Below are 230,686 nucleotides of genomic sequence, written 5' to 3' on the forward strand. Positions count from 1 at the left end.
GATGACCGGCAACACCGTGATCGATGCGCTGCACGACGTCAAACGGATGCTCGATCACAATGCCGAACTCAACGACACGGTCGCCGCGCACTTTCCGTTTCTCGATCCGTCGCGTCGCGTCGTGCTGATCACCGGCCATCGCCGCGAGAGCTTCGGCGAGCCGTTCCGGCATTTCTGCCAGGCGCTGTGCGCGCTCGCGAACCGCTATCGCGATGCGCAGTTCGTCTATCCGCTGCACCTGAATCCGAACGTGCGCGAGCCGGCGCGTGCGCTGCTCGGCGACGTGCCGAACATTTACTTGATCGATCCGCAGGAATATCTTTCATTCGTATTCCTGATGTCACGCGCGCATTTCATCATCACCGACTCGGGCGGCATCCAGGAGGAAGGGCCGGCGCTCGGCAAGCCGGTGCTCGTCACGCGCGAGACGACCGAGCGCCCGGAAGCGATCCAGGCCGGCACCGCGCGGCTCGTCGGCACGGATCAGGAACGAATCATTTGGGAGGCGTCGCGGCTGTTCGACAGCGAGAGCGCGTATGAGGAAATGTCGCGCGCGAGCAATCCGTATGGCGACGGCCATGCGAGCGAGCGGATCGTTCACGCGCTGCTGCATATGCCGGGGGCCACCACGAACGCGACGAGCTTTTCGATGGGCGCCGCGGAGATGCCGTTCAACGCGCTCACGCTGGGATTGCAGGCGTTGCGCTCGTCTTGAAGGCCATCGTCTGACCGCATCCCGACGGGCGGCGACGACGCGTGCGTGTCGTTGCACGCTGCGCGCTGCCGTCATTCCGCGGCAGCCGTCCCTCAGAAACGCGTCATTCCAACGTCGCGCGGGCTTCATTCATCGACCTTGAACGCCGATACCAGTCGCGTCAGTTCCGCCGCCTGTTGCTTGAGGCTCTCGGCGGCCGCCGCGCTTTCCTCGACCAGCGCCGCATTCTGCTGGGTCATCTGATCGAGCGACTGCACCGCGTCGCCGATCTGGTCGATGCCCGCGCTCTGCTCCAGGCTCGCCTCGGCGATCTCGCTCATCATCGCGCTGACGCCCTGCACCTGCGACACGACATCGCGCATCACCTTGCCGGCCTCGCTGACGAGCCGCGAGCCGGTGTTCACCGTGCCCGCGCTGTGCTCGATCAGCGCCTTGATCTCCTTCGCCGCCTGCGCGCTGCGCTGCGCGAGGTTGCGCACTTCCGCAGCGACGACCGCGAACCCGCGCCCCTGCTCGCCGGCCCGGGCCGCCTCGACCGCGGCATTCAGCGCGAGGATGTTCGTCTGGAACGAGATGCTGTCGATCATCACGATGATCTCGGAGATCCGTTGCGACGCATCGCTGATCTGCTCCATCGTGGACACGACTTCACCGACGACCTGCCCGCTGGATCCAGTTGCGCGTGCCGGTATCGGGCTCGCCATCGGCTTCCCATTGCAGCAGGAACGCATCGCGCGCGAGCAGGCGCGACGCGGCGATCGGTCCAGCCATCTGCCGCTGCACGTCGGCGCGGATGCCGCTGACGGCCGTCGGCAGCTCTTCGCGGACGAGGCGATCGCGCACCGCGTGACCGATCAGGCGGACGCTCAACCCGCTCGAGATCGCGACGAACACGAGCAGGCAACTCGTCATGCTGAGAATCAGCTTGTTCTGAATGGACAGCTTGCGCCAGAAATGCATGGGGAACCCTCGATAACCGCTCGGTCTGAGCCAGCTTGGGTTATCGGCAGGCACGCGCGAAATCGCATCGCCGATTTCACATGTCCGTCATGCGGGATCCGATATGTCGTCGACGGGCGGGCGTGGCGTGGCCGCCGAGCGTCGTGCGATCAATATGCGACGAAGATCGTCACCCGGCGGTTGCGCGCCCGCGCGGGCGCATCGTCGCCGGCGACGAGCGGCTGCGTGTCGGCTCGCCCGATCGCCGCGAGCCGGTGGGGCGCGACGCCGCGATCGGCCAGATAGCGCACGACGCTGCCCGCCCGCGCGGATGACAGCTCCCAGTTCGATTCGTATTTCGCGTTCGCGATCGGCGCACTGTCGGTATGCCCCTCGACGAGTATGTCGCCGGTCGCATGCTCGCTCAACGCCCGCGCGATCTGGCTCAGCACCGGCGTCGCGTCGGGCAGCAGGCGCGCATCGCCGACGTTGAACAGGATCTTCGCATCGATGCCGATCTCGATGCCGTGCGGCGCCCGCACGAGCGAGATGCGACCGTTCGTCTTCAGCGCATCGAGCGAGGCCAGCCACGCCGGCGCGCGCTCGGGCATCGCGGAACCGGTGGCGGCCGCCGCACCGCCGTCGTGCCGCGCGAGGGTCTGATATCGCGCATCGAGTGCGTTGTATTTCGCGAGCTGCAGCACGTACAGCGCGAGAAACAGCACCATCAGCGTCGTGATGAGGTCCGCGTAGGAAATCAGCCAGCGTCCGGACTGCGCGCCTTCCGCTTCATCGTCGTCGCGGTCGCTGGCGGCCGAAGCCGCGCGCGCGCCGTCAGTTCGCGCCGTCATGTCGAAGCTCCCGGTGCGTCATGCGAGCGATTCCGCCGCGCGGCCGCGCACGTCGCCGGTCAGCCGCGTTTCGATCGTATGCGGCGACTCCTTGCGCGAGATCGCGAGCAAGCCGTCGAGATACAGCTTGCGAAAACGCAGCTCGCTGTCGATCTGCGCGCGCAGCTTGCCGTAAAGCGGCAGGAACACGAGGTTCGCGAACGCGAGGCCGTAGAGCGTCGCGATGAACGCGACCGCGATGCCCGGCCCGAGCTGCGCCGGTTCGAGAATGTGGCTCGTCACCTGGACCAGCCCGAGCACCGAGCCGAGAATGCCGAACGTCGGCGCATAGCCGCCGGCCTGCTGCCACACGCGCGCGGCCGCGAGCCGGCTGCGCTCGTAGGCGTCGAGCTCGCGGTGCAGCGCGTCCTCGAGCACGGCGGTCGACACGCCGTTCGCGAGCAGTTCCAGCCCGCGCCGCGCGAACGGATGAATGCCGCTCACGTCCATCGATTCGAACGCGAGCAAGCCATCGAGCTTCGCGCGATCGCCCCACTCCAGCAGGTCGGTCAGGTGCTTGCGATCGACTTCCTGCGCGCGCACGAACGCGAGGCGCAACTGCTTCACCGCATCGAAGAAGCGCGCCCACGTGTTCTGGATCATCACCGCGCCGAGCGTGCCGCCGAGCACGATGACGAGCGCTTCGAACTGGAACAGCATCGAGAAGTGGCCGCCTTCCAGCGCGAAGCCCAATACGATGGCCGCGCCGCCGAGTACCACGCCGGCCAGGGTCAACAGGTCCATATGCGTCTCCGTCGAGTCATGTATTACGCGTCGGATGAAGCCAAGGGCGCGGCCGGCGCCGGCGCCTTGGCGACACGCACGGCATCGAGCACGCGCTGCTCGATTTCCTCGATCTCGATCGGATCGAGCTTGAGCTCGCGACGCATCACCCACGACACTTCGTTGCGCCGCGCCTCCGTCATCACGGAGAACAGCTTGTCGGCCACCGCGCGATCATCGAGGCTCGCGATCAGCTTCGCGAGATCGTACGTGTCGAATGCGCTGATCACGTCGAACAGCGTGCGCTGATCGATCCACACGATGTCCTCGAGCGCGTGCACGTCGCCGCCGGCGCGCGGGCTGCGGCGCGAGAAATACGCAACGCCTTTCTGCTCGACGTAGCCGAGTACCTTCGACTTGCGGAACGCGAACACCTCGTCGGCGATTTCGCCGTGCGACAGCTTGTTGAGCAACAGCTTCCGGTCGACGCCGATCAGCGCCTCCAGATCGGCCAGCTCGATCAGCTCCAGCTCGCTGTTGATCGACAGGTCGAGATCGTGATCGGCGACCTGCTGCGCGCGATCGATCACGCGCGCTGCATCGAACGTGACGACCTGGCGCGCATCCGACGAACCCGCGTAATCGGCCGCGCCGGCATGGTCGGCGTGCGCGGCTTCGATCGTGACGAGATTGAGCTTCTCCATGCGGTGCAGCATCGCGAGCACGTGCGGGCGCGAATGGCCGGCGATCGCGCGACAGCGGCGGATCACGTCCGCGAGCGGCACCGACGTTTCCGCCGCATGCGCCTGCATCGGCCGGCGCGACCACGCGTCGTCCGTTGCGCGCGTGTCGGCGCCTGCCATCAGCGACAGCACATGCGCATACGACAGCACGCCCGGCATGAAGTCGGCGTGCGTATAGGTCGCGAGCTGGTCGTCCTTGCGCTTCACGCGCCGGATCATCGTGCGCACGACATGACGAAGCAGCGCGGATACGTGCTCGATCTCTTCGTCGAGCACCGCGGCCGGCACGACCGTGAGCTGACAGAACGACAGCGCCTTCGCGGTATGCGCGCGAGGCTCGGCCGCGAGCAGCGCCGATTCGCCGAAGAACTCGCCGCGCCCGAGCGTCGCGACGACGACGCGCTTGTCTTCGCAGCGTGTCGACAATTCGACCTTGCCTTCGGCGATCAGAAAGATGACGGGCTCGCCGGCGAAGCCCTCCGAGTAGATGATCTCGCCGGGCGCGGCCGTGCGCGTCCATGATTGCTGACGGTTCAAGTCGATTCCCCTGCTGCGCTGGTTATTGCGGACTGCACGTCGCATGTCTCATGCATGCCATCGACAGTCATCCCCGTGCCCGTTTAACGTCATCGGCGCGCGCATCCTTTAGCGAATTCGTACTCGTTTTCGCGGAAAATCAAGGTGAAACGTTTGCGGATCGGCGCGCGCGGAAAATTCATTGCGCCCCGATCCGGGCAGCCGAAGCGAAACCATGCGCACACGTCGGCCGCCAAACAAAAAACGCCCCGCCGAAACGGCGGGGCGTGATGCCCGGCAGACCACTTGCGGGCAATGCGCGAGACGGACTCGCGCGGCCGGCTTACGAGCAGGCCTTGCCGTGCGACGGATGGAAGCCCTTCGCCTTCGCATCCGCTTCCGACATGTAGCTGCCGTGCTTCGTCTTGCCGTAGTACTTGTCGGTCGAGCAGTGATAGACCTTCGTGCTGTCGTTGACCCACACCTTGCCCGCACCGCCGCCCGGCGCTGCCGCGGCGGCGGTCGCCGGCGCGCTCTTCGCGGGCGCGGCGGCCGATGCCGGAGCAGCGGACGCCGCCATTGCGGGCGCCGCGGCCGGTGCGCTGGCCGCCGCCGCAGCCGACGCGCCGTACCAGGCCTTCACACCCTTGTGACCCGCGCATGCACCCTTCTTCGACGCGCCCGAATAGAACGACCCGTCCTTGCACAGACCGGTCGTGCCCGCCGGCGCGCTGGCCGGAACCTGCGCGAACGCACCGGTCGACAATCCCACGCCGGCCGCAAGCGCGGCGATCAACATCATCTTTTTCATGGTCCTCTCCTGATTTGCCTGACGGGTGAAAGCGTCCCGGAGCAGCGCCGGGAAAACCCTGCTTAGTGCACCCAGTAGCACACGCGATGGTGGTGGTGATTGAAATGGCACACGCGGTGCGAGTGCGCTTCGGCAAGGGCCGGCACGAGAACGGCACACGCCAGTGCGGTGGCCGTCAGGATCTTCGCGATGCGGTTCATGGACATTCTCCGGGATAGGTCAGCCGGTGATCCGGCTGGTATCTGCTTAACGCCGATCACCCGATCTCCGTGTACCGCACCTGCGCGCAATTGACGATCTTTGACATCGGCCGCCAGACGGCGGCGAAGCTGACGATGGCTGTGCACTGGCACGCTTTCAATTCTTTCAGCGTCACAACAGTCTGGACTTCGAATGAAGCGACGCCGCCGGAACGGGCGAACGTATGCAAGAGAAGGGGTCGGGAATGGAAACGGCGCGATGACCGATCGCGCCGACAAGCAATGAGAAACGATACGAAAAGCCACCACGTGCCGCGGCACGCGATCTTGCGACTTACTTCAACCGCCCCGACAGGAATTGCCCGAGCCGCTCGCTCTTCGGATTGACGAGAATCTCCTGCGGATCGCCCTCTTCCTCGATCTTTCCCTGATGCAGGAAGATCACATGGTTCGACACGTTGCGCGCAAAACCCATCTCGTGCGTGACGACCACCATCGTGCGACCTTCCTCGGCCAGCTTCTGCATCACCTTCAGCACTTCGCCGACGAGCTCCGGATCGAGCGCCGAAGTCGGCTCGTCGAACAGCATCACCTCGGGCTCCATCGCGAGCGCACGCGCGATCGCGACACGCTGCTGCTGGCCGCCCGACAGGTGCGACGGATACATGCGTTCGACGCGCGGCGCGAGACCGACCTTCTCCAGATACTTGCGCGCGCGCTCGACCGCTTCGTCCTTGCCGATTCCAAGCACGGCCATCGGCGCCTCGATCACGTTCTCGAGCACCGTCATGTGCGACCACAGGTTGAAGTGCTGGAACACCATCGCGAGCTTCGTGCGCATCCGCTGCAACTGCTTCTGGTCGGCCACGCGCAGCGAGCCGTTGCGCTCGCGCGTGGTCTGGATCGGCTCGCTGCCGATCGTGATCTGCCCCGAGCACGGCTGCTCGAGGAAGTTGATGCAGCGCAGGAACGTGCTCTTGCCGGAGCCGCTCGAGCCGATGATGCTGATCACGTCGCCGGCCTTCGCCTTCATCGACACGCCCTTCAACACCTCGTTGTCGCCGAACTTCTTGTGGAGGTTATCAACGGTGAGCTTGTACATGCTTGGTCCTTCCTTGCATTAATGGCCGCGTGGCGAGAGGTACGCGAGCCAGCGCGTCTCGAGCTTGCGGAACGCCCAGATGAGCGTGAACACGACGATGGCGTACAGCACGGCCGCGATGCCGTAGGCCTGGAACGACATGTACGTCGCGGAGTTGACGTCGCGCGTGACCTTCAGGATGTCGGGCACGGTCGCGGTGAACGCGAGCGTCGTCGCGTGCAGCATCAGGATCACTTCGTTGCTGTAGCTGGGCAGCGAGCGGCGCAGCGCGGACGGCAGGATGATGCGCGTATAGAGCTTGAAGCGCGACATCCCGTACGCCATCCCGGCCTCGATCTCGCCGGCCGACGTGGCCTTGATCGCGCCCGCGAAGATCTCGGTCGCATACGCGCATTCGTTGAGCACGAACGCGAGCAGCGTGCAGTTCATCGCGTTGCGGAAGAACGCGTCGAGCAGCACGTGATTGTGCACGACCTGCAGGCTGTAGATGCCGGTGTAGCACATCAGCAGCTGCACGTAGAGCGGCGTGCCGCGGAACACGTACGTATAGAGCCACACCGGGCCGGAAATCCAACGGTTCGACGACGCGCGCGCGATCGCGAGCGGCACGGCCAGCGCAAAGCCGAACGCGATCGACACGACCAGCAGCCACAGCGTGATCGCGAGGCCGCTGAAGCGATAGCCGTCGGTGTAGAGATAGTTTTGCCAGTACTGGCTGACGAGTTCGATCACAGTGCGAGCCTCCGGACGCCGACGGAATAGCGCTTCTCGAGGTGGTGCAGCACGACGTTCGACACCGTCGTGATCGCGAGGTAGATCGCGCCCGCCGCGAGCGTGAAGAAGAAGAAATCGAGCGTGCTCTTGCCGGCGTCCTGCGACGCCTTCACGACATCGGCGAGGCCGATGATCGACACCAGCGCGGTGGCCTTCACGAGCACCTGCCAGTTGTTGCCGATGCCCGGGAGCGCGAAGCGCATCATCTGCGGGAACAGGATCCGGTGGAACACGCGCCAGCCGCTCATCCCGTACGCGAAGCCCGCTTCGAGCTGGCCGCGCGGCACCGCGAGAAACGCGCCGCGGAACGTCTCGGTGAAGTACGCGCCGTAGATGAAGCCGAGCGTGATGACGCCGGCGACGAACGGATCGATGTCGATCTGATTCCAGCCGAGCGCGTCGGTCGCCGTGTTCAGCAGGATCTGGATCCCGTAGAACAGCAGCAGCATCAGCACGAGATCGGGCACCGCGCGGATCAGCGTCGTATAGAACGTGCCGAGCCACTTGAGCACGCGGTGGGTCGACAGTTTCGCGGCCGCGCCCGCGAGGCCCAGTATGAGCGACGCGGCGAGCGACAGCACCGCGAGCTTCACGGTCTCGACCGTGCCGGCCCACAACAGCGGGCCAAATCCTTGGAAGATCATGTCAGCATTTCCAGAAAGACCGGCGGCGCGGCACGCGCCGCGTGCGCCGCGAAGGCGTCAGCCGCCGTAGACGTCGAATGCGAAGTACTTCTTCTCGAGCTTCTTGTAAGTGCCGTCCTTGATGATGTCGGCGATCGCGTGGTCGATCTTCGCCTTCAGGTCGGCGTCGTCCTTGCGCAGGCCGATGCCCGCGCCGTTGCCGAGCGTCTTCGGATCGTCGATATCCTTGCCCGCGAATTCGAAGTTCGCGCCGCGCGGCGTCTTCAGGAAACCGAGGTCGGCCTGCACCGCGTCCTGCAGCGCGGCATCGAGGCGGCCTGACATCAGGTCCTGGTACACACCGTCCTGGTTCTGGTAAGGCACGACCTGCACGCCCTTCGGCGCCCAGTAGGTCTTCGCATAGGTTTCCTGGATCGTGCCCTGCTCGACGCCGACCGACTTGCCCTTCAGCGATTCGGCCGTCGGCTGCAGGTGCGCGCCCTTCTTCGAGACGAGCCGCGTCGGCGTGTTGAACAGCTTGTCGGAGAACGCGATCTGCTCGGCGCGCGCCGGCGTCATCGACATCGACGACAGCACGCCGTCGAACTTCTTCGCCTTCAGCGCCGGGATCATCCCGTCGAAGTCGTTTTCGACCCACACGCATTTCGCCTTTAGGCGCGCGCAGATCTCGTTGCCGAGATCGACGTCGAAGCCGACGACCTTGCCGCTTGCGTCCTTCGATTCGAACGGCGGATAGCTGGCGTCGACGCCGAACCGGATCGTCGACCAATCCTTGGCGTGGGCACCCACCGCGATACACGCGAGGGCAATACTGAGGGCGAGTTTCTTCATGGCGTTCCTGTCATAGGCGAACTGGGCACGGGCCCGTCGGGCGTCGCCGCCGCGAACCCTTCCAACCCGGAGGCCGTCATCTAGACGGCAGCCCAAGTTGTACATACAACTTTGCCGTTTGTAAGGGGCCCCAGCAATCCGTGTTTATCTCTAGTTGCCGAAAAAGCACCTTATCGGCAGGTTATTCCCTTATATTTCAATCGATTCCGCTTACATCCGGCTGTAAGCGAGCTTTCGTGCGACGCTCCGGGCCTTCTTGGTCGCGCGTTCATTTGTCTATACTTTTCCGCTTGCCCTGCACGCGCGCCTCGTGCGCGACGTTCGCCGGAACCGCGCCTCTGCGCGATTTCCCGTGTGGATATGTGCCGAAATAATGGGGATCATGCGTCGATGGCCGGGCGGATGCCGCAGCGAACCCGGTACACTCCGCCCGGCCCCGCACGAAGGCCGAACTGCGACGGCACGCGGCCGCCGTCACTTGAACAGCAACCCAATGACCACACCGATCTATCAGGAAATCAAGGACTTCATCCTCGCGCGCATCCACGCGGGCGAGTGGGCGGAAGGCGACCAGGTGCCGTCGGAGAACGAGCTCGCGCGCGAATTCAACGTCGCGCGGATGACGGTCAACCGCGCGCTGCGCGAGCTGACGGCCGAGCAGGTGCTCACGCGTACGCGCGGCTCCGGCACCTACGTCGCATCGCCAAAATACGAATCGACGCTGGTCGCGATCCGCAGCATCTCGGATGAAGTCGCCGCGCGCGGCCATGCGTATCGGGCGCAGGTGCTGGAGGTGGGCGCTGCCGTCGCCGACGCGCAGCTCGCCGACGAACTGCGGCTCGACACGGGCAACCCGATCTTCCATTCGCGCGTGCTGCACTTCGAGAACGACACGCCCGTGCAGCTCGAGGAACGCTGGGTCAATCCGGCCTGCGCGCCCGAATACGCATTGCAGGACTTCACGACGACGACGCCGAACCAGTACCTGACGCGTGTCGCGCCGCTACAGCGTGTCGAATACCGGATCGAGGCCGCGATGCCCGATGCGCCGACGCGCCGCCACCTGACGATGGACGAACGCGAGCCCTGCCTGCTGCTGCATCGGCGCACGTGGTCGCAGGGGATGGTCGCGTCGGTCGCGAATCTATGGCACCCGGGCAGCCGCTACCGGTTCACCGGGCATTTCTGACGCGCGGCTCGCGCGTTCATTGCGCGCCGGGGCGACCCCAGCGCTCGATCGCGTCGACCGCGACACGCAATCCGTCCTCCTGCCCGAGCCGCGCACCGAGTGCGGCGGCGCGCGCCTGCGTGTCGGCACGCGCCGCGAACGCGATCGCGCGTGCGAACGCGGCGGCGTCCACGCGGCGCCCGGCTACCGGCGCATCGGCCACACCGAGCCGCTGCAGCCGGTTCGCCCAGAACAACTGATCGCCCGCGAACGGCACGACGACCGACGCAATGCCCGCCCGCGCGGCCGAATGCGTGGTGCCCGACCCGCCGTGGTGGATCGCCATCGATACTTGCGGAAGCAACCAATCGTGCGGCGCCTCACCGATCACGCACACGTGCGCGGGCAGCATCGACGCGTCGATGCCGCTCCAGCCCGGCTGGAACAGCGCACGCCGGCCGTGGAGCGCCCGCACCAGCGCATCGACCATCGCGGCCCGGTCGAATCCGGCCATGCTGCCGAAGCCGATATACACGGGCGGATCGCCCGCTTCCAGAAAGGCCGACAGCGCGGGTGGCGGCGTCCACGCCGGCGCGTCGATACGCCACTGACCGCATGCCAGCACATTCGGCGGCCAGTCGGCCGGATCGGCGAGCAGCACGGGCGACACGCCGTACAGCATCGGATGATCGGTCCACACGCGCCGGCGCGGCGGCAGTCCGCACACGCTGGCGCGCGCCGCATTGGTCGCCTTCCTGAATGCCTGCCACAGCAGCGCGTTGACGAACCGGTGGCTGACGCGATTCAGCCAGCGCGGCGCCCTGCCGGGCGGCAGGAACGGCGACGCGAACGCCGCGGTCGGCGTGATCGGGATCATCCCGGCACCGATCGCCGGCACGCCGCGATATTCGGCAACCGACAGCCCGACGAACGACGCCAGCCCCGACACGAGGATCGCATCGCAACCGGCCGACGCGTGCGCGACTTCGCGCATCCACGCAGCCGTGTTCGCATTCGCGATCGCCGCAAGCGCCTTCGACGTGTCGTTGAAGCCGCCGCGCCGGCGCACGGCATCGGACAACGCGCCATCCGGCGCGATCGCCGCGCGGATATCGCCGGACAACGGCGCGCACGGCACGCCGAGCGCGGCGGCCGAACCGAGCGTCGCGGCGTCGGCCAGCAACCGGACCTCGTGGCCGGCCGCCATCAGCGCGCGACCCAGCGCCGCGAGCGGGCGCGTGTCACCTTCGGTGCCGTAGGTGGCAATGACGAGCTTCATGCGTGACTCCTCGCGCACGGCGAGAGCGAGTGGATTCAAAAAAGTGCACGTCGTATACTAATGCAGTTCGTACACTTTCCGCCAATCCCAGAGCCATGCCGATGACGACCGACGATCCGGGCCGCCGCGCGCGCAAGCGCATCCAGATGCTCGCGCATCTCGCCGCCACCGGCGCACGCCTGTTCGATGCGCACGGCTACGACGCCGTCACGATGGAGCAGATCGCCGCGCAGGCCGACGTCGCGAAACGTACGCTGTACAACCACTTCCCGACGAAGGAGGCCGTGCTCGCGCACTGGCTCGAAGGCGAACTCGCGCGCGACCTCGCCCATCTCGAGCGCGACGTCGCGCGACGGAAAAGCTTCGCGTCGCGGATCGCCTGCGTGCTCGATGCGTCGGCCGCATGGTGCGAACAGCATCCGGTGTACCTGCTCGCGTACCTGCGGCATCGGTTCCTGAGCATCGGCGCGGTGCAAGCCGAAGGCGGGACGGAGAACGGCGGCGACATCGCGCTCGTGTGGCAGCAGCTGATCGCGGCCGGCCAGCAGGCCGGCGAGCTGAACCCGGCGCTGGCGGCCGACCAGCTCGCCACGTGGTTCCATCATCTGTATCTCGCGGCGATGCTGCGCTGGCTGACCGTGCCGGGGTTGTCGCTGAAACGCGAATTCCAGTCGGTCGCGAAACTGTTCGTCGAGGGCGCGCAAGCGAAGCAGTGAGCGACCGCAGCGGTCCGATACCGAAGTCCTGCCACATGCGCGCGGGAGACGCTCGGTCAGGAAAGTGCGTCCGCATCGAATGTGCACCACGCCGCGCGCGCTCGCCGGCGATCCGGAACGCCACCGTGAATGGCTACTGCCCTGCACGACGGGCGACACGCAACCCACCGACGCGTCGCGTGGGCACGCGAGAACCGCTGATTGCGCCGCGCGACGCGCAGGGTTTTTACAACGAATGATCAGACGGGATGCCAAATTTCCCGCGCGGCAGTATGCTGGTGTCGTACGGCCGCACGACGCATCGGGCAATCCCTTAGTCCGCACGTCGCCGCGCCGCCGTCGCATCCGCAATCTTGCATTGCAAGGAGGGCTTCGTGATGGCTACCACACATCAGCACTTCCACCTCGAGCTACGGCACGCCACCGCGCCGACGTATTTCATCAGCTACCTGTTTCCCGCCTTGCTGCTCGTATACGAACTGCTGCGCGTCGGCCAGTGGATCCGCGATCACGGGATGCAATTCGCCGCGTTCAAGCAGATGGGTTACGAATATCTGCTGATGCTGCTGTTCGTCGGGCTGCAGATCGTCGTCGAGGCGATCTTCCTGCTCGGCGCCGCGATGCGCCGCGACAATCGCGATTTCGAGCACCGCCTGCCGAACGTGGTCCTCGGCATCGGCTGCTCGATCGCGCTGCTCGCGATCGATCTCGCGATCCAGTTGGCGTTCTGAGCGCCGGCGGGTTCGGCCCGCCGGTCGCATCAGGCTGGTATGTTCACGCGGGCGCGTCGCGCAGCAACGTCGCCACCGCCGCGAGTACGTCGTCGCGGCGCTCGCGATGCGGCATGTGCCCGCATCCGGCGAGCAGCAGGAACGACGACGGCCCCGCGACGCGCGCGGCGATCCGCTTCGGATGCACGTCCGACCCGTATTCGTCCTGCTCGCCATGAATCGCGAGCGTCGCGCAGCGCACGCGCGGCAGTTCATCGTCGAGACTCCAGCCGCGAAACGCCGGCGACAGCCACGTGTCGACCCACGCACGCAGCACCCATTCGGCCTTGTCGCCGTGATAGCGCGCGAGCCGGTCGAGCTGGCCCGGCGCGTCGAACTGCTGCGCCGCGTCGCGAATGCCGTCGCGCGTGCGATCCTCGACGAACGCCTGCGCGGCGACCGTCACCAGCGCGCGGCAACGCGCCGAATACGCGGCCGCGCACCCGACCGCCATCCCGCCGCCGACGCTGTGCCCGAACGCGACGAACGCATCGATGCCGAACCGTTCGAGCAGCGCATGGAATCCGTGATCGGCCTCGTCGCGCACGAACGTCGCGGCGAGCTGCCCCGGATGACGATCGGACCGGCCGAAGCCCAGTCGGTCGTACGCGATCACGTCGCGCCGGGTCGCACGCGCGAGCCGGGCGGGGAAGTCGCGCCATAGTTCGACGCAGCCGAGCGAATCGTGCAGCAGCACGATCGGTGGGGCCGGCGTAGGTGGGGCCGCCTCAGGTGGGGCTGCCTCAGGTGCGACCGGCGTAGGTGCGGCCGGCTCACGCGCGGCCGGCTCAGGTGCGACCGCCTGAGGCGCGGCCGTTTCCACCGCAGCCGCACCGCGCCAGCGCTTCGCGAAGAGACGCCCTTGCGGCGTCTCGATCCAGGTCTCCTCGGTCACGATGTCAGTCATGTGTATGTCGTCGTCTGCATGAAGGCGGCCGCACGCGGGCGTACCGCATCGAATGCCGACGATGGTGGCCCGGCGACGCGCGCGGCGTCAAGCAAGCCCCCACCGCCCGCGCGCTCATTCGGGTTGCGGCGGCAGATACTCCATCTGCGACTCGTCGTAGAGCCGGTAGATCAGCGCCTGCATCGCGCGGATGTCCTCCGATTCGTCGAGCATCCGCATGCTCATGATGATCGGCGACACGAGGTTCGGATCGTCGAGCGGCTTGTAGCTGATGTCGTCGCGTTTCAGGCCGTACACGCTGTGCGGCACGACCGACACGCCCTCGCCCATCGCGACGAGCCCGAGCGCGATCTGCAGCTCGCGCGTCTCGTAGATGCGCCGCGGCTGCAGCGCGCGATCGTGGAATGCCGCGAGCACCTGGTCCGCATAGCTCGGGCGCGGCGCCTTCGGGAAGATGATCAGCGTGTCGTTCACGAGATCGTGCAGCGACAGCACGGGCTTCGCGCCGTCGAGCACGTGGCCGACCGGCAGCGCGACGATCATCCGTTCCTCGCGCAGCACGACGCGCCGCACGCTCGGATCCTCGTGGCGGATGCGCCCGAACCCGACGTCGATGCGCCCTTCCTTCAGCGCCTTGATCTGGTCCATCGTCGACATCTCGTGCAGGCTCAGCTCGACGGCCGGATACTCGCTGCGAAAGCGCCGGATGATCTTCGGCAGCATCCCGTACAGCGTCGAGCCGACGAAACCGACCGACATGCTGCGCTCGATCTTGCCGACCCGCTTGGTCATCGATTCGAGCTCGGTCGTCTGCGCGAGCAGCTGCACCGCGTGCGAATAGAAGAACCGTCCCGCATCGGTCAGCTTCAGCGGCCGCGCGTTGCGCTCGAACAGCGGCACGCCGAGCGCCTCCTCGAGCTGCTGGATCTGCCGGCTGAGCGGCGGCTGCGCGATGTGCAGGCGCTCGGCCGCGCGCGTGAAATTCCGCTCCTCGGCAACCGCGACGAAGTAGCGGAGGTGTCTCAACTCCATGTTCGAATCCTCCCGGACAGGCCACGGACGTTCATTCGGCCCCGCGCGGATGCGCTCCGCGCCGGTCGCCCACGCCGGTCGCCCACGCTGGTCGCCCCGTGCTCGCCTGATCCCGATGCCATGACGATACCTCACGACGCGCCGATACCGGCGCGAGCAGCGTCGCGCCCGCACGCGCGTGGCGCACCGCACAAAGCAAAACGGGAAGCCGCGAGGCTTCCCGTTCGTTCATCGACGCCGCGTCGCGGCATCGTCCCGGCCGCGCGTCACGCCTCGGTCGCGTACAGCGCATCGCGCTGCGCGTCGCTCAGCGAATCGAGCGGCACGTCCGGCAGCCGATAGCAGATCATCGCGCCGTACAGCTCGGCCAGGCAGTTGCTGCCGGCGTCGAGCGCGTAGCCGTCCTCGCCGCCCGGCGCCGGCGGATACACTTCGCGCCACGCATTGATCGCGGCTTCGATTCGCACGATGGAAACGGGTCCGGCCTTCCGCTCGGCGGGTGATGCGCTCATGAATTCCTCTGGGTTGCCGCTCCGCGGGCCGTGCCGGCCGCGGCGGAACGATTGAAACGCCGGGCGTCGCCGGCCGCCGCGACAGGCGCACGCCGGATGCCCGATCCGCGCCGCGCTCGTCGCGCCGGCCGGGCCATGGCCCGGTAGGGTCGGGAAATATAACCGGCTTTGACCGCGTGCAGGGGAAAGCCGACAAAAAAAACGGGAAGCGCGCGGCTTCCCGTTTCATCCCATCTCGCGCGGCCCTGCCGCGCCGGCATCAGCCCGCGGTTTCGCGGTTCGCCACGCGCTGCACCTGCGCGCCGCGATTCGCGGCCACCCACGGCGCGATCTCCATGTCCTCGTAGCGCACGAAGCGGCTCTTGTTCAGGAACCGGTAACCGAGCCAGACGACGAGGAACAGCGGGATGCCGACGTAGGTCGCGGCCACGCCCGCCCAGTCGATCCGGTTCGCGAGGAACGCCTGATAGTCCTGCCCCAGCGCGATCACGAGACACAGCACGAACGCGAACAGCGGGCCGAACGGGAACCACTTCGACTGGTACGGCAGTTGGTCGACCGCGTAGCCCTGCTTCACGTAGCCCTTGCGGAACCGGTAGTGGCTGATCGCGATGCCGAGCCACGCGATGAAACCGGTCATGCCCGACGTGTTCAACAGCCACAGGTACACCGTCTTGTCGCCATACAGCGACGTGAAGAAACACAACGCGCCGACGGCCGTCGTCGCGTACAGCGCATTGCGCGGGACACCGCCCGGCGACAGCTTCGCGAACAGCTTCGGCGCGCGGCCTTCCGTCGCGAGGTTGTAGAGCATCCGCGTCGACGCGTACATGCCCGAGTTGCCGGCCGACAGCACGGCCGTCAGGATCACCGCGTTCATCACGCCGGCCGCGAAGGCGAGGCCCGCATGGCGGAACACGAGCGTAAACGGGCTCACGCCGATGTCGGTCACGTCGCTCTTCAGCAGGCTCGGGTCGGTATAGGGAATCAGCACGCCGATCACGAAGATCGCGAGCACGTAGAACAGTAGGATCCGCCAGAACACCTGGCGCACCGCGCGCGGGATCGTCGTGCGCGGGTTCTCCGATTCGCCGGCCGCGACGCCGATCAGCTCGGTGCCCTGGAACGAGAAGCCCGCGATCATCGCGACGCCCATCAGCGCCGGCAGGCCGCCCGCGAACGGCGCGTCGCCGATCGTCAGGTTGCCCCAGCCATTGCCCGGCGCGCCCTTCAGAATGCCGAAGATCATCAGCAGGCCGACGCCGATGAACGCGACCACCGTGACGACCTTGATCAGCGCGAACCAGTATTCGGCTTCGCCGAAGCCGCGAACGGTCAGCACGTTGAGCAGGAACATCACGCCGAGGAACGCGGCGCTCCACCAGACGCCCGGTACGTCCGGGAACCAGTAGTGCATCACGAGCTGCGCGGCGACGAGTTCGACCGCGATCGTCACGGCCCAGTTGTACCAGTAGTTCCAGCCGAGCGCGAAGCCGAAGCCTTCGTCGACGTATTTCGCGCCGTAGGTCGCGAACGAGCCCGACACCGGCATGAACGCGGCCATTTCGCCGAGGCTCGTCATCAGGAAGTACACCATCAGGCCGATCAGCATGTACGCGACCATCGCGCCGCCGGGGCCGGCCTGCGAAATCGACGCGCCGGACGCGACGAACAGGCCCGTGCCGATCGAGCCGCCGATGGCGATCATCGTCAGATGGCGCGCCTTCAGCGCGCGATGAAGCTTGGGTGGGTTCGCGGGCGAACCGGGTGGGTCGGATTTCGGAATTGCGGACATAAACGAGACGAACGTTGAGCGGGCCGGCATCCGTAGCCGGCGCATGCGGGATCGGGGCGCGCCGCGCCACCTGCGATGCATTCGATGCGGCCCCGATACGCGTTGCGCGGCGGGCGCCCGCGGCGAAGCGCGGATTCTACCTGATTCGTCATCAGGATCGCGCGGGTCCGAACGCCCGCGCAATCAACGGGTTGGATGCGGCGCGATGAACGGCAAAGCGCCGCTCGCTCGCGGTCGCGTACGCGGCGAAACGCCATATTCGCCGGCCGGTTTATCGGTCGTTCCGATCCGCGTGATGCGTAATCGGCTTCTGCACCCATGCCGATCGCGCATTAAAGCGACAAAACGATCGACATACGCGCCAATAATCAGACAAAATGCCCGGCACTGACGATTGATTTAAATCAGATCGTCCGCGACGCATGCAGTAATGATGCGTAACCGCCGGGAACCGACATTTTGCGCACGCAGGTTGTGCATCACGCGGCCAGCTTCAGAATTTCGCGAGATAATACGGGCTAATTCGAAATATTCAGCGCGCGGCCCCCCGACGCACACCTATCCGCCGCCTCCCGTCCCCGAGGATGAATTCATACCCGCTGCCCGCTACGCTGCGCCGCCATACCGCGTCGGCCGTGGCCCGCATTCTGTCGCCCCGCGGCGTACTCGTCGCGGGCATCGTGCTGCTGCTGTTCAGCTGGGGATTCTCGACGTCGCTTTTAATCGAGGCACGCCACGACGCGTATGACCATGCGGTCGAAAATGCGCGCAATCTGATGCTGCTGATCGAGCGCGATATTTCCCGCAATATCGAACTGTATGATCTGTCGCTGCAAAACGTCGTCGACGGTCTCGCCGATCCGGAACTAATGGCATTGCCGCCGCGCCAGCGTCACCGGCTGCTGTTCGACCGCGCCGCGACCGGCGCGTATCTCGGCGCCATTTTCGTGATGGACCCGCACGGCAATATCGTGATCGATTCGGCCGCGTCGCCGCCCCGGCAAGGCGATTTCGCCGATCGCGAATATTTCACCGTGCATCGCGACCGGCTTGCGCAGGGCCTCTACATCAGCCGGCCTTATGCGTCCCGGCTGCGCGGCGGCGCACTGACGATCGCGCTCAGCCGCCGGATCATCCGGGCCGACGGCACGTTCGGCGGGATCGTCGTCGGCACGCTGAGCATCGACTACTTCCGCGCGCTGCTCGACGGTCTCGCGGTCGGCAAGCACGGCAGCGCCGCCGTCGTCGAGGACAACGGCGCGCTCGTGTCCCGCCTGCCGTACGATGCGCGCGTGGTCGGCCTCGATCTGCACAACTCCCCGCTCTTCATCGAGGCCCAGCGCCGCAGCGAAGGCGCGCTCACGGGCATCGGCGCGATCGACGGCGTGCGCCGCATCTATGTTTACAAGCATCTCGCGAATCTGCCGCTGATCGTCGACGTCGCGCCCGCCGAGATCGACATCTACGCATCGTGGCGCCATCGCGCGATCTGGACCGCCGTGCTGATGGGCCTGTTTACCGCGTTCATCGCGTGGGGCTCGCTCGCGCTGTCGCGCGAACTCAAGCGCCGGCAGATCGCCGAGTCGAAGCTGTACCGGCTCGCGCACACCGATTCGCTGACCGGCCTAGACAACCGCGGCACGTTCGACGCGGTGCTCGCGAAGGAAGCGCAGCGCGCATCGCGCAGCGGCCGCCCGCTGTCGGTGCTGTTCGTCGACGTCGATCATTTCAAGGCGTTCAATGACTACTACGGCCACCTCGCCGGCGACGACGTGCTGCGCCGCATCGCGCAAACCGCGTCGCGCTGCCTGCGTCGCGACAGCGACCACGTTGCGCGCTACGGCGGCGAGGAATTCGTCGTCACGCTGCCCGACACCGATGCGCGCGGCGCGGCCACCGTCGCCGAAGCGATTCGCCGCGCGATCGCCGGGCTCGACATCGCGCATGGCCGCAGCCCGTACGGGCACGTGACGACGAGCATCGGCACCGCGACCGCCACCGGCACTCGCGTGAACGCCGCGGCGCTGCTGCGGCTGGCCGACGAAGCGCTGTACCGCGCGAAGTCCGGCGGCCGCAATCGCGTGTCGGACGCCGAGGCGAGCACGGCCGACGCGTGACGCGCCGGCCGCCCACGTCGCGCCGGCTCGCCGTGGACAGCCCGCGTGCGTTCGGCTAGCGTTACGTCAGCTGCGCGTGCGGCGCGGCGCCGGCCCGCGCAGGCCGTCCGCGTGTATTGCGGCTGCCCCGCCGGCCACACTCCCGCTCCGTCATGACTGCCCCGCTCCCTGCCCGACTGCCGCCGCTCCTGCGCCACGCGCTCCGCCCCCTGCTGGATCCGTACCGCCGCTACCGGCACGCGAAGCTGATCCATGCGGCGCGCGTCGCGCTCGCGATCCTCGTGTCGATCGGCTTGTCCACCGGCCTGCGCGTGCCGCACGGCGAATGGTCGACGATCACCGTGCTGATCGTCGTCGGCGGGCTGCAGCACCACGGCAACATCCGCAAGAAGGCGGCCGAGCGCGCGCTCGGCACGTCGATCGGCGCGCTCGCGGGGCTCGGGCTGATCGTGCTGTATTCCGTCCTGCACGCGCCGCTCGCGATCTACCTGCTGATGTCGATCGCGTGCGGGCTCTGCGCGTATCACGCGATCGGCAAGGCCGGCTACATCGCGCTGCTGTCGGCGATCACGATGGTGATCGTCGCCGGACACGGCGACAACGAGATCGTCGACGGCCTGTGGCGCGCGGTGAACGTGCTGGTGGGCATCGCGATCGCGCTGGCGTTCTCGTTCGCGCTGCCGCTCTATGCGACCTACTCGTGGCGCTACAAGCTCGCCGACGCGCTACGCGCGTGCGCGGCCGTGCACGCACGGCTCGCCGGCGACCGCCACGTGAGCGACGACGCGCACCTGAAGGAAATGGCCGGGCTGAGCGCGCTGCTGGTGCAGCTGCGTTCGCTGATGCCGTCGGTGTCGAAGGAGTGCGAGATCTCGGTTACGCACCTCGAGGCGATCCAGCGCAGCCTGCGCCTGTGCATCGGCTACCTGGAGATCCTGTCGAGCGCCGTGCCGGCCCGCGACGACCTCGCCGCCCGCGAATACATGCGAACCGGGATGAAGGCCGTGAACCGGCGCATCCGCGACACGCTCGTCGGCGCGAGCCGCGCGCTCAAGTTCGGCACGCCGAGCCGGCTCGCGCCGCGCCGCCGGCCGGCCGATCCGCCGCACGACGCGCCGCCGCCGCCGCAGTTGTCGGGCTACGTGTCGATCACGGCCAAGCTGGCCGCCGAAGTGGATCAGTTGCGCGAGAAACTGCTCGATACCGCGCAGGCGTGGAATATTTGAAGGTTTGAAGGTTTGGAGGTCGAGGCATTCCGGCACATGGCGGAGAAACTTTCAGATGCCTTTCATCCGGGCGACGCCGCATTCTGACGACGTCGCCCCACTTTTCGGCAGATCCGGCCCCGGAAACAGCGCTTGCGTACCGGCACGCTCCCGCCGGTTTCGACCGCCTTGCGGGGCCGCTTCGCGGCGGATTCTCCAGGCGGTTAACTGCCCGCCGGGCCCGTCGCGACAGGGCCGACGACACTTTTGCGCGAAAATCAGGTCTTGCCCCAACTTCCCGGACAGCCGATACTCGCATATTCCGCGAAATACGATCCCACCGGCTTCAATCCACGGTAATTCCTATGAGCACGATTCTCGAAAGCCTCCCGACCGGCCAGAAGGTCGGTATCGCCTTCTCCGGCGGCCTGGACACCAGCGCCGCGCTGCACTGGATGAAACTGAAGGGCGCCGTCCCGTACGCATACACGGCGAACCTCGGCCAGCCCGACGAAGACGATTACGACGCGATCCCGAAACGCGCGATCGAATACGGCGCAGCCGGCGCCCGCCTGATCGACTGCCGCGCGCAGCTCGTCGCCGAAGGCATCGCGGCGCTGCAAAGCGGCGCGTTCCACATCACGACGGCCGGCGTCACGTACTTCAACACGACGCCGATCGGCCGCGCCGTGACGGGCACGATGCTCGTCGCCGCGATGAAGGAAGACGGCGTCAACATCTGGGGTGACGGCAGCACGTACAAGGGCAACGACATCGAGCGTTTCTACCGCTACGGCCTGCTCGTGAACCCGGATCTGAAGATCTACAAGCCGTGGCTCGACCAGACGTTCATCGACGAACTCGGCGGCCGCGCCGAAATGTCCGAATTCATGAACCAGGCCGGCTTCGCGTACAAGATGTCGGCCGAGAAGGCGTATTCGACCGACTCGAACCTGCTCGGCGCGACGCACGAGGCGAAGGACCTGGAAAGCCTCGAAAGCGGCATCAAGATCGTGAACCCGATCATGGGTGTCGCGTTCTGGCGCGACGACGTGAAGATCGCCGCCGAGGAAGTGACGGTGCGCTTCGAAGCCGGCCAGCCGGTCGCGCTGAACGGCGTCGAGTTCAAGGATCAGGTCGAGCTGCTGCTGGAAGCGAACCGCATCGGCGGCCGCCACGGCCTCGGCATGAGCGACCAGATCGAGAACCGCATCATCGAGGCGAAGAGCCGCGGCATCTACGAAGCCCCGGGCCTCGCGCTGCTGTACATCGCGTACGAGCGCCTCGTCACCGGCATTCACAACGAAGACACGATCGAGCAGTACCGCGAGAACGGCCGCCGCCTCGGCCGCCTGCTGTACCAGGGCCGCTGGTTCGACCCGCAGGCGATCATGCTGCGCGAAACGGCGCAGCGCTGGGTCGCGCGCGCGATCACCGGCGAGGTGAAGATCGAACTGCGCCGCGGCAACGACTACTCGATCCTGAGCACGAAGTCGCCGAACCTCACGTACCAGCCGGAACGCCTGTCGATGGAGAAGGTTGCGTCGACGTTCTCGCCGCGCGACCGAATCGGCCAGCTCACGATGCGCAACCTCGACATCACCGATACGCGGGACAAGCTGCGGGTGTATTCGCAAGTCGGGCTGCTGACGCCGGGTGAATCGTCGGCGTTGCCGCAGATCAAGGGCGACGACGAGAAGTAACGCGATTTGCCTTGAGCCGGGCGGTGGCGTAAGTTGCCGCTCGGTTGCATCACCCTCGCTACACCCATCTGCTTTCTCGAGCCCTGTCGGCTGGCAATGTCGAGCAATTCGATATCGCCACAACCGTCCCCCCGTTCCACTCCGCTCGCCGGTGTCGGTTCACGGCCCACGATAAATCCGCCACTGTCAACGGGCTTTCCATCGATACGATGTATCGATTGGCTGCAAGGTCAAATTCACAATTGCTAATCATACGGGCCGACATTCTCGAGAATAACGCCCAAGCACGTCATTTTCGCAACATATCGATGTCCATCGGTTCTATAAGGAACCTTCCATTGATGGAGATCCTTGATATATTCGAAATTTTCATCAAATACAACATCCGACACGCCTTTTTGTTTCGCATATTTTTCTATGTATCCGATTATTTCCGACTTACTCATGTCGGAACATACCCCATCTCCGCCATCCCAATTTCTGACGTAAGCCACCATCACAAATAGAATTACTACCAACACCAAAGACACGGAAATAGAAACGAAAAAAAATTTAACCAGCTTCCCGGCCCACTTATTTTTCATAATCCTCCCATTTTGCAATACAAGGAAGATCAGTTTGACCTCCCTCATACCTCCTCAAATATCAGAAAATTAGCGCGGCGGCCTAGGCGACAGCCCGCCAAACGAGGGGCGATGAACTGCTCCCGGGGCTCCGTCCGGATTCGTTGCCTTGATACTGGCGCGCGTGCCGTTGACTTCGAGCGGTTGCGAGCCAGTGAAATAAATCACGAAGTCCTTGTGATCGACGAACTCTCCAATTTTTCGTACGAGAGTCGTCAAAGCCTCTTGAACCGACGGGCGGGATCTTGAAGCATCAAAGTCGAATTTATCCGGATTGAGCCTATACTCTCCTCTAAAATAAAAGCTGCCATCGCTCCCGAGAACCAGCTGCCCATTAACATGCCCACTCACCCGCCCAAGTGCTGAGCCGACAATCAATTCTTGATCGTTCAGTAGATTGGTACTAAATTCAGCATCAATCGGATAAGCCCCCGCCCCCATCCCATCATTCACTATGATATCTCTAATGGGGGAAATTTGCTGCACCCCAATTCCCAGCTTTAGTGATTTTAAGTCCACCGCCCTGGAATCACCATTTCCTCTTATCCAGTAATAGTAAGCACCAAGAGTAAAAAATGGCGTTGAATAGAATTTAAACTCCGCGATCGGAGGAGAAGGCAAATGACTGAAATAATAATCACTGAACAACCCGAAAGCCGTCGTTAAACCACTAAACGTTGTGTTCGATAGCCCGTATTGATCCGCACCAACAATGCCTTGCCAACCATTATTGGCCAACCACGATGTGAAGAGGCCATAAGTTGAAATCTGAGCTTGCACTACCTGCTTGCTTGCAAGTTCAATCCCATATGCGAACTCGGAAAGTACGTCGCGAGACTTTCCGGCAGCAGCAGCCTCCAGTATTTTTTTACCGTTTACCAATCGAAATCGGCCGATTTGAAAAATACCCCCTCGAATATTATCACCGCCGGCTTGCCAATAATATCCACCGGCCGGGCCACCCGGCGAAGGTATTGGAAGACTGACATTACTCGGAGCATTAATGTTGATCGGCGGCAGAACATCGTCCGCGGGGCCGTGCCCTTGCGCCAAACTTCGAATGCGATTTGTTATCGCCCTATTTAGCACGCAGGTAAGTCGATAGCCGAGTGGCGAAATGGGTAAGAATCGACGGATCCATGGGGCAAGCCGATGATCGGCGGGGGGCTGGCGCAATTTGCGCTCGTGGTGCCCGCGCCACTGACTAGTTGCGTCGTCCAACCATAGCTCGCACGCGCTGACGGAGGGGCTTCGACGAATTTCCGATGTACCGGAAGGACTACGCATCGCGGGGTCAACGAAAGCTTCACCGATACGTCAAGAGTGTCGGCTCACGCATGTGCGACGGAAATCACCGAAAGCGCTCCGATGTCCCCGCGTGACAATCGTGCGAGGCATATCAACGGATTAATGACGCTGCACATCGGCGCCGCACCGCCACGCCAGTCATGGCAAGCTGCAAACCGTCCGACTCCTGTGTTTTCTCATGTGCCCTCTCACCGTCATCCACCTGAACGGCCCGATCAACAGCGGCAAGACGACGATCGGTCGCGCACTTGCGCGCGTGCTGCCCGATGCGCGCTTCATCGACGGCGACGATCACGACGCGCCCGACGACTCCCCGTTCGACGTGCAGTGGGCCATCGCGCTGGAGCGTCTGGTCACGTAGATCACGCAGGCGAGCGACCGTCATCTGGTGATCGCCTATCCGATCGGCGAAGCGGAATACCAGCAATTGCGCGCGGCCTGCGATGCGCGTGATGCGCGGCTGTTCGTCGTCACGCTCGCGCCGCCCGAAGCGGTCGCGGCGTCGAATCGCGGCACGCGTGCACTGACGGACTGGGAACGGCAACGGATCGCCGAGATGTATCGGGAAGGGTATGCGGCGCGCGCGTTCAGCGATTGCTTCGTCGATACGTCGACAGCGTCGGCCGACGCGTGTGCGCTGGAGATCGCGCGCAGCGTCGCTGAATCCGGCCACCGCCAACGCCGCGGCAAAGATCGACGCGGCTGACGCGTCACGCCGCCGCCATCGTGCGCGAAGCGCTGCCCGAATGCGGCGACGCGGCACGCCTTCAACGATGCTGCTGCACGCCCGACACGACCCGCCCACGCGCCTCCTTGCGACTCAGCATCAGCGTAACGACCGCCGACACCGCGAGCGTGCCCGCCACCACGTACAGCCCGGCCGCATACCCGCCCGTCACATGCTTGAGCCAGCCGATCGCGAACGGCCCGACGAAGCCGCCGAGGTTGCCGATCGAGTTGATCATCGCGATCCCCGCGGCCGCGCCGGCGCCTGACAGGAACGCGCTCGGTATCGCCCACAGCGGCGCCTTCGCGGCGCTGATCCCGATGTTGACGACGACCAGCGCGAGCACGGTCAGGAGCGCGGTGCTCGCCTGCGCCGCGAACACGAAGCCGATGCAGGCCAGCACGCACGGAATCACGACGTGCCACGTGCGCTCGCCGGTGCGATCCGAATGCCGCGCCCAGACGATCATCGCCACGACCGCGGCGATGCTCGGGATGCCGGTGAGCAAGCCCGTCTGCAGCGCGGTGAAGCCGAACTGCTTGACCATCAGCGGCGCCCACAGGCCGAGCGTGTACAGCCCCGCCGACGTGCCGAAGTAGATCAGCGCGAGCGCCAGCACGCGCGGGTCGCGCAGCGCCTGCCATGCGCCGGCCGTATGCCCGGCATGCGTGTGGCGCGCGTCGGCTTCGGCTTTCAGCTTCGCGATCAGCCAGTCGCGCTCGTCCGGCTGCAGCCACGCGGCCTTCGACGGCGAATCGGTCAGGCACTTCAGCACGACGAAGCCGAGCAAGACCGCCGGCAGCGCTTCGACGATGTACAGCATCTGCCAGTCGGCGAGCCCGAACATCGGCGGCATCTGCATGATCGCGCCCGACAGCGGCGAGCCGATCGCGGTGGAGATCGGCGCGGCCGCCATGAACCACGCGGCGGCCACCGCGCGCTGCTTCGCGGGAAACCACAGGCTCAGGTACAGGATGATGCCGGGGAAGAATCCGGCTTCCGCCATGCCGAGCAGAAAGCGCAGCACGTAGAAGCTCGTCGGCCCGGCCGCGAACGCGGACACCGCCGACACGATGCCCCACGTGATCATCACGCGCGCGATCCAGATGCGCGCGCCGACGCGATGGAGAATCAGGTTGCTTGGCACTTCGAAGAGAAAGTAGCCGATGAAGAACAGGCCGCCGCCGAATCCGAACGCGGTCGGCGACAGGCCGATCGCCTTGTTCATCGTCATCGCCGCGAAGCCGACGTTGACGCGATCGAGAAAGCTGACGAAGTAAAGCAGCATCACGAACGGAATGATGCGCCACATGAGTTTCCGCGCGACACGGGTTTCAAGATCCGCTTGCATGTGTCTCCTCCTTGGAGGTCGAGCCGTGCGCAGTCCGCGCGTGCTCGGTGGGTGCCGGCCGGTGTCACGACGACGCGTGCGCACCGGCGCCCGGCTCGCGTCGAATGCGCGAGTCGCGGGCAGACAATTCGTGGCCGTAAATCGATGTCGAACGGCTGCGCACGCGCGCGGCCGCTACCGTCATCGTTGCCGTCAGGCCGTGGCCGTCGCGTTCGCGACGCGCTCACAGACGGCCGCCGTCACCTGCGCGGTGCTCGCGCTGCCGCCGAGGTCGCGCGTATGCAGCGATGCGTCGGCCGTGACGGCCTCGATCGCCTGCATCACGCGCGCGGCGGTATCTGTCTCGCCGAGATGCTCGAGCAGCATCACGACCGACCAGAACGTGCCGACCGGATTCGCGAGGCCCTTGCCCATGATGTCGAACGCGGAGCCGTGGATCGGCTCGAACATCGACGGATAGCGGCGCTCGGGATCGATGTTGCCGGTCGGCGCGATGCCGAGGCTGCCGGCGAGCGCGGCGGCGAGATCGCTGAGGATGTCCGCGTGCAGGTTCGTCGCGACGATCGTGTCGAGCGACGCCGGGCGGTTCACCATGCGCGCGGTCGCGGCGTCGACGAGCTCCTTGTCCCACGCGACGTCGGGGAATTCCTGCGCGACCTGCTTCGCGATCTCGTCCCACATCACCATCGCGTGACGCTGCGCGTTGCTCTTCGTGATGACGGTCAGCAGCTTGCGCGGACGCGACTGCGCGAGCCGGAACGCGAAGCGCATGATGCGTTCGACGCCGGCGCGCGTGAGGATCGACACGTCGGTCGCGGCCTCGATCGGATGCCCCTGGTGCACGCGGCCGCCGACGCCCGCGTATTCGCCCTCCGAGTTCTCGCGCACGATCACCCAGTTCAGGTCGTCCGGCCCGCAGCGCTTCAGCGGCGCGTCGATACCGGGCAGGATGCGCGTCGGGCGCACGTTCGCGTACTGGTCGAAGCCCTGGCAAATCTTCAGGCGCAGGCCCCACAGCGTCACGTGGTCGGGCACGTCGGGGTCGCCCGCCGAGCCGAACAGGATCGCGTCCTTGCCGCGCAGCGCGTCGAGGCCGTCGGCCGGCATCATCGCGCCGTGCTGGCGGTAGTAATCGGCGCCCCAGTCGAAATCCTCGAACTCGAACGCAAAGCGGTCGCTGCCGCGGGCCAGCGCTTCCAGCACCTGCTTGGCCGCAGGCACCACTTCCTTGCCGATGCCGTCGCCGGGAATGGTTGCGATACGGTAGGTCTTCATGCTGACATCCTCGATTGATCGTAAGCGTGAATGCACTTTACCGAACCGGCAGTGCGGTAACCGGTGCTAGACTCAAAGCATCTTTAACTTTTATTCACGAATCCTGTCATGTCGGATACCGTCCAGCCGGCCGATCTCGGCTTCTTCTCGACGCTGGCCGCGTCGGGCAGCCTGAGCGCGGCCGCGCGCGAACTCGGGCTGACCGCGGCGGCCGTCAGCAAGCGGCTCACGCAGATGGAGCGCCGCGCGGGCGTGACGCTGGTCAACCGCACGACACGGCGCATGATGCTGACGCCCGAGGGCGACGTGTATCTCGACTACGCACGCCGGATCCTCGATCAGATGGACGAACTGGGCGAACTGCTCGGCAGTGCGAAACATCGGCCGAAGGGGCTGCTGCGCGTGAACGCGACGCTCGGCTTCGGGCGCAGCCACGTCGGCCCGGCGATCTCGCGCTTCGTCGCGCGCTATCCGGAAGTGTCGGTGCAACTGCAGTTGTCGGTGATGCCGCCCCCGCTGACGGACGACGCGTTCGACGTGTGCATCCGCTTCGGCGAGCCGCCCGACACGCGCGTCGTCGCGCGGCGGCTTGCGCCGAACCGTCGGCTGCTGTGCGCGGCGCCCGCGTATCTAGCTCGGCACGGGGCACCGGGCACACCGCACGAGCTGACGCGGCACAACTGCATCGGCATCCGGCAAGGCGATGAAGGCTACGGGATCTGGCGGCTCACGAGCGGACGCGGCGCGGCGCGCAACACGGAGGCCGTGCGGATCAACGGGAATCTGACGACGAACGACGGTGAGATTGCGGTGAAGTGGGCGCTCGACGGACACGGGATCCTGATGCGCGCGGAATGGGATCTGCGCGACTATCTCGCCGACGGGCGGCTGGTCGTCGTGCTGCCCGATTACGAGACGCCGGCCGCCGATATTTACGCGGTGTATGCGCAACGGCATCAAATGTCCGCGCGGATCCGCGCGTTCGTGGACTATCTGGCGGGGGAGTTGGGCGGTTGACGGGGGTGCGGGCGGACGAGCGCCGAACCGAATACAATGCGTCGATCCTCCCCCGCCGCTGCGCCCACCTTGCTGGAGCCGCCATGTTCGACCTGACCACGCTGACCACCTTCACGGCCGTCGTTCTGGGCCTGTTCCTGATCCCCGGCCCCGCCGTGCTGCTCGTGCTGAGCCGCACCGTGCAGGGCGGCCGCAAGATCGGCATCCTGACCGGTCTCGGCGTCGCGAGCGGCGATTTCGTGCATACGCTGTTCGCGGCCGTCGGGCTGTCGGCGCTGCTGATGACGTCGGCGCTCGCGTTCAACGTCGTGAAGCTGGTCGGCGCCGCGTATCTGATCTACCTCGGCGTGCGTGCGCTGCTCGATCGGCCGTCCGATCCGTCGCTGCCGAAGGTGTCGGCCGTCACGCCGCTGAAGGCGTACCTCCAGGCGATTCCCGCCGAAGTGCTGAACCCGAAGACCGCGCTGTTCTTCCTCGCGTTCATGCCGCAGTTCGTGCATCCGGAACGCGGCTCGACGTTCGTGCAGTTCGCGGTGCTCGGGCTGATCTTCGTCGTGCTGAGCTCGCTCTACACGACGCTGATCGCGTGCTCGATCCGCCCGCTCGGCCGCGTCGTGAAGCGGCTCGCATGGCTCACGCGCTGGCAAGGGAAGATCATCGGCTCGATCTTCATCGCGCTCGGGCTGCGCGTCGCGGTACAGCAGCGCTGACCCGCGCGCTTTGCATGACGTCCGGCGCCGCGCCTGCCGGCGAACGCCTCTATACCGACCCGCGCCTCGTCGCGGTCTACGACCGGTTCAATGCCGGTGATCGCGACTTCGCGTTCTACGCATCGCGCATCGGCGCCGCGCGGCAACGGATCCTCGATCTCGGTTGCGGCACCGGCACGTTCGCGCGGCGGCTTGCGTCGGCCGGACACGACGTCGTCGCGATCGATCCCGCGCCCGCGATGATCGGCCATGCGCGACGCCAGCCTGGCGCCGACGCCGTGAGCTGGTTCGCGTGCGGCCTCGACGGCCTGCCGCGCAGTGCGCCATTCGACGCCGTCGTGATGACCGGGCACGCGTTCCAGTGCCTGCTGACCGACGCGGAGATCGACGCGACGCTGCGCGGCGTGCGGCGCGTGCTGACCGATGGTGGCCGCTTCCTGTTCGAAACCCGCAATCCGCGTGTCGAGCCGTGGCGTGCGTGGACACCGCAGGCGTCCACATCCCGCATCGATTCGCCCGAATTCGGCATCGTCGAGCTACACCACGCGGTGACCGCGGTCGACGGACCGATCGTGTCGTTCGACACGGTCTACCGCTTTCACCGTGACGATACCCAGGTGAAGAGCGCGAGCCGGCTGCGCTTCATCGCGCAAAGCGAACTGCAGGCGCGGGTCGCGGCCGCCGGATTCTCGTCGGCGGACTGGTGCGGCGACTGGCACGGCGCGCCGTTCGACGACGCGGTCAGCGCGGAGATCATCGCGATCTGCCGCGTGTGAGCGTCGAACACCGCGCCAGTTCCATTGGACGGCCCGCGCGAGTGCGCACGACGACGCGATGCAGGATGCGTCGCCGCGTGTGGCCGCGCCGAAACCACGCGCCGCCCACGCGATCGCGTCGGACCCCGATCCGGGCGATGCGTATCCCCCGGCGGCCATCGAAGAAAAAGACAACAATATGTGAAAGCGCCGAACACCGCGAAGGTGAGGGAAAAGAACGCGACGGCGCTGCGGTTCAAGGATCGGGAAACGCTCGAGCGCGTCGCGCAACGGATCGACCGTGCCGCGCCGGACGAACGCATGAAAGCATGGTGATGCAAATGAGTAACGACGATTATCAGGTGATGGAACTGGCGAACGGCAAGCCGGTGAAGATGTGGACGCAAGGCGTCGCTGTCGAGGACGACGCGCGCACGCAACTGCGCAACACCGCGCAGATGCCGTTCATTTTCAGGCACGTCGCGGTGATGCCCGACGTCCACCTCGGCAAGGGCTCGACGATCGGCAGCGTGATCCCGACGAAGGGCGCGATCATCCCGGCCGCGGTCGGCGTCGATATCGGCTGCGGAATGATGGCCGCGCGCACGACGCTCACCGCAGCGGACCTGCCGGACTCGCTCGGCGGCCTGCGCGGCGCGATCGAACGCGCGGTGCCGCACGGCCGTGCGCCGGGCCGCCGCGATCCGGGGGCATGGGGCGACCGCATGCCGGCCGCCGTGACCGAGTCGTGGAAGTCGCTGCTGCCGGGTTTCAAGCGCATCGTCGACAAGTATCCGAAGCTGGAAAAGACGAACCACTACGCGCATCTGGGCACGCTCGGCACGGGCAACCACTTCATCGAGGTGTGCATCGACGAAGCGGACCACGTGTGGTTCATGCTGCACAGCGGCTCGCGCGGCGTCGGCAATGCGATCGGCAGCCTGTTCATCGAACTCGCGCAGGCCGACATGCGGCAGCACATCGCGAACCTGCCGGATCGCAACCTCGCGTATTTCACCGAGGGCAGCCGGCACTTCGACGATTACGTCGAAGCGGTCGGATGGGCGCAGGACTACGCGCGCCGCAACCGGCAGGCCATGATGGACGCGGTGATCGGCGCGGCGCGTGGCGTGATCGCGAAGCCGTTCTCGGTCGACGAGCACGCGGTGAACTGCCATCACAACTACGTGCAGCGCGAACGCCACTTCGGCGAAGACGTGCTCGTGACGCGCAAGGGCGCGGTGTCGGCGCAGAAGGGACAGCTCGGAATCATCCCGGGCTCGATGGGCGCGAAGAGCTTCATCGTGCGCGGGCTCGGCAACCCGGAAAGCTTCTGCTCGTGCAGCCACGGCGCGGGCCGCGCGATGAGCCGTACGGAAGCAAAGCGCCGCTTCACGGTCGACGATCAAGTGAAAGCAACCCTGGGCGTCGAATGCCGGAAGGACGCGGGCGTGGTCGACGAAATCCCGATGGCCTACAAGGACATCGATGCCGTGATGGCCGCACAGCGCAGCCTCGTCGAAGTGATGCACACGCTGCGGCAAGTGGTGTGCGTGAAGGGATAGCGCGGCGGCGCGCTTGATGACGGAACGCGAGGACGTACAGCGACGCCACCACGTGAGCATGCTGTTCGCCTGCGAATCGGGATCGGGCAGCCGCGGCTGGGGCTTCGCGTCGCCGCCCCGCGATCCACGCGCTCTTGGACAACCGTCACACGAATCGTCACCGTAGCGGCGGTATACTCGATACTGTCCGGCCGTGCCCGACCCGCATCGCGCACCCGCGATGCGCGTGCAACCGGACATCCGCCGTTCGCCCCGTCACCGCCGATACGAACCGTCATGTTTCGTCATCTCCCGCTTGCCGTCGCCGTCACCCTGCTCACCGCGTCGCTCTCCGCCGCCGCGCGCGATTCCGCGCAACATTCGGTCGCGCGCGACTTCAAGAACTGGTCAGTCGTTTGCGACAACGCGAACCGCTGCATCGCCGAAGGCGGCAACGACGACATCGACGACACGCGCACCAGCATGATCGTGCGACTCACGCGCGATGCCGGCGCCGACGCGCGGGCGTCGCTGGAAATCTTCGCATCGGCGCCGCTCGACCTGCGCACCGCACGTGCGGACGGCCAGCCGTTCGACGCGGTGCCGGCCGAGTGGCACGCCGTCGCCAGGACAGGCAATGAAGATGCCGGCGTCTATCCGTTTCGCATCCGCACCAGCGACCCGACGACCGTCGACGCGTGGCTGACCATGTCGCACAACGCACAGATGGTGAGTTTCGGCGACCCGGCCGCCGCGCGCACACCGCGCGTCTCGCTGTCGGGGCTCAATGCCGCGCTGCTGCTGATCGACGACACGCAGGGCCGCATCGGCACGGTGACCGCGCTGCTGCGCAAGGGCACGCGGCCCGCGTCGTCGGTGCCCGCCGCGCCGGCGTTGCCGCCCGCGCCCGTTCCCGCACCGCGGGTGGCCGACCTCACGCCCGCCGAACAACGTCCACTGGTCGACGCGGTGTTCGACAAATTCAGCGGCAACGTGAAGCGTTGCGTGGCCGATGCAGGCGACGAAATGTCGGCGCACGATCGCCGCAAGACGGCGTCGGCCATCGCAATCTCGGCCACCGACGCGATCGTGTCGATCCCGTGCCAGACGAGCAGTGCGTACAACCATACGGACCTCTGGTATCGCGTGCATCGCAGCGCGCCGTACGCGCCTGCACCGCTGGATTTCGGCGAGCACGCGAGCGCGGGGCTCGATCCGGCGTCGTTCACGAATCAGTTGACCGAAGCAACCTACGATCCCGCGCGTGCGCTGCTGTCGAGCCTCGACCGCGTGCGCAGTGCTGGCGATTGCGGATCCAGCGCGTCGTGGGTGTTCGACGGCCGGCGCTTCGTGTTGAACGACGTCGCGATGCACGGTGCCTGCAACGGGTTGCTCCAGGATCAGTGGCCGCGGCTGTATCGCACGGCCGGTTCGATCGAAAACGCGCGCTGACGCACCGGCGTCGGCTCACTCAAGCGCCGACGATCGAGATCGAGACCCCGTCCCAGCCCTTCATAAAGGGCATTCCATGCGCGTCGCCCCCATAAGCAACAAACCATTCGTTCTAAAGAAAGCCGCGCACGTCCTCCTATAATCGCTCGACCATCACAACAACAGACGGAGCACCCATGACCGATCAGGCCGTATCGAACTGGCGCCTCGAAACCATCGCCGTGCACGGCGGCTATCGCCCCGACCCGACCACGCGCGCGGTCGCGGTGCCGATCTACCAGACCGTTGCGTACGCATTCGACGACACGCAGCACGGCGCGGACCTGTTCGACCTGAAGGTCCAGGGCAACATCTACACGCGCATCATGAATCCGACGACGGACGTGCTCGAGCAGCGAATCGCCGCGCTCGAGGGCGGCATCGGCGCACTGGCGCTGGCGTCGGGCCAGGCGGCCGTCACGTACGCGATCCAGACGATCGCGGAAGCCGGCGACAACATCGTGTCCGCCAGTTCGCTGTACGGCGGCACCTACAACCTGTTCGCGCATACGCTGCCGCAATACGGGATCACGACGCGCTTCGCCGATCCGCGCGACCCCGCATCGTTCGAGCCGCTCATCGACGCGCGCACGAAGGCGATTTTCGCGGAATCGGTCGGCAACCCGCTCGGCAACGTGACCGACATCGCCGCGCTCGCCGAGGTCGCGCATCGCCACGGCATCCCGCTGATCATCGACAACACGGTGCCGTCGCCGTACCTGCTGCGCCCGTTCGAACACGGCGCGGACATCGTCGTGCATTCGCTGACGAAGTATCTCGGCGGCCATGGCACGAGCCTTGGCGGCGCGATCGTCGATTCGGGCAAGTTCCCGTGGACGCAGCATGCGGACCGCTTCAAGCGGCTCAACGAGCCCGACGTCAGCTATCACGGCGTCGTCTATACGGAAGCGTTCGGGCCGGCTGCCTATATCGGCCGCGCGCGCGTCGTGCCGCTGCGCAACATGGGCGCGGCGATCTCGCCGTTCAACGCGTTCCAGATCCTGCAGGGCATCGAGACGCTCGCGTTGCGCGTCGAGCGCATCAGCGACAACGCGCTGAAGATCGCGCAGCATCTCGCGCGCCATGAACAGGTCGAATGGGTGAACTACGCGGGGCTGCCCGATCACCCCGACCATCCGCTCGTCGCGCGCTACCTGTCGGGCCGCGCGCCCGGCATCCTGACCTTCGGCGTGAAGGGCGGCCGTGACGGCGGCGCGAAGTTCCAGGACGCGCTGAAGCTGTTCACGCGGCTCGTCAACATCGGCGACACGAAGTCGCTCGCCACGCATCCGGCCTCGACGACGCACCGCCAGCTATCGCCCGCCGAACTCGCGAAGGCCGGCGTGAAGGAGGAAACCGTGCGGCTGTCGATCGGCATCGAGCATATCGACGACCTGCTCGCCGACCTCGACCAGGCGCTCGCGCAGCTATGACCCGAAGCGGGCGCGCTAACGCGCCCGCTTTCGATTGTGCGACGACGGTTGCGTCATCGGTCGAAGACGAATCACGCGAGTCGCACCGCGCCGCATCCTCCCGCATGACAAAAATTTCATGTTCCGATCAGCTTGGCGATGGGTCGCTTCGATACGATCGACAACGTGACGGGCAATGCCCGTTACACCCATGCAAGCGATTCGTTGCCGCACGGCACGAACACGCGTTAGGCCCGGACACGTGACGTGCCGGGCCTTTTTTTGTTCATCGCGGATTAGCGGGGCAGCGCTGGGGAGGAATGTCGGCGTTCGGCCATGAAGCGCCGTTAGCCTGCATGCTCATTCGGACACTCGAGCGACCGCTCCAGTCGGCCAACGGCAGTTCCGATGAGAATGATTCGGATTTCGCCACTGCCAAAGCGCCCCTGACCTGCACTCGGGGTGTTCAGAACCCGGTGAATTCTCAACCCGACGGATTGGCGTTGCGGGGACATGCTACGATCAACGCGATCCGACTTTCATCCCGACGCACAATGACGACAATGTATGAATTGCTCGGTGTGTGCGAGAACGCCACCGACGAGGAAATCAAACGCGGCTACCGAAAGGCAGCGATGAAAGCGCATCCCGACCGCAACGTCGGGTGCGAAGCGGACGCGCATGCGCGATTTCAGGAGATCAAGGAGGCATACGCGATTCTCTCGAACCCGGAGCTGCGCCGCGTCTATGACACCGCTTACGCAGAGGAAATGCTCCGTCACGCACGGCTTCGCGAAGAAGAGGAGCGCTTGAAGGCGGAGCGCGAAGCGGAATATGCGCGGTTCGTGGCATTGGCGATGCGCTTCGCCGAACAAGGGCACAACCGCGACGTCGTGTTCGGTGTTCTGCTCGGCCGTGATTGCGATGTTCGACTCGCCGAGCGCATTGCCGGCAGCGTGGTCGAGTTGCACGCGTCGCGCCAGCCGGGCGCATCGCGGGACGGGCAGCATGATGAGCAGATGCCGCAATGCGACGAGAGGGCGACACAGGCGGCATCCGCGCAGGCGCCAAAGAGCGACGCGCGAGGGAGTGACGAACATGCGCATGGGGACTTTTTCAGCGCGCTGTGGCACGGCGTGTTCGGGCTGCGCCCGTGAGTCCTGGTGGGTGACAGCGCGTGCCCGGAGAGATCCGGCTCGCGCGTTACACGCTGCCCTGCTTCGCACGCCGGCGCTGCACCAGCCAGTCGAGCAATTGCCGCCCGTAGCGTTCGCCGAACCAGCGCGCATGCCCGATCAAATAACCGTCATACGCGACATCGACGATCGCCGGCGCGTCGATGATGCACCCGAAATACGCGACCTCCGACAGTGCGAACTCCGTATGCACGATCGGCAGCATCGCGACCAGCGCCGCGTACGCGTCGTCGCTCAGCGGTTCGAGCCATTCATAGCCGTCGAGCAGCGCATCGATGTGCGCGTATTCGATGCGACGCGCGTCGGGCGGCGCCATCCAGTCGACCGTGTTGCGCTCGATCGCAAGCGCGACGTCCATCACCGCGCAGGTGCGATCGGACAGGCCGAAGTCGAGCACGGTGCGCACCTGCGCGCCGGGGCCGGCGCCGGTCCACAGCAGGTTCGACGCATGCCAGTCGCCGTGCGTCCACAGCGGCGGCAGCGCGGGCAGCAGCGGCACGAGGCGCGCGTGATACGGGCCGATCGCATCCGCGACATCGCCGCGCCAGTCGCGCGTGCCGAGCGCGCGCACCAGCAGCGGCTGCGCGTCGACCCAGCGTTCGAGCGCGCCCGCCAGATCGTCGGACGACAGCACGCGGAAACTCGACAGCAGCGTGCGCACCGGCCGCGCCGGCGCATCGTAACCGGCCGACGCGCGATGCAGCTCGGCCAGCGCGCGGCCGGCCGCGTAAGCGTGCGAAGGATGCATGAACGGCTGCCACGACATCACGCCGCGATACGCGTCGACACCGGGCGCGACCACATGCACCTCGTACGTCCAGTCGCCGCACGCAAAGGCCGTCGCGCCGTTGCGGTCGGCCAGCACGTCCACCACCGGCATCCCGCGCGCGCGCAGATGCGCGATGAAACGATGCTCTTCCTCGAGCCCCGCGACGTCGCGCAGGCTCACGTGATGACGCTTGACGAACAGTGCGCGCCCGTCCGTCATCCGCACCAGCGTGGCCGCCGCGAACTGCCGCGGACTGTGCCAGGTCAGCCGCGCCGGTTCGCCGGCGCCGTCGATGCGCGCGAGCAGCAACGCCACCTCGTCGTGCGTCATCAGCGGCCAGTCGCGTTCGGCCTGCTCGCCGTCGACGCCGAACTGCGGCGGTGCGACGTCCCGCGATAGCGGCCCGTCCGGCTCGAGTGGAAATGACATGAACGACGTAGCTCCGTAGTTGAATCGGCCCGTGAATCAGGCCGCCGGATTCGCACTCGCGCGCAGCGCGTCGGCCGTCCGGCTCCAGTCGCGCCAGCCGACGACGGCGAGCGCGATGAACAGCGCATAGAGTCCGGCCGTCAGATACAGCGCCTTGAACACGAACATCCCGACATACACGACGTTCACGACGATCCACAGCCCCCACGACGCGATGTAGCGCCGCGCGGTCCAGTATTGCGCGACGAGGCTGAACGCGGTCAGCGACGCATCGACGAACGGCAGCGCCGCGTCGGTCCAGCGCGCCATCATCCCGCCGAGCAGCGCGCTGCCGACCACGGCCGCCAGCAGGTCGGGCAGCATCTGCCGCGGCCGCACGCCGGCGACGGGTGCGACATCGCCTGCCGGCGCCGCGCCGCCGCTCGCCTCCAGCGTACGCTGCGCGATCCAGCGACGCCAGCCGTACACCTGCAGCACCGCGAACGCGCCCTGCAGCAGCATGTCGGAATACAGCTTCGCGTCGAAGAAGATCCAGCCGTACAGCGCGACCGACGCGAGCCCGACCGGCCAGCACAGCATGCGCCGCTTCGCGGTCAGCCAGATCGCGAGCGCACTGACGATCACGCCGGCGATTTCGAGGGGGGACATCGTCCGTGCTCTCCTGGTTAGCTGCCGGGGCCGCGTGTCACGCGGCCGGATCCGGTCGATCAGAAATCATAGGTCAGCGACACACGCGCGGTGCGCGGCGCGCCCGGGAACAGGTACGCGTCGCCCTGCTGCTCGCCCGCGTCGCGCCAGTAGAACTTGTTGAACAGGTTGTCCACCGATACGCGCAGCACCGTTCGATGGCCGCCGATCCTCGTCGTATAGCGCGCGCCGAGATTGAACACGAACCACGACGGCACGCGCGCGGTGCCCTCTTCGTTCGCGTTGCGACCCGCGCTGTACTCGACGCCGCCCAGCATGTTCAGGCCCGCGACGCCCGGCACCGCGTAATCCGCGTACAGCGACGCGCGCAGCGCCGGCACGTTGATGATCTGGTGCCCTTCGTACGCCGGCGAACCCGAATCGTACGCGCGCGCGCGAATCGCCGCGACGCTGGCCGTCAGCGACAGCCGCTCGGTGAGCCGCCCGGCCGCGCCGAGCTCGAGCCCCTGGTGGCGCTGCGTGCCGCGCTGCACGAAGGTGTAGCTCGTGCCGGACGCATCGGGGTCGGCGAACTGGAACGGCTTGCTGATCGAGAATACGGCGGCCGTCAGGCTGAGCCGGTCGAGCCAGTCGTATTTCGCGCCGAGCTCGAACTGGTGCGATTCGACCGGCGGCAGGAACGCATACGCGTTGGTCGCGCGCACCGGCGCCTGATCACCGAGCGACAACGCCTTGCTGTACGACGCGTACAGCGACAGCACGTTCACCGGCTTGTAGACGAGCGCGACCTGCGGCAGGAACACCGAGCGGTCGGTGTGCGTCGCGTCGCCGTCGAGGCTGGCCCAGCTGCGCTGGCGCAGCAGCACTTCCTTGCCGCCCGCGAGCACCTGCCAGTGCTCGCCGATGCTGATGCGGTCGAGCCCGAACACGCCGTACTGCCAGGAATCGAGCTGCGGATACGACGGCCCGGCCGTGTTCGGCGACGGCGCGAACGCGACGTCGGGCCCGTCAATGTTCTCGCTGCCGACGTAGTCGTACACGGCGTTCGCCATGTGCACGACGCGGCGCTGCACGCTCACGCCGAGCGTCAGCTCGTGGCGTAGCGGGCCCGTCGCGAACTTGCCCGTCGTCACCGCGCGCAGGTCGTCGTTGCGGCGGTATTCGCCGGGGCTGCGGAAGTCGTACACGTCGTAGTCGCCATTCGCGCCGAAGAAGAACGGCGACGTCGCGCCGGCCGCGCAGCTCGGCGCGTAATAGCAGCCGTACGCGAACGCGCTGTTGTCGTCGATCATCGTGCGGCTGCGGCCCGCGGCGATGTAGGCGTTCCAGTCGTCGTTGAACCGGTAGTCGAAGCGCGCGTTCAGGTTCAGCGCGTCGGTGGTCACCGGCTTCGCCCACGGCTGCGTGCCGAGCGCCTTGGACGTCGTGTTGACGGACGGCACGACGGTGCCGCCGAGCAGCTGATAACCGGGTGCGGAACGCTGAATCCACTGCTGGAATTCCGCGTTGAACTGCAGGCTCGCGCGTGGGCTGATGTCCCAGTCGGCGGCGATCGAGCCGAACGTGCGCCGTCCGTTCGTGCCATCGATGTACGAGTGCATGTTCTCCTTCGCGGCATTGATCCGGAACCCGAACTGGTGGTCGGGGCCGAAGCGGCGGCCGAGATCGACGGCTGCCGACGTCGAGCCGCGGCTGTCGACGCCGGTCGTCACGCTCGCGACGTTCGCCGAGCGCTTCGTCACGAAGTTGATCACGCCGCCCGGCGCGACCACGCCGCTGTCGATGCCGGCCAGCCCCTTCAGGATCTCGACGCGCTCCTTGTTCTCGAGCGGCACGTTCTGTTCGCCGGATACCGTCAGCCCGTCGATCCGGATCGCGCTCGCGAGATCCACCGGGAAGCCGCGAATCGCGAAGCCCTCGAAGTAGCCGACGGGCGCGTAGTCGTTGACGACCGACGCATCGTTGCGCACCACGTCGCTCAGGCGCTTGGCCTGCTGGTCGTCGAGCTGCGCGCGCGTGACGACGCTGACGGAGGCCGGCGTGTCGCGCAGCGGCGCGTCGTCGAGCCCCGCGACCGACGCTTCGCGCGCGCGAAACGCGCCGCCGCGCTCGCCGCTGACCGCGATCGCCGGCAGCGTCGCGCTGGCGGCCGCATCGGCTTCGGGAGCCGGCGCGTCGCCCTGTGCCGCGGCGGCCTGCGCCGCGAAAAGCGTGATGCCGACACCGACGCCAAGGCCGACCTTCGCGCGCCGCCGCCGTGCGGGCGACGCTGTTGTTCTATTCACCGTCATTGTTCTGGATGGAAAACTCGCCACTCGACCCTGTCGAAACACGTTATGCAGCCGCGAAGCGCAGCCTCGCTGCATGACCCCGCGACGGTCCCGGCGAGCCGCGGGGCACGACCGTCGGCACGACGTTCATCGGACGAATCTGACGATCCGGCCGCATGCGTGCCGAGCGATCGGGAATGCGCGGGATGGGACATCGGATACCGGTGACGCGCCAGGCGCCGACGCGGCCGCCGATCCGCGGATCGGGTGCGTTGTCGGCCGGTCGGCTGCGTCGCTGGTCAGGTCATGCAGGGGACGCTTCGAACGCCCCGGTGCGAGCGCCGGGTATTTGCGTACGCCGTTCGTCGGAACGGCGGAATGCCCGTCGCACGCGACATCGCGGCGTGGCGCGCATTTTACCCCGGGCGGGCTGAAGGCCGGAGAATCGGCCGAAACGGAAGGCGGGAGGGGGAGCGCGGGAATGGCAGCCCGCGTGGTTCGGCGAGCGCTCAGAACCCCTGCATCGTCACCGTCGGATCGACGACCAGATGGACGACGCCGTAGATCACCGCGCCGACCAGCACCGCGAGCGCGATCGCGACGAACGGCAGCAGCGTGAAGTTGACGTTCGCGAGATCGGACGCGTGCGCCTTGCTGTTGCGTACGCCGAAGAAACTCCACAGAACCAGGCGGATCATGCTGAACAGTTTCACGATGTTGCTCCTTTCCTCTATCGGTTGACGCTATCGTCGATCCGACAGGCCTCCTGAAAAAGAAGCAGTTGCGAGCGTTTTTTGCGCAGCACGCGCTGTGCGACCGCATGCCGCACATACTTCAGCGGTCGAGCACGAGCGGCTCCGCGGCCCCTTCGGCAGGCTGCGCGACGCACAGCAGCGCGCAGCCGGGCTCGACCGGTGCATCGTGCGACTGCACATAATCGACCGCCCCGGACAGCACGCGCATCGCACACGTGCCGCACGACCCCGACCGGCATTCGGACGGCACCGCCACGCCGTGACCTTCCGCGAATTCGAGCAGCGTGCCGTCGGCGGGCGTCCACGCGGCGTCGCGTGCGGAACGGCGGAACACGACGGGCACGCTCCCCACCGACGGCGCTCCCGCCGCGCGGGTCGCACTGCGCACGACACTCGACGGCCCGAATGCCTCGAAGCGGATCCGCTCGTCCGGCACGTTCAGCGCACGCAGTCCGTCGTACAGATCGCGCATGAACGCGGACGGCCCGCACAGGTAGAAATCGTAGTCGTCGAACGGCAGGATGCGCTTCAGTTGCGCGACGTCGATGCGGCCCGGCCGCGCCGCGCCATCGCGCTGCGGCCGGCTGTCGAACCAGTGCAGCGCCACGCGTGCGTCGGCGTCCGCGATGCGCGTCAGCTCCGCCGCGAACGGCCGATCGGCCGTATCGCGCGCGCCGTGCACAAACACGACGCGGCGCGACGGCGTGTCGTCCGCCAGCGCGCGCCGCAGCATCGCGAACATCGGCGTGATGCCGATGCCGGCCGACACCAGCACGGCCGGACGCGGGCTCGCGACGTCGAAGGTGAAGCGGCCGCGCGGCATTTGCGCATCGAGCGTCATCCCCGCATGTGCGTGGTCGTGCAACCATGCCGACACGCGTCCTTCGCGCTTCACGGTGATCCGGTAATGCGGTGCGCCGGGTGCATCGGAGAGCGTGTAGCTGCGGATCGCGGGCGCCTCGCTGTCCGGCAGCACGATGCGCAGCGTCAGATGCTGCCCGGCTTCATGGGCCGGCAACGCGCCGCCGTCCTCCGGTTCGAAATGAAACGACCGGATCGCGCGCGCTTCGTCGACGATCTTCGCGATGCGCAGCGAGCGCCAGTTGGAGGGCGATGCGGATGCGGACACCGAAGCCGCCTGCGCACCCGCGAGCGCCGAGCCGTCGGCCATCGCCGCAAACTGTGGCGCCCGCTCGAGCGCCGACCACCGGAACGGCAACACGCCCCGCGTGCGCCGCACTTCGCGCACATGAAACCGCACGACCCGCTGCGCGCCGTCGAACGACGCGACGAGCGGCCCGTCCCACACGATCTCCGCCCGCGCGGCGACATACAGCACGTCGCCGCTGTCGAAGTCGATGAACAGCAGTCCCGCGCGCGGATCGAGTTGCAGATTGCCGAGCGTGTTGAAGAAGCGGTTGCCGCTGAAATCGGGCGTCGTCAGCGTGCGCGCGTCGTCGACGCGCACGAAGCCCGGCATGCCGCCGCGATGCGACACGTCCGCGCCGCGCGCGGCGCCCGCACCGGCCGACGTGTTCGCACTCGCGACAAAGAACGTATCGGCCTGTGCGAGCAGCGCGCGATCCGCGTCGCTCAACCGATCCGACACGTCGGCCTCGCCGGCCGCAGCGCCTTCCCGCGCCACGAACGTGGGTTTGCGGCCCTGGATGTACTTCGCGCAGTTGCCGAAGCTCTGCTCGACCGCGATCGTCAGCGCACCGCCGTCGACCGCACGCACGACGCCGTTCACGCGATTGCGCCGGCGCGTGTCGAACTCGATGCCGAGCCCGCCGAGCGGCGCACCCGGCTGCCATGCACCGGCCAGCGGATCGCCGGGCAGCGCATCGCCGCCGATGTGCAGCGTGCGCGCGTCCGGCGCCGTCACGAAGCCGGGCATCCCGACCCGCAGCGTGGCCCACGGCTGGCCGTGCGCGTCGACGCCGCCGAGCACGAAGAACGGCAGCTGCGCAAAAAACGTCCGGTGCTGGTCCGGCATGAAGCGCCGGATCCCGCGCCGGCCTGCCGCGCGCGCGGCTTCCGTCACGCCCGCGCGCTGCTGCACGGCGAGCTCGCCCGCATGAAAAGGCGCAACGTCGAGTTCCCAGCCCGGTACGGCGGCGGTCGGTGCAGTCATCGCGTTTCTCCCGTTAAAGACGTGTCGTGGCGCTTCGCGTCAGGCGGCGAGCAGGCCGGCACGGGTCGCCGGCATGCCGACGAAGCCCGGCAGCGCCTCGACGCGCGCGAGCCACGCCCGCACGTGCGGATACGGTTCGAGCGACACGCCGCCTTCCGGCGCGTGCGCGATGTACGTGTAGGCGGCGATGTCGGCGATCGTCGGCTGCGCGCCCGCGGCGAACGGCTTGCCGGCGAGCTCGCCGTCGATCACGGCGAGTATCTTCGCGGCGGTGCGCTTAGCCGCGTCGTGATCGAGCGGCGCGTTGAACACGGTGACGAGCCGCGCGGCCGCCGGCCCCGATGCGATCGGCCCGGCCGCGTACGACAGCCAGCGCTGGACGGTCGCCGCGCCTGCCGCATCGTCGGGCAGCCAGTGCGCGTCGCCGTAGCGCTTCGCGAGATAGACGAGGATCGCGTTCGAATCGGCGAGCACGGTGCCGTCGTCGTCGATCACCGGCACCTGGCCGAGCGGATTGAGTGCGAGGAACGCGGGTTCGCGCTGCGCGCCGGCCGCGAGGTCGACGTCGACGATGTCGGACGGCAGCCCGAGCAGCGACAGGAACAGCCGGATGCGGTGCGCATGCCCGGACAGCGGGAACGAATAGACACGAACCGGACGGACGGGCTTGCTGGCGGCTGGCATGGAAAGGCTCCTGGATCTCGCGCCGCCGGGAATCGGCGACGACCAGCCCGCAGCGTAGCGCTCGCCGTTCACATCCAGAAGGCGGATAATCGCCGAAACATTATCCTTTCCCATAGGACAATCACCGATGGCCGACCTGCGCGACGTGAACCTGAACCGGCTGGCGATCTTCGTCGCCGTGGTCGATGCCGGCTCGCTGACGGCCGCGGCCGAGCGGCTCGGCCTCGCGAAGACGGTCGTCAGCACGCACATGCAGCGCCTCGAATCCGAAGTCGGCGCGAACCTGCTGGTCCGCACCACGCGGCGGCTGAGCGTGACCGACGCGGGGCGCGCGTTCTACGACGCGTGCCGCGACATCGTGCACGCGACCGAAAGCGCGCTCGACGCGGTGTCGTCCGACGCGGGACCGTTGCGCGGCACGCTGCGCGTGAGCGTGCCGATCGACTACGGCGCGCTGGTCGTCGCGCCGGCCATCGTCGCGCTGCGCGATGCGCATCCGGGGCTCGACGTCGAACAGATCGCGAACGACCGCGTCGTCGATCTCGTCGCGGACAACCTTGACGTCGCGATCCGCCTCGGCCGCCTCGCGGATTCGAACTATCGCGCGGTGCAGCTCGGTCAATACGAGAAATGGGTGGTGGCGAGCCCCGCGTTCGTCGCACGGCATGGCCTGCCGCGCGATCCGGACGCGCTCGCCGCGCTGCCGTTCGTGATGCTGTCGACGCCGTCACGCCCGCATACGCTCGAACTCGACGATACGAGCGGCGGCCATGCGTCGGTGCGCTGCACCGCGCCGGTCGTGTCGAACACCGCGACGGCCTGCCGCGCGATCGCGCTCGCGGGCGGCGGCTTCGGGTTCCTGACGGATTTCTCGATCGCGGAGGACGTCGCGGCCGGCCGGCTCGTCCGGCTGCTGCCCGCATGGCGCTCGGCGCGGGCCGGGATTCATGCGGTGTATCCGTCGACGCGGTTGCCGTCGCGGAAGGTGCGCGCGTTCATCGATGCGATGAAGGCGCGGATCGCGGCAACCGCGCCGGCGGCAGCGGATTTTCCCGCGCCGTTGATATCGAACCCCACCCGATAATTATCGATATGGGTCGCACGAGCATTCGCCAACGCGAAACACGAATCGAATCGCGACATGCGCGCAGTCGGCTTCGCCCCCTGCATTGGGGCGCCGCCAGGCGCTACCCCGCTTCCCGCAACGTGCCGAGCAGCACTTTCCTGCAACTCGCGATCATCTGGGCCTCCGGATCGCGATACTCGGTGAGCAGCCACGCGGCGCCGACGTTCGTCATCGCGCCGACCAGCGCGAGCCCGACGAGCCGTTGCTCGGTGCGTTCGGTGCGCGCGGCGGGCGTCCCGGCTTCGCGCGCCGCGCCGATCGCCATGATCAGCTTGCCGAAGTCGATCAGCATCCGCTGGTAGGTCATGTCGGTATCCGCGCTCACGCCCATCACCTCGAGCAGCAGCACGCGCGCCGCGCACGGGTCGCGCAGGAACCCGAAGAACGCGGCGAGCCCCGCGTCGACGCGCTCGCGCAGATCGCCGCCGCGCTCGGCCACCGCCCGCGCGACCGCGTCGTGCAGTTGCTGCGCGTGATGCAGGTAGGTGCAGCGCAGCAGATCCTCCGTGCTGTCGAACGCTGCATAGAAATAGCGGTCGTTGAGCTTCGCTTCCCGGCAGATCGACCGCACGGTCGCCTTGCGGAAGCCGACGGTGCCGAACACGCGCGTCGCCGCGCGAATCAGCGCGTCGCGTCGCTCGGCGGCCCGCACCTCGGGCGCGACACCGCCATATGCGCGCCCCCGTTTTTCCGTTTCGAGTGCTTTCTCCATTTCGCTATTTGACATCAGGACACCCGAAAACTAAAGTGGTGACGAATATCACCACAATAAGCACGCCACAAGTGTAGTGCAAGCGGAACGGGAGGAACGACGAATGAAGGGTTTTTCCGGCAAGGTTGCCGCGATCACGGGCGCCGGTTCGGGCATGGGCCGGGCGACGACGACCGACCCGCGCGACGCGCCGTGCGCCTGCGGCGACAGCCGCGACCTCGACGTGCTGATCGTCGGCGCCGGCCTGTCCGGCATCGGCGCCGCGTATCACCTGAAAAAGCGCTGCCCGTATGCAAGCGTCGCGATCGTCGAGGCACGCGATGCGATCGGCGGCACCTGGGACCTGTTCCGCTATCCCGGCGTCCGTTCGGATTCCGACATGTTCACGCTCGGCTACAGCTTTCGCCCGTGGCACAGCGACAACGCGATCTCGGACGGGCAGACGATTCTCGACTACATCCGCGACACGGCACGCGCGTACGGCATCGACAAGACGATTCGCTACGGCCAGAAGGTGGTGGCGGCCGACTGGGATTCGAACCGCGCGCGCTGGACGGTGCGCATCGAGCGCACGCGGGACGGGACGGTCGACACGCTAGCCTACACGTGCCGCTTCCTCTACATGTGCAGCGGCTATTACGACTACGACGGCGGCTACCTGCCCGACTGGGCCGGCATGGAATCGTTCGAAGGCCGCATCGTGCACCCGCAGCAATGGCCGCGGGACCTGTCGTACGCGAACCGGCGCGTCGTCGTGATCGGCAGCGGCGCGACGGCCGTCACGCTGGTGCCGTCGATGGCGACCGACGCAAAACACGTGACGATGCTGCAGCGCTCGCCGACCTACATCGTGTCGCTGCCCGCGCGCGACAGGATCGCGAACGCGCTGCGCCGCGTGCTGCCGTCGCGGCTCGCGCACCGGCTCGTGCGCGTGAAGAACGTGCTGCTGACGATGTACCTGTACAACGTGTCGCGCCGCAAGCCCGAGCGGACGAAGCGGTTCATCATCCGCGCGGCCGGCAAGCAGCTCGGGCCCGACTTCGACGTCGCGAAGCATCTGACGCCGCGCTACATGCCGTGGGACCAGCGCGTATGCCTGGTGCCGAACGGCGACCTGTTCAAGTCGATCCGCGCGGGCCGCGCATCGATCGTCACCGACGAGATCGAGCGCTTCACGCCGACCGGCCTGAAGCTGAAGAGCGGCCAGCAGCTCGACGCGGACGTGATCGTCACCGCGACCGGGCTGAAGGTGAAGATGCTGGGCGGCGCGCGCGTCACGGTGGATGGCCGCGCGGTCGACTTGCCGCAGACGGTGTCCTATAAAGGAATGATGTACAGCGACGTGCCGAACCTCGCATCGTCGTTCGGTTACACGAACGCATCTTGGACGCTGAAGGCCGAGCTGATCGCGCGCTACGTGTGCCGGCTGCTCAACCACATGCGTGCGAACGGCTACGACACCTGCGTGCCGCGGCTCGGCGCCGGCGACCTCGGCGACGTGCCGGCGGTGAACCTGAGCTCGGGCTACATCCAGCGCGCGGCCGGCATCCTGCCGAGGCAGGGGCACCGCAAGCCCTGGAAATTCCACCAGAACTACGTGCTCGATCTCGCGTCGCTGAAGTTCAGCGGACTCGCCGATTCGGCGATGCAGTTCGAACGCCGCGCGAAAGCCGGCCCGGCCGCCGCGCCGGTTGCCGAACCCGTACTCGAAACCCGTTGAGGCCGACATGAGCCATACGCTTCATCTGATCCAGAACGTGCTGCTCGGCGTCGTCGTGGTGCTCGCCGCGCTCGCGCTGTTTTCCGGCTTCATCGCGCGCCGCGTGACGCGCGCGTTTCCGCCCGAAGGCCGCTTCGTCGACATCGGCGGCGATCGCGTCCACTACGTCGAGTACGGCAGCGGGCCGCCGCTCGTGTTCGTGCATGGGCTCGCCGGACAGTGGCGCAACTTCGCGTACCTGCCGCTCACGCGGCTCGCGCAGCACCATCGCGTGATCCTCGTCGACCGGCCCGGCGCCGGCCGCTCGCTGCGCGGCGCCAGCTCGCAGGCGAACGTGTTCGCGCAGGCCCGCACGATCGCCGCGTTCCTCGACGCGCTGAAGCTCGACCGGACGGTGCTCGTCGGCCACTCGCTCGGCGGCGCGATCGCGCTCGCCGTCGGCCTCAATCATCCGGAGCGCGTGAGCCGGCTCGCGCTGATCGCGCCGCTGTCGCACGAGCAGACCGAACCGCCGGCGCCGTTCAAGCCGCTGATGCTGCCGTCGCCGCTGGTGCGCCGCTTCGTGTCGTGGACCTTCGCGGTCCCGCTGACGATCCTGACCGGCCGCAAGGCCGTCGACCTGGTGTTCGCGCCGGAAGCCGTGCCGCGCGACTTCCCGGTAAAGGGCGGCGGTTTGCTCGGGCTGCGCCCGCATGTGTTCTACGCGACGGCGACGGACCTGCTGTCGGCGCCCGTCGACCTGCCCGCGATGGAGCGACGTTACGCGGACCTCACGCTGCCGGTCGACGTGCTGTACGGCCGCGCCGATCCGATCCTGAACTGGCGCGTGCACGGCGAGGCGCTGGCGAACAAGTCGGCGCGCGTGCGGCTGACGGTCGTCGAAGGCGGACACATGCTGCCGGTCACGATGCCGGACGCGACCGCGGACTGGCTGCTCGAGGTTGCCGCCGCGCCGGTCGACGTGCCGGCGCAGGGTGCGCACGTCGAGCATTGAGCGACACCGGTTGACGCGGCGGTCGCGCGGAGGATTGCGGCGCCCCGGTGCTGCGGGGCGGATGCCAGGCGCCGCGCGTCGGTCACGCTTCGTCGTCGGGCAGCGACAGTCCGAGTTCCGCGATCACCTCGCGCGCGCTGCGGAACGCTTCGACCGCGGCCGGCGCGCCCGCGTACAGCGCGCTGTGCAGCAGCACCTCGCGGATCTCGACGAGACTCGCGCCGTTGTTGAGCGCGCCGCGCACGTGGCCCTTCAGCTCCGTGCCGCGGCCGAGCGCCGCCAGCATCGCGCACGTGCAGAGGCTGCGCGTCTTCAAATCGATGCCGCCGCGCTGCCAGGTGCTGCCCCATGCGTGCTCGTTCAGCCAGTTCTGCAGCGGACGCGAAAATCCGTCGAGATCGCGCATCGCGCGCTCGACGAATGCGTCGCCCATGACTTCGGTGCGGCGTGCCTTGCCCTGTTCCCTGTCCTGTTCGCTCATGTCGGTGTCCTATCTGAAGTCGCTGAAGTCGCGGCCGCTTCGGCGTCGCGCGCGGCCGGGCGGGTTCGCGTCATGTTCGCGGCACGCGGGCGTTTCGTCAAAGAGGCGGCGTTCCGGTCGCGACCACCCGCGTCGCGTAGCGTCGGGACGAACGCTACGTAACATCGCGCCGCGCGTTACGGCGCCTTACGGGAACATCACGGCAACCGCGTTCAGCCCATCTGTCGCGCCCGCCGCGCGAAACCGCCATTCCTCCGTTTAAATCGCGGCGATATTCCCGATTTCCGCAACAAAGCGCCGGTGCGTCGCGCGAAAGATGCCATGGCGCGGAATTTGCAGTAATGGCCCTGGACACAACTTCCAATGTCGAGGGCACCATGCACCATTACTTCAAGAAAACGACGGTATCGCTGGCCGTCCTGTCGCTCGTCACACTCTACGGCTGCGGCTCGGTCGACGGACCGGTCACGCCGTCGGTCAAGCCGAGCACGTCGGGAACGTCCGGGACTTCGGGGACTTCGGGAGCATCCGGGAACACCTCGACGGGTACGTCCGGGGGCGGTAGTTCCGGCACTTCCGGTGGCGGCTCGTCGGGAACGTCGGGAGGCGGTAGTTCGGGGACTTCGGGGACTTCCGGTACGTCGGGCACCTCCGGTACCTCGGGTACGTCCGGTACGTCGGGCACTTCCGGTACGTCGGGTACATCCGGCACTTCGGGCACCTCCGGTACGTCGGGTACGTCCGGCACTTCGGGCACCTCCGGTACGTCGGGTACGTCCGGCACTTCGGGCACTTCGGGCACTTCCGGTACGTCGGGCACGTCCGGTACTTCCGGTACTTCCGGTACTTCCGGTACTTCCGGCACTTCCGGCACTTCCGGCACTTCCGGCACTTCCGGCACTTCCGGCACTTCCGGCACTTCCGGCACTTCGGGTACGTCCGGTACCTCGGGTACTTCCGGTACGTCGGGCACTTCTGGTACGTCGGGTACTTCCGGCACCTCGGGCACTTCCGGCACGTCGGGTACGTCCGGCACTTCCGGCACTTCCGGCACCTCGGGCACTTCCGGCACATCGGGTACTTCCGGCACGTCCGGTACTTCCGGCACCTCCGTCACCCCGCTCGGCAACGTCCTCCAGCAAACCGGCACGCTCGTCACGGGACTTGGCACGACGGTCGCGAACGGCGGTACCCAGATCGGCGGCGTGCAGGTCCCCGGCACGAGCCCGACGACGGCCACCAGCATCGGCAACGCGGTCACCAGCCTCGGCAACGGCGTGCAGTCGCTCGGCAGCGGCGTCGCGGCCGGCCTCGGCTCGATCGGCGTGTCGCCGAACCCGCTCGGCCCGACGCTCACGTCGACCACCGGCCTGCTGACCGGCGCCGGCGGCGCGGTCAACAACCTGGGCAACGCCGTGACGAGCCTCGGCAGCGGACCGCTGTCGCCGCTCGCGCCGGCGACGACCCTGGTCGGCGATCTGGTCAACACGGTCGGAACCGCGGTCAACTCGACCGCATCGGCGCTGAACACGGCGCTGAACACCGCGCCGGTCCAGCAACTCGAGACGCAGCTCGGCAGCGTGATCAACCCGATCACGAACACGCTGACCGGCGGCGTCACGACGCCGGGCGCCACGCAGACGCTCGGCAACGCGACCCTGCTCGGCGCCCCGCTCAGCGGCCTGCTGAGCACGCTCGGCAGCGGCCTCGGCCTGGCCGGTTCGCAAGTCGGCAGCGCGACCGGCAACCCGGTCGGCACGAGCGCGGGCGGCAGCGTGTCCCAGCTCGGCAACACGGTCGCGTCGGCCGGCGGCCTGCTGTCCAGCGGCAGTTCCAGCAGCGGCACCAACCCGCTCGGCCCGATCACCGGTCTGCTCGGTACGCTGACGGGCAGCCTCGGCGGCGGCAGCAGTTCGAGCGGGTCGGGTGGCACCAGCGGAACGAGCGGCACGAGTGGTACCAGCGGCGGCCCGCTCGCGCCGATCACCGGCCTGCTCGGCACGGTGACGGGTGCGCTCGGCGGCCTCGGCTCGAGCGGAACCAGCGGAACGAGTGGCACCAGCGGCACCAGCGGCTCGGGTGTCGGCGGTCTGCTTGCGCCGGTCACCGGCCTCGTCAACTCGCTGACCCCGCTCGGCGCCAGCCTGACCGGCACGGTCACGACGCCGGGCGGCGGCCTGACGGGCAACCTCGGCGGTGCGCTGACGAGCGGCCCCGTCGGCACGCTGACGGGTTCGCTGACGTCGCCGGCCGGTGCGTTGGGCGCGCTCGGCACGGCCAGCCCGAGCGGCGCGGCCGGCACGGTGACGACGCCGTCCGGCAGCAGCGCGGTCACGACCGGCCTGACCGGCAGCTCGACCGGTGCCGCGGGCGGCACGAACACTCTGCTCGCGCCGGTGACGAACCTGCTCGGCGGCCTGCTCGGCGCCACCCCGAAGAAGTAACGCTTCACCTATCAAAACCACAGGCCAATGGCCGGGCGCGTACCAATCCAATGCCCGGCCGACGGCCGGCGTCACCCGCCAAGCGCGGGCGCCGGCCCTCATCCCGACGAGGATTCGATCATGAATTCCACCATCGGCGGCATCGCCGCGGTCCAGGACCGCCCGCCCCGTTCTGCCACCCCATTGCGCGCCGGCCTGCTCGGCATCGCGGCCGGCCTGTTCGCGCTGTGGATCACCCGCTACCAGCCGAGCCTCGACGCGGCCACACGCGCGGTCATCGCCAGCCTCGCGATCATCGGCACGATCGCGCTGCACGAAATCTTCATCTCGCGCGTCTACCTGCGCCCGAGCGCGGGACTGTCGCGGCAGGCCGTGCGTACGCTCGGGCTCGCCCGCGTCGCGACGCGGCTAGGCGCGCTGACGTCGATCTACGCCGGCATCGGCCTGCTCTACTGGCTGCTGCCCGAATATCACGGCGCGTTCTACCTGCCGTTCTGGTCGCTGCTGCGCTCGCTCGCGCCCTACGTGATCGTCGCCGCGCCGTTCTACTTCGCGTGGATGGATCGCCACCAGCGCGAGACCGACGACGCGTACCTGCTGTGGGGCCGCTTCCTGTTCCGCCGCGAGAAGCCCGCGAGCTGGCGGCCCGTGCGCGAGATGCTCGCCGGCTGGGGCGTGAAGGCGTTCTTCCTGCCGCTGATGACCGTCTACCTGTCGAAGGACGCCGATCACCTGAGCGCATCGCTCGCGAACGCGATGCACGCGCCGATGACGCTCGCGACCTTCGTATTCCTGTACGACCTGTCGTTCACGATGGACCTGATGTTCGGCACCGTCGGCTACCTGTGCACGTTCCGCATCCTCGACAGCCACGTGCGCACCGTCGAGCCGACCACGCTCGGCTGGGTCGCCGCGCTGATGTGCTACCAGCCGTTCTGGTCGCTGATCTCGAACAACTACATCCGCTACGAAGGCTCGCTGTTCTGGGACAACTGGCTGTTGTCCGCGCCGACGCTGCGCGTGATCTGGGGCGCGGTGATCATCCTGCTGCTGATGACCTACGCGCTGTCGACGATCTCGTTCGGGCTGCGTTTCTCGAACCTCACGAACCGCGGGATCATCACGTCGGGCCCGTACCGCTTCACGAAGCATCCGGCGTACATCACGAAGAACCTGTCGTACTGGATGGTGTCGGTGCCGTTCGTCGAGCCGCTCGGCTGGCAGCTCGGGCTCATGCACTGCGCCGGGCTCGTCGCGGTCAACCTGATCTACTACACACGGGCGAAGACGGAAGAACGGCATTTGATGCGGGATCCCGACTATCGTGCGTATGCGGAATGGATCGCTCGGCACGGGCTGTTCGCGCGGGTCAGGCAGGCGTTCGGGGGGCGGCAGGCGGCGTGAGGGGGTCTCGCGCTCATCGGTTCGATGAGCGCGCCGAGTATGGAAGGTCCGGCGGAACGCGTGCGAAAAAAGGAGGAGATTTCACACGTGTTCGCAAGCGGAAACACCTGAAGTCGAACGGCGACGCGCAAGCTCACGCATCGCCATCACACGCGGCCCCTTGCGACCAATTGTCGCGAAACACGCCGATTCCCCGCGTTTCGTCGCTTTTCTCCCGCCGTCCGATTGCCCGCCCCGTGTCGGTCGCGTATGGTGCTGACCGTCCGCGCGCCTGTCGCCGGACCCCCGACCGTCGTCCCGCACGACGGCCGCGCGGGCCCTGCCCGCCGTCACCGTCTCCGCGGATCGCCGTCCTCCGGCGCCGCGCGTTCATGAGGAGAGAGGCGTGATCCACAAAGTCCTGATCCTGTTCGCACTCTGCATCGCGGGCGTCGCCGCGATCGCCGCCGGTTTCCAGCACATCCCCAGCTGATTCGCGGCCCCGGCTCGCGCGTCGAGCCCGGGGGCCGCTTCCCTGTCCATTCCCCGTTGCGATGAACCCCTTTCTCGATGCGCCCGGGACGGGCGCCTTTTGCCATGCGTATCGACGTACAGCATTCCCAGCACGACATCGACGATGAACTCGACATACTCCATGCGCGTCTGCACCAGCCGGGCCATCGCCTGCACGGCCTGCCGGCCGTCGCGCTCGGCCGCTCGGGCCTGATCGTCCGCCACCGCGAGGCGGACGGCGAATACTTCCTCTACGTCGAGGATCCGTCGGCCCGGCAGCTCGCCGGCTACACGATCTTCAACCGGTTGCCCGAACTCCCGCGCCGCGCGGACCGCTACCTGCGCGCACCGCATACGCGGCTGCGCGGGTCCGCGCAACGCAAGGGCCTCGCGACGACGCTGTATCGCTGGGCGCTCGACGCGGGCCTGTGCCTGATCAGCGGCGCCCGGCAGTCGATCGGCGCGGCGCAGCTGTGGACCACGCTCGCGCACGACTACCGGCACGGCTTCGTCGACGTCGAAGGCCGCGCGCTGCGTTATCTCGGCGAAGCCGTCGCGGACCACGTGTACGGCGCGCTGCATACGCGCCGGCTGTTGCTCGGCAACGGGTGGACGCTCGGTGAGCTGGCGCGGGCAACCGGGATGACGGGCGTCGCGGACGCAACGTGTCGACAGGACGCGAGATTTCAGCAGGAGGGACGCGAACTCGCCCAACTGCACGGCGCCGCCAACGCGCGTCGCGCCGCTCAGGTCGCTCATGCCGCTCACGCCGCGATGCGATAATCCGGCGCATCTGCGCGACGCCGCCGCGCAAACCACCTACTGACACGTCCCTCGATGACTACCGAACCGCGAACCGATTCCGAACGCCGCATCGACATCGTTGCGCTGTGCGGCAGCCTGCGCGCGCAGTCGTACAACGCGGCGCTGCTGGATGCGGCGGCACGCGTCGCGCCGCGCGGAATGCGCATCACGCGCTTCGATCGTCTCGGCGAATTTCCGCTGTTCAATCCCGATGCCGAACACCCGTCGCCGGCCGCGGTGCGCGATCTGATCGCCCGGCTGAACGCCGCGGACGGCGTGCTGATCGCAAGCCCCGAATACGCACACGGCGTGACGGGCGTGATGAAGAACGCGCTGGACTGGGTCGTGGGATGCGAAGCCGTCGTGGACAAGCCGGTCGCGGTATTGAACGCGTCGCCGCGCGCGACGCATGCGGACGCGGCGCTGCGGGAAACGCTGTCGGTGATGTCGGCGTGCATCGTCGAGCGCGCGTCGATCGCACTGCCGATCCTCGGCTGCCAGCTCGATGCGGCGGGCATCGCCGCGCATCCGCCGTTCGCGTCGGCGCTCACCGATGCGTTGCACGCGCTGCACGCGGCGATCGACGCGCAGGCCCCGGGCCGCTAGACAACGATCGGCGCGGCCGAACCGCAGGCGCTATCGCGCCTTGGTGCGCGTGGTCTTCCTGGCCGGTTTCGTCGCCGGTTTCGCCGGCTTCGCGGCCTTCGCGCGCGGCGCTTCCTTCTCCGGCTGCGCGCCGCCGCCTGCCAGATCCTCGAGCCACGCCAGCGCATCGATATACGACAGGAATTGCTGCAGATATTCCGGCGACAGCTCGCGCATCGTCGCGAGCGACCGATGCACGAGGCTGTTCGAATTGAGCGGCCCCGCGTTGCGCGGCACCTGATCGAGCGACTGGCGATACTGCTGTTCGGTCCGGACCTTCGACCACATCGTGCGGAAGTAGTCGATCAGCTCGGGATCGACACCGCGCCGGTCGGCCTGCGCATCGCGCGCGAGCTGCTCGACGAGCCCGCCGAGCGCACCGCGTGCAGGCGCCTGCGCAACGGCTTGCGCCGTCTCGCTCGCGCCTGCCGCTTCACCGGCGCGCGCGACGATTTCCGCAAACCCTTCCAGCAGCGTCGCGAGCCGCGCATCGAGCAACGCGCGCGCGTCGCCGTCGAGCACGGCCGCGCGCTTCTCGAGCGCGTCGAGCCGATGAAAGCGCACCGGATCGAGCCGGTCGGCGCCCTGCTCGCGCCACGCGTCGAGCGTCGCGCGCACATGCGTCGCGTCGTCCGTCACTTCGGCTTCCCTCCGTTCGATGCGGACTTGCGCGGCACCGGTGCGATCTCCACGCGACGGTTCTTCGCGCGGCCTTCGTCGTCCGCATTCGAGCTGACCGGCTGCTCGGAACCAAACGCGGCCGCGAACACCGACCGCGCCGGCACGCCGGCGTCGATCAGCGCCCGCGTGACCGTCAGCGCGCGCTTGGCCGACAGCTCCCAGTTGTCCGCGAACTGGCGGTTGCCGGCGCGCACCTGCTGGTCGTCGGCGAAGCCGCTGACCATCAGGATCTCGTCGCGCGTCGTCAGGTACGCGGCCAGCGGCCCGGCCAGCGTCTTCAGCAGATCGCGGCCCTCGGGCTGCAGCTGGTCGGAGTTCAGCGCGAACAGCACGGCGCCGCTGATGCCGATGCGGCCGTTCACGAGCGTCACGCGGCCGGCCGCGAGCGGCCCGGCGAGCGCCTGTTCGAGCGACTTACGCTGCTGCGCCTCCTGCTGGCGCGCACGCACGGCTTCCTCGAGCTTCGACGTGAGCTGCAACTGCATGCCGATCACGCCGACGAGAATCAGCACGAACGCGCCGAGCAGCACCGACATCAGGTCGGCGAACGCGGGCCACACCGGCGCGGCAGGCGCGCCGTCGTCGATTTCGTCATGCATGCGTCACGCTCCGACCGATGCCCGCCGATCGGCGATCTGCTGCAGGTCTTCGACGATCTGCTTCTGCGACATCATGCTCAGGTCGATCACCTCGCGCGCCTGCGCGACGTAGTACTCGAGCTGCTCGTCGCTGCGCGCGAGCGACTTCTCGAGCGCGGCCTCGATGCGCTGCAGGTGGTTCAGCAGCTTGTCGTTCGATTCGCCGAAGATCTGCACGGCCGCACCGAATGCATCGCCGAGGCTCGCGACGTCGACGGCGCCCGCCGTGACCTGCGCGGCCACCGCATCGAGCTTGCGCGTTTCGGCATCGACGGTGTCGTTGAAGCGTGCGCCGACGCGATCGAGCAGGTCGGACGACGTGCTGACGAGCGCGTCGATCGCGGTGCGCTGTTCGGTGGACGCGTGATTGACCGCGCCGAGCAGCGTTTCGAGCGTCGCGAGCAGGCGGCTGCGCTCCTCGAGCATCGCGGTGTCGCGCACCATGCTGTCGGACAGGCGCTGGCGCAGCTCGGCGACGACGTCGGCCGCGGCCTTCGGCGCTTCCGACGCGGCCTGCACGAGGCGCGAGATCTCGTTGATCGTGTCGCTCGCGTGCACCTGCGCCTGCGCGGTGATGTCGTTCGCGGTGCGGGTCAGCGTATCGCAGATGTCCTGCTGGCGCGTCGCGGCCTGTTCGCTCGTGCGCGCCCATTCGTCGCGCAGCGCGGCGGCCATCGCGGCGAGCGAGTCGTTCCAGGCGGACAGGCGTTCTTCGTCGCGCGCGGCCAGTTGCGTTTGCAGGGCCGTGTGCGAATCGCGGATCGTCGACAGCAGATCGCTCGAGCGTTGTTCGAACGTCGCCGCCTGAGTGGTGAGATCGCGCGTCGTTTGCGCAAGCGCGTCGCAGATTTCCTGCTGACGGCCCGCGCTGTGCACGCCCGCGCGCTGCCATTCGTCGCCGAGCTTCGTCGCCATCGCCGTGAGCGAAGCATTCCACGTCGCGAGACGTTCCTCGTCACGGGAAGCCAGTTGCGTTTGCAGTCCCGTGTGCGATTCGCGGATCGTCGACAGCAGGTCGTTCGAGCGTTGTTCGAACGTCGCCGCTTGCGCGGTCAGATCGCGCGTCGTTTGCGCAAGCGCGTCGCAGATTTCCTGCTGACGGCCCGCGCTGTGCACACCCGCGCGCTGCCATTCGTCGCCGAGCTTCGTCGCCATCGCCGTGAGCGATGCATTCCACGTCGCCAGACGTTCTTCGTCGCGCGCAGCCAGTTGCGTTTGCAGGCCCGAGTGCGAATCGCGGATCGTCGACAGCAGCTCGTTCGAGCGTTGTTCGAACGTCGTCGCTTGCGCGGTCAGATCGCGCGTCGTTTGCGCAAGCGCGTCGCAGATTTCCTGCTGACGGCCCGCGCTGTGCGCGCCCGCGCGCTGCCATTCGTCGCCGAGCTTCGTCGCCATCGCGGTCAGCGAAGCATTCCATGCCGACAGGCGTTCCTCGTCGCGCGCGGCCAGTTGCGTTTGCAGCCCCGCATGCGACTCGCGCATCGCGGCGAGCACCGCGCCCGAATGCCGCTCGAACGTCGCGGCGGCGTCGCCCAGCGCCTGCGCATGCTGGCCGGCCAGCGTCTCGCCGACCTGCTCCTGACGCGCGAGCGCGTCGCGCCACGCATCCGACAGCCGGCTTTCGGTCGATTCGAGGCGCGTCGCGACGCCGTCGAGCAGGTCCGTCGAACGCTGCGCGAAGGTGTCGGTGAACTGGCCGAGCGTCGTCTGCAGCTGCGTTGCGACGGCGTCGCCCGTGCGGCGCTGCTCGTCGAGCGCGCGGTTCCATACGGCCGTCACGTTTTCAGTCGTCTTCTCGAAACCGTCCGTCAGCCCGTCGAGCTGACGCTGCACGGCGCCCGTCACGGTGTCGCGCAGTGCGGCCATCTCCTGCGCGAGGCCCGTCATCGTCGCCGCGACGACCGGCTGCAGCGCGGCGCCGGCCACGCGCGCGCTTTCGGCGGCACTTTCCTTCAGCGCGTCGCCGACGTTCGACGCCAAACCGGCATACGCGCGCTCGGTGCGATCGAAGAACGCCTGCTGGCTTTCGATCTGGCGATCGTGCAGCGCGACGCTGCGCGCCTCGAGCGTCGTCATCATCGTCTGCAGCCGGTCGACCAGCGCCGGCATCACGTCGGCCTGACGCTGCAGCAGCCGGAACGATTCGTCGCGCTGGTGCGCGGACGAATGCACGCGCAACGTGGTCGCGATCTTCGCGTCGAGCTGCTGGCCCGCGTCGACGCGTTCGCGGCGCACGAGCGCGGACAGCAGGCCGAGCATCGCGGACGTCGCGACACCCGCGATCGACGTGCCGAACGCGAAGCCGAGGCCCTTCACCGGCGCGATCAGCGATGCACGGATCGCGTCGAGGTCGGTCGCGCTTTCGAGCGCAGCGCCCGTGCCCTTCAGCGTCACGACCATCCCGAGCAGCGTGCCGAGCATGCCGAGCAACACCAGCAGGCCGACGAGATACGGCGTCAGCGACGGGCCCGGCAGCGCGACGCGCGCGCCTTCGATCCGCGCACGCACCGCGCCGCGCAGGCCGGGGTGCAGCGTATCGAGCCACGTGTCGAGTGTCGCCGGCGGTTCGGTCAGGCCGGCCACCGCGCGCGACAGCGTGGCGGTCGCCTGCCGGTAGCGCAGCAGTTCCCACGCACCGGCGACGTAGCACGCGCCGATCAGCAGCGTGACGGCTGTGGCGAGCGGGTTCGACGCGACATAGCCGACGCCGATCCAGCAGACTGCGAGCAGGCCGGCGATGAAGACAACGAGATCAAGACGAATTCTGGACATAGCATAGGGTCTGTTTACATATGGAACGCGCATGCGTTGCCACGAGAACGGCCGCTCGCGAGGCGCGTGACGCCGCGAATACTGACGTATTCGCAAGGAGCGCAACGCGGCGAGCGGCCGTTCTCGTGGCAACCCCAAATTAAAAAGACATTCCAGGGGAATGCCCGAAATCGCCCGTATGGCGGCGTCGCTCGTCGCTTGTTTGGCGCGGCCAAACGGCGCTTCTCACTTCTTGCCCTACGCGCGATTTCGGGCATTCGCATGTGCGTTCCATATGTAAACAGACCCTAAGGATTAGCAGGTACGAAGGGCTGCAAGCAGCCCGTCTACCGTTTGAAACCGGACTTCGAGTTCGGCGAGCAGGATGCTTCGCATCTCGTCGCGGAACGTCTCGAGCCACGTGCCGGGCACGATCGCCGCGGCGCACGGCGCGTCGCCGTCGACGCCGGCATCGGCTGCCGCTTGCGCATCGGCCAGCGCCTGCCGTTCCGCGTCGCGCAGCCGCTCGAAGCGCGTGCCGAGCAGCGCGGGCACGGCGGACAGCAGGCTGCGCTCGCGCGCGCCGAGCACGCGCTCCATGATCGCGTCGAGCGCCGCGAGCCGCGCCATCCCGGACGAGTGCGCGGCGAGCGCGACCCGCAGGCGGCCGCGCAACTGGCCGATCGCGGTCTCCATCTCCTGCTGCAGGGACAAACAGCTCTGGCGGAAGTCCGCGAAATCGGCCGTGTCGGCGGACGGCGGCGGCATCTCGCCGGGGCGACGCCGCGTGCGCGGACGGTGGGCGGCCGTGATCGCCTGCGCGAGGTCGTGGCGCACGCGCGCGCCGTCGCGCTCGGCGTCGTAACCGCGCACGCCGGCCGCGACGCCGGGCGGGGTCGCATTCAGCGCGGACGACAGCGTGATCGCGTCGGTCCAGCCGAGCCACTGGCTCAGGCGGTCAGACAGCGCCTGCCGGGATTCCGCGACGTCGGCATCGGTCAGGCGCGCGAGCAGCCGGACGAGCGTCGGGCCGCTCAGTGCCGGGCGCGGAGGAGCGTGCACCATGCTGCAAACCGTCAAAAAAGGCAGCAGTTTACACGTCGGCGGCAGGTCGGCTGCCGGAATCGGGGAAGCGCCCCGGCGCGGAATGCCGCGCAACCGGCGCGAACGCCCGCCGCACAAGGCTCGCGGGCCGATCGTCGGGATGGCGGACAGCCGGCGCGGTCCTGGCGGCGTGCCCGGCCGCCAGCCGAGTTCGTCCGCAAGCCTCGCGCCGGCATCCTCATTGACGTCCCGCAACACCGCCTTGCCGCCTTCGGCCACCACCGTGCGCGCGACTGCACCGCCCGGCCCGGCGGGCGCCGCTGTTCACCCGCCTACTATTTCGCCACGCAGGTGCGGTACCATCGCGACACCCGCCGCGCGATCGCGCCCGCCGCGGGCCCGCGCCGCCACGCGCCCGGCGCGCGGGCCGCCGGACGCGTGACGGATATCCGGCCGATATCCGCGGGCCGCAGTCGGCGCCCCGGCGACACGGGTGCCGCCGCCCATGACAACAGAACCGATAACAGACGGGCCCGCCCGACCGCTCACGATGCTTTCAGACTTCGTCGCGCGCCTGCGCGAGCGTTTCAGCAAACCGCCGACCCGGCAGGACTTCGCCGAACGCCTGATCGCCGCGCTGCGGGCGACCGGCGACACGCGCGAGTGGCTTCACGAGGACGACAAGGGCCGTCTCGTGCAAGCGGATGTCCCGTCGAACATCATCAACCTGCACAACCTGTTCCGCGACTACGCGGGCGCGAAGCCGGCCGAGCGCGAAGCGACGCTCAAGCGCCAGGCGAACGCGATGATGCAGCACGAGATCCCGTCGAACTTCGCGGACGTCCGCCCGCGGCTGCGCCCCGTGATCCGCAGCGCGACCGAGCGCGGCGCGGTCGCGCTGCAGCTCGCCGGGCAGCCCGGCGCGTCGGAAGTCGCGTTCCGGCCGCTGTGCGAGAACCTCGAGATCGGCATCGCGTACGACGGCGAATTCAGCGTCGCGCGGCTGACGACCGCGCGGCTCGCCGAATGGGGCGTCACCTTCGACGACGCATGCGACGTCGCGATCGACAACCTGCGCGGCATGTCGTCGGCACCGTGGGCCGCGTTGCGCGACGGCGTGTTCCTGTCGCAGTTCGGCGACTACTACGACGCGGCGCGCCTGCTGCTGACAGACCTGCTGCACCGCCAGCCGATCTCCGGCGCGCCGGTGGTGATGGCGCCGAACCGGACGGTGCTGCTGCTCACCGGCGACCGCAATGCGGCCGGGCTCGCGACGATGGTCGAACTCGCCGAACAGGCGCGCGCGCAGCCGCGCCCGCTGCCGTCGCTGATGCTGCGCTGGGACGGCGCCGCGTGGCGGAATTTCGTTCCGCAAGGACTGGAAGCGAAGCTGCATGCGCTGCGCGTGGACGAACTCGCCGGCGACTACCAGGATCAGCGGGCGCTGCTCGACGACCTGCACAAGCGCGACGGCACCGACATCTTCGTCGCGACCTACACCGTGTACCGGCGGCAGAACGGCGAGCTGTTCAGCGTCGGCGTGTGGAGCGACGGCGTGCCGACGCTGCTGCCCGCGACGGACATCGTCGTGCTGTACCGGGAAGCGACGCGGCAATCGGCCCACGTGCCGATGGCCGCGCTGCGTGACGCGTGCGGCGACCTGATGACTGCCACTGCGCACCGGCCGGTGCGGTATGAAGTGACGGCGTTTCCGGATGAAGCGCGGTTCGCGGCGCTGATCGAGCGGTTTCCGGCGGCGTGACGCGCGCTTGCGCGTGTCGGTTGGACGGCTGCCCAATCGCCCGCCGGCATGAACGGCCGTGGCGGCATGCTCGACAGGAATGAAAACGGCGGTGCGCCCCGGCGACACCGCCCGTCGTCAGATCCCGGCCTTCGGCGCGTTCAGGATCAGCCGCAGCCCAAGCAGCGTGATCGCGCCGGCCGCGACGCGGTCGACCCACTTCTTCGCGCGCAGGTAAAGCTCGCGCGGCCGGCGGGTCGAGAAGCACAGCGCGACGATCGTGTACCAGCCGCACTCGACGCCGAACACGAGCGGCGGCAGCGCCAGGTAGCACCACAGCGGCGGATGCTGCGGCAACAGCGCCGCGAAGATGCTGCCATACCAGATCGCCGTCTTCGGATTGCTCAGCTGGGTCGTGAGGCCGATCCAGAACGATTTGCGCGCGCTGCCGGCGAGCATGGCTTGCGGATCGTCCATCGCGATCGGCCGCTCGGCGCCGCGCCAGATCTTCGACGCCATGTAGATCAGGTACGCGCCGCCCGCCACCTTGAGCCCCACATACAGCCATTCGACCGTCTGCAGCAGCGTGTAAAGCCCGGCCAGCGCGACGCCGCCGAACGCGATCCCGCCGACGCCCATGCCGAGCGCGGTAGCGAGCCCGTCGCGGCGCGACAGCCCGATCGAATTGCGGGCGACCAGCACGAAACTCGGGCCCGGAATCATCGCGCCGAGCCACAGCGCGGCCAGAATGGCGAGTACGGCAGCCGGTGCAGTCATCGAAGTCTCCTTGATCAGCGACGCCGAAGCGCCGGCGCCTGCGTGTCGGATCGTGTCGACTCCCGACGGTGAAGTCGCTGATTCTGGCACGCTTCGCGGGCCGCCGAAAGCACCCGCGCGCCGCCATGCAATGCAGGGACACATCGCGGGCCGGCGCCATCCCCACCGTGCATGAACCCTGTTCCGCCTCGCGTGCATCCGTACGACTCGCCTGCCCGCGCCAACCGGTCTACCATAGGCGCTCGTCGCCGTTCGGGCACGCGCCGGCGCGGCATGCGGCTTGCGCGCCTCCCTTCCCACGTTGAACCCGCGCAGGAGGACGTCATGACGCAACAATTCGACGCGATCGTCATCGGCACCGGGCAAGCCGGGCCGCCGCTCGCGGCGCGGCTCGCCGGCGCCGGCATGAAAGTCGCGATCGTCGAGCGCGGCCGCTTCGGCGGCACCTGCGTGAACACCGGCTGCATTCCGACCAAGACGCTGATCGCGAGCGCGTACGCCGCACAACTCGCGCGGCGCGCGGAAGAATACGGCGTGTCGGTCGGCCCCGTCAGCGTCGACATGAAGGCCGTGAAGGCGCGCAAGGACCGGATCTCCGGCCGCTCGAACCACGGCGTCGAGCAATGGGTGCGCGGGCTCGACAACACGACCGTGTTTCAGGGTCATGCCCGCTTCGAGCGCCCCGATGCGGTGCGCGTGGGCGACGCGCTGCTCGAGGCCGAGCGCATCTTCATCAACGTCGGCGGGCGCGCGCAGATCCCGCAGATGCCGGGCCTCGACTCGGTGCCGTACCTGACCAACTCGACGATGATGGACGTCGACTTCCTGCCCGAGCATCTCGTGATCGTCGGCGGCAGCTACGTCGGGCTCGAATTCGGCCAGATGTACCGCCGTTTCGGCGCGAAGGTCACGATCGTCGAGAAAGGCTCGCGCCTGGTCCATCGCGAGGACGAGGACGTATCGCAGGCCGTGCGCGAGATTCTCGAGAACGAAGGCATCGACGTGCAGCTCGACGCGAATTGCCTGAATGCGCGACGCGACGGCGACGGCGTCGTGGTCGGCCTCGACTGTGCGGGCGGCGGCCGCGAGGTCGCGGGCTCGCACCTGCTGCTCGCGGTCGGCCGCGTGCCGAACACCGACGATCTCGGCCTGGAACAGGCCGGCGTCGCGACCGACTCGCACGGCTACATCACGGTCGACGACCAACTGCGCACCAACGTGCCCGGCATCTGGGCGCTCGGCGACTGCAACGGGCGCGGCGCGTTCACGCACACCGCGTACAACGACTACGAGATCGTCGCGGCGAACCTGCTCGACGGCGATCCGCGCAAGGTGTCCGACCGCATCGCCGCGTACGCGATGTACGTCGACCCACCGCTCGGCCGCGTCGGCATGACGCTCGCGGAAGCAAAGCAGACCGGCCGTCGGCTGCTGGTCGGCACGCGGCCGATGACGCGCGTCGGCCGCGCGGTCGAAAAAGGCGAGAGCCAGGGTTTCATGAAGGTAATCGTCGACGCGGACAGCCATGCGATTCTCGGCGCGTCGATCCTCGGCGTGACGGGCGACGAGGTCGTGCACGCGCTGCTCGACGTGATGGCCGCCGGCGCGCCGTACACGACGATCAGCCGCGCGATGCACATCCACCCGACCGTGTCGGAGCTCGTGCCGACGCTGCTGCAGGATCTGCACCCGGTCGAATGAACGGCGGCGGGCGCGCGTCAGGTTTCGAAATACCGCGGCCGGTCGATGTCGGCCAGCAACCCCACCTGCGTCGGCGCCCAGTCGAGCCATGCGCGCGTGCGCTCGCTGGTTGCGGGCGCATCCATTCCCGCGAACATCGCGAACCAGCCGAAATGCTCGCCGGCTTGCGCGGCCGATTTCGGCACGACCGGCACGTTCAGCCGGCGGCCGATCACTTCCGCGATGTCGCGGAACGGCACGCCCGTATCGTCGACCGCGTGATAGCGCGCGCCGGGCGCGCCGCGTTCGATAGCGAGCCGGTACACGCGCGCCGCGTCGAGCCGGTGCACGGCCGGCCAGCGGTTGCCGCCGTCGCCGAGATACGCCGATGCGCCCTTCTCCCGCGCGAACGCGATCAGGCGCGGCACGAAGCCGTGATCGCCGTCGCCATGCACGGACGGCGGCAGGCGCACGACCGACGCGCACACGCCGCGCGCGGCCAGCGCGGCCGCGGTGGCTTCGGACGCTCGCGGATAGCCGGCCGATACCGGCACGTGCGGATCGTCCTCGGTCGCCGCGCGGCCCGGCGCGACAAGCGCGAGGCCCGACGTGACGATCAGCGGCCGCGTCGAGCCGGCGAGCGCCGCGCCGATCGTTTCGATCGCGCGGCGGTCGAGTTCGCAGTTTTCCGCGAAGCGCGAAAAGTCGTGATTGAATCCCGTGTGGATCACCGCATCGACGCCCTGCGCGCCGCGCGTGAGGCTGTCGATATCCTCCAGCGACCCGCGATGCACGTCCGCGCCCAAGGCGGCGACCGATGCAGCGGCCGCGTCGGAACGCGCGAGGCCGAGCACGGAATGCCCGGCGGCCACGAGTTCGGCGACGACCGCGGAGCCGACGAAACCCGACGCTCCCGTAACAAAGACACGCATGTTCAACACCTCCGGATGAATGAGAGGCTTACTATCCGTCGAGCGTCGCGCACGGTGAAGACGTGACGGTTTACCGGTAAACGAACTAACAGGCTATGGCTGACGCATCCGACAACCTGCTCGGCGCGTACCTTCGGGACCGCCGCGAGAAACTCGATCCGGCCGCGCTCGGGCTGCCCGTCGCGCGCCGCCGCACGCCGGGCCTGCGCCGCGAGGAAGTCGCGCAGCGCGCGCACGTGAGCGCCGCCTGGTACACGTGGCTCGAACAAGGGCGCGGCGGTGCACCGTCGGCGGACGTGCTCGACCGGCTCGCCCGCGCGCTGCTGCTGAACGACGCCGAACGCGAGCACCTGTTCCTGATCGGCCTCGGTCATCCGCCCGAGGTGCGCTATCACGCGAGCCGCGACGTGACGCCACGCCTGCAGCACGTGCTCGATTCGTTCGACGCCAGCCCCGCGATCCTGCGCACGGCGACGTGGGACGTCGTCGCGTGGAACGACGCGGCCGCCGCGACGCTGACCGACTACGCAACGCTGCCGCCGCCCGCGCGCAACATCCTGCGGCTGATCTTCATCGATGCCGCGGTGCGTTACGCACAGCCGAACTGGGAACGCGTCGCGCGATTCGCGGTGGGCGCGTTTCGTGCCGACATCGCGCGCGGCGGCGCGACGCAGGTCGTACAGGCATTCGTCGACGAGATGCGCGTGGCGAGTGCGGAGTTCGATGCGATGTGGCGCAGCCACGACATCCATTCGCAGGACGAAGGGACGAAGGAGATTCGTCATCCCCAAGCCGGCCCGATCGCACTCGAATACTCGGCGTTCTCGGTGACCGGCCGCCCGGATCTGAGCCTCGTGGTCTTCACGCCCGCGACGCCGGCCGATCGCGCGCGGATCCGGACGCTCGTCGCCGCCCGTGAACAGGCCCGCGACCCGCACGCAACGGCTGTGTAGCGGCGCTTCGAAGGTGCACCCGGAATCGCACCGAACCCGCCGCGCCGCCCGTGCAACGGCGGCCGGGCCCCGTCACGCCGCGCCGTGCCCTGCCATCACGATCCGCACTGACGCCCAGTCGAATATTTAATTTTCCGCGGGCCAGGCGCGCCTTTACCCTTTCGGCATCGCATCACTGGGCCACCGGCCCGTTCTGGAGCATCTCGATGATCGACCCCGGCACCGCCACCGCGCAAGCCGTTCCCCGCCCGCACGCGGCTTCCGTATCCTACGGCGCGCTCGCACTGCTGGTGCTGGCCGGCCTCAACCTGCGTCCGTTCCTGACCGCGTTCGGCCCGGTGCTCGACCTCGTGCGCGCCAACACCGGCCTCGGCTTCCGCGCGGCCGCGCTGCTGACCACGCTGCCATTCGTGCTGATGGGCGTCGTCGCCGGCATCGGCGTCGGGCTCGCGCGGCGCGTCGGCGAGCAGCGCGCGTTGACCGTCGCGCTGGCGCTGATCGCCGCGGGTTGCACCGCGCGCCTGTGGACCGGCGGCAGCACCGGGCTGGTGGTCACCGCGATCGTCGCGGGCGCGGGCGTCGCGGTGATCCAGTCGCTCGCACCCGGCCTCGCCAAGCACTGGTTCGTCGATCGGCTGCCGCTCGCGATGGGGCTCTATTCGGCCGCGCTGGTCGGCGGCGGTGCGTTCGGCGCGATCGCGAGCCCATGGCTCGCCGCGCACGGCGGCTGGCATCTGTCGCTCGCCGTGTGGGCCGTGCCCGCGCTCGTCACGCTCGCGCTGTGGCGCGCGAAGGCGCCGCGTGAAGCGGTGCACGCCACGACCGCATCGGCGCCCGTCGCTGCGTTCGCACGGATTCCGCGCGCGTGGCAGCTCGCACTGTTCTTCGGCCTCAGCAACAGCGGCTATGCGAGCCTCGTCGCGTGGTTGCCGGCGTTCTACCGCAGCGTCGGCATGAGCCCGCAGGCGAGCGGCAACCTGCTCGCGTGGATGGCGCTGTTCCAGGCGATCGGCGCGCTCGCGATGCCGCTGCTCGCGAAACGTTCGCACGATCGCCGCGCGGTGCTGTGGCTCACGCTCGCGTTGCAGACGGCCGGCTTCGTCGGCTTCGCGACGATGCCCGCGTTCGCGCCGTGGCTGTGGGTCACGAGCGTCGGCCTCGGGCTCGGCGGCTTCTTCTCGATGAGCCTGATCGTCACGCTCGACCATCTGCCCGACGCGCGGCTCGCGGGTGCGCTCGCCGCGTTCGTGCAGGGCGTCGGCTTCCTGATCGTCGCCGCGAGCCCGTGGTTGATCGGCTGGCTGCGCGACGCGGGCGGTGGCTTCGCGATCGCGTGGTGGCTGCACATCGGCGTGATTGCGTCGACGGCCGCGTTGAACGCCATGTTCTCGCCCGCCGGCTACCGGCGCAGCATGGCGTGCGTGACCGGCGCCGTGCGCTGACTCACCGACTTCGTTCGATATCTACAACTGATGGATGCGAGCGGGAAATGCAAAGGGGCGTCGTGCTCGAGTGCACGACGCCCCTTCTTCGTTTCGGACAACTGTCATGACGCCCAGAGCCGCACGACAGTGCGGCGCTCCACGGACGCGGTTTCATTTCGCCCGAATAGTGCACCGCGCGAGTGCGGTGGCACTACCCGCAGCACAACTGACGGTATTGGCGATTACGTCGTGGGTTCAAGCAGATCCGTTGCGAAGGACCTCGCATGCGCGACGGCCTCTTGCGGGTCGGGGAACACGCCGAGTTCCTCCCACTGCTCTTCGGCCGCGTAGGTTCCTTTCACCGCGAGCGCCCGCTGAACGCGCAACTGCGCCGCGTATCTGCCGTCTTCCAGTGGCCGAGCCGTCGCGACGACCTTGTGCGGAAGACCGGATCGCTCCGGCTGAACCAGCTCGACAGGGCCGTCGGCCGCGCCGATATTCTTCAACTCGTTCCTCGCGTTGCAGTCCGGGCAGTAGAAGCACCAGCCCGCGTCCTCCTCACGGGACCTGACTTGCCCTCGAGCCAGCACGGCACGGCATTCAACGTTCTCGCAGATGAACGGCATGGCAGTCTCCGAAGTTGTTTGTCGGAAATCCTAGCATGTCCGCCGATGGTCAACCATCGGCATCGACAGTGCCGCGATTTCGGTTCGGCGCGGCGCGGCAGCCGGGTGCGCGCGATCGTCTTGCTCGTTGCACACGCACGGAGCCGGCCGCCGTGCTTGCGCACGCGCAACGACGTCGAAACTCTCCGCAATCCGGCAGCAACTGTCAACCGCGCGTTCGCACGCGACATGGCGCCAGAAGCTGACGGCGCGCCTTCTCGCAATGCATCAATCGTCGATTCCTTTTGACCAACGACCTGTGTATTGGCGCCGTTCAATCGTCCGACTACGACCTCGTTGCGCACGAAACGTCCAATGGTGCACTGCGCCGAACACGCAGTAGCGGCCCAAACATGCAAGCGGGCCAGCCCGACGGCCGAGCGTGCGCCGAACGTGCAACGGCATCGGCGGCCGCCCGCATCGAACGCTCCCCGCAGGCATGAAGGTTGCGCCTTCCGTCCGCTCGCGCTTTCCGCACGGCGAGTGCGCGTCGCTTCGCGGCGGCGATGCGTGATCGGCTGGCCAGCGCCGCATCCAATAACGAAGGAGACGTTGTCATGGACGAGTCGAATGCATATCGCCGCTACAACCGCCGCCGTTTTCTGGCCGGTGTTGCAGCAGTGGCCGGCAGTGTCGCATTGCCGGGTTGCGGAGGCGGCGGAGATGGAGACATCAATTCACCGGACGGCAACGCGCCCGCGCCGTCGATCGGCGACACGCCTTCGCCGAATGCCGGCGATCGCTACAGCCTGCCACGGCCGAAGTTGCCCGACCCGGCGAGTTCGGGCATCGATCACATCGTGCTGGTCACGATGGAAAATCGCTCGTTCGATCACTACCTGGGCTGGGTGCCCGGCGCCGAAGGCATGCCCGCGAACCGGCAATACAAGGACGCGTTCGGCGGAACCAACGCACCGTTTTTACTGTCGGCCAATCCCGCATACGGCTATCAGGCGTGCGCGTACCACGACCCGAACCACAGCTACGAGGGCGGACGCACGCAGCTGGCCTCGGGGGCGATGAACGGCTTTCTCCTTACGCCAGGCACGAGCCAGACCCGGGGCGACCTGCTGCCGATCGGCTTCTACACGGCGGCAGATCTGCCGTTCTTCAACGCGGTGGCGAGCAATTACACCATCGGCGACTTCTACTTCACCGGCATCCTGACCAACACGGTCCCGAATCGCCTCTATCTGCATAGCGGCGCCGCCGACCGCCTCACCGACAGCGTCGACAACTCGTCGCTGCGCACGATCTGGGACAACCTGAGCGACGCCAAGGTCGGTTGCAACTACTACTACCACGACGTGCCATTCACCGCGCTTTACGGCACGCGCTATCTCGGCATCTCGCGTCCGTTTTCGGAGTTCCTGTCGAATGCGGCGGCAGGCACGCTGCCGCCGTTCTGCATGGTCGATCCTGTATTCTCCGGCGAGCAGGCGGGTACGTCCGCCGACGATCACCCGCACGCGGACATCCGCAACGGGCAGGCATTTCTCAACCAGGTGTATGACGCGCTGCGCACGAGCCCGACGTGGAGCCGCACGCTGATGATCATCGTCTACGACGAATGGGGCGGCTTTCTCGAGCATGTCGTGCCGCCGATCCGGCCGATCAGCAACAACGAGCACGCGGCCGGCAACGACGGCAAGCTCGGCTTTCGCGTGCCGCTTGCGCTGCTCGGCCCGCGCGTGCGTGCCGGCACGGTCACGCGCTACCCGTTCGACCCGAGCTCGATTCACGCGCTGCTGCAATGGCGCTTCGGGTTGAAGCCGCTCGGCGTGCGCGGCAGCGATCCGGCGACCTTCAATCTCGCCTACGCGCTCGATCTCACCGGCGCGGCGCGTACCGACGCACCGGCGTTCACGGTCGCGCAAGGGCCGTTCGGCGGAACGTGTCCGGGGGCCACCGCGCCTTCGCCGTCCAGCTCGGTGTCGGGCATCGATCCGTCGCAAATGGCGGCCAATCCCGCCGCCGACCGGTTCTCCGACCTGCGCGCGAAGGCCGCGGCGTTGGGGTTCCGGACCGGAGGCTGACGGCAACGCGGGTGCGGCAGCCGCGATCGACACCGATGCGGCTGCCCACGCGTGCGGTCCCCCCTTCGACATTCAGCACACTGTCCGCCGCGCCAACGCATGCCGGCTCCCCGTTCTGTCGCATTCCGTCGGGTTCGCGTCGCGTTCGGATAAAAACTTCCGCTGATCGCCGCCGTTAACTCGTTCGCAATCCCGGCGCCCCGCATCGCGACGCGGCGCCCGTCGTCGTTCGTGCTCCGGAATCCACATCCGCCGTCGCCGCCTTCGTGCCGCCGGCAAGGGAACGTCATGCGAAAACTCACCATCCGCGGCGGACTCGTCGCGACCATCGCCGGCTATACGGCGCTGCTCGTCCTGGTCGTCGGCGCATGCATCGCCGCGCTGTATGCCGGCAACGGCTCGCTCGAAGCGATGTACCGCGACGACACCGCGTCGCTGCTGCACCTGAAAACCAGCTCGGAGCGCATGCTCGTGCTGCGCGAACGCGTGAGCGACGTCGCGCAGATCATCAGCGCCGGCCAGCCCGCGAAGGCGGAAATCGCGCAACTCCACACGCTGCTGAAGCAGAGCAACGACGAACTCGACGCCTACACGCGCCTGCACGCACGCGACGCCGACGAGCAAACCCTGTTCGACACGCTGCAAACGCGTCGCCGCACGCTGCTCGACCAGGTGTTCCTTAAGGCGATGTCGCAACTCGACCACGACAACGCATTCGACTTTCTCGACACGCACCGCACCGCGCAGCCGGCGCTGTTCACCGCCTACCAGGATGCGATCGACGCGCTCGAAGCGTTCCAGGTCGCGCGCCAGAAGGCACGTTACGACGCAGCCGGCGCGCGCTTCCACCGGATCGTATGGGCGATGGCGGCGGTCGCGCTGTTCGCGCTGATCGTCGGCGTCCTCGCGCAGCGCGTGCTCGCGAAGGCGATCATCGCGCCGATCCATCTCGCCGTCGATCACTTCGACAGGATCTCGAAAGGCGACCTGACCGGCACGGTCGTCATTCCCGGCAAGAACGAAATGGCGTATCTGCTGAATGCGTTGAAGCGGATGCAGGACGGCCTCGTCGAAACCGTGACCCAGGTACGCACGAGCACGGAGACGATCGTCGGCGATGTCCGCACGATCGCGAGCGGCAACGTCGACCTGTCCGCGCGCACGGAGCAGCAGGCCGTGTCGCTGCAACAGGCGGCGGCGAGCGTGGAGCAGTTGACCGCGACCGTGCGCCAGAACGCGGACAACGCGCGCGACGCACGCACTTACGCGCAAGGCGCGGCCGGCATCGCTGCGCGCGGCGGCGACGCGATGCAGCGCGTGGTCGAAACGATGTCCGCGATTTCGCACAGCTCCGCGCGGATCTCCGGCATCGTCGGCGTGATCGAGAGCATCGCGTTCCAGACCAACATCCTCGCACTGAACGCAGCGGTCGAGGCGGCGCGCGCGGGCGAGCAGGGGCGCGGCTTCGCGGTCGTCGCAACCGAGGTGCGCGGCCTCGCGCAGCGTTGTGCATCGGCGGCGAAGGAAATCCGCGAGCTCATCGGCAACTCGACGCAGCGCGTGGAGGACGGCAGCGGCCTCGTCGCGCTCGCCGGTACGGCGATGACCGAACTCGTCACCGCGGTCGAGCGCGTCAACGCGATCATGGGCGAGACCAGCATCGCATTCGACGAGCAGACTTCCGGCATCGAGCAGGTGAATGCCGCCGTCATCCAGATGGAGCAGACGATGCAGCGCAACGCCGCGCTGGTCGAGGAAGCCGCCGCCGCGGCGTTGTCGCTCGAGGATCAGAGCACGCGGCTCAGCGATGCCGTCGCGCAGTTTCGTCTTGGCGAAGCGGCGCTGGCATGATTGGAGCCGGCCGTCGGCATCGCCAGCGCACGCTTCGATGATTTCAGCCCGTGCGGCGTACCGCGTGTCGAAATTGATGTCGCGCGTGTCGCTGCGGTTCGGCGGTAAAACGAAAGCGCGCAGGTCCGCCGGGCAATGCGCGCGTTCGTCAGACGTGAAGAGCCCGCGTCAGCGAGCCGACGAACCGGCGACGCGCGACGCGTCTATACGGTTTTCCCGGCCAACCCGTGCATCGGCCGCCGCAACGCGGCGTCGAACGGATTCGTGCGCGGGCCGATCGCATCGGCCTGGCGCCTGAGCAGTTCGACGACCATCGGCATCCGGTCGTCGCCGAGGCGCGACGCCAGCGTGCCGACGCTCAGCGCGCCGACCGGATACCCAGTGCGGTCGAGGATCGGCACCGCGACGCCGGCCATTCCGTCGAGCACGCCGCTGTTGCGGCCCGCGTAGCCGAGCTGCCGCACGCGTTCGATCTCGGTGCGCAGGTACACCTCGTCGAGCACGCCGTAGCCACGGACGCGCGGCACGTTGAAGCGAATCACTTCCTCGCGCTCGGCCTCCGGCAGGAACGCGAGGATCGCGAGGCTGCCCTGCCCGACGCCGAGCGCGATGCGCCCGCCGATGTCGCCGGTAAACGAACGGATCGGGAACGGCCCTTCGCACAGGTCGAGACACACCGCGTCGAAGCCGCTCTTCACGAGCAGAAAGATCGTCTCGCCGAGACTCGCGCACAGCCGCAGCAGCACGGGCCGGCACAGCGTGCGCATGCTGCTCGGATTGCCGGCCAGTGCGGCGAGCGCGAAGAAGTCGACGCTCAGCCGATACAGCTTCGACTGTTCGTCCTGCTCGACCATCCCTTCGGCGATCAGCGATTGCAGGATCCGGTGCGCGGTGCCCTGCGTGAGGCCGACGGCCTTCGCCAGGTGCGTGACGCGCACGCCGTCCTGTTGCATGCCGGCCAGCGCACGCAGGATCGCGAACGCACGCTGCAGCATGCCGGTGCCCGGCGCGCCGGCCGGATCGGCGGCGTCCCCGTCCGGGCGCGGCGCGCGTGCGGCCGGCGACGTTCCGGGCGACTGGGGTGCTGGCATGCCGGCTCTCCTCGATGATTTCATTGAACGGAATACGGTAGCCGCCATTGTCGTGCCGCCGAAATTGCGCGGGCATCCGGGTGTGCACGGGATTGACGCGTGCATTTCGCGGGCCGGCCGCCCTTCATTCATCGGAACGATTCCGACGTGATTCGACATTCCATTCCGGTCACCGGAATTTTTTCGAAATTCCTCCCGTTGAGCAGAATTCCAAATTGACGCTCCGAAATATGGCTGGCTAGAGTCCGCGTCATCGGCGCACCGGCCACGGTGTGCGAACCCGGAGCTCCCCATGTCGTTTCTCACGCTTACGGATCTGACGAAATCGTTCGGCGAGCTGACCGCCGTCGCCGACGTCAACCTGTCGGTCGAACAAGGCGAATTCGTGTCGCTCCTCGGGCCGTCGGGCTGCGGCAAGACCACGACGCTGCAGATGATCGCCGGCTTCGTCGACGTCACGCGCGGGCGCATCGCGCTCGACGGGCAGGACATCACGCACATGAAGCCCAACCGCCGCGGGCTCGGCATCGTGTTCCAGAGCTATGCGCTGTTTCCGCACATGAGCGTCGCGGAGAACGTCGGCTTCGGCCTCGACATGCGCGGCGTCGACAAGGCGGAGCGCACCGAGCGCATCCGCGCGGCGCTCGCGCTCGTGCGACTCGATGCGCTTGCGCACCGCTTCCCGCGCGAACTGTCGGGCGGCCAGCGGCAGCGCGTCGCGATCGCGCGCGCGGTCGTGATCGAGCCGCCGGTGCTGCTGCTCGACGAGCCGATGTCGAATCTCGACGCGAAGCTGCGCGAGGACATGCAGTTCGAACTGCGCGCGATCCAGCGCAAGATCGGCACGACGACGATCATGGTCACGCACGATCAGTCGGAAGCGCTGTCGATCAGCGATCGCGTGGTCGTGATGGAAGCGGGCCGCATCACGCAGACGGACACGCCGTACCGCGCGTACGAACGTCCCGAGAACCATTTCGTGTCGCAGTTCATCGGCAAGGCGAACCTGCTGCCCGGCACGATCGTCGCGCACGACGGCGACGCGATCCGCATCGACCTCGGCCACGATCTCGCCGAGACGGGCCGCACCGCGCACCTGCCGGCGCGCGAGCGCGACATCCGTGTCGGCGACGCCGTGTCGGTCTGCATCCGGCCGGAAAAGCTGCGACTGTGCGCGCCCGGCGCGGGCCGCTTCGCCGCGACCGTCACGAGCCGCTTCTTCCTCGGCAGCCAGTGGCTGTACCGCGTCGACAGCGCGCTCGGCGAAGTGCTCGTGTGCTGCCAGAACGAAGGCGCGGAGCCGCTCGCGGAAGGCGCGCCGGTGGGCGTCGACTGGCATAGCGACGCGGTGCGCGTGATGCGCCGGGAGGCCTGAATGGGACAGCCTACCCGCCCACTGCCCGCCGACGGCGCGACGGCCGGCCTCGCACCGCCCGCCGCCACGGGCGATGCGGTGCCGCAGCGCGCCGCCGGCGGCCGCGTGCCGCGCGCCACGTGGCGCGCCCATGCACCGTTGTGGCTGATGTGCGCGCCCGCGTTCGCGCTGTTCGCCGCGCTCGTGCTCGTGCCGCTCGCGATGACCTTCGCGCTCACGTTCTACCGCTTCGACCCGGCCACCGGCCCGATCGCCGCGTTCCAGTTCGGCCACTACGCGGAGGTGCTCGGCTCGTCGTACTTCCACACCATCTTCGCGCGCACGTTCGGCATCGCCGCGCTGACCACCGCGATCTGCGTCGCGATCGGCACGCCGGAAGCGTACGTGCTGTCGAAAATGCGCGACCCGTGGCGCTCGCTGTTCCTGCTCGTGATCCTTGCGCCGCTGCTCGTGTCGGTCGTCGTGCGCGCGTTCGGCTGGAGCATGCTGCTGAACACGAGCGGGCTGGTGAACCAGGCGCTCGGGCTCGCGGGCCTCGGGCCGTACAAGCTCGAATACACGACGTTCGCGATCGTGATCGCACTCGTTCACGTGATGCTGCCGTTCATGGTGATTCCCGTGTGGACCGCGCTGCAGCGGCTCGATCCGCAGACCGAACACGCGGCGCTGTCGCTCGGCGCGTCGCCATTCACGACGCTGCGCCGCATCGTGGTGCCGCAGCTGATGCCGGGCGTGCTGTCGGGCAGCCTGATGGTGTTCGGGTTGTCGGCGAGCGCATTCGCGATTCCGGGCCTGCTCGGCGGACGTCGCCTGAAAGTCGCGGCGACCGCCGTCTACGACGAATTCCTCGGCTCGCTGAACTGGCCGCTCGGCGCGACCATCGCGGTGCTGCTGCTGGTCGCGAACCTGGTCGTGATGCTCACCTACTACCGCGTGCTCGAACGCCGCTACGCACGCAGCCTCGGAGGCGCTTCCCGATGAGCAAGAACGGCCCCTTCGCCCTTGCGTTCCATACGCTCGTGATCCTGTTCGTGCTCGCGCCGCTCGCGATCGTCGTGCTCGTCGCGTTCACGCCCGACGAAACGCTGACGCTGCCGACGCACGGGCTGTCGCTGCGCTGGTTCCGCGCGATCCTCGACTATCCCGACTTCGTCACCGCGTTCGCCAACAGCGTGAAGCTCGCGTTCGCGTCGGCGACGCTGTCGCTCGCGATCGCATTGCCCGCCGGGCTCGCGATCGGCCGCTCGACGTTTCCGGGCCGCGCGTTCCTGAACGGGCTGCTGCTGTCGCCGCTCGTGATTCCCGGGCTCGTGCTCGGCATCGCGCTGCTGCGCTTCTTCGCGCTGATCGGCGCGACCGGCTCGTTCGCGTGGCTGGTGCTCGCGCACATGATCGTCATCACGCCGTTCGTGATGCGGCTCGTGCTCGCGTCCGTCGCGGGCCTCGACCGCAGCATCGAGCAGGCCGCGTGCTCGCTCGGCGCCGATCCATGGACGACGTTTCGCCGCATCACGCTGCCGATGATCGTGCCCGGCATCACCGGCGGCTGGCTGCTCGCGTTCATCAACAGCTTCGACGAACTGACGATGTCGATCTTCGTCACGTCGCCGCAAACGGTCACGCTGCCGGTGCGCATGTACATGTACGCGACCGAATCGATCGATCCGATGATGGCATCGGTATCGGCGCTCGTCATCCTCATCACCGCCGGCGCGATGCTGCTGCTCGATCGCGTGTACGGCCTGAACCGCATCCTGATCGGCCAACACTGACGATGACTTCCGTTTCCCGTTCCTCCGACATCGCCGACGACGGCCCGCAATTCGTGCGTATCGCCGAACGCGCGCGCGCCGCCATCGCGTTCACGCTCGACGGCCGCCCCGCGCAGGCGCTTGCGGGCGACACCGTGCTCACCGCGATTCTCGTCGCGCAGCGCCGCGTGCGCGTGAGCGAATTCAGCGGCATGCCGCGCGCGGGCTTCTGCCTGATCGGCGCGTGCCAGGACTGCTGGGTGCGCACCGAGGACGGCGCGCGCGTGCGCGCATGCTCGACGCCGATCGCCGAAGGCATGCGGATCGTCACCGGCGCGCGGCACGCCATCACCGGAGACGCATCTTGAGCGACGCACTGCGACCGGTGATCATCGGCGCTGGGCCGGCCGGCGTGCGCGCGGCCGAGGCGCTGGTCGACGCGGGGCTGCGCCCCGTCGTGATCGACGAGAACGCGCGCTGGGGCGGACAGATCTACCGGCAGCCGCCGGCCGACGGCGCGTTCGCCCGTGGCAAGCGCGCGCTGTACGGCTTCGAGGCCGCGAAGGCGGACGCCGTGCACCGGACGATGGCCGCGCTGCTGCCGCAGGTCGACTACCGGCCGAACACGCTCGCCTGGGCGTGCGGCGCGGGCCGCGTCGACACGCTGCAGGACGGCCGCGAAACGACCGTGCCGTTCACGCACCTGATCATCGCGAGCGGCGCGACCGATCGCATGCTGCCGGTGCCGGGCTGGACGCTTGCCGGCGTCTATACGCTCGGCGGCGCGCAGGTCGCGCTGAAGTCGCAGGGCTGCGCGATCGGTAGCCGCATCGTGTTCGCGGGCACGGGGCCGTTGCTGTATCTCGTTGCATACCAGTACGCGAAGGCCGGCGCGCAGGTCGCGGCGGTGCTCGACACGAGCCCGCTGCGCCGGCAGGCGGCCGCGACACCGGCGCTGCTGCGCATGCCGACGACCTTCGCGAAGGGGCTCTATTACATCGGCTGGCTGCGCGCGCACGGCGTCGCGATCGAAACGGGTGTCACGCTCGAACGCGTACTCGGCGAGCGGCACGTCACCGGGCTCGCGTGGCGCTCGGCCGGTAACGATGCACCGCGCCGGCTCGACTGCGATGCGCTCGGCCTCGGCTTCGGGCTGCGGTCGGAAACGCAGCTTGCCGATCTCGCCGGCTGCCGGTTCCGTTTCGATCCGCTCAACCATGCATGGCTGCCGGAACGTGACGCGGCCGGCCGCACGTCGGTGCGCGGCATCTACGTCGCGGGCGACGGCGCCGGCATCGCGGGGGCCGATGCGGCCGAGGCGTCCGGGCGACGCGCGGCGCTCGCGCTGCTCGACGACGCGGGCATCGTAACGTCATCGCCATCGTCATCGCCGTCGCCGGCCGGCAAACCCGACGCGGCCGCGCTGGACCGCACGCTCGCCCGGCTCGGCGCATTCCGCGCGGGCCTGGAGGCGGCGTTCGCGCCGCCGCCCGAGCTCGCCGCACGCTGCCCGGACGACACGATCGTGTGCCGCTGCGAGGAGATCGACGCGGGCACGCTGCGGCGCTGCATCCGCGACGGCGCGGCCACCGAGCTGAACCGGCTGAAGGCGCTGACGCGCGCCGGGATGGGCCGCTGCCAGGGCCGCATGTGCGGCGACGCAACCGCGCTCGTGCTGGCCACCGAAACCGGCCGCCCGCTCGCGGACGTCGGCCGGTTGCGCGCGCAACCACCTGTGAAGCCGTTCCCGATCTCGGCCGCGCTCGCGGGCGACGATGTTGCGGCGATTCCCGACGAGGCGCGCGATGAGTGAACGCCGCCATTACGACGTCGCGATCGTCGGCGGCGGCCTCGTCGGCGCGTCGGCCGCGCTGGCGCTGGCGCAACGCGGCCTGCGCGTCGCGCTGTTCGAGCGCCGCGACTGCGGCGCGCAGGCGAGTGGCGTGAACTACGGCGGCGTGCGCTGCCAGGGCCGCCCGGCCGAGCAATTGCCGCTCGCGCTGCGCGCACGGCGTATCTGGGACCGCCTGCCCGAGTTGATCGGCATCGACGGCGAATTCGTCGTGTCGGGCCACTTGCGGCTCGCGCGCAGCGACGCCGACCTCGATGCGCTCGATGCGTACGCGACGCTCGCCGGCGAGCACGGCCTGCCGCTGCAGGTGATACGCGGCGACGCGTTCCGCCGCCGCTACCCGTGGCTCGGCCGCGCGGCGCTCGGCGGCTCGCTGTGCGCGACCGACGGGCATGCGAACCCGCGCGTCGTGTCGCCCGCGTTCGCGCGCGCGGCCCGCGCGGCGGGCGCGGACGTGTTCGAGCACACGCCCGTCGACGAGGCTCACCACGACGGCACGCGCTTTCACTTGCAGGCGGGCGGGCGCGCGCATACCGCGACGTGGCTGATCAATTCGGCCGGCGCTTGGGCGAACACCATCGCCGAACGCTTCGGCGAAGCTGCTCCGATGGAGCCGATCTACCCGAACATGTGGGTGACCGAGCCGCTGCCGCCGTTCATCACGCACAACCTCGGCGTGTACGGCGGCGGGGTGTACGCGCGGCAGGTCGCGCGCGGCAACTGCGTGATCGGCGGCGGACGCGGCCGCGGCGACGGCGAATTCGGCCAGCCGTCGGTCGACACGACGCGCGCGGTGATGCGCGACGCGTGCGCGCTGCTGCCCGCGCTGCGCGATGCGCTGCTGATCCGCACGTGGAGCGGCGTCGAAGGCTGCACGCCCGACCACAACCCGATCATCGGCGCGAGCCGCACGACGCCGAACCTGTTGCATGCGTTCGGTTTTTCCGGCGGCGGCTTCCTGCTCGCGCCGGGCGTCGGCGAGGTGCTCGCCGAGCTCGTCACGACCGGCGAAACCGCCACGCCACTCGAAGCATTCTCGATCGGCCGCTTCGCGCCGCACACGCCGATCGCCCCTTTCCGTCAAGAGGAGACCCACAAGTGAAACTGTTCGGAACGATCGCGGCGGCCGCCGCCCTCTGCGTCGCCGGCGCCGCCGCGCCCGCGTTCGCGCAAACGAAGACGATCTACGTCGGCATGAACGGCGGGCCGATGGAAAAGGCCTATACGAGCCAGGTGCTGCCCGAGTTCGAGAAGGCGAACAACGTGAAGGTGGTCGTCGTGCCCGGCACGTCGTCGGACGTGCTCGCGAAGCTGCTCGCGAACCGCAACAAGCCGCAGATCCACGTCGCGTTCCTCGACGACGGCGTGATGGCGCGCGCGGTCAGCCTCGGCGTGTGCCAGAAGCTCGACGATTCGCCGGTGCTAAAGGAGCTGTATCCGTTCGCGCGGATGAAGGACGACGTCGGCGCGGGCGTGCAGCTCGGGATGACCGGCATCGCGTACAACAGGAAACTGTTCGCGGACAAAGGCTGGGCGCCGCCGACGTCGTGGATGGATTTCGCCGACCCGAAATACAAGGGCAAGGTCGTGTTCCAGTCCGCGTCGAGCAGCACGTTCGGGCTGCACGGCTTCCTCGCGATCAACCGGCTGCTCGGCGGCAGCGAACAGAACGTCGAGCCCGGCTTCAGCAAGTGGGCAAGCACGGTCGGGCCGAATGTCGTCGAGTACATCCCGAACTCGGCGAAGATCTCCGAGATGGTGCAGACCGGCGAGGCCGGCCTCTTCCCGCTGACGCCGACCGCGGTCGGCGACCTGCAGGACAAGGGCATTCCGGTCGCGTATGCGAACCCGAAGGAAGGCCCGGTGCTGCTGCTCGTCGACCTGTGCGTCGTCGCGAACAATCCGGATCCGCAGTTGGCGCAGAAGCTCGCGCAGTTCCTGCTGTCCGCGCCCGCGCAGACGAAGGCCGCCGAGGCGGGCAAGCAGATCCCCACCAACCGCCTCGCGAAGATGCCTGCCGCGATGCAGCAAAGCCTCGGCAACGTCGACGAACTCGTTCGCAAGGTGACGGTGGTCGACTGGACGGCGATCAACGCGCGCCGCGCGCAGTGGGATACGCGGTGGAACCGGCAGATCGAGCGGTGACGGGCGATGGCGTACGGGCGGCGTGGCGCTTAGCGCGCTGCCACGTCGCATGAAGGCCAGAAGCGATACACCGGGATGCGGGCGGCGTGTCCGGCAACGCGAGATCGTTGTCGGAAGCCCCGCCGCCCATGCTGCAATTTCCAGGTCAGCCTTCCTTCATCCACTCCGGCTCCACGTATTCCTTCACCCACATCCACTGACCTGGCTCAAACAAGTTCGTGTACTGGTTTCGCTCCGCCTGCTCCCGAGGGGTTAGCGTGCGGACATCGGGAAATTTATGTCCCTTTCGGATCATATGAATATCCGAGCTGGAAGTCTTCGTGTATCCCTGCCAGATCCCCGTTTCAGGACACAGCATCCCCGTACACAGATTCATCAACCCGTATTTGTGGCGCTTCGCCTGCTGCTCTTCTAGCCGGTGCTGTTCGCGTTCTTCTGGCGTCAAAATCTCGTATGTGCGGCGTATCTCGACTATCCACAGTTGCTGCGGAAATGATCCATCCACCGGATTGATGTAGCCAAGATCGACATCGATCGGAAATTTACTGCCTGGAATATCTTTTGAGCGGTAGCGAAAGGACTGCAAATTGGGGGCGTCGGGGGTGCGTCCCATTATTTCATTCCCATATTCACGATTTCCATCCCCGTCAACCCAATAATCCTCTAGTTGGAGGAGCGATTTGATTTCCGTATCAGGCAGATTGGCGACCCTTGCGTCGAGGACAATTCTTACCCCAGCCGGAACAACTTTCACCTTATCGCGATCATCACTGTAATCCTCCGGATCGTCGCCAGTGGAAAACTCAATCTTCGTACCCCGCAGCGCACGATTTTTGTATTTATAAAGGAACCCTTTTGCGGGGGGGTGCGTCCACGTTGTGTAATTTGTTCCGAAGACAATATGTTCAGGATCGTATGGCGCGTCATCGCGTAGGATCGCCATTGCTGCTTTAAGGATGGCGCGCAGCATGACGCGCTGCTCTTCGTCGGTCGTCTGCATTTCAAATCCCTCCCCCAATGGCGTTAAGTGACGCATCGTATCCTCCTGTGCATGTACCGGGGTTACGCACGAAAGCACGATCAGGGCGCTCCCAATAGGCTTGCACCACCTCTGCACACGCATAAGCATCTTCTTCATGTAACTGGCTCCGGTATCCCTTTTCGAAACTCACCATCTTGGCCGCCGTTTCTGGCGACACTCTCAACAGTTTGCACGCCTCGGCCTGTGCAATCGACACGTCGGGCTTCACATAGGCTCCGCCCGGTTTATTTTGCATGTACGAAATCATCCAGTAATAATGAAATATCAACATGCGATGCAGCCCCGCCATCACGCGCGCGTCATCTGGGATAACGGTTTTTTGGGCTGCGTTGAAGACATCCTTGCGCGTGCTGTCCTTGTAAACTTTTGTTGCATGGGAAAACATTGCATAATCGGCTGGATGTTGCCTAAATAGCGCCATCATCCAGAACGCCTGCTGGCAATGTCGTGCTTCGTGATAAAGCATGTCCGCGAATGCCTTCAGCGTCCCATCCAAGGCGGTTGCATTGTTCGATGATGCAATGATCTTCGCAATTCCTTTCTCTTGGATAGCTATTGCCCAGTACCTACCGATAAATGACGCACTGACATCCGGGCGCATGTTGTATTTGGCAGCACCTTCCGTTGCATTAACAATATCGATCTTGGGAGTCACGCCATTTGACTTCATCGGGTCACTTGAAGAACCTCTCGGCAATCCAAACGGCCCCGCCGCAAGGGCGGTATTCAATACATTGCCAACCGCAAGCGCGATACTTTCCTTTGCCTCGTCCGATATCTCGCCACTCAACGTATTGAACTTGCCCCACTCGATCCCGGTTAGCGCCTTCTTAATCGCCGCCGTATAGGCCTTCGTCACCGGATACTCAACATCCCGGCGCACCGGCATGTCCGGATGCGTATCGTCCTGTTTAGCCCCGTCGATGAAGTGATGGAAGCGCAACCCGAAGTTGAGCGGGTCGCAGTTCGCGAACGCGGCCGGCTGACTCGCGGACGTCGCCCCCTGTTCCGGGGTGCTGACCTTCTTGCCCTTGATCGTTGCGGTGCGTTTGTCGGCGTTCGGCGCTTGGGCGGTGTAGGGCGTCGTGTTGTCGCGCACGATGGCTGCCCGATTCACCGCAATCACCTTGTCCGGATCGCTCGCCGCCAGCAGTTCCACCGTGCCGAACGCGATGTCATGGCTCGTCACCACGTCCGTTTCGCCCAGTTCGTTGCTCACCCCCTCTATCACGCGGCCGTTGTCGAGCGTGACCCGGTACGGCTGGTTCGGCAGTGCAAAGCCGCTGTCGTGCTCCAACAGCACAAAGTGCGCGGCATACTGCCCCGGATTGTCGGGCGTGACCGGCAGCCGCATCGGCCGCACCTGCGCGACGTCTGTCTGATGACTGCCCGCATGGATCGTATGCTCGCCTGCCGTCCGCACCACGTACCCCTGTTCGCTGATGCGCACCTCGGTACTGCCGGCATGCAGCACGATTTCCTTCGCCGCGTGCAAGTGGATGCTATCGGTCGTGCTCGTGATGTTGACCGTCTTCTTCCCGGTGAGGTCAATGCCATCGGTCTGCGCCTCGATACGCACTTTCCCTGCTGCGGCCACCAGCACCATGCCCGCCTTGTGCACGAACAGCGAGAACGCGTTCGACACGCTCGCGAACAGCGAACGGCCGACTGCCAAGCCGACATGCCGAGCGCTCGTCATAGCGATATCCTCGCCGCTCGCGATATGGACGCCACGCTCGGCCGCCAGACTGATCCCTGCCGGCCCGGCCAGCACGATGTCGGCCTCCGTCAATTCCGGGAAATCGTCCGGGCCGGCAGGCGTATTGCCCCGGATCGCGTCATTGCGTGCCTCGATTGCCTTGGCGACCTCGCTCTGGTCCGCGTCGTGCTGTTGCGCCTGATGCCGTTGCGCCAGGCCCGTGAGGCCTTCCTGTAGTTCGCGCGCTCGCGTGAGCCGGCCTATGGCCTCCCTGGCGTCCTTCGCGTGGCCGGGGCCGCCCGGTTGACCGTCCGTCAACATGAACAGGCCCTTCAGCGCGCGCATCACGCCCCACTCGTCGGTGCGAAGATCGAAGCCTTTGCCGCGCGCATCGGCGCGCCCCTTCTTCCGGGTAATGCGACGAAGGTTGCCGAGACTTAACAGAGACGTGCCGGCATCGCTGGCAATTTGCGTCTGGATTTGCTCCCGCGTATCGTCGATCGCCAGATGGCCGGATGCGGTGCCGTGGAATTCCCGGCCGCGAATGACCGATACCGCCTGATTGTCCGGCACGTGCAGGGCCGGCTGGCGGAACGCGTTGACTGCGCTGCCGACAATCACGGGCAAGTCCGGGTCGCCGTGGTAGTGCGATACCGCCACTTCATGACCGATGCGCGGGATGAACGTCGCACCCATGTCGACGCCTTGCCACGCTGACAGCACGCGTAGCCAAATACCCGAATGCTCGTCGTGCCGCCCCTGTCGATCCCACTCGAATTGCACTTTCACCCGGCCGTATTGGTCCGTCCAGACTTCCTGCCCGGGCGGCCCGACGACAGTTGCTTTTTCAGGCCCGCTCATGATCGGCTTACGGACGCTGCGCTCCAGTCGGAACGGTTCGTTTGTCGGCAACAGTTCGAATTGCGCGTCAACGCGATAGGTTTGCGCGCTGTTGGTGCGTCCCGCGACCTCCTCGATATCGAGCGCGCACGATACGACGAGGTATTCACGATTTGCCGCCTGCTGCGGATAGCCGGTCAATGAAAAGGTATGCCCGACCGTGAGGCCGCGCAGATTCCCTCTGCCGTTCGCGCGCCGCCCCGTGCAACGCTGCGCCTCAAGCTGCACGCGCGCGAAGTGCATCGCCTCCCGCTCCGTATCGTTCGGTTGGCCCGTCAATCCTTGCGCGCCCGAGAGCGGCTGACTGTAATCGCCCCAGCCGTAAATCTCGCCGTCGGCGCTTGCGGTCGGGCGAGGGTCTTCCACAGTAGCGCCCAGCTTCGCGCGCGGGCGCGTGTAGTCGTAATCCGTCACGCTCACACGGCCCGGCGTGAGGCGGCTGGTCACGGACAGCGTGTGAATGTGTTCCTCGTCGATGCGCTGACCGCCGGGCGGCAGATAGCGCAACGTCTCGTAAGCCGCGCCGTGCGGACGATGACCGCCCATCGAGTCGCACAGAACCAGACGATGATGGCCGCCGTCGTGCTCGATCCACCACCAGATTCCCCATTCTTCCCAAAGGCGTTGCAGGAACGCCCAGTCCGATTCAAGCGCCTGCCGCTGCACGTCGCGTTTCGGGTACACACCCCGGAATGCACCGAGGCGCTGATCGACGGGATAGGGATATTTCGAGAGCACCGCGTCGGTGATTTCAACGACGGTCATGTCCTGAAACAGGCGGCAATCCTGCGTCAGCGTCGCGCGATAAAGCCACGGGCGCAGTTCGAGTTCATAGAGAATCGAATCGCGATCCTGCCCGGCGATCCGGGCGGCTTCGACCAGCCCTGTTATCTCGCGCGTTCCCGCGCCAATGTTGCCGAGTCCGGCGGCACCAGCCAGCCCCGGAATGGGCTGGCCTATGCCTTCGATCTGGATCGACACCGTCACTTCAGTGCCGACCATCTTGTCCAGATCGAGATCGGCCGTGCGACTGGGGGAGAACGCATAGGCATCGTCGGTTCGCAGCGTGACGAGGTAGCGGCACTCATCGAGGCGGCCGATAGTTTCGGTACCTTGCAATCGCGCCGGAACGAATACCGGCAGCGCATCCATGCCGTAGGTCGGCAGCGCTGCGCCCGCGATGGACAGCGTGCGACTCTGAGTAAAAATCGCCATTTACTCTGCCCCGGTTGTTCGCTGGCCAATGACGATTGCGCCGCAACCGGTTTTATCGCCGCGATAGCCGACGAGGCGGCCACGGTGCGTGCGCGGACCGCTCGCCAGCAATGGGAACAAGCCATCACATTTCGGACAACGAACGCCATGGCCGTCCAGCGCCACGCCGGCACCGAGGTGCGTCAGGTCGTCCGCGCATTCGACGACTTCGCCGCCGTGGTCGGTTTGGTCACCCAGACGGACCACCTCACAGCCTTGTGCATTTTTCATCGACGATCTCACATATCACGTGGATCGAGATTGATAACGCGGAAATACAACTTCACCTATGGGATGAATACGATTTTTTCGATCTCTTGATTTTTCTTCGAACAAACCCTTTGTCCCGCGCACGACCCGATATGTACAGTTAGAAAACTTCTGATGCTGGTTGCAAAGCCTGTCTCAACTTTTCTGAACTGCTCGTAGACTCCGCATCTGTTTCGGCGCAAGTTCATTGCACGCGGTTAGTTTTTCCCATCTGCTGAGGGCAAACTGATCAACGGTCCATCGTGCAGACTGCACCGCCGGCCGTACGCGTACGAACTTTTTTGCGTTGTCTCCGTTGTTGACTCGCAAGACCGTGCTCCACAAACACGTGTGCATGGTATCGACTTTTCGCCCGATGCCGGGTTGCATATTGGGCCGACAGAGCATGAAGAACACAGATCGCGAACGTTGCGGCGGTATCTTTCGTCGTTGACAGCCCCCGCGCGCCGTCCGACCATCATTTGCGGGAGTGATGACACTCCCCTTTTTTTGTGGATTTGACCGGGGCGGCGGGGCCGACAACACTAGCCCGCAGTGCCGCATGCGTTCTCCAGAGACGGCACGCGTTCGTCCCCCTTCAGAGTCCGCCATGTACCCGACCGACACCGTGCAATCCCCGAGCGCCGCCCGGCCGCTCGCCGACCGGCAACTTCGCCGGATCGTCATCGCCTCCGTCGCCGGCAACGCGATGGAATGGTATGACTTTTTCGTCTACGGCACGGCCGCCGCGCTCGTGTTCGGCCACGTGTTCTTTCCGCCCGGCGCGTCGCCGCTCGCGGGCAGTCTCGCCGCGTTCGCGGCGTTCGCGCTCGGCTTCGTCGCGCGGCCGCTCGGCGGGATCGTGTTCGGCCATGTCGGCGACCGCTACGGGCGCAAGGCGTCGCTCGTGTGGACGCTGCTGATCATGGGCGCGTCGACGTTCGCGATCGGCCTGCTGCCGACCTACGCGCAGGTCGGGCTGTGGGCGCCCGCGGCGCTCGTCGTGCTGCGGCTGCTGCAGGGCGTCGCGTCCGGCGGCGAATGGGGCGGCGGCGTGCTGATGATCAGCGAGAACGCGCCGCCCGAGCAGCGCGGCTACTACGCGGCGTGGAGCCAGCTCGGTGTGGGCGGCGGCTTCGTGCTGTCGTCGGCCGCGTTCCTCGCCGCGCAGGCGCTGCCGGACGACGCGTTTCGCACCTGGGGCTGGCGGCTGCCGTTCCTCGCGAGCATCGCGATCTTCGCGATCGGCATCTATATCCGCCGCCACCTGCCGGAAAGCCGCGACTACGAGCAGGCCGGCAAGCGCGGCGCGCACACCCATTTGCCGATCGTCGAGTGCATCCGCCGCCATCCGAAGGAAATCCTGCTCGCGATGGGGCTGCGCGTCGCCGAAAACGGCGGCGCGTACATCTTCCTCGCGTTCTCGCTCGTCTACGGCAAATATGTCGGCATCCCGAACGGCGTGATGCTGACCGGCGTGATGATCGCGATGATCGTCGAAATGGGGGCTATGCTCGCGTGGGGCCGCCTGTCCGACCGGATCGGCCGCAAGCCCGTGTACCTGATCGGCGCGCTGAGCCTCGTCGCCTGCGCATTTCCGTTCTTCTGGCTGCTCGACACGCGCGCGACGCCGCTCGTGTGGCTCGCGCTGACGATCGGCACGGCGGTGAGCCACGGCGCGATGATCGGCACGCTGCCGGCGCTGGTCGGCGAGCTGTTCAGCACCGAGGTGCGCTACTCGGGCGTCGCGCTCGGCCATGAAGTCGCGTCGATCTTCGCCGGCGGGATGTCGCCGCTGATCGCGACCGCGCTGCTCGCGCGCTATCACGCGTCCTGGCCCGTGTCGCTGTTCCTCATTGCACTCGGCCTCGTGACCGTCGCGACGCTGTGCGTGATGCGCGAGACGCGCGCCGTACCGGCGGCCGGCACGCGCGGCGACACGGCATGAGCGCGCGGCCCGCGCCGGCCGCCGCACCCGCGTTGCCGGTGGGCGATTGGCGCACCGGTTCACGGCGCCACGTGCGCGCTTGCGCGGCACCGCAAGCGCACGCAGCCGCAACGTCCAGGCTACGCGTCCCGGCTGCGCCGCGCGCTGTCGAACGCCGGCGCAAGCCCGAGGTGGTCGAGCAGCCGCGCGAACTCGCCGAGCCGTTGCTGCATGTACGCCGGCACATCGACCTGCGCATAGTCGTGGAACCCGGTGCCCGTCCGCACGCCGTCGCGCCCGGCCTCCATGTTGCGCACGACGCTCGCGGCCGGCGCGAAGCGTGGGCCGATCTCGCCGGCGAGGTACGTCGACGCGTAGTACAGGATGTCGCAGCCGCCCCAGTCGATGAACTCGAGCAGCCCGAGCACCGCGAAGCGCGGGCCGAAGCCGGTGCGGATCGCCGTGTCGATGTCCGCGGCGCTCGCGACGCCCTCCTCGACCATCCGCGCGGCTTCGTTCATCGCGAGCGCCTGGATGCGCGGCACGATGTAGCCGGGCGCCGGCCCGCAGATCACCGGCTTCTTGCCGACGCGCTCGAGCAGCGCGGCGAGCGCATCGACCACCGATTGATCCGTCGCGTCGCTTCGGCTGATCTCCACGAGCGGCATCAGCAGCGCCGGGTTCAGCCAGTGCGCGTTCAGCATCCGCTCCGGGTGCGCGACATGGCGCTGCAATTCGGTAACGACGAACGTCGACGTCGTCGATGCGATGGTTGCACGCGCATCGACATGTTCGCCGAGCCAGCGCAGCGCGTCGGCCTTCGCGTCGAGCACTTCCGGCAGCGCTTCGAACACGATGCCGGCGTCGCGCACCGCGTGCGCCGCGCCGTCGTGCGGGACCAGCGCGATGCGCGCGACGATGGCCTCGGCCTGCGCGCCGTCGATGCGGCCGAGCGCGACCTGCGCATGCAACGGCCGCAGGATCTCGCCGCGCGTGCGTTCCTCAAATGCGCGCCATCCTTGCGCGTCGCGCGGCTTGAAGTCAATCAGCGTCACGTCGAGGCCCGCGAATGCGAACACGAGCGCGATCCCCTGCCCCATGCGTCCCGCGCCGAGCACGTGCACGCGCGTCACGTCGAGCGCGGCCGTCATGCGGCGTACCCCGCATCGAGCAGCGCGCGCAGCGCGTCGCGCGACAGCGCGGCGAGACCGAAACCGTCGAGCGTGCGCCCTTGCGCATACAGGTCGCGGCCAGTGACGGCCGACGCGACGCTCAGCAGCCCCTGCGCAACGGGCGTCGGCACGTTGGCCCAGCGCCCGCACGACACGATGAAGGACAGCCCGAGCCGGGTGTCCTCGAGCATGTAGCGATGCGTGCACAAATCGATCTTCTCGCGCCAGTCGCCGCTGTCGGTCAGCTTGCCGTGCGCGCCGCGCCCGTACATCCATTCGTCGCCGTCGGTCGCGTAGTGGTCCGCGAGCGGGAAATGCGGCGCGCGGTAGCCGAGCGCCTCGCGCACGGCGATGCGTTCGGCGTCGAGCGCGTTCGTCACGCGGCGGATCGACGGTTGCGTGCCCTCGTTGTGGATGTCCCACGCGTCGAAGTGTTCGAGCGGCCCGGCGTTCATCAGGATCAGCGGCGGATGGATCACCGGGCCCGCGTTCATCAGCGCGCCGGACAGCGCGTCCTCGACCGGCTCGACCGACGGATAGCCGGCGCGCAGCACGTCGAACGCCCAGCCGGCCGCATTCGCGGGAAACACGCCGGTCGGCAGGCGCGTCGCATACGCGCTGATCACGACCGCGTTGTCGCCGTGCTTGCGCACCAGGTACGGCAGCGTGCCCGTCTCGGCGTACGCGACGCGCGCACGGTTGCCGGCATCGGCCGCCGCGCGCGCGAACACGAAGCTGCCGAACGTGCCGGGCGGCAGGAACACGACCTGGCCGTCCTCGAGCAGCGGCGCGACCTGCGCGGCCAGCGCGTCGTGCGACACGGCCGGCAGCGGCACCACGACGAGCCGCGCGCCGCGCAGCGCGGCCGCGAGATCGTCGGTCAGCCGGATCGCGCCGGGTGTATCGCCGAGCGGCACCGCGCGCTCGCCACGATAGTCGGTCACGTGCAACGCGCCGAGTTCGCGCAGCCGCGCGTGCGGTTCGCGGTCGCGCCGCCACCACGTCACGTCGTGGCCCTTCTCGAACAGGTCGATCGCGGCCGCATGGCAGCCGTGGCCGCCGCCCAGTACACATACCTTCATCGTCGTCTCCCGGTGAGTGAGTGTTGCCGAGACTACGCGGCGGCGCGCAGCGCGTCGCTTCAAAACGCGCAACGGCAGGCCCATTCGCGCAACGCAATCGCGGCGACGCGCATGACGCCGCGCCCACGCATCCGACACGAGGCCCCCGCATGGACATCGCCCTCTCCCGACATGCGCCGAACCGGCTCGGCACGCTGCATGCGCCCGACGAAGTCGAACGCGCGGTCGCGCACCGGCTCGGGCCGCACCGGATGGCCGCGCACGGCCGTGAGCCGTTTCATGCGGAGCTGTACGAGGTGCCGCTGCATCATGGCGCGCTGCTCGAGCTCTGCTACGGCCGCGAAACGCGCATCGATTTCGGCGACGATGCCGATCATTTCCTGTTCCGGCTGACGCTGTCGGGCGCCTGCGAGCTGCGGGCCGGCCAGCGGGTCGCGCGTGCGGGCCCGGGCGAGCTGACCGTGTCGTCGCCGGCGCTCGCGAGCCGCCTGAGCACGAGCCCGGATTGCCGCAACCTGGTGCTGCGGCTCGAGCGCGGCGCACTCGAGCGCAAGCTGCAGGACATGCTGCACGCGACGCTCACGCGGCCGCTGCACTTCGATCTCGCCGCCGGCGGCAACGGCGCGGGCGCCGCGCTCGTGCCGCCGACCTTCGAGTACCTGTGCCGGCTCGGCGCGCAGCCGGGCATCGGCGCGTCGGCGACGACGTTCGGCGCCGATCTCACCGCGTGGCTGATGTCGCTGCTGCTCACGCACCTGCCGCATTCTTACAGCGCCGCGCTGGCGCGCGGCACGCCGCCGCTGCCGGCGCACGTGCGCCGCGCATGCGACCACGTCGACGCGCATCTGGACGAACCGCTCGCACTCGCCACCCTGGCGGCCGTCGCGGGCGTCGCGCCGCGCACGCTGCAGCATGCGTTCCGCGCGTTCCTGAACACCACGCCGGCCGCCTACGTACGCGAGCGCCGGCTGGCCGCGGTGCACGCCGCGCTGCGACGCGGCGGTGCGCGCAGCGTGACCGACGTGCTGATCGCGCACGGCATTCATGGCTTCGGCCATTTCGCGAAGGCCTATGCGCGGCGTTACGGCCACGCGCCTTCCGTCACCGCGAGGCAAGCACCATGACGCACTCCGCCACCGGCCGGCCGCCGGCCTCGGCCCGCGCCGAACCTTCACCGCACGACGGCGACTCGCCCGACGGGTTGCGCGTGCAGGATCTCGATCTCAACTTGTTGAAGACGTTTCGCGCGGTGTACGAGGAGCGGCACGTCGGCCGCGCGGCGCTGCGGCTCGGCGTCACGCAGCCGTCGGTCAGCTACGCGCTCGGCCGCTTGCGGCTGATGTTCCGCGACGCGCTGTTCGTGCGCACCGGCACCGGCGTCGAGCCGACGCCGCGCGCGCAGCGGCTCGCGATATCGGTCGACAAGGCGCTCGCGATCCTGCAGGACGTGCTCGACGAAGGCTCGCGGTTCACGCCGGACAGCACGCAGCGCGTGTTCCGGCTGCACATGAGCGATTTCGCGGCGAGCGCATTCCTGCCGACGCTGCTCGCGGCATTCGACCGGCGCGCACCGGGCGCGGTGATCGAGACGCTGCACGTCGACGAATGCCAGCTCAACGTCGCACTCGAATCGGGCCGCATCGATTTCGCGCTCGGGCATTTCGCGGACGCGTCGAGCCATTTCCAGCGCGCGGCGCTCCTGCACGAGCGCTGCGTGTTGCTGATGCCGCGCCGCACCGCGCGGCGCGTCGCACTGCCCGACGATTTCGTGCTCGACGGCGACGCGCCGGACACGCTGCGCTTCGTCGCCGTAACCGCGCATCCGCAGTCGATGCAATTGCTCGAGCGGCACGGACTGATGCCGCGCGTGCGGGCGGCGCTGCCCGACTTCATGGTGGTGCCGGCGCTGCTCGAACACGGCGATTACGCGCTGATCCTGCCGGAGACCGTCGCGATCACGTTCGCCGCGCGTCAGCCGTGCACGCTGTACGAAATCGCCGGAGCCGGCGAATGGGCCGTCAACGCGTACTGGCACCGGCGCTTCGATGCGGACCCGGGCCATCGCTGGCTGCGTGCGCTGCTGCTGGAGTTGTTCGATATCGGCCGGCAGCCGCCGTTCGACGCATGGCTCGCGCCGCACCCGCCCGCCTGCGCGTAGCGGCGCAGGCGGCCAGGGGCAACCCTCGGCGCTCAGAACGACGTGAGGATGCCCGCGACGATCGAGCTGGCGGTCGCGCCGGGTTTCGCGACCGCGACGCCGCCGCCCGCCGCGCCATTCACGACGAAGCGCGCATGCGCGCCGTTGCGCACCATCGCCGCGCCCGTGTACAGCACCGTGCGCTTCGACAGCGGATAGTCGAAGCGGATGCCGTACGAATCGGCGTTGCCGTCGCTGTCCGCGACCTTCCGGTAGTGGCCGATGCTCAGCAGCAGCGACGCGCGTCCGATCGGCACCGTCGCGCTCAGTTCCATCGTGTCGCTGTGCGGATACGCACTCTGGCTGTCGATCGCGGCCGCGACGTCGGGGCCGCCGCGATGGCGCATATACAGCGCGGCGATCTTCACGACGCTGAAGTCGTACGAGATCGCGCCGAGCGTGTAGTTGCCGTTCGCGGCCGTGCTGGTTGCGCCGAGCGCGGATGCGGCGACCGGGCTGAACTTCTGCTGCATGTAGTCGACGTCGATCGACAACCCGCCGCGCGCGTAGCTGACGCCCGCGCCGTACGTATCGCCGCGCGTCGCCGGCTGGCCGGCCGCGCCGTTGGCGCCACGCGCGGCCATCGCGCGGAGCAGGAAGCCGGCGTAGCGCGGCGACGTGTAGCGCATCGAGTTGCGCACGCGCAGGAACGCGGGCCCGACGAAGTTGTTCGTCGCGTTGCCCCACGCCAGGCCCGCGCCGAGACCGGGCAGGCTGTACGTGACGAGCGTGGTGTGCAGGATCGTGTAGAGCTCGCCGAACTGCACACCGCCGAACGGCCCGGTGATGCCGACCCACGCCTCGCGGCCGAACAGCGCGCTGCTGTTCGACAGCGCGCCGCTCGCGGAGTTGAAGCCGTCCTCGAGCTTGAAGATCGCCGCGTAGCCGCCGCCGAGATCCTCGACGCCCTTCAACCCCCACTGCGACGCCCACAGGTTGCCGCTGCCCATGCGCGTCACGTGGTTCGGCCCGGCGTTCGCGTATTCGATCGCGGTGTCGATGCGGCCGTAGAGCGTCACGCTCGATTGCGCGAGCGCCGGCAGCGATGCGCACGCCAGGAGCGCGGCAGCCAGCGTGGCACGCGGTACGGCAAGCCGGTCGGCCCGCCCGTTCGGATGGTTCATGTTCGTCGTCCCGTAGTCATTGCGGCGCCTGTCGGCGTCGCGCCGCTCGATGTGAAGCGCGTTCGCAAGCTCGTGCGAACGCTGCCGATCAAAACCGGGCCGAGTCTAGGAACGACAATTTCGGACGTCGACGCAATCCACTCTATAACGCTTATAGATGCGCCGCATGATGTGCGCAGGCCCCCGCCGCACGCGCGCTGCGCGCCGCCCCGCGCGCACGGCCTCGGTGTTTTCTTTATCCGGGTCGGTAAAGGTCCGTGTGGCGCGGCTGTCACTCCGGCTATGGCGGCCGAATTTGGCCGACTACGCTGCGTCTCCGACACGTGTCACCCGCACGCTTTCGCGCCGCGACGGCGCCCGGCCCGCGAGGCCGGCGCCGCGCCTTTCCACCGCCCGCTCCTGGAGAATCCGCATGTCCGCACCCACGGCCCGCGCTGCCGACGGCAAGCGCTATACGTACGAATGGTATGTCGTCGTCATCTGCATGCTCGCGTACGTCTTTTCGTTCGTCGACCGCCAGGTGCTCGTCCTGATGATCGAACCGATCAAGCGCGACCTGCACCTGACCGACACGCAGTTCAGCCTGCTCAACGGCTTCGCGTTCTCGCTGTTCTACGCAGTGATGGGGTTGCCCGTCGCGTATCTCGCCGACCGCTACGCGCGCCCGCGCATCATCGCGCTCGGCATCGCGCTGTGGAGCGTGGCGACCGCCGCGTGCGGGCTCAGCCAGCAGTTCGTGCAGATGTTCGTCGCGCGCATGGGTGTCGGCGTCGGCGAGGCCGCGCTGTCGCCCGGCGCGTATTCGATGCTCGCCGACTACTTCCCGAAGGAGAAGCTCGGCCGCGCGATCGCCGTGTATTCGCTCGGCTCGTTCATCGGCGGCGGCGTCGCGTTCCTGATCGGCGGCTACGTGATCGCGCTGCTCAAGCACGCGAGCGCGTTCACGCTGCCGCTCGTCGGGCAGGTGCATGCGTGGCAGGTCACGTTCCTGATCGTCGGGCTGCCGGGGATCTTCGTCGCGCTGCTGTTCGCCGCGACCGTGCGCGACCCGCAGCGCAAGGGGCTCGCGCAGGATCGCTCGGGCGCCGTGCGGCGCGTGTCGATGCGCGATTCGCTGCGCTTCGTCGGCACGCATCGCGCGACCTTCACGTGCCACTACCTCGGCTTCTCGTTCTATGCGATGACGCTGTACTGCCTGCTCAGCTGGACGCCCGCGTTCTATATCCGCCGCTTCGGGATGACGGCCGTCGAAGCCGGCTACACGCTCGGCATCGTGCTGCTGGTCGCGAACACGGCCGGCGTGTTCTGCGGCGGCTGGCTCAACGACTGGCTGCTGCGCCGCGGACGCAGCGATGCGCCGATGCGCGCCGGCGCGATCGGCGCCGCGTGCATGGTGATTCCCGCGACGCTGTTCACGCAGCTCGACAGCCTGCCGGCGTCGCTCGCGATGCTCGTCGTCGCGATGTTCTTCGCGTCGTTCCCGATGCCGACCTCGACCGCCGCGATGCAGACGCTCGCACCGAACCAGATGCGCGCGCAGATCTCCGCGCTATTCCTGCTCGTGTCGAACCTGATCGCGCTCGGCATCGGCACGACCGTCGTCGCGCTGTTCACCGATCGCGTGTTCGGCGCGCCGGCGGCGGTCGGCCATTCGATGTCGATCGTCAACGTCGTCGCCGCCACGCTCGCCGCGCTGCTGCTGGCGGCCGGATGCCGGCAGTACCGCCGCAGTCTCGAGCGCGAGCGCGGCCATGCGGCGGCATCGGCTTCGGCTGACGCGGCCGTCGACGGCGGCAACGCCATTGCCGCTCGCTGAAGTCGCGCGGTTCACCGATCGCGTGGTCGGCGCACCGGCCGCGCGATCGCCGCAACGCTGACCGGCGACAAGCGGCACGCCCACCATTATCCATCTCGCTTATTCATGCATCGGTTTTTAATCGATTTGATTTATGCAATGCCCATCCCTATTCTCGATTGCATGACGGCGCGGAGCTCTGCCGCGCCGCTTTCCTCCGCTTTCCTCTACCCCACGGAACACCCATGCAAGCGAACCGCCACCAGGTCCGGATCGATGCGCTGATCGACGCGGCGCAGGACATCCGCTGTTTCCGGGTCTCGCGCGTCGACGGTCAGCCGTTCGACGCGTACGAGCCGGGCGCCCATATCGACGTCACCGCGCCGTCCGGCGTCACGCGGCAATATTCGCTGTGCGGCCGCCCCGACGAGCGCGGCAGCTATCTGTTCGCGGTGAAGAAGGAAGCGCGCTCGCGCGGCGGCTCGCGCTCGCTGCACGACGACGTGTGCGTCGGCGCCGAGCTGTCGATCGGCGCGCCGCGCAACCTGTTTCGTCTGACGGACGACGCGAGCGAACATGTGCTGATCGCGGCCGGGATCGGCATCACACCGCTGCTGTCGATGGCGTATGCACTCGAGCAGCGCGGCGCACGCTACCGGTTGCACTACTTCGCGCGCAGCCGTGAACACGCGGCCTTCGTCGACGAACTGTCGGCCGCCCCGTTCGCCGCGCACGTGACGTTCCACTATGGAATCGAGCCCGACGCGCTGGCGGCCGAGCTTGGCCGCTGCGTCGAAGCGATCGATGCGCACGCCCATGTGTACACGTGCGGCCCCGGCCCGTTCATGGATGCGGTCGTCGCGGCGGCGTCAATGAGGATTCCCGAGGACGCGATTCATCTCGAACGCTTCGCGGCGGAACCGGCCGCGGCCGATGCCGCCACGGATGCCGCGCCGGCGCAAGGTTTCGAAGTACGGCTGCAGCGCAGCGGGCAATCGGTGCGCGTCGCGCCCGACACGTCGATCGTCGACGCGCTCGCGCGCATCGGCATCGAGGTCGATACGTCATGCGGCGAAGGCGTGTGCGGCACCTGCATGGTGCCGGTGCTCGACGGCGAGCCCGATCATCGCGACCACTGCCTCAGCAAGGCCGAGCGTGCGAGCAACACGGTGATCTGCTGCTGCGTGTCGCGTGCGCGCTCGGCGGTGCTCGTCCTCGATCTCTGATGCGATAACGCGACGATGCGCGGATGCATCGCGTCGGCCCGCGCGTCGATCTCGGATGCGCTGATGCGCTGATGCGCTGATGCGGCGATTCGCGAGTGCGTCGCGACGGCCCGCGCTCACGCGCTCACGCTTCGTCGAAATGCTCGACGATCTCGGCGAGCAGCGCGCGCATCCACGCGATTCCCTCGTCCTCGTGAAAGTGCTCGTGCCAGTGCATCGTGACCGGCGCGGGCGGCAGCGTCACCGGCAGGTCGTACAGCCGGAACGCGTTGCCGCGGTTCAGGATCTGCGCGAGCCGCGTCGGCAGTGTCGCATAGAGATCGGTGACCGACAGCACGCTCGGCAGCGCAACGAAGTGCGGCACTTCCAGCGCGATGTTGCGGCCCACGCCCTGCGCGCGCAATGCGTCGTCGAGCGCGTGGTGGCTGTGCTCGACCGATTTCACGTTGACATGCGCGGCGCGCACGAATTGCTCGAGGCTCAGCGCCGCGCCGGCCGGCAGCCCGCGCCGGCGGCCCGTCATGCACACGTAGGTTTCCTCGAACAGCACCTGATGGCGCGTGCGCGGCATCAGCTCCGGCAGGTTGCCGATCGCGAAGTCCAGCCGGCTCGCGCGCAGCGCCTCCTCGATCTCCTCCACCGGCAGCGGCTGCACGCTCAGCGTCACGCGCGGCGCGCGCTCGCGCAGCGCCTGGCAGATCGCCGGCAGGTACGCCATCTCGCCCGCGTCCGACAGCGACAGCCTGAACGTGCGCGTGCTCGACGCCGGATCGAAACGCTCCGCATAGCGCAGCGCGACGCGCACCATGTCGAGCGCCTTGCCGACGATCCCCGCGAGTTCGAGCGCGACCGGCGTCGGCTGCATCCCGGCGCGTGTGCGCACGAACAGCGGATCGTCGAACAGCGTGCGCAACCGCCCGAGCGAATAGCTGACGGCCGGCTGCGACAGCGCGAGCCGCTCGCCGGCCTTGGTCAGGCTGCGCTCCTCGACGATCGCCTGGAATACCCGCAACAGGTTCAGATCGAGATGATCGACCGATGTCATCGTGACCTCCATCATTTGCCGTATTTATTTGATCGGCAATTTTAGATCAATTTGACGGATATGCAGCAGAAGTCGAGACTGGTCTCCCGACGCTGCGCACAGCGCGGCCCGACTTCGCGACTCTTTCCCCACGACGACGATGAGCGACATTCCCTATCAGACGATCGACACCCGCGCGTTGCACGGCTTCGCGCAGCCCGACCGCATCGCGCCCGCGATGTATCACGACCCCGCGCTGTTCGAGGCCGAGCTCGACCGCATCTTCTACCGCACCTGGATCTGGGTCGCGCACGACAGCGAATTGCCGAACCCGGGCGACTTCGTCACGACGACGATCGGCCGCCAGCCGGTGATCGTCGTGCGCGACAAGACCGGCGAGGTCAACGTGCTGCAGAACCGCTGCCGCCATCGCGGCGCGACCGTGTGCGAATCGCACAAGGGCAACGCGAAGGGCTTCACGTGCCCGTATCACAGCTGGTCGTACGCGCTCGACGGCACGCTGCGCGCGCTGCCGTACGGCGACGGCTACGAAGGCGTGTGCGAGAAAGGCGACCTGCCGCTGGTGAAGCTGCGCGTCGGCGTATATCAAGGGCTGATCTTCGCGAGCTTCAACGACGACATCGAACCGCTCGACGATTTTCTCGGCGGCGCGAAGCCGTGGATCGACCTGTTCATGAAGCAGGGCGCGGGCTACCCGATCAAGGCGAACGGCGAGCACAAGTTCAAATTCAAGGGCAACTGGAAGATCCAGCTCGAGAACACGACGGACCTTTATCACTTCCCGGTCGTGCACAAGTCGTGGATGAAGTCGATCGACGACGAGACGGCCGCCGCGATCACGAGCTTCATGACGAGCGAGCACGCGTTCTGTCGCGCGCTCGGCAACGGCCACAGCCTCGCGGTGCTGATGCCCGAGCTGATCGACCTCGACGAAGACGACGGCGCGCCGCTGCCCGAGCGCTTCGCGCCGCTCGCGGCGACACTCGCCGAGCGCCACGCGCCGGACGAAGTACGCCGCATCGTGCGCTCGCTGCTGGGCGTCGGCTTCAACCTGAACCTGTTCCCGAACCTCGCGCTGTCGATGGCGTTCTTCCGCGTGCTGCGGCCGATCTCCGCGAACGAAACCGAGATCCGCCACGTCGCGCTCGCGATGGACGGCGGCCCCGACGAAGCGAACCGCGAGCGGCTGCGTATCCACGAGCACTTTCAGGGCCCGTTCGGCTTCGGCAGCCCCGACGACGCGGAAGCGTGGGAGCGCGTGCAGCGCGGCGCGCATGCGGGCCCCGACGTGCCGATCCTCGTGAACCGCGGGCTGAACCGCGAGACGACCGCCGCGAACGGCGAAAAGACCGCGCATGCGACCGACGAAACCGGCATGCGCGAGGCCTACCAGCAATGGCGCAAGATGATGGAGCAAGCATGATGGACGACCGCAACGCCCTTTTCTCGCAGCAGACCTTCGCCCGCGCGGTCGAATTCGTGTGGCGCGAAGCCGAGATGCTCGACCGCCGCGACTATCGCGCGTGGCTCGACCTGTGGGATCCCGCCGGCCACTACGTGGTGCCGATCGATCCCGACGCCACCGATTTCGCAGCGACGCTGAACTACGTGTTCGACGACCAGGACATGTGCGAGAAGCGCGTGCAGCGGATGCTGTCCGGTTACTCGGCGTCGGCAAGCGACGCGGCGCGCACGGTGCGCACCGTGTCGCGCTTCACGCTGGAAAGCAGCAGCGCCGGCATCGTCGAGCTGAAATCCGCGCAGGTCGTCGTCGCGTACAAGCGCGGCGTCGCGACGCTGTTCGCGGCCGACGTCACGCACAAGCTGCACGTCGATGCCGAAGGCGACATGCGCATCGCCGAGAAGGTCGTGCGCCTGATCGACTCCACCGAAGCGCTCAGCGCGATCGGCTTCCTGCTGTAAGCCGGGGCCGGTTCACCGCCGCCAGTGCAAAGGTGAGCCGGCAACCTTCACCTTTGCGGACCATCATGCCCACACTCGAAGTTTTCCTGCCGGCCGGTCATGACGATGCATGCAAGGCCGAGCTGATCGCGCGGCTGTCCGGCGCGACCGTCGACGCGATCGGCGCGCCGATCGAATCGGTGCGCGTGCTGCTCACCGAATTGCCCGCGACCCATATCGGCCTCGGCGGGCGCACGGCCGCCGACGGCGCGCCGCCGTCGCTGCCGGTGATCGTCGCGATGCTGATCGCCGGGCGCACCGACGAACAGAAACGCGCGCTGATCGCCGCGCTGTCGGACGCCGGCGCGAACGTGCTCGATGCGCCGTTGCACGCGACGCGCGTGATCATCAAGGACATCCCGAACACCGACTTCGGGATCGGCGGCCAGACCGCGCGAGCGCTGGGGCGCTGATCGTGTGCCGCGCGTCGCAGTCATGCCGTGGCGCACATGAATCACGTGAAGCACGTGCAGCAACGCGCCGGCTACGCCTGCGTGTCGGCCAGCGGCAGCGTCACGCGGCAGTCGAGCCCGCCGCCTTCGGCGGGGATCGCGCCGATGCGCCCGCCGTGGCGCGTGACGATGCTCTTGCACAGCGACAGCCCGATCCCGTTGCCGCCGGCCTTCGACGACGAGAAGCCGTCGAACAGCCGGTCGTGCGCGCCTTCCGCGACCCCAGGGCCGTTGTCGATCGCGCGCAGTTCCGCCTGCCCGCCGACGTTCGCGGTGCCGAGCGTCAGCGTGCGCGGCGTGCACGGCGTGCGCTCGCAGCCGGCGAACGCCTCGATCGCGTTGAACGCGAGGTTAAGCACCACCTGCCCGATCAGCACGCGCTCGCAGCGGATCGGCAGCGGCGCATCGGCCTGCACGATCGCGACCGTCACGCCCGCCTCCTTCGCACGCAGCTCGATGAAATACGCGACGTCGGCGAGAATTTCGCGCAGGTCGGCGAGCGCGACGACGGGTTCGCGCTTCACGATGAACTCGCGCACGCTCTTGATGATCAGCGCCGCATGCTCGGCCTGCCGGTCCGCGCTGCGCAGCCCCCAGATCGCATCGTCGACGGCGCCGCGCGCGTTCAGCCGCCGCACCGCACCCTCGATGAAGTTGCGCACGGCCGCGAGCGGCTGGCTCAACTCGTGCGCGATCACGCTGGCCATCTCGCCCATCGCGTTGTAGCGGCCCGCATATTCGAGCATGCGCGCCTCCGCACGCCGTGCGTCCTCGATCGCGACTTCGTCGCTCACGTCGCGAAACTGCACGAGCAGCCCGTCGAGATCGCCTTCGATCTCGACCTGCCGGCACAGGATGCGCAGCCAGCACGTCGATCCGTCGCGCCGCACGATCCGGTAGCGCTGCGGCTCGGACGGACACGCGCACGGCGCATCGCGCAACTGCGCGACGAGCCGGTCGCGGTCGGCCGCGCCGCAGTAGTCGAGCACCTCGCCGAGGGCTTCGTCCGGCGCGAGCCCGAGCACGCGCCGGCCCGACTCGCTGATGAACTGCACGCGGCCGTGCGGCGTCACGACCGCGATTCCTTCGTCGAGATCCTGCATGAACTCGCGCAGCCGCGCCTCGTAGCGGCGCAGTTGCTGGCGCACCGCCTCTTCCGCGCTGATGTCGCGGAACTGCACCATCACGACGTCGCGCCCGCGCAGCGGCACGTAGGTGGCGGTCGCCTCCGACAGCATGTCGACGCCCGTGCGCGACCGGTAGCACCACTCGTACACCTGCGGGCCGTCGACGAGCGCGCGATCCCACGCGCTCACGGCAATTTCGCGACGGTATTTCGGTTCGGGACGCGTCATGTCCTGCGCCTTCAGCGGCAGCAGCTCCTCGACGGAAAAACCGAGCGCGATGCACGCGGCGCGGTTCGCCCACACGATCGCCCGGGTCTGCGCGTCGTGCAGCAGCACGCAGGTGGTCAATGCGTCGAGCAGCCGGTGGAAGTCGTCTTCGTCGGGAAAACTCATGATCGGATTCGGATGAAGGCGCGCGGCGTCGCGCGGCCGGATGTCCAACATAGCACCGGCGCGCGCGGCCCGCATCTGAAGATTTCTTTAGTCCGGCACGGAGCGACACCAGTCACGCGGCCCTACGCACCAATTGCTGCGGGTTTTCGACGTTTCTAGACTAGGGTCTGTTTACATATGGAACGCACATGCGAATGCCCGAAATCGCTCGTCCCCCAAGGGGACTTCCTTCGGGGCGTATGGCAAGAAGTGAGGAGCGCCGTTTGGCCGAGCCAAACAAGCGACGAGCGACGCCGCCATACGGGCGATTTCGGGCATTCCCGTGACATGAATTTTTTAATTTGGGGTTGCCACGAGAACGGCCGCTCGCCGCGTTGCGCTCCTTGCGAATACGTCAGTATTCGCGGCGTCGCGCGCCTCGCGAGCGGCCGTTCTCGTGGCAACGCATGCGCGTTCCATATGTAAACAGACCCTAGCCCATGCATCGTCTTGCCCCCGCAACCGAACCCCATCCCCAGGAGACCGCCATGCCCAACGCCGCCATCGACGCCGCGCCCCCCTCGCCGCACGCGGTCCGTGAAGCGGCCGCGCGGGTGTCGCCGCTCGACGCCGTGATCGAGACCGTCGCCGCACGCCGCGACGAATTCGACCGCCTGTCGCACGTGCCGCGCGACGTGATCGCGCTGTTCAAGGAAGCCGGCATCTATCGCGCGGGCACGCCGCGCCGCTTTGGCGGCGACGCGCTCGCGCCGGGCGCGTTCCTCGACATGATCGAGCGGATCGCGACCGCCGACGGGTCGGCCGCGTGGGTCGCGAGCTTCGGCTCGGCCAACGTCTATCTCGCCGCGCTGCCGCTCGCCACGCAGGCCGAGCTGTACGCGAGCGGCCCCGACCAGGTGTTCGCGGGCGGGCTGTTCCCGGTGCAGCCGGCGCAGGCGGCTCCCGGCGGCTGGCGCGTGAACGGCACGTGGAAGTTCGCGAGCGGCTGCAAGGGCGCCGACTGGCTCGGCGTCGGCATCGCCGTGCCCGGCGCGCAGGACGCCGCGCCGAACAAGCCGCGCACGGCCGTGTTCCGTGCCGCCGACGTCGAGATCGTCGAGAACTGGAGCGTGGTCGGCATGCAGGGCACCGGCAGCCACGATCTGCGCGTCGGCGATCGCTTCGTGCCCGAAGCGTGGACCTTCGTGCGCGGTGGCGACGCGACCGTCGACGAGCCGCTGTACCGCTATCCGACCGTCGCGTATGCGGCGCAGGTACTCGCCGTGGTCAACCTCGGGCTGGCCCGCGCGGCGCTCGACGTCGCGAACCGGATGTCGGGCGGCCGCCAGACGACCACCGGCGCGCCGCGCCTCGCCGATCGCGCGTATTTCCGCATCGAGCTCGCGAAGGCCGAGGCGCAGTTGCGCTCGGCGCGCGCGTTCTTCTACGACGCGACCGACTCGGTCTGGCAATCGATCCTCGCGGGAAACCCCGTGACGCCCGAGCAGGTCAGCCTGCTGAGGCTCGCCGCCACGCACATCGCCCGCGAAGGCGCGAGCGTCGTCGAGCGCGCGTATCGCCTCGGCGGCACGGCCGCGATCTATCGCACGCATCCGCTGCAACGCCTGCTGCGCGACGCGATGGTCGTCACGCAGCACGCGTTTCTCGGCGAAGGCAACTTCGACGGCGCGGGCGCGGTGTTCACCGGCGTCACGCCGTTTCCCGGCTATCTGTAATCCGCGTCGCTTCGCCGCGACGCCATTCAACGCATTCTTCAGGAGAACATCACATGTCCGATTCGAATCCGCTGCCGCTGCGCGTGCTGTTCTGCTGCGGCGTGTCGCAAAACTTCTTCGACCTGCCGCGCGAGAAGATCGGCGAAGTGTGGCAAGCGTACGGCGCGATGCTCGCCGCCGTCGAGGCGATGCCCGGCGTGCGCGTGCTCGGCGTGATGGATGACGACCGCCTCGTCGTCGGCCAGGCCGATGGCGCGCCGTGGACGTTCTACATCATGGCCGACGTCGCCGACTTCGACACGACGGTCGCGGTCTGCAACCTGTATCGCACGACGCCCGTTGGCGAATACAACCTGTGGCGCTACGGCAAGATCGAGGCGCGGGTCGGCCGCGCGCTGACCGTGCCGCCGGCCGCGCGCCCCGCGTCGTGAGGCGCGCGATGACCGGCTCCGATTCGGCCCGCTCGATCGATGCACGCGAATTGCTCGATGTGCTCGAAGTCCTTGAACGGCGCGTGGCGATGCTCGACGCCGAACGCGCGGTGCGCGCGACGATCACGCGCTACATGGCGCTGTGCGACGTGCCCGAGGATGCCGGCGACGGCCCGGCGCTCGCCGCGCTGTTCACGGCCGATGCGGTGTGGGAAGGCATCGGCCCGCAGTACGCGCGCAAGTTCGGCCGCCTCGACGGCACGGACGCGATCGTCGCGATGCTGCGCCGCTATCTGCCGCCGGAGCCGCATTTCGTGGCGAACCTGCACTTCCTGACGTCGGAGTCGATCGACGTCGGCGCCGATCTCGCGACCGCGCGCGGCCGCTGGATCATGCTGCAGGCGTCGCGCCAGGTGGACGGCACGGCCGAGCTGATCGCCGCGCGGCTGACCATCGACTTCGCACCAGCCGATGGCGGCGCCTGGCTGATCCGCCATTTCCGCACCGAGCGCGTGCTCGACGGCCCGTGGCCGCTCGCCGCCGCGCCGCGCGCCTGAACCTTTTCACTCCGACGCACGCCATCGCACCATGACAGGCTTCATCGACACCTTCACGCTGGGCGGCCCGGGCCCGACGATCGCGATCAAGGACACGATCGACATCGCCGGCCATCCGACCCGCGCGGCCAGCCGCGCGCTCGCCGACGCGCCGCCCGCCGCGCGGCACGCGGACGTGGTCCGCCTGCTGCTCGACGCCGGCTGGCAAATCGCCGGCAAGGCGAACATGCACGAGCTCGCGTTCGGCATGACCGGCATCAACGACTACACCGGCACGCCGGTCAATCCGCAGGACCCGGCGCGCATTCCGGGCGGCTCGTCGAGCGGCTCGGCGTCGCTCGTCGGGCTCGGCCTGGTCGACGCCGCGCTCGGCACCGATACCGGCGGCTCGATTCGCGGGCCGGCCGCCTGCTGCGGCGTGGCAGGGCTCAAGCCGACGTTCGGCCGCGTGTCGCGGCGCGGCGTCGCACCCGCCGACACCACGCTCGATTGCGTCGGGCCGTTCGCGCGCGACGTCGATACGCTCGCGGCCGTGATGGCCGCCATCGCACCGGGCTTCGACCGCGCGCGTGCGGCAGCGGCCGTGGCCGGCTGCACGATCGCGCGCGTGATCGTCGATGCCGACGCGGCCATCGTCGCCGCGCTCGACGCGGCGGTGTGCGCGTCCGGCCTGCGCGTGCGCGAAGCCGTGCTCGACGAGCTGCCTGCCGCGTTCGCGGCGGGGCTCGCCGTCATCAACGCGGAAACGTCGCGTGCATTCGGTCATCTCGTCGCAATCGGCAAGCTCGGCGCGGATCTCGATGCGCGGCTGCGCACGGCCGCGACGACGACACCGGCCGCACTCGCGGAAGCCGAAGCCGTGCGCGCGCGCTTCACCGCGCAGGTCGATGCCGCGCTCGAACATGCGGACGTGCTGGTGCTGCCGACGCTGCCCGCGTTGCCGATCACGCTTCGGCAGGCACGCGACGGCGTGTCGGTGATTGCGATGTCGTCGCTGATCCGGCCGTTCAACCTGAGCGGTCACCCGGCGCTCAGCCTGCCGCTGCCGCTCCCGGGAACGCCACTCAAGGCCGGCTTGCAGATCGTCGGACGCAAGGGCGCGGACGAACACGTGTGCGCCGTCGCCGCGCACTTCGAGGCGGCGCTCGCCGCCTGAACCACGATGCGGGCGCCGCTTCGGCCACGCGCCCGCGAACCAGGGAATCACGCACCATGTCAGACCGAGTCGTCCTCGTCACCGGCGCCGCGCGCGGGCTCGGCGCCGTCATCGCCGAACGCTTTCATACGGCCGGCTATCGCGTCGCGCTGGCCGACATCGCCGCCGACGCCATTCAAGCGCATGCGCGCGAACTCGACCCGAGCGGCGAACGCGCGATCGCGCTGCCGCTCGACGTCACGTCGAAGCGCGACTTCGAAGCCGCGCGCGACGCGCTCGTCGCGCGCTGGGGCACGATCGACGTGCTCGTCAACAATGCCGGCGCGTCGAAGGTCGTGCCCGCGATGGAGATCACGGCCGAGCAGTTCGATCAGGTGATCGACGTGAACCTGCGCAGCGTGCTGTTCGGTTGCCAGGTATTCGGCCAGTACTTCGCGACGCGCGGCGCGGGCCGCATCGTCAACATCGCGTCGCTCGCCGGGCAGAACGGCGGCTCGGCGACGGGCGCGCACTATGCGGCAGCCAAAGGCGGCACGCTGACGCTGACCAAGGTATTCGCGCGCGATCTCGCCGCGCAGGGCGTGACCGTCAACGCGATCTCGCCGGGCCCGCTCGACTTGCCGATCGTCCACGAGAGCGTCGCACCCGAAAAGCTGCGTCAGGTACTTGCAAGCCTGCCGGGCGGCAAGCTCGGCTCGGCCGGTTTCGTCGCGGATGCGGCAGTGCTGCTCGCGTCGGGCGACGCGCATTTCGCGAACGGCGCGTGCTGGGACATCAACGGCGGGTTGTACATGCGTTGAGCGGTGGCACGCATCGAGCGCGCGGAGCCGTGCGGTGCCGCGCGGGATGCGCGATGCGGGTGGGGTATTCGATGCACGTGGCGCGCGCGTGGGCTACGTCGCATGCTTGGCGTGCTTCGTGTGGCGCGGCGTGTGTGCGCAAGTCCGTCCGCGTGCAGCCCGACGCTAGCGTGACGATTCCCCGTCGCCGCCCCACACGACCATCACGTCGCGCACGAGCGCGGCGATCGACGTCGCGCCGAGCTTCTCCTTGATGCTCGCACGATGCACGTCGACGGTCTTCACGCTGATCGACAGGTCCGACGCGATCTGCTTGCTGCCCTTGCCGTCCACGACGCCGCGCAGGACTTCCTTCTCGCGCGCGGTCAGCGCATCGAGCCGCTGGCGCAGCTCGCGATGATGCCGGTCGACCGCGTGCCGCTGTTGCGCGAGCCGCAGCGCGCGTTGCACGCGCTCGAGCATCTGCTGCGAGTTGTACGGCTTCTCGACGAAGTCGATCGCGCCGTTCTGCAGCGCGCGCACCGACATCGGAATGTCGCCGTGCCCGCTGACGAAGATCACCGGCAGCGTCGCGCCGCGCGCATTCAGCTCCGCCTGCACGTCGAACCCGCTTTTCTCCGGCATCCGCACGTCGAGCACCAGGCACGCGGGCAGGTTCACGTCGAAGCGCGCAAGAAAGTCGGCGGCATTCGCGAATCCTTCGGACGCGATGCCGACCGATTCGAGCAACCAGGCGAGCGACGTCCGCATGCCGCTGTCGTCGTCGACGATGTATACGATCGGAGCGGGTGACGTCATCGGGGTGTCTCGCAAAACATCGGTATCGGTATCGCACGCGCCGCATATCAGGCAAGCGTCGTTCGTCGGGGGTATGCGGCACATCATAACGAGCCGAAAATGCGCTGAATACCCCTTCACATGCCGCGCGAACGCCCGATCGCAGTTTTTTTCGCGCGCCGCGCCGCGCATCTAGGTAGAACCTTTAGACGCGTTGGCGGGAACGCCAGCTTCAGCATCAATCGTGCGAATGTTCGCCGGCTTTTTCGTCACGTACGCTTGGGTCATCGTCGACGATCCGATGCCGCATCGATACCATGCACGATCGCCGCACTCATCCAATCAGGAGCGCCCATGTCCGCCACGACCGACACCCCGCAATCGGCGCGCGCCGAACCCAGCGACGCGCAACAGGCCTTCCGGCAAGCGATGGCCCACCTCGGCGCGGCCGTCAACGTGATCACCACCGCGGGGCCGCACGGCCGTTGCGGAATCACGGCGAGCGCCGTCTGTTCCGTCACCGATGCGCCGCCGACGCTGCTCGTGTGCCTGAACCGGTCGAGCGCGATGCACGCGATCTTCGAGCGCAATCGGCACGTGTGCATCAACGTGCTGCCGGCCGAGCACGAACTGCTCGCGCGGCATTTCGCGGGACTCACCGAGTTGCCGATGGAGCGCCGCTTCGAGCTGCCGGTGTGGGATCGCGGCGCGCAGGACGTGCCCGTGCTGCGCGATGCGCTCGCGAGCCTGCAAGGGACCATCGCCGAGATGAAGGAAGTCGGCTCGCATTCGGTGATGTTCATCGAGGCGACGTCGATCCGCGTGCGCCACGACGGCGACAGCCTCATCTACTTCAGCCGCGCGTTTCATCGTGTGTCGCGCACGGCCTGCGTGCGGTGACCGGCGCGTGACTGCCGGCTAGGGCCTGTTCACGCTAACAACGGGCTTGCGAACGTGCCCTTCTAGGCGGATGCCCGCAGCGCGCGCTGTCCGGCCGCGAGCGCCGCACCCGCGAACAGCGTCAGCGCCGAATACACGAGCCCGCGCGCGAGCCCCGCGCTGTCCGACACCCAGCCGATCGCGACGGGGCCCGCGATCTGCCCGAACGCGAACACCGTCGTGAACGCGCTGATGCCTTTCGCCCAGCCTTCCGGCGGCAGGTTGTGACGCACGAACGCGGTGGTCGCCGCGACCGCCGACAGGAACGTCGCGCCGAACAGCACGCCCGACGCGAACGCGGCCGCCGGATGCACGAACAGCGCAGGCATCAGCGTCGCGACGCCGAGCAATGCGTTGAGCACGGCGAGCGCCTGGCCGCCGCGCATCCGGTCGAGCAGCCCCGACCACAGCCGCGCCGACACGACGGTCGCCACGCCGAGCGTCACGTAGAACGCGGACACGACCGTCCCGCTCATCCCCGCGCCGCGCAGCAGCGCGACGATGAACGTCATGTAGCCGATATAGCCGACGCCGAACAGTCCGTAGCCGGCGAGCGCGAGGGCGAAGCGCGCCGGGTGCGCGGTGGCGGCCGGCGCGGTGCCGTCGCGCCGCACGGCCGGTGCCGCATGCATGCGCTCGATGCGGCGTGCCGCCGACACGGCTGCAGCGGAGAACAGCACGCACGCGAACGCGAGCGCGAACCATGCGGGTTGCCAGCCGTGCGCGCGATGCACGAGCGTCGCCGGCACGAGCAGCGACGACGCGACGACGCCCCATCCCGTGCCGCCGTAATAGAGCCCGAGCAGGAGCCCCGCATCGCGCGGCGATGCGGACGCGAGCCGCGCGGCCAGCACGCCGCCGCTGATGAAGATCAGCGCGCTGCCGACGCCCGTCGCGAGCCGCTCGACGAGCAGCGCGTTCATGCCGGACGTGAGCCCGCATGCGGCCATCAGCAGCGCGGTCAGCGCGCAGCCGGCCGCCAGCAGCGTGCCCGTGCGCCAGCGCCGCGACAGGAACGGGAAAATGAGCGCGCCGATCAGGTAGCCGGCCGCGTTCGCGGTGTTCAGCGCGCCGGCCTGCGCGAAGGTCCAGCCGAGATCGGCCTTCATCGGCGGCAACAGCAGCGCATATGAGAAACGTGCGAGGCCGAGCGCGATCGCGCTGCCGAGCGACAGGCGGATCGCGAGCCGCCACGCGGCCATGCGGTCGGCTTCGGTGGCGCCGGCATCCGGCCGTGCTCGGCCGGCATGCTCCGGTTGCGGCGCTGCGCGCATCGCGGTGTCTCCATCGTGGTTCGAGGCCGGGCCTGAGGGCCTCGGGCCTGGGTTCCGCAACGCCGACGCGGCTTGACGACCGTTGGCCGTGGCGGCGTCGCTGCGGATTCCGTGTTGTGGCAGGCGCCGGTCCCGACTGCCGGACCGGTGCGCCGATCGACCGATGATACTTGACCGGCCGATGAGCGCTGCCTGCACCCGGCCAGCTCGAGACCATCGTCGACGCAATTGCCCGCTTCGGCGCGGTCACGACTTCACTGGTGCTCCGGTCCGAGCCCGTCAAGCCGCTCGGCAAGGCGCTGCTGGGTTGAAACCGGTAACGATCCGGCGACGCAGGCATCGTTCGCGAATGATAAAAATCGAAACGATCGGCGCAATTGGACTTCGGATTTAAAAAATCATGTTGATCGATTTATCGCTCATGCCCCGATATTCAATAAAAAATCGCCGCCACCGAGATTCGATTCATTCGCATTGATCGCGCGATGTGCAGCAAACCCGCGTGTTTAGCATGCTTTGGCTAAAAACATAGCAACGCATTGCATTCGGTAAATCGTCAGACTAATATCGACGCCACTCGCCCGGTATTCAAAAAAATTCCGGATGAGGGCGGTAATCCCTTTACCGCGCTTTCATGTTGAATCACTCATGTTTACCACAGGAGAATTGACATGCAGGAAACCCGGCAAATCGAATTGCTTGACTGGATGCAGGAAGACACGCACCCCGAGGCCGTCGACATGATGGTGGAGGATGCCGTGGTGCCGTTCGGCACCGCGCTCTGGCCGGTCTGAGCGGCCAGCCCGTTCCCGCGGAAGGGCTGCGGCCCTTCCGCCGCTTCCGGAGACACGCATGCTGAACCTGCATCGCGCGCTGGGTTTTCATCCGGCGCTGCGCGACAAACTCGCACGCGGCGAGACGGGACAACTGCTGGTCGGCTACGACACCCGCAACCGCGACACCGCATTGCGCGCGTTTTCCGCCCTGCCCGACTCGCTCGACGCGACCACCCTCTGCCTCGAAAGCACCCCGCCCGCGGAAATCACCGTCGCGCTCACGCACGCCGACCTGTTCGTGCTGCTGTACGACTCGTCGTGCCTGCCGACGCCGTCGCCGAGCGGGCCGCCGTTCCTGGCCGCGATCCGCCCCGCGATCGTCGAGCACTGGAGCAAGTCGGTGCTGTTCAAGGATTACGGCCCGCATCTCGACGAGGCGTTCGCCGAATCGCTCGACGACATCGCCGCGCGCAACGGCCGGCTGATCGACGCGGCCGCGCGCGCGTCGCAGATCCGCTTCATCGACGAAGCCGGCAACACGCTGACCGGCTCGCTCGCGCCGGACCAGAAATGGACGAGCGTGGACGGGATGGGCAATCTCGACGTCGTGCCCGGCGAAATCGCGACGCACGTCACCGACCTGCACGGCTCGATCGTGTTCAGCGGCACGTTTCTCGGCACCGTGCCGTTCGCGATCAAATACCGGGTGGCGGAGCGGCTCGCGACGCTTCATGTCGAAGACAGCCTGATCGTCGATTTCGACAGCGACGACGCGGGCTTCCGGCGCGACTTCGCGTCGTATCTCGACCGGCACGACAATCACCGGCGCATCGAGGAATTCGGCATCGGCACGAACCTGGGCATCCGCGGGCTGTACGGCCGCAACGCCGGGTTCGAGGAACGCCATCCGGGCCTGCATCTCGGCCTCGGCGGCGGCGCGAACGGCAGCCATCACCTCGACCTGATCTTCGCGCGCGGCACGCTCGCGTTCGACGGCCGGATCGTGTTCGACGGCGCGTTCGCCGTCTGAGCGTGGAATCAGGCTTCGGCGGCCGCCGGGTTGCCGAGCCACTTGAACATCACGAGGTAATCGACGAAGCCGAGCCGCGCATGACGATACGCGCGCGGCAAGCGGCCGACGATCTCGAAGCCGAGCTTCTGCCACAACGCGACCGCCACTTCGTTCGTCGCGACCACCGAGTTGAACTGCATCGCGAGGAAACCGCGTTCGCGGGCCACCTGCTGCGAATGCTCGCACATCAGGCGCGCGACGCCCTTGCCGCGCGCCGCCTCGGCGACCATATAGCCGCAGTTGCACACGTGATTGCCGGGGCCGGCCGCGTTCGCCTTCAGGTAGTACGAGCCGAGCAGCACGCCGTCCTCCTCGGCGACCCACGTGCACAGCGGCGCCGCGAGCCACAGCGCGCGGGCGGCTGCGCGGGTCGGCGCCGGATCGAATGCGTAGGTCTCCTGCGCGGCGACGATCGCGTGGTAGGTGGGCCAGAAGCGGGGGAAGTCGTCTTCGGTCATCGGGCGAAGCGTGATCATGCGGTCCTCTCGCGAAGGGGTTGATTCATGCCGCGTTGGCATAGGTTTCATCTGCAGGCGTGCTATGTGCGCTCGGCGCGCGGCGCGTTGCGGACGCTGGCGGGGTTTGCCGCGCAGCGGCTGACGGCGACAGCGTAGTGATGCCGGCGATGCCGGCGATCGAGGCAGCGGAGCGCGGCTTCGGCGCAATGCCGCGCCGCGCATCGTCCGATGCAACGGAACGCGAACGACATCAAGCACGCCGACATGATCGTGACGATGAGGGACAAGCACAAGGAGAAGGTGCTCGCGCTCAGGTCGCGCTCCATCCGTCGGCCGTCGGCCAAGTGTTCACGCTCGCCGGATACGCGACCGGCGAGCACAAGGACGTGCCCGACGCGTGGAGCAACCCGATCGACTTCGACGAATCAATGACCGCGCAGCTCGGCGAGTAGTCCCTCCTCCGCACGGCGCGTGTCCTCGCGCGCCGATCAGATCGGCCGTTCGGCCGAATCGTCATCGCATGCTCCGAATGAAAGAATGATCGTCGTTCGGGAAGCCCGCCTCATCGCCCGAAACCCCAAGTCGCGAAGGCTCCGCGGGCATTCCTGCGGAGCGCCTTGCGTCGTGCTTCGTCTCGATTCGGCAGTCGTCCCGCTTACGCGTCACTTCACGCCATCCCGGCGATACCTCTATCCTTCGTGTAGCTTATAAGTTACAATGCTCTCCAAGTTCGAACTGCTTCGCTATCAGCGCGACGACGGTCGCGAGCCTTTCACGGAATGGCTGAACACCGTACGCGACAAGGTCATCCAGGCACGGATTCGCGAACGCCTGCGTCGCGTACAGACCGGCAATTTCGGCGATTGCGAGCCTGTCGGCGAAGGCGTGATCGAACTGCGCATCCACGTCGGTGCCGGCTATCGTGTGTACTTCGGCCGGTACGGCAGTGCGCTGATCCTGCCGTTGTCCGGCGGCGACAAGCGCGGCCAATCCGACGACATCAGGCGTGCGCACGAACACTGGTTGAACTGGAAACGGAGGCAAATGTGAACAAGCTCAAAGGCGCGGTATCGCACCACGACGCGGAAGTCGCCGAACTCGGTGCCGACCGCGAGCTCGCGGTGGCCTATCTGCGTGTCGCGATGGAATCGCTCGACGATCCCGACAACCGCGCGGCCGCGCTGCTCGCGCTGCGCACGGTCGCGGAAGCGTACGGCGGGCTCGGCGCGGTCGCAGCCGAAGCCGGGATCAGCCGCGAATCGCTGTATCGCACGCTGTCGCCCAACGGCAACCCGACGCTGAAAACCCTGCTCGCGGTGCTCAAGACGGTCGGCCTGCGCCTGTCCGTCGTCCCCGCGCAACCGGCGCACGCCTGACGCGCTGCACGCGCTTCAAGGCTGCACCATCCACACGAGCGTCATCGCGGCCGGCGCCGCGCTCGTCCCCGCCGGCGGCCGCTCGATCGTCGGCTGGACCTTCAGCGCCTGCGCGATCGTCGCCGCATCGTCGAGCGGCGTCGTGCGCACGACCGTCATCACCCGCGCGGGCCGACGCAGCGTCTCGCGATACAGCGCGCCGTACCACAGCGGCCGCATGCCGAGCGCATCCTGCAGCACGTACGGATAACGCCATAGCCGCAGCACGAGGCGGCTGTCCGGATGGGCCGCGTCGACGCGCACGAACACGCGGCGCGTGCTCTCGCCGTGCGTGTAGCGCGGCAGCACGGGCAGCGTATCGGCCGGCGCCTGCGGCGACAGCCAGCGCAGCGCGGTGGCGGGCGACCACGGCGTCGCGCGCTGCCAGCCGGCCAGCGAAAGATGGCGGTCGAGCGTGTCCGACGTCGCGCACCATTGCAGTGGCAGATATTCCTCGCGATCGCCGCCGATCTCGGTGCGCCGCGTCGGCACGCGCTGCCACCCGCCGCGCATCCACTGGTCGACGGTCATCGCGACGACGTCGCCGACATGCGGACGCGCCGCGCGATCGAGCTGCCACTGAGCGGGCACGATCCATACGCCGGCGGTGGCGAGCACGACGAGCACCGCGACGAGCGCGCCGCGCGGCTGCACGTGTTCGCGCACCCGCCAGTACGCATGGGCGCCCGCCAGCACCGCGAACCACGCGAGCCCGAGGCTCCAGCCGCCGAGCAGGCCCGACAGCCACGTATCGCCGACGTAGAGCCGCGCGAAGCCGCCGAGCACGATCCACAGCACGACCGCCGTCACGACCGGGATTCGCCACGACGCGGGCCGCTCGCGCGTCAGCACCCAGCCGATGCCGCTGCTCGCGAGTATCGCGAATGCCGCGTCGGCGTCGGGGAGCGCCACGTGCAGCGCGCCGGGCGGCAGGCTCGCGGGCGACGTGCCGGGCAGGCCGGCGCCGAACGCCGGCACGAGCACGACCGCGATGCCGACCGTCGCGAGCCACCAGGCGGACGTCACCCAGCAGCGATGGATCATCAGCCAGACGAGAAACGCGGCCGCGACGATCAGCCCCGTATCGTGGCCGTGCAGCACCGCGAGCGCGCGCATCGTGGCATCGACGGGCGGCGTGCGCAGGTTCTGCAGGAACGCATACAGCGCGATGTCCGCGTGCGTCAGCGGATCGTTCGCGACGACGTCCTGCACGATGCCGGCGAACAGCCACACGCAGCCGACGAACAGCAGCGCGAACACGGGCACCGCGCCCGGCAGGCGGCGCACCTTGCCGATCGCGTCGTGCAGCCACGCGCCGAAGCGCGGCCAGCGGCGCGCGGATACATGCACGGCCCCGCTGGTCGCCCGGCACAGCAACGGCCAGCCGCGCCGCAGCGCGAGCCGCACGCCGAACCACACGAGCGCGACCAGCGCGGCGACCACCAGCAGGATCGCGGCGACCCGCACGCTGATCGCCGCGGCCAGCGCCGCCGACGCGCCGAACACGATGCCCGGCGCGACGTGCACGGGTGCCCAGATCAGCGCCGACACGACGTTGACCGGATAGAACGACCGGCGCGGCAGCGTCGCGCAGCCGACCACGACCGGCACGACCGCGCGCAGCGGTGCCAGGAAGCGCGCGAGCACGATGCTCTTCATCCCGTGGCGCAGCACGAACTGCTCGCCGCGCCCATACGCGTCCGCGTAGCCCAGCCGCACCCAGCCATTGCGAATCGCGCCGCGGTAGCGGCGTCCGATCTCGTAGCTGACGCCGTCGCCGACGACCGCGCCGGCGGCCGCGACGCCGATCGTCGTCAAACCGTCGAGCGCGCCCGCGCCGATCAGCGTGCCGGCCGCGAACATCACGGCGCCGGCCGGCACGACCGTGCCGATCAGCGCGATCGCCTCGGCGCAGGCGGTGGCGAACACGATCGCCAGCACGAGTAGCGGATGCGCGCCGATCGCGCCCAGCCATGCGTGGATCGTGTCGCTCATCGCGGGTCGCGCGGCGCGGCGGCGCGGCGTGTCCGCACCGGGCCGTCCATGGCGTGGGGAAGGTTCATCGGAGGGTGTGTGTGTTCGTGCGGGCCGGTGGCATCAGTCGAACTCGTGCCGCCGTGCATCGGCCTCGAGCGGCGCATCGTGGTAGCCGACGGTTGCGATCTCGTGCAGGTAGCGCGCGAGAAACGCGCCGATCGACCCGGCTTCCTCGTATTGATGCACATGGCGGAACTCATGCGTGAGCAGGCGCCGCGTGTCGTGGCCGCGCAGCACGAACACCGCGTGGCCGAGCGTGAGGCCGATCGTCCCCGGCCGCAGCAGCCCGGTGTCGCGCGCGATCGCGGCCAGCGCCGGCGTGTCGGGAAACGGCAGACGGTCGCCGACCACGACGCGGATCCGCTCCGGTTGCGCGACGCCCACGGTGCGCGCGTCGTCGGCCTGCGCGGGCGTGAGCGGCACGCCCTGCGCGAGCCCGTGCGCCGCCTGCGCGTCGGCCCACGCGACGGCGTCGGGCAGCGCGGACGGCAGGATGTCGGCGAGATCGATCATCGGGGAGGCTCCTCGGGTCGCGACAGTGCAATCAGGCACCAGTTTATCTCTGAATCATGGCCGGCCGCGACACACACGGCCCGGCGGACGGCAACGACGCCTCGGGAATACCCGCCCCATCTGGCCCTTTCGCCTTTACCATCTCACGCCGATTATTTCGTTTCGAGACTCATTGCACACGTTGATGTCTCAAAAATTTCGCGCCGGTGCACCTTTTCCGGCTTCGGCGGAATATATTGATCAGAAGAACGGCCGCGGCGGCACCCGGCGGAACAGCCCGCGGCGGCATCCCGAAGAGGAACGCTAGTGATCAGGATCATTCTGGCTGACGATCACGCAGTCATGCGGGACGGACTGCGTCACATCCTGGAAACGGCCGGCGGTTTCGAAATCGTCGGCGAGGCAAGCGACGGCACGGCCGCGCTCGCGCTGGCCGAGCACGGCGCCGCCGACGTGCTGCTGCTCGACCTGTCGATGCCCGGGCCGACCGGTATCGAGTTGATCCGGCTCGTCAAGACACGCGCGCCGTCGCTGCGCATGCTGGTGCTGACGATGCATGCGGAGGCGCAATACGCCGCGCGCGCGTTCAAGGCCGGCGCGACCGGCTACCTGACGAAGGACAGCGCGACCGCCGAGCTCGTGCAGGCCGTCACGAAGGTCGCGGGGGGCGGCGTCTACGTGAGCCCGCAGGCGGCCGAAAGCCTCGCGCGCACGCTGCGCGCGCCGGTCGAAATGCTGCCGCACGAACGGTTGTCCGCGCGCGAGCTCGACGTGATGCGCCGCATCGTCGCGGGCCAGACGGTCACGCGAATCGCGTCGGAACTCACGCTGAGCGCGAAGACGGTCAGCACTTACAAGACGCGCATCCTCGAGAAGATGGAGCTGCCGCACGAAGCCGCGCTGGTGCGCTACGCGGTGCGCCACGATCTCGACCTCGGCGTCGACGACGCATGATGCGCGCATTCCGCTTGCGCGCCGCGACCGCCGCCGCCACCTACGACGACGCGCCGGATCCGTCGCACCTGTTCATGTCGTCGCTGCCGCCCCGCCGGCAGGAGCGACGGCTCGCGATCGCGATGGTGATCGTGTCGGCCGTGATCTTCGTCGCTCTTGCGCCGTTCGCGGGCATGCCGCTTGCTCGTGTGTCGGGCTTCATTCCCGTGTACCAGTCGGCGATCGTCGTCAACGACATGGTGACGGCCGGCCTGCTGCTCGGCCAGTACGCGATCCTGCGCGAGAAATCGCTGCTCGCGCTCGCGGCCGGCTACCTGTTCACGAGCTTCATGGCCGGCACGCACATGCTGACCTTTCCGGGGCTGTTCGCGCCGACGGGCCTGCTCGGCGCGGGCGAACAGACCACCGCGTGGCTCTATCTGTTCTGGCACGGCGGCTTTCCGCTGGCGGTCGCCGCGTACGTGCTGCTGCGCGCGACGCCGCGCGCCCGCCCGCCGTCGCTCGAGCGGCGCCGAGCGACGCTTGCGCTGCTGCTCTGCATCGTCCTGACGGCCGGCGCGACCGGCGCGCTCGCGCTGCTCGCGACCGCCGGCCATGACCTGCTGCCGCGCATCATGCAAGGCAACCGGATGGCCGCGACGATGACGACCGCGATCGCAATCGTCTGGGCGCTGAACCTGGCCGCGCTCGTGCTGACGTGGCGGCAGCGGCGGCGCCACTCCGTGCTCGACCTGTGGGTGATGATCGTGCTCGTCGCGTGGCTGTTCGACATCGCGTTGTCGTCGATGCTGAACCACGGGCGCTTCGACCTGAGCTTCTACGCGGGACGGGCCTACGGCCTCGTCGCGTCGGGCGTCGTGCTGTTCGCGCTGCTGTTCGAGAACGGCCGGCTGCATGCACAGACGGTGCGTGCACTCGCCGGCGCGCGCTATCAGCACCTGCTGGTCGTGCAGAAGAGCGCGCAGCTCAATGACGCGAATGAACGGCTCGAGCAGCGGGTTGCGGCCCGCACCGCGCAGTTGAGCGCGTCGAACCGCGACTTGCGGCGCGAAGTCGAGGAGCGTGTGCGCGCGGAGCGGGCGCTGCAGGCGTCACGCGAGGAGCTGCGCGTGATCGCGGCGATCAGCGCGAGCGCTCGCGAGGCCGAGCAGCGCCGCATCGCGCGCGAACTGCACGACGAGCTCGCGCAGACGCTCGCGACGCTGAAGAACGATCTCGAATGGCTGCTCGATCATGTGCCGCAGGACGACGCGCCGCTGGCGCGCAAGATCGCGGCGATGCATGCGCTCGCGCGCGGCGCGGTGACGGCCACGCGGCGCATTGCATCCGACCTGCGTCCGCTGATGCTCGACGACCTCGGGTTCGCGGCCGCGATGCAATGGCTCGTGGAGGATTTCCGGCACCGTCACGGCATGGCGTGCGCACTGCACGTCGAGCCGAGCGAGCTGCAGCTCGACGAACCGTATGCGACGGCCGTGTTCCGCATCGCGCAGGAAGCGCTCGCGAACGTCGCGCGGCATGCGGCCGCGTCGAGCGCGACCGTGGAACTCGTGTACCGGGACGAGACTATCGCGTTGACGATTCGCGACGACGGTGCGGGCTTCGATCCCGGTGCGCCGCGCAAATCGGGTTCGTTCGGGCTGGTCGGCCTGCGCGAGCGCGCGTATCTCGTCGGCGGCACGCTGCGGATCGACACGACGCTGGGCGTTGGGACGACGGTGGAGGTGGATATTCCGGTGGCGGCCGCGCATGTGGCGATCGCGCATGACGGACGGGGGACGGCGCGCTGACGCCGGCCGGCAACGATCGTGACGGGTTTCGACCGTGCGCGTCGATCGACGCCGCCCGTCTAGCCCGTTATCTTCGCTGCACGTGCGGCTTTCAGCATCGTCCCAAGTTCGATCCGGACTTCCGCGGCGTCGACGTATTCACCGGTGCGCCGCGCCTCCTCAGCCGACAACACGCCGCGCGCGACACACTCGCGCTGCGAGCGCCGACGTGCAATCGCAGCGCGCAGCGTCGATTCGACGAACGCAGACAGCGTCTCGTTTTCCGCCAATACGGTCTGCGCTTCCTCGAGTAATGTCTGATCGACTCGAAGCGACATCGCTGCCGTGTTCTTTGCCCTCTCCATGCATTCCAACCGCATGCACGGTAGCACGTCACGCCCGCGCCGCCACCATCCCCCGCTCCGAGCGCGTCCACGCGACCAGCGCGCCGATCCCGAGCAGCGCGAGACACACGATCGGCACGATCATCGGCCCGAACGCGGTGCCCGTCACCTTGCCCGCGAACGGCATCAGGTTCTGGCTGAAGAAGCCGCCGAGGTTGCCGATCGAGTTGATCGCCGCGACGCTCGCGGCCGCCCGCGCGCCGGTGAAGTAGCGCGGCGGCATCGACCAGAAGCACGGATACAGCAGCGGGATGCACGCGCCGCCGAGCACGAGCGCGACGAAGCGCAGCGGCGTCGACGGCAGCACGAGGCTCAGCAGAAAGCCGAGCGCGCCGAGCGCCGCGACGATCGCGATCGTGCGCAGGATGCTGTTCGCGCGGCGCAGCTTCGACGGCAGCCACACCAGCAGCAGCACCGCGAGCGCCCACGGCAGCATGCTCAGGAACCCGTTCATGCTGCTCGACACGCCGAACGATTTCACGAGCGTCGGCAGCCAGTACGTGACGCCGTACAGCGACGTCGACATCAGCATGTAGGTCGCCGCGAACAGCATCACGCGCGGATCGAGCAGCGCCTTCCACGGCTGGCCGTGCTCGGCCTGCGCCGGCTTCTCGCGCTCCAGCGCGGCCGCGACGATCTGCTTCTCGTCCTCGTCGAGAAACGCCGCGTCGCGGAACGAGGCCGGCAACACGCGGAACACGACGATCGCGACGATCACGGCCGGAATGCCCGTCGCCACGAACACCCACTGCCAGCCCGCGAGCCCCCACACGCCGTTCAGGCTCAGCAGCACGCCGCCGACGAGCGAGCCGAGCATGTTCGCGAGCGCACTGCCGAGCGTGAAGATGCCGAGCACCTTCGCGCGGTAGCTCTGCGGAAACCACAGCGTCAGGTAATAGATCACGCCGGGATAGAAGCCGGCCTCGGCGATGCCGAGCAGGAAGCGCAGCGAGCAGAACGCCGGCATCGACGTCGTGAAGCCCATCAGCACGGTGATGAGGCCCCACGTCAGCATGATCCGCGCGAGCCACACGCGGGCGCCGTAGCGATGCAGCGCGAGCGTGCTCGGCACCTCGAACAGCAGGTAGCCGATGAAGAACAGCGACGACGCGAGCCCGAACGCGGCCTCCGTCATCCCGAGGCTGTGCACCATCTGCAGCTTCGCGAAGCCGACGTTCTGCCGGTCGATGAACGCAATCAGGAACATCACGACGAGGATGGGCAGCAGGCGCCGCGCGATCTTCGACATGACGCGCTGCTCGTCGGCGGACGCGGGGTCCAGGGTTTCGGTGGCATTCATTAAGGGCTCCTCCATGAATCGGTTGCTTGTCGGTTGAATCGGCGCCGCGCGCGACGAACGCGCGGGCGCGGTGCAGGTCGATGAAATCGTGGATCGGCGGCGCTCAGCGTGCCCGGTAGTCGTCGAGCATCGGCGCGAACATCTCGTGCCACGCGCGCGGCTTGGCCTTGATCGTGCCGGCGAGGTACAGGAACTCGACGTAGTCCATCAGCTGGTTCGGCCACACCGAGAATCGCGTGTCCGGCGCGGCGAGCATCCGTATCACGTCGTCGTGCGACACGCCGACACCCGACGACGCCGCATACAGCGCGGCCGCCGCGCGCGGATCCTGCACGATCAGGCGGTTCGCTTCGTCGAGCGCGCCGAGAAACGCCGCGGCCAGCGCCGGCTCCGCATCGACGAGCCGCTTCGGCGCGAACACGACGTCAAGCGTCATCGGGCCGAGCACGTCGACCGAATTCACCACGCGATGAATGCCCGGCTGCCGCAATTCGAGCGTCGAGAACGGCGGTGACGTGAAGTGCGCCGTCACGCCGTTCTCGCGGCGGATCAGCGCCTGCATCGCCTGCGGATGCGGCAGGTTCACGGTGATCGAATCGAGTTGCGCGAAATGCTTCGCACCGAGCTGCCGGCTCGCGACCATCTGCAGCACGACCGCCGACAGCGACGTGCGGATGCCCGGCACCGCGATCCGGTCGGACGGCGTGAAGTCGCGCAGCGACGCGAGGCCCGGACGGTTCGCATTGAGCGACAGCGATGTCGTCGACAAGCCGCTGATGCCGATCACCTCGACGTTCGGAATCCCGCGCGCCCGCGCCCACAGCTCGATGAAGCCCGGCGCGCCGGCCCCCGCGAAGTCGAGCGTGCCGGCCATCATCGCGTCGTTGACGGAATTGCCGCCGTCGAGCAGCACCCAGTCGAGCGCGAGGTCGCGCAGGCCGCGCCGTGCCGCGTGCCGCTCGAACAGGCGCTGCTTCTCCATCACGAGCAGCGGCAGGTACAGCACGCCATAGCCTTTCGAGATTCGCACCGTGCGCGGCTTCGAGCGCACCAGCGAGGGCGCGGCGAACGCGCCGAGGCCGGCGGCGAGCAATGCGCGGCGGCGCGGCGACGTCGTCATGCGCACGCCTGCGTGCGGCGCACGGCATGCGGCCACGCGGCGGTCGGCGTCACGCCGTGCCTTGCATTGCGCCGTGCGTTCGGCCGCGCCTTCGTCGTGCCCGTGACATGCTGCATGTTGCCGTCTCCTCTGGTATTAATGCCGTCATCGCTTGTTCCGGCTGAACACAGGTTATCGAGCGAGTCTGAGAAAATGCTGACATCCCGGCCCCGGGAAAACCCCTAACCCTCTACCTGCAAACGGCACCATGCGCATTCTCGTCGTGGAGGACGATGCCGAAATCGGCGCGGCGATCCGCAGCCGCCTCGCGCGGCTCGGCCATGCCGTCGATCTCGAAACCGACGGCTCGACCGCGAACAGCCTGCTGCGCGTCGAGCGCTTCGACCTCGTCGTGCTCGATGCGAACCTGCCCGGTCTCGACGGCTTCGCGGTGCTGCGCAACCTGCGCGCGTCGGGCAGCACGACGCCGGTGCTGCTCGTCACCGCGCGCTCGGCGATCGACGACCGCGTGAGCGGCCTCGGCTTCGGCGCCGACGACTATCTCGTGAAGCCGTTCGACTACCGCGAGCTCGAAGCGCGCGTGCAGGCGCTGCTGCGCCGCAACAGCGGCCATGCGAACGACGTGCTGACGCTCGGCGGCCTCGTGATCGACCGCAGCAGCCGCCTCGCGGAACTCGACGGCCAGCCGCTGTCGCTGTCGCGTCAGGAGTTCGCGCTGCTCGAGATCCTCGCGAGCCGCCCGCAGCGGATCTTCTCGAAGGACGAGCTGCTGAACCAGCTGTTCAGCTTCGGCAACGAGCCGAGCGCGAATGCGGTCGAGCAATACGTGACGCGCGTGCGCAGGAAGCTGCAGGGCAGCTCGGTCGAAATCCGCACCGCGCGCGGGATGGGGTATCAGATTGCCGCGCATTGACTGGTTCCCGAGGACGCTGTTCGGGCGCACGCTGCTGTTCATCGCGCTCGTCGTCGCGACCGGCGCGCTCGCCCTCGCGGTGATCGCGCGCTACTACGCGGGCGTCGCGGCCGAGCGCGCATACGACCAGTTGCTTGCGGGCGCATCGATCCAGGTCGCGGAGAACCTGTACGTGCAGGGCGGCGTGCTCGCGCTGAATCCGCCGGTCGCCGCGCTGTCGACGCTGTCGCGCTACGACCTCGTCTACTACAAGGTCGTCGATTCGCGTGGCGTCGTCGTGGCCGGCTACAACGATCTCGCGAGCCCCGCGACGCTCGCCGCCGCGAAGCAGGGCCCCGCGTTCGCGAACGCCGTCTACCAGGGACACCGGATCCGCACCGCGACGATCGCGCGCTACATGCCCGAGGAAAGCACGCCGGGCTGGGCGCTCGTGACGGTTGCGCAAACCACCAACGCGCGACAGCAGTTGGCGAACGACATGAGCATCAAGGTGTGGACGCTGATCCTGCTGATGAGCGTACTCGCGATCGGCGCGAGCGGCCTCGCGATCCGGCGCGGGCTGCGCCCGCTCGCGCAGATCGGCACCATCATCGCCGCGCGCGACCCGGCCGATTTGCGGCCGGTGGCCGTCGATACGCCGAGCGAGATCGACGCGATCATCGGGTCGATCAACGGGCTGATGCACCGCCTGGCCGAGCGGATCAACGCGATGCAGCGCTTCATCGCCGACGCTGCGCACCAGATGCGCACGCCGCTCGCGCGGCTCGACGCGCAGATCGAACTGCTCGACGGCGAGGCCGATCCCGCGCGTCATGCGGCGCGGCTCGATGCGTTGCGTGCGACCAGCGCGGATGTCGGGCGGCTCACCGGGCAGTTGCTCAATCATGCGATGGTGATCCATCGTACCGAGGCCGTGCCGCTGCAACCGGTCGAACTCGTCGCGCTCGCGAAGGACGTGCTCGGCCGCACGATTCCGCTCGCGGACGCGCGCGACGTGGCCGTCGCATTCGCGAGCGATTCACCGCATGCGTGGATCGACGGCGACGCAATCAGCCTGCAGGAGGCATTGTCGAACGTGCTGCACAATGCGCTGCTGCACGGGCATGCGGACGATATCGTCGTGTCGGTCGCCACTGCGGGCAACAGCGACGATGCCGTGACGCTGACCGTCACCGACAACGGACGCGGGATTCCGCGCGAGCATTGGGACGCGGCGTTGCAGCCGTTCGTGCGGATCGCGCCGGACGGCACCGAACGCCGAACCGGGTCGGGGCTCGGGCTCGCGATCGTGCAGGAAGTGATGAAGGCGCACGGCGGGCGCGTCGGATTCGCGTTTCCCGACGCGGGCGGGTTTGCGGTGGTGCTGACGTTTCCGCGGCCGGCGACGAAGCACGCACGCGAAGCGTGAATCGGTGCGCATGGCGACACCTACACCGCCACCGCCTCCCCGCCGAGATACGCATCGCGCACCCGATCGTCGTCGAGCAGCGTTTTGGCTGGCCCTTCCAGCACGCCGCGCCCGCTCTGCAGCACGTATCCGTAATGCGCGATCTCCAGTGCGAGGCTCGCGTTCTGCTCGACCATGAACACCGTCACGCCCTGCTTGTTGATCGCATCGATGAGTTCGAGCACCTTGTCGACGTAAAGCGGCGACAGCCCCATCGTCGGTTCGTCCATGCAGATCAGCTTCGGCCGCGCCATCAGCGCGCGCGCCATCGCGAGCATCTGCTGTTCGCCGCCCGACAGCGTGCCCGCGCGCTGCGTGAGCCGCTCCCTCACGCGCGGAAACAGGTCGAGCACGCGTTCGTAATCGTCCGCCACTCCCGAGCGGTCGCCGCGCGTATACGCGCCCATCAACAGGTTCTCGCGCACGCTCATGTCGCCGAACAGCCGCCGCGCCTCGGGCACGGCCGCGATCCCGCGCCGCACGCGCTGCGGCGTCGCGAGCGCCGTCACGTCGTCGCCGTCGAAACGCACGATGCCGCGACGCGGCCGCATCAACCCGAGGATCAGCTTCATCGTCGTCGACTTGCCGCTCGCATTGCCGCCGAGCAGGCTGACGATCTGCCCGCGGCCCACTTCGAAGTTCACGTCGAAATGCACCTGCACCGGCCCGTAGAACGTATCGAGGTGTTCGAGTTTCAGCAGCGCGTCGGTCATCGTCGCATCGGATTCGGAAGAGACCAGGTTCATGCGGCCGCCTGCGTGGTGCGCTCCGCGGCGGCACCGCCCGCATGACGCCGGCCGAGGTACGCGTCGATCACGCGCGGATCGTGCCGTACGGCGCGCGGCGCGCCTTCGGCGATCTTCACGCCGTTGTCGAGCACCATCACGCGGTCGGACACGCGCATCACGAGTTCGAGCTTGTGCTCGATCAGCAGGATCGTCAGGCCGCGCGCCTTCAGCGACTGGATCAGCTGCAGCATCTCGGCCGTCTCCGTCTCGTTCATCCCGGCCGTCGGTTCGTCGAGCAGCAGCAGGCGCGGATGCAGCGCGAGCGCGCGGCCGATCTCCACGCGTCGCCGGTTCGCATACGACAGGCTGTGCGCCGGATGATCGATGCGCGGCGTGAGCCGTTCGCCGAACCCGGCGACGATCGTGCGCACTTCCTCGCGCAGCGCCGCTTCCTCGCGCCGCACCGACGCGGGCCGCACGAGCGCGCGCAGCACCTCGGCCGCCGCACCGAGCACGGGCCAGCCGGGCCGGGCCGCGCGCAGCCGCGCATGCGCGCCGATCAACACGTTGTCGAACACGCTCAGGTTGCCGAACACGCGGCCATGCTGGAACGTGCGCGCGATGCCGAGCGCCGCGAGCCGTTCTGGCGCCGCGCCCGTGATGTCGCGGCCGTCGAACCTCACGCGGCCGGCATCGGGCCGGTCGGCCCCCGCGATCAGGTTGAACAGCGTCGACTTGCCGGCGCCGTTCGGCCCGATCACGCTCAGCAGTTCGCCGTCGGCAAGCGTCAGGCTCGCGCCGTCGAGCGCGGTCACGCCGTCGAAGCGGCGCGTCAAACCCTGCACGTCGAGCAAGGGTCGGGGGGTCGTCATCGCACTCCTCCTCACACCGTGCCGAGCAGGCCCTGCGGCCGGAACCGGACGAGCAGCAGCAGCACGACGCCGTAGATCAGCATCCGGTAGTCGGCCGCCCAGCGGAACAGCTCGGGCAGCCCGATCAGCGCGACCGCGCCGGCGATGCCGCCGAGCACGTTGCCGAGCCCGCCGAGGATCACCATGGTCAGCGCGAGGATCGACACCTGCGAATCGAACGTCTGGTGATTGATGTAGCTGTACAGGTGCGCGGCGATGCCGCCGCTCACGCCGGCCGCGACGCCGCCGACCGCGAACGCGATCGCCTTGTAGCGGCTCGGCGCGATGCCGTGCGCGCGTGCGGCAACGTCGTCCTCGCGCACCGCGCGCAGCGTGCGGCCGAGATGCGAGCGCAGCAGCCGCACTTGCACGAGCGCGAACGCGACGAGCACCGCGAACGTGAACCAGTACGCGGCGCGCGCGGTCGTCGCCCAAGGCAGCGGCGCGATGCCGGCGATGCCGAGCGGGCCGCGCGTGAGGCCATCCCAGTTCAGGATCACGAGGCTCACCACTTCGCCGATGCCGAGCGTCGCGATCGACACGTAGTGCCCGCGCAGCCGGAACGCCGGGTAGACGAGCAGCACGCCGAGCACGGCCGTGATCGCGCCCGCGCACGGGATCGTCACGGCCGGCGACCAGCCGAGATCCGACGACAGCAGCGCCGACGCATACGCGCCGATCACGAGCAGCGCGGCGTGACCAAGTGAGATCTGCCCGACCGTGCCCGCGACGAGCGTGAGGCTCAGCGCGAGCAGCCCGTACAGCCACGCATTGGTCAGCGTCTGCAGCACGTACGGCGATGCCCCGAGCCACGGCAGCACGGCCGCGGCCGCGATCATCGCGACGAGCACCGGGCGCGGGACGCGCACGGCTTTTGCGGCCGCGAGGAAGGTGCCCGTCATCGGCTCGGGCGGCAGCGCGCGGTTCTTGCTGAACAAGCCGTTCGGGCGCCAGACGAGGAACACGATCAGCAGCCCGAACGCGAACAGGTCGCGATAGCTCGTGCCGAACAGTGCGACGCCGTAGCTTTCGACGAGACCGAGCAGCAGGCTGCCCGCGATCGCGCCCGGCACATTGCCGAGCCCGCCGATCAAGAGCGCGACCACGCCCTTCAGCGTCGCCTGGAAGCCCATCGCCGGATCGATGCTGTTGTAGTACATGCCGACCAGCAGCCCGCTCACGCCGCCGAGCGCACACGCGATCGCGAACACGGTCTGGTTCACGCGGTCGACGTCGACGCCCATCTGCAGCGCCGCATCGCGATCCTGTGCGGTCGCGCGCACGGCCCAGCCGAGCCGCGTGAAGCGCAGGAAGCCGTACAGCAGCGCGGCCGCCGCGATGCCGATGCCCGCGATCAGCAGGTCGAGCGAGCCGAGCGTCGCGCCGGCGATCCGCAGGTGCCAGTCGGGCAGCGGCGTCGGCACCGCGTGCGGGTCCGCGCCGAATGCGAGCTGCGCGAGCTGGTCGAGGATGAAGCTGATGCCGATCGTCGCGAGCAGCGGCGCGATGCGTGCCGCGTGCCGCAGCGGCCGCAGCCCGATCCGCTCGATCGCGATGCCGAGCGCGCCGCAGCCGACGACGACCGCCGCGAGCGCGACCGGCAGCGGCAGCCCGACGCGCGTCAGGCACAGCCAGCCGATGAACGCGCCGACCATGTAGACCGAGCCATGCGCGAAGTTGATCAGATGCGACACGCCGAAGATCAGCGCGAGCCCGACCGCGAGCAGCGCGTAGATGTTGCCGACGATGAGGCCGTTGAGCGTGTAGTCGAGCCAGGATGCCATCACGATGCGTCCGTCACTTGCATGCGGTTGATTCGGAATCAGCGCGCGGCGAGCTGCGGCTTCGCGCCATCCCACAACGCCCACTGCCCCTGCTTCACGACCAGATACACGGTGCGCGCGCCCGCGACGCGGCGCGTCTGCGGATCGAAGCGCACCTTGCCGAAGATCACGCTCGGCACGTCGCTCACCTTCGCGAAGCCATCGTGCGCGGCCTGGCGCGTCGTGCCGTAGCGGCGCAGCACCTCGGCCGACAGGATCAGCGCGTCGTATGCGCGCGCAACGAACGAATCGGGATCGGCGTGGAATTTCGCGCGATAGCGCTGCACGAACGCCTGCACCTCGGGGCGCGGCTCGGCCGGGAAGAAGTTCGATTCCGTATAGACGCCGTCGACGGCCGCGCCGCCGAGTTCGAGGAACTTCGGCGAATACACGGAACCGACCGCCGCGATCGGCAGCGCGACGCCCGACGTGCGCGCCTGGCGCACGATCTGCGCGCCGTCCGCGTAGTACGAGATCAGCACGATCGAATCGGGCTTCGACGCGCCGATCCGCACGAGCGTCGAGCGGAAATCCTTCTCCGTCGGCTGGTAGCCCTCGGCCGCGACGACCTGCGCGCCGAGCCCGGCCACCGCCTTCGCGAAGATGTCCTTGCTGGTGCGGCCCCAGTCGGTGTTCAGGTACAGCACCGCGATCCGCTTGAAGCCGAGTTCCTTCACCGCGTAGCGCGCGAGCAGCGGCTGCTCCTCGGCCTGGCTCAGCGCGGTGCTCCACAGGTAATCGCCGCCCTTCGTGAAATCCGGATGCGAGTTCGTGAAGCCGAACTGGATCAGTTGCCCGCGCTGGTAGACCGGCGACGCGGCCATCGACGTCGCGCTAGAGAAATCGCCGAGCTCGATCGCGATGCGCGGATCGGCGACGAACTTCTGCGCGATCGCCACGGCCTGACGCGGGTCGCTGCGGCTGTCCTGGAAGTCGATCGCGAGCGGCCGGCCGTGAATGCCGCCGCTGCCGTTGATCTCGTCGAGCGCGAGATCGAAGCCGCGCTTCCATTGCTCGCCGTATTGCGCGTCCTGGCCCGTGAGCGGCCCGCTCACGCCGACCACCACCGGCTCGCCCGATACGCCCGCCGCAAACGCGCCGCCCGTCGACAAGCCCCATGCGGCAGCGAGCGCCGCCACCGTGCCCAGCACGCGCCGCCATGCGCCGCGCGCGTCGTTCCTCGAAACGTTCATGCCGTCCCTACCTTCAGTCAGTCGAAAAGAGTGAGGGCATGTAACCATCCGCTTCGGAGCGTTCCAACGAAGTTTTGCGCATATCGATATCGCGCACGGCGCGAAGCGGTCGACACGCGCGAAGGGTCATCCGCTCGTCCTGCATCGCGCAACGCATCGGCATCCATCGCATCGCCTTGATTCGATTGGCGTTTGCCGCGCGGCGCCGCTCGCGACCATGCGCATGCACGCCCGGCCGGCCGCTGCATCGATCGAGTGCTTCGCAGCTTTCGCGCTGTCGATAGCAAAAATCATTATATGAATCGTGCATGCTCGCACTCCTACAATGCGCAAATCGCATCATCGGAACGCGTCATGGAGCTGCATCAACTCGAAGCCTTTTCCGCGGTCATGTCGGCCGGCAGCGTGACCGGCGCGGGCGAACTGCTCGGCCGCTCGCAGCCGGCCGTCACGCGGCAGATCCAGGAGCTCGAAGCCGATCTCGGCTACGCGCTGTTCGATCGGCACGGCCCGCGCGTCACGCCGACGCGCCGCGCGTTCCTGCTGTACGAGGAAGTCGAGCGCTCGCTGGTCGGCCTGCGCGCGATCGAGGCGCGGGCGCGCGCGCTCGGCGACGAAACGGCCGAGCCCGTGCGCATCGCGGCGACGCCGTCGCTCGCGGCGACGCTCGTGCCGGCCGCGCTCGCCGCGCTGCCCGACGGCGCGCACGCGCCGCACTACCAGTTGCGCAGCGAATCGGCCGAGCATGTCGTGCACGAGGTGCTGGCCGGCACGGCCGATGTCGGCGTCGTCACGCTGCCGATGGCGCACGCGGGGCTCGACGTGCACTGGATCGCGCAGACACCCTGCGTCGCCGTGCTGCCGGCCGACGATCCGCTTGCGGCGAAACCGCGTATCGCACTGCGCGACCTCGCGCGGCGCCGCATCGTGACGGTCGCGAACCGGCACCGGCTGCGCCAGCGGATCGACGCGGCGTTCGCGGCCGCGCGTGTCGATGCACGCGTGTTCATCGAAACCAATGCGTCGCTGAATGCGGTGATGGCCGCGCGCGCGGGCATCGGGATCGGCATCGTCGATCCGGCCACGGGCGTCGCATTACCGGTGGACGGCGTTGTCGCACGCCCGCTCGATGTCGACATCCCGTTCGCGTTCGGCGTCGCGACGCCGGCCGGCAAGCCGCGCACGGCGGCCGTCGATGCGCTGCTCGACGCGCTGCACCGCACGACGCGCGCGCTGCTCGACGACGTGATCTTTCACGACGCCGCCGCGCACGACGCGCTGCTGCGCGGCGACCGGCTGCGCAACGAGCGCGCACCGCGCCCGCCCCACACGACCCGTACACGCCGCACCCGCCCGGAGACCGCATGACGATGCCGCCCGACGCGTTCGAAGCACTTGAAGCACTGGAAGCGCGGCTCGCGCAGGAGCTGCGCTGGCTCGACCTGCCCGCACCGTCGTGGGTGCCTGCGCGCGAAGCCGATGGCGCGCGCGTGCTCGACGTCGCGATCGTCGGCGGCGGCATGGCCGGGCTCGCGGCTTCCGCCGAACTGCGCCTGCTCGGCATCGACAACCAGTGCGTGATCGACCGCATGCCGGCCGGCTACGAAGGGCCGTGGGTCACGTTCGCTCGGATGGACACGCTGCGCTCGCCGAAGCAGCTCGTGGGCCCCGCGCTCGGCCTGCCCGCGCTGACGTTCCGCGCATGGTTTGAAGCGCAATACGGCCGCGACGCGTGGGACGCGCTCTACAAGATTCCGCGCACGCAGTGGATGGACTACCTGCGCTGGTATCGGCGCGTGCTCGACCTGCAGGTGCGCAACGATACGACGCTCGTCGCGCTGCGCCCGCGCGACGACGGGCTGCTCGCGCTCGACGTGCAAGGCAACGGCGAAGCACAGACGCTGCTCGCGCGGCACGTCGTGCTTGCGACCGGCCGCGACGGCCTCGGCGGCCCGTACGTGCCGCCCGTCGCGCAACGCGCACCGCGCACGCGCTGGGCCCACTCGTCCGAGCCGATCGATTTCGCGGCGCTCGCGGGCAAGCGTATCGGCGTGGTCGGCGCGGGCGCCTCCGCGTTCGACAACGCGGGCACCGCGCTCGAAGCCGGCGCCGCGCGCGTCGACCTGTTCTTCCGCCGCGCGGACATTCCGCGCATCAACAAGCTGACCGGCATCGGCAGCCCGGGCCTCGTGCACGGCTACGCCGATCTCGACGATGCGACGAAGTGGCGCTTCATGCACTACGCGTTGACGTCGCAGACGCCACCGCCGCGCGACAGCGTGCTGCGCGTGTCGCGCCACGAGCATGCGCATTTTCATGCGGGCAGCCCGATCGAGACGCTCGCCGAACGTGCGGATGGCCTCGTCGTGACGACGCCGCGCGGGCGCTACACCGTCGACTTCCTGATCTTCGCGACGGGTTTTCATTCGGACTGGACGACGCGCGCGGAATTCGCGTCGTTCGGGCAGCACGTGCGGCGCTGGAAGGATCGCTATCGACCGGAACCGGGCACGTGGCTCGACGAGCTCGCCGAATCGCCCGATCTCGGCCCCGCGTTCGCGTTCCAGGAACGCGAACGCGGCGCGTGCCCGGCCGTCACGCGGATCCATTGCTTCAACCATGCGGCGAGCCTGAGCCACGGCAAGCTGTCCGGCGATATCCCGGCCATCAGCGCGGGCGCCGAACGGCTCGCGCGCGGCATTGCGAGCCGGCTGTTCGATGCCGATCGCGACCGGCATTTCGACGCGCTGCTCGCGTACGCGAATGCGGAGCTGCAAGGCGACGAATGGCGCGATGCCGACGCCATCGGTCACTTTGACGATGAAGGAAACCCGAAACGATGACTGACTCCATCACGCCGGCCGCCGTGCCGGACACGATCGACACCTCGGCCGGCCTGCGGGAAGGTGGCGCCGTCGCCGCGCTGCGCCGCGCACGCGGCAAGGTGTTGTTGCATACGCAACTGAGTGAAGTCGCGCTGTTCGATCCCGCGCTACCCGATCTTTCGCTGATCGAGCGGCTGCATGCGGCACGGTATGTCGCGCGGCAGTCGAATGCGCACGCGCTGGCCGACATCTATCGCACGCGATTGCTCGACGCAGGCGGCACGCCCGACGACATCGAGCATGCAGATGCCGACGCGTTCGACGCGCTGCCTCGCCGCCTCGGCGCGATCCTGCTGCACGCGAAGCGCCTGACGCACGCGCCGGTCGACGCGCGCGCATCCGATCTCGATCCGCTGAAATCGGCCGGACTCACGACGCCCGCGATCGTCGCGCTGTCGCAGCTCGTTGCGTTCGTCGCGTATCAGTTGCGCGTCGCCGCGGCCGCGCGGGCACTTCAGGCACGCGCCGCAAAGGAGGCCGCATGACGACTGCCACCCACGGCTTCACCTCCGACACGCTCGGCTGGCGCGCGTGGCTCGACACGGTCTCGCTCGATGCGGCGACGCCCGATCAGCTTGCGGTGCTCGAGGCGAGCCACCCGCAAGCGAAAACGTCCGACTATTACCTGCTGCTCGTCCATCTGCCCGAGATCCTGCTGCAGCGCTCGGGCGTGTTCAACGCGATCATGTACGGCCCCGGCGGGCTGTCGCGTGCGGAGCGCGAACTCGCGAGCACGGCCGTGTCGCGCGTGAATGGCTGCGTGTATTGCGCATCGGTGCATGCGCAGCGCTTCGCACAGCTCACGAAACGCACCGATGCGATCGAGCAGGTGTTCGACGATCCGGCGACAGCCGGCACGACGGCACGCGAACGCGCGATCGTCCGCTATGCGATCGCGTTGACCGAACGGCCCGACGCGATCGACGAAAGCGAGATCGCCGCGCTCGAAGCCGAAGGGCTCACGCATGAGGAAATTCTCGACCTGTCGCACGCGATCGCGATCTTCGCGTGGGCGAACCGGCTGATGCTGACGCTCGGCGAGCCGGTGTTTCCGGAGCCGGCGACCGGCGCCTGACCGCACGGGAGAACGTGGCGCGGAACCGGCCCGCGTCGTACCTTGCGCGTCAACGGTCGGTGCGCTGCATGCTCGCGGGGATTCATCTCGCGCGGCGTTCGGCGGCGACGCAGGATGGCGCGAAATTCGAAACAATGGAAAAACGGCGCGAAGCGGCGTCGGTATCGCATGCCTGAATGGAACGGGCGTCGCGGTCGCGCCATGGTTGGCGCGACCGCGACCGGATGCTTCGACCTGCGAACGAGATCGAAGCATCCTGTACTGCCATCAACCGCCCAGCAGCTTCAACCCGGCCGGCAGCGTCTCGCCGAACACACGCGCCGTGTCGGCTTCGTCGAACGCGATCGCTTCGCGCACCATGTCGATCCACGCCGCCGACGCATTCGCGGCCGACAGGCGCTTGATCACCGCTTCGCGCGCGTCGTCCGGCAAATCGCGTTCGCGGTCGCCCGTCATCCGCGCGATTTGCGCGGCCGCGAATGCCGCGGGTTCCACCTGCTTCCAGTCCAGCGCGAACAGCGCGTCGAGCCAGCGGTTCGCGATCCCGGCCGGCACGACACTGTGCGCGCTGCCGTAGAACGGCCGGCGCGCCCCGATCCGCCCGAGCGCCCACGCGCACAGCGTGCGCTCGGCCGGCTTCTGCAATTGCACGATCAATCGCTCGGCCAGTTCCACCTTGCGCTCGACCGGCAATCGTTCGAGCGACGCGGACAAGCGCGTCATGTCGGCCGGGCCGACCTTGGCCGGGTCGAACGGCAGCTTGCGGCGCTTGTCGTCGGACGGTTCGAGGAAGGCGATCGCGTCGCGCACCTGGGTCTGCGCATCGTCGTCGAGGCCACCGGCCACGCGCCGCCACAGCGTCCACCACTCCGACCACACCTGCGCGTCGTTCACGTACTGAATCCCGTCGTCGAACAGCGGCCACAGCTGCTCGATGCGCCATGCATCGAGCGGATGGCCGAAGCCGGGGCGCAGGCAATAGCCGGCCAGGTTCAGCCATGCGCGTTCGTGATCGGCCGAGCGCCGCCGACGACGCGCCCGTGCGAGCAACGCGTCGAACAGTTCGCGCGCGAGCGCGACGTCCCATTCGTCACGCGGGCCGAGCACCTGTTCAAGTTGCGCGCGCAACCGTCGCGTGTCCTTCGGCGTGACGTCCGCGGCCTTGCTGCCGAACGAGCGGTCGATCAGCTCGATCGCGTGGTCGACACGCGGATGGCGCGCCGGCGCGGCGCCGTCGCCCTGCGCGGGCGCATCGCCGCGCAACTGGAATTCGAGCCGCCAGCGCCGCGATGCATCGTCCGTCGCGATGCAGTGCATTTCGAGCGTGCCGACCTCGGTCAGCGATGCGGTGAGTTTCACCGGCGTTTCGCGGGCGTCGCCGCCGGCCTGCCGGTCGACGACCGTCGCGATGGGCGGCAGCCGCACGAAATCGCCGCCGTCCAGCTCGACGAGATCGCCGGGCCGGTACGCGGTGTCAGCCACCGTCGATACGAGGTGGAAACGCACCGGCTGCCCGAGCTGCAGCGCGAACGTGCGCTCCTCGAGCCGGATGTCGCGGCCTTCGTCGGCGCCGCGTGGCAGCAGGCAGACGCCGCGCGGCGCGGCGGCGCCGTCGCCCTCGCCGTCGTCGAGCACGAGGAAATAGCTGCGCGCGGAGCCGCCGCCGATGCGCGGCGCATGCCCGGCCCGCGCCAGGCCGTACGCCACCGCGCCGCGCGCGACGGCCACGTCCGGATGCGCGTTGTGCAGCACGTCGAGCGGTGCGCCGCGCCAGGCGCCGAGCGTCCGCGCGAGGCGGCCGGCGAGTGCGCCCGCGCGAAACACGCCGCCGTTGAGCAGCAGCGTGTCGGGCAGCGGGCCTTCCGCATGACGGTTCAGGAACGCGGCGACGTGGCGCGTGACGCCCGGGTCGCTCGCATACGGCAAGCCGAATTCGACGATCGCGGCCCGCGCACGGCGCGGCAGCTCGCCCGCCTCGACCTGCGGAAAGAAACCGTCGACGACGACCTGCTCGACTTCCTGCCGCGTCAACTCGGCCGAGCGCGCGCCGCCGACGAGCTTGCTGCCCGCGCCGAGCAGCGTCACGGTGACGGACGCCGGCGCGTCGTCGCCGAGCAGCCGCTCCTTCGCGGCGCGGCAGCGCTCGACGAGCTGCGACAGGCTCGCGGCGGACAGCCGCGTGCCGGGGTCGGTCAGCCGCGTCTCGACCAGGCGCGCGAGCGCGAGGTCCATGTTGTCGCCGCCGAGCATCAGGTGGTTGCCGACGCCGACGCGCGTGAAGGTCGGCTCGCCGTCGTCGCCGGGCGCGACGTCGACGAGCGTGAGATCGGTCGTGCCGCCGCCGACGTCGCAGATCAGCACGCGGCGCGGCGCGGCGAACGTGTCGCGCAACGTCGCGCGCTGGCCGTATAACCAATCGTAGAACGCGGCCTGCGGTTCTTCGAGCAAGCGCAGCGCCGGCAGTTTCGCGCGCCTGGCCGCCTCGACCGTCAACGCGCGTGCGCCGTCGTCGAACGAGGCCGGCACCGTCAGAATGACGTCCTGCTTCGCGAGCGGCGCATCGGGAAAGCGGGCATCCCACGCGGCACGCACGTGCGCGAGATAGCTCGCGCTCGCGTCGACCGGCGACACCTTGTCGACACCGTCGGCCGCGCCCCACGGCAGGATCGCCGCGAGCCGGTCGACCGATGCGTGCGACAGCCAGCTCTTCGCGCTGGTGACGAGCCGGCCCGGCACCTGGGCGCCGAGCATGCGCGCATAACGGCCGATCACGGCCGGCGGCACATCAGCCGCGGCCGCGCCGGCCTTCGGAGCGGGCGCCCACGGCAGGCGCAGCGCGTCCGGCGGCAGCTCGCCCGCCGCCGGGTGATAGCGCACCGACGGCAGCAGCGGCTGCGCGGCCACCGCGCCGGGGCCGACCAGCTGGTCGACGTCGAACACGCGGATCGCGTCGGAACCGGCCTCGACGTATGCGACGACCGTGTTGCTCGTGCCGAGGTCGATGCCGACGGTATAGCGCTTCATCGCGCTCAGGCGGCGCCGCGCACGTCGAACTCGACCTTCCAGCGCTCGTCCGTCCCGCTCGGGATCGCCTCGAGTTCGAGCGTGCCGGCTTCGGTCACGCGCGCATGCAGCTTCACCGGCACGATCTCGCCGACCGTGCGCCCTTCGGCGGGCAGCGTGGCCTGGATTTCCTCGAGCTCCTGCAGCTCTTCCGGCGACCAGTAGTCGAGCAGCGTGCCGACCTCGTCCTGACGGCGCACCGACGACCCGAAGAAGCGGAACTGCACCGGTTCGCCGACGACGAGCCCGAACTCCTGCGGCGGCAGCGCCGCATCCGAGCCTTCCTCCATCCCGAACGGTGCGACGCACAGCGCCTGCACCGGCGGTTCGAGCCCCGGCACCGCGGGCATCGCCGATTCGATCGCGACGTAGTACGCGCGCGCCGTGCCGCCGCGAATGCGCACGCCACGGCCGCGCTTCACGAAGCCGTAGTACGCGGCGCCGCGCGCGACCGCGAGATCGAGGTCCGCGCCTTCGAGCAGGCGCGCGGCCGGCGCACCTTCGGCGGCCAGCCAGCCGTTGAGCGTATCGAGCACGCGCTGCGTGAGCAGCGCCGACTTGAACACGCCGCCGTTGAACAGCACGGCCGTCGGATGCAGGAACGTCGCGCCTTGCGGCAGCGTGCGCTGTACGCCTTCGAGCGCGTCGAGCGCCGCGACCTGGCGGCCGAGGAACGCCGCGAGATGGCGCGTGATGCCCGCGTCCTGCGCATACGGCAGGCCGAGTTGCGTGAGGCCGACGCGCGCGCGGCTCACCGGCCGCGCAGCCGCATCGACTTGCGGGAAGAAGCCTTCGAGGATCGTCTGCGTGAGTTCCGCGCGCGTCAGTTCGGTGCGGATCGAACCGCCGATCAGCTTCGAGCCGCGGCTCGGCACGACGAGCGGCACCGCGTCGGCCGTCGGGTCGGACAGCAGCGTTTCCTTCGCGGCGCGGCACGCGTAGGTCAGCGCGCGCAGTTGCCACGGATCGGCCTGCGTGCCCTGCTGCGCGAGCTTGCGCGCGACCACGTGCGCGAGCGCGAGGTCCATGTTGTCGCCGCCGAGCAGGATGTGCTCGCCGACCGCCACGCGATGCAGTTCCAGGTTGCCGTCGCGCTCGACCACCGCGATCAGCGACAGGTCGGTCGTGCCGCCGCCGACGTCCACGCACAGGATCAGGTCGCCGACCCGCACCTGCTTGCGCCAGCCGCCTTCGCTCTTCTGGATCCAGCTGTAGAGCGCCGCTTGCGGCTCTTCCAGCAGCGTCATCCGCGAGTAGCCGGCGGCACGCGCGGCTTCTGCCGTCAGTTCGCGCGCGGCCGGGTCGAACGACGCGGGGATCGTGACCGTCACGTCCTGATCGGCGAACGGTGCGTCGGGATGCGCGTGGTCCCACGCTTCGCGCAGGTGCGTCAGGTAGCGGATCGAGCTTTCCAGCGGCGACACGCGCGCCACTTCGGGCGGCGCATCGCTCGGCAGGATCGCCGCGCGGCGGTCGACGCCCGGGTGGCACAGCCAGCTCTTCGCGCTCGACACGAGGCGGATCGGCGTGGCCGCGCCGCGGGTGCGCGCCATCTCGCCGACCGCGAAGCCGCGCGAGTCCGTCCACGGCAGCGTCAGGTCGCCCTGCGTGAGCTCGCTTTCATGCGGAAGATAGAGGAACGACGGCAGCAGGTCGCGCGACTCCAGCGCACCGGGCGCGGTCAGCTGCGCGATCGGCAGCACCTGCTGCGTGATGCTTTCGCCGTCGCTCGCGGCGCTGTCGACGTACGACAGCGCGCAATGGGTCGTACCGAGGTCGATACCGATCGAATAGCGCGGATCGCTCACAGTTCCACCTCCGCCGGTGCGACCACCGATGCGTCGTGGCTGCCCGTCAGCTTCGGCAGGCGCACGTCGGCCACGCGCCAGCCGCGATGGCTGACCGTGCCCGTGAAGGGCGCCGCGCCGACCACGTTCCCCGTCACGCGCACGGCCGTCGCGTCGAAGCCGGCCGGCAGCGTCACGCGGCTGCCCTCGGCTTCATCGCGCACCGGCACGATCGTGAAGTGTTCGCGCAGCGCGGCACGGCAGCCGTCGTGCACGAGGCGTGCGGCGGCGCCGATGTCGGCGTCCGCGTAGCCGGCGATGTCTTCCTCGACGAAGTCGATGAAGCGCGCATCACGCTGCAGCAGGCCGAGCAGTTGCAGCGCGGCTTGCGGGCTGGCTTCGCGCAGCTCGGGCGCCGGCGCCTTCGCGGGCGCGGGTGCCGGCGCCGCGGCGGGGGTCGGCGCGACCGGCGCGGGGGCGACCGGTGCCGGCGCGCCGTCGCGCAGGCGCAGCGCGCCGGCCGCGAACTCGCGGTTGCCGAGCACGGAGAAGAACGTGCCGACGGCCAGCGACAGCCGGCCGAAGAAGGACAGGTTGGTTTCGGGCATGGGGTCTGGACTCCTGTGGGCTCGCGACGCGGCGAGCATCTTGCCTGGGCGCCCGGCGACGGCGTGCGACTGCGCACTGCCGCCGCCCGGCGCGTGATTCGGACGCGCCCTCGCGGGTGCGGAAAACCCGTATTTTGCCCTGTGGCGGGCGAATCGGGCAGAAGTTGGGGGACAGAACGTCGCGGCCCGGCGGTTTCGCGCCGCGCCGGATTACGTCGGACTACCGGCTATCGGCGGGCGGCCGTGTTGTTGCAGCGCGTCAGCGCGGCCTACGGCGGCGCGGCGCCTTCGCTTCGAAATCGCGTGACAGCATGCCGAGCGTGACCTCGCCGAAGCGCGCGAGCAGCACCGCCTCAGCCTCTTTCAGCGTGGCCGACAGATGCGCATTGACCGCCTGTTCGACCAGGCATTCGGGCGCATCCTCGGACACCAGATCCGAAAACACCGGCGGCTCGCCCACCGCGCGATAGACATCGAGCAGCGTGATGTCGTCGAGCGCGACGGCGAGCGCCCAGCCGCCGCCGTGGCCTTTTTCCGACTGCACGTAGCCGCAGTCGCGCAAGCCGCCGAGCAGGCGCCGCACGACGACCGGATTCGTGCCCAGCATCACCGCGATCGCCTCCGACGTCAGCGGGCCGTCGGCCTGGTCCATGTGGATCAGCGCATGCAGCATGCGCGACAAACGGCTATCGGTTCTCATGGCCGGGCGGCTCCCACTCTCGAAACTTCTGAAGTTGCATGAATGATACCATCGACCTATCATGCAACTTCTCGTGTTTCATGAGTTGACCCCATCGAAGCACGTTCTTCGCTGGCACGGATTCCGGAAAGAGGTGAACACATGCAGAACCATCATGAAGTGATCGTGATCGGCGGCAGCTTTGCCGGGCTGTCCGCCGCGATGCAACTGGCGCGCGCGCGACGCCGCGTGCTCGTGATCGATGCCGGGCGGCCGCGCAATCGTTTCGCGGAGGATGCGCACGGCTTTTTCGGCCAGGACGGCAAGCCGCCGGCGCGGATCGTCGCCGACGCCGCCGCGCAACTCGCGGCCTATCCGACCGTGCTGCAGACCGCCGGCGAAGCGCGCTCCGCCGAGCGCGATGCGAGCGGCCGCTTTCACGTGACGCTCGCGGACGGCAGCCGCGCCAGCGCCGACCGGCTGATCCTCGCGACCGGCATCCGCGACGCGTTGCCCGTGTTGCCGGGGCTCGCGGAACGCTGGGGCGTCAGCGTGCTGCATTGTCCGTATTGCCATGGGTACGAGGTGGCGGGCCGGCAACTCGGCGTGCTCGCCACGCATCCGCTGTCCGTGCATCAGGCGATCCTGATTCCCGATTGGGGGCCGACGACGTGGTTCACACAAGGCGTGGCCGAACCGAATGAAGAGGAAGCCGCGTTGCTGGACGCACGCGGCGTGCGTATCGAGCGGTCGCCGGTCGTCGACATCCTCGGCGACGCACCGCGTATCGAAGCGTTACGGCTCGCCGACGGGCAGGTCGTGCCGATCGAGGCGCTGTTCATCGGCGCGCGTACGGAGATGGCGAGCGATCTCGCGCAACAGCTCGGCTGTGCGTTCGACGAAGGGCCGCTCGGCGTGGCGATCCGCGTCGATACGTGGAAGCAGACGAGCGTTCCCGGCGTGTTCGCGGCCGGCGATGCGTCGAGCCTGATGACGAATGCGACGTTCGCGTCGGCATCGGGCGTCGCAGCCGGCGTGGGCGCGCATCGTTCGTTGATTTTCGGGCTGGACGCGTGACGGGTATGAAACCGCAGGTCGGTTGACGCGGGGTAACGCTATCGTCTTCACGCGATGTGTTGTTTAATGCTCCGCAACGCCAGCATTAAGAGACATGCAATGCTCGATCTCGAAGACCTTCGACTCGTCCGCGCGATCGGCGCGTCGCGCTCATTGGCATCCGCCGCCCGATTGCTCGACCTCACCCCGCCCGCGGTCACGATCCGCCTGCAGCGCATGGAGGCGCGGCTGGACGTACGCCTTGCCGTGCGACAGCCGAAAGGCATCGCATTGACCGACGAAGGCCAGCGGCTGTATCAGGAGGCCGTCGAGATTCTCGAGCGCGTCGAGGCGCTCCCGGTCAACATCTCGGGCGATCACGGCGACGTGCAGGGCACGCTGCGCGTCGTCGCGCCATTCGGCTTCGGACGCAAGTACGTCGCGCGGATCGTGCGCGACGTGCAGCGCGCGCATCCGAAGCTCGAGATCTCGCTGCATCTATCGGAGAGCCCGCTGGGCAGCGCGTCGGGCGCCGACGTGGTCGTGCATGTCGGCACCCTGAAGTCGTCGTCGTGGATCGGCTATCCGCTCGCACCCAACGAGCGCTTCCTGTGCGCGAGCCCCGGTTACGCGCGTCGCATCGACGCACTGAACCATCCGTCGGACCTCGCCCGCCACGACTGCCTGTGCCTGCGCGAGAACGACGAGGACGTCCCGCGCTGGCACTTCTCGCAACCCGGCGACAACAAGGGCGAACCCAGGCGAACCGCGGTGATCCGCGTCATGGGCGCGCTTTCGTCGAACGACGGCACCGTCATCACCGACTGGGCACTGGCCGGCCTCGGCATCGTGGAGCGCTCGGAATGGGACGTCGCGCCGCTGCTCGCGAACGGCAAGCTGGTGCGGCTGCTGCCTGACTGGCATCTGCCGCCCGCGCCGGTGACCGCGCTGCTGCCGTCGCGCACCGGCCGCTCCGCGCGGCAACGGGTTTTCCTCGACGCCGCGAAGCAATTTCTCGATCCGCCGCCATGGCGCGGCAAGGCATGAGCGGCCATCCCCGATTAAATGCTGCTTAATGATCGATTTGGCACGCGTTAAACACGCGGCTTGCCAAGCGCCCTACAGTGTTCGCTGTCGGCAACCCACCGAGGCAACGCACCATGGGCATCGCACCCCTGAACACCCCCGCCGCATTGATCGACGTCGATCGCATGCGCAACAACATCGCGCGCATGCAGGCGCATCTCGACGCGCTGGGCGTCAAGTTCCGGCCGCACGTGAAGACCACCAAGTGCCGGCACGTCGTCGACGCGCAGATCGCGGCCGGCGCGCAGGGCATCACGGTGTCCACGCTGAAGGAAGCCGAACAGTTCTTCGCAGCCGGCGTGCGCGACATCGTCTACGCGGTCGGGATGATTCCGGCCAAGCTGGGTCAGGCACTGGCGCTGCGCCGCCAGGGCTGCGACCTGAAGATCGTCGCCGACAGCCTGGAAACCGCGAACGCGATCGCCGAATTCGGGCGCGAGCACGGCGAGCGCTTCGACGTGTGGATCGAAGTCGACGTCGACGGCCACCGTTCGGGGATTCGGCCCGACGACGGTCTGCTGATCGACGTCGGCCGCGCGCTGGTCGATGGCGGCATGGCGCTCGGCGGCGTGCTCGCTCACGCCGGCTCCAGTTATGAATACGACACGCACGACGCGCTGGTCGCGATCGCCGAACAGGAGCGCAGCCGCACCGTGCACGCCGCCGAGCGCCTCAGGGCCGCCGGCTTGCCCTCCCCGGTGGTGAGCATCGGTTCGACGCCGACCGCGCTGTCCGCGACGAACCTCGACGGGGTGACGGAAGTCCGCGCAGGCGTATACGTGCTGTTCGACCTCGTGATGCACAACATCGGCGTATGCGCGCTGGCCGACATCGCGCTGTCGGTGCTGACCACCGTCATCGGACACCAGCAAGAAAAAGGCTGGGCCATCGTCGACGCGGGCTGGATGGCGATGAGCCGCGATCGCGGCACCCAGCGGCAGGCGCGGGATTTCGGCTACGGGCAGGTGTGTACCGAAGACGGCGACGTGCTCGGCGAGTACGTGATGAGCTCGGCCAATCAGGAGCACGGCATCGTGTCGCGGATCGATACGCCCGACACGCGCATCGCGCAGCGGTTTCCGATCGGGACGCGTTTGCGGATCCTGCCGAACCACGCGTGCGCGACCGGTGCGCAACATCCGGAATACCACGCGCTGAGCGGCGACGGCACGGTCCAGACGTGGCCGCGCTTCTACGGGTGGTGAGCGTCACGAGCAAGGCAGCCGGTGCGGCGATCCAACGCCCGCCGACACCGGTCGCCGCTCCGTCATCCGGACCGAATTGACAGTTTGTCTACATCTATACAAACTATACATATTGCGATTCGCATTGCTCCACAGGCTCGCCCACCATGCCGACAGACGCTCAACTCCTTCTACTTGACCGCGACGTGGTCGAGCCGGCCCTTCAAGCCGAACACGTGACGGCGGCGGTCCGCGAGGCCTTCGTGCTGCATAGTCGACGCGCCGGACGCGTGTTCCCGGTCGTCCGCGAGAAGCTGCATACCGGCGGCGTATTCGGGATCAAGTCGGGCGACGTCGCGAGCCAGGATCTGCTCGGTTTCAAGGCGGCCGGGTTCTGGCCCGGCAATCGGGGCCGCGGTGGCGAACCGCATCAGGCGACGATCGCGCTGTTCGATCCGGCCACCGGCCGCCCGCTCTGCATCATGGACGGCAACGCGATCACCACGGCCCGGACCGGTGCGGCAGGCGGGCTCGGGCTGCAGGCGCTCGCCCGCCGCGACAGCACGCGCCTCTGCGTGTTCGGCACCGGCGTGCAGGCACGCGTCCAGCTCGACTATGCGATCAGGCTGCTGCCGCAACGGTGCGCGGTGCAGTACGTGAACGTCAGCGGCGAGGTCGATCCGGTGTTCGAATCGGCATTCCGCGAACGCTGCGACATCCGCGTCGCGCGAGACCGCAACGATGCGGTGGCCGACAGCGACGTCGTCATCACGGCGACGCCGGGCGGCGGCCCGCTGTTCGATGCGGACGCGGTGCAGCCGGGCACGCATCTGACTTGCGTGGGCGCGGATACCGCGGGCAAGCGCGAACTTCCCGAACGCGTATTGGAGCGCGCGCGGATTTTCGTGGACGATCACGAGCAGGCGCGCAGCATCGGCGAGTGTCAGTGGGCGCCGGATTTGCCGCGCACTGAAATCGGCGACGTGCTCTCGGGGGCCGTGTCAGTCGATCGCGCGGCGAGCGACATCACCGTGTTCGACATGACGGGGCTCGCGCTGCAGGACCTGACCGTTGCGCGTTTCCTGTATCGGCACGCTGTCGAGCGCGGCGCCGGGCGCGCCATCCCGTGGCCGTGGTGAGCGGCGACTGCGTGGTATCTTCCGTCGCCATGCACCTGACCAACGTTTCCGCCATCTCGTTCGATCTCGACGACACGCTGTGGCCGTTCGGACCTTCCGTCGAACGGGCCGAAGCGTCGCTGCATGCGTGGCTGCTCGCGCACGCGCCCGAGACCGCGCGCGTGCTGCCCACGTCGCAGGCGCTGAACCGGTTGCGCGACGAATTCGAACGCTTGCGGCCGGATCTCGTCGGCGACTATCGTGCGTTGCGCATCGGGTCGATCCGGCTTGCGCTGGAACGCGCGAACGAAGACGTCACGCTGACCGAGCGCGCATACGACGTGTTCTATTCCGCGCGGAACCAGGTCGAGTTCTTCGACGATGCATTGCCGGCACTCGCGTGGCTGAGCGCGCGCTTTCCGCTGATCGCGGTGACGAACGGCAATGCGGACCTTCGGCTGACCGGCGGCGGCGAGTTCTTCCGCGACACGCTCAGCGCGCGTGCGTTCGGCTTCGCGAAACCCGAGCCGGAGATCTTTCATGCGGCCGCCGCGACGCTTGGCGTGCGCGCGGCGGAACTGCTCCACGTCGGGGACGACTACCACCTCGATGTCGTCGGCGCGTTGAATGCGGGGCTTCAGGCGGCGTGGGTGGTGCGCGACGAAGGGTCGGAAACAGCGCACGCCGCGCATCGTGCCCCGCCCCGTCATCTGACCATTCGCGACTTGTCGATGCTGTGTCGCGCGCTGGGCGCGCCCGTCGGGCTGTCCTGACCGCAGGCCCGCGAATCGCGCGGCCGAACTCAATCGCGCCCGTCGACATCACCGACCGCCGTCTTCACGCCGCCTTGCGCGCCTCCGCAATCCGCTGCGGCGCCTTCGGCCGCGCATACAACCGTTCGAGATACGCGCGCAATTGCGGGAACGGTTCGATCAGGTTGCATTCGCTCGCCCAGTCGATCAGATACGCGGTCACGCAATCGGCCACCGTCAGCGTATCGCCGACGATGAATTCACGTCCTTCGAGATGCTTGTCGAGGATCGTGGCCATTGCGTTGAAATCCTCGCACGCCAGTTCGATATCGGCCGGCGAGCGCTTCTCGGGCGGATAGATGAACGTATGCCGCGTGATGCGCCACAGCGGCTGCTCGAGCTCAGTCACCGCGAACATGATCCACCGATAGGCGTCGGCACGCCGCGCGAGATCGGCCGGCAGCAACGCCTTCTCCGGATACTTGTCCGCGAGATACAGCACGATCGCGGCCGACTCGGGAATCACGAGGTCGCCGTCCACCAGCACGGGCACCTTCCCGGCCGGATTGAGGTGCAGGAATTCGGGCCGCTTGTGCTCGCCCGCGAGCAGGTTGACCGACACGAATTCGAAATCCGCGTCCAGTTCCTTCAGCCCCCACAGCGCGCGTTGCGTGCGGGTGCCGGCAAATCCGTAAAGCTTCATTGCAGTGTCTCCATCCAGATTGTCGGGAATTGGTCTCCATGCAGGCCGCGGCGCATGGTTCATGAGTTCATCGCTTACATACCGGGCACCGCGAGCACCGGCATCACGTCGATCGCGTCGCCCGGGAACAGCGTGAAATGCGGATGGCCTTCGAACAGCGCGGCGGCAGCATCGTGCGATGCGGCGCGCACGACGGTAAAGCCGCTCATCGCATTGGCGGTATCCGTGATGCCGCCCTTGCCGATGGTCTTGGTCTTGCCGAGCGGGCCGCCGAGCTCGACGATCGCGTCACGATGCCGGTTGGCCCACGCATGCCACGCGGCGATCCCTTCGCGCTCCCGCGTGCGGCGCTCTTCCTCCGGTAACGCCATCCACGCCTTCATGGCCGGGCTCTCCTTGCTGCCGAGGAATACCGCGAGATACAACTGCTGTTGCGCACTCATGCTTCCTCCGTCCGATGGCGGGAACGGCGGGCTGCCGCTCCTCGCCCTTGACACGATAGGTTGATATCAACACAATTGCAACATGGCACGCAAAGAAACGCTTCCTTTCGAAACGACGCTGATGGTGCGCGATTGCTGCCTGTGCCTGCACATGCAGCGCGCGGCGCGCAATCTCGCGCGCATTTTCGACGATGTGCTGCGTCCGCTGGATCTCACCAACGGCCAGTTTTCGCTATTGATGTCGCTGAACCGGCCGCAACCGGCCGCGATGAAATCGGTCGCGTCGCTGCTCGCGATGGATCGCACCACGCTGACCGCCGCGTTGAAACCGCTCGAGCGGCGCGGGCTGGTCACGATCGTGCAGGATCCGGACGACAAACGCAGCCGCCTGCTCGAACTCACGCCGGCCGGCCATCGTCTGCTGACCGACGCGTTTCCGCTGTGGCAGCAGGCGCACGCCGAGATCGAGCAGCCGTTCGCGGCGGGAGAAGTCGACGTGTTGCGCGATCAGTTGCGCACGCTGTCGGAGGATCCGGCTACGCGCGGCTGAAGCCGCGCGCGGCACGGCCCGACCCGCGCTTCACTTCGTGCCCTTCGTCGGCATCAGCAGTTGCGCGAACTCCTGCAGGAAGCGCACGGGGCCGTGCGCGTGCAGCGCGTGCCCGCTGCTGAGCGCGCCGTCGATGACGGTCGCGAGCCGCAGCGCGTAAGTCTGCGGTTCGTCGATCCCTATCGCGCTCGCCAGTTCCGTCAGCCGGCGCCGCAATTCCTGCTTGTGCGCGACGGCGACCTTGCGGGCCGGATGATTGCCATCCGCGTACTCCGCGGCGATGTTGATCTGCGGACAGCCGCGATAGCCGGGCCGCTCGATGCGCTCGCCGATCCACTGCAACTGCGCATCCAGTTCCTCGCGCGGCGTGCGCCGGTACCGCGCGGCCACCGCGTCCCAGTGCGCCCAGAAATCCGCATCCTCGCGCAGCAGAAACGCCTCGATCAGGTCGTCCTTCGTCGCGAAATGCCGATACAGGCTCGTCTTCGCGACGCCCGCCTGCGCGACGATCAAATCCACGCCGACCGCGCGCGTCCCTTCCCGATAGAACAGCGCGCTGGCCGTTTGCAGAATGCGCTCGCGCGTATCGGGCGCGCTCCCCTTCGTGTCCGTTCCCTGTTTCATCCAAGCCCGGCCGCCGAGGGCCGCCTGTCCTGCAAAAGTGCATTCGATGATAGCACCGTGGGGTTGACGACGCTACAGGTCTGTACTATAAAACAAACCGGTCTGTATCGGAGTGGATCATGGACGGTCGAATGACGGTTGCGGTGTATGGCGCCACGGGTCACACCGGGCGGTTTGTCGTCGCGGAACTGGAACGGCGCGGCCTCGGCGCGATGCGCATCGGGCGCGACGCCGCGCGGCTCGCGCAAGGCGGCAACGACGCGGCGCCGTGGCGCGTCGCATCGGTCGACGATCCGGCCGCGCTCCACGCCGCATTGCGCGGCGCGCACGCGGTGATCAATTGCGCGGGCCCCTACCTCGATACCGCGCTGCCGCTCGCCGACGCAGCGTTGCGCGCAGGTATTCCGTATCTCGACCTGACGGCCGAGCAGCCGTCCGTTCAGACACTGACCGACCAGCGCGACGCCCGTGCACGCGCCGCCGGCGTGACGCTCGTGCCGGCCGCCGCGTTCTACGGCGGCCTGGCCGACCTGCTCGTGACGGCCGTCGTCGACCCGCACCGGCCAATCGAGCGCGTCGACGTCGCGACCGGCCTCGACAGCTGGCATCCGACGCGCGGCACGCGCGTGACCGGCGCGCGCAATCACGCGACCCGGCTGATTCAGCGGGACGGCAAGCCGACCGCGGTGCCGTCGACGGCACGCGAGCGCCGGTGGCCGTTTCCGTCGCCGCTCGGCGACGTCGACGTGACGCTGCTGCCGTTCTCGGAAGTGATGACGCTCGCGCGTCATCTGCGCATCGATACGATCGAGTCCTGGCTCGCGACACTCGCGCTGCGCGATATCCGCGATGCCGGCACGCCGCCGCCGCAACCGGTCGACGCGCTCGGCCGCTCGGCGCAGCAATTCGTGATGGACGCCATCGTCGTGCAGAACGGCATCACGCAACGCGCGAGCGCGTCGGGACGCGACATCTATGCGGTCAGCGCGCCGATCATCGTCGAGGCGACGGTCCGCCTGCTGAGCGGCCGTACACTGACGTCGGGCGGTGTGCGCAGCCTGGGCGAACTGTTCGACGCGCGCGATTTTCTCGCGGCGCTCGACACCATCGACGTATCGTTCGATACGATCACCGATCGGCATTTCAACCGGAGGGACGAGCATGAGTCGCAATAAGAAGGAAAAAGCCGCGTATTTCCGTTCGCTTCATCGTGCGGGCGAGCCGCTCGCGCTGTTCAACGTATGGGACGCCGGCAGCGCGCGCACGGTAGCCGATGCGGGTGGCGTCGCACTGGCGACGGGCAGCTGGTCGGTCGCGGTCGCGAACGGGTTCGCCGACGGCGAGCAGATGCCGAAAGCGCTCGTGATGGAATTGCTCGCGCGGATCGCGCAAGCGACCGACCTGCCTGTGACCGTCGATCTCGAAAGCGGGTACGGCGAGCGGCTGGAGGAGGTGGCCGACACGATCGCGCGCAGCATCGAGGCCGGCGCGATCGGCTGCAATCTGGAGGACAGCTTTCCGGCGACGGGCGAACTGCGCACCATCGACGACGCGGCCACGCGCGTCGCGGCAGCCCGGCAGGCGGCCGATCGCGCGGACATCGGCTACTTCATCAACGCGCGCACCGACGTGTTCTTCAAGGCTGCAGCCGACACGCACGACGAACGGCTTCTGGACGACGTGCTGACCCGCGCACGCGCGTACGCGGCGGCGGGCGCCGACGGCCTGTTCGTGCCGGGCCTGCGCTCGCCGGCGCTGATTCGCGCGCTGACGGCCGCGTCGCCGCTGCCCGTGAACATCATGCGCGTGGCCGACACGCCGACGCTTGCCGAACTCGCGGAATACGGCGTCGCGCGCATCAGTCACGGGCCCTACCCTTACCTGCAGGCGATGAAGGCGCTTGCGGCGGTGGTAAAGCAAGGCGGCTAGCCGCTGCGCGGGGCGCACATCGGACGATGACATCCGATGCAATCGCCGGCCCCACGCTTCACGTGTCGCGCCGCCTGTCCGGCTGCGCGCATTGCAACCCGCAGCGGGCCGATGCGCGATCGCGCACACTGGGGCCTTCTGGCCCGCTGCGATCCGTCACTCGGCCAGCGCCGGCGAGACGCCAACCCGCTTCGGCACGCCGGTCACGATCGTCGCGACCGCGACGGCCAGCACCGCGGCCGCGCCGAGGAACACGCCGCCCGCGCCGTTCGCGTCGAACACGACGCCGCCGGCCGCCGCGCCCGTCGCGATCGCAAGCTGGATCGCCGCGACGATCAACCCGCCCGCGCTCTCGGCTTCATCGGGCACGGTGCGCGTGACCCACGTCGACCAGGCGACCGGCACGCCGCCAAACGCCATCCCCCACAACGCGACGAGCACCGCGTCGATGATCGGCGCCCGGCCGAGCGCGACGAGCGCGATGCCGAGCACGACCATCAGCGCCGGCATCCCGATCAGCATCGGCCGCAGCCGGTGTTCGAGCACGCGGCCCGCGAGCGACGTGCCGACGAAGTTCGCGATCCCGTAGCCGAGCAGGATCGCCGACAGCCCGTTCACGCCAACGCCGGCGACCTGTTCGAGGAACGGCCGCAGATACGTGAAGAACGCGAAATGCCCGGTGAACACGAGGATCGTCGCGAACATCCCGAGGCCGACGGTCGGCCGGCGCAGCACGTCGACGAGCGTGCGCAGCCGCGTCGTGCCGCTCGGCGGCATCGACGGCAGCGTCATCACCTGCGACACGAACGCGACGCCGCCGAGCCCGGCCGCGATCAGGAACACGTTGCGCCAGCCGATCAGGTGTCCAAAGTAGCTGCCCATCGGCGCCGACGCGATCGTCGCGACCGCCACGCCGCTGAAGATGATCGACAGCGCGCGCGGCACCATCGCGGTCGGCACGAGCCGCATCGCGGTGGCCGTCGCCATCGTCCAGAAGCCGCCCAGCGCGACGCCGAGCACGACGCGGCCGATCAGCAGCGTCGTCAGGTTGGGCGCGAACGCGACCGCGAGATTCGATGCGACGAGCAGCACGGAGAACACGAGCAGCACGCGCCGGCGGTCGATCGTGCGCGTCAGCGCGGAGATCAGCAAGCTCGTGACGAGCGCGACGGTCGCGGTGGCCGTGACGGCCTGGCCGGCCACGCCTTCGGTCACGCCGAGGCTGTCGGCCATCGGCGTGAGCAGGCTCGCGGGCAGGAATTCAGCGGTGACGAGGCCGAACACGCCGAGCGTCATCGCGAAGACGGCGCCCCAGGCCGGGGCGCGGGGAGCCGCCGGGGCGGCGGCAGAAGAGATTCCGGGATTCATGCGTCGTTCCGAGTGGTATAGGGAAAGTACTGATGACGGCCTATCGTAGGGAACCACGGCAGGACGGTCTATGACATACAATCCGTTCTTGTTGATCGATCGTCCGAATCTCAAAATGGCCGAGCCCTTGCTTCCCCCCGTGCCCGACGTGCACGACCTCGTCAGCGAGTTGCTGCTGGGCATGCGCCTGAGCGGCGTGCAGTACCGCCGGATCCAGGTGCCGCGGCCGTTCGGGCTGAGCTTCGGCCATGCGCCGGGCCGCGCGCAGTTCCATTTCGTCGGGCGCGGGCCCGTGCTGCTGCGCGACGCGGCCGGCACGACGGTGCGGCTCGAGGCCGGCGACGCGATCCTGCTGCCGCATGGCCGCACGCATGCGCTGGTGTCCGATCCGGATGCGCCGTGCCGCGAGATCGGCGGGTTCGAGGTCGCGAAGATCTGCGACACGGTCGCGTCGGTGGCCGCGACGTCGTGCGCCGCGGCGGAGCCGGCCGCCGGCGACGCGCTGATCTTCAGCGCGTGCATGGAACTCGATCTCGGCGGCATGCAGCCGCTCGTCGGGACGATGCCGGAGTTCATGCACGTCGGCACGCTGCTCGCGCGCTACCCGGAAATCCGCCCGATGCTCGACGCGATGGAGCGCGAATCGTGCTCCGAACGCGCGGGCTTCGCGGGCATCCTCGCGCGGCTCGCCGACGTGGTCGCCGCGTTCATCGTGCGCGGCTGGGTCGAGTGCGGATGCGGCGACGCGACGGGCTGGGTGCAGGCACTGCGCGAACCGAAGCTCGGCCGCGCGATCGTCGCGCTGCATCGCGATCCGGGGCGCAACTGGAGCGTGTCGGAACTGGCCGCCGAAGCGGGCGTGTCACGCTCGGTGTTCGCGGAGCGCTTTCTCGCGGCCACCGGGATGACGCCCGTGCGCTACCTGACCGAGCTGCGGATGCGGCTCGCCGCGCAATGGATCGCACGCGACCGCGAGACGATCGAGGCCGTGGCGTACCGGCTCGGCTACGGGTCGCTCGCCGCGTTCAGCCGGGCGTTCAAGCGCGTGGTCGGGCGGCCGCCGGGCGCGGTGCGCGCGGAAGGCGACACACACGCCGACGTGTAACGCGTCACGCGCAACGCGGCCCCGGGCGAACGCCTGTCGGGTCGCCCCGGCTTCGCTCGCTCCGTCTTCGCGTGCGTCGACTTCGCTCAGCCGCTGCGCGCCTCGAGCCGATCGACCAGCGCCGTCGCGCATCGCACGGCCAGCGCCGCGCACTGTTGCGCATCCACCGGCGCGCCGCTCATCATCGCGCCCTGCACGATCCGGCCCAGCAATTCCTTCGACAGGTCGGCGATCTCGTCTTCCCGCTTCGTCATGTCCATCTCCCGCGCGTCGGCCGAATCCGGCCGCGCGTCCGATCGTGCCGAGCGCCGCGTGCGCCGCGCCCGGCGTTCAACGTTGCCTTGCCCGCACGACGATCTGCGCCTGCGTGTCGCGCTCGATGCGTTCGAGCGACGCGTGCAGCGCCGTATAGTCGTCGGGCGTGCAGACCTGCCGGCCGAACGTCGCCGTCATCCGGCGCGTGACCTGCACGACGTGCGCGGCCGCATCGAAGACGTAATGCGACGTGAAGTCGACGAAGCGGTCGTGCACGGCCGTATCGGTCGGCAGGTCGGTCACCGCGACGCCGGCCGGCAGCGCGATCTGGCCGGTCTCGTCGAACGTGCCGCCGAGACACACCCACGGCTGCGTGCGCACCGGTTCGGCCAGCCACCCCTCGACCTGCGTCGCGATGCCGCCCGTGACGCTCGACAGCGCGGGCACGGCGGTCGTGCCGTCCGGCCATACGACGTGATCGAGCGTGCCGTCGTACGTCACGTCGAACGGCCCGTCCGTCGCGCGGCGATCGCCGGTCGAGATCCGTGCACGGCCCCGCAAGCCGCTTTGCCGCAGCCGTTCGTTCGCGAGCTGCCGCACGCGCTCGGGCGGCGCGCGGCGAAACAGCATGCGTTCGAGCTCCGCGGTCCAGCCGTCGTCCTCGACGAGCGCGTGAAACCGCGCGGCGCCCGGTTGCGCCGCATCGATCTCCACGCGCGCGGTGCGGCGCTTCGGCTGCGTGGCCGGCGTGCGCGACAGCACGCCGGTGTCGACGAGCAGCGCCGGCCGGTCCATCACGATCGGCGGCAGGTAGCCGAACGCGATGCCGCTCGTCGTGGTGTCCGCGTAGAGGCCGAGGCCCGGCAGCCACGTGATCGCGTGATTGATCGCGCCGCCGCCGTAGCCGGGCACGGAGGGCAGCGTGTACACGGAGCCGAGGTTGATCAGCACCGGTTCGCTGCGGATGCCGACCGCCGCGAGCAACGCGCCGAACAGCGCGACGTGGTCCTTGCAGTCGCCGTAGCGGTTGCGCAGGATGTCCGTCACGCGATGCGGCGCGGCGGCCGTCTCGCCGAGAAAAATCGCGACGTAACGCACGTTTGCCTGCACCCAGTCGTACAGGCGGCGCGCCTTGTCGTGCGGATCGGCGACGTCGGCGGTGAGGGCGCGCGCCAGCTGCACGACGGCCGGATCGTTCACGCCAGCGTCGACGGCCGCGTTGCGGTAACGCGCGGCGAACGCCGCATAGTCGGGCAACGTCGACACCACGAGCCGGTCGCCGTAGGTCGGATAGCCGACCGAGCCGCTCTCGATCCGGTCGTACGGGCCGTGCCGGTATGCGAACTCGTAGCGCGTGCGGCCGTTCGCCGTGACCGGCGGCAGCGCGACGTAGCCGCGCGCGTCCGCCTGCAGCGGCATGTCCGCCGGCACGTCGAAGATCAGCCGCTGGTTCTCCACCGGCTCGCGCGACGGTTCGACGTAGTAGCCGAAGTAACCGGCGTTGACGGGCTTCGTGCGCGCCTTGCGGAACGCGATGCGCGTGCTCGACCCGGCTTCGACGCCGGGAAACACGACGGTGCGCAGCAGGCCGTCCTGGAAGGTCGGCGCGCCGGCCGAACGCGGCTCCTGGACGTCGCGGATGCCGTCCGGCCCGACCGGATGCGCGACGCCGCGGCGATCGATCGTCTCGGCCGCGACCAGCTCGACCTTCTCCAGGTTCTTGTCGAACCAGACGTAGCGCTGCGCGATCGCGTCGATCCCGTTCGCATCGTTCGCGCGCAGTGTCGAATCGTCTTCCTCTTCGAGCGAGCCGTCGCGCTGGATCACGAATACATGGACATCGCTGACGAGCGTGACGGGCGCTTCGTCGCCCGAATCGGCCAACGCCGGCCGCGCGAGCGCGGCAGCGGCGACGGCCACCGCCAACGCGGCGGCGCGGCCCGGCAGGCGGCCGGTCGATCGGAACGGAAAACGCACCACGTCGAAGCTCTCCGCGCGTTCGTGTTCATGTCGGGACGCGACGGCACGCATCCGCGCGCCGCGCCCCGTCGTTCAATTCAGTGTGGGTGACGTGCCCGCGAGCGTCAAGCCGTGGCGCGGCCGGGTGCGCCGCGACGCACGATGCGGGCGGGGAAGCGCCGCACGCGGGATGCAGGCGGGCGGTCGTAGTTTCACGATCCTTCGGCTGACGCCAGCGAAGGGAATCGGGATGGAGTCGCTGCTTTTCCTGACCTACCATCAAGATGAGATCCGCGCGAACGTGCGGGTCGATCCGGTGGCCGGCGAAGCCTTCACGCTCGGCGCGCTGTACCCGCCGCTCGCCATCGTGTGCCGGCGCGATGCCGGCGGCCGGAACGACACGCATCTGCTCGCCCGCAGGCACCACGGATTCCGCAACGACGCGGATGCGCGCCGGCTCGCGATTGCACTGGTCAAGCGCTTCATCGATACGAAGCTCGCCGGCCTTTTGATGCCCAAGCCGACGGCTGAGGTCGGCCCATGGCATCCCTCGCTCCCCAACCTGCCGGAGGCGACATGGAAAACGGTATCGTCGCGATCATCCTGCTGCTCGCGGTCCTCGTGTTCGCGGTGCTGTTCTTCGCGGAGCAGCGCAGCCGCGAGCGCATCCGAGACCGGCTCTTGCACCGGCCGTCGCGGCGGTCGGCGCGCTCGCATACGCATCACCATTCGTAAGCGGAAAGCGCCCCGCGCAAAAAAATCGGCCGACGGTATGACGTGTTGCGACGTCACGCCGTCGGCCTTGCAGCGGAGGTCCGGTTCCCAGGGCAGCCGGCGCATCGCGCGCCTACACATCCCACCTCACGTGACGGCCCTGTCCGTGGGCCGCACACATCATGTCCAGCAGCGGCCACGCGCGTTGCGCGAGCCCGCCCGCATGCGGCGACCGTTCGGTGCGCAGCGCCTGCGTTGAACGCTCGTGCGCGCTTTCCCGCGCAACGTCATCCCTGATCGCCTGCTCGAGCCGCGCGATCGCGCCCGGCAATTCGTCAGTGGAAATCACCCCGCGCACGTCGAGCCCCTTGCCGACGAGTCCCAGCAGGTACTCCGCCAGATCGCGCAACATCACGATGTCCTGTGCCGCGGATGATCGAAACGTAACCATCATCGTCGTTTTTCCCCTCGTCGTCGCGAGACCGTGTGGCGATAGCCGCCGCCGGTCGCGGCGAGGCCTGCGGCCGCCGTTCTCCTGAACCGGACGTTCGCCCGGCACGCTGCGCGTATCGCGCGGCCGGGTTCGTTTGCGGCGTAGAGGCCGGACGGCACGAAGGCCTGCTTTTATTTTATGTCGCGTTGTGATGCATTCAAGTTTCCGGCGCGGGAATGGCCGGATGTGTGTGTCGCGAAATCGACGCGTCAGTGGAAATCGCCAACGCACTTGCCGTGCGCCTGTTCGTTCGCGCAGGCCAGCGCGACGTTCAGCGTGGTGCCCGCGTGGTTCGAGTTCGTGATCGTGCATTCGACGTTGTCGCGCTGCAGGCGCGACTCCATCGTCTTGCGCAGATTCTTCGCGTCCGTGTCGGTCACGCACTGAGCCGGCATCGGGTCGGTGCGTTGCTGTAGCGCGTCATCCTCCAACGCTAGCCGACGCCCGCTCGCGGCACCCGTCCGCCCATTCCATGAGACGTGCGACGGCGCGGCGTCGCTTTCATCGCGTGAGCGACCGACACGCCACACGTCTCCCGGACGGCATGCGCGCGCCGGTTGTCGCCGCATCGTCACACTTCCGTGCGCCACCGCCTCCGCTCGCCCCACGTTCTTCCGCCGAGCGACCGCATCGATCCAGTCGTTCGCACGATTCGCACGGCTCACACCGAACGCGATACCCGTCCTCGTCCCCGTCGTGCGTTGTTCCCCGCATTTCGGCATTTGTGTGCGCGCAACAATGGCGGTGCCTCGCGGCCGGCGCCGTGCGGGGGCAGTTGTCCACGGCGCCGGCCGCGGCGGCTTCTGCAAAACCACATCTCACGAGGACATACCATGCAACTCCAATCTCATCCGGCGTGCCGTCCGTTTTACGAAGCAGGTGAACTCACGCAACTGACCGCGTTCTACGAAGAAGGCCGCAACGTCATGTGGATGATGCTGCGATCGGAGCCGCGGCCGTGTTTCAACCAGCAACTCGTCACCGACATCATCCATCTCGCGCGCGTCGCACGCGACTCCGGCCTGCCGTTCGACTTCTGGGTGACGGGTTCGCTCGTGCCCGAGCTGTTCAACGTCGGCGGCGACCTGAGCTTCTTCGTCGACGCGATCCGCAGCGGCCGTCGCGATCAGTTGATGGCCTATGCCCGCTCGTGCATCGACGGCGTGTACGAGATCTACACGGGCTTCGGCACCGGTGCGATCTCGATCGCGATGGTCGAGGGCAGCGCGCTGGGCGGCGGCTTCGAGGCCGCCCTCGCGCACCACTACATGCTTGCGCAGAAGGGCGCGAAGCTCGGCTTTCCCGAGATCGCGTTCAACCTGTTCCCGGGCATGGGCGGCTATTCGCTGGTGGCGCGCAAGGCGGACCGCGGGCTCGCGGAATCGCTGATCTCGTCCGGCGAGACGCATGCGGCCGAGTGGTACGAGGATCGCGGGCTGGTCGATCAGACGTTCGACGCGGGCGATGCGTATCTCGCGACGCGAACCTTCATCGACGTGACGAAGCCGAAGCTGAACGGCATCCGCGCGATGCTGCGCGCACGCGAACGCGTGTTCCAGATCACGCGTTCCGAGCTGATGGACATCACCGAGGAATGGGTTCACGCGGCGTTCACGATCGAGCCGAAGGATCTCGCGTACATGGAACGCCTGGTGATGTTGCAGAACCGGCGCGTGTCGAAGCTGCGCACGGTGTGACGTGACGGGAGCGCGCCGCCGCGTGGCGGGCGGCGCGCTCCGTCATGCGGGCAGGCTCAGGCGATCAGCCTGAGTTTTCTCGTTTCCGCGAGCCAGGCCTCGAACGCCTGGGCCGGCATCGGCCGCGCGAAGTAGAAACCCTGCGCGTGGTCGACGTCGACCTGCTTCAGGAATTCCGCCTCCGCGGGCGTCTCGACGCCTTCGGCGACGACCGCGAAACTCAGCGCCTTCGCGAGCGACACGACCGAGCGCACCAGCGCCTGCGAGCGCGGGTTGCGGTCGATGCTCGTGATGAAGCTGCGATCCAGCTTGATCGAATCGAGCGGCAGCCGCGACAGTTGCGACAGCGACGAATAGCCGGTGCCGAAATCGTCGAGGTGAATCTTCGCGCCGAGCTGGCGGAACTCCTTCATCAGCTCGTGCGCCGTTTCTTCGTCCTCGATGAAGCTGCTTTCTGTGAGCTCGATGTCGACGAGGCTCGGCTTCAACCCCGCGCTGGCGAGAATCGATGCGAACTGATGGACGATGTTCATGTCCTGCAGTTGCCGCGCGGACACGTTCACCGCGACCCGCACGCCGAGCCCCTTCGCCTTCCATGCGGCGGCCTGCGCTGCCGCGGTGCGCATCACCCAGCGCCCGAGCGGCGCGATCAGCCCCGATTCCTCCGCGAAGTGGATGAACTCGATCGGCGCGACGAGCCCGCGATCGGGCGACTGCCAGCGGATCAGCGCCTCGACGCTGCGCACGTCGCCGCTCGCGAGATCGACGACCGGCTGGTAGTGCAGCACGAACTGCTCTTCCTCGAGTGCCTTGCGCAGGTTCGTGTCGAGCCACATGTACTTCGCGACCTTCTGGTTCATCTCCAGCGAGAACACGCGGTACGTGTGCTTGCCTTCTTCCTTCGCGACGTACATCGCGGTGTCGGCGCTGCGGATCAGCGTTTCGAGCGAATCGCCGTGCTGCGGATACATCGCGATGCCGATCGAGCAGCTCGTGTAGACCTCCATCAGCCCGAGGTGGATCGGCGTGCGCAGCCGTTCGAGGATGATCTGCGAGGTCGCTTCGAGCAGCGGCCGCGTGCCGTGCTCGAACAGCACCAGGAATTCGTCGCCGCCGAGCCGCGCGAGCGTCGCACCGGACGGCAGGCAGCCGCTGATGATCGTGGACACGTCCTGCAGCAGGCGGTCGCCGGTGATGTGCCCGTAGTGATCGTTGACGCGCTTGAAGTTGTCGAGATCGAGGAACAGGATGCCGACCTGGCCGCGCATGTCGGCGCGGTCCGCGGCCAGCGCCGCGCCGATGCGCTCGCTGATCGCGTGGCGGTTCGGCAAGCCGGTCAGCATGTCGGTGTTCGCGAGTTCGGTGAGCCGCTGCTGCGCGTTGCGCTCCTCGGTGACGTCGATGCCCGAGCAGATCAGGTACTGCTCGTCGGCGCCGCTGCCGCTCTGCACGAACTTGTTGCGGAACTGGAACAGGCGCGGCCCGTTGACCGTGTTGATGTAGCGCTCGACCGCGAACGAACGGTTGCTCGCGAAAAAGCCGGTGATGTTGCTGCGCGACTGCGCGCCCTGCTCGGGGCTCATGAACAGCTCGAACGCGCTGCGGCCGATCACGTCGACCTCGCGCTTGCCCGTCACTTCCTCGCACAGGCGATTGAAGCGCTGCACCATGCCGTTGCGGTCGAGGATCACGACGAGCGAATTCACTTCGGACACGACCTGCTCGGCGAACGCGAGCCCGTGCGAGAGGTCGCTCGCAACCGACGCGGTATCGGAATAGGCGGAGGCCGTGCCGGCCCAGTTCGACGTATCGACCTTCCTGCCGACCAGGTGGAGGCTGACCGTGTCGCCGAACAGCGCAAGGTCGAGCACGAGGTGCGACGTGACGCCGGTGAGCGCGCGGATCCGCGCGGCCTGCTCGCCGGTCAGCGCCACCGCGACGTTGGTCAAGCCGCGAACGGCGGCCAGCTCGAGCGCATTGCTGTCGCTGCCGAGACGCCAGCAGGGGCTGCGCGTACCGACGTGCGCTTCAAGCACCGCGCTATCGTTTTCGTCATCCATGGACACGCCCCGATCCAGAAAAAACGCACAGTGTAGACGGAGGCGAGCTGGCCGCCCCCGAGCCGCGGACGCGCGGCGCGCGCACCCGGCGGGGCAGTCGTGATGGCCGTGACAGCGGCCCTCGTTCCGTATTTGTTTCCAACCAATGCGACCCGGCGGTTGCGCATGTCGCGCGCAGGTTTTCCAAACGAATGTGTAAGCCATCTTATCAAATGACGATCAAGAATGGCACTCACATTTAGGAGAGGGTGTCAAGGAATCGGGACTCGATTGGCACAGCGGCTTTTTCGTGATTGGCAGGCGGTGCGCGGGCCGGCGCAGAACCCGGAAGCGAGCCGCCCGGATCGGCGGAGCGCCCTGCCGGACGGGCGTTTGCGGGGAATCCCGGTCGCCCCGTGCTGCTCGGCCCTGACGCGTCCCGCAGGGGTCGGATCGCATCGAGACGAGCGTGGAATCGGGGAATTTCCATTTCCGTTTACGCTGGAATGCGCGTCTTTATTCCCCTACGTGGGGCAATATCGCGCCGCTCGATGCAAGTGAATATATCGTCGGCGCGCACCGGTATTGTGCCGTCCTGACTGGAACCGGTACGACCGCCCCGCCGCCACGCGCGAAAACCATCCGGCGGTACGCCGCCTGATCGCTTCCGCTCGCGTTGCGGGGCGCCGTTCAGCCCGCCGCGCCGTAACCGCCGCCGCCCGGCGTTTCGACGACGAACACGTCGCCCGGCGCCATCTGCGCGCGGCCGATATGCGCGAGCGTCTCGACCGTGCCGTCGGCCCGCTCGATCGTGTTGCGGCCGAGCGCGCCGGCCTCGCCGCCCGCCGCGCCGAACGGTGCATGGACCCGGTTGTTCGACAGGATCGATGCGGTCATCGGCTCGAGAAAGCGGATCCGCCGCACCGCGCCGTCGCCGCCGCGCCAGCGCCCGCCGCCGCCGGAGCCCGCGCGCAGCCGGTGCGAGTCCAGCCGCACCGGGTAGCGCCATTCGAGCACTTCCGGGTCGGTCAGGCGCGAGTTCGTCATGTGCGTCTGCACCGCGCCGACGCCCGCGAAGCCGTCACCCGCGCCGCTGCCGCCCGCGATCGTCTCGTAGTACTGGTATTGATCGTTACCGAATGTGAAGTTATTCATCGTCCCCTGGCTGGACGCGACGCAGCCGAGCGCGCCGTACAGCGCGTTGGTGACCGCCGACGACGTCTCGACGTTGCCCGACACGACCGCCGCCGGATACTCGGGGTTCAGCATCGAGCGCGCCGGCACGATCACCGTCAGCGGCTTCAGGCAGCCGGCGTTCAACGGGATGTCGTCGCCGACCAGCGTACGGAACACGTACAGCACGGCGGCCATGCAGACGGCCTTCGGCGCGTTGAAGTTGTTGTCGAGCTGCGCGGAGGTACCGGTGAAATCGATCTCGGCGCGCCGCGCCGCGCGGTCGACGCGGATCGCGACGCGAATCTGAGCGCCGTTGTCCAGCGGATAGCGATAAGCGCCGTCCTGCAGCGCGCCGATCACGCGCCGCACCGCTTCTTCCGCGTTGTCCTGCACGTGGCCCATGAACGCGAGCACGACGTCGCGGCCGAACTGGGCGACCATCCGGCGCAGCTCGTCGACGCCCTTCTGGTTCGCGGCGACCTGCGCGCGCAGGTCGGCCATGTTCTGCTCGACGTTGCGCGCCGGGTAGCGGCCCGACGCGAGCAGCGCGCGCGTGTCCGCATCGCGCAGCACGCCGGCCGACACGAGCTGCCAGTTGTCGATCAGCACGCCCTCTTCGTCGATGTGCGTCGAATCGGGCGGCATCGAGCCCGGCGTCGTGCCGCCGATGTCCGCGTGATGGCCGCGCGAGCCGACGTAGAACAGCGGCGTGTCGGAGCCGTCCGCGAACACCGGCGTGATGACGGTGACGTCGGGCAAGTGCGTGCCGCCGTGATACGGGTCGTTCAGCATGAACACGTCGCCGTCGCGCATGCGGCCGCGGTTGCGCTCGATCACCGTGCGGATGCTCTCGCCCATCGACCCGAGGTGCACGGGCATGTGCGGCGCGTTCGCGATCAGGTTGCCGTCGCCGTCGAAGATCGCGCACGAGAAGTCGAGCCGCTCCTTGATGTTCACCGAGTACGCGGTGTTCTGCAGCCGCAGCCCCATCTGCTCGGCGATCGACATGAACAGGTTGTTGAAGATCTCGAGCCGCACCGGATCGGCGTCGGTGCCGAGCGAGCGGCGCGTCGGCAGCGGCGTCGTGCGCGTCAGCACGAGGTTGCCCTGCGCGGTCATCCGCGCGCGCCAGCCGGGTTCGACGACGGTCGTGCCGTTCCGCTCCGCGACGATCGCCGGGCCGTCGATCGTGTCGCCGGCGAGCAGCGTATCGCGCACGTACAGCGCCGCGTCGTGCCATTGGCCGCCGGAATGGAACCGTACGCCGCTGTGGGCCTGCGGCGCCGCGCCGTCGTCGCGCGGCGCGAGCGGTGCGATCTCGACGGGCGCATCGGAGCGGCCGATCGCCTCGACCGAGGCCAGTTCGGCGACCAGCGGCGTGCCGGGCATCAGGAACGCGTAACGCTGCCGGTACGCGGCTTCGAACGCCTGCTGCATCGCGGCGACGCTGCCAGCCGGCACGTCGAGCGCGGAATCGGTGCCCTGGTAGCGCAGATGCACGCGCCGCTCGGTCGCGATGCGCTCCGGCGGCACGCCCTGTTCGAGCAGCGCGCCGACCGCGTCGTCGGTCAGCCGGTCGAGCGTCGCGTTCAGCGCCGGCAGCGACGCGTCCGACAGCACGGCCTCCACCGCGCGCTCGCGCATCGCCGTCTGGTCGGCGAGGCCCATCCCGTAGGCGGACAGCACGCCCGCGAGCGGATGCGCGAACACCTGCGTCATCCCGAGCGCGTCGGCCACGCCGCACGCGTGCTGACCGCCCGCGCCGCCGAAGGTCGTCAGCACGTAGCGCGACACGTCGTGGCCGCGCTGCACCGAGATCTTCTTGATCGCGTTCGCCATGCTGCCGATCGCGATCTCCAGGAATCCTTCGGCCAGCGCCTCGGGCGTCTCGCGCCGGCCGGTCGCGGCGTGGATCTCGTCGGCGAGCGCCGCGAATTTCGCGGCGACGCCGTCGCGGTCGAGCGGTTCGTCCGCGTGCGGGCCGAACACGCGCGGGAAATGATCGGGCTGGATCTTGCCGAGCATCACGTTGCAGTCGGTCACGGTCAGCGGGCCGCCGCGCCGGTACGCGGCCGGCCCCGGGTTCGCGCCGGCCGATTCGGGCCCGACGCGCAGCCGCGCGCCGTCGAAGCCGAGCACCGAGCCGCCGCCGGCCGCGACCGTGTGGATGCTCATCATCGGCGCGCGCATCCGCACGCCGGCCACCTGCGTTTCGAACACGCGCTCGAATTCGCCGTTGTAGTGCGACACGTCAGTCGACGTGCCGCCCATGTCGAAGCCGATCACGCGGTCGAAGCCGGCCGCGCGCGCAGCGCGCACCATCCCGACGATGCCGCCGGCCGGCCCGGACAGGATCGCGTCCTTGCCCTGGAACGCATCGGCGCGCGTGAGGCCGCCGCTGCTCTGCATGAACTGCAGGTTCACGCCGGGCATCTCGTGCGCGACCTGCTCGACGTAGCGGCGCAGGATCGGCGACAGGTACGCGTCGACCACGGTCGTGTCGCCGCGCGACACCATCTTCATCAGCGGCGACACCTCGTGAGACACGGACACCTGCGTGAAGCCGATCCGGCGCGCAAGTTCGGCCAGCGCGCGCTCGTGCGCGGTGTAGCGATAGCCGTGGATCAGCACGATGGCCAGCGCCTGCACGCCCGAGTCGAACACGCGGCGCAGCGCCGCTTCCGCGCGTTGCGCGTCGAGCGGCACGACGACGTCGCCGTGCGCGCCGATCCGTTCGTCGACCTCGACGACGGTCTCGTACAGCGCATCGGGCAGCACGATGTCGAGATCGAACAGGCGCGGCCGGTTCTGGTAGGCGATGCGCAGCACGTCGCGAAAGCCGCGCGTCGTCGCGAGCGCGGTGCGTTCGCCCTTGCGTTCGAGCAGCGCGTTGGTCGCGACCGTCGTACCCATCTTCACCATGTCGACGCGTTCGGGCGTGATCGGCTCGCCGTCGGCCAGGCCGAGCAGGTGGCGGATGCCGGCCACGGCCGCATCGCGATACTGCTCGGGATTCTCCGACAGCAGCTTGTGCGTGACGAGCGAGCCGTCAGGCCGGCGCGCGACGATGTCGGTGAAAGTGCCGCCGCGGTCGATCCAGAATTGCCAGCGCGCGGCGTCGGAGGAAACGGGGAAAGTGTGTCGGTCAGTCATGGCGATGAACTCGATGCGTCGTTGAAGCGAAGGACGAGCGCCGTCGCACGGCGCGCGTCGCGCGCCGCGTGAGGGCTTCGATCAAGGGAAAGAGGTAAGGCGGCGGGCCGGCGCCCGCTTATGCGGCGTCGAGTTCGCGGCCGCGGGTTTCGGGCAGCGTCAGCGCGGCGACGATCATCACGCCGTACGCGGCGACCGCGAAGATCCCGATGCTCGCGCCGAGCCCGTAGTGCTTCGACAGCGCGCCGATCAGGAACGGGAACAGCGCGCCGACCGCACGGCCCACGTTGTAGCAGAAGCCCTGCCCCGAGCCGCGCACCCGCGTCGGGAACAGCTCGGTGAGGAACGCGCCCATCCCGGAGAAGATGCCCGACGCGAAGAACCCGAGCGGGAAGCCGAGCCACAGCATCGACGCGTTCGTGAGGTTCAGCACCGGCGACGTGTAGGCGAACGCGATCACCATCGAGCCGAGCGCGAACAGGATGAAGTTCGGCTTGCGGCCCAGGCGGTCGGTCAGGTAGGCGCTCGTCAGGTAGCCGACCCACGAGCCGATGATGATCGTCGCGAGATAGCCGCCCGTGCCCATCACGGTCAGGTGCCGCTCCGTCTTCAGGAAGGTCGGCAGCCAGGTCGTGATCGCGTAGTAGCCGCCCTGTGCGCCGGTCGTCAGCAGCGCGGCGCGCAGCGTCGTCGACAGCAGCTGCGGCGCGAAGATTTCCGTGAGGCGCGGTGTGCCGGCCACCTGCGCCTGCGCGGCCTTCTCCTTCTCGTAGACGTCCGGTTCCTTCACATAGCGGCGGATCACGACCACCAGCAGCGCCGGCGCGAGACCGATGAGGAACAGCGCGCGCCAGGCCTGTTCGGCCGGCAGCACCGAGAACAGCAGCGCATACAGCAGCGCCGACAGCCCCCAGCCGATCGCCCAGCCCGACTGCACGAGGCCGACCGCCTTGCCGCGATCGCGCGCGCGGATCACCTCGCCGATCAGCACCGCGCCGGCCGTCCATTCGCCGCCGAAGCCGAAGCCCATCAGCGCGCGCGCCGCGAGCAGCTGGTGGTAGTTCTGTGCGAGTCCGCACAATGCGGTGAACACCGCGAACCACAGCACGGTCAGCTGCAGCGTGCGCACGCGGCCGATCCGGTCGGACAGGATGCCGGCGAGCCAGCCGCCGAGCGCCGACGCGAGCAGCGTCATCGTGCCGATGAAGCCGGCGTCCGCGAGCGAGATGCCCCAGGTCGCGACGAGCGTCGGGATCACGAACGACAGCATCTGCGTATCCATCCCGTCGAGCATGTAGCCGACCTTGCAGCTCCAGAACGCGCGGCGCTCGCGCGGTTGCGCGTCCGCATACCATCCGAACAGGCCGTTGCGTGCGGGGCCCGCGGGGTCGGCGGGGGGCGCCGCGAGGATCTTGCTTTCCATGGTGAGGCTCCTGTCGAAATGTGCGGTCAATGCTGTGCTGGTGGTGCGTGTCGTGCGTGTCGTGCGTGTCGTGCGTGTCGTGCGTGTCGTGCGGTTCGTGCGGTTCGTGCGGTTCGTGCGGTTCGTGCGGTTCGTGCGGTTCGTGCGGTTCGTGCGGTGCGTGTCGTGCGTGTGGTGCGTGTGGTGCGTGTGGTGCGTGTGGTGCGTGTGGTGCGTGGTGCTAGTCGGGCCGCGGCTGCGCGCCCCCGCCGGCCGGGCGGCTCGGCTTCGGTCGCGGCATGCCGCCGCGTCGGGTCGGACCCGCGGCCGTACGGGCCGCGCGCGCCGGCCGGGTCAGAACACGGCCAGCGACGCGTTTGTGATGTCCGTCATCAGCATGTAGCCGGGCGTATGCGCGATCGCGAGCGGCAGCTTCGCTTCCATCAGCGCGGTTTGCGGCGTCACGCCGCACGCCCAGAACACCGGCAGCTCGCCGTCGCGCACCGTCACCGCGTCGCCGAAATCCGGCGTGCCGAGATCGGCGATGCCCAGTTCCCGCGGATGGCCGATATGGACCGGCGCACCGTGCACGCCCGGGAACCGGCTCGTGATCTGCACCGCGCGGATCGCGTCGGCGCCGCGCAGCGGCCGCATCGACACGACCAGTTGCCCGCCGAAGATCCCCGCGCGGCGGTTCGGGATCGACGTGCGGTACATCGGCACGTTGCGACCCTCTTCGATGTGGCGCAGCGCGATGCCTTCACGCGCCAGCATGTCCTCGAACGAGAACGAGCAGCCGATCGCGAACACGACGAAATCGTCGCGCCACAACGCCTCGAGCGATTCGACCCGCTCAGCCAGGCGACCGTCGCGGTATATGTTGTAGCTCGGCACGTCGGTGCGGATGTCGAGATCCTCGCCGAGCACGTCCAGCCGGAACGCGCCCGGCTCGCCGACGCCCAGCAGCGGGCACGCCTTCGGGTTCGCCTGACAGAAGCGCAGGAAATCGTGCGCGTACGCGTTCGGCAGGATCGCGAGATTCGCTTGCGCGAACGGGCCGCACTGGCCGGCGGTCGGCTGGCGGAACGCGCCGCTGCGTACGGACTGGCGGAATTCGGAAGGCGTCATGATGGTGGTCGGCGGATCGGGATGTCGTCGGGCTAACGCGGTTGCGTCAGCGGATACGGCGAAGAATAGAAAAGAAAAAATTTGGCCGCCAACGAGTTTTTTTGCGCCCGGTGTATAGAATTTCTTAACGCATCTCGGGGTTTTCCCCGGTCCCGTTCACTTTTTTTCACCGGCAAGCTGCGCGTCCACCATCCCGCCAACCAGCATGAACACGCGTTTTCTCGAAACCTTCGTCACGCTCGCGAAGCTGCGCAACTTCCGCACGACGGCCGCCGCGCTGCACGCGACGCCGGCCGCGATCTCACAGCGCCTGAAGGCGCTCGAGGATGAATTGCAGACCGTGCTCGTCGATCGCGACAGCCGCGAGTTCCGGCTCACGCCGAACGGCGAATATCTGCTCGGCTATGCGAAGGCCGTGGTCGAGGCGACGCAAGAGCTGCAGGCCGCCGCGGCCGGCGAAAGCGCGCTGCGCGGCAAGCTGCGGCTCGGCGTGATCGAGACGGTCGTGCACAGCTGGCTGCCGCACTACCTGCGCCGCCTCGCCGCCGACTATCCGCAACTGGAGGTCGACCTGACCGTCGACGTCAGCGTCGTGCTGCAGCGCCGGCTGATGGCCGGCGAGCTCGACCTGATCATTCGCGTGGAGGGCAGCGACGAGGCGTCGGTCGTGTGCGACGCGCTCGCGAACTATCCGGTGCGCTGGATCGCGCGCGCGGGGCTGGTGCCGGCCACGCGCACGGGCCTGGCGCGCCAGGTGCTGCGCCAGCCGATCCTGACCTACGGGCGCGGCACCGCGCCGCACCGCGCGCTCGAGGACATCGTGCGCACGCTCGCGCACGCGCATGGCGTGCCGCTGTCGGAGACGCGCATCACCGGCTCGCCGTCGATCTCGGTGATCGTGCAGCTCGTGCGCGACGGCTTCGGCGTCGCCGCGATTCCGGTGCTGTTCGTCGATGCGCTGATCGCGAGCGGCGAGGTCGTCGAGCTGCCGCTGCAGCCGTCGCCGCCGTCGATCGTCGTGTCGATGTCGCGTCGCGCCGACGCGCCGAAGTTCGTGCACGGCGCATCGATCGCGGCGCGCGCCGCGTGTCACGAGTACTGCGAAAAGAGCAACCGGTTGCTGGTCGAGGCGCTTTGACGCGGTGCGCGGATGCGCGGCGGTTCGCGCAGCACGCCCGACGCGCCGATTCGGCAATCAGCTCACGCGGGCTGCCCCGCATGCGGTTGCGCGAGCTTGCCGTCGCCGTACTCGCGCAGCACCTGCGCGATCACCACGCGATAACCGTCCAGCCAGCGCGCCTGCTTCGCCTTCGCTTCCCGATGCGCGGGGTGCTCGATCAGCTGCTGCAACGCCGCCTCGGATTCCCAGTAGTAGACGTTCTGGATCAGCCCGGCTTCCGCGTTCTCCCACGTTTCCTCGCCGAGATAGCCGGGTGTCGCGCGCGCGATGTCGGCAATCTGCCGGTCGAGCCGATGGAATTCGTCGTCGTATTGCCCGGCGCGGAAAATGAAGGTCGATGCGTACATGCGCGCTCCGTCGGAGACGATTGAAAGAGCGTCGAGTGTAAGGCACGCATCGCGTGCCGCTTTCGTCACGGGGTAAGCGCGACGGCGTCGTGCCGATCGTCGAGCCACGCGTCGATGCGTGATGCGTCCGTGCGGTCAGCCGCCGTGGCGGCCGGCACCGCGGCGAGTGAATGACGCGCCCGTCCGAGCGCCTGCGCGAAACCGCGCAATTCGCGCGTCGCCGGCCGGTCGTCGAGACGCCGGCGCGCGAGCGCCGCATCGACGCGGGCGTCGATCAACGCGCGTTGCGCATCGATGAAGTCGATGCATAGCGCGCGGCAATGCGCGGAGACCGCTGCGACAGCCAGCAGCACCGGCACGATCGACATCGTCAGGTAGCCGCCGGGCGAAAGCCGCGACAACGCATCGCGCACTTGCGGGCCGCCGTCGATCAGCGATGCGAACACAGCGTCGCGCCACACCGCGCGCTCGAACGCGAGCGCGTCGCGAAACGCGTCGAGCGCCGCGCGGTCCGCGACCTGCCCGTCCGTGACCAGCGGTATCGCCGACACGGCATCGACCGAAGCCGCGCCGTCGTGCGCACCGACGATGCAGTTCGCGCCGAGCCACGCCGTGTCCTCGCGCCGCCGCGCGAGCACGCGGGACTGCAACCGGTCCGGCAGCATCGGATCGAGCGGCACCGCGCCGCAGATCGACGGCTTGTCCGCATGCACGCTGCAGCGTCCGTCACCGGCCAGTGCCGGGCACCGCCCGAGCGACGGATAGTCGTAGCCTTGCAGCGTCAGTGCGATCCATTCATCGTCCGCGCCGCGCGCGCGATGGAACAGCGTGTTCGCGAGCGCATCGAACGCGGCGACGTCGTCGGCGTCGAGCGCATGCTCGCGCTCGCCCGTGCGCGATCGCTCACCGATGCGCCGCTTCGGCACGCGATGGATCGTCAGCGCGCCGACGAAGCGATGCCGATGCCGGAACAGTTCGCGCAACGACAATGTCGGCGCGCTGTTGCAGCAGCGGCCGCACGCATTGCACGCGAGGCGGTAGTCGTCTACCACGGCCGGCGCACCGAGTCCTGGTAGCGCGTCAGGATGAAATGCGCGACGCCGTCCGAGTGATACGCGGCGACGAGTTGCGCGACCCACGGCTTCGTGCGATCGGCATCGCGCACGGTCAACACGTTCGCATACGGCGAGCGCGCATCTTCGAGGTTGATGCTGTCGCGCGCCGGTTGCAGGCCCATGCGCGTGGCGTCGTCGCTGTCGATCGCGACGAACGCGGCCGAGTCGAGCGCCGCATGGAGCCGGTCGCGACGCAGCGCAACGAATTTCAGCGCGAGCCGGTTGCCGGTTACATCGCGCAGCGTCGCATGCAGGCCGGCCTTCGCGCGCAGCGTCACCAGCGTGTCGTTCTGCAGCAGCACGAGCGCGCGCGCCATCCCGCGCGGATCGGCCGGGATCGCAACCGTCGCGCCGGGCTGCAGTTCGTTCAGACTCCTCAGCTTGCGCGAATACAGCGCCATCGGCAGCGTGACGGTCGGTGCGACGGCGCTCAGCGCGTAGCCTTTCGCCGTGCGGGTGGCGGCGAGGCGCTGCGCGTCCTCGAAGCTCGCTGCGTCGATCTTGCCGTCCGCAAGCGCGGTATCGATGCGCGACGCGTCGTCGAATTCGACGACGTCGACACCGAGCCCTCGCGTGGCGGCCACGCGTTTCACCGCGTCGAGGATCTCCGCATGCACGCCGCGCGTCACGCCGACGCGCACCGTGCGCGCGATGGCTTCCGCGGCAACGACCGAACCCTGATGAACGAGGCCGCATGCAACGGCCAGCCACACGGCAATGCAATGCACGGCGCGTTTCACGATGGATCCCTCAGAATCGTACGGAATCCGATATGTGACGCGCCGAGATCGGCTTCCTGCTGTTCGCGCGACGACGCGCGATAACGCACGCAGTAATCGCGCGAGCACAGGAACGAGCCGCCCTTGATCACCATCGGCGTGTCGTGCCGGCGCGTCGGCGGCGCCACGGCCGCCGTGTCGCCGTTCGTGTGCGACTGATGCGGGCCCGTGTACGCGTCCTTCGTCCATTCCCACGCGTTGCCGATCATGTCGTACAGGTGAAAGCCGTTCGCCGCGTAGCAGCCGACCGGCGCCAGGCCCGCATGGCCGTCCTCGGCCGTATCGAGCACCGGGAATGCACCCTGCCAGTAATTCGCGGCCGGCTTACCCTGCGCGTCGCGCGGCGCCGCATCGAGCGACGCGTCGTCGCGACCGACCTTGCCCGCGTATTCCCATTCGGCTTCGGTCGGCAGGTCGCGGCCGAGCCAGTGCGCATACGCGAGCGCGTCGCGCTGCGTGACGAGCGTGACGGGCAGGTTGCCGAGCCCATCGACGCTGCTGCCAGGGCCGCGCGGCTGCCGCCACGACGCGCCTTTGACCCAGCTCCACCACGCAAGGTCACGTGCATTCAGCTCGTCGCGCGCCGGCACGTGAAACACCGCCGCGCCGCCCTGCTGCTCGGCCTCGGTCACATAACCGGTCGCCTTCACGAAGGCGGCGAACTGCGCGATCGTCACGTCGGTCTGGTCTATCCAGAAGCCGCCCACGCGCATCCTGCCGTCGCCGACCGGACGCTCGTCCGCATAACCGCGCGTGCTGCCGAACACGAATGCGCCGCCGCTCAGGTGCACCATCCCGGCCTTCGGATCGTCACGCCACGTCGCGGGCAGGCCCGAGTAGCGCTCGCACTGCCGCTCGGAGCCGAGCGGCGCGAGCGGGCGGCCGCGATTCGCATCGTCGAAGGCGCCGCCGGGCGACGCCGACGGGCTCGCATAGCCGGCCGCGAACGCAGCCGCGAACAGCGTGGCCGCGAGCGCCGCGCCGAGCGTCCAGAAGCGCAAGCGCATCGTGTCGTCCTCAGTAGTAGCCGCGCGGACGCAACGGCTCGACGCCGCCGACGTTGCTCATGTAGGTCTTCCACTGGTCGACCAGCGTGCCGATCACCGACGGGTTCTGCGCGGACACGTCGGTCGTCTCGCCGCGATCCGCCGCGAGGTCGTACAGCTGCCAGTGACCATCGAGCGGGCCGAGCGGCGGCTCGGTCCACAACGCCTTCCAGCGACCGTCGGCGCTGCGCAGGTACGCGCGGCCGTAGGCTTCGTCGCCGAACGGCGCCGTATGCACTTCCCCCGTCGCCGAGCCGGTCAGCACCGGCAGCAGCGACTGGCCCGTCACCGGATACACGTAGCGGTTGTTGTAGACGACCTTGCCCTTGTTCTGGTCGATGCCGGTCAGCGTGTTCACGAGCGGCGGCGCCGGCTGCGACGGCGGCGTGACGCCCGCGACCGCGAGGAACGTCGCCGTGTTGTCGGTCACGTGCGTGAACGCGCGCAGCGTCGGCAACTGCCGAGTCTGCCCGGCCAGGCGCACGATCGTCGGCGTCGACACGCCGCCTTCGCCCGAATAGCCCTTCGTGAGCCGGAACGGCGTCGCGCTCACTTCGGCCCAGCGCATCCCGTATTGCAGCCGCTGCGCGTTCTGCTTGCCGTTGTCAGTGCCGAGGGTCGAGTAGATCGGCTCCTGCCCGTTCGCGGTGTCGGTCGCCGTCGGGTCCGCGCCCGAGTCGATCGGCCAGCCTTCCGCGCCGTTGTCCGACTGGAACATGATGAACGTGTTGTCGTATTCGCCGATGTCCTTCAGGTGCTGGATCAGGAGTCCGATGTTGTAGTCGAGGTTCTCGACCATCCCTGCGTAGATCTCCATGTAGCGTGCCTGGGCACGGCGCTCGGCCGGGCTCAGGCTCGCCCACAGCTTGTCGACCTTGCCGGTGCCGTAGTCGGCGTAGCCGTCGGCGGCCGAATGCACGGCGCTGATGTACTTCGCGTTCGCGGTGCCGTTGTTCGCCGTTGCGGGCGACGCCGACGTCGTTTCTGGCAGGCCGTCGAACGGCCTGAAGTCGGCCGGAATCAGACCGAGCGCCTTCTGTCGTGCGATGCGTGCGTTGCGGATCGCGTCGTAGCCGGCGTCGTACACGCCCGCGTACTTGTGCAGCCACGGCTCCGGCACCTGCAGCGGCCAGTGCGGCGACGTGTAGGCCGCGTACGCGAAGAACGGCTTGCCGTCCTGCTTGCTCGAATCGATGTACGAGATCAGCTTCTGCGTATAGAAGTCCGTCGAGTAGAACACGGCCGGACTGCCGCCCGCGCCGCCCGGTTGTCCGGGTTGGCCCGGTTGCACGTAGCGGCCGTCTTCCGTGTAGTTCGACGAGCCGGCCGGCTCGTGCGCGAAGTGGTTCGTCGCGGCGCCACCGAGCAGCACGTAGCTGCGCTCGAAGCCCCATTGGTCCGGCGTCTGCCCGCTGCCCGTCGCGCTGCCGACGATCCCCGAGCCGATGTGCCACTTGCCCGCGATGTACGTGTGATAGCCGGCGTCCTTCAGCAGTTGCGCGAACGACAGCGCGCGATCGTTCAGGTAGCCCTCGTAGCCCGGCAGGCCGCGCCGCTCGTCGGTCGGCACGCCCATCGTGCCTTCGCCGACGAGGTGATGATCGGTGCCCGAAATCAGCATCGCGCGCGTGATCGCGCACACGGTGCCGGTGTGGTGGTTCGACAGGATGCGGCCCGACGCGACGAGCGCGTCGAGGTTCGGCGTGTTGATCTCGCCGCCGAATGCATGGATGTCGGAATAGCCGAGATCGTCGGCCATGATGTAGAGGATGTTCGGGCGCTTGGCCGCGGGCGTCGCATTGGCCTGCGGCGGCGGATCGCTGTCGACGCCGCCGCACGACGCGAGCGACAGCGCACCGGCGATCGCGGCGCAGACCACGCGGAAACGGAAGGCATGCAACGGCGCGGCGGATTTTTTCATCGTTGTGAACGCTCGATCTACGGGATCGGCGATCTTAGCGTCGCATCCGCGGCGCACAAAGTCGGATTCGTCACATGCTAACGGGGCAGGAGAATATGCGGCGCGGCCTGTGGTTTACGTCGCGCGCCGCGGTGGTTGCGCTGCGTCAGCTGCGTCAGCCGAGGCTGCCGCCGCCTGGGATCGAAGACGGTGTGGTGCGCGCTCGCGCGCGCGGCGCATGCATGACGCGGTCGATTGTGCGTCAGGCGGGGGAAACGCGTACGGTCGTCGTCGCCGGCGTTGCTCAACCATTGCGGCACGGCCATTCAACGCCGGGCTAGCGAAGGGAGTCGAACGATAGGACTCTCTATCAAACCGCGGGGCCCGACGGCAGGCGGTGATCGGCATCTTCGGCAGGATCGTCGTGGCAATCCTGCGGCTCATGCACTGAATCTTCAGTCCGCGTCCGGGCGCCGAACCGGGGACCAGTCGACAGACCCTGCCTCCGCGAATTTAAGCCGTTCGCGCAACTCAGGGTGCACGCCCGCCTGCATCAGCAGTGCCATACCGCCTAATCGCCGTGCGTCCTCATCGGTAATCGGGCACCCGTCGTTCGGCTCGGCATGCGGCGGAATCGTGATGGCGACGCCTGCATTCATTTCGCGATCAAGCACGGCCTGCACGTCCTTGCGAAACACAGTGCATAACGTAACCTGTTCGGTGTCCTCGTCGTAAAACACGATGGTTGCGCGTCTCGGTTTGCTCAAAGCACATTCCTCTACAAGTATCAGCGGCTGCCGTCGCCCCGCCTCGGAATAGGCTCAAGCGTCACACTCATGTATTTCTCGATGCCCGGCTGACCGGCAGCGATGAGATTCAGCATTGCGGCACCCAGGCGACGCGCAAACTCGTCATCTATCCGATAGTCGAACTCGTCCAACAGGATCGGCATTTCGAGAACGCCTTGTAATTGCGGCGCGAGCTTGTCTGGATCAGCCGCTTTTACGGTGAGTCTTTGCTGGTCTTCGTCGTAAATCACCACGACGGCATAAGGCGAATGCTTAGCCATTTAGAATCCCCTGCACTCTTGATAATCCATAAACGCATTCTGCTTGCACAGTGCCAGACCAGCAAGGCCGCCCATGACCTTTGCCAGCCGATTGCACAACTCGATAGCTGCTTCGTATTTCTCCATGCAGCTAGCCTCCAACCTTTCGTTCGGCCGACGCGCAGCCAGATTCAACGAATCGTCGCGCAAGTGCGAGTCCCGCAGCAAGAACGGGGCGGCGCCGCTGAGCGGCGTATCAACCAGCCCGAGTGCCGTGCCGGCACCGCCGCTGCCTGCGTTCCCCAGCACGCTTTCCAGGTAGCTTATCAACTCATCGGCCGAGACATCACTTGGTCGCGCCCAACTCGGAATAGGCTTGTCTACCGGGAGCAACGCCTGCGGCGCCACACGGGCGAACCGACTCGCTCGTGGGAAAGGCGGCGTGGACGGCAGATCACCACAAGCGCCGCCAGCAACCGCTGGACGCTCGATGTCGACCATGACTCGGCCGTCCTCGATGGCCAACCTGAGCACATCGAGCGGGGCACCACGGAAAGCGTCAAGGCCCAATTGCCGCAAGTACGTCATCGCGTTCGTCGTCAGGCCCGCGTACCGCGGCCAGTGCAGCATCAACTCGGAGACCGCAGCGCGTTGCTTGGCCGACAACGTCGCACGTCCCGCGCGTGTCAGCGTCGCCCGCCTTCCCGCACCCAAATCGATCACAACTGAAGCCATTCGACCCTCCGGCGTTACCGTCGGGCGAATCTACTTTTCGAAACACGATGCGACAACCTCGCGGCTTTCATAGAACGGAACGGACCCATCACTTCGGCGAGGGCGAAAGCGCACATGGATGCCTTGCAACACGCCGCGAAGCGCTATGGACCGCGGTTTGGGCACGAACAGGGCGGGGGCATTCCGGGCGAACGCACACAAAGACACCCACGCATCAGAACCTATAAATTGTGTTACGAGATCGACGCGGCCCGCGGTGCTCGCTCAATACCGCATCACCAGATACAAGCCGCCGGCCGCAAGCGCCATGCCGGGCCATGCGAGCGTCCCGATCGTCTCGCCGAGCACGACGAGCGCGATCACCGCCGCGGCCGGCGGAATCAGGAAAAACAGTGCCGACACGCGCGACGCTTCGCCGTATCGCACCATCGCGAGCAGCAGCGAGATCGCGATCAGCGAATTGCAGATCACGAGGTATGCGAGCGAACCTGCGAGGCCGGCGGTCCAGTGCACGTGCATCGGTTCGAGCGCGAACGCGAGCGGCGCAGTCACCGCGAGGCCGACCGTGTATTGCACGAGGTTCGCCGTGACCGGATGGATGTCGGTGCCGAAGCGCTTTTCCCACAGCGTGCCGCCGGTGATGCACGCGAGCGCGAGCAGCGCGAACGCCAGCGCCCACGACGACGACACCGCAACCGACGAACGCGCGAGGATCACCATCACCGCGCCGGCCGCGCCGAGCGCGAGGCCGATCCAGCGCATCACGCCGACGCGCTCGCCGGCGATCATCGGCGCGAGCAGCCCGACGAGAATCGGCTGCTGCGACGTGACGAGCGCGACGGCGCCGGCCGTCATCCCGAGTTTCAGGCTCAGATCGGTGAACGAGAAATAGCCGGCCTCCAGCACAAACCGACGACGACGAGATTGCGCCATTCGTCGCGTGTGCGCGGCAACGCGGGACGCAGCCACAGGAACGGCCCGGCGAGCAGCGCAACCACGCATGCATAGCGCAGCGCGAGGAACGTCAGCGGATCCGCGTCGCGCAGCCCGAGTTTCAGGAACAGAAGCCGCTCGCCCACAGCAGCAGGAACAGCGCGGGGGCGATACGCAGCCAGCCCGGCTGACGTCCGGCTTCCGGTGTCGTTGCCACGCTCATGGACTCCCCGGGCGAGTATGCGATGTCGGAGTCATACGCTTGCGCTCCACGCCGACGCCCGCCGCGCATCCATAGCGCATCCAAGCAAATGCTTTTCCGAATCCGTTATTGGATCGCGCCGCCGCGCGTTCTTATACTCGTCAGCACTCTCCGATAAAGAGTGCCAACCAATCTCGACGCAACAGAACAGGACGGAACAGATGAGCCTACGCCCCTTGCACGACCGGGTCATCGTGAAGCGACTCGACCAGGAAACCACCACCGCCTCGGGCATCGTGATCCCCGACAGCGCTGCGGAAAAGCCCGACCAGGGCGAAGTGATCGCCGTCGGCCCCGGCCGCAAGGACGCGGACGGCCAGCGCCTCGTGCCCGACCTGCAGGTCGGTGAACGCGTGCTGTTCGGCAAGTACGCAGGCCAGGCCGTCAAGGTGAACGGCAACGAATTCCTCGTGCTGCGCGAAGAAGACATCGTCGCGGTCGTCAATCAATAACGGAGCGCAATCATGGCAGCCAAGGAAATTCTTTTCAGCGACGTCGCGCGAACGAAGCTCACCGAAGGCGTCAACATTCTCGCTAATGCGGTGAAGGTCACGCTCGGGCCGAAGGGCCGCAACGTCGTGCTCGAACGCAGCTTCGGCGCACCCGTCGTCACGAAGGACGGCGTGTCGGTCGCGAAGGAAATCGAACTCGCGGACAAGCTGCAGAACATCGGCGCGCAACTCGTGAAGGAAGTCGCGTCGCGCACCAGCGACGCAGCCGGCGACGGCACGACGACGGCCACCGTGCTCGCGCAGGCGATCGTCCGCGAAGGCCAGAAATACGTGGCGGCCGGGCTCAATCCGCTCGACCTGAAGCGCGGCATCGACAAGGCCGTCGCGTCGGCCGTCGACGAATTGAAGAAGATCAGCAAGCCGACCACCACGAGCAAGGAAATCGCGCAGGTCGCGACGATCTCCGCGAACGGCGAGGAATCGATCGGCCAGCGCATCGCCGAAGCGATCGACCGCGTCGGCAAGGAAGGCGTGATCACCGTCGAGGACGGCAAGTCGCTCGCCGACGAGCTCGACGTGGTCGAAGGGCTGCAGTTCGATCGCGGCTACCTGTCGCCGTATTTCATCAACAATCCCGACAAGCAGATCGCCGAGATCGAGAACCCCTACATCCTGCTGCACGACAAGAAGATCTCGAACATCCGCGACCTGCTGCCGGTGCTCGAACAGGTCGCGAAATCCGGCCGGCCGCTGCTGATCATCGCGGAAGACGTCGAGGGCGAAGCGCTCGCGACGCTGGTCGTGAACAACATTCGCGGCATCCTGAAGACGGTCGCGGTCAAGGCGCCGGGCTTCGGTGATCGCCGCAAGGCGCTGCTCGAGGACATCGCGATCCTGACCGGCGGCCAGGTCATCGCCGAGGAAACGGGCCTGACGCTCGAAAAGGCCACGCTCGCCGAACTCGGCCAGGCGAAGCGCATCGAGGTCGGCAAGGAAAACACCACGGTGATCGACGGCGCGGGCGATGCGAAGAACATCGAGGCGCGCGTGAAGCAGATCCGCGTGCAGATCGAAGAGGCGACGTCCGACTACGACCGCGAGAAGCTGCAGGAACGCGTCGCGAAGCTCGCGGGCGGCGTCGCAGTGATCAAGGTCGGCGGCGCGACCGAGATCGAAGTGAAGGAGAAGAAGGACCGCGTCGACGACGCGTTGCACGCGACGCGCGCGGCCGTCGAGGAAGGCATCGTGCCGGGCGGCGGCGTCGCGCTGATCCGCGTGCGGCAGGCGATCCGCGAACTCAGGGGCGCGAATGCCGACCAGGACGCCGGCATCAAGATCGTGCTGCGCGCGCTCGAGGAACCGCTGCGCCAGATCGTCACGAATGCCGGCGAGGAAGCGAGCGTGGTCGTCGCGAAAGTGGCGGAGGGCTCGGGCAACTTCGGCTACAACGCGCAGACCGGCGAATACGGCGACCTCGTCGAATCAGGCGTGCTCGATCCGACCAAGGTCACGCGCACCGCGCTGCAGAATGCGGCGTCGGTGGCCGGCCTGCTGCTGACGACCGATGCGACCGTGTTCGAGGCGCCGAAGGATGCGGCGCCGGCCGCGTCGCCGGGTGGCCCGGGTGCGGGCGGGCCGGGGTTCGATTTCTGACGATCCGGCGATGTGCCGCGGCGTGCCGGTTCGCCGGCATGCACGGTGTTTCGAAGCAATGCAACGCGTGGCGACGTCGGTCGTCACGCGTTTTTTTCTGGATCGCCCGCACGCAGGCACGGCACGTCGACCGGGGTAAGATGAAGGTCCATCCACGTCACGGCCCCCGAATCCATGTCGACCACCATCAACGCGTTGCTGCCGCTCGCCGGCGTCCTGCTGCTGAGCGTAGCCAGCCCCGGCCCGAACTTCGTGATCGTCACGTCGAGCGCGGTCGCGCAGCGCCGCGCCGGCGTGATGACCGGGCTCGGCCTCGCTGCCGCGTCGGGCACCTGGGCCGCGATCGCGATTGCCGGCCTGAGCCTGCTCGTGACCCACGTCGCATGGGTGCACACCGCACTGCGGCTGGCCGGCGCGACCTACCTGATCTGGCTCGGCCTGAAAATGGTGCTGACCGCGCGCAAGCCGTTGTCCGTTGCCGCTCCGGCTTCATCCTCCGGCTGGCGTGCCGCGAAGAAAGGCTATGTGGTCAGCATGACGAACCCGAAAGCCGTCGCGTTCTACGGCAGTGTCTTCGCGCTGATGGTGCCGGCCCACGCACCGGCATGGTTCGATCTCGTGGTCGTCGCACTGTCGATCGGGATTTCGGGCGCATGGTATTGCACGATGGCGCTGCTCGCGTCGCATCCGTCCGTGCGCCGGCTGCTGATCAAGCGCAAGGCCGTGATCGACACGACGGCCGGACTGCTGCTGATGGGGCTCGGCACAAGGATGCTGGCGGGGCGTTGATTCGCATCACGTCCGCCCCCGCATCGACACCCAAGGCCGCTTGCGACGCCCAATTTCCGGGCGCCGCAAGCGGCCTTGGGTCAGGCAGCGCGAATCAGCGCCGCGCCGCCAGTCGTCTCACGACCCTCACCAGCGCGTCGACCTCATCGCACGTGTTGTAGAACGCCAGCGACGGCCGCACCGTGGCCTCGAGCCCGAAACGCCGCAGGATCGGTTGCGCGCAGTGATGCCCCGAGCGCACCGCGATGCCCTCTTCGTTCAGCGCCTGACCGACTTCTTCCGTCTCATAGCCCTTCAGCACGAACGACAGCACGCTCGCCTTGTCGCGCGCCGTGCCGACGAGCCGCACGCCCGGCACCGGCGCGAGCACGCTCGTTGCATACGCAAGCAGATCGTGCTCGTAGCGCGCGATGTTCTCGATGCCGACGCGGCTCACGTAGTCGAGCGCCGCGCCCAACCCCACCGCATCCGCGATGTTGCCGGTGCCGGCCTCGAAGCGGTTCGGCGGCGGCTGGAACACCGTGCGCTCGAACGTCACGTCCGCGATCATGTTGCCGCCGCCCTGCCAGGGCGGCATGGCGTCGAGGATCGCGCGCTTGCCGTACACGACGCCGATCCCGGTCGGCCCGTAGATCTTGTGCCCCGAGAACACGAAGAAATCCGCGTCGAGCGCCTGCACGTCGACGCGCATGTGCGAGATCGACTGCGCACCGTCGACGAGCGCCTTCGCGCCCGCGCGATGCGCCAGCTCGACGATCTCCTTCACCGGCACGACCGTGCCGAGCGCATTCGACACCTGCGTGACGGACACGATCTTCGTGCGGTCGTTGAGCAGCTTGCGGTATTCGTCGAGCAGCACCTGCCCCGAATCGTCGACCGGAATCACCCGCAGCTTCGCGCCCTTGAGCGCCGCGAGCTGCTGCCACGGCACGATGTTCGCGTGATGCTCGAGATGCGACACGACGATCTCGTCGCCTTCGCCGACGTTCTGCACGCCCCACGTCTTCGCGATCAGGTTGATCGCCTCGGTCGTGCCGCGCACGAACACGATCTCGTCCGGCGACGATGCGCCGATGAAGCGCCGCACGGTGTCCCGTGCATGCTCGTATGCGTCCGTCGCGCGGCCCGCCAGCGCATGCGCGGCGCGGTGGATGTTCGAATTCTCGTGCGCATAGAAATACGCGAGGCGGTCGATCACGGCCTGCGGCTTGTGCGTCGTCGCCGCGTTGTCGAACCAGACGAGCTGCTTGCCGTTCACGCGTTCCTGCAGGATCGGGAAGTCGCGGCGGATCGCGTTCACGTCGAACGGCGGGTGCGCGCCGCGGTGCGGGCTACCCTGCGGTTCGGCGGCGTGCGTATCGTCGATGAAGTAACGCGGCACGTCCGTGCCCGACGCACCCGATGCACGCCCGACCGGCACGTCGCGATGCACGGCGAGCAGCTCGCGCAGCGCGTCGTCGCCCGGCAGCCCGAACGCTTCCGGCGACGCAAGGCCGTTCGACGGCACGACGATGTCCTGCGGCGTCGCCTGCCAGCCCTGCAGCGAACCGTCGGTGAAGTAGTACGGCGACGCAGCCGGCGCCGCCTTCGCCGCGCCCTCCGACACCGCGGCATTCGCCTGCGGCACGCCGAGCGCCGCGCCGCCGACGCGCGGCTCGAACGCGGGCGCGATCGACACCGCGTTGTCGGGCAGCCCGTTCTGCGCGGCCGCATGCGGCGCGAGCGCGGGCACGCGGTTGCCGAGCGACAGCACGTGCGTCGGCGCGGACGGCGCAAGGTTCGCGCCGGGCACCTTGCCTTGCGGCAGCGCAAGACCCGGCACGCCGGTGCCCGCGCCGCCCGGGCCCGCGAGCGGCGAACCGCCCGGCACCGGGTTGCTGACCGACGCGAGGATCGGCGCCGCCGCCGGCAATGCCGACGGCACGCCGCCGACCGCGCCGCTGCCCGCCGACAGCCCGGGCGCGGTGGCCTGCCCGGGCGGCGTCGCGAAGAACTCGGACGCGAGCCGCGCGAGCGTCGCCGGGTCGGGCAAGCCGGCCGGCAGCGGCGCATGCGGTAACGCGTGCGCGTCGCCGCCGACCAGGCCGGGATTAACGGTAGGTGTCGGGATAGTCATGGAACTTGGCGATTTCGACGTCATCGAGGACAGCCAGCGCATCCGGCGAATGGACCGCGAGCGAGCAATACAGCGAGATCAGGTACGACGCGATCGCCTGGTCGTTGATCCCCATGAAGCGCACCGACAGGCCCGGCCCCTGCTCGCCCGAGACGCCCGGCTGATAGAGACCGACGACGCCCTGACGCTTGTCGCCGACGCGCAGCAGCAGGATCTTGGTCTTGCCGTCGGCGATCGGCACCTTGTCCGACGGGATCAGCGGAATGCCACGCCACGTGAGGAACTGCGAGCCGAACAGGCTGACCGTCGGCGGCGGCACGCCGCGCCGCGTGCATTCGCGGCCGAATGCGGCAATCGCGAGCGGATGCGTGAGGAAGAACGCCGGCTCCTTCCATACCTTGGTCAGCAACTCGTCGAGATCGTCCGGCGTCGGCGCGCCGGTCAGCGGGAAGATCCGCTGTTCGTCGGTCACATTAGCAAGCAGCCCGTAGTCCGGATTGTTGATCAATTGGCTTTCCTGCAGCTCCTTGATCGTCTCGATCGTCAGGCGCAGCTGTTCCTTGATCTGGTCATGAGGACTGCTGTAGAGATCGGAGATCCGCGTATGGACGTCGAGCACGGTGCTCACCGCGTTCAGGAAATACTCGCGCGGCTGTTCTTCGTACGGCACGAAGGTCCGCGGCAGCACGCTTTCGTCCTCGAGCTGCGTGCAGGCGGCGCGCACGGCTTCCGGGTTCTTCACCTGGTTCAGGCGATAGATGCCGGCCTCGACCGGCACCCATTGCAGCAGATGGGTCAGCCAGCGCGGCGTAATCGTGGAAAGCTGCGGGACGGTCTTGGTAGCGTTCGCTAGTTGGCGGGCGGCGTGATCGCTCAGCGCGGCCGTGCCGCTTGCAACGGTCGACATGTGTAGCTCCGGGTTCTTAAGATGAAAAACGGGATTGCTTATGACGCCAGGCGATTATCCGAAGCACGCCCCTGCCGGCTCAACATGCTATAGCCGTCACAGGGCACGACCGAACGGGAAAGCAGGCGAAATGAGTCAGGTGACGTACACGCCGGGCAACAGCGTCGAGATCGACACCTCGAACGCGCGCGCGATCTTGTCCGCGGTGACGATCGACGCGATGGCCTCGCCGCGCTCGATCTCGCCGACATACGAACGGTTCAGCCCCGCGTGTTCGGCGAGCTGCTCCTGCGACCACGTGCGCGCTTCGCGCAGCTTGCGCACGTTGGCGCCGAAGTGCTGGATCAGGTCGCTCATGTCGTCACCCGTGCGTCGGGCACCGGTTCGGCCGGTTCGCGCCGCGCGGCACTCGCTTCGCTGCGCAGCACGGCCTGCGTGACGTTCGCGCCGGGCGGTACGTCCTGCGTGAGCCACACGTTGCCGCCGATCACCGCGCCGCGGCCGATCGTCACGCGGCCGAGGATCGTTGCGCCTGCATAGATCACGACGTCGTCCTCGACGATCGGATGGCGCGCGAGCCCCTTCTCCAGATGGCCGGAAGCATCGCGCGGGAAGCGCTTCGCGCCGAGCGTGACGGCCTGGTACACGCGCACGCGCTCGCCGATGATCGCGGTCTCGCCGATCACGACACCCGTGCCGTGATCGATGAAGAAGCCACCACCGATGCGCGCGCCCGGATGAATGTCGATGCCGGTTTCCGCGTGGGCCTGCTCGGCGATGATCCGCGCGAGCAGCGGCAGCCCGAGCCGGTACAGCTCATGCGCGAGCCGGTGGTGGATCATCGCGAGGATGCCGGGATAGCAGAGCAGCACTTCGTCGACGCTGCCGGCCGCCGGATCGCCATGGAACGCGGCGAGCACGTCGCTGTCGAGCAGCCGGCGGATCTCAGGCAGGCGTGCGGCGAACGCCTGCACGGCGGTGGAGGCCACTTCTTCGATTGGTGCATCGGCGTTGCGCTGCCGCGCCGCGTAGCGCAGTTCGAGCGTCACCTGCGCAAGCAGCGCGTTCAGCGCCGCGTCGAGCGCGTGGGCGACATGGAAGTTCTCGCTCTCCTGCCGCAGGTCGGGCGGCCCGAGCCGCATCGGGAACAGCACGCCCTTCAGCGCGCCGATGATCTGTGCGAGCGCCTCGCGCGCCGGCAGGTCGCGCCCGCCCGGTTCGAGCGAGCGCCGCTGCTTCTCGCGCCACGCGCGGCGCACGCTCTGGAGCGATTGAACGATGTCGTCGATGTCGAATGCGGCCATGCTGACTTCTCCCCGTAACAGCCGTGACTCAGTCCTGAGCCCACGGCAGGCCGCGATGGCGCCAGCCGTTCAGGCTGCCGCGATGCCGCTGTTCGTCGAGGTCGCCCTCGAACCCTTCGAGCACGTTGAATACCTGTGTGAAACCGCCTTTGGTCGCGGCTTCGGCCGCCTGCGCGGACCGGTTGCCGCTGCGGCAGAGCAACAGCACCACCGCGTCCTTGCCGGTCTTCGCTTCCAGCTCGCGCACGAAGCGCGGGTTGCGCGTCAGGCTCGTGCCGGTCGCCCACGGCACATGCAGCGACTCGGGCACGTGGCCGACGAATTTCCGTTCTTCCGCGGTGCGCACGTCGACCAGCAACGCGTCGCCGGCGGCGAACAGCGTCCACGCGGCTTGCGGCGCCACGCCGCCCGCGTAGGGCGTGCCCGCCGATGCGGCCGCCGCGCGCGCGGCTTCGAGCGCCTGCCGGGCGGCCGTTCGTTCTTCCAATGCAAACGTCATCACGCTTCCTCTTTCTCGCAGATTCGTATGATCAACAACGCCGGGATTGCGGCCTGCGCAGCTTGGATGCTGTCTATAGCCGTCAGCCCGACTATGCGAGCGCGCTCGGGGAAGCAGAACCAATAAAAATTCATTTCCTAATCAGCGGCGCGGGGAATGCAATAGCAGACGCGCGCGATCGGCGCGGGTTCATGCGGGGGATCGGGAGCGACGGCCGTTCGATGTCACGCATCGAAGGTTCTTGAAAGAAATGGAGGCTACGAAGTCAGGAACGGTGCGGCACGCGACGCGCCGCACGTTGCAAGGGAATCCGAAATGGAATGGCGCGCCGGGTCGAACGGCGCGCGCCTTGATGGATCGATGAACAATCCGCCGACGAACGCGGTGCATCGCCGACGCGCCACGCCCGTACCGCCTCAGACGATCGGATCGACCACCGTCACCGGCGCGCCGCGCGCCTCGATGTCGTGCCCCGCAAGCAGGCACAGATCCTCGCGATGATGAGCGGCGACCACCTGCACACCGACCGGCACGTCATTGGCGATGCCCGTCGTCACCGCAAGCCCGGGCAGCCCCATCGCCGGCAGCGCACGCAGCGTGAGCTGCGCTTCCCATACGCGCTCGAACCCTTCCGGTCCTTGCCTGTCGAGTTCGTCGGGGAACGGCAACTCCGACGACACCGGCAGCAGCAATACCGCGTATTCATCGAGAAACAGCCGCCATTGCCGCGTCAGCGTCGTACGCCGCACGAGCGCGCGGCTGATCACGTCGGCCGGCAGATCGCGCACCTTGCCGCGCACGGCTGCGATCACCGCGGCCGCGCCCGGGTCGCCGTCGCTCGCGACCGCGTTCGTCAACGCGTCGAATCCGTCGCCAAGCCAGAGCTGCTCCTGCAACAGCGCAGCCTCGCGCATCGGCGGCGTATCGTCGATTTCATCGACGGTCCACCCCGCATCGACGAGCCGACGCGCGGCATCGCGCAATGCGGCCTCGACTTCGGGCACGACCTGCAGGCCGCCCGGACGCACGCACAGCGCCGCACGCTTCGGCACCGCACGGCCTTCGATCGGCACCGGCACGTACCACGGGTCGCGCGGGTCCGGTGCGGCGAACGCTCGCAGCGCCAGCGCGAGATCGTCGATCGTGCGCGCGATCGGCCCGGTCGTCGACATCAACTGCGCGCCGATCGCACGCTCGGGTGACGATGCATTAAACGCCGGCACCCGTCCGAGCGACGGCCGGATCCCGTGCACGCCGCAGGCATAGGCCGGGTAACGCACCGAGCCGCCGATGTCGGTGCCGACCGCGAGCGGGCCGATCCCGGCGGCGACGGCCGCCGCCGCGCCGCCGCTCGATCCGCCCGGCGTCAGCGACCGGTTACGCGGATTGTACGTATGGCCGTGCACGAGATTCGACGTGAACCAGCGCAGCGCGAACGTCGGCGAATTGGTCCGGCCGAGCAGCACCGCGCCGGCCTTCCTCAAGTTCGAGACCGACGGACTGTCGGCGCTCGCGATCAGGTTTTCCTGCAGGCGCGTGCCGTTGGTCGTCGCGAACGCCGCGACGTCGACGTTGATCTTCACGGTCACGGGCACGCCGGCGAGCGGCCCTGGATCGTCGCCGCGCGCGATCGCGCGATCGACTTCGTCCGCTTGCCGCCGCACGTCGTCCGGGCGATGCTCGACCACCGCGTTGATCGCCGGGTTCACCGCATCGAGACGGGCCAGCGTCGCATCCGCCACTTCTCGTGCGGACACTTCACGTTGCCGCACCCGCTTCGCGATTTCAGTCGCCGATAGTTGCCAGAGTTGCTGCGTCATCAGAATGTGCTCCGAGAAAGCCCGCCATTTCCCCCAAGGGGATTTCCTTCGGGGCGGACGGCGGGGAGGAAAGGCGTGCCGTCGAGAGGCAGCTTCTTCCACGGGTCAGGGTCACCGGCGTGATGCTTGCCTATCGCTACCGGGAATCCTCCGCCTTCCTGGCGAGGAAGACGTCAGGACTTCATGAAAGTACATCACCCTCACCGACGGCGCCGCATCACTCACTGCGTATCGTGCTTCGCACGCTCCGCGGCAGCGATGATCGCGTCGGCCACAACCTTCGGCTGGCTCAACATCGCGACGTGGCTGCCGTTCACACGCGCGACCGTCGCGCCGATCCGCTTCGCCATCGCTTCCTGCAGCGTCGGATCGATCATCCGGTCCTGCGTCGCGACGACGAACGTCGACGGCTTCTCATGCCACGCGGCCTGCGTGACCTTCTGCGAAATACAGCCACCGTACCACGGCCCTTGCGTCGCGGCGACGACGCGCTGCTGCGCGGGCGACAGGTCCGGCGCGAAATCCTGCGCGATCGCCTTGTCCGACAGCGTCGCGAAGCCGCCCGCGTCCTTGCGCAGCTCGCCGGCCCACGCCGGCGCCGGCAGCCCCTGCGTGACGTCGGCGATCGACTGGCCATTGTCCGGCGCGAACGCGGCGACGTAGACGAGCGACTTCACCTTGTCGTCGTTGCCCGCATCGCTGATCACGACGCCGGCCCACGAATGGCCGACCAGCACGACGGGCCCCTTCTGCTCGTCGATCGCGCGCTTCGTCGCGGCGGCATCGTCGGCGAGCGAGCTCAGCGGATTCTGCACCGCTACGACGTGCAGGCCACGCGCCTCGAGCAGCGGAATCACGCGGTTCCAGCTCGACCCGTCGGCGAACGCGCCGTGCACCAGCACGACGTTCGTGCCCTTCAGGTCTTCCTTCGGCGCAGCCTGCGCCGCGACCGCACCGAACAGACCGCCCAGCACCGCCGCGGACACCAGCACCCGTTTCGTCAAACCGACCATCGTCATGCTCCTTCCTGTCGTGTTGTACATCTGAAATGTTTGCGATGCTGCCGCGCCTGCGCATGGCAGGCGCGGCAGCGGATCACGAATGCGCGTACAGGCCGTCCGCGGCGCCCGTGCGTGCGTCGCGTGCGGCGCGCGTGTCGGCCGCTGCGTAGCGGGCGGTCGGCGTCGACGCGGCGGCGACGTTGTCGCCCTGCGACTTCGACGGACCGTTCTGGTCCGAGCGCGCGACCTGCTGCGCGGCGACGGCGTTCTCCGCGGCAGCGATATCGTCCGGGTAATTGGCTTCGCCGCTGGCCGGGCTGTAGCCGGCCTTCTCGAGTCGGACGAGATCGGCGCGCACATCGGCACGCGTGAGGCCGTGGCCGGTATCGGCGAACGACAATGCGGGGATCGAAGCGAGAACGGCAACGGCGAGGATTCGAGCGGCTTTCATGAGTGTTCTCCTAAGAGGAAGTTGGTGTGTCGATCATTCGGTATCCGATCCAGATGTCTGGCATCGAACGTTTCCTGCATGTCGACAGTAGAACCCGCTCACGTATCCGGCATGTTTCCGAACCATGGTTTCAGTGCAATCCGATGTTTCCGCAGCGGCAATAGATACAGTGCGATACAAACTCGTCGGTTTCGCCATGCAAGCACGGACAACAGCGAATTAATCGTTGAAAGATACGGACGAAATGTTGTAAGCAGTGCGTCAAACGGGTGCCTCGCCGGATGACGGGCCTCGCAGTCGCTGCGGAGTGAAGGCAGCGCCACTTCCGCGCCGCTCTTTGCGTGATGAAGCCATGCGACGGATTTCCGCTCGGAAACACATTCTGACAATTTTCGTTCGGCGCCACCGCGCTCGGCGCGCATTTTCCGGTATCCGGGCTTTCCACCTGCGCCTATTCGATATGCTTGCGGCCTCGCTTCAGTTCTCCGTTGGTTCGGATACTTATCGATTCGTTTGTATGCCCGATAACTGGCACGGTGTTTGAGATGTTCAGGAGTTTGGATGGCCGATTCACTTCTCGATCCACGATCGGTGGCAAATGCTCGCAACGACGAACCTGCGGCAACTGTCGCTACGTTGAACGTGGCCGCATCGCGACCGGCGCCGCCGCCGATCGTCGTCGGCCGCGGCGAGGGTGTGACGATGTTTGCAAAGAACACGCCGCTGATCTGCATCAAGCAATTGCCGTTGCCCGGCATCGTGATCTTCGTGCATGGCGTCAACTCGGAGGGTGAATGGTTCGATGCAACGGAGCAAGGGCTGTGCAAAGGTCTGAATCGCAGGCTCGGGCGACTGGACGATCAGATGATGTATCACGGCGTCGACGCCGGGCAGTTGCTGCCCGCGAAGTACACGGAAAGCGTGACGCCGGATGGGTTCTTGAATCCGAAGCTTTGGTCCGGTGACTACATCAAACCCGACCCATCGTTCTCGCCTGTCATTCATTTCCGATGGGGCTATCGTGCGACTGCGGCCGAACTGAAGGAATACGGCGACAAGATCTTTCTGAACGAGAAGGACTATTGGGGCGGCGGTCCGTTCACGAACGGCTGCGCAAGCCTGCCCGATCTATGGCACGGCGGTCTGGATGACCGAACGATGGGTTGGATGACGGTGCAAGGCATCAATCCAACCCATCGACCGCTGTACCGCGCGCCGCCTCGCGCGTACGGCGTGCTCGCGGCGTTGCGACTGGCCAGGCTGATCGAGTCGATTCGCCGCATGCAGGCCGACGTACCGATTACGGTCGTGTGCCATAGCCAAGGCAACATCGTCGGCCTGACAGCAGCGTTCTTCGGTGACGCCTTCCCCGATGTCGAAGATCCGTGGGGACGCACCGGACATTGCGTCGCAGATGCCTACGTACTGGCGAACGCGCCGTATAGCCTTGCGAATGCGGACGGCCCGTACAAATCGGATACGTTCATGGATACATGGTCGCAACGCGCGACGAAGGACGCGAGCGGTCAACGCGGACGGCAGACCTACGCCGCGCGCACGAAGACGCTCGGCAAATTCCTGTCGATCATCGGCGCTCGCAAAGCACACGAACTGCCCGTGGACAAGATCGATGAAGACATGGAAAACAAGCGGGTGTCGCCGACGAGCAACCGCTCCTATGCAGCGCAAGAGGATCGCGCGCGGCACGGCTTGAATGGGTCGACGTATGGCCGCGTCACCGCGTATTGCTGTCCACACGATCAGGTGATTTCGGCGGTAACGGTGCAAGGCATCGGCTGGCGCGGGATCAGCAAGCACGAACTCGAGGATATCGGTGTGGAGGGCATCCTGACGCAGCGGGTGTTCGCATCCGGCTTCCCTGTTGGCGTTCAGAAACCCTACCGATATTGGGAAGACGATTGGCGGCATGGCAAGCGAGGAACGAAGCCGGGCTTCTGGTACCCGCCGTCGCCGCCCGCAAAGTTCAATCTGATTGGTGCGATCAAGGGGAATGAATCAGTTTTGGGCATGGCAGCGACGCTTGTGACCGCACCGCTCATGTTCGTCGTGACCGGTATCAGCTCGGCGTTGAACATGCTGCGTGTGAATGCCGATCCGCCGAAAGGCTGGACCGTGGTGGCGGATGCGCCGGCACTTGATGATCCGTTTTCGCCGAAGGCGCTGCGATTCGGCAAGGCCGTTGAAACGAAGGATGGCGACGCAGTCAGCGACTTCAACGAAGGCAACGATCCACCAGCCGCGTGGCGCAACGCGAGCAAGACCGATGCGGACAAGCGGGCCGACGATCCGTACGACCAGTACAACGCAAAGAACGCGGATAGCGTCGCGCAAGGTACGGCGGAAACGGAAGCCGGACAGCGCTATGAAGATCGCGCGTTGATGCGAATGGAAGCGCGTCGAACACTCAATACGGAATGGATCGATCACGAGGGTCACGTGATTGGTGAGGACGGCAAAAGCGAGATGCCGGAGGGCTACAAGGAATGGCGCGACAAACAGATCGTCGACTGGCTCGATCGTGGTTCGACGAATAGCCCGACCAATCACTCTACGACGGTGACCCATCCAGAGCACGCCGAGAAGGCGCTTGCGTATGACGTTGCAGTGGGCTTGTGCTACCTGACCGAGAAGCAACTCAAATCGGTGCGCATTGAGGCGGATTGGCGGATGAGTAAAGGTCTGTCAGACGAAAACCCAAACAAGAAGTACTACGAATATTTTGCACGCGGGCAACTTGATGGTTTATCGATGCATGAATGGGTACATGCCGAGGATAGTGAAGGCAAGAAGCCCGACACGATCATGGATGAACGCGAAGGTGAGTTTTATCTGAAGGTCGGAGGTCTTGTATGACGACCCTCATCGCCACGTGGCCGCGACGCGTCGCCATCGCGTTTTCGACATGGCTCATCACCACGGTGCTCATGGCCTCGCTGATCGCGCACGTAGAACAACCCGACCCAGCACATTTGGAGATAGGAGATTGGATGAAACGATTCTTTGTCGTACCGAGCTTGGCCGCGCTCATGGTATTTCTGTTCACCACGGCCATCGCGCGCTCGGTACATGCCGCACCTGTCAGCGCGTTAGAGATTCCATCGTCATCAGTCGAAGAGCCGGCCACGCCGTTCGTCGCGCAGGTTGTAGGCATGATTTGGTTGAATCCGTTGCAACGTATGGACTACCCGACTGAATGGCAATTGTTGTGGACGCAGGGACTCGCCGCGCCAAACAAGAATGACGATATGGTTCGCACCGATCCGAAGTCCTTCACTACGCTGCAATCGGTAGCGGGTATCGCGTACGGCAACGAAGGCGAGGAAACATTTAGAGGCTTCTATCGCAAGTACATGTTCGAATTTCCTCTGCTGCTCAGCTCGCGCTATGCCTCCAATCCGAAATACTTCTACACGGTCGCGCCCAACTATAAAAAGGACTGGCGGGAACTCGCGGGCATTCATGTTGAGCTTGCGATTCCGAATCGACTTGATGCAGCCGAATCGCAAAGCTACGTGCAAGACTCGATTCGGAAGACGTTTTCTATCGGCAATCCGCATTTCCCGACGATGTGGAGCCGCGACACACCCCCTGATGTCCAGATCACGCAAGGCGGCGCAAACACCGGCTTTACATCGCTGAACAAGGCGTTGGACTACTTGCAGGCAAACCCCGACAAGACCGTATGGGCAATGAACTGGGACGCCCCGAACTTCCCGCCCACGGATGCGCAGATCAATGAGAACCTCGTCGTGCTGTTCCTCGCCGGCCCGAACTTCAACACCGAGCGCGAACCGCTCGCATGGATCGGCAAGGCCGCGGCCGGCGACACGAAAGCGTTCTCGCCGAAGGTCGGCACGACGCGCGCCGTACAGGCGTGGAAGGCGACGATAGCGCAAGCGGCCCGCAATGCCGGCGTCGCTGTCACCGACCTGAATTACATCGTTCACGATGCAGGCAACGGCAGCGATGCAGCGTCATCCCGCCTCGTCGCGCTCACGCAAACCTTGACAGAAACGCTTCCGGAATACGATCACAAGAAGCAGACATTCAACACCGCCGCCCTGCTCGGCGACATGGGAACAGGCAGCGCATTGACCGACGTCGCGCTCGCGATCGGCCGGATCAACCACTTCGGCGGCAACGCACTCGTCGCCGGCACGACCGACCCCGAACACCCCGTCGCCGTCGTCGTCATGCCGCCATCGAATCTCACGCCGATCGACCCGACCAAGGACTGGTTCCGCGCGCGCGGCGGAAACAACGCCTATCTGCCGTGGTGGGGACGCCGACACGATGTCGATTACGGCATGCAGGGCTATTCGTGGTGATGCAAACCGGCGCTGAGACGCATGACCGACGATCACGGACGAACGTGAAGGCGAGTTTTATCTGAAGGCCCGGGGTTTCGTATGAAGGCGCTGATCGCTACCTGGCCGCGACGCGTCGCCCTCGCCGTTTCGACATGGCTGATCGCCACCGTTCTCATGGCCTCTCTGATGGCGCATGTCGAACGACCCGACCCGGCACATTTCGAAATAGGAGATTGGATGAAACGATTTTTTGTCGTACCTGGCCTGGCCGCGCTGATGGTGTTTCTGTTCACCACATCCCTCATGCGCGCGGTACATGCCGCACCTGTCAGCGCGCTGGAGAATTCATCGCCATCAGTCGAAGAGCCGGCCAAGCCGTTCGTCGCACAGGTTGTCGGCCTGATGTGGTTGAATCCGCTGCAACGTATGGACTACCCGACCGAATGGCAATTGTTGTGGGCACAGGGCCTTGCCGCTCCCAACAAGAATGACGATATGGTCCGCACCGATCCGAAGTCCTTTACCACCCTGCAGTCGGTAGCTGGCATCGCGTACGGCAACGAGGGCGAAGAAACATTCAAGGGTTTCTATCACAAGTACGTAAGAGAGTTTCTCGTGTTGATGCGTTCGCGCTACTTTGCGAACGCGAGCTATTTCTACACCGTGAAAGCCGAGAATCCCAAAGATTGGCGCGAGCTTGCCGGAATACATATCGAGCTCGCGCTGCCTCCCAGGCTCGATCCGATTGAAGCGAAGACGTACTTTATCAATGAGTTTCTCCAATGCTTCGAAATTGGTCCGCCGTCACCCAAGACGCTTTGGAGCCGCGACACGCCGCCCGACGTCCAAATTACCCAAGGCAACGCAAACGCCGGCTTCACGTCACTGAACAACGCGCTGGATTACTTGCAAGCAAACCCCGACAAGACCGTATGGGCAATGAACTGGGACGCCCCCAACTTCCCGCCCACGGATGCGCAGATCAACGAGAACCTCGTCGTGCTGTTCCTCGCCGGCCCGAACTTCAACACCGAGCGCGAGCCGCTCGCATGGATCGGCAAGGCCGCGGCCGGCGACACGAAAGCGTTCTCGCCGAAAGTCGGCACGACGCGCGCCGCCCAGGCGTGGAAGGCGACGATCGCGCAAGCGGCACGCAACGCCGGCGTCGCTGCCACTGACCTGAATTACATCGTTCACGATGCAGGCAACGGCAGCGATGCAGCGTCATCCCGCCTCGTCGCGCTCACGCAAACCTTGACCGAAACGCTTCCGGAATACGATCACAAGAAGCAGACATTCAACACCGCCGCCCTGCTCGGCGACATGGGAACAGGCAGCGCATTGACCGACGTCGCGCTCGCGATCGGCCGGATCAACCACTTCGGCGGCAACGCACTCGTCGCCGGCACGACCGACCCCGAACACCCCGCCGCGGTCGTCGTCATGCCGCCATCGAAGCTCACGCCGATCGACCCGACCAAGGACTGGTTTCGCGCGCGCGGCGGAAACAACGCCTACCTGCCGTGGTGGGGACGCCGACACGATGTCGATTACGGCATGCAGGGCTATTCGTGGTGATGCACGCGACTCAGCGGCGCGATCCGTGCAACCGGGTTCGCGCCGCCGCGTCATCGAGCGGAATGACCCGAACACGAGGCATCATCCTGGCGGTCGGCTCCAACCCGGATCGGGCGTAGTCCCACTCAAATTCCCGCCGACGATGGCACGGCGATGAACGGCATGCCTCCTGACGTACACACGTGTCAAGGCGCCAATCGCGTGAACACGAAGTCGTGATTCTTCACGCGCGCCTGGTGACACGCAAAGCACGTCTGGTGCTGACCGATATCGGCCGGCACGCCATTGATGAAGCGCCCGAAGCCCCAGCCGCCCGTCGACGCATAGCGGCGCGAATCCTTCACCATCACCTGCACGGTGGTCGCCTGGCCCGGCACCGTCGCCGACGGGAACTCGTCCGACTGCTTGCGCTTGTACGCGAGCTTCACGAGGATCGTGCCGTCCGGAAACGGCAGCGTCGCCTTCTCGAGCGCACGCATCGCGACAGGATTGCCGAGCACCACACGCAATTCGTCGAGCGGCGCCGCTTCCTCGGCCGGCGCGACCATTTCCCACTTCCGGTAGCCGGGCGGGATCGTCACGCCGTAGATCGGCGACGCGGCCAGCTTCGGCTGCTCCGCGAACGCGGCCGGGCCGCTCGCCGACAACGCGCCGGCCAGCAACACGCCCGCGACGAGCGCACGGCGCACGCCGTGACGCATCACACCGGTACGCGCCCGCATCACAGATGCTCCACTTGCAGGATCGCATCGGCGAACGCTTGCGGCGCTTCCTGCGGCAGGTTGTGGCCGATGCCGCCGGTGATCGTGCGGTGCTGGTACTTGCCGGTGAACTTCTTCGCATACGCGGCAGGGGCCGGGTGCGGCGCGCCGTTCGCATCGCCTTCCATCGTGATCGTCGGCACGGTAATGACCGGGGCGGCCGCGAGCCGCCGCTCGATGTCGTCGTATTTCGCTTCGCCCTTCGCGAGACCGAGGCGCCAGCGATAGTTGTGGATCACTACCGCCACGTGGTCGGGATTCCGGAATGCCGCGGCGCTGCGAGCATAAGTCTCGTCGGAGAACTGCCACTTCGGCGACGCGAGCTGCCAGATCAGCTTGTTGAACGCATCGAGGTTCTCCGCATAGCCGAGCGCGCCGCGCTCGGTCGAGAAGTAGAACTGATACCACCACTGGAATTCGGCCTGAGGCGGCAGCGGCTTGCTGTTCGCCTGCTGGCTGCCGATCAGGTAGCCGCTCACCGACACCAGCGCCTTCACGCGCTGCGGCCACAGCGCCGCGATGACGTCGGCCGTGCGTGCGCCCCAGTCGTAGCCGCCGAACACCGCACGGTCGATCTTCAGCGCATCCATCAGCGCGACGATGTCGACGGCCGTCACCGCCTGCTGGCCGTTGCGCAGCGTGTCGGCCGAGCGGAACGTCGTCGATCCGTAGCCGCGCAGGTACGGCACGATCACGCGATAGCCAGCCGCCGTGAGCAGCGGCGCGACGTCCGCGTAGCTGTAGATGTCGTACGGCCAGCCGTGCAGCAGGAACACGACGGGGCCGTTCTTCGGCCCGAGGTCCGCATACCCGACGTTCAGCACGCCCGCGTCGATCTGGTGGATGTTGCCGAGCGACGCCGCGCCGGCCGCGCGGCTCGTCGGGGCATCGGGCGCCGACTGCGCGTGCGCCAGCGAGCCGAAGCCGAGGTCGGCGAGGCTCAGGCTTGCGATTGTCGTACCCAGGATCAGGCGGCGGCGGCTATTCACGGTATCAGGCATGACTCGTTCTCCATTGTCGATCGGTAAGGAAGGGGCCCCACGGCAGGTGCGGGCGCTCCGGTATCGCCGTTCACGCCGGCCGCGCATCGCTCCGCGCCGCCGTGTGAATCGCTTCACCGGATTTATATCCGAACCATTCCGACGCTTTGTATCCCAACGTATCCGTGTCCGGATACGACACAGAGCGATTCAAAAAACGCCCGCCAGCCGGTGCGGTTCGGGGGCCGCCCAACACACGCGCCCCCCTGCACCGATGCGGCCACGGACGCAGGCCGGCATCGCAACCGGCCCGCGCTCCCGTCGAGCCGCGCTTACGCGCGACGCAACGGCCGGAACCCGGCACGCACTTCGCGTGCGAACAGTTCCGGCTCTTCCCATGCCGCGAAGTGTCCGCCCTTGTCGACTTCGTTGAAGTAGATCAGGTTGTGATAGCTGCGCTCGGCCCAACTGCGCGGCGCCTGATAGATCTCGCCGGGAAACACCGTGATCGCGGCCGGCAGCGAGATGTCCACCGCGTTGAAGTTGTTCGAGTGATCCTCCCAGTAGATCTGCGCGGAGGACGTCGCCGTGTTGGTCAGCCAGTACAACGAAATGTCGTCAAGAATCTCGTCACGCGGAATCGAGCGTTCGGGTACGCCGCCGCTGTACGTCCACTGCGAGATCTTGTCGTACATCCACGCGGCCTGCCCCGACGGCGAATCGGCCAGCGCGTAGCCGACCGTCTGAGGACGCGTGACCATCATCGCCGCGTAGCCGCAGTTGTCGCGATAGAACGTCGCGAGCTTCTCGTACGCGGCCTTCTCCTTCGGCGACAGCGATGCCGGAGCCGGCGCGTCGACCTGGAGCAGCGTCGCGATGTCCGGCGGCACCGTCGCCGGCATGTTCACGTGAATCCCCGCCAAGCCCTGCACGCGCTGCATCGCCATCCGGTGCGAGATCACCGAGCCGCAGTCGCCGCCCTGCGACACGAAGCGCGTATAGCCGAGGCGCGCCATCAGCTCGCCCCATGCGCGCGCGATGTGGTCGGAGCCCCAGCCCGTCTTCGTCGGGCGGCCCGAGAAACCGAAGCCCGGCAGCGACGGCACGACGACGTGGAACGCATCGTCGGCGCTCGCACCGTGCGCGGTCGGGTCGGTCAGCGGGCCGATCGCCTTCACCAGCTCGAAGACCGAACCGGGCCAGCCGTGCGTCATGATCATCGGCATCGCATTCGCGTGCCGCGACCGGACGTGGATGAAGTGAATGTCGAGCCCGTCGATTTCCGTGATGAACATCGGGAAGCCGTTCAGGCGCGCCTCGCCCTTGCGCCAGTCGTAGTCGGTGCCCCAGTAGCGCAGCAGCGCCTGCATGCGCGCGAGCCGCACGCCCTGCGATTCGTCGGCGACGGTCTCGCGGCCCGGCCAGCGCGTCGCGGTGATGCGGCGGCGCAGGTCGACCAGTGCGTCATCGGGGATATGGGCGGTGAACGGGCGTATGCCGGTGTCGCCGGTTGCCGCATGCAGCGCGGTGGGCAGCATCGCGGATACACCCGCGGCCACGGACGTGGCCAGCAGGTGCCGACGCATCGGGGAAAACGGTGTGGAAGACATCGCTCGGCATCTCCTTTCGTGAGGTTGAAAGTGAACATGCCGCGCGCCCGGGCGCGCCTTCGCTTTCATTTGGGCACGCGGCGGTCACGCGGCGGTCACCCATTTGAAAGGTCTGATGTATCCGGGATGTGTCTGATTTGTACGCGTTTGTAGCAGGCGGGCGAACGTCGCCGTCAGGGGGCGATCCAGCCGCCTGCGTAGCCGTCGTCGTTCACGTCGAATACCGCGCGGCGATGACCGCCGCGGGCAAGTTCGAGCCAGTCGATGCGCGTCACCGCGACGTGGACCAGGCAGAAGTTCCGATAGCCGTCGTCGGTGGGGGCGTCGCCCGGGCTTGGCGTGACGTGCGCGTCTTCAGGCGACTCGATCGGCGTACCCGGCCGCAACCGTGCGCGATACAACAGCAACGTATGCGGACGGCTCGATTGCCAGATCGCACGCCGTTGCGCTTCGTCGTCGCAGATCGACGCAACGCCTTCCGCGCGAATCTGCACGAGCGCGTCGAGATCGTTCGCGACGACGGCGATGCGGGGATCGCGGCGTAACTCCGCAACCTTCTCCGAACGCGCATCCGTATGGAACGCCAGCAGACGATCGGCGCGGCTCACTTGCCGCAACACGATCGTGCGTACCTTCGGCGCACCGTCGAGGCCGAGCGTCGCGGCCTGAATCATCGTGAACGGCGAGCGCTGCGTGCCCACGCCGGACTCGAGGCACGACCAGAGACGGTCATAGGTTTGCGTGAGCGATTCGGAAGTGGGATCGGACATGATGGCGCGGCGATCTTGCGGGAGACGGTCGCGCTAGCTTACCCGTTTCGGCGTCGCAGCTCGCGGCGCGCCCACGGTTTTCGTTGCAAACCCGTCGCCGCGCGGTTCAGTTATAGCCGAGGACGACCGGTGCGGCGTCGCTCGTGTCGGTCGAATCCGCGCCGAAGCGGCCGAGCACGTCCGCGACGTATTGTGGCCCCGCGCCGATCTGCGACGACTTGTGCGCGACGGGGCGGATATCGGCCATGCCCGGCGCTTCATCCAGCCATGCGGTGTCGTTGATGACGATGTTCATGGGTGTCTCCTCACGCGGCCAGCGCCGCATCATATGCGCGCACCAGGCGCGCCACACCTTCCCGGATCGCGTCGACGTCGGGCGCGGCGAACGACAGGCGCAGCGATGCGGCGTCGACGTTGTCCGCGAAGAACGCGTTGCCCGGCACGAAGACGACCTTGTTCGCGATCGCCTGTTGCAGCAGCACGTCCGACGACACCGCGCCGATCCGCGCCCACACGAACATCCCGCCTTCGGGACGATGGAACGTGATCGCGTCGCCGAAACCGTCGCGCAGCGCGTCGCACATCGCGTCGCATTTGAGCTGGTAGGCCGCCGTGATGCGCGGCAGATGGCGTTCGAGCGCGCCGTCGGCGAGATATTCGGCGGCGGTGGCTTGCGTCCACGGCGTGCTGCACAGGTCGACCGTCTGCTTCGCGATCACGCAGCGTCGCGCGATCTCGGCCGGCGCGATCGTCCAGCCCACGCGCAGCCCCGGCGCGACGATTTTCGACAGGCTCGCGAAATGCACGATCCAGTCGCGCGCGCCATCGACTTCGTTCGCGAGTGCGAGCATCGACGGCACCGGTTCGCCCGCGAAACGCAGGTCGCCGTACGGATCGTCCTCGACGATCAGGAAACGGTATTGCACCGCGAGACGCAGCAGCTTCAGCCGGCGTTCGCGCGTGAGCGTCGCGCCGGTCGGGTTCGCGAAGGTCGGGACGGTGTAGAGCAGTTTCGGCTGCGCGATCGCGCCGGACGCGAGTTGCGACGCGAGGCGGTCGACGTCGAGGCCGTCACCGTCGACCGGGATCGTGACGATGCGCGCCTGCTGCACGCGCATCGCCGACAGCGTCGCCGGATAAGCCGGCTGCTCCGTCAGCACGACGTCGCCGGGCGCGACCATCACGCGCAGCAGCAGGTCGAGGCCCTGCTGCGAGCCGGTCGTGACGAGCAGTTCGGCCGGCGTGCACGCGACGTGACGGCGCGCCATCAACGCAATCAGTTGCTGCTTCAGTTCGGCAAGGCCGTCGGTCGGGCCGTATTGCAGGCAGCGCACCGGCTGGGCGTACGCGCGTTCGGCGGCCGCGTTCAGGCCGTCGACGTCGAACAGGTCGCTGGCCGGATAGCCGCCCGCGAACGAAATCATCCCCGGCTCGGAGAGGTACTTGAACAGTTCGCGGATCGGCGAACCGGCAGGATTCTGGAATGAGGGCGTAAACGCGTACATGTCGTCGTGAACTGGATGGCACGGACGGCCGGGATAGCCGACAGGTGCCGCCCGACCAAGGCGCTTCTGGCGCAAGGGCGGGAATTCGAGCCACGATTGTCGATAGTCATTAACGCCGCGGCAAACGATATCTATGCACTAGGTCTTGCGGTTTGGTCATTAATTGATGAAGCGCCGCGCTTCGTCCACAGCCGTCCGGCCCGCACGCACCGCGAATGCACGACGCCCATCGCGACCCCGGCATCCGCACCGCTACAGCCGCGCGACACGCCTGCGCGCGATCGGACCGAGCCAGACCAGGGGCAAGCTGCACCTCGCTTGCCCCTGGCCCGGCCGGCCACGCGCACCGGTCACACAATGAACGCACGTGAATCGCGAGCTATTCGCCCGGAGGAGGAGAGACTCCCCTGCTGACATAGCAGGCAATCGCCTCCAGCATGCCGAGGTCGAGGTCCTCCACGCGGTCTGCGCCGAAGTGAGCCAACCACTTGCGCGCGAGCTCCGCCTGCGTCGTCGTGTACCCGGTCGCGGCAGGGGCACACAGGTCTTCCAGTGCTGAACGCTGGTCCATGTCTTCTCCGTGATTGCTGATGATCGGGACGTCGCCGGGTCCCGTCGCGATCAAGACGCCGTCAAACGGCCTCCAGAGCGAGGGCGATACCTTGGCCGCCGCCAATGCACAAGGTCACCATGCCGCGCTTCACGCCATCACGGCGCATCGAATGCGCGAGACGGGTCGTCAGGACCGCACCGGTCGCCCCGATGGCGTGACCGTGCGCGATCGCGCCGCCTTCGACGTTCACCCGCTCTTCGTCGATGCCGAGCTCCCGAAGGACCGCGATCGGCACGGCGGCAAAGGCCTCGTTGATCTCGAAACGCTCCACGTCGTTCAACGACCATCCGGCACGGGCGAGCGTCATCCTGACCGCCGGCACGGGCCCCAGCCCGAACATGCCCGGCTCGACCGCTCCCACGCCGTACGACACGAGCGTCGCGATCGGCTCGATGCCACGCGCCTCGGCATACTGCCGCTCCGCCACGACCATCGCCGCCGCACCGCTGTTCAATCCCGGCGCATTGCCGGCGGTGATGGTGCCGTCAGACCGAAACGCGGGTTTCAATCGGGCAAGCGACTCCATCGTCGTGTCCGGTCGCGGCTGCTCGTCGCGCTCGAATCTGACGGGTTGCTTGCGCCCCTCGATATCGACCGCGACGAGCTCGGCGTCGAACGCCCCGCGCCCTTGAGCCTGCGTGAAGCGCCTTTGCGAACGTTCCGCCCAACGGTCTTGCTCCTCGCGCGTGATGCCCGCCCTCGACACGAGGTCTTCCGTATGCCATCCGGAATGCCGGCCGGAAAACGCGTCGACGAGACCGTCCCCGAGCATGCTGTCGACGATGTCGGTATTGCCCATGCGATGGCCCCACCGACCGCTATGCAGCAGATACGGCGCACGGTCCATGTTTTCCATACCGCCCGCCACCGCGACCTCGCCGAATCCGAGCCAGATTTCCTGGGCCGCATTCACGATGGCCTGAGCGCCCGAGCCACAGACGCGATTCACGGTAAGCGCAGGCACCTCCACCGGAATGCCGCCGCCGACAGCTGCCTGACGCGCGGGATTCATCTTGTTTCCCGCCTGAATGACATTGCCCATCACGACCGAGGCCAACGCCGCCGGATCGACCTTGCTGCGGCGTATCGCTTCGCGCACCGCGATCGCGCCGAGCGTCGTCGCGGCGACGTCCGTCAACGTGCCGCCAAACGCCCCGATGGGCGTTCTTACAGGACTGCAGATCACTACTTGTCGAGCAACCATTTCAACACTCCATTCAACGTTCAGTTTCGCCTGAAGCGATGCCAGCGCATCGTCGCGCGTTACCTGCCGGGCGATGCGGCTTCGCTTACCCGGCACGCTCGTGAACCCGCATATTGTGCTTGCGGGCGCAGGATCGGGGGCGCCGCGCGCCCCCCTTCCGTTGGGTCAAATCGAAATCATTTCGAAATCCTCCTTGCCGACGCCGCATTCGGGACACTTCCATTTGGCCGGAATGTCCTCCCAGCGCGTGCCCGGTGCAATGCCGTCTTCAGGCGCACCTTTTTCTTCCGAGTAAATCCAGCCGCACACCAGACACATCAACGTGCGCATCTCCACCGCTGTCGTGCTCATCCCGCCAACTCTCCAAGATTCGACATTTGTCGCTTCACGAATTCGCGCACCTGCTCGCGTACCCTCGCATCCGACAGGATCCGCCCGTGACCCGTGCCCGGCGCCGGCCACAATGTCGCCTGCGGCAGGCCCGCCACCACGCGCTGCGCCTCGCAGTACGGCACCACGGGATCGGCCGGGTCGTGCACGACCAGCACCGGCACATCGAGCGATGCGCCGCGCGCCAGAATGTCCCAATGGCTGACCGGCACGCCGTTGCGGCATTGCAGCTCCGCATAGATGCGCTCGATCACGGGACGCGGCAACGCCATGTCGCGGTTCGCCCAGCGCTCCAGCACTTCGGTCAGCGCGCTCGTCGGCGCGATCAACACGATGCAGCGCAACGACGCGCGGCGCGAGCGCTCCGCCAGCGCCGAGATCGTCGCGATCGAACCGAGCGAATGTGCAATCACCACTTGCGCGCCTTCGATCGCATCCAGCGCCGCGCCCGTCGCCCGCGTGAACTGCGTCATCGTCGTATGCTTGCCCGGCGACAGACCATGCGCGGGCGCGTCGAATGCCGCCACCGACAAGCCCAACGTCTTCATCGGCTTGACGAAGCTCAGCATGCTGCTGCTGTCGGTGCCCCAGCCGTGCACGAGCAGCACCCGCTCGGCACCGCCCTCCCAGTAATACGCGCGGTCGATGTCCGCGTTGCCCTCGATGGACGTCACCGTCGCGCCGAGCGGTATGCGATCGCTGATGGGCAGCCCGTAGCCACGCGTGAAGCCGAACGCATCGGCCGCGCGCCGTCCGGCAATGCGCGGCGCGAACGTGTTCAGCATCCGGAACGCGTGACGGCCGAGCCGCACGCGCAACGAAGGCGCCTTCGTGGTCTGCCGGGCGATCGGCGAGACTTCCGTGGGATTCGCGGCCGCCATCACCGGCCCTCCGTCGCCGCACGCGCGCCGACGGCCACTGCCTCCCGGGACAGGGTCCGGTAATAGCCCGACTCGGTGTCGTAGAAGTGGCAGTGGCGGATCACGTGCCACAGATCGCCGAACGTGAAATCCTTTTCGCGAATCATTCCCGGAAACGCTGCCTTGAGCGCCGCCTGTGCCTTCGGAAGGTTGTAGAACGGCACGATCGGCGCGACGTGATGCGCCGTATGCACCGAAATGTTATGGGTCATGAAGTGCAGCCACTTCGGATACCGGTAGTCCGTCGTCACGAGCAGGCGACTTGCGTTCGGCGTCCAGTGCTGCGACGGCAGAAACGGGATGTCGTCCGACGTGTGGTGCATCAGCGTCGTCGCGCTGAACCACGCATGGATCATGAGCCACGGCACGACGAAATACAGGAACAGGCCCGTGACGCCGGTAAAGTAGATCAGCGCAGGGAAATAGAGCATCGCGACGATCAGCACGAAGCCGATCGAGCGCTTCACGTCGCGCCGCATCTCGCGCTTCGGATAGAAGCCGGGACGGAAGCCCGATTCCTTCCAGTAGCTCAACGTCCCTGCCCAGAACAGCCACTTGCGGGTACCGGCGTACTCGAGGCGCTTGAGGAGCGGCATGCGATCGTAAAGCGGCGCGGGAATCGGCCGCCAGTCGGTGTCGAGCTCGAGGTTGTTGGTGTTCGCGTGGTGCAGGTTATGCGTGTGACGCCACGCATGGAACGGATACAGCAGCGGCAGCAGCGATAGATGCCCGATCATCAGGTTGAACCATCGGGAGCGGGAGAACGAGTTGTGCCCGCAATCGTGCGCGATGCAATGCAGCCCCCAGCCGCCCAGGCCCGCGAGCAGCCACAGCGGAACGTAGAACAGCCAGTGCGGCGCATACGCGATGCCGACGAGCGCGCCGATGTATGCCGCATAGCTCACCACGAAGCCGAGAACGCCACGCCACGCACGCGGCTCGTATAGCGACTTCGGAATCGCATCGGTCAGCCGTACGCCCTCGAGCGCCTTCGATTTTTGCAGGAATTCGTCGAAACGCGCCGGCGGCGCGCTCGGGACAGTGTAAGTGTTCGCCATGTCGATCTCCCGCTTACGCAGCCTGCAGACCGAGCTCGGTCGACAGGTGGCGCGCCAGTTCGTCGATGCTGTTGTGTTCGAACAGCAGCGCCGGAGACAGCCGCTGCTCGACGACTTTCTCGAGATCGCCCGACACCTGCACGGCAACGATCGAATCGAGCCCATACTCGTCGAAGCGTTTGGCGGGATCGATGGCAGCCCGATCCATCTTCAGCTGCTTCGCGAGCCGGTCGACCAGCCAGCTGCGGATCGACGCTTCCGTCAGAGGGCCGACGTCGGCGGCGACCGCTTTCTTGCGGCCGAACAGGCCACCCAGGATTCCAGCTTGAGACATGATGAATAATCCTTCTATACGAGGGAGATGAACAGCTTCATGAAGGCAACTTTCTTCAATACGGTTGCTTGGCCAACTTGCGGATCGCGGCCGGCCCCGGCAAGCGCAGGTCCCGGACGACACCCGCCTTGCCGAGCGTCCAGAGCACCCACGCGCTGAGATCCGGCTCGTACCACTTCACCGAATGGCGATACGACGCGGGGAACGCGTGATGGTTGTTCTGCAGACCTTCGCCGAACGTGAGGATGGCGACGGTCCAGTTGTTAGCGCTGTTGTCGTCGGTCTTGAAGGGTCGCCCACCGAACATGTGGCACACCGAACCGACGCACCAGGCAGCCTGATTGGCCAGGAAAATCCGTGCGAAGCCACCGAACAGCAGGCCGTTCCACGCGCCGTGCCAGGAACCGCCGATCGCACCTCCGATCGCGGCGGGCAGCACGAGGCCGAGCACGACCCACCAGACATAGGTGCGGTGATAGAAAAACAGGCGGCGATCGCGCAATACATCGGGCGCGAAGAACGTCCACCCCGACACGTCCGGGGCCAGCATCCACGGCATGTGCGCATACCAGAGGCCGCGCAGCTTCGCGATCAGGCCCGCGCCCGCCAGGTTCGGCGAATGCGGATCGCCTTGCTGGTCGCTGTACAGGTGATGACGGCGATGCGTCGTCACCCAGAACATGACCGGCCCTTGCGCGGCCATCGAACCGCAGATCAGCAGGATGCCTTCGAACCACTTCGAGGTCCGGAACGTCTTGTGCGCCAGATACCGATGGAAGCCCATCGTGATCCCGCCCATGTGCAGAAAATAGAACACCGCGAACAGCACCAGGTCGGTGGCGGCGAAGTCGCCCAGCACGAATTGACGCACCGCCAGCGCGAACCCGGCAAGCGGCACCAGCATGACGGCCAGGGCGGTGTAGCGTTTGACGCGCGCACCACTGCCTTTTAGCGGCGAAACGCCGGGGATCTGGCCGTCAGAGGCCGACAGCCCGCCGGCGGCAGTCACGCCGGGGGCAACCTGAATCGACGAATTCATAGGATTCTCCAAACGCTAATAGAGGATTACGGCGAAGTTGACGAGAACGACGCGCGGCGCTTCGGCGCATAGCGCACCTCCGTGACAAGTCCCAGCGCGTCGAGCAGGCGGATGAGCCACGCGGACGGATCGATCTGCCAGAACGCGTGATCGTTGTTGGCGAACGCCGGCTGCGCGTGATGGTTGTTGTGCCATGCGCCGCCCACCGAAACGATCGCGAGCAGGCCCAGGTTGCGGCTATGGTCGCGCGTCGCGTGCGGACGGGTGCCGATCGTGTGGCACAGCGAATTGACGGCCCAGGTCGACTGATCGAGCAGGAATATCCGCGCGAGTCCGCCCCACAGGAAGCCCCCGACGGCCCCGAGCAAGCTCTGTCCGGCGGGCGCGAGCAACGCGCCCGCGAGCGCGGGAATCGCGAGGCCGAGGAGCACCCACCACCCGTAGCGCAGATTGAGATTGACGATCAGACGGTCGCGCAGCAGGTCCGCGGCGTACGTGCTCCAGTTCTCGCGGCGCACGGTGAATAGCCAGCCCACGTGGCCGTGCCAAAGGCCCGCGACTCGGCTGAGCTTGCCGTGCCGGTTCGCGCGCGGGCGCGGCGAATGCGGATCGCCGTCCTGATCGGTGAACGCATGATGCATCCGGTGCGTGGCGGCCCAGAACAGGATCGGCCCCTGGGCGGCCATGCTGCCGAGCACGCCCAGCATCACGGTGACGACCGGCCGCCCCTTGAACGACCGGTGCGAGAAATACCGGTGCATGCCGGTTTCGACACCGATCGCGGTCGAGAAATACATCACCGCCAACAGCACGAAGTCCGCTGCGCGGAACCCATATACGCACGTGTAGGCAATCGCCAGTGCGAAACCGAGCGCGGGAATACCCACGGTCAGATAAGCGAGCCGGCGTGCGCGCACGTCGGTATCGGCGTGCGCCTCACGGGCGGCCGCCGGTGTTCGCGAAGACAAAGAATCCGCTTCAGCCATGACTGGCTCCGAAGAAAGACAGCATCAATGAAAGTCGGGGATGCGGTTCCTGCGAACCGCTTATGCGCGCGTCTCGAGTGCGCTCAAGCTGCCTTGCTGGAACGCTTGCTTGCACGCTTGCCGACGCACCTTGCCGCTTGTCGTGAGCGGAATCGCGCCAGTCGGGCCGAGGTGCACCACCGCCGGCGAGACTCCGTGGTCGCGCGTGACCGCCAACGTGATCGCGGCGCGCACCTCGCTCATTTGCTCGGGGTTCGGACGGCGCGAGCGTTTGAGTTCCGCAACGATGACGAGCGACTCCCCGTGCGCGCCATCGATCGAAAACGCCACCACGCCGTTGGTGCGAATCGCGTCGTGCGCCGCTTGCACGGATCCCTCGATGTCGGTCGGATAAAGATTGCGCCCGGCGACAATCACGACGTCCTTGATACGGCCCGTCACGAACAGCTCGCCCTGGTTCAGAAAGCCGAGGTCGCCCGTGCGCAGGTAGCGCGTCGTGTCACCGCCGCCGTCCGCGTCGGCAATCGTCGCGGCGAAGATGTCGTCGCTGTCCGCGCGGTTCAGATAGCCGGCTGCAACGTTCGGACCACTAAACCATATTTCGCCGACGGTGCGCTCCGGCAGCACGCGCTTCGTCGCCGGATCGACAATCAGCAGCCGGTGGCCGGCTGCCACGGCTCCGCACCCGACCAGCGTGGTGCGTCCGTGCAGGTCGAGTCCAGGATCGGCCGGCTTGCACAGGCCGCGAACGAGTGCCTCTTTGTCGACTTCGATCAGCGAGACCGGCGAACGGCCCACCTTGCCCGATACATAGAGCGTCGCCTCCGCCATTCCGTAGCAGGGGACCACTGCGCGGCGCTCGAAGCCGTGCCGGCCGAAGCGCGCGAAGAAGCGTTCGAGCGTCGTATGGCTCACGGGCTCCGCGCCGCAGAATACGTGCTGCAACGAGCTTAGATCGAGCGTGGCTGCTTCTTCTTCACTGATGTTGTCGACGCACAGGTCGAACGCGAAATTCGGTGCGACGCTCGTGGTCACGCGGTAGTCGGTGATCGCCTTGAGCCAGCGATAAGGACGCTGAACGAAATGCTGCGGCGACAGAATCACGAGCGGAAAGCCGCTGTACACCGCGAGCAGCAGCGCGCCCATCAGCCCCATGTCGTGATACGGCGGCAACCACGTGCAGCCGACACGATCCGGATCGGCGCCGAGCCGCTCGGCGATCGCCGCGCAGTTGCTGACGAGATTCTCGTGCGTGACGATTACGCCCTTGGGCTCGCCCGTCGATCCCGACGTGTACTGGAGCAGCGCCGGCCGGTCCAGATCGACGCGCTGCTCCAGCAGGTTCCGAACGTCATGTACCGATACTGCGCCATCGTCGAAGGAATCTTCGTCGATCGTCAGCAAGGCCGGCGCGGCGCGCTGGTCGCCGTAGAGTTCGTCGAGCTGCGGTTGCAGTGAGCGGTGAAGCTTGCCGGCAATGACCACGTCAGGATGGGCATCGCGACAGATCGACGTGAAGCGTGCCACCGCGCGAGAACCGGCGGGCGGAAACGAAGGCACCGCGGTGGCGCCCGCGAGCAGGATGCCGAACAATGCCGCGACGTAGCTCAGGCCGGGTTCAAGCAGCAGCAATACGCGCCGTTCGTGCAGCGCGTGCTGCAGCACCCTGTCACGCACGTGGACGGCTGCGGCGGCGAACCGGCCGTACGACCAGCTCACGACATCATCCTCGCCGTCGCGAAGAAAATGGAATGCGATCCGCTCAGGCGTTTGCTCGGCCCGCTCTCGAAGAATGTCGAGCAGAGACAAGGTCATGCGCTCCGCCGTCAGGGTGGAGGGGGGAATGCTACCGGCCATCGTGAGACCCTCGGATAATTAGTGTTGTTTTGTTTTGGTGAAAGCTTCATGCGCCATCCGGCGCTGGCCGACCCGCGGCCATCAATGCGCCGTCGCGGGCGCCAGCGCTCGCGGTCGCGTATCCACCGGCGCGCACAGGATCGCGGTGGCCAGACCGAGCGCGATCTGCAGGTAACACAGGGTGCGGAATTCAGCGAGGTGCCCTATCGCGTTGCCGGTTATCGCGACCGTCAGCGCCACGCCGAACACCGATCCCATTTGCCGTATCGCCTGGTTCACGGCCGAGCCCACGCCGAAGCGGGCCGGCGGCAGATGCGCGACGGCGGCGGCCGACAGCGCTGGCATGACCATCCCCACCCCCAGTCCGGTAAGCAGCGCTCCCGGAAGCCATGTGTGCACATAGTCGGGCGTGACGCCGGGCACCAACGCGAACCATACGCTTGCCGCCGTGGAGATCAGGCTCCCGGTCACCAGCAGAAGCCGGTGCCCCGCGCGCGCCGCGAACCGTCCGCACACGATCGCCGTGGGGACGACGAGCAGCGGCCCGGGGCTGCCGGCCAATCCCGCACGGGTCAGCGAATACGACCAGACACCCGTGGTAAACAGGAACGTCTGGAAAAACATCATCGCGAAGCCGATCGCGAAGCACAGCGAAGCCAGATTGATGTAGCAGTAAGTCCGATCCTGGAACAGCGACAGATCGATTGCCGGTGCGCGTGCCGTGCGCGCCCATGCAACGAACGCCGCCAGCATGACCAGCCCACCGGCGATCGCCAGCGCCACCGCCGGGGAAGTCCACCCGACCGCCTCCGACTGCACCAATCCGAAAGCAATCGCGCCAACGCCGAGGATCAGCAAGACGACGCCAACGAGATCGAGCGGCGCGCCCCGCTCGGGATCGCGCGACTCGTCGAGAATGCGCCACCCGCGCCATAGCGCGATCGCCCCGAGCGGCAGGTTGAGAAAGAAGGCCGACGGCCAGCCGAAGCGATCGACCAGGAACGAGCCGAGGCTCGGCCCCAACGCACCGGCCACCCCGCTGACCGCGCCCCACAAGCTCACGGCGATCGCCCGTTGGTTGACGGGGAACGCCGCCAGCAGGATCGACAGCGACGCAGGCAACAACAGCGCCGCGCCGGCTCCCTGCACCGCGCGCATCGCCCAGAGCATCTCGACACGCGTGGCGATGCCACAGCCCAACGATCCTGCCAGGAACATCGCGAGACCAAGCAGGAATGTGCGCTTGCGCCCGCGCAGGTCGGCGAGGCGGCCGGCCGGCACGAGCAACGCGGCGAACACCAGCGTGTACGCGTTCAGCACCCACGACAGGCTGGCCGGGTGCGCATCGGGGAACGCCAATCGCAATGCGGGAAATGCCGCGTAAAGCACGGTGACGTCGATCGAAACGAGGAACACCGCCACGCTTGCGATCCAGAAAACCGGCCACGGCGAAACGGCGTTCGACTGCGCTTGCGGCGTGAGCACGCTGGGTCCGTTCATGTCTTTATACCTCGCGCGGCTGAGACGGCGTTACGCCGTCGCCCGATTCGGATTCGAAATACGACGCGTCGAGAAACGACAGTGTTCGCGCCCGCATCCGCGCTTGAAACAGCGCAACGACCGGCCACGGGCGCATCGCCATTGCCATGCCCTTCACGTTCTGGGCATCTTCCCAGTGAATGACGTTCGCCACTTCCAGCGGCAGCCCGCCGACCTCCCCGGTCCAGAGGCTCAGCGTCGTCGCGCCGGCCGAAAGACGCGGGCCGCTCGCCCGTCCCCCGTAGACCGCGATCGAATGGCCGCAAACGCGTTCGACATCGGCGCTGCCGCGAATCGGCTTGCACGCCACCGGGCTGGTCAGAAACATCTCGTCGGTGATGCCGAACGGCAATTTGGCGTCCAGCACTTCATCGTCGGGTACCGGCGGCAACGCGGTATCGATCCCCGGAGGCAGCGTCCACACGTTGGCGTCGACGAGATCGCGGCTCGCGTCATACAGCGCCCGGCGGACCGGCGCGGGAAACGAGCCGAGGAAGATGTCGACCTGGATGCGCGTGCCGAACCGGCGCGCGACCGTCACGCCGCGAATCTGACGGCCCTGGAAGCGGCCGTGCCATTCGCGCCCGCCGATATCGGCGCCGCTCCACGCATGTGTCGGCTCGACCTCGGAGAAGATGCCGTCGGCGGCAGCCGCGAGGCGCTCGACCTGGCCGCGACCGACGATTTCTCCGAATGTCATCGGATGCCGCAAACTGACCTCGTCCTGCGCCGACGTGTCGAGCTCGCGCAGCAACTCGCCGACATAGAGACCAGCTCGTCCTTGGTGATTCATCGCCGTTTCCTTTCCGGTCATCGTCGATCCTTCCTCAACGTGCGTCATACGGCTGCCCGAATGGACGCGTTCGCGCCCATTCGCTCCAATATCCGCCGCGCGGCAAACGCCGGTCGATCGAGCTGGATGTCGATCATCGGCGCCGTGGGGCTCCAGTTCGCCTGCAGGCTCTCCGCGACGTCCTTGTCCTCCATGACGGTGGCGTACACTTCCTTCGCGGTGAATTCGGTAAACCGTTCGTTGTCGATGTCGAAATCGCGGTGCATGCCCACGAATACATGCGTGGTGGTGTCCGTGGCAGGCGTGAAGATCGTCGTCGTGTAGACGTGGTAGACCTGGCCGTTCGCATCGTCGCACGCGTGCGCCCGCGTTTCGACCCGCGTGTTGCCGATGGGCCAGTACACGACCTCCTGGAAGCGGTCGATGTAGTCGAGCTTCAGGATATGGGTGTAGAGCGGCGGCGTCTTCTCGCGGCGCAGGTACCGCTGCACGCGGACTTCATCGTCGTTGATCACGATTTCGGGCGGCGTCTCGACGATGTCGAGCGAACCCAGCGTCTTCGCATGCACGAACGCGGCGTGCGAGATGTCGAGGATGTTGTCGATGCCGAACAAGTAGCTGCACGCGATGGTGCAATAGCTCATCTTCCCGGCGAGTTCGGGCGCCGAACAGACCCAATGGTTCGGGATCGTCGCTTCGTCGGCCTGGTCCGGCTCGCCGGTCCACAGCCAGATGAAGCCGTATTTCTCGACGGCGGGGAACGCCCGTGCGCGCGCGCCCTTCGGGATCGTGCTCTGGCTCGGAATACTGACGCACGCGCCGGAGCAGTCGTACCGGAGCCCGTGGTACCAGCACTGGAGATCGTCACCAACGACGCGCCCGCGGGATAACGGAACCTGCCGGTGCGGGCATCGGTCCTCGAGGGCGACGACCTGGTTCGCCAACGTACGGTACATGACGACCTTCTGATTCAGGATCGTCCGTGCAAACGGCTCCCGCTGGACTTCGTCGGAAAGTGCTGCTGCGTACCACGCATTCTGGATAAACATGATTCCTCTCTTTGCTACATGGACGGGCGTTGTGGCACACGGGCGCGAACTGGGGGCTCGCGTGTGCGTTCCGGATCGTTGCTACTTGCGCGCGACGGCGACCAGCGCGTCGCCGTCCCGAACGTCGGCCGTGGCCGCTTCGCGATCGAGACGACCGTCCGCCATCCGCTCGAGGAACTCGTCCGGCACGGATTGCAGATTGACGCAGGGATACTGGAAGCGACCCGTCGTATAACGCAACGCCCCAACGAACGACGGCTCGACCTGCGCGCCGGTCCCCTCGAACAGCCCGTGCGACGCCAGGTACGTGTGGAGCGCGGGCAGCCGATAACATGGGACGGCCGGGTACTGGTGGTGTTCGAGGTGGTAATTGCTGCCGAAGAACAGCGCGGTATAGATCGGCGACGTGTAGCTGCGGCTGTCGAGATATCGCCCCGGCACGGTACCCGTGTGCTCGATGTAAGCGCGGATCGTGCTGAACACGTACACCCCGATATACGGAATCAGCATGACCGTGAAACCCAGCCACACCGAGCGATGCCAGATGAACCCGTAGGCCGTCACCGCGCCGAGGTTCAACGCAACATTGAGCCGGGAGATCCAGCGCATTTCGCGCTGGGTGAACGGCAACCGGGTGTTCTCCGGCCAGGGCAGGCCCGCCGCCATGCGCATGGCGTTCTTCAGGTAGATCCGCACGCCCGTCGAGCGCGCGAGAAAGAAGCGCGACCAGAATGTCCGGTACTGCGAATAGATCTGGACATCCGGGTCGATGTCCTGACCGGTGAAGCGATGGTGCTTCCAGTGCGTCATGCTGAAGCCGACGATCAGGAAGCCGGGCACCAGCGACGAGCAGATGAGCGCGAGCGCGGCGCTCACGTATTTGTTGCGATGCAGGTTCGTGTGCATCCCCTCGTGCCCGACGAAGGTCAGCAGGTGCATGCCATGCCCGCCGATCACGCCCAGGACGATCGCCATGGCGATACGTGCCGGCGTCGACGCCGGGATATCGACGATGGCGAACGCCACGGCGGCCGGGATCAGGAAGAATGCGAGCGCGTGCGCCAGATAAAGGATCGTGGCGACGGAGCTGATTCGGTGGAAGTGTCGTGGCAGCTTGAGCCGCGAGAGTGCGAGATCACTGTCCAGCGTGGCTTCGATAGTCAAAGCGTCTCTCCTCGAGTTACGGGGCGCAGGGCCGGCGAGCGGCGAACGTGCCCCGCCGTGGCTTGAAATCGCGTGGCCGAAACGACCACGCACTGGTGTTCCGCGCTCATATGGACTCCTTCACGCGAACGTCGTGATCGCTGCCGACCGCGAGCGATTCGATCTCGTCAGGCTCGAGCGCCTGCGGCCGGCTGGAACGGGCTTCCTCGGCCAGACGCTGGCGCAATGCCATCTCGGCGCGGATCGCCTCGCCTCGCCGGGACATGTCGATCAAAGGCTGGATCACGCCCATCTCGCCGCGCGCAACGGCCTCGTCTGCCCATTGCTTGATATCGCTCCGATCGAATACCGCAAACGGCGAGCACTCGCGATTCTGCGAAGCGAGCAAGCGTGCCTGCAGCACCGGATCGGCCGCCAGCTTGCCGTACAGGATCCGGCTGAGCGGGTTGTTGTGGTCGAGGGCGCCGCGACTGCGGGAGTATTCGAACAGGTCGATCGACGTCGCGTCACGCTGACGCCAGTAGCGCACCAGCGCGTCGTCGCCGCCCTCGGCAATCGCTCGGCCGAGCGCGCGTGCGTCGCGCAGCGCATCGGTAATCCCGAACCCGGGGGACGGGTCCATGAAGAGGCCCGCGTCGCCGACCAGGGCCCAGCCCGGCCCTGCCGCCTGACGGAAGAAAAAGCGCAGCTTCAACGCGCCGAGCACCTTGCTCGCAGGCGCGCCGGTAATCAGCGGAGCCGTGTGACGGTTGGCTCTCAGCGTCTCCATGAGCTTTTCGAGCACGCGCCCTTTCCACTCCGGCAACTGCGTTTTCGCGAAAGCCACGCCGATCAGCAACAGATCGCGGTTGGTCGGGAAGACGAAGACGATATCGTCGCCGAAGACGCAGTTCATCGCGCCACCCTGATAGCGTGGATCGTCGTCGAACCAGTCCGGCCGCGGCCAGTAGGCCCAGTAAATCGCACGGGGGCAGTCGTAGTCGTGATACTCGTCGGCGCCCACGAGTTCCGCCGTGGTCGAGTGCGGACCGTCCGCGCCCACCACGAGCCGCGCCCGAATTTCTTCACGGGTTCCGCCATGTTCGACCACCGCGCCCGTTACCCGCCCGCCGTCGCGCAGCAGGCCGACCAGCTTGGTCCGCGTACGGACCTCGGCCCCCGAGATGCGCGCCTCGTCCAGCAGGAGCGCATCGAGATCCATGCGTCGCGGGCACGAGCAACGTCCGCCGACCGGATACTCGACGCGGCCGGTCACCTCGTCGACGCCATACATCATGCTGGGCACCGGTGGCGCGAAGCTGCGCACCTTGTCGCCCAGAGACAGTTCGTCCAGCAGCGCCATGCCGTACGGCGAGATCCAGTGGGTGGACAATGGCTGGTCGCTCGGGAGATTGCCCGCGTCGATCGCCAGGACGCGCTTGCCGGCGCGCGCCAGATGAATCGCGAGTGTGGCGCCCGCGCAGCGGGCGCCCACGATGAGGGTGTCTAACACGGAAAGTTTTCCCTTTGGATGACGACTGGAACCCGGATGGCACGTGACGCGACCTCGCCATCGAATGGCGGGGCCGTATGCGGACCGCGACGTAGCGCCGATGACCGACGCTTCGCAATCCTTTCTAAATATCGAATGGCACGCCGACTGCGAGCGTCTGCGTTCAATGCGCCGAGGCTGAGCTGTCCGGCGGGTACCGTTTGAACAGCACCGATGCATTGACGCCGCCAAACCCGAACCCGTTCGAGAGTGCGATCTCGATGGGAACGCGCCGTGCGGATGGCCCGATCAGGTCCAGGCCGGCGGCAGCTTCGTCGGGGTGCTCGAGATTCAGCGTGCCGGGCATCACGCCATCGCGCAGCGCGAGAATGGAAAACGCCGCTTCGATGGCGCCCGCCGCCCCAAGCAAATGCCCGGTTGCCGACTTCGTCGAGGAAATCGCCGGACCGGCACCCACGCCGAAGACGGTTTTCAGCGCCTCGATTTCTCCGGAGTCTCCGACTGGCGTCGAAGTCGCATGCGCGTTGACGTAGCCCACCTGTTCCGGCGCGACGTCGCCCATTGCAAGCGCCAGCTTCATCGCCCGCATGGCGCCGGATCCGTCGTCGGGTCCGGCGGTCATGTGATAGGCGTCCGCCGTGGTTCCATACCCGATGATTTCCGCGATCGGGCTGGCGCCGCGTGCGATGGCATGGTCCAGCGACTCGACCACCAGCATCGCGGCCCCCTCGCCCATGACGAAGCCGTCACGATCGCGGTCGAACGGGCGCGAGGACCGGATCGGCTCATCGCCGAAACCGGTCGACAGCGCGCGCGCCGCCGCGAATCCGCCCAGGCTGACCTTGTCGAAGGCCGCTTCGGCGCCGCCGGCCAGCACGACATCGGCCTCGCCGTTCTGGATCAGGCGCATCGCATCGCCGATCGCCTGCACACTCGCCGCACAGGCGGTCACGGGACAGCCGAGCGGCCCGCGAAACCGATGCTTGATCGAAATCTGGCCAGCCGCCAGATTCGACAGAAAGAACGGAATGGTGAACGGCGACAACCGCCGCACGCCACGCGTCTCGCCAATCCTGACCGCCTCCGCCAGACCGGGAAATCCACCGATGCCCGATGCCACGACCGTCGCCGTGCGCTCGCGCTGATGCTCGGTTTGCGGCGCCCATCCGGCTTCAGCGAGCGCCTCGTCCGCGGCGACCATCGCCATCTGGATGAAGCGATCCATCTTCCTCAGTTCCTTGTTCGGCACCGAAAGCTCCGGATCGAACCCGCCGTCGGGATCGTCGCTCTTGCCCTGTACGGTCCCGCCGACCTTGGCGGGCAGGTCAGCGACGATGTCGTCGCCGAGCCGGCGCAGCCCGGAGGCGCCTCCAATCAAGCGCTGCCACACCAATTCCTTACCGCAACCCAAGGGGGACACAATGCCGATACCGGTTACTACCACTCGAAGCGTCATTTCACCTTCCCCCTTCGGGCCGGGACCAGCCGAGCCACGTCGTTAACACTCTCTTCATCTTCAGGGCACACCCTTTGAGTTAATTCATTGCACCGGGGCACGGCTGCGGCGGACCGTAGTGCTTCCCGGTGCGTGCGCATCAGCGTTCACACCGCTTGTCCGAACGCGTGCGACATATGCGGGGCGCGCGACAGGTTGAACGGCACGCCGGGTTCCAGCGCGTCGATGTTCAGCGCCGCGCGCGTTTGCTCATCGAGCTCGATCCAGAACGGCAAGGTCGGCTTGCCGTCGATCATTTGCGGCGGAGCAGCGCGATGCACATTGACGCCCATGCGCTTCAGAAGCCGTTCGTTGCCGAGCACGGAGAAGGCAATGAGACGGTTGGCGCCATGTGCATGCGCGACACGGACGATTTCGGACATCAGGGCGCGCGTGTTTTGCCACGACTCTTCCGCGGTCAACGACTCGCCGCGCGGCATGCTCATCGCGAAGCGGGACAGTTCCCACACGTTGCGTGTACACGGAAGCGATGCGCCGCCCATCAAATTCGGAAACACCTCGCCGAGCAGATACGGCTCATCGGTCGGCAGCAGCCGGCCGCATCCGACGATTTCGCCGTTGCGGTCGCAAGCGACGACATAGAGGGTGTCCGCGTGATCGAAGTCGTCAAACTCGATGCCGTCGTCGGTGGGTAATGACCATCCGAGTTCCCGTATGAAGACTTTATGCCGAAACTCCGCAAGTCGATTCATCGTCCCGCGACTCAAATCAGCGCTTCTTCCCGACAATAAAGTCAGCATCGTAAATGCCCTCGCTCTCTCATCTCAGAATTGTTAGCGCGAATTGGACCCGAAATTGCCAAGTCAAAAAAGCTGCCCGAACGGGCAGGGTCGGGCGTTCGGGCGAAATTCTTCGCGGCGAGTGCGCTGGGACACTACGCCGTGCAAATGGGGGGTTGGAATTCAACGGGCGGCACCACGCGAGTCGGTCGGAAAAACCGGCCGGAGCGCACTGGATTATCGGAGGGCTATGTCACGGCATGGATGACCACAGCCGTCATTGCGCGATTGCCATACCGACCAGGAGGATCGACGGAAATCGGGGGCGGAGCCGCATGAATGGTATGCCGCGAAGCATAGGGTTTCATGCAAGATAACCCTATGCATTGAAAATCAAAATCAGTAACCTGCGAAAATGGCCGATTCAAGTTCGCGCTGACGGACACCCGAGCACAGCCAGCCCTGGATCAATTCCTGGCTGTATCGCGCTCCGTAATCGTCACCGTTCCTGTCGAGAAGCATCACGTTGCTGCTGACGTCGTCCTTGCCGACCCTCACGTCGGACTGGCCCACCGCCACATGCCATACGCAGCCGACGCTCGCGGTCGGTCGTGTTTCGGTGCAGACCAGTTCGTAGTAGCCGGCGTTGACGGCGCTGATGCCCTCGCCCCACAAGTCATGCAACACGTTCGGGGCTTGCTGACACATATGCTGACGGAAGCGCAGCGCGTAAAACGCCGGCAAGGTCAATCGTACGTATCCATCGTTCAGTTTTTCTGGCATGTCCGTTCTCTCGACGTGGCACCTGTTAAAATCGCTGCCGCATAGTTTGGCAAGATTCGCGGCTATCGGCTAGGCGAAGGCCATTGCAACGCTTGTCGTGCGCCCGCGTTGTGATTCGTGATAGCCGGCGTGATCGTGTGCCTATTAGTTACAATTATTACAGATCATCCCGACAATGCCATCGCATTATCAGGATGTACAAGTAGCCATGCCCACCTGCCAACCCCACAACTCGAGCCATCAATATCGAGCGCGGACCCACGTGAATCGGCCATCACGCAGAAAATTCGCGAACACACCATGCCTGCAACTCGATCCTTGAAACAATGAGACGCCCTTTTGAATAATTTGTTGAAAAAACCGGTCGACGCACCAACCACACGATATAGCCCGCCTTCGTGGGCAAGATTGACCGCAAGGGAATGATATGCATGCCTGGAGAGAGAAGTATCTGAATGGATACGCTACGGCAAAATCCGCGGCCGACGTGTTTCTGGAGTTCACGGCCGATGTGCGGGCACTTGGATTCGAGTACTGTTCGTTCGGTCTGCGCGTTCCGTTGCCGGTCAGCAAGCCGCAGTTCATGCTGCAGTCCAACTATCCGCAGACGTGGGTCGACCGCTATGTGAGCCAGAACTATTTTGCCGTCGACCCGACGGTCCGGCATGGGCTCAGTCAGATGAGCCCGTTGATCTGGCGTGCCGATACCGAGACACAGAGCGTCGAGTTCTGGGACGAAGCGGAACACCATGGCTTGCGCCACGGCTGGTGCATGCCGTCCATCAGCCGCACCGGGGCGATCGGACTCGTGACCATGGTGCGATCGGGCGAGCCGATCGACGAGCGCGAGCTCGCGGAAAAGGGCTACCAGATGTCATGGCTCGCGAACATGGCCAACTATGCGATGAGCATGCATCTGCTCGCGAAGTTCGTGCCCGAATATGCGGTCGAGTTGACTGCTCGCGAGCGCGAGACGCTGCAATGGTCTGCCGCGGGGAAAACCTACGCCGAGATCGGCAAAATCATGCATGTCGACGACCGCACCGTCAAATTTCACCTCGTCAATGCGATGCGCAAGTTGAACGCGACCAACAAGACCGAAGCCGCGGTCAAGGCGGCAATGCTGGGGCTTTTATTCTGACGCCGTTCTCTTCGTCGATCGTGTACGAACCCTTCCGCCGTTCATAGGTTCGCTCGTCGCCCGCAGAGGCGCACCGGCCCATGGCGGCAGCCCAATACTCGCGCGGTGCGGCCGGACGACCGTTCGCCCCGCTGCCGTGACGCGATGGCCGGCGTCATTCCTCCGATGAATCAGGCTTGGCGTTTGCCAAGCCTGCCACCACCCGCCTCGCCACCCGCCCCTACCGAAACCCGCGGCCTGCTCGCGCTTGTCTTCCGCCACGCTGCGGGCGCGGCTTTTCGCCTGGCGCCCGAACACGCGCGCGGTTGCCGAATAGGATGGCTTGCCCATTTCGTATGCCCATCCGACCGTCGGGCCGATCGCCCGTCAGCCCCGCCCCGCCCCCGATTACCTAGGTAATTGACACGTATGGACCTAGGTAATTGTCCTCCCTACCATGGGTTTCGACGCGACCCAAAGCGCCCCACACGAAGAGGACACGACCATGACCACCCAGGACGTCGACACCAGAACGCTACGACGCGTGATCGCTGCAGCGTCGATCGGCAATTTCGTCGAATGGTTCGATTTCGCCGCATACGGCTTTCTCGCCACCATCCTGACGCGCGAATTCTTCCCGAGCGGCGACCCGACGATCGGACTCCTGAAGACGTTCGCCGTCTTCGCGGTGGCCTTCGCATTCCGACCGCTCGGCGGCCTCATCTTCGGCGTCATCGGCGACCGGATCGGCCGCAAGCGCACGCTTGCGCTGACGATCCTGATGATGGCCGGCTCGACGACGTTGATCGGCCTGCTGCCGACCTACGCGAGCATCGGCTACTGGGCGCCGCTGCTGCTCACGATCATTCGCTGCGTGCAGGGCTTTTCCGCCGGCGGCGAATACGCCGGCGCATGCGCGTACGTGATGGAACATGCGCCGCGCCGCCGGCGCGCATTCTTCGGCAGCTTCGTGCCGGTATCGACCTTCTCGTCGTTCGCTTGCGCGGCGGTGGTCGCCTATCTGCTCGAGTCGTCGCTGTCGTCGCAGGCGATGATCGAGTGGGGCTGGCGCGTGCCGTTCCTGATCGCGGCACCGGTCGGCCTCATCGGCGTCTACCTGCGTGTCAACCTGAATGAAACGCCCGCGTTCCAGGCGCTCGAAGGCAAGCACGACATTGCGCATGCCCCGCTGATGGAAACGCTGCATTCGCAGTCGAGGAATATCCTGAAGCTCGGCGCGTTCGTGTCCGTGACGGCGCTGTCCTTCTACACGTTCACGACGTACTTCGCGACTTACCTGCAAGTGGCCGGGCACCTGTCGCGCGGCACGTCGCTCCTCGTGACGGTGCTGGCCCTCCTCTTCGCCGCGGCGTTGTGCCCGGTCGCCGGCCTCTTCTCCGACCTCGTCGGCCGCCGCGCGACGATCGCCACGACCGGCATCTTCATCATCGTGTCGGTGTATCCCGCCTTCTCGCTGGGCGGCTCGGGCGTGTTGTCGCACTCGCTGATCGGCGTCGCGCTGCTCGCGATCGGCGCGGTGTTCTCGGGCGTGGTGACGGCACCGCTGATGTCGGAAGTGTTCGCGACGAAAACCCGCTATACGGCGTCCGCGATCACCTACAACCTCGCCTACACGATCTTCGGCGGCACCGCCCCGCTCGTCGCCACGTGGCTGATCTCCGCGACCGGCACCAACCTGTCGCCTGCGTACTACCTGATCGCCGTGTCGATCTTCGCGATGATCGGCGGTCTGTCGCTGCCGGAAACGTCGAAGACGGCACTCGAGGAAGCCGGCCCGGCAACCGGCAGAACTGCCCAGTCCGCCAAGCGCGGTGTCGAACGCACCGTTTGAGCGGCCGTCCCGCAACACATCGACGCACGGAGCGACACGATGACGAGCCTTCATGAATCCAGCATCATCATCGACGGCCTGAACATTTCCAAGTTCGAGCGCTCGGTGTTCGAAGACATGCGCAAGGGCGGCGTCACGGCCGTCAACTGCACGGTCTCCGTGTGGGACGACTTCCAGAAGACGATCGACAACATCGCGGAAATGAAGCAGCACATCCGCGAATACAGTGAAATCCTCACGCTGGTGCGCACGACGGACGACATCCTGCGTGCGAAGCAGGAGAACAAGACGGGCATCATCTTCGGCTTCCAGAACGCGTATGCATTCGAGGACAACCTCGGCTACATCGAAGTGTTCAAGGAACTCGGCGTGAACGTGGTGCAGCTCTGCTACAACACGCAGAACCTCGTCGGTACGGGCTCCTACGAACCGGACGGCGGATTGTCCGGCTACGGCCGCGAGGTGATTCAGGAGATGAACCGGGTCGGCATCATGGTGGATCTGTCGCACGTCGGCGCGAAGACGTCGTCCGACGCGATCGCCTGTTCGACGAAGCCGGTCACCTACTCTCACTGCTGTCCGTCCGGCCTGAAAGAGCATCCGCGCAACAAGACGGACGATCAACTGCGCGAGATCGCGGAGGCCAACGGTTTCGTGGGCGTCACGATGTTCATGCCGTTCCTGCGGCGCGGCGCCGACGCGACGATCGACGATTATCTCGAAGCGATCGAATATGTGATCGACGTGATCGGCGAGGACAAGGTCGGTATCGGCACGGACTTCACGCAGGGCTACAGCACCGAGTTCTTCGACTGGATCACGCACGACAAGGGCCGCTATCGTCGTCTGACGGACTTCGGCAACGTCGTCAATCCGCAAGGAATCCGCACGATCGGCGAATTCCCGAACCTCACGGCCGCGATGCAGCGCGCCGGCTGGAGCGAATCGCGCATTAAAAAGGTGATGGGCGAAAACTGGCTGCGGGTATTCGGCGAAGTCTGGAACGGTTGAATCGCCCAATACCAACGCACCCACCACGCACCCGCAATTGCCCATCGACGTCGATCCGGATACCGGTGTCTGGACGACGGGCGCGCTCTTTCGGGTCGGGTGAGTATTCGGCAAGCGCTACAATCCGGCGGGAGCGAACCTGCCCGATAGCCTTGGTCCGAACGCGATTCGGGCCCATCGCCACGATGCCGAACATGACCGACACGACGCCCCGTCTCGATTACGAAGATCTCTTCCGACATCTGCCCGTCGCGGCGATCGTGGCCAGGGAGCGCATCATGATCGACTGCAACGAGAAGGCGCTGCAGTTGTTCCGGGCGACCCGTGACGACATCATCGACCAGTCGTTCGCGAAGCTGTATCCGCAGCAGAAGGACTTCGCGACGACCGGCCGGCGCCTCGCGCCGCTGCTCGCGAAACATGCCGGGTTCAGCGACGATCGCATCATGCGCCGGGTCGACGGCAGCCATTTCTGGGTCACCGTGTGCGGCTTCGGATACAACCCGAAGCGGCCGTTCGAGCTGGCCGTCTGGACCTTCACCGACCTGTCGCAGAGCGCAAAGCATCCCGACGTCACGAGCACGCTGACCGATCGCGAGCGCGACGTCGCGGCATTCCTGGTTCACGGCCTGACGAGCAAGGAGATCGGCAAGGAGCTGAACATCAGCCCGCGCACGGTCGACATTCATCGCGCGAGCTTGCTGCGGAAGTACGAGGTGCGCACGACGCATGATCTGATCGCGTGCTTGCTGGCGTGAGGTGCGGATACAGTCGGGCTGGTCGAAAGCAGGCGCAGCTCTCATGCGGCCGCCCGACTGTGAGCGTGATGAGAAGGGAATGTCGTGCCACGGCCGACCTACTTCACCCGTGGTCGGGCGCGTACGGTTTCATTCCCCAAGGAGGCCGGACTCAGGCGGCAACAGGCGTGTTGAGAAGCTGCTGCTCCCAGAAATAGGCGATGCCGCTGCCGGCGACGTGCTGGCTCAATACCTCTGTCAGCGCTGCCGCGGTGTCGGTTCGAATCAATCCAGATGCGGCTTTCCGCGAGCAATGTTGGTAGATCGACGCATCGCGAGAGGAGGCGCAGCAGTAATCAATCGCTTACGTTTCGCAACAGTGTTTCGTGCCGACACGCTTCACTCAGCGTCCGCCTTCGATTATATTGGACCGATCGGTCCTGAACGGTAGACACGCATGCCCTGGAGGCAAATCTGCACGATCGGACCCATGTTCCAGTCGCTGCACGAAGCGTCAATCCACGCCTCTTTGCAGAGGTGGCCTACATGTCGACTCTACTGAGATGAAATCAGATCTTTGCAACGAAACTCGGATCGAGCCAAACCACTTCGTGTACTTCGCCAGCATCGTGAGACATAAAAGCTTCACAGATGCCGCCAAGGAGACGGGGGCGAGCAAGTCGACGCTCAGCCGTGTCGTGTCGATGCTCGAAGAATGTGCCGGAACCGCACTCCTCGAACGAACGACACGCTGCGTCACGGTCACAGAAGCGGGGTACGAACTGTTTCAGCGCTGCCTGGAAATGTATTTGGCGTACCTAGCCGGACGCGAAGCGATAGCATCGATTCGGGAGAGGTCGAAGTAAGAAATCGACAATCACGGCACGTAAGCCCGCGATTCGATTTGCGCGCGAGTCCCCTCCGACTCGCTCTCTTCTGCGGCAACGATAAGCCCCGCATACCCACGGCCTGACTAAAGGACTCCGTCCCGCCTATTTGTTACGGACTGCGATGGAGCGCCCCCGAATGTGCCGCGCGGATGTCTCACACATCAATCTATCAGTGCCCGCCCGCTGCTGCAGCCCCGGACGCCGCGCTCCGGTTGGGTCGCGTGATCCAGATCAACGGAATGATGGCAATAAGGATCACCGACGATATCCAGAAGATGTCATTTAGGCCAAGCATGGTCGCCTGCGCGTTCAACGATGCTTCGAACAGGCTCAATGCCTGGGGTGAGTCGGAATGCATCAATGCTTGCATGTTGGCGATCGAATCAACGAAGGCCGAGTTGTTGGGGTTCGCAACTTCGGCCAGTCGAGCATGATGCAGAACGACCCGATCGTTCCATGCCGTCGTTGCGATGGACGTCCCCGCCGCCCCGGCAAACACACGCACGAAGTTTGACAACCCGGCGTGCAGTTTGCCGGCAGTCCCTGGGGAGCGACAGCAACACCTATAGATGACCGACGTCGGTACCACTACCGCAAACTCGCCGGACGATCCGGTCGGATCACAGTTTGGAGACGTCGCGCCTTTCGTTTAATTCAGGCCGTGCGCGAGTTGCTGAATGATCCCGCATAGTCTCGCGCGAAGTCGTCGATCGACTTAGCCGGTTCACCGAGCACGCGCGGTACGTCGTCGGTGACGACGTCGCCCCAGTTGCGACTGTATGCGGCAAAATAATCATGCAACAGATTCAACGTGAATTCGTCGAGGCCCAAGCTCGCCATGCCATCGAGCGCCTCCTCAAGCGAAATCGAAACGTATTTGACCGGATGCCGAATGGCCCCGCCAATTGCAGAGGCCACCTCATTCATCGAAATCGATGCGGGCCCCGTCAACGTATAAGCCTTGTTTTCGTGTCCATCCGACATCAACACACGCGCAGCGAAGCGCGCAATATCCCGTGTATCGATGAGCGCCATTTTTCCGTCTGCAAGTGGCAGTGGCAGCACACCGTCTTGTGCAACACTCGCTGCCGCGGTCAGCAGGTTCTGCATGAAAAAATGCGGCTTCAGAAGCGTGTACGTGATTCCCGACGCAATGAGTTCGCTGTCCGACAGCGCGTGCAAACGGCTATTGATCGTGGGCGCGTCGTGAGCGGCGCCGAACGCCGACAGGCGAACGATTCGCCGAACACCCGCTTGGCGGGCAGCCCACAGTGCGTTCGAGCTTTGCTCAGGCGCTCGAGGACCGGGCGGCGTCAGCATGAACACCGTATCGATGCCCGCGAATGCCTGATTCAGTGTCCGGGGTTTTTCAAGATCACCAACCGCCAGTTCTGCGCCGAGGGCTCGCAGTGCTCCCGCCTTCGATGCGTTTCTGACTAGAGCACGGATATCGCAATCCGCGGATGCCAGCAATTCAATGACAGCGGTCGAGATGGTGCTCGTCGCGCCCGTCACGAGAATTTTCTGTCGCATTGTTTCGTTCCTCCTTCCTGCCTTCACAAATCACTCGGGGCCAGCGGATGGACATCGCAACCGGATGCCCATCCGCATGCTGTTACTTCGCCGATGCCAACTCGGCTTCGTTCAGCGTCGAATAATCCGTGTAGCCACGCTCCTCGCCCTGGTAGAACGTGTCGCGATCGGCTTCATTCAGCGGCGCGCCCAGCGCGAAGCGGCGCACGAGATCCGGGTTCGCCAGGAACAACGTTCCGAACGACACGATATCGGCCGCGCCGCTCTGGATTGCCGCCTCAGCGCGCGCCGCGTCATACCCGCCGTTCGCGATATAGGTGCCGCCAAAGCGCGACTTCAGTTCGCGGAAATCGAACTCGCCTTCGCCAAGCTGGAGCACGTGCAGATAGGCAAGCCCATACTGACTCAACATTTCGGCTGCGTACCCGAACGTCGCCGTCGGATCGCTGTCGCTCATCGAGAAAACGTTGAAGATCGGCGACAGGCGCACGCCAACTCGATCTGCACCGAACACCGGCACAACAGCTTCCACTACGTCCTTCAGGAAGCGCGCGCGATTCTCGACCGAGCCACCGTAGGCATCCGTCCGCACATTGGCGCCGTCGCGCAGGAACTGGTCGATCAGGTAACCGTTCGCCGCATGAATCTCGACCCCGTCGAAGCCGGCGAGCTTCGCGTTTTCCGCTGCTTTCCGGAAGTCGGCCACGACACCAGGAATTTCGTCGAGTTCGAGCGCGCGCGGCGTCACGAGGGCCTTGGGCCCCGTCGACGTGAAGATCTCGCCATCAGCCTTGATCGCGGAAGGCGCGACCGGCAGCGCTTCGTTCGGCTGCACGGACGGATGGGAAAGTCGACCGACGTGCCAGAGCTGCAGGAAGATGCGGCCGCCTTCGGCATGCACTGCATCAGTCACTTGCCGCCAGCCGGCGATTTGCTCGGACGAATGAATCCCCGGCGTCCGCGGATATCCCTTACCCTGCGCCGAGATTTGCGATGCCTCGGTAATAATCAAACCGGCGCTGGCGCGTTGTCGGTAGTATTCCGCGACCAACGGTGTCGCTACATCGCCAGCACCCGCACGACTACGCGTCAGCGGCGCCATCGCCATCCGATTACGCAGCGTATACGCACCCAGTTGTACCGGGGAAAGCAGTTGATCGAGCGAATTCGTAGCCATTTGTGACCTTCCTTCTCAATAACGGACCAATCGGTCCAAAACAAATCAAATAAAGCCCACCCGAAGGTGGGAATCTATTACTGCAGCGCCTCGAGCATGACGGCCAGCGCGTCGTCGAGTCGACCGACGTCGGCTTTGGAGCGGGCCATGATCTGCAGACCCTGGTGCGTTACCGTGAGAAAGCGCGCGAGCTTCCGCGCATCCTTCGTACGGGGAATCGACCCATCGACCTTACCGCGCTCGATGGCACCTGCCAGCGCATCTTCGATGCCGCGGAAATCCCGTTCGACGAGCTGTTGCACCTCCTCGTCATGCGGGCCGAATTCAACGGCCTCGTTACAACTCATGCAGCCGAATGGCCGCTCATCCCGGCGCGCATGCTCAACCACCATCTCGAAGAACGCCTGAATCGACGCGAACGCGGTCGACTCGCTCGTCAGGTAACCGTCGAGCATTCGCATTCTTTCCAGCCGATAGACCTCGAATGCAGCCAAGAACAACTCGCGTTTGCTTCCAAACGTATCGTAGAGACTGCTTTTGCTCAGGCCGGTAGCCTTTAGCAGGTCGGCCAGCGATGTCGCCTCATAACCCTGGCTCCAGAACACCCGCATTGCCTGCAACAACGCATCCCTTTCATCAAATTCACGCGGCCTTGCCATCTTGTTGTCCTCAACTTGGTAATAGCATAGCTATTTCGGACCAAGTGGTCCATAACGATTTTTGCAACAGTGCGTACCGGCCCTGACAGGCATCGGTCAGCGCATGATCGTGTTGCCGACATATTTGGCGCGCGGCCTGAGCAGGAAGCCCATCGTCCGCTGCTCCAGTACGTGAGCCACCCAACCGCTCGTCCGGCTCAAGACCCAGAGCGCGGTCGCCGCCCCGTCAGGCATGCCCAACGCACGCGCCAGCACGACGAGCGCGATCGCTACCCCCAGATGTGCCTGCTGTTGCACGCGAAGCTCATCGAGAAAGGCAAGTGTGTTACGCGTGCCGGCATCGAGTTTCGGCAGCGACCGGACCAGCTCCAGTATGACGTCGGCGCGCGGATCGCCCCCCGGATACATCGGATGATTGAACCCAAAGAGGCTCGCACCATATTCCTTGACGAGGTTCTTGCGCTGTACCAGTTCTTTTGCCGACGTCGACTGCAGCAGTGCAGACTCGACCTTGTGCGTGGCGGTACCCGTCGAGAAGCCGAGATGCGAACCGATGGCAGCAGCAACACAATTGAACAGATCGGCATTCGTCGACGCCGCAATGCGAGCAGCAAAGGTCGCAGGCGCCAGTTCATTGTCGGCCAATACGATCATCGCGCCATTTAACGCATGCAACGTCTCCGGGGCCGGCTCGACGCGATTGATGCGAAGAATGAATGACGCAAGCGACTCAAACGGCTCGCGCGTTGCGAAACGACGCGGTGTCTGGAGGAATCCTAGGCAGCCTGCCATCGTCTGCATCAGCATTCTCGCGGCAGGGACCGATGCACCATCCGCAATTTCCGTCGTCCCCCTGCCCCGCATACCCAATGCCAGGGTCACCATGCCCAGCAGATTGCCGATGTCGTCAGCTATCTGCGACGTCTGATAGTGGTCCATCAGCTGCTTCACGTCGTCCGGCGTGTCGATCGCAGGCCATGCCGCGAAGTTGTCCTGCCACATCCCCGTCATCAGCAATTGGACGACCGATTCGAACGATACACCCGCACGCGCCATTTCGACCGCGGAACGAGTTCTGTACAGCGGCCCACTCTCGGATATCTGCGTAATTGCGGACGCAACCACCGGTGCCCCCCAGTGCATCGTCGACTCAGCCGCAGCCACCTGCGGAGGACGTCCGCGTTTGCGGCTGCGTACCCGTTCGACGTCGGTCCGGGAATACAAGCTCTTGCGACCGTCAGGATGCGGTGCCGTCTTGATCAGGCCTCGACTCACATACGCGTACAGCGTGCTCGCCTTGATGTTGAGGATTTCGAGCACCTCGCTCCGAGTCAACAAATCCTTACGCATAGGTCGACATATTCCTTCGACGAATTGAATCAATCAATTGTACATCTCGCCGCTCGCCCGCTTCGGCTCAACACGCCCGCGACATTCACGTATTTATATTGATTTTAATTATCAATCTTGATTGAAAGATCGCGCAAGTCTATCGTTTTCGCATGTGGACGGTGCGCCGCAAAGCGCCCGTGTCACGAATTCCATCAATGAACACGGAGGCAGTCATGCATGAGTTGAAACACGCGTTCGAACGGCGCGAGGCATCGTTTATCGACCAGACCGGAGAGCGTCCCCGAGACAATCATTACTGGGACCCTGTCGTCATCACCCGTGAGGAAATCGAAGCTGAAGTGGCTCGCCTCTCGGTCCTGCCCGTACCGGCAGACGGGCGGCGCCAGTCGTTGATCGTGCATCCCGCCGCGCGGAAAGATGCGCCGGGTCTCGCGCCTGGCATTCAGGTCATGCTGCAGGTGCTGTTGCCGGGCGAATCGACGCGACCCATGCGTCACAACGCTACCGAGGTCAACTTCTGTATTCGTGGCGGGGGCCGTACGGTCGTCGCCGGCCGCACGATCGCGTTTCGTCAGTACGACGTCTGGAACCATCCGTCTTACGTCGCGTATCAGCACATCAATGACACGGACGACGTCCAGGTCCGGCTCGTCTACTCCAACATTCCGCTACTCCAGCACATGGAGATCTATGTACCGGACTTCGACGTCTCGCTGGATGTCGAGCCGGGCCCTGCCATTACCCATGCCGACGACGATCCGAAGCGAAAGAACCCGTTCGGCACGTTCCCGATCGGGACTGATGGCGGATTGCTGATGCCGTACGAGACGCTGATCAATCCCAAGGTCGTCGAATCCAAGCCGCTCCATTTCCCGTGGGAAAACGTGAAGGCGGAACTCGACAAGCTCGCCGCGCTTGGCAGCGACTACATCGGGCGCCGGCTGTACATGATGTACAACCCGACGACCGGTCGCACGAACGGCATCACGCCGAACTTCTTCGCAACGATGACGATCCGTCCGCCGAAGATCGTCGACCGTCCGCACCGTCATGTGTCGGCCGCCATCAACTACTACTTCTCTGGCTCCGGCCACAGCATGGTCGCGGGCAATCGCTACGACTGGAAAGCCGGCGATCTGATGCTGTCGGCGCCCGGCTGGGCAGTGCACAACCACGCGTCGCATGACGAACCTGTGTACGAACTGACGATCCAGGATCAGCCGCTCAACATCTACATGGAATCGCTCCTCTGGCAAGAGAGCCTGAAGGAAGCGCCGGCTCTCCTCGGGACCCAGACCGGCTTCCAGACCAACCGCCAACAAGCAGCCTGAGGATTCAATCGATGAACAAGCTTTCTTCACTGCGCGGCTCGATGACCCCGATCGTCACGCCTTTCCGAAACGGCGAGGTCGACTACGATACCTACGCTCGGCTCGTGGACTGGCAGATCGCCAACGGCGGTCACGGTGTGCTCGTCAATGGCACAACGGCGGAACCCAGCACGCTGACGACCGCCGAGCGCAATCGCCTTGTGGACGTGGCGATCGAAGCCGCCGCCGGCCGCGTGCCGGTGATCGCGGCAACCGGTTCCCAATCGCTCGCGGAAACGCTCGAGCTGACTTCGCATGCGGACCAAGCCGGGGCCGACGGGCTGCTTGTCGTCACGCCTTACTACATCAAGCCGCCGCAACGAGGGTTGGTCGAGTACTACGCTCGGATCGGCGAGCGCACCCAACAGCCTCTGATGATTTATCACATCCCCGGCCGCGCGGCGGTGAACATGGATCTGGCGACCGTCAAGGCAATCCGGGACCGCGTGCCGAATCTCGTCGGCATGAAGCATGCCGTCAACGACATGGGTTTCGTCACTCATATGCTCGACGCGTTCGGCCCCGACTGGCGTGTGTTCGTCGGTCTCGAGGAACTGAGCTTCCCGATGCTCGCGGTCGGTGCATGCGGGTTGATGAATGCAGTCGGCAACCTCGCACCGCGCAAAGTCGCCGATCTTTGCGAGGCAGTCGACCGAGGCGATCTCGCGGCGGGCCGGAAGCTCCACTTTGACCTGTTCGAGCTGAATCTGTCCGTGTTCTTCGACACCAACCCGATTCCAATCAAGTACATGATGAAGCGCCTCGGCTTGCTGCCGACCAACGAACATCGGCTGCCAATGGTGCCGGCGACACCCGATCTCGAAAAGCGCCTCGACCACGTACTTGAACGTGCGGGTCTGATCTGAAGCCGCGGAGTCACGAACATGCCAACACACAAGCTGGCGGCTCCCGCCCTCCGGCGTCCCGATCTGCTGAGGCAAGCCGCCTATGTCGGCGGCACCTGGGTCGAAGCAGATGACGCTGCAGCGATCGATGTGCGCAACCCGGCGTCGGGGAACGTCATCGGATGCGTTCCCGACCTTGACGTCGAGATGGTGCGCAAGGGCATCGATCAGGCCGCGACCGCGCTGGAATCATGGCGGCGGACAACGGCGAAACACCGGTCGCTACTACTGCGCGCATGGCACGACAAGATCATCACGCACCTCGACGACATCGCGCTGATCCTGACGTCGGAGCAAGGCAAGACGCTAGCGGAAGCACGCGGAGAGATCCGCTATGCCGCATCATTCATCGAGTGGTTCGCCGAGGAGGCAAAGCGCATCAACGGTGACGTCATTCCGGCCCCCGCGGACGGCAATCGCATTCTCGTCGTCAAGCAGCCGGTCGGCGTCTGTGCCGCGATCACGCCGTGGAATTTCCCGGCGGCGATGATCACGCGCAAGGTCGGCCCCGCGCTCGCAGCCGGCTGCACGGTCGTACTGAAGCCTGCAAGCGCCACGCCGTTCACCGCGCTTGCACTCGCCGTCCTCGCCGAGGAAGCAGGCATTCCCGCCGGCGTAATCAGCGTCGTCACCGGCAATGCGCGCCGCATCGGCGACGAACTTTGCCGCAATCCCGTCGTGCGCAAGTTGACGTTCACCGGCTCAACCGAGGTCGGCCGGGAACTGATGTCCAAATCTGCGCAGACGGTCAAGAAGGTGTCAATGGAGCTGGGCGGCAACGCGCCCTTTCTCGTATTCGACGATGCCGATATCCCGAAGGCCGTTGCCGCCGCGATCTTCTCAAAGTTTCGCAACGCCGGCCAGACATGCGTGTGTACCAATCGCATTCTGGTTCAAGACGGTGTGTACGACGTGTTCTGCGAGGAATTCGAGCGTGCGGTCCTGCAATTGCGCGTCGGCCCGGGAACCGCAGATCGAGTCGATCAAGGCCCGCTGATCAACTCCGAAGCGATCGTGCATCTCCGTGCATTGATTGACGACGCAAACACAAAGGGGGCGACCGTTACCGTCGGCGGGAAACCGCACTCCCTTGGCGGCAACTTCTTCGAGCCGACCGTCGTTCGCAATGTCACTCCCGAGATGCGGATGTTTCGCGAAGAAGCATTCGGCCCTCTTGCCCCAATCGTCCGATTCGCCACCGAGGAGGAAGGCATCGCGCTCGCCAACGATACCGAGTACGGGCTCGCGAGCTACTTCTTTGCATCGCGTATCGACCGGATCATCCGCGTATTCGAAGCATTGGAAACCGGCATGGTCGGCATCAACACCGGTGCGATTTCCTCCGAAGTCGTACCGTTCGGTGGAGTCAAGGCGTCCGGCGTCGGACGTGAAGGTTCCGTGTACGGAATCGACGACTACCTCGAGATCAAGGCCGGCGTGCTCGCCGGTGCGTTCTGACGATCGTCTGTCATAAGGAGACAACGATGAGTAACCACATCCCACGGCTCGAGATGGAGTCCTTGCGTCCCGATCTGGCCGCCTATCTTGAACCTCGCGTGAAACGGCTCGGCTACCTGGGCGAATTGTTCAAGTGCGCCGGCAACGCGCCAGAAGTGATTCTTCAATTCATGCATTTCACAGACGCTCTGAAGGAGGCGCTTCCGGATCGATTGACGGAACTGGGCGCATTGACAGTCGCGAGCTTCATGGAGAACCGCTACGAACGTCACCAGCATGAACGGCTGAGCGTAAAGCTCGGCTTCACTCGCGAATGGATCGCGGAAATCGAACGACTCGATCCCAAGTCGGCGACTCTGTTGTCGGATGCCGAGCAAGCAGCACAGATCTATGCGATCGCTGCACTCAACGCGAGTGGTATCGGTGTTCATGAGGAATTCGAAGCCTTTGCGAGCCTCGTTTCGCCGTCGGAGGCGATGGCATTCGCAATGTTGATCGGGCGCTACGTTACCCATGCGCTCGTGGTGAACACGCTGCAACTGGCACCGCCCGTTCCTTCAATCTTCGAGGAGTAAGTACGCGATGACTTCGCCAATCTGGATTCCCGAGCAGGACGTTGTCGAGCTGATGAGCCTCCCGGATGCGATCGGAGCACTCGAACGCGGCCTTGCGATGCAGGCAAGTGGTGGTGCTAAAAACATGGTCAAAACGCATGTCGCGTGGGGTGAAAACAATCTGCATGCGATCGGCGCGGCGTTTCCCGGCAACGGTATCGTGGGAACGAAGACGTGGGCACATACGACCGGCGGAGCCTGCCCGCTCCTGGCCTTGTTCGATGCTGCAACCGGTCAGTTGAAAGCGATCATCGAAGCATTTGCGCTCGGGCAGATGCGCACCGGCGGTATTTCGGGCGTCGCGACGCGCTGGCTGTCGCGACCCGACGCGGACGTCCTGGCATTGATCGGAACCGGCAAGCAGGCACTGGCGCAACTCGCGGCCGTGGCGGCAGTTCGTCCGCTGCGCCTCGTGCGAGTGTTCAGCCCAACCCCGGAGAAGCGCCGTGCCTTCGTCGCCCGTGCACGCGAATCGTTCGACATCGAAATCGTTGAAGCAGAATCGGTCGACGAAGCCGTGCACGACGCGCCGATCATCACGACGGTCACACGAGCGAAGCAGCCGTTCCTGTCGGCGTCGCAAATTGCGCGCGGGGCTCACGTGAATGCAGTCGGCGCGATCACCGAAGAGCGGATCGAGCTTGCAGGCGACGTGTTCTCACGGTGCACGCGCGCGGTCGTCGACGATCTGGCTGGCGCGCAAAAGCTCTCGACCGAATTCGTTCGCGCATACGGCGATACCGGTCGCTGGGCGGATGTCACTTCGCTGAGCGACGTGGTCGCAAACAAACGCGGACGCGGCGACAGTGACGATATCACCGTGTTCAAGGCAATGGGCATGGGGATATCCGATCTCGCGCTCGGTACGCAGATTCTCGAACTCGCGACACGTACGGGTCTCGGTGTACCGCTGCCAACCCCGGTTCGAAAGGCGCCGCGTCTCGCGTAGCACACCGGCGATGACCGCGACACCGCAGCCTGATATGTCGCGGTCATCCAACCATCCAAGACAAGAAGAGAAATCAGAGGAAGGAGACATCGCGTGAACACTCACACTGGAACCGACAACGCAAACGATTGCACCTGGGGCGCTGACAACCCCACTCCAACGGTGCCTGAAGCAAGTTCGTCAGGCGGTCTTGATCTGTTGGCCGAACTAGGTACGGCGCCACTCGGTCGCTTCCACATCCAGCTCGGGCTACTGATCTCCCTGATTCTTCTATTCGACGGCTACGACCTCTATAACGCCGCCTATATCGTTCACGATGTCGCTGTCTCCTGGCAGCTCACTCGTACCGATATGGGATTTCTGCTGTCGAGCGGTCTGGCCGGCTTTGCCATCGGCTCAACCGCTTCCGGCTTTCTCTCCGATCGCTTTGGTCGGCGAACGGTATTGCTCATTGGTTGCTGGGCATCGGGAGCAATGAGCCTCGCGATCGCATTCACCGCGCACGATCTGGCTTCTTACATTCCGTTGCGGATCATCATGGGAATCGCACTCGGCCTTTTGATGCCCGTCGCCGTCACTTACGTGAACGAGGTGGCGCCGATGCGAGTCTCCAATTTGTTTACAACATGGTTCTTCTCTCTCGGCTGGCTGGCCGGTGCATCGTCGGCCGGATTCATCGCTGCGTGGCTGATCCCGCATTACGGGTGGCAATGTCTGTATTACGTCGGTGCGCTGATGCTGCCGATCTCCGTGATTTTTCATCTGCTGCCCGAATCTCCGCACTTCCTTGCCAGTCGTTCCCGATGGGACGAATTGAAAGCATTGATGTCGAAGATCCAACCGGAGCACGCCTCTCGCTATGCATCGTTACAACCGGTGCTGGCCGCCGCTTTGCCACGTCGGCCGGTTTCATCGTTGACGTTGCTCTCACGCGAATATCTTCCGCAGTCCATCTGTTTCTGGTTCGCCGGTGCCTTCAGCTTGTTCTCCGCGTACGGGTTGTCCGCGTGGCTACCAACGATCATGTTGCAGCGTGGCGAAGACCTATCGACGAGTTTTGCATACGGCTCGCTGCTTGCAGCAGCAGCCGCGGTGGGAGGCCTGACTACCGCAGTCATTGCCGACACACTTCGCGATCGTCGCAGTGTCATCACGGTCAGCTACGTACTCGGCGCTCTTGCGATTGTCGCGTTAGCCAATGTCAAAAGTCATCTATGGCTTACCGCCGCAGTCGCTTCGGCGGGGATGTTTGTTGTCGGCTCGCAGATCATGCTCAACAATATCGTCGCTACTTCCTATCCGACTGAGATGCGCGGCACCGCGGTCGGTGTCTTTCTTGGCGTATCGAGACTCGGTGCAATGCTGGGACCGTCTGTCGCGGGCATGATCCAACAGTGGTCGGGTGGATACGATGTAATGTTCGCCACTGTCGGTGGAACGATTCTAACGACCGCCGCTTTGGTGTTCGCGGCCGCCCCTGGAACGTCGAAGTCGCCGTGAGCGCTGCTGCAGTATCACTTCGTTTCTCCTGTACTCAGTCACGCAACGTCGTCAATCACTTGCTCATTACGGTCTCAGTCGCTGGGTGCCTGGTACGGTTCAACGCCAGCAACGCAATGGAAGCGATCAGCGCCGGAATCGCCATCAGCGAGAAGATTTGCGCGGTGGACAGGTGCAAGCTAAGCATGATGCCACCCACGATGGATCCGATGAAAGCGCCCACCCGACCGATCGCCGACGCCCAACTGACTCCGGTCGCTCTCGCCGGCGTCGGGTAACACGACGCCACCAATGACGGAATGATGCTTTGCGCGCCACCCACCGATAACCCGAAGCAGACGATGAGTGCAGTCAGTGTAGTTGCGTCATTCGACATCCCGACGAGCCAGACGAAGACCGCACCTGCTGCATAGGCAGTGCCCAGTACCGTCTCTCCGCGAATCTTGTCCATCGCGAAGCCGAGCATCAGCATGCCGGCCGCACCTGCCAGCAGGAAAATCGACGATACCGTGGCCGCGCGCTGGGTAGCCATCCCCGCACTGCTGAGAATAAGCGGCAACCAGCTGCTCATCAGATAGAACAGGAACAGGCTGCAGCAATACGTAACCCAAATCAGCACCGTCGTCGCGATCAGATCTTTCCGGAAAAGCGATGCGACCGACATGCGCTTGGAAGCGGCGGTATCGACGTCACGGTGAATCAACCTCCCCGCGAAGCCCGGAACGATTCGCTCGACGACTGCGCGAATCCGCGATTCGTCGACATCCTTGACGACCAGGTAGCGCAGCGATTCCGGCAGAAACGCAATCAGCAGTACGCACAGCAGTATAGGCAACGCCGCGCCGAGAATCATGACGCCGCGCCAGCCAAAGTGCGAAACCAGATGGGCAACAGCTTGTCCGGAGGCCGCCCCGCCAAGCGTGAAGCCGATGCCCGCCCAAGCCGTCATCCGTGCGCGCATGTTGGTCGGCGCAAATTCGGCCAAGTGCGTCAGGGCGATCGGCATCGCGCCGCCCAAACCGACTCCTGTCAAAAAGCGAAGGGCGATCATCGTCCTGACGTTATCGACGAATGCCGCGCCGAGCGTCGTCACACCGAAAAATGCGACGGCGGCAACGATTACCGGCTTGCGTCCATATCGATCCGCCAATGGTCCGCAGATCAATCCGCCCACCAGCAGGCCCGCCATGCCAAATCCGAATATCGGTGCGAGATCGGCTGCCGATAATCCCCACTCCGACTTGATCGCCGGAGCCAGAAACCCGATCACGGTCGCATCGAAACCGTCCACCAGGCAGAACACAAAGATGAGCGCCACCACCGCCCATTGCAAGCGGCAGCCTTTCTGGGCGTCCAGGAACTCCCGAACATCGATTGTTTCGCGGTTCATGTCTTCTCCATTCCTTCACTACTGAGTCTGCTCCACACGGCCGCCCATGTCATGGTGACCGCAGGTCATTTGCTTCGTATAAGCCGTACGTGATCGAGCGCGTCAGAAGCGATGTCGAATCCCGATTTGCGCAGCAGTCTGGCGGTTTGACGACGATGCCGACACAAATGCCAGCGCAGCCACTGCAGGTTTACCCGTTGAGTCCATTCCGTTTGCGGATTGCGTAGCAAAGACCGCGTATAGCGAAGTCCGCTTCGAGAGCGAATAGTTGATCCCCAGATT

The 230,686-nt window shown here is 67.1% G+C and carries 209 protein-coding genes and 6 pseudogenes (2 of these 215 only partly in view); 93 read left to right on the plus strand and 122 right to left on the minus strand.

What is annotated here, in order from left to right:
* A protein-coding gene (gene wecB / locus SB786_RS03595) for a non-hydrolyzing UDP-N-acetylglucosamine 2-epimerase (protein WP_410726230.1) crosses the window boundary here: on the plus strand, positions 1-715 show its 3' portion. It extends 503 nt beyond the left edge of the window; the window shows 715 of its 1,218 coding nt (coding positions 504-1,218); its start codon lies beyond the left edge, outside the window; it ends in the stop codon at positions 713-715.
* Positions 716-840: 125 nt separating this feature from the next.
* On the opposite strand, the pseudogene SB786_RS03600 reads toward wecB, so the two are convergent.
* The 12 genes and pseudogenes from SB786_RS03600 to SB786_RS03655 all read right to left on the minus strand — a co-directional run.
* Positions 841-1,380: pseudogene (locus SB786_RS03600) on the minus strand (methyl-accepting chemotaxis protein); the annotation flags it as partial.
* Positions 1,376-1,675: pseudogene (locus tag SB786_RS03605) on the minus strand (methyl-accepting chemotaxis protein); the annotation flags it as partial. The pseudogenes SB786_RS03605 and SB786_RS03600, both read right to left, overlap by 5 nt.
* A 149-nt stretch (positions 1,676-1,824) precedes the next feature.
* Positions 1,825-2,505, minus strand: coding sequence for a flagellar motor protein MotB (locus SB786_RS03610; protein ID WP_410726231.1), 681 nt, complete (start codon positions 2,503-2,505; stop codon positions 1,825-1,827).
* An 18-nt stretch (positions 2,506-2,523) separates the two neighbouring features.
* On the minus strand, positions 2,524-3,288 hold the full coding sequence (locus SB786_RS03615; protein WP_410726232.1) for a flagellar motor protein: 765 nt from the start codon (positions 3,286-3,288) through the stop codon (positions 2,524-2,526).
* 23 nt (positions 3,289-3,311) lie between these two features.
* Positions 3,312-4,547 (minus strand): cyclic nucleotide-binding domain-containing protein, encoded by a 1,236-nt coding sequence (locus SB786_RS03620; RefSeq protein ID WP_410726233.1) that lies wholly within the window; start codon positions 4,545-4,547, stop codon positions 3,312-3,314.
* A 322-nt stretch (positions 4,548-4,869) separates the two neighbouring features.
* The gene (locus SB786_RS03625) at positions 4,870-5,337 is read right to left on the minus strand and encodes a hypothetical protein (protein ID WP_410726234.1); all 468 of its coding nucleotides are present in this window, start codon (positions 5,335-5,337) and stop codon (positions 4,870-4,872) included.
* Between the two features lie 62 nt (positions 5,338-5,399).
* A complete protein-coding gene (locus SB786_RS03630) occupies positions 5,400-5,537 on the minus strand; it encodes an HHHH-motif protein (protein ID WP_410726235.1) in 138 nt (45 codons plus the stop codon).
* Between the two features lie 56 nt (positions 5,538-5,593).
* On the minus strand, positions 5,594-5,767 hold the full coding sequence (locus SB786_RS03635; RefSeq protein ID WP_410726236.1) for a hypothetical protein: 174 nt from the start codon (positions 5,765-5,767) through the stop codon (positions 5,594-5,596).
* 104 nt (positions 5,768-5,871) lie between these two features.
* Positions 5,872-6,639, minus strand: coding sequence for an ABC transporter ATP-binding protein (locus tag SB786_RS03640; RefSeq protein ID WP_410726237.1), 768 nt, complete (start codon positions 6,637-6,639; stop codon positions 5,872-5,874).
* An 18-nt stretch (positions 6,640-6,657) separates the two neighbouring features.
* A complete protein-coding gene (locus SB786_RS03645; protein WP_410726238.1) occupies positions 6,658-7,371 on the minus strand; it encodes an ABC transporter permease in 714 nt (237 codons plus the stop codon).
* A complete protein-coding gene (locus SB786_RS03650; protein WP_410726239.1) occupies positions 7,368-8,057 on the minus strand; it encodes an ABC transporter permease in 690 nt (229 codons plus the stop codon). Before SB786_RS03650 ends, SB786_RS03645 begins: the two co-directional genes overlap by 4 nt.
* 57 nt (positions 8,058-8,114) lie before the next feature.
* Positions 8,115-8,888 (minus strand): ABC transporter substrate-binding protein, encoded by a 774-nt coding sequence (locus SB786_RS03655; protein ID WP_410726240.1) that lies wholly within the window; start codon positions 8,886-8,888, stop codon positions 8,115-8,117.
* 493 nt (positions 8,889-9,381) lie between these two features.
* Between SB786_RS03655 and hutC the strand changes: the two genes are divergently transcribed.
* Positions 9,382-10,077 (plus strand): histidine utilization repressor, encoded by a 696-nt coding sequence (gene hutC / locus SB786_RS03660; RefSeq protein ID WP_006761492.1) that lies wholly within the window; start codon positions 9,382-9,384, stop codon positions 10,075-10,077.
* Between the two features lie 16 nt (positions 10,078-10,093).
* Here hutC and SB786_RS03665 read toward each other — a convergent pair whose 3' ends face one another.
* Positions 10,094-11,335 (minus strand): glycosyltransferase, encoded by a 1,242-nt coding sequence (locus SB786_RS03665; protein ID WP_410726241.1) that lies wholly within the window; start codon positions 11,333-11,335, stop codon positions 10,094-10,096.
* Positions 11,336-11,430: 95 nt separating this feature from the next.
* On the opposite strand from SB786_RS03665, the gene SB786_RS03670 reads away from it, so the two are divergent.
* Together SB786_RS03670 and SB786_RS03675 are read left to right on the plus strand one after the other, a co-directional pair.
* Positions 11,431-12,051, plus strand: a complete 621-nt coding sequence (locus SB786_RS03670; RefSeq protein ID WP_410726242.1) for a TetR/AcrR family transcriptional regulator — start codon at positions 11,431-11,433, stop codon at positions 12,049-12,051.
* A 377-nt stretch (positions 12,052-12,428) separates the two neighbouring features.
* Entirely contained in the window at positions 12,429-12,782 is a 354-nt protein-coding gene (locus SB786_RS03675; protein WP_410726243.1) for a hypothetical protein, read from the plus strand.
* Positions 12,783-12,825: 43 nt separating this feature from the next.
* On the opposite strand, the gene SB786_RS03680 is transcribed toward SB786_RS03675, so the two are convergent.
* The 4 genes from SB786_RS03680 to SB786_RS03695 all read right to left on the minus strand — a co-directional run bounded on the left by SB786_RS03680 (position 12,826) and on the right by SB786_RS03695 (position 17,067).
* The gene (locus SB786_RS03680; RefSeq protein ID WP_410726244.1) at positions 12,826-13,728 is read right to left on the minus strand and encodes an alpha/beta fold hydrolase; all 903 of its coding nucleotides are present in this window, start codon (positions 13,726-13,728) and stop codon (positions 12,826-12,828) included.
* A gap of 114 nt (positions 13,729-13,842) precedes the next feature.
* Positions 13,843-14,760, minus strand: coding sequence for a LysR family transcriptional regulator (locus SB786_RS03685; protein ID WP_012365478.1), 918 nt, complete (start codon positions 14,758-14,760; stop codon positions 13,843-13,845).
* Positions 14,761-15,026: 266 nt separating this feature from the next.
* Complete coding sequence (locus tag SB786_RS03690; RefSeq protein ID WP_410726245.1) at positions 15,027-15,272, minus strand: DUF3717 domain-containing protein; 246 nt, start codon at positions 15,270-15,272, stop codon at positions 15,027-15,029.
* A 259-nt stretch (positions 15,273-15,531) separates the two neighbouring features.
* Complete coding sequence (locus SB786_RS03695) at positions 15,532-17,067, minus strand: amino acid permease (protein ID WP_410726246.1); 1,536 nt, start codon at positions 17,065-17,067, stop codon at positions 15,532-15,534.
* 584 nt (positions 17,068-17,651) lie between these two features.
* Here SB786_RS03695 and SB786_RS03700 point away from each other — a divergent pair.
* The 3 genes from SB786_RS03700 (at position 17,652) to argG (ending at position 22,092) form a co-directional block, all read left to right on the plus strand.
* Complete coding sequence (locus SB786_RS03700; protein WP_410726247.1) at positions 17,652-19,184, plus strand: diguanylate cyclase; 1,533 nt, start codon at positions 17,652-17,654, stop codon at positions 19,182-19,184.
* 152 nt (positions 19,185-19,336) lie between these two features.
* The gene (locus tag SB786_RS03705; protein WP_410726248.1) at positions 19,337-20,410 is read left to right on the plus strand and encodes an FUSC family protein; all 1,074 of its coding nucleotides are present in this window, start codon (positions 19,337-19,339) and stop codon (positions 20,408-20,410) included.
* Positions 20,411-20,754: 344 nt separating this feature from the next.
* Positions 20,755-22,092, plus strand: a complete 1,338-nt coding sequence (gene argG / locus SB786_RS03710) for an argininosuccinate synthase (protein ID WP_410726249.1) — start codon at positions 20,755-20,757, stop codon at positions 22,090-22,092.
* Positions 22,093-22,337: 245 nt separating this feature from the next.
* Here the strand turns inward: argG and SB786_RS03715 are convergent, their stop codons facing one another.
* Both SB786_RS03715 and SB786_RS03720 read right to left on the minus strand, forming a co-directional pair.
* Positions 22,338-22,724: a hypothetical protein gene (locus SB786_RS03715; RefSeq protein ID WP_410726250.1), complete on the minus strand. Its 387-nt coding sequence runs from the start codon at positions 22,722-22,724 to the stop codon at positions 22,338-22,340.
* 21 nt (positions 22,725-22,745) lie between these two features.
* Entirely contained in the window at positions 22,746-23,936 is a 1,191-nt protein-coding gene (locus SB786_RS03720) for a lipid II-degrading bacteriocin (RefSeq protein WP_410726251.1), read from the minus strand.
* 265 nt (positions 23,937-24,201) lie between these two features.
* Here SB786_RS03720 and SB786_RS03725 point away from each other — a divergent pair.
* Positions 24,202-24,729: pseudogene (locus tag SB786_RS03725) on the plus strand (shikimate kinase).
* 61 nt (positions 24,730-24,790) lie between these two features.
* Here the strand turns inward: SB786_RS03725 and SB786_RS03730 are convergent.
* Positions 24,791-26,101, minus strand: a complete 1,311-nt coding sequence (locus SB786_RS03730) for an MFS transporter (RefSeq protein WP_410726252.1) — start codon at positions 26,099-26,101, stop codon at positions 24,791-24,793.
* Positions 26,102-26,293: 192 nt separating this feature from the next.
* Positions 26,294-27,376: a tartrate dehydrogenase gene (locus SB786_RS03735; RefSeq protein WP_410726253.1), complete on the minus strand. Its 1,083-nt coding sequence runs from the start codon at positions 27,374-27,376 to the stop codon at positions 26,294-26,296.
* Positions 27,377-27,484: 108 nt separating this feature from the next.
* On the opposite strand from SB786_RS03735, the gene SB786_RS03740 reads away from it, so the two are divergent.
* From SB786_RS03740 to SB786_RS03785, 10 genes and pseudogenes are all read left to right on the plus strand, one after another.
* The gene (locus SB786_RS03740) at positions 27,485-28,393 is read left to right on the plus strand and encodes a LysR substrate-binding domain-containing protein (protein WP_410726254.1); all 909 of its coding nucleotides are present in this window, start codon (positions 27,485-27,487) and stop codon (positions 28,391-28,393) included.
* Between the two features lie 83 nt (positions 28,394-28,476).
* The gene (locus SB786_RS03745) at positions 28,477-29,103 is read left to right on the plus strand and encodes a LysE family translocator (RefSeq protein WP_410726255.1); all 627 of its coding nucleotides are present in this window, start codon (positions 28,477-28,479) and stop codon (positions 29,101-29,103) included.
* A gap of 14 nt (positions 29,104-29,117) precedes the next feature.
* The gene (locus SB786_RS03750) at positions 29,118-29,879 is read left to right on the plus strand and encodes a class I SAM-dependent methyltransferase (protein WP_410726256.1); all 762 of its coding nucleotides are present in this window, start codon (positions 29,118-29,120) and stop codon (positions 29,877-29,879) included.
* Between the two features lie 58 nt (positions 29,880-29,937).
* Entirely contained in the window at positions 29,938-30,063 is a 126-nt protein-coding gene (locus SB786_RS03755) for a hypothetical protein (RefSeq protein WP_410726257.1), read from the plus strand.
* Positions 30,060-30,194, plus strand: coding sequence for a hypothetical protein (locus SB786_RS03760; RefSeq protein WP_410726463.1), 135 nt, complete (start codon positions 30,060-30,062; stop codon positions 30,192-30,194). The genes SB786_RS03755 and SB786_RS03760 overlap by 4 nt, the downstream gene beginning before the upstream one ends.
* A gap of 5 nt (positions 30,195-30,199) precedes the next feature.
* Positions 30,200-31,423, plus strand: a complete 1,224-nt coding sequence (locus SB786_RS03765) for an RtcB family protein (protein ID WP_410726258.1) — start codon at positions 30,200-30,202, stop codon at positions 31,421-31,423.
* Between the two features lie 16 nt (positions 31,424-31,439).
* Positions 31,440-31,547: pseudogene (locus SB786_RS03770) on the plus strand (DNA polymerase beta superfamily protein); the annotation flags it as partial.
* 152 nt (positions 31,548-31,699) lie between these two features.
* Positions 31,700-32,854, plus strand: coding sequence for a DUF1176 domain-containing protein (locus SB786_RS03775; RefSeq protein ID WP_410726259.1), 1,155 nt, complete (start codon positions 31,700-31,702; stop codon positions 32,852-32,854).
* 176 nt (positions 32,855-33,030) lie between these two features.
* Positions 33,031-34,326 carry an O-acetylhomoserine aminocarboxypropyltransferase/cysteine synthase family protein gene (locus tag SB786_RS03780; protein WP_410726260.1) on the plus strand — a complete coding sequence of 432 codons (1,296 nt, stop codon included), beginning with the start codon at positions 33,031-33,033 and terminating at the stop codon, positions 34,324-34,326.
* Positions 34,327-34,859: 533 nt separating this feature from the next.
* Positions 34,860-35,462: a J domain-containing protein gene (locus SB786_RS03785; RefSeq protein ID WP_410726453.1), complete on the plus strand. Its 603-nt coding sequence runs from the start codon at positions 34,860-34,862 to the stop codon at positions 35,460-35,462.
* Between the two features lie 46 nt (positions 35,463-35,508).
* On the opposite strand, the gene SB786_RS03790 is transcribed toward SB786_RS03785, so the two are convergent.
* The 6 genes from SB786_RS03790 to SB786_RS03815 form a co-directional block, all read right to left on the minus strand.
* Entirely contained in the window at positions 35,509-36,699 is a 1,191-nt protein-coding gene (locus SB786_RS03790; RefSeq protein WP_410726261.1) for a phosphotransferase enzyme family protein, read from the minus strand.
* A 36-nt stretch (positions 36,700-36,735) separates the two neighbouring features.
* Positions 36,736-37,347: a nicotinamide riboside transporter PnuC gene (gene pnuC / locus SB786_RS03795; RefSeq protein WP_410726262.1), complete on the minus strand. Its 612-nt coding sequence runs from the start codon at positions 37,345-37,347 to the stop codon at positions 36,736-36,738.
* A gap of 59 nt (positions 37,348-37,406) precedes the next feature.
* Positions 37,407-39,638: a TonB-dependent siderophore receptor gene (locus SB786_RS03800; RefSeq protein ID WP_410726263.1), complete on the minus strand. Its 2,232-nt coding sequence runs from the start codon at positions 39,636-39,638 to the stop codon at positions 37,407-37,409.
* Positions 39,639-40,126: 488 nt separating this feature from the next.
* Positions 40,127-40,330, minus strand: coding sequence for a DUF2970 domain-containing protein (locus tag SB786_RS03805; RefSeq protein WP_410726264.1), 204 nt, complete (start codon positions 40,328-40,330; stop codon positions 40,127-40,129).
* A 121-nt stretch (positions 40,331-40,451) separates the two neighbouring features.
* Positions 40,452-42,506, minus strand: a complete 2,055-nt coding sequence (locus SB786_RS03810; protein ID WP_410726265.1) for a pyridoxamine 5'-phosphate oxidase family protein — start codon at positions 42,504-42,506, stop codon at positions 40,452-40,454.
* Between the two features lie 39 nt (positions 42,507-42,545).
* Positions 42,546-43,190, minus strand: a complete 645-nt coding sequence (locus tag SB786_RS03815) for a glutathione S-transferase family protein (protein WP_410726266.1) — start codon at positions 43,188-43,190, stop codon at positions 42,546-42,548.
* A 127-nt stretch (positions 43,191-43,317) separates the two neighbouring features.
* Between SB786_RS03815 and SB786_RS03820 the strand changes: the two genes are divergently transcribed.
* On the plus strand, positions 43,318-44,274 hold the full coding sequence (locus SB786_RS03820; RefSeq protein WP_410726267.1) for a LysR family transcriptional regulator: 957 nt from the start codon (positions 43,318-43,320) through the stop codon (positions 44,272-44,274).
* A gap of 103 nt (positions 44,275-44,377) precedes the next feature.
* Here the strand turns inward: SB786_RS03820 and SB786_RS03825 are convergent, their stop codons facing one another.
* Complete coding sequence (locus SB786_RS03825) at positions 44,378-45,043, minus strand: TetR/AcrR family transcriptional regulator (protein WP_410726268.1); 666 nt, start codon at positions 45,041-45,043, stop codon at positions 44,378-44,380.
* A 139-nt stretch (positions 45,044-45,182) separates the two neighbouring features.
* On the opposite strand from SB786_RS03825, the gene SB786_RS03830 reads away from it, so the two are divergent.
* Positions 45,183-46,748 carry a flavin-containing monooxygenase gene (locus SB786_RS03830; protein ID WP_410726454.1) on the plus strand — a complete coding sequence of 522 codons (1,566 nt, stop codon included), beginning with the start codon at positions 45,183-45,185 and terminating at the stop codon, positions 46,746-46,748.
* A gap of 7 nt (positions 46,749-46,755) precedes the next feature.
* Complete coding sequence (locus SB786_RS03835) at positions 46,756-47,742, plus strand: alpha/beta fold hydrolase (protein ID WP_410726269.1); 987 nt, start codon at positions 46,756-46,758, stop codon at positions 47,740-47,742.
* Positions 47,743-47,824: 82 nt separating this feature from the next.
* Here SB786_RS03835 and SB786_RS03840 read toward each other — a convergent pair whose 3' ends face one another.
* Positions 47,825-48,223: a carboxymuconolactone decarboxylase family protein gene (locus tag SB786_RS03840; RefSeq protein ID WP_410726270.1), complete on the minus strand. Its 399-nt coding sequence runs from the start codon at positions 48,221-48,223 to the stop codon at positions 47,825-47,827.
* A gap of 377 nt (positions 48,224-48,600) precedes the next feature.
* Between SB786_RS03840 and SB786_RS03845 the strand changes: the two genes are divergently transcribed.
* From SB786_RS03845 to SB786_RS03860, 4 genes are all read left to right on the plus strand, one after another.
* Entirely contained in the window at positions 48,601-50,667 is a 2,067-nt protein-coding gene (locus SB786_RS03845) for a collagen-like triple helix repeat-containing protein (RefSeq protein WP_410726455.1), read from the plus strand.
* 120 nt (positions 50,668-50,787) lie between these two features.
* Complete coding sequence (locus SB786_RS03850) at positions 50,788-52,071, plus strand: isoprenylcysteine carboxylmethyltransferase family protein (protein WP_410726271.1); 1,284 nt, start codon at positions 50,788-50,790, stop codon at positions 52,069-52,071.
* Positions 52,072-52,647: 576 nt separating this feature from the next.
* A complete protein-coding gene (locus tag SB786_RS03855) occupies positions 52,648-53,346 on the plus strand; it encodes a histone acetyltransferase (RefSeq protein ID WP_410726272.1) in 699 nt (232 codons plus the stop codon).
* 54 nt (positions 53,347-53,400) lie between these two features.
* Positions 53,401-53,973, plus strand: coding sequence for an NADPH-dependent FMN reductase (locus tag SB786_RS03860; RefSeq protein ID WP_410726273.1), 573 nt, complete (start codon positions 53,401-53,403; stop codon positions 53,971-53,973).
* A 30-nt stretch (positions 53,974-54,003) separates the two neighbouring features.
* Here SB786_RS03860 and SB786_RS03865 read toward each other — a convergent pair whose 3' ends face one another.
* The 4 genes from SB786_RS03865 to SB786_RS03880 form a co-directional block, all read right to left on the minus strand.
* A complete protein-coding gene (locus tag SB786_RS03865; protein ID WP_410726274.1) occupies positions 54,004-54,651 on the minus strand; it encodes a DUF2894 domain-containing protein in 648 nt (215 codons plus the stop codon).
* On the minus strand, positions 54,648-55,292 hold the full coding sequence (locus tag SB786_RS03870; RefSeq protein ID WP_006759533.1) for an OmpA family protein: 645 nt from the start codon (positions 55,290-55,292) through the stop codon (positions 54,648-54,650). The genes SB786_RS03865 and SB786_RS03870 overlap by 4 nt, the downstream gene beginning before the upstream one ends.
* A 3-nt stretch (positions 55,293-55,295) precedes the next feature.
* Positions 55,296-58,103: a DUF802 domain-containing protein gene (locus SB786_RS03875; RefSeq protein WP_410726275.1), complete on the minus strand. Its 2,808-nt coding sequence runs from the start codon at positions 58,101-58,103 to the stop codon at positions 55,296-55,298.
* 294 nt (positions 58,104-58,397) lie between these two features.
* Entirely contained in the window at positions 58,398-59,147 is a 750-nt protein-coding gene (locus SB786_RS03880) for a DUF3348 domain-containing protein (protein ID WP_410726276.1), read from the minus strand.
* A gap of 529 nt (positions 59,148-59,676) precedes the next feature.
* On the opposite strand from SB786_RS03880, the gene SB786_RS03885 reads away from it, so the two are divergent.
* On the plus strand, positions 59,677-60,888 hold the full coding sequence (locus SB786_RS03885) for a hypothetical protein (protein ID WP_410726277.1): 1,212 nt from the start codon (positions 59,677-59,679) through the stop codon (positions 60,886-60,888).
* Positions 60,889-61,005: 117 nt separating this feature from the next.
* Here SB786_RS03885 and SB786_RS03890 read toward each other — a convergent pair whose 3' ends face one another.
* Positions 61,006-61,644 (minus strand): LysE family translocator, encoded by a 639-nt coding sequence (locus tag SB786_RS03890; RefSeq protein ID WP_410726278.1) that lies wholly within the window; start codon positions 61,642-61,644, stop codon positions 61,006-61,008.
* Between the two features lie 324 nt (positions 61,645-61,968).
* Between SB786_RS03890 and SB786_RS03895 the strand changes: the two genes are divergently transcribed.
* Positions 61,969-63,345 (plus strand): FAD-containing oxidoreductase, encoded by a 1,377-nt coding sequence (locus tag SB786_RS03895; protein ID WP_410726279.1) that lies wholly within the window; start codon positions 61,969-61,971, stop codon positions 63,343-63,345.
* A 17-nt stretch (positions 63,346-63,362) separates the two neighbouring features.
* Here SB786_RS03895 and SB786_RS03900 read toward each other — a convergent pair whose 3' ends face one another.
* Positions 63,363-64,256, minus strand: coding sequence for an SDR family oxidoreductase (locus SB786_RS03900; protein ID WP_410726280.1), 894 nt, complete (start codon positions 64,254-64,256; stop codon positions 63,363-63,365).
* Between the two features lie 95 nt (positions 64,257-64,351).
* Between SB786_RS03900 and SB786_RS03905 the strand changes: the two genes are divergently transcribed.
* Positions 64,352-65,209 (plus strand): helix-turn-helix transcriptional regulator, encoded by an 858-nt coding sequence (locus tag SB786_RS03905; RefSeq protein ID WP_410726281.1) that lies wholly within the window; start codon positions 64,352-64,354, stop codon positions 65,207-65,209.
* 206 nt (positions 65,210-65,415) lie between these two features.
* Positions 65,416-66,651: a cyanate transporter gene (locus tag SB786_RS03910; RefSeq protein WP_410726282.1), complete on the plus strand. Its 1,236-nt coding sequence runs from the start codon at positions 65,416-65,418 to the stop codon at positions 66,649-66,651.
* Positions 66,652-66,875: 224 nt separating this feature from the next.
* On the opposite strand, the gene SB786_RS03915 is transcribed toward SB786_RS03910, so the two are convergent.
* Positions 66,876-67,259, minus strand: coding sequence for a hypothetical protein (locus tag SB786_RS03915; RefSeq protein ID WP_006759611.1), 384 nt, complete (start codon positions 67,257-67,259; stop codon positions 66,876-66,878).
* 596 nt (positions 67,260-67,855) lie between these two features.
* Here SB786_RS03915 and SB786_RS03920 point away from each other — a divergent pair.
* The gene (locus SB786_RS03920) at positions 67,856-69,334 is read left to right on the plus strand and encodes an alkaline phosphatase family protein (protein ID WP_410726283.1); all 1,479 of its coding nucleotides are present in this window, start codon (positions 67,856-67,858) and stop codon (positions 69,332-69,334) included.
* Positions 69,335-69,622: 288 nt separating this feature from the next.
* Complete coding sequence (locus SB786_RS03925) at positions 69,623-71,185, plus strand: methyl-accepting chemotaxis protein (protein ID WP_410726284.1); 1,563 nt, start codon at positions 69,623-69,625, stop codon at positions 71,183-71,185.
* Positions 71,186-71,388: 203 nt separating this feature from the next.
* Here the strand turns inward: SB786_RS03925 and SB786_RS03930 are convergent, their stop codons facing one another.
* A complete protein-coding gene (locus SB786_RS03930; protein ID WP_410726285.1) occupies positions 71,389-72,276 on the minus strand; it encodes an IclR family transcriptional regulator in 888 nt (295 codons plus the stop codon).
* A gap of 292 nt (positions 72,277-72,568) precedes the next feature.
* On the opposite strand from SB786_RS03930, the gene SB786_RS03935 reads away from it, so the two are divergent.
* Genes SB786_RS03935 through SB786_RS03965 form a run of 7 tightly spaced genes read left to right on the plus strand, consistent with a single transcriptional unit; the run spans position 72,569 to position 79,399 of the window.
* Positions 72,569-73,651 (plus strand): ABC transporter ATP-binding protein, encoded by a 1,083-nt coding sequence (locus tag SB786_RS03935; RefSeq protein ID WP_410726286.1) that lies wholly within the window; start codon positions 72,569-72,571, stop codon positions 73,649-73,651.
* On the plus strand, positions 73,652-74,632 hold the full coding sequence (locus SB786_RS03940) for an ABC transporter permease (RefSeq protein ID WP_410726287.1): 981 nt from the start codon (positions 73,652-73,654) through the stop codon (positions 74,630-74,632).
* Positions 74,629-75,423 (plus strand): ABC transporter permease, encoded by a 795-nt coding sequence (locus SB786_RS03945; RefSeq protein WP_410726288.1) that lies wholly within the window; start codon positions 74,629-74,631, stop codon positions 75,421-75,423. Before SB786_RS03940 ends, SB786_RS03945 begins: the two co-directional genes overlap by 4 nt.
* A 2-nt stretch (positions 75,424-75,425) precedes the next feature.
* Positions 75,426-75,770, plus strand: coding sequence for a (2Fe-2S)-binding protein (locus SB786_RS03950; RefSeq protein ID WP_410726289.1), 345 nt, complete (start codon positions 75,426-75,428; stop codon positions 75,768-75,770).
* Complete coding sequence (locus SB786_RS03955; protein ID WP_410726290.1) at positions 75,767-77,215, plus strand: FAD-dependent oxidoreductase; 1,449 nt, start codon at positions 75,767-75,769, stop codon at positions 77,213-77,215. Before SB786_RS03950 ends, SB786_RS03955 begins: the two co-directional genes overlap by 4 nt.
* Positions 77,208-78,356, plus strand: coding sequence for an NAD(P)/FAD-dependent oxidoreductase (locus SB786_RS03960; protein ID WP_410726291.1), 1,149 nt, complete (start codon positions 77,208-77,210; stop codon positions 78,354-78,356). Before SB786_RS03955 ends, SB786_RS03960 begins: the two co-directional genes overlap by 8 nt.
* Entirely contained in the window at positions 78,353-79,399 is a 1,047-nt protein-coding gene (locus SB786_RS03965) for an ABC transporter substrate-binding protein (RefSeq protein ID WP_410726292.1), read from the plus strand. The genes SB786_RS03960 and SB786_RS03965 overlap by 4 nt, the downstream gene beginning before the upstream one ends.
* Before the next feature lie 145 nt (positions 79,400-79,544).
* On the opposite strand, the gene SB786_RS03970 is transcribed toward SB786_RS03965, so the two are convergent.
* From SB786_RS03970 to SB786_RS03980, 3 genes are read right to left on the minus strand one after another with little or no spacing between them, the layout of a single operon-like run.
* Positions 79,545-80,399, minus strand: coding sequence for a hypothetical protein (locus SB786_RS03970; RefSeq protein ID WP_410726293.1), 855 nt, complete (start codon positions 80,397-80,399; stop codon positions 79,545-79,547).
* A gap of 1 nt (position 80,400) precedes the next feature.
* Positions 80,401-84,255: a type VI secretion system Vgr family protein gene (locus tag SB786_RS03975; protein WP_410726294.1), complete on the minus strand. Its 3,855-nt coding sequence runs from the start codon at positions 84,253-84,255 to the stop codon at positions 80,401-80,403.
* Positions 84,256-84,525, minus strand: a complete 270-nt coding sequence (locus tag SB786_RS03980; protein ID WP_410726295.1) for a PAAR domain-containing protein — start codon at positions 84,523-84,525, stop codon at positions 84,256-84,258. It lies immediately after the preceding gene.
* Between the two features lie 628 nt (positions 84,526-85,153).
* Between SB786_RS03980 and SB786_RS03985 the strand changes: the two genes are divergently transcribed.
* Positions 85,154-86,491 (plus strand): MFS transporter, encoded by a 1,338-nt coding sequence (locus SB786_RS03985; protein ID WP_410726296.1) that lies wholly within the window; start codon positions 85,154-85,156, stop codon positions 86,489-86,491.
* Between the two features lie 119 nt (positions 86,492-86,610).
* On the opposite strand, the gene SB786_RS03990 is transcribed toward SB786_RS03985, so the two are convergent.
* Positions 86,611-87,621 (minus strand): 3-hydroxybutyryl-CoA dehydrogenase, encoded by a 1,011-nt coding sequence (locus tag SB786_RS03990; protein WP_410726297.1) that lies wholly within the window; start codon positions 87,619-87,621, stop codon positions 86,611-86,613.
* Positions 87,618-88,724, minus strand: a complete 1,107-nt coding sequence (locus SB786_RS03995; protein ID WP_410726298.1) for an NAD/NADP octopine/nopaline dehydrogenase family protein — start codon at positions 88,722-88,724, stop codon at positions 87,618-87,620. Before SB786_RS03995 ends, SB786_RS03990 begins: the two co-directional genes overlap by 4 nt.
* Positions 88,725-88,873: 149 nt before the next feature.
* Between SB786_RS03995 and SB786_RS04000 the strand changes: the two genes are divergently transcribed.
* Together SB786_RS04000 and SB786_RS04005 are read left to right on the plus strand one after the other, a co-directional pair.
* Positions 88,874-89,848 carry an AraC family transcriptional regulator gene (locus tag SB786_RS04000; protein ID WP_410726299.1) on the plus strand — a complete coding sequence of 325 codons (975 nt, stop codon included), beginning with the start codon at positions 88,874-88,876 and terminating at the stop codon, positions 89,846-89,848.
* Positions 89,845-90,882: a LysR substrate-binding domain-containing protein gene (locus tag SB786_RS04005; protein WP_006759012.1), complete on the plus strand. Its 1,038-nt coding sequence runs from the start codon at positions 89,845-89,847 to the stop codon at positions 90,880-90,882. The genes SB786_RS04000 and SB786_RS04005 overlap by 4 nt, the downstream gene beginning before the upstream one ends.
* A 32-nt stretch (positions 90,883-90,914) precedes the next feature.
* Here the strand turns inward: SB786_RS04005 and SB786_RS04010 are convergent, their stop codons facing one another.
* Positions 90,915-92,045, minus strand: a complete 1,131-nt coding sequence (locus tag SB786_RS04010; protein ID WP_410726300.1) for a porin — start codon at positions 92,043-92,045, stop codon at positions 90,915-90,917.
* A gap of 412 nt (positions 92,046-92,457) precedes the next feature.
* On the opposite strand from SB786_RS04010, the gene SB786_RS04015 reads away from it, so the two are divergent.
* Positions 92,458-93,861: a spinster family MFS transporter gene (locus SB786_RS04015; RefSeq protein WP_410726301.1), complete on the plus strand. Its 1,404-nt coding sequence runs from the start codon at positions 92,458-92,460 to the stop codon at positions 93,859-93,861.
* Between the two features lie 224 nt (positions 93,862-94,085).
* The gene (locus SB786_RS04020; RefSeq protein ID WP_410726302.1) at positions 94,086-95,066 is read left to right on the plus strand and encodes a PDR/VanB family oxidoreductase; all 981 of its coding nucleotides are present in this window, start codon (positions 94,086-94,088) and stop codon (positions 95,064-95,066) included.
* Positions 95,067-95,190: 124 nt separating this feature from the next.
* On the opposite strand, the gene SB786_RS04025 is transcribed toward SB786_RS04020, so the two are convergent.
* Positions 95,191-96,111 carry a LysR family transcriptional regulator gene (locus tag SB786_RS04025; RefSeq protein WP_006759008.1) on the minus strand — a complete coding sequence of 307 codons (921 nt, stop codon included), beginning with the start codon at positions 96,109-96,111 and terminating at the stop codon, positions 95,191-95,193.
* A 139-nt stretch (positions 96,112-96,250) separates the two neighbouring features.
* Here SB786_RS04025 and SB786_RS04030 point away from each other — a divergent pair, with 139 nt between their 5' ends.
* From SB786_RS04030 to SB786_RS04040, 3 genes are all read left to right on the plus strand, one after another.
* Positions 96,251-97,534 carry an aromatic ring-hydroxylating oxygenase subunit alpha gene (locus SB786_RS04030; RefSeq protein ID WP_410726303.1) on the plus strand — a complete coding sequence of 428 codons (1,284 nt, stop codon included), beginning with the start codon at positions 96,251-96,253 and terminating at the stop codon, positions 97,532-97,534.
* Entirely contained in the window at positions 97,531-98,034 is a 504-nt protein-coding gene (locus SB786_RS04035) for an aromatic-ring-hydroxylating dioxygenase subunit beta (protein WP_410726304.1), read from the plus strand. Before SB786_RS04030 ends, SB786_RS04035 begins: the two co-directional genes overlap by 4 nt.
* A 65-nt stretch (positions 98,035-98,099) precedes the next feature.
* Complete coding sequence (locus SB786_RS04040; RefSeq protein ID WP_410726305.1) at positions 98,100-98,486, plus strand: tautomerase family protein; 387 nt, start codon at positions 98,100-98,102, stop codon at positions 98,484-98,486.
* Between the two features lie 71 nt (positions 98,487-98,557).
* Here SB786_RS04040 and SB786_RS04045 read toward each other — a convergent pair whose 3' ends face one another.
* Positions 98,558-100,120, minus strand: coding sequence for an ATP-binding protein (locus SB786_RS04045; RefSeq protein ID WP_410726306.1), 1,563 nt, complete (start codon positions 100,118-100,120; stop codon positions 98,558-98,560).
* 452 nt (positions 100,121-100,572) lie between these two features.
* Here SB786_RS04045 and SB786_RS04050 point away from each other — a divergent pair, with 452 nt between their 5' ends.
* Genes SB786_RS04050 through SB786_RS04070 form a run of 5 tightly spaced genes read left to right on the plus strand, consistent with a single transcriptional unit; the run spans position 100,573 to position 104,704 of the window.
* Positions 100,573-101,760, plus strand: coding sequence for an acyl-CoA dehydrogenase family protein (locus SB786_RS04050; protein ID WP_410726307.1), 1,188 nt, complete (start codon positions 100,573-100,575; stop codon positions 101,758-101,760).
* Positions 101,761-101,813: 53 nt separating this feature from the next.
* On the plus strand, positions 101,814-102,191 hold the full coding sequence (locus SB786_RS04055; protein WP_011660268.1) for a hypothetical protein: 378 nt from the start codon (positions 101,814-101,816) through the stop codon (positions 102,189-102,191).
* A gap of 8 nt (positions 102,192-102,199) precedes the next feature.
* Positions 102,200-102,748, plus strand: coding sequence for a nuclear transport factor 2 family protein (locus SB786_RS04060; protein ID WP_410726308.1), 549 nt, complete (start codon positions 102,200-102,202; stop codon positions 102,746-102,748).
* A 31-nt stretch (positions 102,749-102,779) separates the two neighbouring features.
* Positions 102,780-103,904 carry an amidase gene (locus SB786_RS04065; protein WP_410726309.1) on the plus strand — a complete coding sequence of 375 codons (1,125 nt, stop codon included), beginning with the start codon at positions 102,780-102,782 and terminating at the stop codon, positions 103,902-103,904.
* 56 nt (positions 103,905-103,960) lie between these two features.
* A complete protein-coding gene (locus SB786_RS04070) occupies positions 103,961-104,704 on the plus strand; it encodes an SDR family NAD(P)-dependent oxidoreductase (protein WP_410726310.1) in 744 nt (247 codons plus the stop codon).
* A gap of 165 nt (positions 104,705-104,869) precedes the next feature.
* Here SB786_RS04070 and SB786_RS04075 read toward each other — a convergent pair whose 3' ends face one another.
* On the minus strand, positions 104,870-105,502 hold the full coding sequence (locus SB786_RS04075; protein WP_410726311.1) for a response regulator transcription factor: 633 nt from the start codon (positions 105,500-105,502) through the stop codon (positions 104,870-104,872).
* A gap of 333 nt (positions 105,503-105,835) precedes the next feature.
* Here SB786_RS04075 and hpaC point away from each other — a divergent pair, with 333 nt between their 5' ends.
* Positions 105,836-106,381 (plus strand): 4-hydroxyphenylacetate 3-monooxygenase, reductase component, encoded by a 546-nt coding sequence (hpaC, locus tag SB786_RS04080; protein WP_410726312.1) that lies wholly within the window; start codon positions 105,836-105,838, stop codon positions 106,379-106,381.
* Positions 106,382-106,443: 62 nt separating this feature from the next.
* Here the strand turns inward: hpaC and SB786_RS04085 are convergent, their stop codons facing one another.
* Positions 106,444-107,694 carry a YbfB/YjiJ family MFS transporter gene (locus tag SB786_RS04085; RefSeq protein WP_410726313.1) on the minus strand — a complete coding sequence of 417 codons (1,251 nt, stop codon included), beginning with the start codon at positions 107,692-107,694 and terminating at the stop codon, positions 106,444-106,446.
* Positions 107,695-108,365: 671 nt separating this feature from the next.
* On the opposite strand from SB786_RS04085, the gene SB786_RS04090 reads away from it, so the two are divergent.
* Both SB786_RS04090 and SB786_RS04095 read left to right on the plus strand, forming a co-directional pair.
* Positions 108,366-108,488: a hypothetical protein gene (locus SB786_RS04090; RefSeq protein ID WP_006752127.1), complete on the plus strand. Its 123-nt coding sequence runs from the start codon at positions 108,366-108,368 to the stop codon at positions 108,486-108,488.
* A gap of 58 nt (positions 108,489-108,546) precedes the next feature.
* Positions 108,547-109,500: a leucyl aminopeptidase gene (locus SB786_RS04095; RefSeq protein ID WP_410726314.1), complete on the plus strand. Its 954-nt coding sequence runs from the start codon at positions 108,547-108,549 to the stop codon at positions 109,498-109,500.
* An 8-nt stretch (positions 109,501-109,508) separates the two neighbouring features.
* Here SB786_RS04095 and SB786_RS04100 read toward each other — a convergent pair whose 3' ends face one another.
* The gene (locus tag SB786_RS04100) at positions 109,509-110,018 is read right to left on the minus strand and encodes a GNAT family N-acetyltransferase (protein ID WP_410726315.1); all 510 of its coding nucleotides are present in this window, start codon (positions 110,016-110,018) and stop codon (positions 109,509-109,511) included.
* A gap of 699 nt (positions 110,019-110,717) precedes the next feature.
* On the opposite strand from SB786_RS04100, the gene SB786_RS04105 reads away from it, so the two are divergent.
* A complete protein-coding gene (locus SB786_RS04105; RefSeq protein ID WP_410726316.1) occupies positions 110,718-111,050 on the plus strand; it encodes a type II toxin-antitoxin system RelE/ParE family toxin in 333 nt (110 codons plus the stop codon).
* Complete coding sequence (locus SB786_RS04110) at positions 111,047-111,376, plus strand: addiction module antidote protein (protein WP_006752118.1); 330 nt, start codon at positions 111,047-111,049, stop codon at positions 111,374-111,376. The genes SB786_RS04105 and SB786_RS04110 overlap by 4 nt, the downstream gene beginning before the upstream one ends.
* Before the next feature lie 15 nt (positions 111,377-111,391).
* Here SB786_RS04110 and SB786_RS04115 read toward each other — a convergent pair whose 3' ends face one another.
* Together SB786_RS04115 and SB786_RS04120 are read right to left on the minus strand one after the other, a co-directional pair.
* A complete protein-coding gene (locus SB786_RS04115) occupies positions 111,392-113,410 on the minus strand; it encodes an LssY C-terminal domain-containing protein (protein WP_410726317.1) in 2,019 nt (672 codons plus the stop codon).
* A gap of 102 nt (positions 113,411-113,512) precedes the next feature.
* On the minus strand, positions 113,513-113,965 hold the full coding sequence (locus tag SB786_RS04120) for a hypothetical protein (RefSeq protein WP_410726318.1): 453 nt from the start codon (positions 113,963-113,965) through the stop codon (positions 113,513-113,515).
* 306 nt (positions 113,966-114,271) lie between these two features.
* On the opposite strand from SB786_RS04120, the gene SB786_RS04125 reads away from it, so the two are divergent.
* On the plus strand, positions 114,272-114,919 hold the full coding sequence (locus tag SB786_RS04125; protein WP_410726319.1) for a response regulator: 648 nt from the start codon (positions 114,272-114,274) through the stop codon (positions 114,917-114,919).
* Positions 114,916-116,709 (plus strand): MASE4 domain-containing protein, encoded by a 1,794-nt coding sequence (locus SB786_RS04130; RefSeq protein WP_410726320.1) that lies wholly within the window; start codon positions 114,916-114,918, stop codon positions 116,707-116,709. The genes SB786_RS04125 and SB786_RS04130 overlap by 4 nt, the downstream gene beginning before the upstream one ends.
* Before the next feature lie 59 nt (positions 116,710-116,768).
* On the opposite strand, the gene SB786_RS04135 is transcribed toward SB786_RS04130, so the two are convergent.
* From SB786_RS04135 to SB786_RS04145, 3 genes are all read right to left on the minus strand, one after another.
* Positions 116,769-117,026, minus strand: a complete 258-nt coding sequence (locus SB786_RS04135) for a YlcI/YnfO family protein (RefSeq protein ID WP_410726321.1) — start codon at positions 117,024-117,026, stop codon at positions 116,769-116,771.
* 55 nt (positions 117,027-117,081) lie between these two features.
* The gene (locus tag SB786_RS04140) at positions 117,082-118,392 is read right to left on the minus strand and encodes an MFS transporter (RefSeq protein WP_410726322.1); all 1,311 of its coding nucleotides are present in this window, start codon (positions 118,390-118,392) and stop codon (positions 117,082-117,084) included.
* Between the two features lie 103 nt (positions 118,393-118,495).
* Positions 118,496-119,512 carry an ABC transporter substrate-binding protein gene (locus SB786_RS04145; protein WP_410726323.1) on the minus strand — a complete coding sequence of 339 codons (1,017 nt, stop codon included), beginning with the start codon at positions 119,510-119,512 and terminating at the stop codon, positions 118,496-118,498.
* Between the two features lie 247 nt (positions 119,513-119,759).
* Between SB786_RS04145 and SB786_RS04150 the strand changes: the two genes are divergently transcribed.
* Together SB786_RS04150 and SB786_RS04155 are read left to right on the plus strand one after the other, a co-directional pair.
* On the plus strand, positions 119,760-120,425 hold the full coding sequence (locus SB786_RS04150) for a response regulator transcription factor (protein ID WP_006760270.1): 666 nt from the start codon (positions 119,760-119,762) through the stop codon (positions 120,423-120,425).
* On the plus strand, positions 120,412-121,833 hold the full coding sequence (locus tag SB786_RS04155) for a sensor histidine kinase (RefSeq protein WP_410726324.1): 1,422 nt from the start codon (positions 120,412-120,414) through the stop codon (positions 121,831-121,833). Before SB786_RS04150 ends, SB786_RS04155 begins: the two co-directional genes overlap by 14 nt.
* A 20-nt stretch (positions 121,834-121,853) precedes the next feature.
* Here the strand turns inward: SB786_RS04155 and SB786_RS04160 are convergent, their stop codons facing one another.
* The 5 genes from SB786_RS04160 to SB786_RS04180 are packed head-to-tail and all read right to left on the minus strand — an operon-like array spanning position 121,854 to position 126,837.
* On the minus strand, positions 121,854-122,618 hold the full coding sequence (locus SB786_RS04160; protein WP_410726325.1) for an ABC transporter ATP-binding protein: 765 nt from the start codon (positions 122,616-122,618) through the stop codon (positions 121,854-121,856).
* Positions 122,615-123,472: an ABC transporter ATP-binding protein gene (locus SB786_RS04165; protein WP_410726326.1), complete on the minus strand. Its 858-nt coding sequence runs from the start codon at positions 123,470-123,472 to the stop codon at positions 122,615-122,617. The genes SB786_RS04160 and SB786_RS04165 overlap by 4 nt, the downstream gene beginning before the upstream one ends.
* 11 nt (positions 123,473-123,483) lie before the next feature.
* Positions 123,484-125,295, minus strand: coding sequence for an ABC transporter permease (locus SB786_RS04170; RefSeq protein WP_410726456.1), 1,812 nt, complete (start codon positions 125,293-125,295; stop codon positions 123,484-123,486).
* A gap of 38 nt (positions 125,296-125,333) precedes the next feature.
* Positions 125,334-126,527, minus strand: a complete 1,194-nt coding sequence (locus SB786_RS04175) for an ABC transporter substrate-binding protein (protein ID WP_410726327.1) — start codon at positions 126,525-126,527, stop codon at positions 125,334-125,336.
* Between the two features lie 13 nt (positions 126,528-126,540).
* Complete coding sequence (locus tag SB786_RS04180; RefSeq protein ID WP_410726328.1) at positions 126,541-126,837, minus strand: hypothetical protein; 297 nt, start codon at positions 126,835-126,837, stop codon at positions 126,541-126,543.
* Between the two features lie 44 nt (positions 126,838-126,881).
* Here SB786_RS04180 and SB786_RS04185 point away from each other — a divergent pair, with 44 nt between their 5' ends.
* The 4 genes from SB786_RS04185 to SB786_RS04200 are packed head-to-tail and all read left to right on the plus strand — an operon-like array spanning position 126,882 to position 130,487.
* Positions 126,882-127,895, plus strand: coding sequence for a LysR substrate-binding domain-containing protein (locus SB786_RS04185; RefSeq protein WP_410726329.1), 1,014 nt, complete (start codon positions 126,882-126,884; stop codon positions 127,893-127,895).
* Entirely contained in the window at positions 127,892-129,370 is a 1,479-nt protein-coding gene (locus SB786_RS04190) for an NAD(P)-binding domain-containing protein (protein WP_410726330.1), read from the plus strand. The genes SB786_RS04185 and SB786_RS04190 overlap by 4 nt, the downstream gene beginning before the upstream one ends.
* The gene (locus tag SB786_RS04195; RefSeq protein ID WP_410726331.1) at positions 129,367-129,897 is read left to right on the plus strand and encodes a CMD domain-containing protein; all 531 of its coding nucleotides are present in this window, start codon (positions 129,367-129,369) and stop codon (positions 129,895-129,897) included. The genes SB786_RS04190 and SB786_RS04195 overlap by 4 nt, the downstream gene beginning before the upstream one ends.
* Positions 129,894-130,487, plus strand: a complete 594-nt coding sequence (locus SB786_RS04200) for a peroxidase-related enzyme (protein ID WP_410726332.1) — start codon at positions 129,894-129,896, stop codon at positions 130,485-130,487. Before SB786_RS04195 ends, SB786_RS04200 begins: the two co-directional genes overlap by 4 nt.
* A 267-nt stretch (positions 130,488-130,754) precedes the next feature.
* On the opposite strand, the gene SB786_RS04205 is transcribed toward SB786_RS04200, so the two are convergent.
* The 4 genes from SB786_RS04205 to SB786_RS04220 form a co-directional block, all read right to left on the minus strand.
* A complete protein-coding gene (locus SB786_RS04205; RefSeq protein WP_410726333.1) occupies positions 130,755-133,511 on the minus strand; it encodes an Hsp70 family protein in 2,757 nt (918 codons plus the stop codon).
* Between the two features lie 5 nt (positions 133,512-133,516).
* The gene (locus tag SB786_RS04210; RefSeq protein WP_410726334.1) at positions 133,517-135,358 is read right to left on the minus strand and encodes an Hsp70 family protein; all 1,842 of its coding nucleotides are present in this window, start codon (positions 135,356-135,358) and stop codon (positions 133,517-133,519) included.
* Entirely contained in the window at positions 135,355-135,945 is a 591-nt protein-coding gene (locus SB786_RS04215; protein ID WP_410726335.1) for a DUF2760 domain-containing protein, read from the minus strand. Before SB786_RS04215 ends, SB786_RS04210 begins: the two co-directional genes overlap by 4 nt.
* 259 nt (positions 135,946-136,204) lie before the next feature.
* Positions 136,205-136,645 (minus strand): Rrf2 family transcriptional regulator, encoded by a 441-nt coding sequence (locus SB786_RS04220; protein ID WP_410726336.1) that lies wholly within the window; start codon positions 136,643-136,645, stop codon positions 136,205-136,207.
* Between the two features lie 141 nt (positions 136,646-136,786).
* On the opposite strand from SB786_RS04220, the gene SB786_RS04225 reads away from it, so the two are divergent.
* The 5 genes from SB786_RS04225 (at position 136,787) to SB786_RS04245 (ending at position 141,841) form a co-directional block, all read left to right on the plus strand.
* Positions 136,787-137,701 carry an NAD(P)/FAD-dependent oxidoreductase gene (locus tag SB786_RS04225; RefSeq protein WP_410726337.1) on the plus strand — a complete coding sequence of 305 codons (915 nt, stop codon included), beginning with the start codon at positions 136,787-136,789 and terminating at the stop codon, positions 137,699-137,701.
* Between the two features lie 99 nt (positions 137,702-137,800).
* Positions 137,801-138,727, plus strand: a complete 927-nt coding sequence (locus tag SB786_RS04230) for a LysR family transcriptional regulator (RefSeq protein WP_410726338.1) — start codon at positions 137,801-137,803, stop codon at positions 138,725-138,727.
* 113 nt (positions 138,728-138,840) lie between these two features.
* A complete protein-coding gene (locus SB786_RS04235) occupies positions 138,841-139,971 on the plus strand; it encodes a DSD1 family PLP-dependent enzyme (protein ID WP_410726339.1) in 1,131 nt (376 codons plus the stop codon).
* A gap of 146 nt (positions 139,972-140,117) precedes the next feature.
* Entirely contained in the window at positions 140,118-141,089 is a 972-nt protein-coding gene (locus SB786_RS04240) for an ornithine cyclodeaminase family protein (protein ID WP_410726340.1), read from the plus strand.
* A 29-nt stretch (positions 141,090-141,118) separates the two neighbouring features.
* Complete coding sequence (locus SB786_RS04245) at positions 141,119-141,841, plus strand: HAD family hydrolase (protein ID WP_410726457.1); 723 nt, start codon at positions 141,119-141,121, stop codon at positions 141,839-141,841.
* Positions 141,842-141,905: 64 nt separating this feature from the next.
* Here the strand turns inward: SB786_RS04245 and SB786_RS04250 are convergent, their stop codons facing one another.
* Together SB786_RS04250 and SB786_RS04255 are read right to left on the minus strand one after the other, a co-directional pair.
* Entirely contained in the window at positions 141,906-142,523 is a 618-nt protein-coding gene (locus SB786_RS04250) for a glutathione S-transferase family protein (RefSeq protein ID WP_410726341.1), read from the minus strand.
* Between the two features lie 74 nt (positions 142,524-142,597).
* Positions 142,598-142,966, minus strand: coding sequence for a hypothetical protein (locus tag SB786_RS04255; RefSeq protein WP_410726342.1), 369 nt, complete (start codon positions 142,964-142,966; stop codon positions 142,598-142,600).
* A gap of 82 nt (positions 142,967-143,048) precedes the next feature.
* Here SB786_RS04255 and SB786_RS04260 point away from each other — a divergent pair, with 82 nt between their 5' ends.
* The gene (locus SB786_RS04260) at positions 143,049-143,516 is read left to right on the plus strand and encodes a MarR family winged helix-turn-helix transcriptional regulator (RefSeq protein ID WP_410726343.1); all 468 of its coding nucleotides are present in this window, start codon (positions 143,049-143,051) and stop codon (positions 143,514-143,516) included.
* A gap of 30 nt (positions 143,517-143,546) precedes the next feature.
* On the opposite strand, the gene SB786_RS04265 is transcribed toward SB786_RS04260, so the two are convergent.
* On the minus strand, positions 143,547-144,140 hold the full coding sequence (locus tag SB786_RS04265; RefSeq protein ID WP_006758264.1) for a TetR/AcrR family transcriptional regulator: 594 nt from the start codon (positions 144,138-144,140) through the stop codon (positions 143,547-143,549).
* Between the two features lie 119 nt (positions 144,141-144,259).
* Here SB786_RS04265 and SB786_RS04270 point away from each other — a divergent pair, with 119 nt between their 5' ends.
* Both SB786_RS04270 and SB786_RS04275 read left to right on the plus strand, forming a co-directional pair.
* Entirely contained in the window at positions 144,260-145,315 is a 1,056-nt protein-coding gene (locus SB786_RS04270) for a saccharopine dehydrogenase family protein (protein WP_410726344.1), read from the plus strand.
* Positions 145,302-146,069 (plus strand): isocitrate lyase/phosphoenolpyruvate mutase family protein, encoded by a 768-nt coding sequence (locus tag SB786_RS04275; protein ID WP_410726345.1) that lies wholly within the window; start codon positions 145,302-145,304, stop codon positions 146,067-146,069. The genes SB786_RS04270 and SB786_RS04275 overlap by 14 nt, the downstream gene beginning before the upstream one ends.
* Before the next feature lie 156 nt (positions 146,070-146,225).
* Here SB786_RS04275 and SB786_RS04280 read toward each other — a convergent pair whose 3' ends face one another.
* Complete coding sequence (locus tag SB786_RS04280) at positions 146,226-147,437, minus strand: MFS transporter (RefSeq protein ID WP_410726346.1); 1,212 nt, start codon at positions 147,435-147,437, stop codon at positions 146,226-146,228.
* Between the two features lie 70 nt (positions 147,438-147,507).
* On the opposite strand from SB786_RS04280, the gene SB786_RS04285 reads away from it, so the two are divergent.
* Positions 147,508-148,542: an AraC family transcriptional regulator gene (locus tag SB786_RS04285; protein WP_006758260.1), complete on the plus strand. Its 1,035-nt coding sequence runs from the start codon at positions 147,508-147,510 to the stop codon at positions 148,540-148,542.
* 86 nt (positions 148,543-148,628) lie between these two features.
* On the opposite strand, the gene SB786_RS04290 is transcribed toward SB786_RS04285, so the two are convergent.
* The 3 genes from SB786_RS04290 to SB786_RS04300 form a co-directional block, all read right to left on the minus strand.
* The gene (locus SB786_RS04290; protein ID WP_006749649.1) at positions 148,629-148,796 is read right to left on the minus strand and encodes a hypothetical protein; all 168 of its coding nucleotides are present in this window, start codon (positions 148,794-148,796) and stop codon (positions 148,629-148,631) included.
* 76 nt (positions 148,797-148,872) lie between these two features.
* Positions 148,873-150,777, minus strand: coding sequence for a DUF3857 domain-containing transglutaminase family protein (locus SB786_RS04295; RefSeq protein WP_410726347.1), 1,905 nt, complete (start codon positions 150,775-150,777; stop codon positions 148,873-148,875).
* Between the two features lie 25 nt (positions 150,778-150,802).
* Positions 150,803-151,303 (minus strand): hypothetical protein, encoded by a 501-nt coding sequence (locus SB786_RS04300; RefSeq protein WP_410726348.1) that lies wholly within the window; start codon positions 151,301-151,303, stop codon positions 150,803-150,805.
* Between the two features lie 29 nt (positions 151,304-151,332).
* Between SB786_RS04300 and SB786_RS04305 the strand changes: the two genes are divergently transcribed.
* Positions 151,333-151,491, plus strand: coding sequence for a hypothetical protein (locus SB786_RS04305; protein WP_006758257.1), 159 nt, complete (start codon positions 151,333-151,335; stop codon positions 151,489-151,491).
* Between the two features lie 112 nt (positions 151,492-151,603).
* Here the strand turns inward: SB786_RS04305 and SB786_RS04310 are convergent, their stop codons facing one another.
* Positions 151,604-151,924 carry a DUF1840 domain-containing protein gene (locus SB786_RS04310; RefSeq protein WP_410726458.1) on the minus strand — a complete coding sequence of 107 codons (321 nt, stop codon included), beginning with the start codon at positions 151,922-151,924 and terminating at the stop codon, positions 151,604-151,606.
* Between the two features lie 248 nt (positions 151,925-152,172).
* On the minus strand, positions 152,173-152,343 hold the full coding sequence (locus SB786_RS04315; RefSeq protein WP_410726349.1) for a hypothetical protein: 171 nt from the start codon (positions 152,341-152,343) through the stop codon (positions 152,173-152,175).
* Positions 152,344-152,796: 453 nt separating this feature from the next.
* Between SB786_RS04315 and SB786_RS04320 the strand changes: the two genes are divergently transcribed.
* Entirely contained in the window at positions 152,797-153,660 is an 864-nt protein-coding gene (locus tag SB786_RS04320; protein ID WP_410726350.1) for a crotonase/enoyl-CoA hydratase family protein, read from the plus strand.
* A gap of 56 nt (positions 153,661-153,716) precedes the next feature.
* Here the strand turns inward: SB786_RS04320 and pdeR are convergent, their stop codons facing one another.
* From pdeR to SB786_RS04340, 4 genes are all read right to left on the minus strand, one after another.
* Positions 153,717-155,720, minus strand: coding sequence for a cyclic di-GMP phosphodiesterase (gene pdeR, locus SB786_RS04325; protein WP_410726351.1), 2,004 nt, complete (start codon positions 155,718-155,720; stop codon positions 153,717-153,719).
* A gap of 669 nt (positions 155,721-156,389) precedes the next feature.
* Positions 156,390-160,028 (minus strand): hydantoinase B/oxoprolinase family protein, encoded by a 3,639-nt coding sequence (locus SB786_RS04330; protein ID WP_410726352.1) that lies wholly within the window; start codon positions 160,026-160,028, stop codon positions 156,390-156,392.
* Positions 160,029-160,146: 118 nt separating this feature from the next.
* Entirely contained in the window at positions 160,147-161,451 is a 1,305-nt protein-coding gene (locus tag SB786_RS04335; protein WP_410726353.1) for an MFS transporter, read from the minus strand.
* Positions 161,452-161,784: 333 nt separating this feature from the next.
* On the minus strand, positions 161,785-162,558 hold the full coding sequence (locus tag SB786_RS04340) for a putative hydro-lyase (RefSeq protein WP_410726354.1): 774 nt from the start codon (positions 162,556-162,558) through the stop codon (positions 161,785-161,787).
* A 205-nt stretch (positions 162,559-162,763) separates the two neighbouring features.
* On the opposite strand from SB786_RS04340, the gene SB786_RS04345 reads away from it, so the two are divergent.
* Positions 162,764-163,696, plus strand: a complete 933-nt coding sequence (locus tag SB786_RS04345) for a LysR family transcriptional regulator (RefSeq protein ID WP_410726355.1) — start codon at positions 162,764-162,766, stop codon at positions 163,694-163,696.
* Between the two features lie 62 nt (positions 163,697-163,758).
* Here the strand turns inward: SB786_RS04345 and SB786_RS04350 are convergent, their stop codons facing one another.
* From SB786_RS04350 to SB786_RS04390, 9 genes and pseudogenes are all read right to left on the minus strand, one after another.
* On the minus strand, positions 163,759-164,085 hold the full coding sequence (locus tag SB786_RS04350) for an antibiotic biosynthesis monooxygenase family protein (RefSeq protein ID WP_410726356.1): 327 nt from the start codon (positions 164,083-164,085) through the stop codon (positions 163,759-163,761).
* 65 nt (positions 164,086-164,150) lie between these two features.
* Positions 164,151-165,137, minus strand: coding sequence for a YkgJ family cysteine cluster protein (locus SB786_RS04355; protein ID WP_410726357.1), 987 nt, complete (start codon positions 165,135-165,137; stop codon positions 164,151-164,153).
* On the minus strand, positions 165,131-165,940 hold the full coding sequence (locus tag SB786_RS04360; RefSeq protein ID WP_410726358.1) for a MetQ/NlpA family lipoprotein: 810 nt from the start codon (positions 165,938-165,940) through the stop codon (positions 165,131-165,133). The genes SB786_RS04355 and SB786_RS04360 overlap by 7 nt, the downstream gene beginning before the upstream one ends.
* Entirely contained in the window at positions 165,937-166,986 is a 1,050-nt protein-coding gene (locus tag SB786_RS04365) for a formylglycine-generating enzyme family protein (protein ID WP_410726359.1), read from the minus strand. The genes SB786_RS04360 and SB786_RS04365 overlap by 4 nt, the downstream gene beginning before the upstream one ends.
* A 10-nt stretch (positions 166,987-166,996) precedes the next feature.
* Complete coding sequence (locus SB786_RS04370) at positions 166,997-168,946, minus strand: arylsulfatase (protein WP_410726360.1); 1,950 nt, start codon at positions 168,944-168,946, stop codon at positions 166,997-166,999.
* 434 nt (positions 168,947-169,380) lie between these two features.
* Positions 169,381-169,692, minus strand: coding sequence for a hypothetical protein (locus tag SB786_RS04375; protein ID WP_334042733.1), 312 nt, complete (start codon positions 169,690-169,692; stop codon positions 169,381-169,383).
* Between the two features lie 20 nt (positions 169,693-169,712).
* Complete coding sequence (locus tag SB786_RS04380; protein ID WP_006760095.1) at positions 169,713-169,994, minus strand: hypothetical protein; 282 nt, start codon at positions 169,992-169,994, stop codon at positions 169,713-169,715.
* A complete protein-coding gene (locus SB786_RS04385; RefSeq protein WP_410726361.1) occupies positions 169,995-170,708 on the minus strand; it encodes a hypothetical protein in 714 nt (237 codons plus the stop codon).
* A gap of 264 nt (positions 170,709-170,972) precedes the next feature.
* A pseudogene (locus SB786_RS04390) lies at positions 170,973-171,864 on the minus strand (DMT family transporter).
* A gap of 200 nt (positions 171,865-172,064) precedes the next feature.
* Here SB786_RS04390 and SB786_RS04395 point away from each other — a divergent pair.
* The 3 genes from SB786_RS04395 (at position 172,065) to SB786_RS04405 (ending at position 174,797) form a co-directional block, all read left to right on the plus strand.
* The gene (locus SB786_RS04395) at positions 172,065-172,355 is read left to right on the plus strand and encodes a co-chaperone GroES (RefSeq protein ID WP_410726362.1); all 291 of its coding nucleotides are present in this window, start codon (positions 172,065-172,067) and stop codon (positions 172,353-172,355) included.
* Between the two features lie 12 nt (positions 172,356-172,367).
* On the plus strand, positions 172,368-174,008 hold the full coding sequence (gene groL / locus SB786_RS04400) for a chaperonin GroEL (protein WP_410726363.1): 1,641 nt from the start codon (positions 172,368-172,370) through the stop codon (positions 174,006-174,008).
* A 174-nt stretch (positions 174,009-174,182) separates the two neighbouring features.
* Positions 174,183-174,797, plus strand: a complete 615-nt coding sequence (locus SB786_RS04405) for a LysE family translocator (RefSeq protein ID WP_410726364.1) — start codon at positions 174,183-174,185, stop codon at positions 174,795-174,797.
* Between the two features lie 94 nt (positions 174,798-174,891).
* On the opposite strand, the gene SB786_RS04410 is transcribed toward SB786_RS04405, so the two are convergent.
* The 8 genes from SB786_RS04410 to SB786_RS04445 form a co-directional block, all read right to left on the minus strand.
* A complete protein-coding gene (locus tag SB786_RS04410; protein ID WP_410726365.1) occupies positions 174,892-176,913 on the minus strand; it encodes a family 2A encapsulin nanocompartment cargo protein cysteine desulfurase in 2,022 nt (673 codons plus the stop codon).
* Positions 176,888-177,820: a family 2A encapsulin nanocompartment shell protein gene (locus tag SB786_RS04415; RefSeq protein WP_410726366.1), complete on the minus strand. Its 933-nt coding sequence runs from the start codon at positions 177,818-177,820 to the stop codon at positions 176,888-176,890. The genes SB786_RS04410 and SB786_RS04415 overlap by 26 nt, the downstream gene beginning before the upstream one ends.
* Positions 177,821-177,955: 135 nt before the next feature.
* The gene (locus SB786_RS04420; protein WP_006761984.1) at positions 177,956-178,177 is read right to left on the minus strand and encodes a helix-turn-helix domain-containing protein; all 222 of its coding nucleotides are present in this window, start codon (positions 178,175-178,177) and stop codon (positions 177,956-177,958) included.
* On the minus strand, positions 178,174-179,124 hold the full coding sequence (epsC, locus tag SB786_RS04425) for a serine O-acetyltransferase EpsC (RefSeq protein ID WP_410726367.1): 951 nt from the start codon (positions 179,122-179,124) through the stop codon (positions 178,174-178,176). The genes SB786_RS04420 and epsC overlap by 4 nt, the downstream gene beginning before the upstream one ends.
* A 28-nt stretch (positions 179,125-179,152) precedes the next feature.
* Positions 179,153-179,623, minus strand: coding sequence for a rhodanese-like domain-containing protein (locus tag SB786_RS04430; protein ID WP_410726368.1), 471 nt, complete (start codon positions 179,621-179,623; stop codon positions 179,153-179,155).
* Positions 179,624-180,039: 416 nt separating this feature from the next.
* Entirely contained in the window at positions 180,040-181,443 is a 1,404-nt protein-coding gene (locus tag SB786_RS04435) for an amidase family protein (protein WP_410726369.1), read from the minus strand.
* 221 nt (positions 181,444-181,664) lie between these two features.
* Positions 181,665-182,456, minus strand: a complete 792-nt coding sequence (locus SB786_RS04440) for an alpha/beta fold hydrolase (RefSeq protein ID WP_410726459.1) — start codon at positions 182,454-182,456, stop codon at positions 181,665-181,667.
* 82 nt (positions 182,457-182,538) lie between these two features.
* Entirely contained in the window at positions 182,539-182,895 is a 357-nt protein-coding gene (locus SB786_RS04445) for a DUF4148 domain-containing protein (RefSeq protein ID WP_410726370.1), read from the minus strand.
* Between the two features lie 561 nt (positions 182,896-183,456).
* Between SB786_RS04445 and SB786_RS04450 the strand changes: the two genes are divergently transcribed.
* The 3 genes from SB786_RS04450 (at position 183,457) to SB786_RS04460 (ending at position 188,804) form a co-directional block, all read left to right on the plus strand.
* On the plus strand, positions 183,457-185,769 hold the full coding sequence (locus SB786_RS04450; RefSeq protein ID WP_410726371.1) for a hypothetical protein: 2,313 nt from the start codon (positions 183,457-183,459) through the stop codon (positions 185,767-185,769).
* 134 nt (positions 185,770-185,903) lie between these two features.
* The gene (locus SB786_RS04455; RefSeq protein WP_410726460.1) at positions 185,904-187,244 is read left to right on the plus strand and encodes a virulence factor; all 1,341 of its coding nucleotides are present in this window, start codon (positions 185,904-185,906) and stop codon (positions 187,242-187,244) included.
* Positions 187,245-187,463: 219 nt separating this feature from the next.
* A complete protein-coding gene (locus SB786_RS04460; protein ID WP_410726461.1) occupies positions 187,464-188,804 on the plus strand; it encodes a virulence factor in 1,341 nt (446 codons plus the stop codon).
* Between the two features lie 185 nt (positions 188,805-188,989).
* Here SB786_RS04460 and SB786_RS04465 read toward each other — a convergent pair whose 3' ends face one another.
* The 23 genes from SB786_RS04465 to SB786_RS04575 all read right to left on the minus strand — a co-directional run bounded on the left by SB786_RS04465 (position 188,990) and on the right by SB786_RS04575 (position 211,886).
* The gene (locus tag SB786_RS04465; protein WP_410726372.1) at positions 188,990-189,526 is read right to left on the minus strand and encodes a cytochrome P460 family protein; all 537 of its coding nucleotides are present in this window, start codon (positions 189,524-189,526) and stop codon (positions 188,990-188,992) included.
* Positions 189,526-190,566, minus strand: coding sequence for an alpha/beta fold hydrolase (locus SB786_RS04470; protein WP_410726373.1), 1,041 nt, complete (start codon positions 190,564-190,566; stop codon positions 189,526-189,528). The genes SB786_RS04465 and SB786_RS04470 overlap by 1 nt, the downstream gene beginning before the upstream one ends.
* Positions 190,567-190,877: 311 nt before the next feature.
* Complete coding sequence (locus SB786_RS04475; protein ID WP_410726374.1) at positions 190,878-192,155, minus strand: epoxide hydrolase family protein; 1,278 nt, start codon at positions 192,153-192,155, stop codon at positions 190,878-190,880.
* A 173-nt stretch (positions 192,156-192,328) separates the two neighbouring features.
* Complete coding sequence (locus SB786_RS04480) at positions 192,329-192,925, minus strand: pyridoxamine 5'-phosphate oxidase family protein (protein WP_410726375.1); 597 nt, start codon at positions 192,923-192,925, stop codon at positions 192,329-192,331.
* 106 nt (positions 192,926-193,031) lie between these two features.
* Entirely contained in the window at positions 193,032-193,220 is a 189-nt protein-coding gene (locus SB786_RS04485) for a hypothetical protein (RefSeq protein WP_041491728.1), read from the minus strand.
* Positions 193,221-193,230: 10 nt separating this feature from the next.
* Positions 193,231-194,430: a PLP-dependent aminotransferase family protein gene (locus SB786_RS04490; protein WP_410726376.1), complete on the minus strand. Its 1,200-nt coding sequence runs from the start codon at positions 194,428-194,430 to the stop codon at positions 193,231-193,233.
* Positions 194,431-194,809: 379 nt separating this feature from the next.
* On the minus strand, positions 194,810-195,001 hold the full coding sequence (locus SB786_RS04495) for a hypothetical protein (RefSeq protein ID WP_410726377.1): 192 nt from the start codon (positions 194,999-195,001) through the stop codon (positions 194,810-194,812).
* Positions 195,002-195,062: 61 nt separating this feature from the next.
* Positions 195,063-196,247 (minus strand): thiolase family protein, encoded by a 1,185-nt coding sequence (locus SB786_RS04500; RefSeq protein WP_410726378.1) that lies wholly within the window; start codon positions 196,245-196,247, stop codon positions 195,063-195,065.
* Between the two features lie 165 nt (positions 196,248-196,412).
* Positions 196,413-196,598, minus strand: a complete 186-nt coding sequence (locus SB786_RS04505) for a rubredoxin (RefSeq protein ID WP_006749607.1) — start codon at positions 196,596-196,598, stop codon at positions 196,413-196,415.
* Positions 196,595-197,518, minus strand: a complete 924-nt coding sequence (locus tag SB786_RS04510; protein ID WP_410726379.1) for an alpha/beta fold hydrolase — start codon at positions 197,516-197,518, stop codon at positions 196,595-196,597. Before SB786_RS04510 ends, SB786_RS04505 begins: the two co-directional genes overlap by 4 nt.
* Positions 197,518-198,615 (minus strand): fatty acid desaturase, encoded by a 1,098-nt coding sequence (locus SB786_RS04515; protein ID WP_006757004.1) that lies wholly within the window; start codon positions 198,613-198,615, stop codon positions 197,518-197,520. Before SB786_RS04515 ends, SB786_RS04510 begins: the two co-directional genes overlap by 1 nt.
* A 13-nt stretch (positions 198,616-198,628) precedes the next feature.
* Positions 198,629-198,949 (minus strand): acyl carrier protein, encoded by a 321-nt coding sequence (locus tag SB786_RS04520; protein ID WP_006749604.1) that lies wholly within the window; start codon positions 198,947-198,949, stop codon positions 198,629-198,631.
* Positions 198,950-199,004: 55 nt separating this feature from the next.
* The gene (locus tag SB786_RS04525; protein ID WP_410726380.1) at positions 199,005-199,988 is read right to left on the minus strand and encodes an acyl-CoA desaturase; all 984 of its coding nucleotides are present in this window, start codon (positions 199,986-199,988) and stop codon (positions 199,005-199,007) included.
* A 26-nt stretch (positions 199,989-200,014) separates the two neighbouring features.
* Positions 200,015-200,956, minus strand: a complete 942-nt coding sequence (locus SB786_RS04530; RefSeq protein ID WP_410726381.1) for an acyl-CoA desaturase — start codon at positions 200,954-200,956, stop codon at positions 200,015-200,017.
* 78 nt (positions 200,957-201,034) lie between these two features.
* Positions 201,035-202,789: a fatty acyl-AMP ligase gene (locus SB786_RS04535; protein ID WP_410726382.1), complete on the minus strand. Its 1,755-nt coding sequence runs from the start codon at positions 202,787-202,789 to the stop codon at positions 201,035-201,037.
* Positions 202,790-202,912: 123 nt separating this feature from the next.
* The gene (locus SB786_RS04540) at positions 202,913-204,331 is read right to left on the minus strand and encodes an MFS transporter (RefSeq protein ID WP_410726383.1); all 1,419 of its coding nucleotides are present in this window, start codon (positions 204,329-204,331) and stop codon (positions 202,913-202,915) included.
* Positions 204,332-204,335: 4 nt separating this feature from the next.
* The gene (locus SB786_RS04545) at positions 204,336-205,163 is read right to left on the minus strand and encodes a hypothetical protein (RefSeq protein ID WP_410726384.1); all 828 of its coding nucleotides are present in this window, start codon (positions 205,161-205,163) and stop codon (positions 204,336-204,338) included.
* 44 nt (positions 205,164-205,207) lie between these two features.
* The gene (locus tag SB786_RS04550; protein ID WP_410726385.1) at positions 205,208-206,212 is read right to left on the minus strand and encodes a Rieske 2Fe-2S domain-containing protein; all 1,005 of its coding nucleotides are present in this window, start codon (positions 206,210-206,212) and stop codon (positions 205,208-205,210) included.
* An 81-nt stretch (positions 206,213-206,293) separates the two neighbouring features.
* Positions 206,294-207,376: a fatty acid desaturase family protein gene (locus SB786_RS04555; protein ID WP_410726386.1), complete on the minus strand. Its 1,083-nt coding sequence runs from the start codon at positions 207,374-207,376 to the stop codon at positions 206,294-206,296.
* Positions 207,377-207,482: 106 nt separating this feature from the next.
* Positions 207,483-208,868, minus strand: a complete 1,386-nt coding sequence (locus SB786_RS04560; protein WP_410726387.1) for an NAD(P)/FAD-dependent oxidoreductase — start codon at positions 208,866-208,868, stop codon at positions 207,483-207,485.
* Between the two features lie 163 nt (positions 208,869-209,031).
* Positions 209,032-210,324 carry a beta-ketoacyl-ACP synthase II gene (gene fabF, locus SB786_RS04565; protein WP_410726388.1) on the minus strand — a complete coding sequence of 431 codons (1,293 nt, stop codon included), beginning with the start codon at positions 210,322-210,324 and terminating at the stop codon, positions 209,032-209,034.
* 146 nt (positions 210,325-210,470) lie between these two features.
* Positions 210,471-211,124: an acyl-homoserine-lactone synthase gene (locus SB786_RS04570; protein WP_410726389.1), complete on the minus strand. Its 654-nt coding sequence runs from the start codon at positions 211,122-211,124 to the stop codon at positions 210,471-210,473.
* A 378-nt stretch (positions 211,125-211,502) separates the two neighbouring features.
* Positions 211,503-211,886, minus strand: a complete 384-nt coding sequence (locus SB786_RS04575) for a DUF4902 domain-containing protein (RefSeq protein ID WP_410726390.1) — start codon at positions 211,884-211,886, stop codon at positions 211,503-211,505.
* A 487-nt stretch (positions 211,887-212,373) separates the two neighbouring features.
* Here SB786_RS04575 and SB786_RS04580 point away from each other — a divergent pair, with 487 nt between their 5' ends.
* The 5 genes from SB786_RS04580 (at position 212,374) to SB786_RS04600 (ending at position 217,472) form a co-directional block, all read left to right on the plus strand.
* The gene (locus SB786_RS04580) at positions 212,374-213,027 is read left to right on the plus strand and encodes a helix-turn-helix transcriptional regulator (RefSeq protein ID WP_410726391.1); all 654 of its coding nucleotides are present in this window, start codon (positions 212,374-212,376) and stop codon (positions 213,025-213,027) included.
* A 484-nt stretch (positions 213,028-213,511) separates the two neighbouring features.
* Positions 213,512-214,858, plus strand: a complete 1,347-nt coding sequence (locus SB786_RS04585) for an MFS transporter (RefSeq protein ID WP_410726392.1) — start codon at positions 213,512-213,514, stop codon at positions 214,856-214,858.
* Between the two features lie 18 nt (positions 214,859-214,876).
* Entirely contained in the window at positions 214,877-215,869 is a 993-nt protein-coding gene (locus tag SB786_RS04590; RefSeq protein WP_410726462.1) for a dipeptidase, read from the plus strand.
* A gap of 185 nt (positions 215,870-216,054) precedes the next feature.
* Positions 216,055-216,627, plus strand: coding sequence for a LuxR C-terminal-related transcriptional regulator (locus SB786_RS04595; protein ID WP_410726393.1), 573 nt, complete (start codon positions 216,055-216,057; stop codon positions 216,625-216,627).
* Between the two features lie 542 nt (positions 216,628-217,169).
* Positions 217,170-217,472, plus strand: a complete 303-nt coding sequence (locus SB786_RS04600; protein ID WP_410726394.1) for a LysR family transcriptional regulator — start codon at positions 217,170-217,172, stop codon at positions 217,470-217,472.
* Between the two features lie 193 nt (positions 217,473-217,665).
* Here the strand turns inward: SB786_RS04600 and SB786_RS04605 are convergent.
* The 5 genes and pseudogenes from SB786_RS04605 to SB786_RS04625 form a co-directional block, all read right to left on the minus strand.
* A pseudogene (locus SB786_RS04605) lies at positions 217,666-218,019 on the minus strand (EmrB/QacA family drug resistance transporter); the annotation flags it as partial.
* A 131-nt stretch (positions 218,020-218,150) separates the two neighbouring features.
* Complete coding sequence (locus SB786_RS04610) at positions 218,151-219,029, minus strand: SDR family oxidoreductase (protein ID WP_410726395.1); 879 nt, start codon at positions 219,027-219,029, stop codon at positions 218,151-218,153.
* Between the two features lie 82 nt (positions 219,030-219,111).
* On the minus strand, positions 219,112-220,206 hold the full coding sequence (locus tag SB786_RS04615; RefSeq protein ID WP_410726396.1) for an alkene reductase: 1,095 nt from the start codon (positions 220,204-220,206) through the stop codon (positions 219,112-219,114).
* 77 nt (positions 220,207-220,283) lie between these two features.
* Entirely contained in the window at positions 220,284-220,865 is a 582-nt protein-coding gene (locus SB786_RS04620; protein WP_410726397.1) for a TetR/AcrR family transcriptional regulator, read from the minus strand.
* Between the two features lie 96 nt (positions 220,866-220,961).
* Entirely contained in the window at positions 220,962-222,215 is a 1,254-nt protein-coding gene (locus tag SB786_RS04625; RefSeq protein ID WP_410726398.1) for a citrate/2-methylcitrate synthase, read from the minus strand.
* 215 nt (positions 222,216-222,430) lie between these two features.
* On the opposite strand from SB786_RS04625, the gene SB786_RS04630 reads away from it, so the two are divergent.
* From SB786_RS04630 to SB786_RS04655, 6 genes are all read left to right on the plus strand, one after another.
* A complete protein-coding gene (locus SB786_RS04630) occupies positions 222,431-223,549 on the plus strand; it encodes a cupin domain-containing protein (RefSeq protein ID WP_410726399.1) in 1,119 nt (372 codons plus the stop codon).
* A gap of 11 nt (positions 223,550-223,560) precedes the next feature.
* Positions 223,561-224,454, plus strand: a complete 894-nt coding sequence (gene dapA, locus SB786_RS04635) for a 4-hydroxy-tetrahydrodipicolinate synthase (RefSeq protein WP_410726400.1) — start codon at positions 223,561-223,563, stop codon at positions 224,452-224,454.
* A gap of 18 nt (positions 224,455-224,472) precedes the next feature.
* Entirely contained in the window at positions 224,473-225,951 is a 1,479-nt protein-coding gene (locus tag SB786_RS04640; protein ID WP_410726401.1) for an NAD-dependent succinate-semialdehyde dehydrogenase, read from the plus strand.
* A 26-nt stretch (positions 225,952-225,977) separates the two neighbouring features.
* Complete coding sequence (locus SB786_RS04645) at positions 225,978-226,526, plus strand: carboxymuconolactone decarboxylase family protein (protein WP_410726402.1); 549 nt, start codon at positions 225,978-225,980, stop codon at positions 226,524-226,526.
* A 7-nt stretch (positions 226,527-226,533) separates the two neighbouring features.
* Complete coding sequence (locus SB786_RS04650) at positions 226,534-227,514, plus strand: ornithine cyclodeaminase family protein (RefSeq protein ID WP_410726403.1); 981 nt, start codon at positions 226,534-226,536, stop codon at positions 227,512-227,514.
* 93 nt (positions 227,515-227,607) lie between these two features.
* Positions 227,608-229,014: an MFS transporter gene (locus SB786_RS04655; RefSeq protein ID WP_410726404.1), complete on the plus strand. Its 1,407-nt coding sequence runs from the start codon at positions 227,608-227,610 to the stop codon at positions 229,012-229,014.
* Positions 229,015-229,069: 55 nt separating this feature from the next.
* Here SB786_RS04655 and SB786_RS04660 read toward each other — a convergent pair whose 3' ends face one another.
* Positions 229,070-230,404 (minus strand): MFS transporter, encoded by a 1,335-nt coding sequence (locus SB786_RS04660; RefSeq protein ID WP_410726406.1) that lies wholly within the window; start codon positions 230,402-230,404, stop codon positions 229,070-229,072.
* 102 nt (positions 230,405-230,506) lie between these two features.
* A protein-coding gene (locus tag SB786_RS04665; protein ID WP_410726407.1) for a porin crosses the window boundary here: on the minus strand, positions 230,507-230,686 show its end. 999 nt of this gene lie beyond the right edge of the window; the window shows 180 of its 1,179 coding nt (coding positions 1,000-1,179); its start codon lies beyond the right edge, outside the window; its stop codon occupies positions 230,507-230,509.

The organism is Burkholderia sp. SIMBA_062, from assembly GCF_046534765.1.
Lineage (GTDB): Bacteria > Pseudomonadota > Gammaproteobacteria > Burkholderiales > Burkholderiaceae > Burkholderia > Burkholderia ambifaria.

Coding starts and splice junctions, on each gene's coding strand:
- SB786_RS04460 (WP_410726461.1), top strand. CDS start 187,464: ATGAAACGATTTTTTGTCGTACCTGGCCTGGCCGCGCTGATGGTGTTT.
- SB786_RS03850 (WP_410726271.1), top strand. CDS start 50,788: ATGAATTCCACCATCGGCGGCATCGCCGCGGTCCAGGACCGCCCGCCC.
- SB786_RS04020 (WP_410726302.1), top strand. CDS start 94,086: ATGCAAGCGAACCGCCACCAGGTCCGGATCGATGCGCTGATCGACGCG.
- SB786_RS04050 (WP_410726307.1), top strand. CDS start 100,573: ATGCCCAACGCCGCCATCGACGCCGCGCCCCCCTCGCCGCACGCGGTC.
- SB786_RS04535 (WP_410726382.1), bottom strand. CDS start 202,789: ATGACCTTGTCTCTGCTCGACATTCTTCGAGAGCGGGCCGAGCAAACG.
- SB786_RS03695 (WP_410726246.1), bottom strand. CDS start 17,067: ATGTCCGCAATTCCGAAATCCGACCCACCCGGTTCGCCCGCGAACCCA.
- SB786_RS03910 (WP_410726282.1), top strand. CDS start 65,416: ATGATCGACCCCGGCACCGCCACCGCGCAAGCCGTTCCCCGCCCGCAC.
- SB786_RS03705 (WP_410726248.1), top strand. CDS start 19,337: ATGACTGCCCCGCTCCCTGCCCGACTGCCGCCGCTCCTGCGCCACGCG.
- SB786_RS03935 (WP_410726286.1), top strand. CDS start 72,569: ATGTCGTTTCTCACGCTTACGGATCTGACGAAATCGTTCGGCGAGCTG.
- SB786_RS04180 (WP_410726328.1), bottom strand. CDS start 126,837: ATGCACGATTCATATAATGATTTTTGCTATCGACAGCGCGAAAGCTGC.
- SB786_RS04190 (WP_410726330.1), top strand. CDS start 127,892: ATGACGATGCCGCCCGACGCGTTCGAAGCACTTGAAGCACTGGAAGCG.
- SB786_RS04395 (WP_410726362.1), top strand. CDS start 172,065: ATGAGCCTACGCCCCTTGCACGACCGGGTCATCGTGAAGCGACTCGAC.
- SB786_RS03640 (WP_410726237.1), bottom strand. CDS start 6,639: ATGTACAAGCTCACCGTTGATAACCTCCACAAGAAGTTCGGCGACAAC.
- SB786_RS04135 (WP_410726321.1), bottom strand. CDS start 117,026: ATGTCGCTTCGAGTCGATCAGACATTACTCGAGGAAGCGCAGACCGTA.
- SB786_RS04615 (WP_410726396.1), bottom strand. CDS start 220,206: ATGGCTACGAATTCGCTCGATCAACTGCTTTCCCCGGTACAACTGGGT.
- SB786_RS03840 (WP_410726270.1), bottom strand. CDS start 48,223: ATGAGCGAACAGGACAGGGAACAGGGCAAGGCACGCCGCACCGAAGTC.
- SB786_RS04645 (WP_410726402.1), top strand. CDS start 225,978: ATGAGTAACCACATCCCACGGCTCGAGATGGAGTCCTTGCGTCCCGAT.
- SB786_RS04550 (WP_410726385.1), bottom strand. CDS start 206,212: ATGTTTATCCAGAATGCGTGGTACGCAGCAGCACTTTCCGACGAAGTC.
- SB786_RS03665 (WP_410726241.1), bottom strand. CDS start 11,335: ATGAAGCTCGTCATTGCCACCTACGGCACCGAAGGTGACACGCGCCCG.
- SB786_RS04500 (WP_410726378.1), bottom strand. CDS start 196,247: ATGGTTGCTCGACAAGTAGTGATCTGCAGTCCTGTAAGAACGCCCATC.
- SB786_RS04075 (WP_410726311.1), bottom strand. CDS start 105,502: ATGACGTCACCCGCTCCGATCGTATACATCGTCGACGACGACAGCGGC.
- SB786_RS04430 (WP_410726368.1), bottom strand. CDS start 179,623: ATGACGTTTGCATTGGAAGAACGAACGGCCGCCCGGCAGGCGCTCGAA.
- SB786_RS03830 (WP_410726454.1), top strand. CDS start 45,183: ATGGGCCGGGCGACGACGACCGACCCGCGCGACGCGCCGTGCGCCTGC.
- SB786_RS04620 (WP_410726397.1), bottom strand. CDS start 220,865: ATGGCAAGGCCGCGTGAATTTGATGAAAGGGATGCGTTGTTGCAGGCA.
- SB786_RS03765 (WP_410726258.1), top strand. CDS start 30,200: ATGAGTAACGACGATTATCAGGTGATGGAACTGGCGAACGGCAAGCCG.
- SB786_RS04660 (WP_410726406.1), bottom strand. CDS start 230,404: ATGAACCGCGAAACAATCGATGTTCGGGAGTTCCTGGACGCCCAGAAA.
- SB786_RS04140 (WP_410726322.1), bottom strand. CDS start 118,392: ATGAATGCCACCGAAACCCTGGACCCCGCGTCCGCCGACGAGCAGCGC.
- SB786_RS04060 (WP_410726308.1), top strand. CDS start 102,200: ATGACCGGCTCCGATTCGGCCCGCTCGATCGATGCACGCGAATTGCTC.
- SB786_RS03685 (WP_012365478.1), bottom strand. CDS start 14,760: ATGGAGTTGAGACACCTCCGCTACTTCGTCGCGGTTGCCGAGGAGCGG.
- SB786_RS04420 (WP_006761984.1), bottom strand. CDS start 178,177: ATGAGCGACCTGATCCAGCACTTCGGCGCCAACGTGCGCAAGCTGCGC.
- SB786_RS03690 (WP_410726245.1), bottom strand. CDS start 15,272: ATGAGCGCATCACCCGCCGAGCGGAAGGCCGGACCCGTTTCCATCGTG.
- SB786_RS04280 (WP_410726346.1), bottom strand. CDS start 147,437: ATGAATCCCGGAATCTCTTCTGCCGCCGCCCCGGCGGCTCCCCGCGCC.
- SB786_RS03845 (WP_410726455.1), top strand. CDS start 48,601: ATGCACCATTACTTCAAGAAAACGACGGTATCGCTGGCCGTCCTGTCG.
- SB786_RS04600 (WP_410726394.1), top strand. CDS start 217,170: ATGAAATCAGATCTTTGCAACGAAACTCGGATCGAGCCAAACCACTTC.
- SB786_RS03835 (WP_410726269.1), top strand. CDS start 46,756: ATGAGCCATACGCTTCATCTGATCCAGAACGTGCTGCTCGGCGTCGTC.
- hpaC (WP_410726312.1), top strand. CDS start 105,836: ATGTCCGCCACGACCGACACCCCGCAATCGGCGCGCGCCGAACCCAGC.
- SB786_RS03860 (WP_410726273.1), top strand. CDS start 53,401: ATGACTACCGAACCGCGAACCGATTCCGAACGCCGCATCGACATCGTT.
- SB786_RS04495 (WP_410726377.1), bottom strand. CDS start 195,001: ATGGACCAGCGTTCAGCACTGGAAGACCTGTGTGCCCCTGCCGCGACC.
- SB786_RS04475 (WP_410726374.1), bottom strand. CDS start 192,155: ATGTCTTCCACACCGTTTTCCCCGATGCGTCGGCACCTGCTGGCCACG.
- SB786_RS04370 (WP_410726360.1), bottom strand. CDS start 168,946: ATGAAAAAATCCGCCGCGCCGTTGCATGCCTTCCGTTTCCGCGTGGTC.
- SB786_RS03945 (WP_410726288.1), top strand. CDS start 74,629: ATGAGCAAGAACGGCCCCTTCGCCCTTGCGTTCCATACGCTCGTGATC.
- SB786_RS03740 (WP_410726254.1), top strand. CDS start 27,485: ATGTCGGATACCGTCCAGCCGGCCGATCTCGGCTTCTTCTCGACGCTG.
- SB786_RS04130 (WP_410726320.1), top strand. CDS start 114,916: ATGATGCGCGCATTCCGCTTGCGCGCCGCGACCGCCGCCGCCACCTAC.
- SB786_RS04095 (WP_410726314.1), top strand. CDS start 108,547: ATGCTGAACCTGCATCGCGCGCTGGGTTTTCATCCGGCGCTGCGCGAC.
- SB786_RS04145 (WP_410726323.1), bottom strand. CDS start 119,512: ATGACGACGTCGCCGCGCCGCCGCGCATTGCTCGCCGCCGGCCTCGGC.
- SB786_RS04260 (WP_410726343.1), top strand. CDS start 143,049: ATGGCACGCAAAGAAACGCTTCCTTTCGAAACGACGCTGATGGTGCGC.
- SB786_RS04170 (WP_410726456.1), bottom strand. CDS start 125,295: ATGGCATCCTGGCTCGACTACACGCTCAACGGCCTCATCGTCGGCAAC.
- SB786_RS04035 (WP_410726304.1), top strand. CDS start 97,531: ATGATGGACGACCGCAACGCCCTTTTCTCGCAGCAGACCTTCGCCCGC.
- pdeR (WP_410726351.1), bottom strand. CDS start 155,720: ATGGATGACGAAAACGATAGCGCGGTGCTTGAAGCGCACGTCGGTACG.
- SB786_RS04065 (WP_410726309.1), top strand. CDS start 102,780: ATGACAGGCTTCATCGACACCTTCACGCTGGGCGGCCCGGGCCCGACG.
- SB786_RS04625 (WP_410726398.1), bottom strand. CDS start 222,215: ATGCGTAAGGATTTGTTGACTCGGAGCGAGGTGCTCGAAATCCTCAAC.
- epsC (WP_410726367.1), bottom strand. CDS start 179,124: ATGGCCGCATTCGACATCGACGACATCGTTCAATCGCTCCAGAGCGTG.
- SB786_RS04405 (WP_410726364.1), top strand. CDS start 174,183: ATGTCGACCACCATCAACGCGTTGCTGCCGCTCGCCGGCGTCCTGCTG.
- SB786_RS03775 (WP_410726259.1), top strand. CDS start 31,700: ATGTTTCGTCATCTCCCGCTTGCCGTCGCCGTCACCCTGCTCACCGCG.
- SB786_RS04510 (WP_410726379.1), bottom strand. CDS start 197,518: ATGGCGGCCGCGAATCCCACGGAAGTCTCGCCGATCGCCCGGCAGACC.
- SB786_RS03615 (WP_410726232.1), bottom strand. CDS start 3,288: ATGGACCTGTTGACCCTGGCCGGCGTGGTACTCGGCGGCGCGGCCATC.
- SB786_RS04270 (WP_410726344.1), top strand. CDS start 144,260: ATGGACGGTCGAATGACGGTTGCGGTGTATGGCGCCACGGGTCACACC.
- SB786_RS04415 (WP_410726366.1), bottom strand. CDS start 177,820: ATGTCGACCGTTGCAAGCGGCACGGCCGCGCTGAGCGATCACGCCGCC.
- SB786_RS04255 (WP_410726342.1), bottom strand. CDS start 142,966: ATGAGTGCGCAACAGCAGTTGTATCTCGCGGTATTCCTCGGCAGCAAG.
- SB786_RS04435 (WP_410726369.1), bottom strand. CDS start 181,443: ATGACGCAGCAACTCTGGCAACTATCGGCGACTGAAATCGCGAAGCGG.
- SB786_RS04225 (WP_410726337.1), top strand. CDS start 136,787: ATGCAGAACCATCATGAAGTGATCGTGATCGGCGGCAGCTTTGCCGGG.
- SB786_RS03875 (WP_410726275.1), bottom strand. CDS start 58,103: ATGTCCAGAATTCGTCTTGATCTCGTTGTCTTCATCGCCGGCCTGCTC.
- SB786_RS04220 (WP_410726336.1), bottom strand. CDS start 136,645: ATGAGAACCGATAGCCGTTTGTCGCGCATGCTGCATGCGCTGATCCAC.
- SB786_RS04300 (WP_410726348.1), bottom strand. CDS start 151,303: ATGCCATGGGCCGACCTCAGCCGTCGGCTTGGGCATCAAAAGGCCGGC.
- SB786_RS03960 (WP_410726291.1), top strand. CDS start 77,208: ATGAGTGAACGCCGCCATTACGACGTCGCGATCGTCGGCGGCGGCCTC.
- SB786_RS03715 (WP_410726250.1), bottom strand. CDS start 22,724: ATGAGGGAGGTCAAACTGATCTTCCTTGTATTGCAAAATGGGAGGATT.
- SB786_RS03975 (WP_410726294.1), bottom strand. CDS start 84,255: ATGGCGATTTTTACTCAGAGTCGCACGCTGTCCATCGCGGGCGCAGCG.
- SB786_RS04505 (WP_006749607.1), bottom strand. CDS start 196,598: ATGAGCACGACAGCGGTGGAGATGCGCACGTTGATGTGTCTGGTGTGC.
- SB786_RS04320 (WP_410726350.1), top strand. CDS start 152,797: ATGCAACTCCAATCTCATCCGGCGTGCCGTCCGTTTTACGAAGCAGGT.
- groL (WP_410726363.1), top strand. CDS start 172,368: ATGGCAGCCAAGGAAATTCTTTTCAGCGACGTCGCGCGAACGAAGCTC.
- SB786_RS04385 (WP_410726361.1), bottom strand. CDS start 170,708: ATGGCTTCAGTTGTGATCGATTTGGGTGCGGGAAGGCGGGCGACGCTG.
- SB786_RS04100 (WP_410726315.1), bottom strand. CDS start 110,018: ATGATCACGCTTCGCCCGATGACCGAAGACGACTTCCCCCGCTTCTGG.
- SB786_RS03905 (WP_410726281.1), top strand. CDS start 64,352: ATGGCTGACGCATCCGACAACCTGCTCGGCGCGTACCTTCGGGACCGC.
- SB786_RS04365 (WP_410726359.1), bottom strand. CDS start 166,986: ATGCGCTTGCGCTTCTGGACGCTCGGCGCGGCGCTCGCGGCCACGCTG.
- SB786_RS04070 (WP_410726310.1), top strand. CDS start 103,961: ATGTCAGACCGAGTCGTCCTCGTCACCGGCGCCGCGCGCGGGCTCGGC.
- SB786_RS04515 (WP_006757004.1), bottom strand. CDS start 198,615: ATGGCGAACACTTACACTGTCCCGAGCGCGCCGCCGGCGCGTTTCGAC.
- SB786_RS03735 (WP_410726253.1), bottom strand. CDS start 27,376: ATGAAGACCTACCGTATCGCAACCATTCCCGGCGACGGCATCGGCAAG.
- SB786_RS04285 (WP_006758260.1), top strand. CDS start 147,508: ATGACATACAATCCGTTCTTGTTGATCGATCGTCCGAATCTCAAAATG.
- SB786_RS04215 (WP_410726335.1), bottom strand. CDS start 135,945: ATGCCCGAAACCAACCTGTCCTTCTTCGGCCGGCTGTCGCTGGCCGTC.
- SB786_RS04440 (WP_410726459.1), bottom strand. CDS start 182,456: ATGGTCGGTTTGACGAAACGGGTGCTGGTGTCCGCGGCGGTGCTGGGC.
- SB786_RS03825 (WP_410726268.1), bottom strand. CDS start 45,043: ATGTCAAATAGCGAAATGGAGAAAGCACTCGAAACGGAAAAACGGGGG.
- SB786_RS04520 (WP_006749604.1), bottom strand. CDS start 198,949: ATGTCTCAAGCTGGAATCCTGGGTGGCCTGTTCGGCCGCAAGAAAGCG.
- hutC (WP_006761492.1), top strand. CDS start 9,382: ATGACCACACCGATCTATCAGGAAATCAAGGACTTCATCCTCGCGCGC.
- SB786_RS03890 (WP_410726278.1), bottom strand. CDS start 61,644: ATGACTGCACCGGCTGCCGTACTCGCCATTCTGGCCGCGCTGTGGCTC.
- SB786_RS03815 (WP_410726266.1), bottom strand. CDS start 43,190: ATGCCAGCCGCCAGCAAGCCCGTCCGTCCGGTTCGTGTCTATTCGTTC.
- SB786_RS04045 (WP_410726306.1), bottom strand. CDS start 100,120: ATGCGGGCCGCGCGCGCCGGTGCTATGTTGGACATCCGGCCGCGCGAC.
- SB786_RS04205 (WP_410726333.1), bottom strand. CDS start 133,511: ATGAAGCGCTATACCGTCGGCATCGACCTCGGCACGAGCAACACGGTC.
- SB786_RS03700 (WP_410726247.1), top strand. CDS start 17,652: ATGAATTCATACCCGCTGCCCGCTACGCTGCGCCGCCATACCGCGTCG.
- SB786_RS04275 (WP_410726345.1), top strand. CDS start 145,302: ATGAGTCGCAATAAGAAGGAAAAAGCCGCGTATTTCCGTTCGCTTCAT.
- SB786_RS03780 (WP_410726260.1), top strand. CDS start 33,031: ATGACCGATCAGGCCGTATCGAACTGGCGCCTCGAAACCATCGCCGTG.
- SB786_RS04185 (WP_410726329.1), top strand. CDS start 126,882: ATGGAGCTGCATCAACTCGAAGCCTTTTCCGCGGTCATGTCGGCCGGC.
- SB786_RS03610 (WP_410726231.1), bottom strand. CDS start 2,505: ATGACGGCGCGAACTGACGGCGCGCGCGCGGCTTCGGCCGCCAGCGAC.
- SB786_RS03675 (WP_410726243.1), top strand. CDS start 12,429: ATGGCTACCACACATCAGCACTTCCACCTCGAGCTACGGCACGCCACC.
- SB786_RS04650 (WP_410726403.1), top strand. CDS start 226,534: ATGACTTCGCCAATCTGGATTCCCGAGCAGGACGTTGTCGAGCTGATG.
- SB786_RS04055 (WP_011660268.1), top strand. CDS start 101,814: ATGTCCGATTCGAATCCGCTGCCGCTGCGCGTGCTGTTCTGCTGCGGC.
- SB786_RS04450 (WP_410726371.1), top strand. CDS start 183,457: ATGGCCGATTCACTTCTCGATCCACGATCGGTGGCAAATGCTCGCAAC.
- SB786_RS04540 (WP_410726383.1), bottom strand. CDS start 204,331: ATGAACGGACCCAGCGTGCTCACGCCGCAAGCGCAGTCGAACGCCGTT.
- SB786_RS04380 (WP_006760095.1), bottom strand. CDS start 169,994: ATGGCTAAGCATTCGCCTTATGCCGTCGTGGTGATTTACGACGAAGAC.
- argG (WP_410726249.1), top strand. CDS start 20,755: ATGAGCACGATTCTCGAAAGCCTCCCGACCGGCCAGAAGGTCGGTATC.
- SB786_RS03880 (WP_410726276.1), bottom strand. CDS start 59,147: ATGGTGCACGCTCCTCCGCGCCCGGCACTGAGCGGCCCGACGCTCGTC.
- SB786_RS04195 (WP_410726331.1), top strand. CDS start 129,367: ATGACTGACTCCATCACGCCGGCCGCCGTGCCGGACACGATCGACACC.
- SB786_RS03790 (WP_410726261.1), bottom strand. CDS start 36,699: ATGTCATTTCCACTCGAGCCGGACGGGCCGCTATCGCGGGACGTCGCA.
- SB786_RS03855 (WP_410726272.1), top strand. CDS start 52,648: ATGCGTATCGACGTACAGCATTCCCAGCACGACATCGACGATGAACTC.
- SB786_RS03750 (WP_410726256.1), top strand. CDS start 29,118: ATGACGTCCGGCGCCGCGCCTGCCGGCGAACGCCTCTATACCGACCCG.
- SB786_RS04630 (WP_410726399.1), top strand. CDS start 222,431: ATGCATGAGTTGAAACACGCGTTCGAACGGCGCGAGGCATCGTTTATC.
- SB786_RS04150 (WP_006760270.1), top strand. CDS start 119,760: ATGCGCATTCTCGTCGTGGAGGACGATGCCGAAATCGGCGCGGCGATC.
- SB786_RS03885 (WP_410726277.1), top strand. CDS start 59,677: ATGCTTTCAGACTTCGTCGCGCGCCTGCGCGAGCGTTTCAGCAAACCG.
- SB786_RS03915 (WP_006759611.1), bottom strand. CDS start 67,259: ATGCCGTTCATCTGCGAGAACGTTGAATGCCGTGCCGTGCTGGCTCGA.
- SB786_RS03730 (WP_410726252.1), bottom strand. CDS start 26,101: ATGCAAGCGGATCTTGAAACCCGTGTCGCGCGGAAACTCATGTGGCGC.
- SB786_RS04570 (WP_410726389.1), bottom strand. CDS start 211,124: ATGCTGACTTTATTGTCGGGAAGAAGCGCTGATTTGAGTCGCGGGACG.
- SB786_RS03930 (WP_410726285.1), bottom strand. CDS start 72,276: ATGCCAGCACCCCAGTCGCCCGGAACGTCGCCGGCCGCACGCGCGCCG.
- SB786_RS04105 (WP_410726316.1), top strand. CDS start 110,718: ATGCTCTCCAAGTTCGAACTGCTTCGCTATCAGCGCGACGACGGTCGC.
- SB786_RS04030 (WP_410726303.1), top strand. CDS start 96,251: ATGAGCGACATTCCCTATCAGACGATCGACACCCGCGCGTTGCACGGC.
- SB786_RS03755 (WP_410726257.1), top strand. CDS start 29,938: ATGCAGGATGCGTCGCCGCGTGTGGCCGCGCCGAAACCACGCGCCGCC.
- SB786_RS04250 (WP_410726341.1), bottom strand. CDS start 142,523: ATGAAGCTTTACGGATTTGCCGGCACCCGCACGCAACGCGCGCTGTGG.
- SB786_RS04575 (WP_410726390.1), bottom strand. CDS start 211,886: ATGCCAGAAAAACTGAACGATGGATACGTACGATTGACCTTGCCGGCG.
- SB786_RS04640 (WP_410726401.1), top strand. CDS start 224,473: ATGCCAACACACAAGCTGGCGGCTCCCGCCCTCCGGCGTCCCGATCTG.
- SB786_RS04305 (WP_006758257.1), top strand. CDS start 151,333: ATGGAAAACGGTATCGTCGCGATCATCCTGCTGCTCGCGGTCCTCGTG.
- SB786_RS03800 (WP_410726263.1), bottom strand. CDS start 39,638: ATGACGGTGAATAGAACAACAGCGTCGCCCGCACGGCGGCGGCGCGCG.
- SB786_RS03950 (WP_410726289.1), top strand. CDS start 75,426: ATGACTTCCGTTTCCCGTTCCTCCGACATCGCCGACGACGGCCCGCAA.
- SB786_RS04330 (WP_410726352.1), bottom strand. CDS start 160,028: ATGACTGACCGACACACTTTCCCCGTTTCCTCCGACGCCGCGCGCTGG.
- SB786_RS04090 (WP_006752127.1), top strand. CDS start 108,366: ATGCAGGAAACCCGGCAAATCGAATTGCTTGACTGGATGCAGGAAGAC.
- SB786_RS04290 (WP_006749649.1), bottom strand. CDS start 148,796: ATGACGAAGCGGGAAGACGAGATCGCCGACCTGTCGAAGGAATTGCTG.
- SB786_RS04040 (WP_410726305.1), top strand. CDS start 98,100: ATGCCCACACTCGAAGTTTTCCTGCCGGCCGGTCATGACGATGCATGC.
- SB786_RS04245 (WP_410726457.1), top strand. CDS start 141,119: ATGCACCTGACCAACGTTTCCGCCATCTCGTTCGATCTCGACGACACG.
- SB786_RS03920 (WP_410726283.1), top strand. CDS start 67,856: ATGGACGAGTCGAATGCATATCGCCGCTACAACCGCCGCCGTTTTCTG.
- SB786_RS04545 (WP_410726384.1), bottom strand. CDS start 205,163: ATGAATCACCAAGGACGAGCTGGTCTCTATGTCGGCGAGTTGCTGCGC.
- SB786_RS03995 (WP_410726298.1), bottom strand. CDS start 88,724: ATGAAGGTATGTGTACTGGGCGGCGGCCACGGCTGCCATGCGGCCGCG.
- SB786_RS03655 (WP_410726240.1), bottom strand. CDS start 8,888: ATGAAGAAACTCGCCCTCAGTATTGCCCTCGCGTGTATCGCGGTGGGT.
- pnuC (WP_410726262.1), bottom strand. CDS start 37,347: ATGTCCCCCCTCGAAATCGCCGGCGTGATCGTCAGTGCGCTCGCGATC.
- SB786_RS04175 (WP_410726327.1), bottom strand. CDS start 126,527: ATGAACGTTTCGAGGAACGACGCGCGCGGCGCATGGCGGCGCGTGCTG.
- SB786_RS04015 (WP_410726301.1), top strand. CDS start 92,458: ATGTCCGCACCCACGGCCCGCGCTGCCGACGGCAAGCGCTATACGTAC.
- SB786_RS03980 (WP_410726295.1), bottom strand. CDS start 84,525: ATGAAAAATGCACAAGGCTGTGAGGTGGTCCGTCTGGGTGACCAAACC.
- SB786_RS04235 (WP_410726339.1), top strand. CDS start 138,841: ATGGGCATCGCACCCCTGAACACCCCCGCCGCATTGATCGACGTCGAT.
- fabF (WP_410726388.1), bottom strand. CDS start 210,324: ATGACGCTTCGAGTGGTAGTAACCGGTATCGGCATTGTGTCCCCCTTG.
- SB786_RS03810 (WP_410726265.1), bottom strand. CDS start 42,506: ATGACTGCACCGACCGCCGCCGTACCGGGCTGGGAACTCGACGTTGCG.
- SB786_RS04000 (WP_410726299.1), top strand. CDS start 88,874: ATGGACATCGCCCTCTCCCGACATGCGCCGAACCGGCTCGGCACGCTG.
- SB786_RS04525 (WP_410726380.1), bottom strand. CDS start 199,988: ATGAATTCGTCGATTCAGGTTGCCCCCGGCGTGACTGCCGCCGGCGGG.
- SB786_RS04265 (WP_006758264.1), bottom strand. CDS start 144,140: ATGAAACAGGGAACGGACACGAAGGGGAGCGCGCCCGATACGCGCGAG.
- SB786_RS04010 (WP_410726300.1), bottom strand. CDS start 92,045: ATGAACCATCCGAACGGGCGGGCCGACCGGCTTGCCGTACCGCGTGCC.
- SB786_RS04410 (WP_410726365.1), bottom strand. CDS start 176,913: ATGACTATCCCGACACCTACCGTTAATCCCGGCCTGGTCGGCGGCGAC.
- SB786_RS03940 (WP_410726287.1), top strand. CDS start 73,652: ATGGGACAGCCTACCCGCCCACTGCCCGCCGACGGCGCGACGGCCGGC.
- SB786_RS04085 (WP_410726313.1), bottom strand. CDS start 107,694: ATGCGCGCAGCGCCGCAACCGGAGCATGCCGGCCGAGCACGGCCGGAT.
- SB786_RS03870 (WP_006759533.1), bottom strand. CDS start 55,292: ATGCATGACGAAATCGACGACGGCGCGCCTGCCGCGCCGGTGTGGCCC.
- SB786_RS03650 (WP_410726239.1), bottom strand. CDS start 8,057: ATGATCTTCCAAGGATTTGGCCCGCTGTTGTGGGCCGGCACGGTCGAG.
- SB786_RS03895 (WP_410726279.1), top strand. CDS start 61,969: ATGACGCAACAATTCGACGCGATCGTCATCGGCACCGGGCAAGCCGGG.
- dapA (WP_410726400.1), top strand. CDS start 223,561: ATGAACAAGCTTTCTTCACTGCGCGGCTCGATGACCCCGATCGTCACG.
- SB786_RS04340 (WP_410726354.1), bottom strand. CDS start 162,558: ATGACGCCTTCCGAATTCCGCCAGTCCGTACGCAGCGGCGCGTTCCGC.
- SB786_RS04350 (WP_410726356.1), bottom strand. CDS start 164,085: ATGTACGCATCGACCTTCATTTTCCGCGCCGGGCAATACGACGACGAA.
- SB786_RS03680 (WP_410726244.1), bottom strand. CDS start 13,728: ATGACTGACATCGTGACCGAGGAGACCTGGATCGAGACGCCGCAAGGG.
- SB786_RS04485 (WP_041491728.1), bottom strand. CDS start 193,220: ATGAACATCGTCATCAACGACACCGCATGGCTGGATGAAGCGCCGGGC.
- SB786_RS04455 (WP_410726460.1), top strand. CDS start 185,904: ATGAAACGATTCTTTGTCGTACCGAGCTTGGCCGCGCTCATGGTATTT.
- SB786_RS04490 (WP_410726376.1), bottom strand. CDS start 194,430: ATGTACGCGTTTACGCCCTCATTCCAGAATCCTGCCGGTTCGCCGATC.
- SB786_RS04165 (WP_410726326.1), bottom strand. CDS start 123,472: ATGACGACCCCCCGACCCTTGCTCGACGTGCAGGGTTTGACGCGCCGC.
- SB786_RS03745 (WP_410726255.1), top strand. CDS start 28,477: ATGTTCGACCTGACCACGCTGACCACCTTCACGGCCGTCGTTCTGGGC.
- SB786_RS04470 (WP_410726373.1), bottom strand. CDS start 190,566: ATGCCTGATACCGTGAATAGCCGCCGCCGCCTGATCCTGGGTACGACA.
- SB786_RS04310 (WP_410726458.1), bottom strand. CDS start 151,924: ATGATGGTTACGTTTCGATCATCCGCGGCACAGGACATCGTGATGTTG.
- SB786_RS03670 (WP_410726242.1), top strand. CDS start 11,431: ATGCCGATGACGACCGACGATCCGGGCCGCCGCGCGCGCAAGCGCATC.
- SB786_RS04335 (WP_410726353.1), bottom strand. CDS start 161,451: ATGGAAAGCAAGATCCTCGCGGCGCCCCCCGCCGACCCCGCGGGCCCC.
- SB786_RS03990 (WP_410726297.1), bottom strand. CDS start 87,621: ATGACGGCCGCGCTCGACGTGACGCGCGTGCACGTGCTCGGCGCGGGA.
- SB786_RS03820 (WP_410726267.1), top strand. CDS start 43,318: ATGGCCGACCTGCGCGACGTGAACCTGAACCGGCTGGCGATCTTCGTC.
- SB786_RS04465 (WP_410726372.1), bottom strand. CDS start 189,526: ATGCGGGCGCGTACCGGTGTGATGCGTCACGGCGTGCGCCGTGCGCTC.
- SB786_RS03630 (WP_410726235.1), bottom strand. CDS start 5,537: ATGAACCGCATCGCGAAGATCCTGACGGCCACCGCACTGGCGTGTGCC.
- SB786_RS03900 (WP_410726280.1), bottom strand. CDS start 64,256: ATGCGTGTCTTTGTTACGGGAGCGTCGGGTTTCGTCGGCTCCGCGGTC.
- SB786_RS04480 (WP_410726375.1), bottom strand. CDS start 192,925: ATGTCCGATCCCACTTCCGAATCGCTCACGCAAACCTATGACCGTCTC.
- SB786_RS04200 (WP_410726332.1), top strand. CDS start 129,894: ATGACGACTGCCACCCACGGCTTCACCTCCGACACGCTCGGCTGGCGC.
- SB786_RS03625 (WP_410726234.1), bottom strand. CDS start 5,337: ATGAAAAAGATGATGTTGATCGCCGCGCTTGCGGCCGGCGTGGGATTG.
- SB786_RS04345 (WP_410726355.1), top strand. CDS start 162,764: ATGAACACGCGTTTTCTCGAAACCTTCGTCACGCTCGCGAAGCTGCGC.
- SB786_RS03785 (WP_410726453.1), top strand. CDS start 34,860: ATGACGACAATGTATGAATTGCTCGGTGTGTGCGAGAACGCCACCGAC.
- SB786_RS04005 (WP_006759012.1), top strand. CDS start 89,845: ATGACGCACTCCGCCACCGGCCGGCCGCCGGCCTCGGCCCGCGCCGAA.
- SB786_RS04610 (WP_410726395.1), bottom strand. CDS start 219,029: ATGCGACAGAAAATTCTCGTGACGGGCGCGACGAGCACCATCTCGACC.
- SB786_RS03925 (WP_410726284.1), top strand. CDS start 69,623: ATGCGAAAACTCACCATCCGCGGCGGACTCGTCGCGACCATCGCCGGC.
- SB786_RS04595 (WP_410726393.1), top strand. CDS start 216,055: ATGCCGAACATGACCGACACGACGCCCCGTCTCGATTACGAAGATCTC.
- SB786_RS04585 (WP_410726392.1), top strand. CDS start 213,512: ATGACCACCCAGGACGTCGACACCAGAACGCTACGACGCGTGATCGCT.
- SB786_RS04115 (WP_410726317.1), bottom strand. CDS start 113,410: ATGAGCGACACGATCCACGCATGGCTGGGCGCGATCGGCGCGCATCCG.
- SB786_RS04240 (WP_410726340.1), top strand. CDS start 140,118: ATGCCGACAGACGCTCAACTCCTTCTACTTGACCGCGACGTGGTCGAG.
- SB786_RS04160 (WP_410726325.1), bottom strand. CDS start 122,618: ATGAACCTGGTCTCTTCCGAATCCGATGCGACGATGACCGACGCGCTG.
- SB786_RS04025 (WP_006759008.1), bottom strand. CDS start 96,111: ATGACATCGGTCGATCATCTCGATCTGAACCTGTTGCGGGTATTCCAG.
- SB786_RS03970 (WP_410726293.1), bottom strand. CDS start 80,399: ATGCAGACGACCGACGAAGAGCAGCGCGTCATGCTGCGCGCCATCCTT.
- SB786_RS04445 (WP_410726370.1), bottom strand. CDS start 182,895: ATGAAAGCCGCTCGAATCCTCGCCGTTGCCGTTCTCGCTTCGATCCCC.
- SB786_RS04230 (WP_410726338.1), top strand. CDS start 137,801: ATGCTCGATCTCGAAGACCTTCGACTCGTCCGCGCGATCGGCGCGTCG.
- SB786_RS03985 (WP_410726296.1), top strand. CDS start 85,154: ATGTACCCGACCGACACCGTGCAATCCCCGAGCGCCGCCCGGCCGCTC.
- SB786_RS04120 (WP_410726318.1), bottom strand. CDS start 113,965: ATGATCGATCTCGCCGACATCCTGCCGTCCGCGCTGCCCGACGCCGTC.